This is a genomic window from Bacillus sp. CH_70 (genome assembly GCF_038007045.1).
Taxonomy (GTDB): Bacteria; Bacillota; Bacilli; order Bacillales; family Bacillaceae_G; genus Bacillus_A; species Bacillus_A cereus.
The window spans coordinates 302,501-533,186 of record NZ_JBBOWL010000001.1 but is presented as its reverse complement, the minus strand read 5'-3'; the positions used below and the strand labels follow the sequence as shown (position 1 = coordinate 533,186).

Genomic DNA, 230,686 nt, shown 5'->3' with positions numbered 1-230,686 from the left:
TAGCTCGTACCCTTCTTTATGAACATATTTCTTTGAAACAATTTGTTTTGCTTTTCCTTGCATCGATCCCTTAAATATAATTTGAAAATCTTTTTCATATTCTTTATTAATAAATTCAAAAATAAATTTATTATTTAATTCCTCATACCGGTATCCAAATATTTCATACGTTGCCGGATTTGCATATGTAACTCTCCCTATAGAATCTATAGATATAATTGAGTCATTATTATATTCCAGTAACGACTTAAATAACATTTGTTTTTCCTCTATCTCTGTCTTCTCCTCAATTTGAGCTGTAATATCTCTTGTAATACAAATAACAAATTGACATATTCCTTCTTCATCGCAGACAGGATTAAGTGAAGATTCATAATGTATCTCACCTTTTGGTAATTTGACTACATCACAAAAAGTGTGTGCTTTCGCTTCTCTCACTACTTTTTCATATTGCCTTTGCAATATCCCCGCTATATCTTTTGGTAATACTTCTGCAAAAGTTTTTCCATAGCACTCTTCGCTTAACCTAGCATAATCCATTCCTATTTTATTCACATACATATATTTAAACGTTTCATCATCAATAACTTTCAATATAAATACTAAATCTTGAATAGCATGTAATAACCCTTGTCTAATTAAATCCATATCTATCATACTTAAAAAGGTATTTTGATTACTATATTCTTCCTTCATATTTATCTCAACCCGTCTTATCTATTTTTAATCATATATCCCATTCTATATGATTATGTCCTCTCTTTTAAACGTATGATTACATATTATTTTTATTTTATAAAAAAAAGTCGCCATATGGCGACTTTTAATAAACGATTTCTAAATCTAATCCAGGGTAATTTTGTTGACGGAATGCTTCATAAATTAAAATTGCTGCTGTATTAGATAAATTTAATGAACGTACTTTATCTGTCATTGGAATACGTAAACAATGATCAAAGTTTTCTTCGATTACATTAGCTGGTAAGCCGTTTGTTTCTCTTCCAAATACAAAATAGTAATCCTTCTCGCGCTTGCTATAGTCAAACGCTGTATGAGCTTTCTCGCCATACTTCGTTAAATAGAAGAATTCACCATCTTTATTTTTTTCATAAAATTCTTCAATTGAATCATAATACGTAATTTTCACGTGCTGCCAATAATCTAATCCGGCACGCTTTAACATTTTATCATCCGTTGAAAATCCAAGCGGTCTAATCAAATGTAATTCTGTTCCAGTTGCTGCACAAGTACGAGCAATATTCCCTGTATTTGCTGGAATTTCTGGCTGATATAAAACAACATGTACTCCCACGCGATATTCACCTCTGTTTTTTGTCTACTACGTATTATACCACTTGAGCGAAAAATCTCTACCCATTAATAATATGAAAGAATTTATATTTCATTTGTGGTGTATATTTACTAGAGTCTTCATAGTTCCAATAACGTCGACGGCTATTCGCTGAATGTGCATTTACAAGCGGCATACCATCTGCATCTTTTGCTACTACAATCGTCGTATGATTCCATCTTCCGTCATCCTCGAAATCATAAGCAATAACATCTCCAAGAATAAGTTCTTCTGGCCTCTCTACCGCCTCTGCTCGAAGTCCTGTTGTAGCACCTGACAAATACCAATAAAAAGAATGTGCAACAGCCCAGCTCCAACTCCACTGATTCTCCCTTTGCCACCATCCTTTACGAATATTAGGATATCCGTTCATAGGTACTTCTCCAGTATGAAGACATTGAGAAATGAAATTCGTGCAATTATCAGGGAAATTACGATACATAGGATTTCGGTCATCCCACCAACGCTCTGCATATTTCACTGCCTCTAAACGATTATATTGATAAGAACCGTACTTCTCTTTCGTAATTTCCCTTTCTAATGTCTCAACCATTCTAATTTCTTCTGACACTTCAATATCATAATCGCCTATAATCCGACTATTATTTAAACAAACTCTTCGTTTTAATTGTTCCTCTTCAATATAAAATAATTCTTTATGCTTAATTAAATATTTAAAATGTATTTGATAATCAATTTCTTGATGGTCATTACTATTTAATTGCCTAATGAAAGAAACATCCGCAGTTGCTTTCACTATATGTGCACTACGCCTTTGAAACAATTGTTTCTTTCTCTGTGCCATTTGTAGTAAATCCTCAGCAATACCATCCACTTCTGTTCGTTTCTCTGTGATATATGCTAAAAACTGTTGTACTTGCTTTTCAATATTCATTTTTACAGCCATTTCGTTTCCCTCCCATATTACAATATGAAAAAGGGAAATATTATCTACTCTTTTTTCTGTGCTAACAATTCAAGCCCGCGCTTCATTTCATGAAGTACTTCTTCATCTTTCTCACGTTCCATCGCTTTCTCAATCGCTTCGCCTACTCCATCTCCCCCAATTTTCCCAAGTGCCCATGCTGCCGTTCCGCGCAATACCGGTCTTGGGTCATCTTTCATAACACCAATTAAATCAGGAATTGCCGATGCTTCTTTAAAATGTGCTAATGCTAAAATCGCATTTCTTTGCAGTGGCTTTTTCCCTCTCCATGACCCTGACATAATCCCATATTTCTCTTTAAAATCACGATTACTAATTGTTAAAAGTGGCGTTAATAATGGTTTAACTAGCTCAGGATTCGGCTCCATCTCAGGATGATTATGAAAATCCATTCCTTTATTTTTCGGGCAAACAGTCTGACACGTATCACATCCATATATACGATTTCCTATTTTATCGCGATATTCTTCAGGTAGGAATCCTTTCGTCTGTGTTAAAAACGCAATACACTTCTTCGAATCTAACTGTCCCCCCTGTATTAAAGCACCTGTAGGACAAATATCGATACATTTCGTACAGCCCCCGCATTGATCTTCTATCGGCTTATCTGGCGGGAATGGAACATTTGTAATCATTTCCCCTAAGTATACGTACGAACCGAATTCAGGTGTAATAATAGCACAGTTTTTCCCACTCCAGCCAATGCCTGCACGCTCTGATACAGCTCGATCACTTAATTCACCTGTATCAACCATGGACTTCACTTCTATATCTGGAAGTTTTTCAATTAAATATGCTTCTAATTTTTGCAAACGATCTCGTAAAACAAGATGATAATCTTGTCCCCAAGAAGCACGGCAAAAAATTCCACGGCGTTCTCCACGCTTACTTAATGGTGCATTTTTTAATTTTGAAGGATATGCTAAAGCAATCGCAATAATTGATTTAGCACCCGGTAATAAAAGTTGCGGATTCGTTCTCTTCTCTATATCAGGCTCTTCAAATCCAGATTGATAATTTAATTGTTGTTGCTGGATTAAGCGCTGCTTTAATTCCTCAAAAGGAGAAGCACTCGCAAAGCCTATTTTATCTATGCCAATTGTTTTACTATACGCAATTACATCTTGCTTTAATTTTTCAAAATCCACTCTTAATCGCCTCCTCAGATGAATCCATCATCCCTTATGTAACGACTTTATTGGTTAGTAATTCACTTTTGGAATACTATTATTTACTTCTATTTTCGCATGTAATTATATTTTTCAAACATTAAAAAACGCAATGCCTCGTTTATCTCGGAAACGAAACACTGCGTTGATCACAATTTATAGAAAAACATTTAATAAAATTTGGAGCGGGTGAAGAGAATCGAACTCTCGACCAGAGCTTGGAAGGCTCTTGTTTTACCACTAAACTACACCCGCAAATATGAATTACATATAAGATATTAGAATAACTTATGTAAAGTAGTATAGCATGTTAAAAAAATAGAGGCAAGAATTTTATCGAAAAAAGTCGAAAAAGTGATGAGAGACCTCATCACTTTTTCAATTCTTTATCAATGGCCTTCTTCATACTATCGAAATCAGGGTTTGCAAGATTTCCGTTTACATATACTGAAGGAGCACCTTGAACTTTTAATTTTTGAGCACGATCTGAATCTTTACGTACTTTTTCTGTAATTTCTTTACTGTGTAAATCTTTCTTAAATTGTTCTACATCAACTTTTGGAAGTTTCTCTTTCACAATGCTAAGAAGCAAATCTTCTGTAATCCATTCTTCCGTATCTTTCTTTTGATTTTGATAAATCTCATCATAGAAAATCCAGAATGAATCTTTATCTTGTTTATAAATTGCTTCACCAGCTGCTGCACCTAAATCCGAGTCTTTTCCGATAAATGGGAAGTTAATAAAATATAACTGCACTTTGCCTTTATCAATATACTCTTCTTTTAATCGAGGTAATACTGTTACATCCCAAGTACGACAAGCAGGACATTTAAAGTCTCCAAATTCAACTACCTTAACTGGAGCATCATCTTTCCCTAAAGATTGTTGCGTAGAATAAGCAAACATCTCATTCCCTTTATCTTTTTTGTCATTTATGATGCTATACGCAATTGTTCCAATTACAATCAATACTGCGATAGAAAAAACTATACCAAGAGCCATGAGTTTATTTGATTTCATATACATTCCTCTTTAATTTCATATTCTGTATACAGCATTGTACACAATACACATAATATCAACACTTATATACGTCACGCAATGAACACGCTCACATAAATTACAAAAACACAATAATTGTGACGATATTGTGTCACAATTTGTCACAATTTATTCAAAAAAAGAAGCTCCTCTTTAGGAACTTCTCTTAACTTACTGCTTTTTTACGCGCACTATTTAACATCGACTGCTCTATTTTTATATCATGACGAATTACTAATTTCTCACTAACTGCTTGAACATACTCATCATGGCTTATATAGCCTTCTTTCTCCATTAGTCTCAAAACGACATTTCGTCTCTCTACTGCTTTATCATAATTTTGGGCAGGTGAGTAATAAGCAGGTGCTTTTACTACAGCAGCCATCATTGCACTTTCAGCCAACGTTAATTGGTTCACCTTTTTACCGAAGTAAAGGTTTGCTGCTTTTTCAATTCCCCATGCTCCTTCACCATAATAAATGTTACTTACATATAATTTTAAAATTTCATCCTTCGTAAATGTGCGTTCAATTTTTTTCGTATAAAAAATCTCTTTCCACTTACGAGAAAATGTACGCTCATTCGTTAAAAAAGCATTTTTAGATAGCTGCTGTGTAATCGTGCTTCCTCCTTGCACGACACCACCAGCCTTTATATTCTCAACAGAGGCCCTAATAATTGCTATATAATCTAAACCGTTATGATGATAAAATCTTTTATCTTCTGTCGCAATAAATGCATGTGTTAATGATTCTGGCACCTCTAAATTAGCCGGTACATGTAATTTACTAATGTCACTTTTCTCAATCATTACATTTCCAATGAATAATAACGTACAACTTAACAATAATAATAATATAATGGCTTTATAAAAAAGTTTAGTCAGTGGATTTAATGCAACTTTTTGATGATAGTTCACCCTAGATAATACTCGTTCTTTCATCTTGAACACCTCTTTTCCACACAGCATATAACTCTTACTTTAAGAATACATTGTTGTAAAAAAATATCCCATCGATTTCTCTTACACGTACCTTACATCATTGTAAGGTATAAAGTGAAACTTTAATCAGCCCTCACCAATCACGTTCCCGGCAAATAGCGGGGTAAAAAAGTATTGTATCACAGACCTTTTTTATCTACTATTCATCTGAAATATTGAATATAGATTATGTTAATGCACGAATAACCAATCACAGAGTAAGCTTTAAGGCTATTATATTTTCACTTTACACTTTAATTATATCATCTACAAATATATGTACTTTTGAGTATCTAGTAATCTTAATGTATATAACATATACATTATACAGAACAAACGTTCTATAAATCAATACTAACACTATTATTATTTTGACCTTTTTCTTAAACAGTATACAAAAAAGAGTAGTGATTTGAATGTATCTCAAATCAGCTACTCTTTTCTTTACAATCTTCCTATTAAATTATATGGCTGTACTTCCCACGTTTCATACGGAATACAATGTGTTGCTCTCATTGCATCAAGCGTTCTGGATTTCATATGAGGACGAGTTATATACTCATCTATGTTCTCTTCATTTAAATCAACAAATTTAGCCTCTTGTATTTCTTCAGGTTGAATTTTTATTTCGCCACTCACATATGCTACTTTAAAAACAACAGCTAGAATGTGCATAGAGGCATTATAATAAACCCCGGTAATTCCGATAGGCTTCACCGTTAACCCTGTTTCCTCTTTTATTTCCCTACAGACAGCTTGATCGAGTGCTTCTCCTTCTTCTACCTGTCCTCCTGGCATTTCCCACGTATCAGCTCGCCAGTGTACCTTTGTTAATAACACTTCATTTTTCTCATTTGTTAAATAACCTGCTACGGCAACTATATGCTTTGGTGTCTTATGTTCCATACTAAGCCTCCTAGAAATAATGGTTATTTCATATATCCCTATAAGCATATTCCCTATCTACACCAAAATACCTTTAATAATTCATCACCTTAATTAACTTCATAAAAAAAGCCCCTATTCGTTAAACGAACAGGGGCTTTCATCGTATTACTCTCCTAAGTCTACGTTGTGGTAAACTTGTTGTACATCTTCTAAATCTTCTAATGCATCAACCATTTTCTCAAATTGTACTTGAGCATCTTCAGGAAGTGTAACATCACTTTGTGCAAGCATTGTTAATTCTGCAACTGTAAATTCTTCAACACCAGCACCTTTAAGTGCAGATTGTACTGAATGGAATTGATCTGGTTCAGCATACACGATAACAGCATCTTCTTCTTCTAGAATGTCACGTGCATCTACATCTGCTTCCATTAAAATTTCAAGAACTTCATCTGATGTTTTACCTTCAAGGCCGATAACAGCTGTCGCATCAAACATGTAAGCTACAGAACCGTTTACACCCATGTTACCACTGTTTTTGCTAAATGCAGCTCGTACATCTGCTGCAGTACGGTTTACGTTATTTGTAAGTGTATCTACAATAACCATAGCTCCATTTGGTCCAAATCCTTCATAACGAAGCTCGTCATAATTTTCCTCTGAACCGCCTTTTGCTTTTTCAACTGCACGATCAATAATTGTTCTTGGTACATTGTATGTTTTCGCACGTTCTAATACGACTCTAAGCGCTTGGTTTGATTCTGGATCTGGCTCGCCTTGTTTTGCCGCCACATAAATTTCACGTCCAAATTTCGCGTATATACGGCTTGTATTTGCATCTTTTGATGCTTTTTTGTCTTTAATATTGTTCCATTTACGGCCCATACTTTCCACTCTCTTTCTCGTTTTAAATCTACATAAAAATATTAATATGAAATATAATGTGTGTTCAACACATTTTTAAAAGAAATATAAAAAGTTCATTTTTGATTCATATTACAGACATAATATAAATCACTATCATTTTGTTCTTTCGACAAGTTATATTATACATGAATTCCTAAGTTTATTACGAATTTTAGCATCACATAATATAATTTAACAAAAAAGACTCTAAGATTTCTATTAGAGTCTTTTTATATTGCTGATACTGATTTCCATAATATCCCTATAATTACTTTCTGCTGTTGTATAATAAAAATAGGAAAAAATTTAAAGAAAAGATGAAGGGAGAATTATGACACATTCAAATGAAAAAAATCACATGCTTTTAAAGGAATAGGAGAAAAGTTAAACCCAACTATCTATCAAGTAAGATTCATGAAATTAGATGAACCAATCCAATTTGAGGCGTTTCCTGAATTGAAGGAATTAGGGGACTGGTTAAGTACTTCAACGCAAATGTGGGCGTGCCACTCAACAATGTATAAGTACAACAGAGAAGAGTTTAAAAAGAAGTTTTTAGAAATTACAAACTTAACCGTTGATAATGTACTAATATCTACTGGTGGTGTCGGATTTAACTTCATGTCACCGGGTGGAGAAATTCTCTCTAAATACCGCAATTAAAAGGATAAAATTGAATGTTTGTTTTTATCCTTTTAATGTTTCGCAGTTTACTCACCGTACACTTTTTGTGCTTATTTTGTCATGTAATGAAAAGAAAACAAAAAAACTCTATACTAATTGTATAGAGTTTTTTTACGACGTTCATGATACCGATGGTCGGGGTCGAACCGACACTCCCGAAGGAACACGATTTTGAGTCGTGCGCGTCTGCCAATTCCGCCACATCGGCACAAAAGAAAAGGCGGCAACCGGATTTGAACCGGTGATAAAGGTTTTGCAGACCTCTGCCTTACCACTTGGCTATGCCGCCATATTAAATTTTATTGGAGCGGAAGACGGGATTCGAACCCGCGACCCCAACCTTGGCAAGGTTGTATTCTACCACTGAACTACTTCCGCAAAAATGGCTGGGCTAGCTGGATTCGAACCAGCGCATGACGGAGTCAAAGTCCGTTGCCTTACCGCTTGGCTATAGCCCATCGAATTCTTACTTAATTATATGTAAGTATCAATTAAATTATTTGTAATTTTTAAAATAAAAATGGGGCGACTGATGGGAATCGAACCCACGAATGCCGGAGCCACAATCCGGTGCGTTAACCACTTCGCCACAACCGCCATGTTGTGTAAATATATTTGGCAGGGGCAGTAGGAATCGAACCCACACTGGAGGTTTTGGAGACCTCAGTTCTACCTTTAAACTATGCCCCTATGTAAATGGTGGAGGGGGGCAGATTCGAACTGCCGAACCCGAAGGAGCGGATTTACAGTCCGCCGCGTTTAGCCACTTCGCTACCCCTCCGAAACTTACATGGTGCCGGCTAGAGGACTTGAACCCCCAACCTACTGATTACAAGTCAGTTGCTCTACCAATTGAGCTAAGCCGGCGTATTTTATTGAAATAAATGGTGGCTCGGGACGGAATCGAACCGCCGACACGAGGATTTTCAGTCCTCTGCTCTACCGACTGAGCTACCGAGCCTTATTAAAATGGCGGCCCGACCGGGGTCGAACCGGCGATCTCCTGCGTGACAGGCAGGCATGTTAACCACTACACCACGGGACCATTTGGTTGCGGGGACAGGATTTGAACCTGCGACCTTCGGGTTATGAGCCCGACGAGCTACCGTGCTGCTCCACCCCGCGATAATACTATTCATATAAAATTTATATGGTGGAGGATGACGGGATCGAACCGCCGACCCCCTGCTTGTAAGGCAGGTGCTCTCCCAGCTGAGCTAATCCTCCAAAGTGGTGACCCGTACGGGATTCGAACCCGTGTTACCGCCGTGAAAGGGCGGTGTCTTAACCACTTGACCAACGGGCCAAATATTATAAATCCTATGGCGGAGAGCAAGGGATTCGAACCCTTGATACGCTTGTGACGTATACACGATTTCCAATCGTGCTCCTTCGGCCAACTCGGACAGCTCTCCAATGGCTCCGCAGGTAGGAATCGAACCTACGACCGATCGGTTAACAGCCGATAGCTCTACCGCTGAGCTACTGCGGAATAATATTGCCTGGCAACGTCCTACTCTCACAGGGACAAGGTCCCAACTACCATCGGCGCTAGAGAGCTTAACTTCCGTGTTCGGTATGGGAACGGGTGTGACCTCTCTGCCATCATTACCAGACATTATTCTTTTGAGACAATCATTATTATAACTTATTTACTTTAAAAGTCAACAAGTTTTTTATATTCTCTCAAAACTAGATAACATTTGCTACATATTATATGGTTAAGTCCTCGATCTATTAGTATTCGTCAGCTCCACATGTCACCATGCTTCCACCTCGAACCTATCAACCTGATCATCTTTCAGGGATCTTACTAGCTTACGCTATGGGAAATCTCATCTTGAGGGGGCTTCATGCTTAGATGCTTTCAGCACTTATCCCTTCCGCACATAGCTACCCAGCTATGCCCTTGGCAGAACAACTGGTACACCAGCGGTGCGTCCATCCCGGTCCTCTCGTACTAAGGACAGCTCCTCTCAAATTTCCTACGCCCACGACGGATAGGGACCGAACTGTCTCACGACGTTCTGAACCCAGCTCGCGTACCGCTTTAATGGGCGAACAGCCCAACCCTTGGACCGACTACAGCCCCAGGATGCGATGAGCCGACATCGAGGTGCCAAACCTCCCCGTCGATGTGGACTCTTGGGGGAGATAAGCCTGTTATCCCCGGGGTAGCTTTTATCCGTTGAGCGATGGCCCTTCCATGCGGAACCACCGGATCACTAAGCCCGACTTTCGTCCCTGCTCGACTTGTAGGTCTCGCAGTCAAGCTCCCTTATGCCTTTGCACTCTACGAATGATTTCCAACCATTCTGAGGGAACCTTTGGGCGCCTCCGTTACACTTTAGGAGGCGACCGCCCCAGTCAAACTGCCCACCTGACACTGTCTCCCGGGTCGATAAGACCCGTAGGTTAGAATTTCAATACAGTCAGGGCGGTATCCCACCAGCGCCTCCACCGAAGCTAGCGCTCCGGTTTCAATGGCTCCCGCCTATCCTGTACAAACTGTACCAAAATTCAATATCAGGCTACAGTAAAGCTCCACGGGGTCTTTCCGTCCTGTCGCGGGTAACCTGCATCTTCACAGGTACTATAATTTCACCGAGTCTCTGGTTGAGACAGTGCCCAAATCGTTACACCTTTCGTGCGGGTCGGAACTTACCCGACAAGGAATTTCGCTACCTTAGGACCGTTATAGTTACGGCCGCCGTTTACTGGGGCTTCAGTTCAGAGCTTCGCTTACGCTAACCCCTCTCCTTAACCTTCCAGCACCGGGCAGGTGTCACCCCCTATACTTCGCCTTACGGCTTCGCAGAGAGCTGTGTTTTTGCTAAACAGTCGCTTGGGCCTATTCACTGCGGCTTTCCGTTAAGAAAGCACCCCTTCTCCCGAAGTTACGGGGTCATTTTGCCGAGTTCCTTAACCAGAGTTCTCTCGCACACCTTAGGATTCTCTCCTCGCCTACCTGTGTCGGTTTGCGGTACAGGCACCTTTTATCTCGCTAGAAGCTTTTCTTGGCAGCGGGGAATCAAAGACTTCGCTCCATAAGGAGCTTCCCCATCACAGCTCAGCCTTCACGATAAGCGGATTTGCCTACTTATCAGCCTAACTGCTTGGACGTGCACAACCAATCGCACGCTTCTTCTATCCTTCTGCGTCCCTCCATTGCTCAAACGATAAAGAGGTGGTACAGGAATATCAACCTGTTGTCCATCGCCTACGCCTGTCGGCCTCGGCTTAGGCCCTGACTAACCCTGAGCGGACGAGCCTTCCTCAGGAAACCTTAGGCATTCGGTGGACGGGATTCTCACCCGTCTTTCGCTACTCATACCGGCATTCTCACTTCTAAGCGCTCCACCAGTCCTTCCGGTCTGACTTCACTGCACTTAGAACGCTCCCCTACCACTGATACCATTGGTATCAATTCGCAGCTTCGGTGGTGTATTTAGCCCCGGTACATTTTCGGCGCAGAGTCACTCGACTAGTGAGCTATTACGCACTCTTTAAATGGTGGCTGCTTCTAAGCCAACATCCTAGTTGTCTAAGCAACTCCACATCCTTTTCCACTTAATACACACTTTGGGGCCTTAGCTGGCGATCTGGGCTGTTTCCCTCTTGACTACGGATCTTATCACTCGCAGTCTGACTCCTAAGGATAAGTCATTGGCATTCGGAGTTTGACTGAATTCGGTAATCCGATGAGGGCCCCCTAGTTCAATCAGTGCTCTACCTCCAAGACTCTTACACTTAAGGCTAGCCCTAAAGCTATTTCGGGGAGAACCAGCTATCTCCAGGTTCGATTGGAATTTCTCCGCTACCCACACCTCATCCCCGCACTTTTCAACGTGCGTGGGTTCGGGCCTCCATTCAGTGTTACCTGAACTTCACCCTGGACATGGGTAGATCACCTGGTTTCGGGTCTACGACCACGTACTAAACGCCCTATTCAGACTCGCTTTCGCTGCGGCTCCGCCTCTTCAGCTTAACCTTGCACGGGATCGTAACTCGCCGGTTCATTCTACAAAAGGCACGCCATCACCCATTAACGGGCTCTGACTATTTGTAGGCACACGGTTTCAGGATCTCTTTCACTCCCCTTCCGGGGTGCTTTTCACCTTTCCCTCACGGTACTGGTTCACTATCGATCACTAGGGAGTATTTAGCCTTGGGAGATGGTGCTCCCAGATTCCGACGGAATTTCACGTGTTCCGCCGTACTCAGGATACATTCAAGAGAGAACGAAGTTTCGACTACGGGGTTGTTACCCTCTACGACGGACCTTTCCAGGTCGCTTCGTCTACCTCGTTCCTTTGTAACTCCGTATAGAATGTCCTACAACCCCAAGAGGCAAGCCTCTTGGTTTGGGCTATGTTCCGTTTCGCTCGCCGCTACTCAGGAAATCGCATTTGCTTTCTCTTCCTCCAGGTACTTAGATGTTTCAGTTCCCTGGGTCTGTCTTCCATACCCTATGTATTCAGGTAAGGATACCATACCATTACGTATAGTGGGTTTCCCCATTCGGAAATCTTCGGATCAAAGCTTACTTACAGCTCCCCGAAGCATATCGGCGTTAGTCCCGTCCTTCATCGACTCCTAGTGTCAAGGCATCCACCGTGCGCCCTTTCTAACTTAACCAAACTAAAAATTAAAAAATATGAGCTACACTGTTATCTAGTTTTCAAAGAACATACATTTATATATGAGAGATAGTTCTCTCAAAACTGAACAAAACGAAACACGGAAACTTATATTGATGAACAGCGTTCATCAATTCTCCATAGAAAGGAGGTGATCCAGCCGCACCTTCCGATACGGCTACCTTGTTACGACTTCACCCCAATCATCTGTCCCACCTTAGGCGGCTGGCTCCAAAAAGGTTACCCCACCGACTTCGGGTGTTACAAACTCTCGTGGTGTGACGGGCGGTGTGTACAAGGCCCGGGAACGTATTCACCGCGGCATGCTGATCCGCGATTACTAGCGATTCCAGCTTCATGTAGGCGAGTTGCAGCCTACAATCCGAACTGAGAACGGTTTTATGAGATTAGCTCCACCTCGCGGTCTTGCAGCTCTTTGTACCGTCCATTGTAGCACGTGTGTAGCCCAGGTCATAAGGGGCATGATGATTTGACGTCATCCCCACCTTCCTCCGGTTTGTCACCGGCAGTCACCTTAGAGTGCCCAACTTAATGATGGCAACTAAGATCAAGGGTTGCGCTCGTTGCGGGACTTAACCCAACATCTCACGACACGAGCTGACGACAACCATGCACCACCTGTCACTCTGCTCCCGAAGGAGAAGCCCTATCTCTAGGGTTTTCAGAGGATGTCAAGACCTGGTAAGGTTCTTCGCGTTGCTTCGAATTAAACCACATGCTCCACCGCTTGTGCGGGCCCCCGTCAATTCCTTTGAGTTTCAGCCTTGCGGCCGTACTCCCCAGGCGGAGTGCTTAATGCGTTAACTTCAGCACTAAAGGGCGGAAACCCTCTAACACTTAGCACTCATCGTTTACGGCGTGGACTACCAGGGTATCTAATCCTGTTTGCTCCCCACGCTTTCGCGCCTCAGTGTCAGTTACAGACCAGAAAGTCGCCTTCGCCACTGGTGTTCCTCCATATCTCTACGCATTTCACCGCTACACATGGAATTCCACTTTCCTCTTCTGCACTCAAGTCTCCCAGTTTCCAATGACCCTCCACGGTTGAGCCGTGGGCTTTCACATCAGACTTAAGAAACCACCTGCGCGCGCTTTACGCCCAATAATTCCGGATAACGCTTGCCACCTACGTATTACCGCGGCTGCTGGCACGTAGTTAGCCGTGGCTTTCTGGTTAGGTACCGTCAAGGTGCCAGCTTATTCAACTAGCACTTGTTCTTCCCTAACAACAGAGTTTTACGACCCGAAAGCCTTCATCACTCACGCGGCGTTGCTCCGTCAGACTTTCGTCCATTGCGGAAGATTCCCTACTGCTGCCTCCCGTAGGAGTCTGGGCCGTGTCTCAGTCCCAGTGTGGCCGATCACCCTCTCAGGTCGGCTACGCATCGTTGCCTTGGTGAGCCGTTACCTCACCAACTAGCTAATGCGACGCGGGTCCATCCATAAGTGACAGCCGAAGCCGCCTTTCAATTTCGAACCATGCGGTTCAAAATGTTATCCGGTATTAGCCCCGGTTTCCCGGAGTTATCCCAGTCTTATGGGCAGGTTACCCACGTGTTACTCACCCGTCCGCCGCTAACTTCTTGAGAGCAAGCTCTCAATCCATTCGCTCGACTTGCATGTATTAGGCACGCCGCCAGCGTTCATCCTGAGCCAGGATCAAACTCTCCAATAAAGTTAGTTTGTCTAGCATCTAAAAATAAAAATTGACGTTTCACGTTGTTTGTTTCGTTCAGTTTTCAAAGAACTACTTGGTCGCTCATTTGCGACTTCCTTATGTTAACATCTTCATTTTTCAATGTCAACTAAGTTTTTTAATTTCTTTTTTTGTCGTTTTCTGCGTTTCCGCATCAGCGACGGTTATTAATATATCATGCAGTATATACAGGGTCAATACTTTTTACAAAAAAATTTCACATCCCGTTAAAAACTTAAAAATCATTATAGCACCCATTCATTCTTCATGGCTCCTATCCATTTTATATCTTATCTCTTTATCAATTTACACGAGAGTGAAAATTCTAAATTTTATGTTATATTATTATTATAGGAGTGTGGTGAGAATGAGCATTAAGTATTCAAACAAAATCAATAAAATCCGGACCTTTGCATTAAGTTTAGTATTTATCGGCCTCTTCATTGCATACTTAGGTGTCTTTTTCCGCGAAAACATTATTGTTATGACAACGTTTATGATGGTTGGCTTTTTAGCTGTTATCGCTAGCACTGTCGTTTACTTTTGGATTGGTATGTTATCTACTAAGACTATCCAAATTATTTGTCCAAGCTGTGATAAGCCAACAAAAATGCTCGGCCGTGTCGATGCATGTATGCACTGCAATCAACCTTTAACACTAGATCGAGATCTAGAAGGAAAAGAATTTGATGAAAAGTATAATAAGAAGAGTTATAAATCATAAGTATCAAGGGAAATACGAGTTTGCAACACTACAAACGTTTCAACTCATTAAAAAGTTGATTTATTAAGAAATCAACTTTTTAATTGTTTTATTAAATTTATTACACCTATTTTTTCGAAATAACAGTAAACATCCCTGTCATGTTAGGCGAATAATCTTTAAAATCATATTTTTCGTAGAATGACGTTTTACCTTGCGACGCAAACAAACCAATGAATGCTTTATCTGGAGCATTCTGATTTAAGTATTCTACTAAAGTATTCATTATTTTCTTTCCAATACCATTCTTTTGATACTCTGGATGAACCACTATATCTTGAATATAGAAATAGATAGCCCCATCACCAACAATTCTGCCCATGCCGATAATTTGATTATTATCCTTGACTGTTATACAGTAAATCGAATTTTGAAGTGATATTTCCACCACCTCAAAGTTCATATAATTAGTCCATCCCACAGAATCACATAAATATTTATATTCTTCCAATGTTGGAATGTCACTTTTAATCTCATATTTCTTCAAAATGTCCCCTCCAAGAATTCATTTCCACCAATACAAAGTAAATTCGACAAACTTTTATCTAACCCTTCTTACTAACTTAGCACTGTAAATCCCGATTAACCTCACGCTAATCCTTATATAATAAAGAAAGAGGCTGACGTATAGCCGTCAGCCTCTTTCTTTATTATATATTACGCCTTATGACACTCTGGACAAACGCCATAAATTTCTAAGCGATGACTATTGATAACGAAGCCTGTCGTTTTCGCAGCTTCCTCTTCCAGCTTTTCCAAGCCTCCATAAGGAAAATCAACAATCTTACCACATTTTTCGCAAATCACATGATAATGTTGACTTGTAACATAATCAAATCTACTTGAAGCGTCTCCATAAGTTAATTCCTTTACAAGTCCAACCTCTTTAAACACACGTAAGTTATTATAGACAGTTGCAACACTCATATTTGGAAACTTACCTTCTAATGCTTTATAAATATCATCCGCTGTTGGGTGCGTCATTGATTCCACAAGGTACTCTAAAATAGCATGACGCTGTGGAGTAATGCGTACACCCGTATTTTTCAGCATTTCTAGCGCTTCTTTTAATTCTTCTTTGACCACCGTCATGCACCCCGATTCTATACGGATTATTATTTTATAATTCTTATAAAGAGTGTACTCCTTTTCTTATAAATCGTCAATATTTCTACTATAAGTATGTGGTTTATTTTTATATTCAGGACTTGTTTTTATGTATCTTTCCCTTTTTCTTCATATATTACATAGAAAAAAGTGCGACATAATCGCACTTGGAATACTATCATCTGAGGAGGTATGCCCTACACTTCCACTTTATGTAAGGCAGTAAAATATGTATAGACACTTGCCTTGTTTCTGCATATTTTATCTCCAACGTAGATTTATTTTATATAAGAAAGAACATCCTCAATATGTCCTTTCACTTTCACTTTACGCCACTCTTTTACAAGTTCACCGTCTTTATTAATAAGGAATGTAGAACGCTCGATTCCCATATACTCTTTCCCAAAGTTCTTTTTTAACTTCCAAACATCGTATAACTCTGCTACTTTATGATCTTCATCTACTAAAAGTGTAAATGGCAATTCATGTTTCTCAATGAATTTCAAATGTCTATTCGCTGAATCAGGACTTACTCCAAGAATAACCGTATCCTTCTCTTGAAATACTCCATACGCATCACGAAAATCACATGCTTCAGTTGTACATCCTGGCGTCATATCTTTCGGGTAAAAATAGAGAACTACATTTTTACCGCGAAAATCAGCTAGGCTAACTTCTTCTCGGTTACTTCCCTCTAATGTGAATTCTGGTGCCATTTCTCCTACTGTAATCATTGTTATCACTCCTACTCTTTTCCTTTACTATAACAAATGCTTCCTTATTTTTCATTGTCTATTACAGACCTCATCACAAAAGCAAAAGGGAGTGTATATCCAATTAGCGCTTCTGCAATTGCAATCCACCGCCCAATTCCAATCGGAGATATGTCACCATATCCAACAGACAATAAAGTAACTGCGCTAAAATATAAACAAACTTCAACGAGTTGAAAAGAATGAGCGTTCAAACTTTCTCCGTCCTCTTTCAAAACTGCGAAACCCATTTCCTCTAATACAACGTAACTTAATCCAAACGCGATCAGTACTGTTGTATAGATCAAAAATAATGTGGCCAAATTATACAGCGAAAAAAAACGCGTTGAATCTGAATAGGAACTCCATAATAATTGGACACTTTTCAAAATAGCAATTGCTGCAATTAATAGAATAAATCCCCATAACATGTCCTCCACCTCATTTTATATGTATGAGGTGGAGGACTGATTTATCCCTTAGAAACGAACAAGCTTCTATAATTAATTACCCGCGCCACGGTATCTTTTTACTCCTTGGTTCCAGAGGTTGATTGCAATTGTAAAACAGATAACACCAACAAGTGGCGTCGCGAATGCATAACTATTCCATTCTGTTTTTCTTAAAAAGTACGCTGCTGGATATACTCCAACAAACGCGAACGGTAAAACAAACGTTAAAATGAAACGAATTACACGATTATAAATATTAACAGGATAGCGCCCGTAATTACCTATGTTATACATAAGGGGCATAATTGAACTTTTCGCATCCGACCAAAAACCAAGGCTCGCAAGCGTAACAAATATCCCTCCATATACAAGTGCCCCTCCTCCTACCATCAATATAAATAAGAAGAAATCATACCAGTAAAAAGATAATTGTAACTCCACAGCTGCATATCCCATTACAACAATCCCTGTAATGGCTCCAATTAAAGATTCAAGTTCCATTCTTTCTAATATAATTTGAAATAGGCTATGGATCGGTCGCGTTAATACACGATCCATCTCCCCTTTAATAATGTATCGATCATTAAAATCCCATATATTAAAGAAAGCTGAAAAGATGGCAAATGGTACTAAAAAGAAACCATAAATAAAGATTACCTCTTCTCGACTCCATCCCTTCAATGCTTGTGTATGCCCAAATACAACGAGAATAAATATTAAATTAACTGCTTGAAGCGATAAATCAGAAAGTAAACCAACGATAAAATCGCCTCGATACTCCAATTTCGTTTTTATATATTGACTTGCATATTGTAAAAATAAGTTTATATATAGCATCTCATCATCCCCCTTGTACAATTAGACGTTTTCTCGCCGTTCTCCACATGAGTACAATTGGAATAATAAGTACAATTGCCCAAATCACTTGAAATACTAAAGCCTCATACAACTTACTCCCCTGTATACCTTCAGAAAAAATCATACTTGGAATATAACTAATAGCCTGAAACGGTAAAAACATCATTGCTTTTTGGGCCCATAACGGATAAAAACTAATTGGTAATAATAGACCTGAAAATAAATCAATAACAACGCGTTTTGCATACATAATTCCACTATTATTAAATAAGAAAAACGTAAGCATTCCCGTCATTAAATTAATTTGTGTATTAATAATAAAACTAAATATTAAGGATAAGAAGAAATATAACCAAGTTTGAAAATTCGTTGTAATTTGCAACGAAAATAATAACGTAACGATAACCATGCCTGGAATGGAAAAGAAGGCAAAACGGAATATCCCCTCGCCAAGACCTTGCATAACTTTCATTCCCAAATAGTTATACGGACGAATTAATTCTACAGCCACACGTCCTTCTTGAATCTCCATCGCAATTTCCCTATCTATATTATTAAAATAAAACGCACGTGCCATCCACGCGATTGCGATATACGTGGTCATTTGCGAAATAGATAAACTTTCAATATTCTCTTTTCCGCTATAAATTGCTTGCCATAAAAAATAGTAAGCACCGATATTAATCGTATAAATTAAAATCCCACTATAGTAATTTGTACGATACGCAAGCATCATTAAAAAGCGAATTCGAATCATTTCAATATACTTACCCATGCGTAATACCTTCTTCATAAATGTTACGAATAATTTCCTCTGTAGACACTTCGTTAATTTTTAAATCTTTAATTTGAAAGGCTTGTACTACTTTAGAAATAAGCATTGAAATAATAACTTCTTCATTCGGAATTTTTGCAACCCATGCATTTTCCTCTTTTGCTTTCGACCAAACGACATGATTATCTGGCATAACCATTGATAAAGCCTGATAGGAAACTGGTGCAACAAACTGAAAGTGTATTTCCTTCTCTGCTCCCCACTGCGTACGAAGATTATTTAAAGAACCGTCATACATAATATTTCCTTCATCCAGCATGATAACACGCTCACATAAAGCTTCAATATCCGTAATATCATGAGTAGTTAATAAAATTGTTGTTTTATAACGTTCATTCATTTCTTTTAAAAATTCACGTATTTTCAATTTCACAAGTACATCTAACCCAATTGTTGGCTCATCTAAAAATAATAACGGTGGATTATGAATTAAGGCTGCTGCTAATTCACAACGCATTCTTTGACCGAGAGATAATTTTCGAACTGGTTTATCTAATAAAGGCCCTATATCTAACGTTTCAATTACGTGCTCCATATGCTCCTTATACTGAGCGTCTGATACACCATACACTTTCTTTAATAAACGAAACGATTCTTGTACTGCAATATCCCACCAAAGTTGCGAACGCTGTCCAAAAACAACACCAATTGTTCTTACAAATTCTTCTCTTTGTTTATGTGGGTTCATTCCATTTACTGTGATTTGCCCTGATGTCGGAGTTAAAATCCCCGTAAGCATTTTAATTGTTGTTGATTTACCAGCACCGTTCTCACCGATATAACCAACCATTTCACCTTGCTTTACAGTAAAAGATACATCATTTACTGCTGGTACTATTTTATAATTACGATTTAATAAATCGCGAAATGCACCCTTTAAGCCCGGACGACTTGAATAGGCTGTAAACTCTTTACGTAACCCTTGTACCTCAATTACCGATTTCATAATCGGACCCCCCTCCTAAATGTCACAACGAATAGTTTACCCAACTGCCTTCGCTATCACAAACAATACGTCTTTTCAAAAAACATGTTAGAATAATACATAGATTTTTGTAAGGAGATGAATTGTAGTGAATTTCACAAAGTCAGAAGCATTACATAAAGAAGCTTTAGAGCATATCGTTGGCGGTGTTAACAGTCCTTCTCGTTCTTTTAAAGCAGTTGGCGGCGGCGCTCCTGTTGCTATGGAACGCGGGAAAGGCGCTTATTTCTGGGATGTAGACGGAAATAAATATATCGATTATTTAGCAGCATACGGTCCTATTATTACTGGACATGCTCATCCGCATATAACAAAAGCAATTACAACAGCTGCTGAAAATGGGGTACTTTACGGAACACCAACAGCGCTAGAGGTAAAATTCGCAAAAATGTTAAAAGAAGCAATGCCTGCATTAGATAAAGTCCGTTTTGTAAACTCTGGTACAGAAGCAGTGATGACAACGATTCGTGTTGCTCGTGCTTATACAGGTCGCACAAAAATCATGAAATTTGCTGGTTGTTACCACGGTCATTCTGATTTAGTACTTGTGGCAGCTGGATCTGGTCCTTCTACTTTAGGAACTCCTGACTCAGCTGGCGTACCACAAAGTATCGCACAAGAAGTTATTACCGTTCCATTTAATAATGTAGAAACTTTAAAAGAGGCGTTAGATAAATGGGGTCATGAAGTAGCAGCTATCCTTGTAGAACCGATTGTTGGAAACTTCGGTATTGTAGAGCCTAAACCAGGATTCCTTGAAAAAGTGAATGAACTTGTTCACGAAGCTGGCGCACTAGTAATTTACGATGAAGTTATTACTGCTTTCCGCTTTATGTACGGTGGTGCTCAAGACTTACTTCGTGTGACACCTGACTTAACAGCGCTTGGTAAAGTTATTGGCGGCGGTTTACCGATCGGTGCTTACGGTGGTAAGAAAGAAATTATGGAACAAGTTGCTCCGCTTGGACCTGCATACCAAGCTGGTACAATGGCAGGAAACCCTGCTTCTATGGCATCAGGTATCGCTTGTCTAGAAGTGCTTCAACAAGAAGGACTTTATGAGAAATTAGATGAACTTGGTGCAATGCTTGAAAAAGGAATTTTAGAGCAAGCAACGAAACATAATATCGACATTACATTAAACCGTCTAAAAGGAGCTTTAACTGTATACTTCACAACAAATACAATTGAAGATTACGATGCCGCACAAGATACAGACGGTGAAATGTTCGGTAAATTCTTCAAGCTTATGCTTCAAGAAGGAGTTAACTTAGCACCTTCTAAATACGAGGCATGGTTCTTAACGACAGAACATACAAAAGAAGATATTGAATATACAATCGAAGCTGTCGGCAGAGCATTTGCTGCCCTAGCAGACAATAAATAATCCCGTCATTAAAAGGAAAAAAGAAAGCTCACCTTTCTTTTTTCCTTTTTTCTATTTCATAAATCCCGTATTAATAGTATAATTATTCATAATTATCTGTTTTATATTCTTTTACAGCATTACTATCTCTGTGTACAAGGTGATTTGCGCCTTAAATAGTAAGATTATTCTAACTTTTACAAGAGGGGGGATTGACGGATGCTCAATACAAAAAATACATGGACACCGTCTTTATTTCGAGATTATAGAAATGCAGAACACGATGCGTGTGGAATCGTTTCCGTTATGGAGAAACGAAAAATTGCTACAAAAGAAAACATTGACCTTTGTATTCAATCACTCGTCAAAATGAATCATAGAGCTGGTTTCATTAATGGTGAGGGCGATGGCATCGGCATTCACATTGATGTACCAAAAGCGCTTTGGAATGAAAAACTAAAAAGTAGCGGATATAATCCAACGATTGTGGATCATCCCCACTTTATCGTTGGACATTTTTTTCTAAATAAAAAAGAAAACATTACTATCTTAAAAGATTATATTCGTACGCAATTAAACAACAAAAAATTTACAATCATTTTCGAAAGTGATGATGTAACAAACTCCGATGCACTCGGTCCACTTGGTAAACAAGAAGAACCTTTATTTTGGCAAGTTGCCCTTATCGCAGAAAACGAAATTACAAATATTGAGCAAACATTATTTTCTGTCACAATAAAAATAGAGGAAAACGAAGCAATTCATGTTGCTTCATTAAGTCGTGATCATGTTGTATATAAAGTTCTAGGTGCTGGTGATACACTTGTTGCCTACTATAATGATTTACAACATCCACTTATCGCTTCAACTATGACATTAGGACATAACCGCTACTCTACTAATACATTATCTAATTTTTTTCGTGTACAACCATTTAGCATTCTCGGACATAATGGTGAAATTAACACAATCGCAAAATTACGCGATCAAGCTGAAATGATTGATGTACCACTTACTGCTGGGGGCAGTGACTCTCAAGATTTAAACCGCACCTTAGAAACTCTACTTGTTCAATACGACTACAGTTTATTTGAAGCAATGGAAATATTGTTCCCTCCAATTATTAATGAAATTAAACTTTATGAAACACCTTTACAAGATTTATATACGTATATACGTGAAGCATGGGGACATTTTGCACAAGGACCAGCTGGCATCATTTCCCGTTTTAAAGATGAAGCTGTTTTCAGTGTTGATTCCCTTGGATTACGCCCAGTATGGAAAGTAGAGACAGAGAGCTCTTATATTTTCTCTTCTGAACCTGGAGTTGTATCACCAACTAAATATGTAGCAGAACCAAAACCACTCGCCCCTGGAGAAAAGGTTGGATTAAAATGGAATGAACAAGATGAACTTGTTCTTTATGAATATGACAAATATCAAATCCAAGTATATAACCGTTTTAAAAAGCGAATTGATACTACCAATTACCATTTAAATTTATCTATCCCTGAAACGAAAAAAATCCAAGGGCTATGTGATTCTGTTCAAGTTGAAACGAAACAATACGTCGCTTTCGGATGGGACCGAGAACATATTCAGCTCCTTGAACAGATGGCAACAAAAGGCGTTGAGCCAATACGCTCACTTGGGCATGACTCACCACTTGCCGCACTCGATACTGATAGACGAAATATCGCTGACTTTATTAAAGAAAGTGTAGCTGTTGTTACAAACCCTGCAATTGACCGTGACCGTGAAATTGAACACTTCTCTACACGTACTGTACTTGGAGAGCGTCCAAGTTTATTAAGCGGCGCAAAACGGCCATTTGTAGTTGAAATGCTTTCACCAATTATTTTAGAAGGCAGCGTGGCACAACCTATTGCAGAGGAATTACACACAATTACGTATGAACAACTCATAGAGCTATTTATGACTCATAACTCTATCGCCACAATCTCTGCTACATTCAGCTCGTCAGAAACTCTGCAATGTGCATTAAGCCGCATTAGTTCTGAAGCGATAGCTGCTGTTAACAATGGTGCTTCTCTACTAGTATTAGATGACGCAAAAGCTCATCTAAATGAACGCCTGTGGATTGATCCACATTTAGTTACCGCTAAAGTACATCAAGCATTAAGTGAAAATAAATTACGCCGCAATTGTTCTCTCGTTATACGTTCTGGTGCCCTTCGCTCCTTACATGACATTGTAACGCTATATGGATTAGGAGCAGATAGTATTAATCCATATTTATTATTCGCGACTGTAAATGATGGAACAAAAATACCAATTACGAATCTGTATAATGCGCTTAATAAAGGACTAGAAAAAGTCATTTCAACAATTGGAATTCATGAGTTACGTGGTTACGGACGTCTCTATTCATCTATTGGGTTACATGAGGAAATTGCAAATATATTACAAATTACAAATTTCTTCGGTTCAAATGATTTAGCTTTTTCACTTGAATCACTTACTGAAGATGCAAAAATACGAGCAGAGGATTATAACAATCCTAAAATTAGAATGCGAAAATCATTTCATATATTCCCGCGAATTTGGAAAGCAATTGGCGATGTTGCAAAAGGAAATTCTTATGATGATTACCGCGACAAGTTAAGTGAACTAGAAGAGAATAATCCAATCGCAATCAGACACCTTGTTCAAACGAAACAAACAAAACATGTCGTTCCAACTGAAGAAGTATCTATCGGCATTCAAAATCATAATTTACCATTTATTATTAGTTCTATGTCATTTGGTTCTCAAAACGAAATCGCCTTTCGCGCATATGCAGAAGCAGCCGATCAGCTAAATATGATTAGCTTGAACGGTGAAGGCGGCGAAATTAAAGATATGATTGGGAAATACCCACATACACGTGGACAACAAGTGGCATCTGGACGATTTGGAGTAAATGCCGAACTACTAAACTCATCAAACTTAATTGAAATCAAGATCGGTCAAGGCGCAAAGCCTGGGGAAGGTGGACATTTACCTGGTTCAAAAGTGACAGCCAAAATAGCTGAAGCACGTAATGCGACAATCGGCTCAGATTTAATTTCACCTTCTAATAACCATGATATTTATTCAATTGAAGATTTAGCTCAAATGATTACAGAAATTAAAACAGCTAATCAACTTGCCAAAGTAGCCGTGAAAGTCCCTGTCGTTCCTAATATCGGAACAATTGCTGTCGGTATCGCCAAAGCTGGCGCTGATTTTATTAACATTAGCGGATTCGATGGCGGAACAGGTGCTGCACGTATTCACGCATTGCAGCATGTAGGTCTCCCTGTAGAAATTGGTGTTAAAGCCGCTCACAACGCTTTATTAGAAGCAAGCATGAGACATAAAGTAGAGATTTGGGCAGATGGTGGTATTCGAAGTGTAAATGATGCCTTGAAAATCATGCTCCTCGGAGCAAATCGTATTGGATTTGGCACACTATCAATGATTGCAATCGGCTGTACTACTTGCCGTGGGTGTCATCTAGATACTTGCCATGTCGGAATTGCGACACAAATTGAGTCTGAAGCACAAGCAAAAGAACATGGGTTACGCCGCTTCGTTCCGCGCGAATTAGAAAGCGCAGTTGCTGGCCTGCTAAATTTATTCACCACTTTCGGTATAGAACTAAAACGATTAACAGGACAGCTTGGGTATACAAATTTACAAGCAATTGTTGGGCGTTCTGATTTATTAGAGCAAGTTCGAGGCGAAAATTTATTAAACTTACGTAATTTACTACAAATAATAGAACACCCATCTGTTACAACAACAGAAGGCGTACCGGAAAAACAATTTAAAACAGTTCATTCCGCTGACTCAAAAGAATTAGTAGGCGTTGGTGTAGAGCAACGCGTTATGGGTGGTCTAGAATCATGTTATCGCGTTCGCAGTAAACTATATGAAGCTACTCAACTTGAACCACTTACATTAAAGTATACGAATGGTTCTATTCCCGGAAATGGGTTAGGTGCTTACAATAGTGAAAATTTATTTATACACGTAAATGGCGGCGCACAAGATGGCATTGGTAAAACTTCCTTTGGTGGTGGGATTTATATAACGAAATCAAAAGGAAAAGACGGAGTATATTATAACGGTTCTGTCGGAAAAGGATTTGGATATGGCGCACAAAAAGGGGCACTATACGTACAAGGGAACGCTGATGCTCGCGCTGGCATTCGCCTTTCTGGGGCAGACATGATAATCGGAGGTAGAATAACAAAACCACTCCGTGAAAAAGAGCAAGGAAATATAGGTGCATACTCCAATATTAAAGGTTTTGCTTTTGAATATATGACAAATGGGCGAGCGCTTGTTTTAGGTGACCCTGGTCCATGGATTTGCGCTGGCATGACTGGCGGTGTTGTTTATTTGCGTCGTAATTCAAACTTAGGCTTAACAGAACAAGCCTTAAAAAGAAGAATCGCAAAAGGCGCAAATGTTACATTACAACCAATTAGTAAAAATGGTTTGAAAGATGTAACTGAATTATTGCTAGACTATATTCGTGTACTAAACGAGCACGAGCAATATGAGGAAGTTGCTTTGTTAACACCATTATTAGATGATATACAGAACCAGTTTTTTGAGATTATCCCGAAAAAAGAACAGGCAGATCCATCTATCTCAACAGAGTAACATGAGTAATTTTCATTATTAAGAAAAAATTGACGAAGTACACTTCTCATAGTAATCTATAGTAACAATTTGAGACCTGCTGAAATTCAGCAGGTCTTTTTACTAAAAACTGATGTTTAAAAGAAATTAGGAAAAATTATAAAGTGAAACTTTAATTAGCCTACAGCAATTGAGCGTTTACCGGCATCCAGCTACTGAATTTAGAGGCGGGAATCTTACTGTTCACAATTAGCGCGATAAAATGAATACTAATTTCTTTTAACGTCACTAAAATATCACTTGCTAACATATTGTAATGAATGTATAGTATCATGTTGTACATTCATTATGACAAGAGAAAGGATCTTATTAAGGGTATGAAACTTGGTGCTCGCATTTTAAAAACGGGTATTGCCATCACGTTAGCTTTATTTGCTTGTATTTTACTTCAATTACCGAGTCCGGTATTTGCGGGAATTTCAGCTATCTTTGCTGTTCAACCGTCTGTATACCGTTCTTATTTAACCGCACTTGAACAAATTCAAGCAAATGTAATCGGTGCGATATTTGCTATCGCATTTGCTACTGCTTTTGGACATAATCCTTTTATTATTGGATTAACATGTATATTAGTAATTGCTCTTACACTGCAATTACGATTAGAAAACACAATATCAATTGCTTTAGTAACAGTTATCGCCATTATGGAGTATCAAGGCGAAGATTTCTTTAGTTTTGCCTTACTTCGCTTTGCGACGATTATGATTGGTATTATTGCGGCTTCACTTGTAAATTTAGTATTTATGCCGCCGAAATATGAAACAAAACTTTATCATCGTATCGTTGATAATACAGAAGAAATTGTAAAATGGATTCGAATGAATAGCAGGCAAGCTTCTGATTTTACAACGCTAAAAACTGATATTGATCGTATGAAAGAAAAAATGATCAAATTAAACCATTACTATTTGCTGTATAAAGAAGAAAGAAGCTACACGAAAAAAGTAAAGTTCGCAAAAATTCGTAAGCTCGTTTTATTCAGACAAATGTTAGCGACAACAAGCCGTGCTTTAAGTACGTTAAAATCATTACACCGTACTGAAAACGAACTGCGTTACATGCCAGAAGAGTTTCAGGAATCTATCCAAAACGAACTTGACTCATTAACGCATTATCATGAACAAGTTTTATTAAAATTTATTGGTAAAGCAAAAAAACAACAATCAGTTGAAATGCTTGATGAAGTTGAAACGGGTAAACAAGAATTAATTGATATCTTTATGGAATATCAAAATAAGGACGATGAAGAAGCATATAAAACATGGCTACATCTCTTCCCTCTTATTTCTTCCATTATTAACTATAGTGAAGAAGTAGAGCATTTAGATTTACTTGTAGATAGCTTCTACACATACCATAAACCAGAAAAAGAACTCCAAATCGATGATAAAAAAGAAGACGAATAAAAAAACAGCTCCTTTTATGCTAAAGGAGCTGTTTCTGTTATATGTTGAAGTTGATATAAATTGTAATAAAATCCTCTTTTTCGCATTAACTCTTCATGAGAACCAGTCTCTTTAATCTCACCTTCTTCAATGTAAATAATCGTATCAACATGCGTAATCGTCGCTAATCGATGTGCGATTATAATCGTCGTCCTGTCAGCAGCTAACGTCTGAAGCGCCTCTTGAATATACCTTTCATTTTCTAAATCCAATGCCGAAGTTGCTTCATCCAATATAAGTACCGACGGATTCTTTAGAAACACTCGTGCAATTGCCACACGTTGTCTTTGCCCGCCCGATAGCTTTACACCACGTTCTCCAACGACAGTATTATAACCCTCTGGTAAGTCTATAATAAAATCATGAATTTGCGCAGCTTTGGCAGCTGCAATCACTTCTTGCTCTGTAGCTTTCGGATTTCCATATAATATATTTGCTCCAATTGTATCGCTAAACAATAAATTATCTTGCAGTACAATTCCAATATTACTACGTAAATTTCTCATATTATACTTTCTTACATCTATCCCATCTACATAAACTGCTCCCTCAGAAACATCATAGAAACGCGGGATCAAACTAGCAAGAGATGACTTTCCTCCCCCACTCGCTCCTACAAGCGCTACTTTCTCTCCAGGCTGCATAGTTAATGACAAGTTGTGTAATATCTCTTTTTCATCTGCATTATAACGAAAAGAAACATTATCAAATACAATTTCTCCATTTAATTTTTTCGTTTGTACCGCATTTGGCACATTAACAATATCGTATTTTTCATCTAACAGTTCAAACACACGGTCCATCGATGCAAAAGATTGTGTTAATGTTGTAGATGAATTAACAAGGCGGCGAAGCGGACTATATAAACTATCCATATATCCAACAAAAGCTACCATCGTCCCTAGCGTTAACTGCCCTTGAATTACTTCATATGCTGCAAAACCAATCACAAGTAATGGACCTAAATCTGTTAACGTATTTACTGCCGAGAATGTTCTCGCCGTCCAACTTGTATGGGTTAATGCTTTCGTTAAAAACTCATTATTTCTTTTTTCAAACTGCTTCCCCTCATACTCTTCTAACGCAAAGCTACGTGTCACTTGCATTCCTTGAATACGTTCATGCAAATACCCTTGCATCGTCGCTAACGCTTGTGAACGCTCTTTCGTCAATTTCCGAAGACGTCCGAAAAAATATTTCACTGCAATTACATAAATAGGTAAAATCAATAACGCAACAAATGTTAATTTTATATTCATAGAAAACATAACAATGATGGCAATAGCAATTGTTGCAGTATCTAACCAGACGTTCATCAAACCAGTAATTACAAAATCCTTCGTTTGTTCTACATCATGGATGACACGCGAAATAATCTCTCCTGTTTTTGTATTGGAGTAATAACGTAAACTTAATTTTTGTAAGTGACCAAAAATATACTTCCGCAAATCATACAGTATTGTATTTGCGATACGCTGCGCGAAATATTGACGATAATATTCAATCGGTGGTCTTAATACCGCAAAAATAAAAAAAGCAATTCCAATCGCTGTTATTAATTGAGATGTTTTATCTTGAAGTGAACCTCCGCCTTGAATTACATCATCGATAATATACTTTAATAACCACGGCATAATAAGTGGGATACCAAACTTAACTAGTCCAATAATAATTGTAATAGCGATAAGCCATCGATATGGTTTAACAAATTGTAAATATCTTTTTATGCCCTGCACATAATCCCCCCTCTAATAGGACAAACCTGCCGGGAAGCCCCCTGCAGGTTTGTTTTAATTTCTGTACATTAAATATCGTTCATACCACATATCTACGAAGTCTGGTGCGAACGGACCTTTTCTTTGATGAATCCACTGTGTTAAATGTGCTACATTTCGTTTTAAAATTGTATCGATAACAGGTGGATACTGCATAATTTGACTATGTTTTTCATACTCATCTTCATCTAGAAGCGTATATGTCATATCTGGATACACTTTAATATCTAAATCATAATCAATATACTTTAATGCTTCAGAATCATACGCAAAAGGGGAGCTTAAATTACAATAATAATATACGCCCTCTTCCCTAAGCATCCCAATCACATTAAACCAATAGTTGGCATGAAAATAACAAATTGCTGGTTCACGCGTAATCCATGTTCGGCCATCCGATTCTGTAACTACTGTACGATCATTCGCTCCGATCACAAGACTCTGTGTCCCTTTTAAAATTGTTGTTTCTTCCCACATTCTATGAATGGAGCCATTATGTTTATAACTATGTATTTGTACTTTTTCTCCTTCTTTGGGAAATCCCATATATGCTCCCTTCTTTCAACTGCAAATGCCCTTTGAACGGCATTCACTTTTCTTCTATTATAACTTTTTTGTCAAAATTTTAAAACTAAAGGGATAAGACTCTATTTTCCACACTGAATATGCAGGAGGTTTATCGTTAAATACAATAATACCCAATCTTCTCAGAACACAAGGATTGTACTGTATTATTTATAAACGAGGACATGTAATAGAAAAAGCCCCTCTCTATTTGAAGGACTTTTCACCTGAAGGCAATAATATATCTTATCCTAAATTTGAAATCATTTTTTCAGTTGTAAAAGATTGGATTACACTATTCGTTTGTTCTTCAAATTTCTCATGTAACATCTTCAACGCTACTTCTGTTCTATATATTTCCTGACGGATAAAATGCAGTTCTTTTTTATCGCACGTATCTTTTTCATTCATTTCAATTTGTTGATACTTCTCTAAGTGTGATTGCAATTTTAACAGCTCATCCATCGTTTCCAATTGTTCTCCCACCAACTTATCAAAATCGTTCATTACTTACCCCCTTTTGGATTTCTTCATCAGTTATTATTCCTAATTATATATTTCTAATCTTTAACTTCCTTCTCCTTTGACAACATTTGTTGACTTATTAGAAGTTATGTCGTTCACTTTCTTTTCATTACAATGACCCGCACACAAAGAAAACACTTCTCTCGAATTGGAGAAGTGTTTTTCTTTCATTACTCGTTTGAACTAGAAGATTGTGATTGTTTTGCAGCTGACTTAGCATTTTGTTTTTTCACAGCATGCACGTCTGTTTCAGTTGCAAATTCTGTACCATAACTAGCGTTTGCACTTTGTGCACCAGAAGCTTGTGCTTTCTTTGCTTCTGATTGTGCGTTTGCTTGTTTTACTGCTTGTACATTTGTTTCAGTTGCAAACTCTGTACCATAACTAGCATTTGTACTTTGAATGCTAGCACCAGAAGTTGCCTTGTTATAACCTTGTTGTTTTTTACTCATCTTTCTCACCTCCACAATCAATAATGTAACCAATTCAACTAGAAGCTATCCGTAATTTTCTTTTAAAAAAATTCCGCATATATCTCTTGTTACTCATTCAAACTATAGAAAATGGAGGTGGAAATATGTATATAGGACGCGATATGACTGAACTAACGATGCTTTCAAAAAACGAATGGAAAGAAGATGAATTAGCTTATTTTCATCATTCATTACAACAGATTTTGCCCTATTTAAATGCGGAAGGGCAAAGTATTTATAAAGAAATTGTAATAGAGATCGAATCAAGGGGCGGCTTACAAGAAGGTGATGCCAGTTGGACTCATGGGACAAAAATTTCTTACGATTAAAAAAGTGTTCCCAATTTAGGGAACACTTTTTTGTTTATTGCATTGTAATTTTCTCAACACAACTCTCATAAATCGTACGATGCGATTTAGAGAAAGGTAACTGCTCAAATGCTTCTTTCGATACAAGTTTCAATGTATCTGTTTCAACAATATCACCGGTTACTTTTCCGTAAAATACAAATATATCCCAAGTACGATGAGTAAATGTATGTTGTACATTCATTGCGTACTCATCAATAGAAATCGAAAGCTCAAACTTTTCTTTCATATAATCTATAAGCTGTTCTTTCTGACTTCGAATCCCTTCGCCAAGTTCAATATTCGGAAACTCCCACATATTAGCTAATAATCCGCTACTTGGACGTTTATTAATAACGTAACGACCATCTTCAGTTTGAAGTACTCCTGCAACAAGCGGTACCATTGTAGGAGCTTTCGCTTTACTTTTTACTGGTAGTTCTTTTTGAACACCTTCAGCATATCCTTTGCAATGCTCACGTACAGGACAAAGTAAGCAAGATGGATTTTTTGGAATGCAAATCAATGCACCTAACTCCATCAAACCTTGATTAAAATAAGATGGATTTTCTTTCGAAATAATTTCACGCACAATCTCTTCAAAAACTTTTCGAGTCTTTGGTTTTGCAATATCATCCCATACTGATAAAATGCGAGATAATACACGCATAACATTTCCATCAACTGCCGGCTCTGGTATACCATATGCGATACTTAAAATAGCGCCTTTTGTATATGGTCCCACACCTTTTAACTTTTCAATTTTCTTTACATCACTCGGTACAACCCCGCCGTATACTTCTTTTACCTCTTTTACTGCCGCATGTAAATTACGTGCTCTAGAATAATATCCTAAACCTTCCCATGCTTTTAATACTTCTTCATCATCTGCGTTCGCTAACGCTTCAAGTGTAGGAAACTTCCCCATAAAATTTGCGTAATATGGTTTTACAGCTTCTACTCTTGTTTGCTGTAACATAATTTCCGAAACCCAAACGCGGTATGGATCTTTATTTTTTCTCCATGGTAAGTCGCGCTGTTCTTCTTCAAACCAACCAATTAAATCATTTTGAAACTGCTCTATATTAAAATTTTTTAGTATTTCAAGTGTCAAACTTGATCCCCCTCATTTTTTTGCATATAAGTACTATTATAAAGATTTTAGGAAAAAATTTAAGTAAGATGACATAGGAAATTGAAGGCAAAGGACTTGAGGTATCGAATAAAAAGAGTTACATTAATAAAAAACGGAGGTGGATTTCTATGGACACAGCCACTCACCTTGTTATGGGTATCACTTTAGGTAGCTTAGCAACATTAGATCCAGCCATAGCACAAAGTGATATTGGCCCACAAGCTGTTATGCTTGCTACAATTGCTGGTTCCAACATTCCTGACATTGACACAGTTTTAAAATTGCGTAATAACGCTAAATATATAAGAAATCATCGCGGAGTTACTCATTCCATTCCCGCGGTAATTCTTTGGTCATTCCTTATAAGTGGCATCTCTTTCGCCTTCTTTTCAGACGCTCCATATCTTCATCTACTACTTTGGTCATTTATTGCAGTCTTCCTTCACGTCTTTGTAGATATTTTCAACGCCTATGGTACACAAGCATTACGGCCTTTCACAAAAAAATGGGTCGCACTCGGCGTGATTAATACATTCGATACCGTAATTTTCTTTATCCATATACTTGCAATTGCTTGCATGCTCGTCGGTTCTCATAAAGGATACACTGCCTTAGCAGCATATATATTAATGATTGTTTACTATATCGGACGAATTATGATGCACAGAAATATAAGAAGCGTTGTACACAAACGTTTCAAAAATGTCGAAAAGATTATCATTTCTCCTTCTTACCGATTTTATCATTATCATTTAGCAGTCGTTACAGCTGATTATTACTACGTTGCGAGATGGCACCGTGGTAACATCATGATATATGACAAGTTCGATCGGGTACCGTTCCCAGACAATGATATTATGCGAGCAGCTAAACAAGATGAAAACATCTCGGCCTTCCTATCTTTCTCTCCTGTATATCGCTGGGATATTTTTGATCATGATCATTATTACGAAGTACGATTCATTGATTTACGGTATCGAAGTAAAGATTATTATCCATTTGTCGCGATTGTTCAGCTCGACCATAATTTAAATATTATTAGTTCCTATACAGGATGGATTTTTAGTGAAGAAAAACTTCGAAAAAAACTGGAATTACTTCCACATTAAAAAAAGCGACTCAAGTCGCTTTTTTTAATGTTTCAAATGATCTTCTTGATTAATTAAATGACTATACTTCGGATTGTTTGTACGCATTTCATGAAGGCGTACACCATGATTATTAATCCATGATCGTACCACTTGCTCAGTCATTTCCTCACCTTGATAACGCCCTGATTTTGCATAAGTTGTTTGAAAATCTTCCCAAAGTAATTCAACCCATGCACGAGCTTGTCCGTAAGAAAGCTTGTCATTCTTGTCTAATAATTCTTTCGTTAATGCTTCATAAATATCATTCATGTTCTAATCTCCTTTTACCTATTTATCCCTTCATTTCTAAAGGATAGTTTCTTCTGTTTTGCACATTCTATAAGTGATACTTCTTAAAGAGGTATCAACTGATGAGGAGGAGGGCGTTCGCAATGGGTAAACAAGCCGAATTTTGGTCTGAGTCAAAAAACAACAGCAAAATCGACGGTCAGCCGAAAGCGAAATCACGCTTCGCTTCGAAGCGACCTAACGGCACAATTAACACGCACCCACAAGAACGTATGCGTGCTGCAAATCAGCAGGAAGAGTAGTACAAATTAAATTAACTTCCTACACGAGGTGATAAAGATGAGCTACCGTGATCGCTTAGATAGTCGTTCTGAATTATTTAACCATACGTGGACTCGTCCAAAACATGCGAAAGCGCAAGTTAACGGACAGACGCAACAAACCCAGTCTCTCATTATATTGGCAAATGAATGTAAAAAACGCCAATTTTAGAATCTCCTATCTCCTTTAACGCCTACCAAAGATGAAAACCAGAGAGATATGTGCTCTCTGGTTTTTATTTTTCTTGCAATAAGGAAATTGGTATGCCAATCTCTTCATTATCATTTTGCTTATATCCCCAAGCAAATACCCCATTGAAATACGTAATTTTAAATAATACACCAGGTTCTTCTACTAATTCATATATTTCACCAATACGGAACTTGTTTATATCCGTCATATAAGCACGAGCCATTGCCATTTTTCTCATTAATACATCAAATTCATTGACAATCCCAAGCTGCTCAGCTTTTACTGCTTGCTCCTTCAAAGCGCCAATTTCTTCCCTTAGCTCATGCGGTGTCATTTCACTGTAGCGTTTTGGCATATTCATCTTATTCTCCTCATTCCTCTTCGCGTTTCATTTGCAAAAATATCTCAATTTCATCAATCGAGAATCCTTTTCTATATAACGCTTGTTTCATCTTGTTTTCAAATGTCCATCCATCATACTTCTTATATTTCTCATAATATTTATTCCCATGATAGTGTAACGCTTCTTGTTGCTTTTCGTCATCTCTTTCGTCTTTCAATTCTTCCAAACAAATTTGAATTACTTCTCTAGAATATCCTTTTCGAACAAGCATCTCATCTAACTTTAGCTTCATTTGTAAAAAAGAATGCTTTTGATAAGATTTTTTCTTCTTTTCTATGAGAAACAAGGCATTCTCAATTTGCTTTTCCTTCGGATATTCTTGTAAACTGTGCATAATAAGTAAATCTTGAACACCTTTATTTAACAACTCTCTTTTAATAACAGTTGGACCTTTTCGATTCACATTACTTTGCGTTCGCGTATATAAAACAGCGTACTCTTTATCATTAATATATCGGTCATGTAATAATTTCGAAACGACTTCAGAGATGATGGCTTGTCCCACTTCTTTTTTTCGTAAAAAATCTTCTATTTCTTGTTTTGTTCTCATTTGATAGGATAAATAGGAGATTGCTTGTAAATATGCTTTTTGTACCTCTTCATTGTACAAAATATTTCCTAACTCTATTTCATCAATTTCTAAGCCTTTTTGTAATCCATGTTTCATTAAGATTACTTGATCCACACTAAACCCGTACTCTTCACCTTGGCCTTTATCAATATAAATATTAAATCGTTCTTTCGATCGTTTTTGTACTTCTATTTTTGTAATGACAGCCATACTCTCACCTCTCTATTATTTTAACATAGTCGAGGAACATTTTTTCTTTTCAAGAATATATATAATGAGGAGGAAATACTTGTGAAAATCGCAATTTCTGGTGGTACAGGCTTTATCGGTAAATATCTTTCTACTTTTTTTGTTCAAAAAGGATATACTGTTTACATCCTCACACGAAAAAAAACTACTGAAACTTACGACCCTAACCTTCAGTATGTTCAATGGACACCAGATTTACAAACCTTCCCCCTCTCTTCTATTGATGTAGTTATTAATCTAGCCGGAGAGTCTATTAATAGTAGATGGACAAAGAAACAAAAGAAAGTCATTTTAAACAGTAGAATTCAAACAACAAAAGGACTCATTAAACAATTGCAGGCACTCCATAAAAAACCACATACATTTATTAATGCAAGTGCTATTGGATACTACGGAACATCTGAAGTAGAGTCTTTTACTGAGCAACAAGAAACTCCCGGAAATGACTTTTTAGCAGAAACAGTATTTTTATGGGAACAAGAAGCAGCTAAAGCATGTTCTCTCGGAATAAGAACAATTTACACAAGATTTGGCGTTGTATTAGGTGCAGATGGCGGAGCCTTGCCAAAAATGTTACTTCCCTATCAATTCTATATCGGCGGCACCATTGGTTCTGGGAAACAATGGTTATCATGGATTCATATAGACGATGTCGTTCGTATGATGGATTTCATCATACACAAAAAAGAAATTGATGGTCCTCTTAATATGACAGCACCAACACCTATAAGAATGAAGGAATTTGGAAAGACCATCGCTGCGGCAACGAGAAAACCACATTGGCTGCCTGTCCCTTCATTTATGCTTCACGCCTTATTAGGTGAGATGAGCATACTTGTACTAGAAGGGCAACATGTATTACCTAGTAAAGCAATTAAACATGGATACCAATACACATTTCCGGCAATAGACCATGCATTACAAAATATACTTTCGCATACAATGTAGTACTTCTAAAACACAATTTTACATGGGCACTTTTAAAACTTTCATTTTCTAGGATCCGAAGCATTACCATACAAATAACCTTTCAGTTACTTTCCCTTAACTTCCATTAGCATTATAAAGTAACAGAAATGAGGTACCTATGAAAATATTGCTCAAACAAGCCATTGTATACCCTATTACATCTCCAAAGTTTCAAGGCGATGTACTCGTTACAGGAGAGCGAATTACCGAGGTCAAACCTTTTATTCAACCTACTCAAGATATGACCGTTATAGATGCACGAGCACTCCATCTCTTACCTGGCTTTATTGATGTCCATACTCACCTTGGTCTCTATGATGAAGGTACTGGTTGGGCTGGAAATGATGCCAATGAAACATCTGAAGTTTCAACACCACATATTCGTTCTTTAGATGGAATCCATCCTCTCGATATCGCCTTTCAAGACGCTGTACAAAATGGAATTACAACCGTTCACGTTATGCCTGGCAGTCAAAATATTATCGGGGGTACTACTTGTGTAATAAAAACAGCTGGAACTTGTATTGATCATATGATTATTCAAGAACCTGCTGGTTTAAAGATTGCCTTTGGAGAAAACCCTAAAAAAGTCCATAGTAATGGAACAAAAGAATCCATAACACGTATGGGGATTATGGGGTTACTTCGGGAATCATTCTATGAAGCACAACACTACGGGCACGAAGCTGATTTTCGAATGCTTCCTATTTTAAAAGCATTACGTCGTGAAATACCCGTACGTATCCACGCTCACAGAGCAGATGATATTAGTTCTGCGCTACGCTTTGCAACGGAATTCAACCTCGATCTACGTATTGAACATTGTACAGAAGGACACTTTCTTGTTGAAGAGCTTTCGAAACACAATTTGAAGGTTTCAGTTGGTCCCACTCTGACACGCCGTTCTAAAATCGAACTAAAAAACAAGACATGGGATACTTACCATATATTATCCAAAAATGGTGTGGAAGTTTCTATAACAACAGACCATCCTTATACACCCATTCAGTATTTAAATATTTGTGCTGCTGTCGCAGTAAGAGAAGGGTTAGATGAGAAAACAGCACTAGAAGGAATCACCATATTCCCAGCGCGAAATTTGCGTTTAGAGGATAGAATTGGAAGCATCGAGGTTGGAAAAGACGCCGATCTCGTGTTATGGACTCATCATCCTTTCCATTATTTAGCCAAGCCTGTACTAACTATGATTGATGGAAAAATAATTTACAAAAAAAATAAAAAAAACTAGTTTATTTTTTTGACTAGATAAAGTATTATACGATTATAAACTGAATGAAACCATAATCAATTTGTGTCGTGATTATCATTTTCAAATTGATGAATGGGGAAGGCAAATGGTGCGCCACCAGCGTTAGAAACTGGTTCTAGTGGGTTCGATTCCCACCCCGAAATTTTTTAAAGATTGATATAAAAATTTCGAGGGTGGGGTGTTTTTTCGTCATGCTACCCTCGTGTGAGGAGGAGTTAGTATGTTGAAAAAACGCGACTTACACGACAGCCACGTTCTATACGAGTTAATGGTGGATCCAGCTGTCTTCCCTTTTGTGCGTCAAAAGGCTTATTCTTATGAAGAATATTTATTCTTAACGAAACAAACGATTGAAGCTGAAGAGCGTGGTGAATTAATTTCACGCACAATTTTAGATGAATGGGGTAACCCTATCGGAACAATTACTTTATTTGATGTGCAAGAAAAAGCTGGATTTCTCGGGACATGGCTTGGCAAACCATATCATGGAAAAGGCTATAATAAATTGGCAAAAGATTCATTTTTTAGTGAACTTTTCTACGAATTAGATATTGAAACAATTTTCATGCGTATTCGTAAAATAAATATTCGTTCTATTAAAGCTGCAGAAAAACTGCAATATGTGAATCTAGCAAACGAAACAAGAAAAGCCGTATATGATGAAATTAACGCAAACGAAGAAGTATATAACTTATATGAAATTCCAAAAGATCAATACACACTTGCTACAATGCGAGATACAACCTTCCAAGATGCTCATCAATTAAAAGAAGCATAATCTAAATTTTCTGAAATGATAATCAATCATTAACATTTTCCATATGCGTATATCCCCTCATGTCTTTGGAAACGATAAATAGTAACTTTAAGACACGAGGTGATTTGTAATGGATAAAAAGAAACGTGATAAAGCAAAAAACACATTATCTAGTACACAAGAAGTTCTCTATCAACGCGAATTTCAAAAAGCAGATCGTGCAGCAGGATATCGCTCGAAAAGCATTTAAAGTGAAAATGAATAATTAGAAGTTTCCCCCCTAATTATTCATTTTCATTACATAATTTTCTCGACTGATAGAAGTAAGCAAAAAGCCCCTTATACATAAGGGGCTTTTTGCTGTGGACAACTTTATCCACAAAATCAATGGAATTGTTAGTAATTTTCAAAAACACTTAATATTTTTCTATATTCAAGCATATATCAGCTGTTTTAATTGTGGATATTTTTCTAAAAATTGTGGACAATGTGGATATAGTTGTTAATATTCCGACTTTACTGTTTAATGAAAGCGTAATTATTTTGTGGATAACTGGCTAAATTTTCTTTGAAAATAATAAAGAACCCTCTTTACATATACAAAGAGGGTTTCATATTAAGTAAAAGATTGTGCAAGAGCAGGTGATTTAATAGGTATATGACGCGGTTCTGCATGATTTTCTGCCAAAATTGCATCTACAATATGACCAGCTGGCTCTGGAAGATAGATGCTTTTCATTGCTTCTTTCATTTGAAGAAGCTTCACATCATCTTGTAATAATGCCTCTGTTTTTGCGAAAACCTCACTATCATCGCGAATGACAACTGCTGCTCCTTTTTTTTCAAAGTACATCGCATTTTCATTTTCTTGTCCTGGAACAGGCTTATATAAAATGACAGGTACTTGCAACGCTGCTGCTTCACTTAATGTTATTCCGCCTGGCTTCGTAATCATACAAGAAGTAACTCGGAATAATTCATCAATATTTTCAACATATCCAAACACTTTTAATGCATCGGAATTTTGCTTCTGTAAACTTAATAAATCATGTTTTAAAGCTTCATTTTTTCCACAAACGACAACTACTTGTAAATTAGGCACTGACATAAATGATTGGCATAGTTCTTTTACATTTCCTAATACCCCATGAGCACCTGCTACAATTAGTAAAATCTTTTTATTCTTACATAACTGATATTTATTATATATGATGTCTGAATTTACCTTTAACTCAAAACTACTCCGAATTGGAATTCCTGTTTCAACAATTTGTTCCGCAGGTACACCGATATCAACCATCAATTCTTTCACGTAATCCGTTGCAACAAAATAACGATCTACTTCTCGATGAATCCATATTTTGTGCACGCAAAAATCCGTTAATACGTTATAGACAGGAATTGAAATCCCCGTTTGTTTTTTCAATTCTGGTACAGCAATAATTGGAAATGTATTAATTACAATATCTGGTTTTTCCACCTGTAACAGTGTTTTCAAACGTTTTCTTCCAAAGTTCGCATACCAAGATGCTATTTTCTTATCATAAATTTTTTCTACCCCGTAATAAAACAAACGATATAATTCTTTTCCTATTGTATAACTTTTTAAATATAGATATTTTGTAATGTCAGTTATAAATGGATGTGATTCTCCAAACAAGTCGCATACAATAACATCTTCAATTCCTTTTTGGCGAAATGTTTGTTCTAATGTTTTTGCTACTTGCACATGACCATTACCGTAATGTGCAGTTAATATTAAAACCTTGGGGTTTTTTATCAAACAAATCCACTCCTAGCTTTTTGTTTCTCCATATTGCATATACGACAATAGGAAAAACATTTTCCTTAAAAATTACATAAACAGATTCTAATAATTCCCTTTTCAGCTATGTACCTGTCGTGGATATGCAAAGCATATAAGATTGACCCCTTAATCCTATCTGTGCTCATATCTTTACATTATACTTTCCTATAAGAGCTTTCGCAATAACTTACAAATCTTCTCTATTCCATGATACTCACTCTTTTACTTCTTAATTCTTTTTACTATTTTGATTTCCCTTTACAATTATGTAAATTTATCCACTTAGTCCGTACAAAATTATGGATATTCTACTTTCAGTATACTCTTTTATCAATATATACTCTAGATTTTATTGTAAAGAAAGCAAAAAGCCTAATCCAATATTTGGATTAGACCGCTTGTAAAATATGTTTAGCATGTTCTACATTTTTCTCAGTAGGTGGTTCTACATTTGCGAGTGGGTACTTGTGTCCAAGCGCCTCCCATTTATATACACCAAGCTTATGATATGGTAACACTTCAACTTTTTGAACATTAGACAGACTTTGAATAAAGCTAGATAGTTTTTGTAGATCCTCTTCATTATCCGTAACACCAGGAACTAATACGTGTCGTACCCAAATCGCTTTATTCTTATCCGATAAATAACGAGCAAATTGTAAAATATGTTCATTTGGTTTCCCTGTTAATTTACGATGCTTTTTGGAATCGATATGTTTCAAATCCAATAAAACTAAATCTGTATAATCCATTAAAATATCTAGCTTATTTTGGAATTCTGGTTCCTCAGAATAACACCCACCAGAAGAGTCGATTGTTGTATGGATACCAGCCTCTTTACACTTTTTAAACAACTCAATTAAAAAGTCTAGCTGTAATAATGGCTCTCCACCGCTCACTGTTATACCACCTCCGGAGGCTTCAATAAATGGAAGGTAACATGTCACATCCTGCATCACTTCTTCAACTGTTATTTCTTTACCTTTACCGATTTCCCACGTATCAGCATTATGACAATATTGACAACGTAATAAACACCCTTGTGTAAATATGACATAACGAATCCCTGGGCCATCAACAGTACCACAAGACTCTACAGAATGTATTCTTCCTTTTACCATGTTACTTCCTCCTTTATTGAAACAGCCTCCCTTCGCTATGTATTAAAAGCGAAGGGACACTTTTTTCATTTACATGCTTTCATGCATTGTACGGTTAATTACATCAATTTGTTGTTCACGAGTTAATTTAATAAAGTTTACAGCGTAACCAGATACGCGAATTGTTAATTGTGGATATTTCTCAGGATGTTCCATTGCATCCATTAATGTTTCACGATTAAATACGTTAATATTTAAGTGATGGCCTTCTTTTACTGCATAGCCATCAAGCATAGATACTAAGTTACGTACTTGTACATCATCTTCTTTACCAAGTGCTTTTGGAATAATAGAGAATGTATTAGAAATACCATCTTGTGCATCTTCATATGGTAATTTAGCTACAGATAATAATGAAGCTAATGCACCTTTTGTATCACGTCCATGCATTGGATTTGCACCTGGTGCAAATGGTTCTCCAGTACGGCGTCCATCTGGAGTGTTACCAGTTTTCTTACCGTATACAACGTTAGATGTAATAGTTAAAATTGACATTGTATGAACGGAATTACGATATGTTTTATGTTTACGCAGTTTATTCATAAATGTTTTCACGAGATTTACAGCGATCTCATCTACACGATCATCATTGTTACCGTATTTTGGAAAGTCTCCTTCAATCTCGAAGTCAACTGCAATACCATTTTCATCACGGATTGGTTTTACTTGTGCGTATTTAATTGCACTTAATGAGTCTGCTACTACAGATAGACCCGCGATACCTGTTGCCATTGTACGAAGAACATTTGTATCATGAAGTGCCATTTCAATACGTTCATAGCTATATTTATCATGCATGTAATGGATAACATTTAATGTGTTTAAATATAGACCCGCTAACCATTCCATTGTCATATCAAACTTATGCATAACTTCTTCGTAATTTAGTACTTCAGAAGTAATTGGTGCGTACTCAGGACCAACTTGTGCTTTTGATTTTTCATCTTTACCACCGTTAATCGCATATAATAATGCTTTCGCTAAGTTTGCACGAGCTCCGAAGAACTGCATTTGCTTACCGATTCTCATTGCAGATACACAACAAGCGATTCCGTAATCATCGCCGTAATCAGCACGCATAATGTCATCATTTTCATATTGAATTGCTGATGTTTTGATGGACATTTTCGCACAGTAGTTTTTAAAGTTCTCTGGTAATTGTTTAGACCAAAGAACTGTTAAATTCGGTTCTGGAGCTGGTCCTAAATTATCTAATGTATGCAAGAAACGGAATGAGTTCTTTGTTACTAATGGACGACCATCTAATGCCATACCACCGATAGATTCAGTTACCCAAGTTGGGTCACCAGAGAATAATTCATTATAATCAGGTGTTCTTGCGAATTTCACAAGACGTAATTTCATAATGAAGTGATCTACAATTTCTTGTACTTCTTCTTCTGTTAAAGTACCATTTGCTAAATCTCTTTCAATGTAAATATCTAAGAATGTAGAAGTACGTCCAAGACTCATTGCAGCTCCGTTTTGCTCTTTAATCGCTGCAAGATATGCGAAGTATAACCACTGGAATGCTTCTTGTGCATTTGTTGCTGGTTTAGAAATATCGAAACCATGAGAAGCAGCCATTTGTTTTAGTTCTTGAAGTGCACGCATTTGCTCAGATAACTCTTCGCGTAAACGCATTGTATCTTCGCTCATTACACCACCAGTTAAATTCAAATCAGCTTTTTTCGCTTCAATTAAATGATCAATACCATATAATGCTACGCGTCGATAGTCACCGATAATGCGTCCACGACCGTATGCATCTGGAAGACCAGTAATAACACCTGATTTACGTGCATTTCTCATTTCTGGTGTATAAGCATCAAATACACCTTGGTTATGAGTCTTTCTCCAATCTCTAAAAATACGACTAAGTTCTTTGTCCATTTCGTATCCATAAGATTCACAAGCTTGTTCTGCCATACGAATACCACCATATGGTTGTAAAGAACGTTTAAATGGTTTATCAGTTTGGAAACCGACTACTTTTTCAATATCTTTATTTAAGTATCCTGGGTCATGTGATGTAATAGAAGAAACAATTTTTGTATCCATATCAAGAACGCCACCGTTTTCACGTTCTTTTGTTGTTAAATCCATTACTTGATCCCAAAGTTGTTTCGTTGCTTCAGTTGCTTCTGCTAAGAAAGATTCGTCTCCTTCGAAAACGTTTACATTATTTAAAATGAAATCGCGAACATCAATCTCTGCTTTCCATTTTTCACCTTTAAAGTTTTCCCATGCGTTTTTAACATTTTCTAATACTTGAGTCATCCTAATCTCCTCCATTTTTGATTAGTACAGGACTAAGATTTTTTATATAACAGCTTACACACTTAGAATACTACTTTTTTACGAAAGTGAACGAAATAGTTGTGACATGTTTGTGAAATGTTGAGCAAACTACTATATATATAGTGTTAACTTCATTTAAAAGTCTTTAAAATTAACCCTTTCCTTAATTGTATTTTTTTGGTATCCTTATATACGAGTCCTATTTTGTAATATAAGAACAATACCCATTGTAGAGCTGTAATACTCTTATCTCCTAATCTGTTATAGTTTTTATAACAGAACAAAAAAGTGTACACATGTTGTACACTTTTTTGTTACTTCTATAAAACATCTCTTTTTCTATTGCCATCATAGAATCCGCCACGATTGTCTGTTGATGCAATTATTTGCTCTAGTCCTTCTATATGATCACCTATAATTCGAAGTACAGCTGGAGGATGACCTATTTTTGCAAAATGTTCACTGGGACGAATACGGTTCATCTTATCAACCTCAACACGACATACACATGCAATTTCAAATCCAGAAAGAAGAGCCTTCACCTGTGCTACACAAGGTGACAATAAAGATTTATATCCAATTGCTTTCAAACACTTGTGGCTAAATGCATTAGGTACCGCAATAAGTGAGCCTACTCCTAATTCCTTTCTATCACAAGCTAAATTTAGTGCATACTTAAATGCAGTTACAAGATGAAGTGGTACTCTTAAATCTAAATAATGATTTAAATCATTTAATGCGACGTCCTTTCCATCTGCAATAGCTTTTGCAAAAGGATATAGTTCACTAGCTGGAATAACAAAATCACCATCTATAAATAACACAATTTCTCCTTTTGCAAAATAAGTTCCAAGTGAACGCCCTACATCGTTTCCAAGGGCTTCTTTATATACAATGGTTGTTGCGCCTTTGTCTTTTGCAATCGTTGCTGTTTTATCTGACGAACCATTTACGACAACGATGATTTCAAAAGGTTCAATTTTACGAAGCTCTTCTATAACCTTTCCAATTGTTTTCTCTTCATTTTGTACAGGAATAACAACCGATAGTTGCTTTTCTCTATACAAATTGGATGTAACGCCCCATCCTTGATAAAAATCTTCGAAATTTAAAGTATGATAGACGCTATCCCTTTTCCTATTTCCATCATAATATCCCCCGCGTATATCACTGCTTACTATTCGTTCTGCAACTGCTTCTATATGATCACCTATCATTCGTCTTTCAGATTGAGAAAGGTTCGTGCCATATGCAGCATGTTCAATCGGTCGAAATTTATTCGGCGTAATAACATCAATAGCACAATGACGGTTAATTCTCCATTTACTTTGTGCTATACGTAAATGAGCTACAATAGGATTAACTAAACATTCATATCCAATACTTTGGACGACTTCTTTCGTCAACGCATGAGGTACAGATAATAAAGAATCTATCTTTAATTCTTCACGCTCTAACATTGCATTTAATATTTGACGCCACACTGTAACGGAATGGGGTTTTTGTTTCTTTAAAAACAATGCGTCCAAATTATTTAAAACGATGTCAGTCTGATCATGTAAAATTGGATTAAGAAACAATTGTAATTTGGAAGTTGGAATAGCAAAGTCCCCATCTATAAATAGTAATACATCACCTATCGCATGTTTTGCGCCAACTGCACGCCCAACATCGTTTCCTAATAGTTCTGTATACCTGATTACTTTACAACCTAGCTGATCAGCAACCTCTTCTGTACCATCATTACAACCATTTGCTATGACAATAATCTCTACTGGATTTAACGGTTTTACCGATTGAATAACGTCTGAAATCGTATCTACTTCATTACTTGCAGGAATAATAACTGATAGCGACTTAGCCATTGTTTTCTTCACGAAACCATTTAATAGTTTCTTTCAATCCTTGTTCCCACGTTACTGTCGCTTGAAATTGAACAAGTTCTCTTAACTTTGTTACGTTCGGCCTTCTATTCGGAATTTCTTCAAAGCCATGTGGATATACTTCCTCAAAAGGAACTTGTACAATTTTCGAAGAAGATTTCGTTAGTTTTTTTATTGTTTCTGCTACTTCTTTTATACTCTGTTCGTTCTCAGAACCTATATTAATAATCTCACTATTTACCTTCTCATCCATTGCCCGAATTGTTGCTTCTACCGCATCACTCACATACGTAAAGCAACGTGTCTGCTTTCCATCTCCATATACGAGAATGTCTTCTCCTTGCAAAGCTGCACGGATAAATCGCGGGATTACTCCTGCATATGGACCATCTTTCGCTCTTGGACCATAAATATTAAAATAACGAACAATCGTTACAGGTAAGCCTTCTAATGCGTATCCTAAACATAATGTTTCTTCTAACGTTTTACAAACTGCATAACTCCAACGAATTTTAGAAGTTGCCCCGTACAATCGATCTCCTTCTTCAGAGAAAGGCGGTTTGCCTTTACCATATACTTCTGAAGTAGATGCAAAAACTACTTTCTTCTTTCCTTTTAATGCTGCTTGTAAAATGTTTCTCGTTCCGTCAAAATTCGTTTCAATGAGCTCTATACTTTTTTCCATTGTCGTTTTAACACCTAAAATTGCTGCTAAATGAAACACTACATCATGTTGATTTACTAATTCATAAATAGAATTTTTATCTAAAACACTTATTGGAATAACCCGAATCTCTCTCATTAGCTCATTATGATACTTATTTTTCCCTTTATAGAAGTTATCCACAATCGTGACTTCATAACCCCTTCTCACCAACTCTTCAGCTAAATGAGATCCAATAAATCCGGCCCCACCTGTAATTAAACATTTCTTACTCATACACTCACCTTCTTTACGATTCCCCGTGTATCTATTACTCGGTTCATTCCTTTAAAAAGCTTCCAATCGATATTAGAGTGGTCAGTTAAAATTAAAATACAACCTGCCTCTTTAACTGTTTGTTCATCCAAAGCAACAGATTGATACACCTTATCTCCAATTTCCGCGGAAGAAATATATGAATCATGGTATTTTATCTCGTATCCTTCTTTTATTAGTAATTGAATAATTGGCAAAGCCGGTGATTCTCTCAAATCATTTACATCTTTCTTATATGCGATTCCTACAATTAAAACTAGTCCGGGTGATTGCACCATGCCCTTTACTTTCCGGACTATTTTCTCTGGCATTTCTTCATTAATTACATGTGCCGCCTCAATTAATTGACTAATTGCCCCATTCTTTTTTATTCTCCATTGAAAATATAAGGGGTCTACGGGAATACAGTGCCCGCCTATCCCTGGTCCTGGCCAATACGGAGTAAATCCAAAAGGTTTTGTAGATGCCGCTTCAATGGCCTCATAAAAATCAATCCCTAAACTTTCACATAATGTGTTTAACTCATTTACTAAAGAGATGTTAACTAAGCGCTGAATATTTTCAAATAACTTACACATCTCTGCTACTTTCGGCGAACTAACAGGTACAACTACGTCAAAAATGGTACTATATAAATCCTGTACTTTTTGTTTACACTTTTCTGTTTGTCCACTAATAACTTTTGGAATAGATTGAACTGAATATTGACTATTTGCTGGATCAATTCTCTCAGGGGAATATCCGATATAGAAATCTTCTCCTACCTTTTGGCCAGCTTGAGAAATAATAGGAATAATAACTTCCTCAAGTGTGCCTGGATATGTGGAACTTTCAAAAATGAAGGTTTGTCCTTTTTGGAGATTTTGTTGTATATAATGCGAAGCTGAAATGAGGGCACTTAAATCTGGTTCTCTTCGTTCATTAATTGGAGTTGGAACAGTAACAATAACATAATCACTATTTTGGAAATCAGTAATACCTTTATCTGGTGTATTTACTATTAATTTATTTTTAGTCAATAAACTTTGCAACACTTTAGAAGAAACATCTGGAATATAACTTTCTCCTTTTATAATCGATTCTATTTTTCTAGTATCTTTATCTAATCCAAGTACGGTATGTCCTCTTTCTGCAAAATGGACTGCTAAAGGAAGACCAACATACCCTAATCCAATAATAGCTACTTTACTACTAGCATTCATCTGTATTCTTTTCTTCCTTTCTCAATTGTTGAATAGTGTCTCTATCGCGATCTCCATCTGTAAAACTCCCACGTTCGTCTGTATATTGTAATAGATAAGCAATCGCCTCAAGTTGATCACCGAAAATACGGTCAAATGCCGGAATACGTCCATTTACAAATCCATGTTGCTCCGGGCGTACCCGATTGGTTTTTATAACATCTACAAATTCTACTGCTGTAATAGAAAAAACCTCCAAAATAGCTTTCATTTGAGCTAATGGCGGAATAACAAGCGAGTCATATCCTATTTTCTCTATTACCCTTTTATGCATAGCATGTGGTACTGCCGTTAATGAGTTATTCCATAAATCCGGTCTTTTCGCTACTAAATTCACAAAATATTTTCCCATACTAATTGGATCTGCAGGATGAAACATATCTAATAAGCATTGTAAATCATTTAAAACCACGTCACTTCCATCTTCAACAGCTTGCAAAAATGGAGTGAGTTTTTTTGCTGGAATAACAAAATCACCATCAACGAATAAACAAATATCTGCCGTAGCATGCATGGCACCTATCGCTCGTGCTACATTATGTCCAAGCGCCTCCCCGAATTCAACAACAATAACATTCTCTAGCTTTGCCTGTTTAACAGTCTCAAAATCTGCTCCATTCGCGACAACAATAATTTCATCTACCCCTGCTTTTTTCACTTCTTGTATAACAGATCTTATCGTCATTTTTTCTTCTGACACTGGTATAATCGCACTATATTTCGCTTTTTCCTTCTTTAATACAACTGGTTTATAGTTCCCTATAAACTCCCTATCCCTGTTTCCCTCCGAAAAACCGCCGCGTTTACCATATGTTTCGATTACATATTGCAAAGCACGTAAATGATCACCCATAATACGGCTAGTCGCTTTCGGATAAGGAGAACCAGGTGATGTTCCTGTATGCACAGGACGAACCTTATTTGTGTGAATTACATCGACCGAAGCCGTATCAACAATATCTACTCCTCTAGACATCGCTATCGCTTGAAATAGTGCTGGATCTGCTAAATTCCACCACCCAAGTTTCTCGATAACTTCCCTGCTCATCGCATGTGGAATTGCAATTAAAGATCCAACAACAAGCTCCTTTTTATTCAAATAACGATTCAACATGAACTTTCCAACTGTCGTATAATGTGGTCTCATCTTTAAATAAACCGACCATGTTAAATTATTCACAACAATTTGATGCCCTTGTCGAATTCCTTTCACGAAACGTTGTAACTCTTTACTATCAATAACAATATCACCATCTAAAAACAAAACAATTTCACCTTTTGCTTCTCTAGCTCCAATAGCCCGTCCAACATCATTGCCAAGAGAATGTTTATAATAAATCACGTGACAATGATGTTGTAACGCTATGTCTTTCGTTCCATCTGTCGAGCCATTATCTACTACAATAATTTCGTAAGGCTTGAGCTTCTCCACTTCTACTAAAACTTGTGATAAAGTACTCGCTTCATTGTGCGCTGGAATAACAACTGATACTCTCATACTTGTATCACGCTTACCCTTCCAAGCGAACATAAGCAATAATAGGAGTACGCACGATTACATCTTCCGGTGGTCCATAAGAAGGAGAAGTACGAACACTTACTGCCCCATCCGTCACAGATAACAGAATGCCTGCAACAATTTCTACAGCTGTAACAACTTGCACTAACTCACCAACATGGTTACGTAATTCATCAGTAAATAACATATATAGCTCTCCTTTCTTACACTTCTTTAATTGATATAATACTTGTAAATGGTAATAAAACTTCAGTTCCTATACCTTCTTGCAATGTTAAGAAATCATCACCGACTGCTACAATAACGCCTGTTAATTGTCCAACTGTCACCGTAATTTCAACGTTTTTACCTAAATACTGCTTTGCAATTTCTTTAAAAGGTGATGTATTGCATTCTTTTAAAATGTTACAAATAATAGATTGAAATTGGCTTGATTTTATAAATTCTTCCGTAGCTTGCTTAGAGTTTCTTTGAATAAACCTTGCAAAGTTTTGCGAAAATAAAAGTCGTTCCACAGCAGGCAATAATTTATCATCTAAAAAATAGCTTAATTGTCTATTAAACAATCTTGATAATTTATGCCAATATTTTCTGAACAGACACATACACTTCTCCTCCTATTATTTTTAGATTATAAAATTTTACATCCATACATCTTAATGTATACAAAATAGATATTTTTGTGATAGGTAAGGCATACATTTTCAAAAGAAATATTTGTTTCAGGGCAAAAAAAAACTATCCAAAAGGATAGTTTTTTACACTTCAATATTTCGCAACATCGTATAAATGTCATTATTCACTTTACCAAATGATTTAATGTTATTTTGAATGTTAGATAATAAAACAACATACACACTACCATTTTTACTAAATCCATTTAAACAATTCCAACCTGGCATTACACCGTGATTCGAATAGCTTCCTGGGTCTACGTACCAGCCAAATCCGTAATCCTTTTTCACGGCTGTAAACATTTGATCGTAACTCGCTTTTGAAATTAACTTTCCAGAGTATAACGCTTCGTTAAATAAATATAAATCATGTGCACTCGTATATATATCACCACAACCATATAGTTGTGACATGCTCGGAATATTAGGTGTTGTCATATTATTATTTACTATTTTATAACCCGTTGATGGGAATCTTGTTTGTTCTAACGCTGTGCCAAAACCAGAATGTTTCATACCAGCAGTAGCAAAAATATGTTGTTTAATATATTCTTCAAGCGACTGTCCACTTACCTTCTCGGCAATGTATGCAAGTATAGAGTAGTTCGAATCGGAATACTTCCACTTCTCTCCTGGACCACCAATACGCTTTTGATTTCCTATTCGCTTTATCAGTTCTTCATGAGAAATATCTTCTTTTCCTTGCTCATATTCTGGAATCCCTGATGTATGTGTTAATAGATGTTTTAGCTGAATACTATTACCTTGTGGAAAATCTGGAATATACTTCGCAACAGTATCTTCTACTTGTAATTTATTTTGATCTTTCAATTGCATAATAGCAGTTGCTACAAACGCCTTTGAAATAGAGCCAATATAAAAAGTCGTCTCTGAATTATTCGGTACTTGCTGCTCTTTATTTGCCATACCGTACCCTTTATTCAGAAGAACTTTTCCGTTCTTCACAATAACAGCTGTCCCGCTAAATCCTGCGTTTTGTAAATACTGGTCCAATTGAGCGTTTTCATTAATTTCTTGAGGTGGTCCTTCAGCAGGCTGTTCCGCAGCTTGCGCTTGTTTCACTTGTTCTTCCTGCTCTTTTTGTTTTTGCTTCTGTACGTCTTGTTTCTTTTTTTCTTCTTTCTTTTTTAGCTCTTCTTGTTTCTTCATTTCTGCTGCCGCTTTTAAAGTTTCTTCTTTCTTATTATGCGCAACAATTTTTGTATACATGAAATATACAAGTGATAATAGTAAGACGAGAATGATTGTCCTTTTTATGTATACAATCGGCCGATGTGCTTTCCCATTCGCATTATTTTGTTCCTGATCCATAATTGCTTTTTTCCCCTTACTCACCAATAATTTAATTCCTCTACTAAAGATTTATTTTAGTAGATTATGGATAATCCATTCTATATCATCCCTACTTTATCACGCACTGCACATATTACCAACCCATATGTACAAAAAAGAAAAAGAAAATTTACAAAAGTAAGATTCCCGTTAAATTGTTAACAAAAAAAGAGGATGTCCTCTAAAAAATTGATGTTATCAATCTTTTGGGACATCCTCTTATCTCATTATTTATACGTGTTTTTTCATATCATCGGCAACAGATTCAACATTTGTACCTACGATAACTTGTACACTTGTATTACTTAATTTCATAACACCTTTTGCACCAGCACGTTTTAATGCTGCTTCATTTACTTGACCAGCATCTTTTACTTGTAAGCGTAGACGTGTTGCACAGTTATCAATAACTGTTAAGTTTTCTTTTCCGCCTAAAGCTGCTACGTAAGTTTCACCAATTGAACCTGCAACTGGAGCTTCTTCACCTTCAGCTACCTCCTCTTCGTCTTCACGACCAGGAGTTTTTAAATCGAACTTCTTAATTAAGAAGTAGAATACAACGAAATAAATTACTGCGTAAATTAAGCCGACTCCCGCTAGTAATAATGGTTTTGTTGCAATACCGAAGTTTAAGAAATAATCGATTGCACCGGCACTAAATGTGAAACCATCGTGAATACCAAGAGTTGTTGTAATGAATAAAGAAAGACCTGTTAATACAGCATGAATACCATATAATACTGGTGATAAGAACATGAATGAGAATTCAATTGGTTCTGTAATACCAGTTAAGAATGAAGTTAATGCTAGACCACCTAACATACCTGTAACCATTTTACGTTTTTCTGGTTTAGCAGCCGCAATCATTGCGAAACATGCTGCTGGTAAACCGAACATCATAACTGGGAAGAAACCAGTCATAAACATACCCGCTGTTTTATCTCCGGCAAGGAAGCGAGCAATATCACCATTTACAACATTACCTGCTGCATTTGTAAAGTCACCAAGTACGAACCAGAAATATGTGTTCATTACATGATGTAAACCGATTGGAATTAATAGACGGTTTAATAAACCAAATAGACCTGAACCAACTGCCCCTAAATTAACAATTCCATGAGCTAATGCATCGATAGCATTTTGAATTGCTGGCCAAATTTGTGCGAATAGAATTCCTAATATTAACATCACAACCGATGTAACAATTGGGACGAAACGTTTTCCAGCAAAGAACCCTAACCATTCTGGAAGTTTAATCTTATGGAATTTATTATAAAGAAGTCCCGCTATAACACCAACAATAATACCACCTAAAACTTTCATATCCACTTTAGTCGATAATTCGGCTGCCTTAGATACTTGTGTCATTGTATCTGCAAGCTTAGATGGATCAACATTAGCGCTATTACCTATTAAATCTTGGACTTTGCCTAATTTATCTTGTAATTCTACAGTAGAATATCCCTTACTAAGTGCATCAATACTGTTTTTCATAACTAGATAACCAATTGCACCTGCAAGACCTGCTGCACCACTACCATCAACTGAAAGACCGATTGCAATACCAATTGCAAAAATGAGTGCTAAATTATCAAAAACTGCTGCACCGGCCTGTGCCATAACAGGAATATCAAAGACATCTGGTTGCCCTAAACGAAGCAATAATCCTGCTGCTGGTAGTACGGCGATTGGAAGCATTAACGCTTTACCAATACGTTGTAAAAACTGCAACATTTTAATTCCCCCTATCAAATTTATGAAATCGTTATCATTATAAGTACGCCTTAGAAAACGCTTTCTATTTACATAACCATAATAACATATAGTTGTATAGATGTGTAGTTTTTATTTTTGAATTTTTTATGGATAAATCTCCTATTTCCAAACTGTTATATAAAAGGGAAATTCTCCTTTTTTATAACATAGGACTTGAAACGAACGACCTACTATAGAACATGTAACTTTCGTTTTATCATTCCACTTTTTCATGTTATTATTTATTTCCGAGCATATCGGGAAAAGTAAACTTAGTTAATTCGAAATAGGAGCGTTGGTACTATGCAGTGCATTGAAACAAACAACTTACAACAGTTGTTAGAACAAGTAAAACCATATACGAAAAAAGGAAAACTTGCTACTTATATCCCCGAACTAGGAAATGCAAATCCAGACGATTTAGGGATTGCCATTTTCCATAAAGAAACAGAATATATCCATGCAGGCAACTCACAAACACTATTTACTCTTCAAAGTATTTCCAAAGTAATTACACTTGCCCTTGCCCTTTTAGACCGTGGCGAAGAATATGTATTTTCTAAAGTTGGAATGGAACCAACGGGTGACCCATTTAATTCTATTATTAAGTTAGAAACGACAAGTCCGTCCAAACCCCTTAATCCAATGATAAATGCAGGAGCATTAGCTATTACAAGCATGTTAGCAGGAAAAGATAACGAGGAAAAAATGGAACGTATTCTTCATTTTGTACGTGAAATAACAGATAATCCTACTATTAATTATTCCTCTAAAGTTGCCGATTCAGAATTAGAGACAGCTTATCTAAACCGTTCACTTTGTTATTATATGAAACAAAACGGAATTATCGATTGTGATATTGAAGAACTTATGGATTTATATACTCGTCAATGTGCAGTTGAAGTAAACTGCATCGATTTAGCACGTATCGGCTTAATTTTTGCAATGGATGGATATGATCCATATAAAAAGAAACAAATCATCCCTAAACATATTACAAAAATTTGCAAAACATTTATGGTCACATGTGGTATGTATAACGAATCTGGTGAATTTGCAATTCGTGTTGGTATCCCTGCAAAAAGTGGTGTAGCCGGTGGTATTTTCGGTTGCGTAAAAGGAGACATGGGAATCGGTATTTTCGGACCAGCTTTAGATGCAAACGGAAATAGCATTGCTGGTTTTAAAATCCTTGAACTTCTTTCTGCTCAAGAAGGCTGGAGTATTTTTTAATCGCGAGTTATCCTGCTATACTAGCAGGATTTTTTATTTCACCAAAACCTCACTTTTGTCAGTTATCAATCCTCTTACAAAAACAGTGCTGAAAGTTTCTCTATATCATGCATATTTGTTCCCCCCTCCTGAATAATATAGTACAACCTAGCGCTATATGTGGAGGTGTGAAAGATGAAACTAATATTTCAAATGGGAAAACAGCCTGTTCTTGAAAAAACAATTCTTCTTTTTATATTGAGTATTGTAGAAAGCTTAAAGCTAAAAGTTGTTTCACTCGATGAAGCTCACCGATACATATTCAATTTAGAAGTACTTGAACTATTAATGGACCGGAACATCGATGATCAAGTACTTGAACTTATTCATTTCGGAATGGGACTTGAAGACATTCACCATGTGCTTCCTGAAGAACTTGAGCATACGATCGAAGAATTAAAGTGGCTTTGCATTCAAGTATTAAGTGAGTACAGTATGCATGAAGAATCCGAACAATTAATTGAAGATATACGGTAAAAAAAGCACCTATGTAGGTGCTTTTAATGTTTTTTTAAACTATTTTTATACGCCTCAATATTTACTGGTAGCTCTTCCTCTTCCAAAGTATGTTCATTTACATCTTTATGAATGAACGCACCTTTAGGTGGTTGATGATCATGCCCTTTTTTCTTATGATCAAATGCTTTCCCGCGTCCCATACAAATCCCCCTTTCTTAAAAGAAATCCGTATTAGTATGGAGAAAAGTACGTCGATATATGCAATCCCTTGCTGTATTTCCAAGGAAATACTCGAACCTTGTTTTCTACTCTCCTTACAACAACTGATCGATCCCAATAAGAATTAATAACACTCCTGCAATAACCGTCGCCCATTTCCCTAAGTATTCTGCTAAATATCGTTTTCCTACATATGCAAAACCACTTATGCAAATAAAACTAAACACCCCAGAAATAGTCGCTGTAAGCCAAAGGTTTAAATTTGTTACTCCAGCATCGAACCCACCTGCGATATTATTAATAGACAATGCAACCCCTAAAACAAGTGCTTCAGAAAAACTAATTGTTTTAGATCCATCAAAATCTGCTTTTTCTGGATTACGTAAAATTCCCATAAGTACATTATCATCTTTAGAACCTGCTATATTTTTTTGACTCAAGAAAGGCTGGCATAAAATAAACACCCCGATTATCCCTAAAACGATTGCTCCAATCAAGTTTGCTGTAAACTCTGAAATAAATAACGCAATCCAGTTCCCAAAAAATCCAGCTAGTAAAGTAAATAAAAACCCGAAGAATGCGATGATAAAATTGTTAAACCACGAAATACGAATTTTACGAATGCCATACGCAATTCCAACACCTGCATTATCTAAATTAGAAGCGATCCCGATTAAAAAAATTGAAAATAAGCCTACCGTACTCATAAATAGTCACCCCTTTTTCTCACTTTTCAATGCATATTATGAAAATGTTGAGCAACTGTGCCTGTCTGTTTCATATACTTGTAATAAATGCTCAACATTTTTTCAACACTAAAAAAGGAGTGCCTACACTATGGCTAATGAAAACCCGAATGATCGGCTTGGTAAATTAATAAAAAAACTTTTAAAAGAACGCGCCCTATCTATGCGCCAACTAGGAATACTTACAAATATTGATCCTGCAACAGTCTCAAGAATTATTAATGGCAAACAACCGCCAAAACAAAAACATCTACAAAAATTTGCAGAATGTCTTCAAGTTCCACCCCAATTGTTATTTGATGAAATGTACCCTGATTCTCCTCACATAAATAAAGAAAAAACGGATATGTACACATCTCTTGATACCATTCAGCAAACTTTACAATCCTCTAACTTATTCGATTTCGATTACACTACAACTCGCGTAAAACAAGAACTCGAAAATTACGAACGCTATGCCCAGACAACAGAAGGCGAAAATCGTATTCGTGACAGTTTCGCAAGCAAATTAGAGCAAATTGATAGTGCTGGTCCTTTTATTGAACAATTAACAGATATGTATCAACAATTTTGCAATGAAACCATTTCAAAAGAAGAACGTGCAGTTCTTGGGAGCGCATTACTTTATTTCATTTTATCGACAGATATTATTCCCGACTATCTCTTTCCAATTGGCTATTTAGATGATGCGATTGCCGTTGAATTAGCAAAAGAGAAATTACTTGAAATGAAACGAAAGACATAGCAAAATAAAGAACTATTTCAGTTGTTTCTATTTAACTCTGAAATAGTTCACTAAAAAATCGTACAAGTATACATACCTGTACAATTTCAACATACTAATCTATTTTTTCATATGACACCATTCATATATAAATGCTGTTATCACTTTTGTAAATTCAATTAACTGTTCAATTTCAACTTTCTCATTTACAGAATGTGCTTCTTCTAATGTACCTGGTCCATATATAATCGCTGGAATGTGAAACTCACTAAACCAACCGCCATCAGTTACCGTTGCAGACATATCTAAAATTGCATTTTTTGATAGAATAGACTCGTGTACTGAGCTAAGTTTTTTTACAGCTGCATGTTCACTATCTACTTCTAAAGAAGGGAAAATTTCGCCACGATCTACAATCATTGATTCTCCGCCCCACTTAAATTGTGGCGGATTTTCACTTAACCATGGATCGGCAGCTGCCACCTTTCCAATATACTCTTCAATTTCGTTTATTATTTGTTCATGTGTTTCATTCGGATAGAAGTGCACTGTTATCCACAATCGGCACTCATCCGCAATAAACGCCGCATGCCTTCCTCCCTCAATAACAGCTGGATTAATTGTTGTTGTTCCAGATGGATAGCCTTCATATGTTTTCATGACTGCCCAGTGGTGCTCTAATTCTTGTAAGCTTTGCACAATTTTCATCATTTTTTCAATCGCACTCGCTCCAAATAAACGTCCTCCAGCATGGATCATTTGTCTACGCGTTGCATCATGAAACGTTTGCGGACTTTTCACTGTAATCCATCCAGTAATGACACCGCCTTGCCCTTGCATATGTAAATCGCTCGTATCCACTACTACTGCAAAATCAGCATCGTAACCCCTTTTGCAGCATTGAAGTGTACCTGCTTCTCCAACTTCTTCTCCAATTACCGATTGAAAAGTTAAATCTCCAGGTAATTCAATACCAGCTTCTTGTAAAAGTTGAATGGCAAATAGCGCTCCAGCCAGCCCACCTTTCATATCTGCTGCGCCACGTCCAACTAACCAGCCATCTTTTATAAATGGATCAAATGGATTTGTTTCCCACGCCTCATCTGCTGACACTTCGGCTACATCCATATGTCCATTAATAATAAGACTTTTATATGAGTCACTTTTTATCCCTTTTTTTACCCCAACAACATTCGGATCATTCGGATATACATCCCATTTATCAATACTAAAATTTCGTTTTCTTAAAAACTCTGCAACAAATTCTTGTGCTTCATTTGTATTTCTCGCTGGCGGTGCTGGTGTTTCAAAACGAATTAAAGTTTTTGTAAGTTCTAGTAATTCCTCTTTCCTTGAATCTATTTGTTTTAACAACTGCGAAACTTCTGGATTCATCGCTAATTCCCCTTTGCATACATAGTATGTTTCCAGCTTTATTTTCACAAAAAAAGAGACTGTTTACAATTTTACAGTCTCCTAATTAATCACTATTATAAACTCTCTACTTCCGTTGTATTTGTCTTTTCAATATGCTCTACATTACTTCCCTTATTTCTTGTAGCACGATAAAACAGTAAACAAACAATCATAAATGGAATACCACAATACAATGCCATTCTTTGTTCTGGAATAAAGGCCATGCCAACGATTACTGTTAAATTTAATACTAACGCAAGAAGTGGTACAAATGGATACAATGGTGTTTTAAATTTCAAGTCCTTAACATCCCCGCCCCGCTTCATGTATGACCTTCTAGCTAATAAATTTGATAAAGCAATAGATGCCCAAACTAGTATCGCTCCGAATCCAGCGATAGAAAGCAGCCATAAATAAACTGTATCTTCCGCATAAATACCTGATAGTAGTGAGAGACACCCTACAATTGTGCTTACGATTAATGCATAAATAGGAACACCGTTTTTAGATAACTTGCCAAAAATTGGACTAATCATTCCTTGATTAGACATAGACCATAGCATACGCGAAGTTGCATATAATCCTGAATTCGCAACGGATAGTACTGCTGTAATAATAACGAAATTTATAATATCTGCTGCATAAGGAATACCAATTTTATCAAATACAACTACGAATGGACTTTCTATTACTCCTGCTTGCTGCCAAGGGAATAGTCCAGCAAGAATAAAAATAGATAGTACAAAGAAAACAAGTATACGCCAAACTGTATTGTTAATTGCCTTCGGGATCGTTTTCTCTGGATTTTCACTCTCACCTGCTGCAATACCAACTAATTCTGTTCCTTGGAAAGAAAAATTAACTGCAATCATTGTAATTAAAATGGCTGATAATCCATTTGGAAACAATCCACCATAATCAGTAAAGCTAGAGAACATTGGCGCTGGTTCATTCCCTTTCATATCTAGAAACCCAAACATTGCTGCCCCGCCCAAAATAATAAATGCAATAATTGTAATTACTTTAATACTTGCAAACCAAAATTCCACTTCCGCAAAACTTCTTGAAGATAACGCATTAATAGCAAAGAGCAGTACCGCGAACACTACACACCAAATCCATGACGGTACATCAGGAAACCAACGTTTCATCAAAATACTAACTGCAATTAATTCAATACCTATCGTAGCAGACCAGTTTAACCACGACATCCATCCCACTACATAACCTGCTGCAGGAGAAATATGCTTTGTCGCATACGTTTGATAAGACCCTGCGTCAGGCATCGCAACCGCTAACTCTCCAAGACAGAGCATCGTTAAATACATTACAAATCCACCGACAAGATACGCTACAATTGCTCCTCCAGGTCCAGCTTCATGAATCGTATAACCTGATCCTAAAAAAAGTCCTGTACCAATAACTCCACCGAGTGCAATCATAAATATGTGCCTGCTTTTCAATTCTCTTTTTAATCCTTGGTTTTGATCCATCATATAAATCCCCCCTTTTCACTTTGCCAATCCATTTAATGTAAGCGTTTTTAAAATTTTTCACCGTAAAAATAATGATTTAAAAGAGCAAAAATACACATCACTTACATTAATCACTGCCTGTTACTAAAAGGTCATCCCTTACTGTTATTAATAACTTTTGATCAGCAATAGCTTGTCCTTCTACTACTTCTAATGATTCAATATAACCACTGATTCCTATCTTAATTTCTACTTTCTGTTTATCTATCGTTTCAATTAACGCTAATTTCTCCCACTCGTATACGTAAGAACTTTCCGTAACAAATAACTTCTCTACTTTTCCATAACAAGGACTATACACACCTTCTATAACTGTCTTCACTTTATAAATCCCTCCCTCTTATTAATTGACACCGAAACGTTGTATATCCTGTAAAAATTCATATTCTCCCCTCTAGAGATTTCAAATATTATTTATGCAAAATACGTACCAAGTCTCTAATTCATATATTAAATGAGAGTTTTACACAAAAAAGCATGCACAACCGCAAAATTTTTCTATCATTTGAAAAGTTTTAAAAGGAAAATAGCAAAAAAATTTTGCGGTTTTATAAGAATTTTAATAAAATTATAAAAAGTCAGTCTTCATAGGGTGAAATGAGGAGAAGATAATCTATGCGTACAGAAGACATTAATTTTAAACAGATCATTGAAATGAACATGCTATATGAAACTTTACTCAATGAACTCGATATCGGGATTCATATTATTAATGAGGAAAGTAAAACGATTATCTATAACCGCAAAATGATGGAAATTGAATCAATGGAACGCTCAGATGTATTATATAAAAGTCCTTTAGAAATATTTGCATTTGAAGAAAATAAAAATAGTACTCTTATAGAGGCATTAAAATTAGGAAAAACAAACAAAAATATAAAACAAACGTATTTTAACAATAAAGGACAAGAAATTACAACGATTAACGATACTTTCCCTATAATAGAAAATGGAAAAATTAAAGGCGCTATTGAAATATCAAAAGAAATTAGTAACTTAAAGCAAACAATAAGAATGGGCCCTTCTCGAAAACAAAGTACTAAATTTACCTTTGATCACATAATTGGTGATTCTGAAGCCATTCAATCAATCATTACAGAAGGAAAAAGAGTAATTCGTACATCTTCCTCCATACTTTTAGTAGGAGAAACTGGCACTGGGAAAGAACTATTTGCACAAAGCATCCATAATGAAAGTCAGCGTTCAACAAAACCCTTTATTTCACAGAACTGTGCCGCTATACCTGATACACTCATGGAAAGCTTATTATTCGGTACAAACCGAGGTGCATTTACAGGAGCTATCGATAAAGCTGGTTTATTTGAAGAAGCGAATGGAGGAACTTTGTTATTAGATGAAATCAACTCATTAAGTCCAGCACTTCAAGCGAAGTTACTACGAGCTATACAAGAAAAAACAATACGAAGAATCGGAGGCACACACGAAAAAGAAATTGATGTTCGTATTATAGCAACTATCAATGAAGATCCTTTCGAAGCCATCGCACATAATCGATTAAGAGAAGACTTATATTACCGATTAAGCGTCGTTACTTTATGTCTTCCGCCTTTACGTGAAAGAAAAGAAGATATTCTAGCTCTTGTTCAGCACTTTATTGAAAAATATAATACTCAATTCGGGCTAAACGTAACCGATGTAGATGTAAATGTAAGAGAATTTTTCTATGCATACGATTGGCCTGGGAACGTACGGGAGTTGGAACATATAATTGAAGGTTCCATGAACTTAATAGAAGATGAAACCATCATTACAGCGTTTCATATGCCTACTCGCTTCCGTGAACGAATAAAAACAGAATTCAATATGCAACATGCACTAACTAATCACAATACTGATGCACCAAAAACTTTAAAACACACAATAGAAAAAATGGAAAAGAACTATATTAACCAAATTCTTAAAGAGAATCATGGCAACATCTCACAAGCTGCAAAATTTTTAGGATTAAGTAGGCAAAACTTACAATATCGAATTAAAAAACTGCATTTACACATATGAAATGAACATGTCTCCAAGTGTAAAAACAACTTGGTAAAATATGTTACAATAAACATGTAACATGCTAGAAAGGGGCTATATATATGAGTAATGATAAAAAATTAAAGTTATTACAATACTTATACTTTTTCCCTGCCATGCTCTGTATGATGTTATTCATTAATGCCGATGTAAGCAGCTCTCCTTATGCAAAACTATTTGGAACAATTAGCGGCTCCTTTGCAGCTATTATGCTTGCTGCTTTTTGGAATTTGAAGATACGTATAAAAAAAGAGAAATCTTCGTAATACTAAAAAAATCGAGCTACTTAGCCCGATTTTTTTATTTGCCATTAAAACTCAACATTCTCCAAATACAAACCACTCGCCTCAGCAAGACAATTAATTTGATTACGTTGTTTCGCCTCTAGAATTTGTGGAATTGCTTCAGCATCTAATTGTCCTAATCCAACTTCAATTAATGCTCCAACAATTTTTCTTACCATGTTATGAAGGAAGCCGTTACCACTTACTCTAATTTGTACAAACCCTGCCTCTTCCATCACATCAAGTGTATATACTTCTCGAACCATAGATTTTTTCTTTGATTTCGCATTTGAAAAAGCAGTAAAATCATGTGAACCAACTAAATGTTTCGCAGCTGCTTTCATGCTTTCCACATTTAATTTTTTATTCACATGCATGCTGTATTTACGCATAAATGGATTTGTATGCTCTTCATTCCAAATTTTATACAGATATGTTTTTGCTTTAGAATTGTAACGAGCATGGAAACGATCATATACTTCTTCCACATTCGTAATGCTAATATCATTAGGTAAATATTGATTTAAATATTTTTTCACTTTATGTTCCACTAACTTCTCATCACTTTGAAAGTTAGCAACTTGATTCAAAGCATGTACACCAGCGTCTGTTCTACTACAACCGATAATTTCAATTTCTTTTCCGATCATTTCAGATATGACACTTTCGATTTTTCCTTGAATCGTATTATCGTTATTACCGAGACGTTGCCATCCTTTAAAACGTGCACCATCATACTGAATCGTTAATTTATAATTATGCATAATATTCTCCTTCATAGAAAATATTCCCTCATACCATGAGGGAATATTAATAAACTTTACTTTCTAACAAGCTTCACTACATTTTCTACGTGAGCTGTATGCGGGAACATATCAACTGGTTGCACATACTCCACTTCATAGCTCTTCATTAATGCTTGTACATCACGTGCTAATGAAGAAGGATTACAAGACACATACACAACTTGTTTCGGCTTCACTTTTAAAATTGTTTCCAGTAATTTATCATCGCAACCTGTACGTGGTGGATCGACAACAATTACATCTGGACGCCATCCTTCTTTTACCCATTTCGGTAACCATTGTTCAGCTTTACCTGCTTCATATTTCGTATTTGTAAATCCGTGGCGCTTCGCATTTTTTCTTGCATCTGCAATCGCTTCTGGAATTACATCCATACCACGTACTTCCGCTGCATCATTTGCAAGCCAAAGACCGATTGTACCAACACCACAGTAAGCATCCACAATCTTCTCGTTTCCTGTTAACGCAGCTGCTTTTTTCGCCTCATTATATAAAACAACTGTTTGTTCTGGATTCAACTGGAAGAATGCACGTGCTGATAATTCAAATGATAAATCACCAAGTGTTTCTTGAATTACTTCTTTTCCAGCTAATTTAAATGTTTTGTCTCCAAAAATAACAGATGTTTTACGCCAGTTTACATTTTGCATAATTGATTTAACCGCTGGCATCTGTTTTTGTACTTCTGCAACAAATTGTTCTTTATTTGGTAATTCTTCTTTCGTTGTAATAAGTGTAACTTGTACTTCCCCTGTTTGAACTGCAGTACGTGTTACAATTGTGCGTACTAAACCTTTTTGTTTTTTCTCATTGTAAATAGAAACATTTAATTTTTCTAAAATACGTCTTACAACTTTTGTCGCTTCATTCGTTGCTTTATGTTGAATCATACAGTGAGCAATATCAATTAACTGATGTGAGTTTTGTTTATATAGCCCTGTAATAACCTTTTCGTCTTTACGCCCCACTTGTAATTGACTCTTATTACGGTAATGCCATGGATTTTCCATGCCAAGCGTTGGACGAATTTTCTCTTCCATACTGTTTTTCATGTACTTCTCAAATGCTTGTACAACGATATCACGCTTTTGATTCAATTGTTCTTTATAATCTAAATGTTGCAGCTGACAACCGCCACACTCCTCATATACTGGACACGGTGCTTTCACACGATGCGGTGAAGCTTTACGAACTTTTTTCACTTTCGCTTCAGCGAAGCCACGCTGAATTTTCGTTGTTTCTGCAACAACTTCTTCTCCTGGTAATGCCCCTGGAATGAAAACAACTTGTCTCTTAAAATAACCAACGCCTTCTCCGTTAATCCCAAGACGTTTAATTGTCACAGGAAACGTTTGACCAACTTCCAACTTACTCTCATGTTGCTTTTGTATCATTATTACACCTCTACTCTATACTTTTCCATAAATATAACGCTGCATAACTGCAGTATGGTTCACACTCTTGTTTCACTTTTTCTAAAAATACATCATCAGGTTTATCATCTAATTGAAATATACCTTGCACTGCACGCTGAATCCCAATGTCCGCTTTCGGGAACATATTTTTCCGTCCAAGCCCAAACATTAAAAAGTTTTGCACTGTCCATGCACCAATTCCCCTAATTGGCAACAATTGTGCTGAAACTTCTTCTTCCGTCTCATTTTCTATACTCGCTAAATTTAATGTACCACTGACAATACTTCGACCTAATCCTACTATATATTCAGCCTTTCGCTGACTAAACTTCTGCTCTCTCAATTCTTCTATTGAAATATTTGCTACTATTTCCGGAGTGGGGAAAAAGAATACACCGTTCTTCTCTGTTCCATACCGTTTCACAAATTGTTCTGTTAACACAGTAGCAAATTTCAAATTTATTTGTTGGTGAATGATACAGCGAAGAAGACAAGCAAAATAATCAAATTCTAAAATAATTGGAGTATAAGCATATGTTTCAAATAGTGGACGTAATGATGTGTTTAAAAAATGATTTTGTATATCTTGAAACGGTTCATTCCAATGAAAAATGGCCCTCATTCGTTTCATGACTTTCTCCGGATTTCCTGTCTGACTAGAAATCCAAAACTGTGGATTTTGAACAGTACCAATCCCTTGTAAGCGAACAATAACCTGTTCCTCGTCTATACAAAGCGGGATATAAATGACTTTCTCATCTAATTGAATGACGTTAAGAGGATCAAAAGATAAACGTTTTAATACTTCTTCAAAATGATACGGATACTCTAACGTAACATGTTCGCTCCACATACGTTTCCCCATCCTTTTTACACATCATTATAGCATGAGAAAACCGTAAGCATACATGCTTACGGTTGATTGCTTTTTACTAAGTCATCTAGACTTTTAAAATGATACCCTTTCTCGCGCAAATCATCAATGATTTTTGCAAGTGCTTCTGCATTATCTTTTGATATTGCATGAAGTAATAAAATAGATCCTGGGTGAATCATCGTCATAACATTATTATGCGCATATTGCCATCCTCTTTGCTGATCCACTTTCCAATCCAAAAATGCAAGTGACCAAAATACATTATAGTAGCCCATTTCTTTCGTAAGAGCTAACGTTCTTTCACTAAATACGCCGCGCGGAGGACGTACATATTTCACTTCTTTTTGCCCAGTTACTTTTTTAATTTCTTCCGTTACACTCGTTAATTCTTCACGAAGCTTCTCATCATTTACCGCTGTAAAATCAGGATGACTCCAAGAATGATTTCCAATAATGTGTCCTTCATCCTTCATTCTTAACAATAAATCTTTTTGTGTTTTAATGTAATGCCCCGTTACAAAGAAAGTTGCTGGTACTTTTTTCTCTTTTAATACATCTAAGATTTTCCCTGTGTATCCATTCTCATACCCATTATCAAATGTTAAATAAATATCTTTTTTCTTCGTATCTCCTAAATAAAACCCGCCATTTTTTTGCAGTAAATCCGTATATAACTTTCCTGCATCTGGTACTGTTTCATTTTTAGGACGCGGGATTCCCCAGTTATGTGGAGTATTTGTATAAGCCAATGCCGAAACTGGAACAAGTGCCATCATAATTGAAAAAATGAGACCGATATATAACCATTTATATTTCATAAATAGTCTCCTTTCCATATATAATCGTACCTGTAGTTTCTGTTTACTTACTTACTTTCATGCTGTGCATGTTTTTCTATATATACCAAAAAATGCATCTCGAAAGATTCGAGATGCATTTTTGTTTATTTAAATACCGGCTCTTTAAAGCTCGCTAATTTTTCAAGTGATGTTTTATCAACATCTGCATGTAAACTATTACCATGAGAGTCCATCGTTACAACTGCTTTAAAACCTTCAATGCGTAAATGCCACATTGCTTCTGGAATACCAAATTGTAAGAAATCAACATCTTTCACTTCTTTAATACATTCAGCATAATATTGCGCCGCACCGCCAATTGCGTTTAAGTACACGCCGCCGTGTTCTTCTAAAGCCGCTAATGTTTTCGCACCCATACCGCCTTTTCCAATAACAGCGCGAATACCAAATTTCTTCATAATATCGCCTTGGTACGGTTCTTCACGAATACTTGTCGTTGGACCTGCCGCTTTAATTTGCCAATTGTCATTGTCATCTTTCACAACAACTGGACCACAGTGGTAAATAATTTGTCCATTTAAATCTACTGGACAATCATTATCCATTAAATGCTTATGGATTGCGTCACGACCTGTATACATCATGCCATTAATTGTTACAACATCACCAACGCGAAGTCCACGAATTTGCTCTTCTGTAATTGGTGCTTGTAATACAATCTCACGTTGCTCTGTTTTTTCTTGTGCTTCATGCTGAAGTGTATCTTCACCTTCTTGATATAACCAATCCATAATTTCACCTGTTTCAGGATGGATTGTTACACCTAGGCGGCGATATGCCCAGCAATTATACGCCACAGATACGTAGAAGCTAGCCGGCAGGCGGTTATACACGCCAATTTTACAGCCCAGTAAAGTTGTTTCTCCACCAAATCCCATTGTACCAATGCCAAGCTTATTCGCATTTTCTAATACGTACTCTTCAAGTTGTTGTAACTCTGGTACTGGATTGACATCATCTAATGTACGGAATAATTGATTTTTTGCTAATTCATAACCTGATGTGCGGTCTCCCCCGATACCAACACCAATTACACCAGCACTACATCCTTGACCTTGTGCTTGGTATACTGCATGAAGAAGGCATTTACGAATTCCTTCTAAATCACGGCCAGCTCGTCCAAGTCCTTCTAGTTCACACGGTAAGCTATATTGAATATTTTTATTCTCACAGCCACCACCTTTTAGGATTAAACGTGCATCAATATAATCTTTTTCCCATTGTTCAAACTTAATAACCGGTGTACCTGGTCCTAAATTATTTCCACTATTGTCTCCAAAAAGAGAGTCAACAGAATTTGGACGAAGTTTACCATCTTTTGTCGCCCGCTCAAGCGCATTATAGATAGCTTCCTTCAACTTTAATTGATTCACACCAACTGGTGTATAAATTTTAAACGTTGGCATCCCTGTATCTTGGCAAATCGGTGAGATGTTATCATCAGCCATTTTAATATTATTTGTAATTGTGCCAAGTGCCATCGCAGAACGAGTCCCTGCATTTTCTCGCTCTTTCGCTTGTTGAATCGCACGACGAACATCTTTCGGTAAGTTCGTTGACGTTTCAACAATTAGTTGATACATGCTTTCTTGAAGCTTTTCCATTGTTACTTCCCCCTCAATTGTGAACGCTACCAAAACGTTATGAGCTGAAAATTCCATTGTTATGCTCTTTAGCTTTTTATTTGTTTCACGCTATTAAAGCATAAATGAAATTTTTCACAACTTGATTATACCTCTTTTTCTATCGTCCTTCTATTATCCGCACAGAAAAAGGCTACCAAATTGGAATTGGCAGCCTTTTTAATATATTATTCGTCTTTTTTAAATTGCTCACATTTTAATTCTAATTCATCTAACATTGCAAGAAGACGATCTACATCTTCTAATTCTACTTCTTCAGGTTCAATTGTATCAATTACTTCAATGAACATATTTAAACGCTCTTTTAAATATACTAATTGTGTATCTTTATCTTGAATTGCTTTTCCCATGAAGGCACTCTCCTTTTAATTCGAGTTGCTTTTATTATACCGCAAAAATGATTGCTATGGGCATGAAATTTCATCAATTTTGTCACAGTCATCCACTATAATGTAAGCCCTCTCTCTTTTCACGCTAAAAAGTTTCACTTTATAAAAAGCACATATTCTTCTATTATAGAGAATGGACAAATTGTTATTTCAATAGTCAAAGGAGTATTTCATATGACGATATCACAAAAAATGAAGCCGATTACTCCTTCTTACGATCCATGGGAAGCGTATATGGACCTTGAAGAGTACGGCAAACTACTATTAACAAATGTTGAATTTACAACGACGACGTTATGCAATATGCGCTGTGAGCATTGCGCTGTTGGTTACACGTTACAGCCGAAAGACCCAAATCCGCTTCCGATGGATCTTTTATTAAAACGATTAGATGAGATTCCTCATTTACGTTCTTTAAGTATTACTGGCGGAGAACCTATGCTTTCAAAAAAATCCGTCGACAACTATGTAACACCACTCTTAAAATACGCCCATGAACGAGGCGTTCGCACTCAAATCAACTCTAACTTAACTATAGATTTAGCACGTTACGAACAAATTATTCCTTATTTAGACGTGTTGCATATCTCTCATAACTGGGGAACAATTGATGACTTCGTTGAAGGCGGATTTGCAATGATGGAGCGTAAACCTACTTACGAACAACGTGCAAAATTATTCGAAAGAATGATTACAAATAGTAAGGCTCTATCAGATGCAGGTGTACTTGTATCGGCCGAAACAATGTTAAACAAAAGAACTCTACCACATATTGAACATATTCACCGTCAAATCGTCGAAGAGATGGGCTGTAAACGTCATGAAGTTCACCCAATGTATCCAAGTGACTTCGCGAGTAATCTAGAGATTTTAACAAAAGCTGAAATTCGTAATGCAATTGAGCATTTACTAGAAATTCGCGATGAAAATGTATGGATGTTATTTGGAACGTTACCTTTCTATGCTTGTAGCGATGACGAGCGAGACATTGCCACATTTAAAAAATTACAAGAGAGCAAAAATGTCACTGTTCGTAATGATCCAGATGGCCGTTCTCGTTTAAATGTAAATATTTTCGATGGAAATATTATTGTGACGGACTTTGGTGATGTTCCACTTCTAGGAAACATACAAACAAACACATTACAAGAAGCATATGACAAATGGAGTGCTTCAAAAACAGCAAAATCATTAAGCTGTCACTGTCCTGCAGTAAAATGTCTTGGACCAAATGTTCTTGTAAAAAACAGCTACTATCCGACAGAAGATTTCTTATCAAAAACAGCAAACATTACATTATAAAAAAACGTCAGCTTATAAGCTGACGTTTTTTTATGTTATTGCGAGTGGGAAGAAGAAATGAATTTAAAAAATAAATGATCATGAATTGGAATCGCCGCTCCAATTCCTTGAGAAGTAATATTTTTCACAACAAGTCTTTTTTGATTTCCCTTTAATACAAGATACACTTCTCCAAATGTTACTTTTCCCTTTTCATTTACTGCTGGTGTATAAGCGTATAAATATCCGAGTTGACTCGGACTAATATTATACACACGCTCATGTCCAGTACCATAACCAATAGTTGTTTTAAACGAAAGGGGCAATTGTACTTTTTCAAGCGCTTTGAGAAGCATCATTTTTTTCACATCTGCAGCATCTTTCATATCTGCTGTTAAATCGCCTTCAACCGTCTTTTGTGTTTCTTGCTTATAGCGAAGTGGATATAAACGGTCTCCTCCGCGATTATCATACACATTTCGATTCACTTGTTTATATTCCCAATTAATCGATGTGTCTACTGATTCATAATGTAAAGCCCATTGACCTAAATAAATTTTTGCCCGGTACCCTACTGCAAGCGGCGCATTTGAAATTGTCGTTTCATTAAACATCCGAATTAAGTCTGGATTTTCAATTTTAATATTAGCTGTTTTCAATAGTTCTTGAGCAAACTTACTTGGCTGTAAACGTGGCAAATCTTGCGCATCATTTGGAAATGTATTGTCTTTTGAAATATTTAAAACAGATGAAGGCATTTTTGTTCCTACTGTTGTCTTTGCAAAACTCATGTTAGGAAATAATAAAATAAACGAGACCATAGTTGAAAGACATATGCTGTATACTCGTTTCACCTGTCTGGCTCCTTCCTATGTAAAGGTATATATACTACTTTGTTTATTGTTTTCTCTGAGCACAATTGTTATGCCTATTTTTCATAATAAATAAAAACCAATTCCCATAATGACATACGCCGCTAGTAAAGTGCCGCCTTCAAACCAGTTTGTATCTCCATCATTTGAAATCGCAATCGTTAAGAAAACAGCTGTAATCATAGATACAAGTTCTGGTATGGTAAATACTAAAGGCATCCTCTGCGCGAAGAACATAGATAGCAATACTAGTACAGGAGCAACAAACATGGCGATTTGTAATGTAGAACCTATTGCAATTTCGACTGCAATATTTACTTTATTTTTATAAGCCATAATAATTGCAGATGCATGTTCCGCTGCATTTCCAACAATTGCAACGATAATAACCCCTATAAATAATTCTGACCAACCAAATGATTTTGCAACAGTTTCAAAAGTATGCACGAGCGCCTCTGACACATAAGCTACTGCCAGTGTTGCTATCGCTAAAATAAGGAGTGCTTTCCCTTTCGACCACTCTGGCTCTTCTTCATGCGCTACTTCGTCACTTTTATGTTGATATACACCACGGTGCGTAACTAACTTAAATAGTAATGCAGCAAGGTACATGATAATCATAATAATAGAAACACCTATACTTAATTGATACGTCTTGCCAGCGTCCATCTTCATTGAAAAGATCTCTGGAATAACAAAGGCTACGACAACAGCAAATATTAATAAAGCTGAATTATGCCTTGCATCGTAAACGTTAAAGCTTTGCCTTTTATATTTAAGTCCACCTACAAAGAAGGATAATCCTCCTACTAATAATAAATTTCCAAGTACAGAACCCGTTAAAGAAGCTAACACCACTTCAATTAACCCTGCTTGAAGTGCAAAAATTGAAATGATAAGTTCAACTGCATTACCGAAAGTAGCATTTAATAATCCGCCTATTCTAGGACCAGATACAATTGCTAAACTCTCTGTTGCTCTCCCCATAAAACCAGCTAACGCGATAATCGTAATACAATACACAGCGAACATAATTGTTTCTGGCCAATGAAGTGTTTTTCCAAGTACAGATAGTGGTACACCTATAAGTGCTACTATAAGAAATATTTTATTAAACATGCTTTTCACCCTTCCATCGTATGTATTTCTCCTCAATATTATTATTATTCTTCTCCTAACTTGTCCGATTTCATCACAATTACGTTTAAAAAATCGGATTGAAGAAAACAGTATGAAAGATATTTAAATTATCTTGTTTAAACAGACAGAATTATAAATTGTGAAAAGGGGTTAAAATTATGCACTTAAAAGAAAAAATCGCAACTATTATTCAAGGTCAACGTACCGGTGTATTATCTACAGTACGAAATGAGAAACCTCATAGCGCCTTTATGATGTTTTTCCATGAAGATTTTGTACTGTACGTTGCAACAGATCGACAATCAAAAAAGATAACAGATATTGAAAACAATCCTAATGTCCATGTATTACTCGGACGAGAAGGAAAAAAATTAGATGAAGATTATATTGAAGTTGAAGGGTTAGCTTCAATCGAGGAAGACTCGACATTAAAAAACAAGTTTTGGAATAATAGCTTAAAACGTTGGTTACTCGGTCCTGAAGACCCTAATTACGTATTGATAAAAATCAATCCCGACACAATTTATTACATCGATGGTGCCGGTACGACGGAGCCTGAGTTTTTACGACTATAAAATAAAACAAGCCCCCCTTAGGTGGGCTTGTTTTGTCGAAAAGTTCTTTTGAAAAAAACAATAAAATAGGTGGAACTTTCTAAAGATTCTGTTATATAATAGCAGTAACTTAAATAAACTGTATTAAAACAGATTGAGAGGAGAAATAAAATTGATGAAGAGAGAAGAACGCAAAAACATGATTGAGTTTATTGAAAAGAAAAAAGGGATTGAGCGTGACGAATTACTGTTTATGACAGACGATGAAGTAGAACATATTTATAATGTAACGTACTTTTTATATGAGGAAATTGCAGAGTAGTATAATAATCCCCACCTTATTAAAAATATAAGGTGGGGATTATTTCGTTATTTAGCCCACTATTTGCGGGCAGTCAAACTCCCACCTTAAAATTCAGGTGGAACAAGAAGTTAAGTTGAAGTCGTGCTTCCTATAAACCTCAATTGCTTCAACTTTATACATGAGAATCATTTTCATGTATAATACTGTAAGATTGGAGGGGTTTTACTATGAGTTCGTGGCTCTTGTTTGCACTATTATCAGCAATTGCTGCTGCCCTTGTATCGATTTTTGGAAAGTTTGGTTTAGACGGAATCGATGCAAACGTTGCAACAACAATTCGATCTATTATTATGGCATTATTTATGATAGGCGTTATTATCATACAAGGTAAATTTCAAAATATCGGCGACGTACTGCTAAATAAAAAAGCACTGCTATTTATCACATTAAGTGGGATTGCAGGTGCTTCGTCATGGCTATTTTATTTTCTTGCCCTCAAAACAGGAAAGGTTTCACAAGTAGCTCCTGTCGATAAATTAAGCGTCGTATTTGCTATCATTCTCGCTATGATTATACTCGGTGAAAAGTTAAACTTTATGACCGGCGTTGGTGTAGTCTTTATTACAGCTGGTGTATTATTTATTGCTTTCAGCTAAAAAAACCGCTATTAGCGGTTTTTCTTTTTCTTTATATAAAACCATACAACACATGTAACAACTGCTGAAATTAATAAAATCCATATTCCATAATGATGTAAACTATACTCAACGAAGCGCCACTTCTCGCCTAACTTCCAGCCAAGCCCAATAAAAACACTTATCCAAATGAGCGCACCACCGTAAGCGTACAAACAAAAACGCCAAAGTGTCAAATTTGATACCCCAGCAAAATATGCTGTTAAATGACGTACTCCCGGTATAAAATAACCAATCATTAAAAGAAATGGCCCATATTTTTCAAATAAAATATGTGTTTTTTCAATGTGATGTTCTTTAATTCTAATTTTCGGCCCATATTTCTTTAAAACAGGGAGCCCAAGTTTTAAACCTAATATGTAGCTTAACGTAATCCCTAACATCGCACCAGCCATCCCACTTAAAAAAGCAGCGGTTCCTGACATAACTCCTTTTGAAACATTATAACCAACAAAGGTCAATAAAAACTCGTCTGGTATCGGTAATCCGACAATCCCACCAGCCAAGGCTATAACAATTCCAAAATAGCCATAATGCGCGATTAACTCGCCAATATGTTGTTCCATTCGGAAGACACATCCTATGCACGATCGTTATTCCACATTGTACCCGTTCTATCTTTAAGGCAAACATGGTATACATATTCACTATACATTGTTTTTATAATGAACTCTACTTCTATTCTTTCCTTTAACAGAGATAAAATTAAACTTCAATCCGCGTGGGTTTTCTTCATCCTCTACTGATTATTAGCCTACATCCATCAGGCTTCTACAGGTATCCCGCCTCCGACATAATTCACTTACATTCACTAATTTTGAGATTAGATTCTTACTGCCTGCAAATGTCCTGATAAAAAATAAAAATTCATATGCGTGTTTTTTTGTTACAATAAAGGAAAGTTACTTTTCGCAACGGTTTAACTCTCAAGAAAAATGATATATCTAGCAAAAACATAGTTTGGTCTATATAATCCAACTTCTACCTATTAAAAGAACATGAACCCTTTTACATACAACATCATTTTTCTAAATTATACAGGGGGGAACGAACATGACCATTGAAAATCAATTTATTCAAAAAGTTTACTATAAAACATTTTTAACAGAAGAAACTTCTACTCCTGCATCGGAAGTACTCGGTGAAGCATATATAAATGAATCTAAAAATGAATTCTCCAACATTTCTAATATTCGATTTGCTCAAGGTGAATTTTATTATCAAAATAAAGATTTTGAAGCAGCTATATTTAAATGGGAAAAAGTTAATAATACTCTTGCACTTTGGGCAACAAAAAATATTGCAGATGCTTATTTTGAACTAGGATTCCTACCAAAGGCAGAAGAAATTTATCAATCTATTCAAACAGAAGATACAACTCTTACGATGGAAGTTTCATTACAACTTCTTTCTCTTTATATCGAACAAGATCGTTTAGGACTTGCTTTTAAGACGATTAGTGAAGCTGTTGCATTCCAACCGGATTATCCAAACATTACTGCAATTGCACGTTCTTTCTATGAAAAACAAGAAGATTGGAACAACGCTATCGAACTAGCTGTTCAAGAAGGTATTCGAACACAATCTTTACACTGGTTTGATACATTAATAAATTACATAAACAAAGGATTTACTAAAAATATTAAGCCTGAATATTTCTATGAGTCTTTAAAAGCTCTATATGCTGTTGATCAAGCTCAATTTAAAGAACTTGTTATTGCTCTTTGGAATAGCTACCAACATGAATCCTTATACCTTCCTTGGATTCAAAGTATTAATCATTTATTCTTGCATATTGAAACAGACAATAATGACGATTGGAATGAAATTTCTACTCGCTATCAAGAAACATACTTTGCATTAATTACCGGAAATCATTTTATGCATGAATTAAACGGACTTGTACCAAATCTATTAACAAATTGGTTCAGTTTAACGAAAGCAAAAGATTCTCTAGTTGTCTCTGCAGCAGTATTAGCATGGAATGAAGTCTCACCTACAACCCTAGAATCATTACTCGTAAAAAGTGCTGGATCCTTACTTTCTAATACATCAGCTGAAGCAGATGTAAATATGGAAATAGTTTCTCATTTATTCGAAACAATCGCTGTATGGGCTGAGAAAAATGATGTAGATTTAAGTCATCAATTTACGCTACTCGTCCATGAACTATGTGATTTAAATGTCACACCACTACTAATAGCTGGAACTAGTGACCATGATAAAACATCATTTGTTAATTCAATATTAGGAGAGAACATCTTAACCGAAACTTTAACAACTCCTATTCTATTTAAAGACGCTAGTCAAACTGAAATAACAGAATTTACCGAGTTAGATATCAGAAATATCTCTAACCTTGATGAATTCCATCAAATAGCGGCTACATCTGCTCAGTCAGAACTTGAGAAAAAATGTATAGAAATTAAGCTACCAAGTAGATTTTTAAGAAAAAATAAGTTTACATTTCTTATTACACCATCCATTCAAGGACAATTGGATAAAAACAATGCATACTTTGAATACTTACAAGCAGCAGATAGCCTTGTTTACGTATTAAATTCTTCTTCACCATTGCATAGTGAAGAAATTGATACGTTAATTTATTTACGTGAACAAGTACCAAACTTACAAATTCACTTCGTATTACACACAAATAATACGACTACTAATGAAAAACTAATTAGTAAACTTAAAGTACATTTTCCAGATGCACAATTCTTCCCATACTCTCCTTCGCAAGAGAGTAGTCAGCAACTTGGAGATGTAACAGAATCTATTCTCTCTAATCTTGCAAAACGCAATATAGAAAAAGAACGTATAGAAAAGCTAATATGGTTTACGCAAAAGACAATTGCTTATCTCATAAATGAACGTGTGGAATTAGAAAATACATTAGTAAAATCCGTACGCTGGAATAAACACATCTCAGTGAAACTTACTGGATTTATTAATAACCTTACTGCTCTTGAAAAAGATAAAATTCGCTCTATTACCGAATCCTATCTTTTAACGAAAGAAGAAATTACACGAGATATACATTCTCAAATTCCTGAATTATTACAGAGCTGCTCTGATCTTGTTCAAGAAGATAGTGATTTCAAACTAGTTCATGAAGAATTAAATGCTGCAATGAATGAACGAGTTCAAAAGCATGTACAACAGGTACTTCTTCCTAAATTTACTGGGTCTATTCAAGAATGGATTGAAACAGCACATAATGAATTTATTCAAGCTCAAGCTTATTTAGATGAAATGAGTGAAACGTTTAATAAATTATATAAAGAAGAACGTATGAAACTTCCTTGCGATTTCAAATTATTAGATGATTGGAATCGAGATGTTGTACGAATGACAAATCGAATTACAGTAACGAACATCAATATTTTATTACGCTTTACACCAACACAGTTTTTCTTAAAAAGTGCCGGAAAATTATTTGGTAATATGCAAAAAAACCAATCTATGCTCGCCAACAAATATAAACAATATATTGAAACAGAAGACTATACAGAAATTGCTCACACAATTTCAAAACAATTCTTCCTACAATTTGAAGTATTTGAAGGTGCATTAGAACGTGATATCATGATGTTCTTTAAAGATCCACTTAGCATATTGAAACAAAATGTGGATGCAGCTCAACTTGAGATAAAGGAAGACGAGCAAACATTAGCAACGCTAAGAAGCAATCCAGAAACATATCATGATCCTTTGGCGTTATTTAAACTACAATTGCTACAACATAAATTCGTTTTAAGTACTACAAAGAAACATGAAGATATGTTTGTATCTAACGAATCTCCTACTGTTTAACAAAAAAACCAAGCAAACTAAAATTTGCTTGGTTTTTTACTTTATTATTTTCATATGTTCAAACGGATAATAAATGCCTGCTAACTTTCCTAACACATCTTCTCTATCAATAAAACCTAAACCATTTCTACTATCTTTACTTATTAAGCGATTATCTCCCATAACAAAAATCTTATTTTTAGGAACTGTAATCGGTCCAAAGTCCTCTGTTAAATTCATAAGTTTTTTTTCTGCTTGTTTTTTATTACTATCCAAATACTCTTCATCTTTCACTTCAGAATTTACATATAATTGATCATTTCTCATCTCAATTATATCTCCAGATAATCCAATCACTCTTTTGACATAAAAATTATCTGTTTTCACAACAATAATATCTTCTCTCCCATAGCTTTCAAATTGTTTTGCTAACTTATTAACAATTACCTTATCTCCATCTTGCAACGTTGGCCTCATAGATGCTCCTTTTACAGTCGTAGGGAAAAACACAAAAATTTTCGCCAAAAACACCAATAAACATGCAATTGCAATAGTTCCAAAGAATTCACGCCAACGTTTTTTCTTTTGCATCATTTCACCATCTCATCATCTTTTTACTTTTATTATAAATAATACAACTGATATTTTTCTACAAAATTCTGAATTATAAAATTATAATATTAGAAATTTCAAAATGGTAATACTGATCAAATTAAACAAGCAAAAAAGATACTCTCAAAATAGTCTATTCACTATTTTGAGAGTATCTTTTTATAATCCCACATATACAATACACATTTGAGCAGCTACATATGTAAACCAAATCCAAAGTGGCTCATACTTCAATTTACGCCCTCCGATATCTGTCACGCCAATAATAAAATCAGAAATCACAAACAGTAAACCACCAAACGCTGGTATCCACCATATTCCTGTATTTTCATAATATAAGGCGAATGCAAAGCAAGCCATTCCTCCAACCCACAATCCGTAAATTAGAGCTCCTATCGTAAACAATTTATCCTGTTTATCATTTCGGATAAAGAAGAACCATCCTACAATTAGAAAGAGCCCATATACGAGTAAGCCAATCCAAAAACCATTCCACGAAATTCCTGTTTGCAAAAATGCTTTTACATAAAAACAATGAGCAAGAGCGAAAGTAACCATCCCACCAATTAACCTGTGACCAATTGGAATCAGCCCAGCCATAAACAAATCTCCCACAGTCGATAAAGTCATACCAAGTGCAACCCACGTACTATACTCTACAGATGGATCTTGTAACCATATCCAAATTGCACTACCTGTTAAAGAAAAACTAAGAATAAGACGGATTGCTAAAGGTAACGGCATATTATCTTGTGTTCTTTTTGTCTGCCGCATTGCATAAATTGCACCAATTAAAAAAAGAAGTATTTGCCCAATTAACACCACGTAAAGTAGATTCATAATATGTTCTCCTCAATAAATGCTTTTTGTATCTTTTTTCGTTACACTTAGTCTATTATCCTTTTTCTATAAAAAAAGAAGAACAGTACTGTTCTTCCATTGTAATCGCTTTTCTGCTTTCTATGCTACTTGTTTTTCTTTCTCTATTTTTTGCTTAGCTGGCGTCCGATTTACCACAATAATTCCCGCGGCTACACATGCTAAACCGAGTAACACAAATGAATGAATTGCTTCACCTAAAATCATGCTCGATAATAACACACCAAATACGGGTATAAAGAACATATACATAGATACTTTTCCAACCTTATTGTACTTCATAATTGTATTCCAAATGCAAAAACCAGCTGCAGATAAGAAAGATAAATAAATCAGCATAAGTAGTGCATGTAGACTAAATGTAAATGGCATTACTCCAACTTGTAAAGCCCCTATACATAATAATCCTATAGAACCAAACATCATTTGGTATGCTGTCATATAGCCAACATCTAACGTTTTACTACCTTCTTTCGCTAATATGTTTCCATATGAATACAGCATTGCTGCACTAAGAAGTAATAAGCTTCCGATTCCAAAATGAAATGATAAGCTACCATCACTCGGCATATTTACTAAAACGACGCCACAAAAGCCAATCGATACGCCAATTATTTTTCTCATATTGAGGGCATCATCTTTATATAAAAAATGGGCGAGTAAAATTTGAAAGAATGATGATGTCCCTGAAATGATAGCTCCTTCAATTCCCGAACTATAACTCATTCCAATATAAAAACAGATATATTGAAGAAACGTTTGGAATAAACCAATTTGTATTAACTGTTTCCCCGTTCCTTTTTTGAAGCTCATATCTTTTCCTAACACTTTAAAGAATAATAAGAGCATGAATCCAGATAAAAAGAAACGATAACCGGCAAATAATATTTGCTCTCCAACTTCTTGTGGTTGAATTCCAAGTTCAACATAACTTAATTTAATAAAAGGAAATGCGCTTCCCCATAAAAAAGTTGCTACTATTGCAGCAATAAATACGCCAATCGGATGGGTAAAAAATTTCTCTGTCTTCACTTGTTGTCTTCCTTTCCGACCTTTTTATGAACAATATTCATATATACCAAAGGAATTGCGAAAACACAAGTTTTCCGTTTATACTTGAAACAAAACCGTACCATCTCATAAAAACATATGATATACTATAGAATAATTACAACATAAGAACGATTAAAAACAGATTCAACAGAAATGCTGCTATCCATTATGGATGGCAGCTTTCGTCGTTTTATAGGGGTTTCGATTTTGATTATTTTTCTCAATAAGAATTCGGAAGGAGCGAGTAGTAATGAACTCAGAAGTAAAAACGTTACACGCAAAAGAAACAATTTCTCATCCCTCTTTATGGGACACATTAAAAAAACATTATGAACTTGTATTTGCAGTAGCATCTGGTATTTTTATTTTAGTTGGTTGGTTATTTACAAAGAACGATGCAATGAATGTAGGTATTACTTGCTATATCCTTGCTTATATAGTTGGTGGATATGCAAAAGCAAAAGAAGGAATTGAAGATACGATTGAAGAAAAAGAGCTAAATGTTGAAATGCTAATGCTCTTTGCAGCTATTGGTGCTGCAATTATTGGCTACTGGGCAGAAGGGGCTATTTTAATCTTCATCTTTGCACTCAGCGGTGCTATGGAATCTTATACGTTAAGTAAGAGCCAAAAAGAAATTTCCGCTCTTCTTGACTTACAGCCTGAAGAAGCATTACGTATTTCCACCGGAACTGAGGAACGTGTTCCTGTTGGAGAGTTACAAATTAACGACATTATTTTAATTAAACCCGGTGAACGTGTTCCTGCTGACGGTACGATTCATAACGGTGAAACAAATATCGATGAGGCAGCAATCACAGGAGAACCTATTCCAAATGAGAAAAGACATGGCGATGAAGTATTTGCCGGTACTGTAAATTTACGTGGTGCTATCGAAGTTAAAATTACGAAGCCGAGCGATCAAACATTATTCCAAAAGATTATCCGTCTCGTCCAAAGTGCACAAAGTGAAAAATCACCATCACAACTATTCATTGAAAAGTTTGAAGGAACATACGTAAAAGGTGTACTACTCGTTGTTGCGCTTATGATGTTCGTTCCTCATTTCTTACTTGACTGGAGCTGGAATGAAACGTTTTATCGCGCTATGATCTTACTTGTAGTCGCATCTCCTTGTGCGCTCGTAGCTGCCATTACACCAGCTACGTTATCAGCCATTTCTAACGGAGCGAGAAACGGTATTCTCTTTAAAGGCGGTATACATTTAGAACGCCTTGCTTCTGTGAAAGCAATCGCGTTTGATAAAACAGGAACATTAACAGAAGGTAAACCTACCGTAACAGATGTATATGTTCGAGAAAATATAACAGAAAAAGAAGTACTTTATATTACAGCATCAATTGAAAGTCACTCTACACATCCTTTAGCTGAATCCATTGTTAAATATGCACAACATGCGTACGACATTACTTTAAAAAAACCAGAAAAGGTTGAAGATGTAACTGGTTTTGGTCTAAAAGGAATATTGGAAAACAACGCTTATAAAATAGGTAAAGCTGATTTTATCGGTGAAGAAACAAAGACATTTCATAATGGTATTTCTGCCTCACTTGAAAAAGAAGGTAAAACTGTCGTTTATATTAGTGATGAGGGAGGCATTCTTGGACTTATCGCTTTAAAAGATACGCTTCGCCAAGAAACAATAGCTGCTATTCGTGATTTACAAAGCATTGGTGTCGAAGCAATTATGATTACTGGAGATAATGAAGAAACGGCAAAAGCAATTGCCTCTGAAAGTAATATAAAGGAATATTACGCATCATGCTTACCAGAAACAAAAGTTGAAACGATTAAAAAGTTAAAAGAAAAATACGGTACAGTAGCAATGGTTGGAGACGGTATAAATGATGCACCTGCCCTAGCTACTGCTAGCATTGGTGTCGCAATGGGAGAAGGAACAGATGTAGCTTTAGAAACTGCAGATGTTGTACTGATGAAGAACGAACTATCTCGCCTTTCCCAAGCAATTCGTTTATCAAAACGAATGAACCGTATTGTGAAGCAAAACGTAATCTTTTCGCTAGTCGTTATTGCCATGCTAATTTGTTCAAACTTCTTGCAATTTTTAGCTCTTCCATTCGGTGTTATTGGCCATGAAGGAAGTACGATTCTTGTCATTTTGAATGGCTTACGATTACTAAAAGGAAGCAAATAAAACGGGTCCCTCATAGAGGACCCGTTTTTTTTAGTGATAGCTATTATGACCGTTCGCACTGCTACTCGTTTTATGCTTTGGATGCGAACTGCTCTTTTGTTTATTATTACTTTTATTATTATGGTTCTTTTTATTATTACTCATGAAATATCCCCCCTGTTCCTTTTTATTATGGAACAAGAACTCATTATTCATTACGGGAATTATTGTCACCGGTTCTATAATGGTGGAGTAAACCATTAATTTCACCGCCAAGTAAAATTACCCATCCAGTTAAATAAAACCATAACATTAAAATAATGATACCACCGAGACCACCATATGTATTGGCGTAATTCGCAAACTTATCTACATAATAAGCAAATGAGTAAGACACCACAATCCATCCTACAGTAGCAAATAACGCCCCTGAAATAACTTCTCTTCTTTTTAACTTTCGATCTGGTGCAAATGTATATAAGAAACTAAACAAAGCAAATAGTACGAAGAAACTCGCTACTAATCGTGTAATGCTCCATACGAAAGAAAAACTATCTGATAAACCGAGTGCTTTAAACACTGCTGCTCCAATAACTTGTCCGAATACCGGAACAATTAACGCAAAGACAATCATAAAAATAATAGCTAATGTAAACACAATTGATAACGCTCTTGTTGTAATAAAAGAACGTGTTTCCTTTACGTCATAAGCGCGGTTAAAAGCATTCATAACCGCATTAACACCATTTGAGGCAAACCATAACATGGATAATAAACCAAATGATAATAAACCACCATTTTGCTGGTTTACAACTTTATCTACATTTACCTCAATTAAGTTCATTGCATCATCTGGTACATAAACCTCTAATAAACTAAGCACATCCTCTGTTTGAATGGGAATAAATCCAAGAAGCGTAATTAAGAAAACGAGCCCAGGAAAAATTGCAAGCAAGAAGAAATAAGCGAGCTGTGCTGCCAAGCCCGCTACATCATCGCGCATCGTCCGGTCATATAAATCTTTACCAAACGAATAAGTACGATTTCTTCTCACCTTTTCTAAAATTTTTCTCATATATGTTTAAACGCTTTTCTTCTCTTCTTTATCTTGCTTTAACTCAATGTACGCTTCAGTTTTTTTTTCCACTGCATTTGAGTCTTTTATAAATAATTCACGCGCTTCTTTCATACCACCATCTTCAGCAACTACTGGCTCTTCTTCTGCTTTCAGCTCATCTACCTTTGGAGATACAGCTTGAATTTCAATCGTTTCTGGCTTTTCTTCTGGCTCAACTTTTTTCTTACTAAAAATTTCTTTCGTTTCTTTTAACGTCTCTACAACAGATGGCGTTAATTTTTTAATTTCTGCTACTTTCGCTTTTACCACATTGAAATCAGCAAGTTCGCGTCCTTTATCTGTAACAGTTTGCACTTTTTCTTTGATCTTTGCATTTTCACCAATTTCAATCATCTTTGTTTTTGCTTTTTCTGCTGTATTTTTTACTTTTTCACGGTTTTCTTTCTTTAACATGGATACAGCTACACCTGCCGCTACACCAATCGCAATGTTTCGAGCAATATTATTTTTCTTTGCCATATTCCTTCACCCTTTCATTTCTTATGTTAGAAAGTATTTCTTTCTAAGCTTCCTCATATTCCTTGTTCATTTCGTATGAAAGCTAATAGCTTTGCACACCCTTCTGTTACAAGGTCATATACTTCTTGGAAATTCCCTGTATAGTAAGGGTCAGGAACGTCTGTCCAGCCACCGTCTGGAACAAAGTCGGACAGCCTACCAATATAGCCTCCAGTTTTACCTAAACTTTTTAAATCTGCTATATTCTTGTTGTCCATGGCAATAATATAATCAAACTTTGTTAAGTCTTCTTTTTCTACTTGCCTTGCTTTAATTCCTTCAAAAGTGACTGCATTTTCTTTTAAAATTTTTTGTGTTCCTTTATGTGGCGGATGGCCAACATGCCAATCTCCAGTTCCTGCAGAATCAATGACAATTTTCTCTTCAAGTCCCTCTTTTACGACAAGATTTCGAAAAATCGCTTCTGCCATCGGAGAACGGCAAATGTTCCCAAGACAAACAAACAATACTTGAACCATGTTTTTGTTTCTTCCCTTCTTGGTGCATTTCTTCATATATACTTATAGTATAAACAACCAATTATGAAATATAAAGGAAATCCCTACTAATTTAATAGGATTGAAAAGATCCATTAACGAAAATGATAAAAAATGTTAAGATAGCCTTATGTTATTTTAAAGGGGGACACTTCGGTGGATTTATCCGTAAAGTCAGAAGAAAACGTTGAATACATGGTCGAAGCTATTAAAGAAAAATTACGTATGGTTAATGCTGGAGCGATGAGAGCTGCTAGTTTTAACGAAGAAATGTACGAAGATTTACGTGACATTTATGATCATGTTATGAAACGTGAAACATTCAGCATTAGTGAAATGCAAGCTATTACAGAAGAATTAGGTACATTAATTAAAAAGTAAAAAAGCCTCTCTTATTATGAGGCTCTTTTTTATTTCCAACAAATTCATGACAACTCTTCTCTTTCCCTCAACCAACTGTAAAATATTGTACAATAGAAGTAGAACCTCACCTTAGATTTTTTCTCCATACATACTACTCACAAATAATAGCAACACTACCATTGCTAACTGTTTTTACTGGAGGTGCTTACTTATGAGCAATTGGTACAGTAAGACGAAAGATCAAACATTGATTGACCTAGAAACAAACGAACAAAACGGTTTAACAGATGAGATTGTAAGTGAACGTTTAAAGCAATACGGTTCTAATGAATTAGCTACAAAACAAAAACGCACTTTATGGCAGCGTATTTTCGCCCAAATTAATGACGTCCTCGTATATGTCCTTATTATTGCTGCCCTTATTTCTGCCTTTGTAGGTGAATGGGCGGATGCCAGTATTATCGCGCTTGTTGTAGTTTTAAATGCTGTTATCGGTGTTGTCCAAGAATCGAAAGCAGAACAAGCTTTAGAGGCATTGAAAAAGATGGCAACACCTAAAGCTATCGTCAAGAGAAATGGTGAACTAAAAGAAATTCCATCTGAGCACGTCGTTCCAGGGGATATCGTTATGCTCGACGCCGGACGATATATCCCATGCGATTTACGCCTTATTGAAACCGCAAATTTAAAAGTTGAAGAATCTGCTCTAACTGGCGAATCTGTCCCTGTTGATAAAGATGCAATCTACCACCCTTCCATGCAAAGTGATGAGCAAGTACCACTCGGCGATCAAAAAAACATGGCATTTATGTCCACTCTTGTAACATACGGAAGAGGCGTCGGTGTTGCTGTTGAAACTGGAATGAACTCACAAATTGGTAAGATTGCTACCCTTTTACATGAAGCAGACGATGATATGACACCACTTCAAAAAAGCTTAGCACAAGTCGGAAAATATTTAGGCTTTGTCGCTGTAGCTATTTGTATCGTTATGTTCCTCATCGTTTTTTTACAAGGCCGGGATACGTTAGAAATGTTTATGACTGCTATTAGTTTAGCCGTTGCAGCTATTCCAGAAGGCTTGCCAGCTATCGTTTCCATCGTTCTTGCAATTGGTGTGCAACGTATGATTAAACAAAACGTTATCATTCGGAAACTACCAGCTGTTGAAGCCCTCGGTTCTGTCACAATTATTTGTTCAGATAAAACAGGTACGTTAACGCAAAATAAAATGACCGTTACTCACTTTTATAGTGATAACACATACGATCGCTTAGAAAGTTTAAATGTAAATAATGATGCGCAACGTCTATTGTTAGAAAATATGGTGCTATGTAATGATGCTTCTTACACTAACGAATCACAAACGGGAGACCCGACTGAAATTGCACTTCTCGTTGCTGGAACCACTTTTAACATGCAAAAAGATCATTTAGAAAAAATACATGAACGTGTTAACGAAGTACCTTTCGATTCAGATCGTAAAATGATGTCAACCGTACATACATACGATGAAGGCTACTATAGCATGACGAAAGGCGCTATTGATAAGCTCTTACCTCGATGTACCCATATTTTTAAAAACGGCAAAATCGAGATTTTAACTGATTCTGATAAAAATCAAATATTAGAAGCTGCCGGAGCAATGTCTCAAGAAGCTTTAAGAGTACTTTCATTCGCATTTAAACAATACAATTCAAACAATGTGGATATAAACCATCTTGAAGAAAATCTTATCTTTATTGGTCTTGTCGGTATGATTGATCCACCACGAACTGAAGTGAAAGATTCAATTACAGAATGTAAAAAAGCCGGTATTCGCACAGTTATGATTACTGGTGACCATAAAGATACCGCCTTTGCAATTGCCAAAGAACTTGGCATTGCTGAAGAAATATCGGAAATTATGATTGGAACTGAATTAGATAACATTTCTGATACAGAACTAGCTAGCAAAATTAATCATTTAAATGTATTCGCTAGAGTCTCTCCAGAGCATAAAGTGAAAATTGTAAAGGCATTACGCGCGAAAGGAAATATCGTTTCTATGACTGGTGATGGCGTCAATGATGCACCATCTTTAAAGCAAGCCGATGTCGGCGTAGCGATGGGCATTACAGGAACAGACGTTGCAAAAGGGGCAGCGGATGTTGTGTTAACAGATGATAATTTTTCATCTATCGTGAAAGCTGTTGAAGAAGGTAGAAATATTTATCGCAACATAAAAAAATCAATTCTCTTCCTACTCTCTTGTAACTTCGGAGAAATTATCGCTTTATTTTTAGCAATTTTACTCGGCTGGGCAACACCACTACGACCTATTCATATTTTATGGGTGAATTTAATTACAGATACACTGCCTGCATTATCACTTGGGGTTGATCCTGAAGATCCAGATGTGATGAAGGAAAAACCACGACATGCAAAAGAAAGCTTATTTAGTGGCAGCGTTCCTTTCCTAATTTTCAATGGAGTTATCATTGGACTTTTAACGCTAATAGCTTTTATCGCCGGAGCAAAATTCTATACTGGAGATACAAATTTATTCCCTCTTTTCCCAGAGCGAATTGATGACGATGCTCTATTACACGCTCAAACGATGGCATTTGTCGTTCTTAGTTTTTCTCAGCTCGTTCATTCATTTAACTTGCGTTCAAGAACGAAATCAATTTTTTCAATTGGGATCCTTACAAATAAATATTTAGTTTTCTCCCTTCTTATCGGTGTTCTTATGCAAGTTTGTATCATCTCCATCCCGCCCCTTGCAAATATATTCGGTGTACATGCATTAACGATGCGAGATTGGGGATTTGTTCTCTTATTGAGTATCATTCCACTTATTGTGAATGAGATTATTAAATTAGTGAAGAGAAACTAAAAGGCAATGAGGAATATTCCTCATTGCCTTTTCATTTATCCTTGTAATTCTTTTTTGATATTCTCCGTTAATGTAGCCATACGCTTGCGGCTTTCTTCACGCTCACGTTTATTTTGTTCTTCAATTTGTTGTGTTTCTTGCATACCTTTTGAAATAATGTTCCAAGTTTCCTCAAGCGTTTCCATCTTAATACTAGAAGAACCTGATAATCTCGCTACTTCTACACTTTGCGTTGCGATATTTTGTGCATTTTTCTTAAGTAATTCATTTGTACGGCGATCAAGTTCAGCCATAGAATCTGCAACAAGCTTTTGACGTTTCGCATTTACTGCTTGAATGATACCATTTTTAAAGATAGGAATCGTTGTAATAAATGCTGTATTGATTTTACCAATTAATTTATTATTACCACGTTGAATCATGCGAATTTGCGGCGCTGTAAGTAGCGCAACCATACGCGCTTTTTCTAAATCATCAATACGTTGCTCTAAAATTTCAACCGAGTTTTTAAGAGACTCTAATTCAATACCTGCTAATTGATCATTATTACGCACGCGCTCTTCATACATCGGAACTAATTCTGTATTTAAACGCTCTAATAACATTTCTCCTGCTACTACGTACTTCTCTAAGTCTAAATAATATTTTAAGTTTTGCTCATACAAGCCATCTAACGTTCCAATTGATTTTTTCATCTCATCTTGGTACTTCGTAATTTCCACATAAACCTTATCAATTTCGCGGCCCATCGTTTGATATTTACTAAAGATTTGTTCTATCATTTTATCCGCTTTTTTGAACATGCGCGAGAAGAAACCACTTTTTTCTTCTGCAAAGTCTTTACTATCAAATCTGTCCATAATTTTACCAAGTTGCTTTAACAATTCACCAGAATCTTCTATCTTTGATAATGACATTGTATGTAAAATTTGATCAGCAAAACGTGAAATTTCCATAGAAGGTTCTTTTCCAAGTTCAATTAATTCCAATTGATCTTTAATATCTACTGCGTTATAAATACGTTGCACATCTGCATCTTGTCTAAGTTGCAAGCGAACATCTTGTGCGGTTTGCTCATTCAATTCAGTTTTCGAATCTAGTACGACTGGGTTATTCATATGGTATTCTCCCTTTCCTTATAAAAATGGACGAAATAGTCCTTTTATTGTTTGTGATAAATTTTTATAGGCTGATGAACCATGAAACTCAAGATCGAAATTAACTTCTTCAAGCCAATGGGAATCAAATGCTCCCGCTTCAACATATGGTTCAATATCGTTTCTGCCCGTGGGATTGAAATGGAATACATCTACTCCAATTTGATTTAAAAATAGTAATAAAACAGCGTCAGAACGAGTTAATTCTCCGCTCTTCTCATTATTAAATATAACAATTTTCGGTACATCTTGTGAATAATCAAATTTCTCAAGCTGTTCTAAAATATTGGGTGGTATTTGAGAAAGTTGTGCGAAAACATATAGCGCTACATCTTGTTTCGTCTCTTTCGCAATTGGTTTGCACATTTCACTTTCGCACGTATGGATAATCGCCTCTGCAATCCCATGTTGTAAACCTTCCGGTAAACGCTTATGCGGCCACCAATGGCTATTCATAATTAGATCAGGATGTAATTTTCCAGCTCGGTCCAATGCATCTCGATAATGATATTGGAAGTTTGCTTTTTGCTCTTTCGTAAACGGGAATGTATTAATTAATAAACTGTTATCAAATGATGTAACAGCCTTTAATCGTTGAAAATATTCTTTATCATTCTTTGAAACGCCTGATATTTTCGCAAATAAAGAAGGAATATAAATATGTTTATTTTCAACAAAGAATGTTGGACGTACAAATGCCTTTTCTTTCGTAATTAAAAAGAGTTCATCATATGTCGTTTTTAACGTACGTGCTACAGGTGTATACGAACGGAATTGCCACGGTTTATATAATAGTGAATTATCGTGGTGAAGTACTTGTTCAATTTCTTTCGAAGCTTGATACGCTACTGTTGCAACACGCTCGCGGCGGCGATCAGGGAATGGTTCAAGAGAAATGCGACCCGGATGGGACACAATAAAAGTTCTTCCCTCTTCATCAATATTTTCAAATCCATCTTTTCCTTCGGGGTGATAATAAAGCACATCACAACCGAGCATAATAAGAAAATATAAGAAATATATACGGCTTTCCTGTGCATCACCATACCAAACGATACGTGGCATCTGTTTCTTATAATTAATCGTAGAGAACCACTTCGCTACGTAATTTTCGCTTAGTTTAATTATGTCGATTAAGAAACGACGGAAGCCTTCTGTCTTTAACGACTGATTATGTTGTTTCTCATATAATTTCAATACTGCAATAAACGTCGTATGTATGTAATGCTGTAAATCAGGGTTGTCTACTTTCGGTAAAAGTTGTTTCCCAGATAAGTGTGCAACTAACCTATTTACTGTCAGACCATTTGGTGCTTCTTGATGTAATCCGAACACTTCTTGAATATGACGAAGCTTTTCTGAATCAATCACTTTGTTTAAATTTTGTTCGTGTAAAACTTCGATTCCTTTCGCTTCACTATAATCAAACAGTTCATTAAAATATTCATCTACATCATTAGGAACGCCTAGGATTCGACATGCTATATAACTAAATTTCATCTCATTCTCTGTCAGCTCATATTGTGGGCGTTTTTCTAAAAGCGCTTCAAATTGCTTTAAATCTGATTCATCTTTTAATGCATATGGTTGAAGTGTAAAACGTGAAAACACAACAGTTCACCTCCAAAAACATTTACGTTTTTTCTAAGTCCTTCTTCTATTATAAACTATTTTTGGTTATAAAAAATGGGCGCTCGCAAAACGAGCAAACCCATTTCAATTATTTATTGTCTTCTTTAGTAGCTGCTACTTCTTCTTTAGCTTGTCCAGAATTCTTCATGTAGTGAAGTATAAATGTTGCTCCAAATGCTACAACTAAAATAATGAAGAACACTGTATGGCTTATTTCAATATGAATAACAGACAATAACATTTTTGCTGCAATAATTAAAATTAAAATATATGCTGTCGTTTCAAGTTCTGGAATACGCTCTAACAATTTTAAGAATACACCAGCGATACCACGCATCATTAAAATACCTAGCATTCCGCCTAATAGTAAAATCCAAACTTCATTAGATACACCAAATGCAGCAAGTACGCTATCTACAGAGAATGCGATATCCATTAATTCAACCATCGCAACTGTTCCCCAGAAGACACCGAACATTCTGAAGAGAATACTATTTTGGTTCATACCATGAGATTCCTCTTCTTCTGCATTACCTTTTCTTTTATCAATGAAGTATTTAACTGAAAGCCACGCTAAGTAAAGTGCACCTAACACTTTTACCCATGCTAATTTAATTAAGAACATCCCGATTCCAATCGCAATAAAGCGGAACACATAAGCTCCAATAAGTCCATAGAATAATGCTTTTTTACGTTTTTCTTCCGGAAGGTGTTTTACCATTACCGCTAACACAAGTGCGTTATCAGCAGATAACAACCCTTCAAGTACAACAAGTGTACCTATTAATCCCCAAGATACTGGATCTTGCAACACTTTAATCCACATGTCCAAGTCGAAAAACTGAGCATACGTATCAAGGATTCCTTGCAAAATACTCATCTTACCTTTATCCCCTATTCTTTGCTAGATTTATAGAAAGGTCAAAAAAAGGAAACGAATATCGTTTCCTTTCTATGCATCCAAGCCATACGCTCTTACAAGCGCACCTAAACCACCTTGGAATCCACTTCCTACTGCATTAAACTTCCACTGTCCATTATGACGGTATAATTCACAAAAGACAACTGCTGTTTCGATGGAGAAATCTTCCCCTAAATCAAAACGAAGAACTTCTTCATTCGTCTCTTCATTCGCTAAACGAACAAACGCATTTCCAACTTGCCCAAAGTTTTGACTACGGCCTTCTGCATCATAAATCGTAACTGTAATAGCAATTTTATGAACATCTGCTGGAACCTTCTTCAAATCTACAACAAGTTGCTCATCGTCGCCTTCGCCTTCGCCTGTACGGTTATCTCCTGTATGTAAAACAGATCCACAAGGAGACTGTAAATTATTATAGAAAATAAAATCAGTTTCCTTCGTACATTTTCCGTTTGCATCTAATAAAAAGGCAGATGCATCTAAATCGAAATCTGATCCACCGTCATAAGATTTAATATCCCATCCAAGACCAATTACTGCTTTTGTTAAACCAGGGCTTGTCTTACCTAAATCGATTTTCTGTCCTTTTTGTAATTGAATAACCATCTATATTCACCTCTATATTTTTATCTTTAAAAATATATCCATCGGTATACACGCATTTCACCGATGGATATATAAATCAAATCTATTACTCTACATCTAAACCAAAATTATTACATAGAGACGCTAATCCACCTTGGAATCCACTTCCGATTGCATTGAATTTCCAGTCACCTGCATGACGATATAATTCACCTACTACTACGGCTGTTTCAATAGAGAAATCTTCTCCTAAATCGTAACGAATTAATTCTGCATTCTTTTCTTCATCTAAAATACGTACGAAAGAGTTAGAAACTTGTCCAAAGTTTTGGCTGCGTCCTTCTCCATCGTAAATCGTGATTGTGAAGCAAATACGTTCGATATGTGCAGGTACATTTTTCAAATCTACTTTAATCGATTCATCATCGCCTTCACCTTCGCCAGTTCGGTTATCTCCTAAATGCTCTACAGCACCATTCGCACCTTTTGGGTTATTATAGAAGACGAAATCCTCTGCACCTGAAACTTTACCGTTAGCACCTACTAAGAAAATACTAACATCTAAATCGAAATCGTTTTGTCCATCATAACGATTCGTATCCCAACCAAGTCCTACAAGAACTTTTGAAAGACCTGGATTAGTTTTTGTTAAGTCTACCTTTTGTCCTTTTTTCAATGAAATTGATGCCATATACAATTCCTCCTCGGTTATTTTATTGATAACGTGATACAATCTCACTTAAGTTTTTATCTTGTGTTCCTTCTCCAACTGCTGAAAACTTCCATTCACTTCCGTGACGATACATTTCACCTGCAATTAGAGTCGTTTTGCCAGCATAATTATCCGATAAATTATAGCGTGCTAATTCTTCACCAGTTTGCGGGTTTTGAATACGAATATATGCATTACGAATCATCCCGAAATCTTGACGACGATTTACACAGTCATAAATATTTACAACGAATACTAAACGATTAATACGGCTCGGAACTTTATGTAATTCTACGAAAATTGTTTCGTCATCACCAGCGCCTTCGCCTGTTAAATTATCTCCTGAATGAATAATACTACCACAAGTAGAAAGTTTATTTCCGAAGTAAACTAAATCATTTTTGTTTAAAAAACGATCTCCTTCTAACATAACAACAGATGCATCACAATCTACATTTGGTTTACTTCCAAATAATGAAGACAGAAATCCACCTGATTGCCCAATTGGATCCCAGCCTAAGCCAACCTGTAGTTTTGCTACTTTTGGTTGTCCTTTCGTTAAATCGATCTTTTGACCTTTTTCTAAAATAATAGGCATGAAGTTTCTCCCTTTCTACAAAGCATTTTCCAAATCGGAAAATATTGTATTCTTCTCTTATATTGTAGCATTATTTACCTAGCGATAAAAAGGATAAATTCTCAGTTATATGAAAACATTCATATAATTTACTTATGATGATGTAAGAAGTGGTAAATAGCACCAATCATTCCTGCACAATTACCGTTTTGTGCAAGTTCAATCTCACAATTATTATAAATCTCTTGATTTAAGTATTTACTGACCTCCTCTTTTACTTCTTTTAAAAACTCATTTCCTCTATCGGTAATTCCTCCACCAATAATAATCGTTTCTGGATTAAAAATATAAGCAAGATTACTAATTCCAATCGCCAAATGTTTAAAGAAGATCCCAACTGCTTGAGCAACTTCCCGATCTCCTTTATCATACAACTCGAAAATTCTTTTCCCATTCCACTCGCCTTTGCCTTTATATTTTCTTACAAGCCGAATTAATCCTGAAATCGAAGCAACCTCTTCAAACGTTTTTCCTTCTATTAACATATTCCCCCATTCACCAGCACTAAATGAATGTCCTCGGTACAATTCTCCATCTATAAAAATTGCTCCCCCAATTCCTGTTCCAAGGGTGAGCATAATAAAGTTCTCTTTCTCTCTTCCACTACCATTCCACTTTTCTCCAAACGCTGCACAATTCACATCATTGTCAATCGATACTGGAACTTTTAATATCTCTTGCAATCTATCAATAATAGGAATAGTACTATATCCCGGAATATGATCCGCACCTCCCGTCACAATTCCTTTATTAATATCAACAATTCCCGTAGTGCTAATACCAATTCCTGCAATAGTATGTTCATTCATTATTTTTTTGGATACATATATAAGTTTTTGAATAATTTGTTCTCCGCCTAAATGAATTTCTGTTGCAACTGTTTTACGCTTTAATACTCTCCCTATTTCTGAAACAATGCCATACTTAATTTGCGTACCGCCAATATCAAACGCTATGTACTCTTTCATCTACTGCCACTTCCTCTACCGTTATGAATGTAAATTCTCCGCCTCTACTATTTGTAGGAAATCTACATTAACTCTTTTCTGCTTTGACAAATACACCACCTTTTTCTATATATAGTTTTTTTTGCATAAAACTCTTTTTCCTAAGAAATATTACAAAGGGATGTATTTTAGATGGAATATTAATTTCTTAGGAGGAAAACCATGACGAAAATCTTCATTTTAGCATCAACACTCTCTTTATCTTTTTTTAGCGGTTTAAATATCGGTAATGCTGCAACTGAAAACTTCCAACCATTAACAAACGCTATTGTACAAAATAGCGATCATTTTGCCGAAGGAAATTTAAAGGATAATAATAAACCTCCAGGAAATAACGGTTCTCAGGACGATAGTGGTTCTGGCAGCAATGGTTCCGGCGGTAACGGTTCTGGTGGCAGTGGCTCTGACGGCAGTGGTTCCGGTGGCAATGGTTCTGGCGGTAACGGTTCTGGTGGTAACGGTTCTGGTGGTAGCGGCTCTGACGGCAGTGGTTCCGGTGGCAACGGTTCTGGTGGTAACGGTTCTGGTGGTAACGGTTCTGGTGGCAGTGGTTCCGGTGGCAATGGTTCTGGCGGTAACGGTTCTGGTGGTAACGGTTCTGGTGGCAGTGGCTCTCAAGGCAATGGTTCTGGTGGTAACGGTTCTGGTGGTAGTGGCTCTGGTGACAATGGTTCCGGTGGTAACGGTTCTGGTGGCAATGGCTCTGGCGGCAATGGTTCCGGCGGTAACGGTTCTGGTGGCAGTGGCTCTGGTGACAACGGTTCTGGTGGCAATGGTTCCGGCGGTAACGGTTCTGGTGGCAGTGGCTCTGGCGGCAATGGTTCTGGCGGTAACGGTTCTGGTGGCAGTGGCTCTCAAGGCGGTAATGGCTCTCAAGGTGGCAATCGTGTTAAAGGTGATAGCAGTTCTCAAGGCGGTAATGGCTCTCACGGCGGCAATCGTGTTAAAGGCGATAGCAATTCTCAAGGCGATAATGGCTCTCACGGCGGCAATCGTGTTAAAGGCGATAGCAATTCTCAGAAGGGCAACGGTTCTCAAGGTGGTAATGTAAAAGATAATACAAAAAAACAAGGTGATAAATTACCTAATACTGCAACGCATTACCCTATATCTATTTTAATGGGTCTTTCAACATTCCTAATTGGTATGTTACTGTTTATTCGTCGTAAAAACGTAAAATAAGAACAACATCCTTCCATCTAAAGAATACATGAAATACTGTATAAAACCCAAAAGGGCTTTGGATTGCATTTTATTATGCAGCCCAAAGTCCTTTTTATCCCCTATCAAAAGAGTATTAATATGCTTTTCCCCAATACACCATTTGTTTAGCTTCTTTACCACAACAAATACATTCTTCAGCTAAATGCTCTTGCTCAAAAGGCATACAACGTGAAGATACTCCCACCTCTTCTTTTAGTTTCTCTTCACAAGCCAATTCCCCGCACCACATCGCTTTAATAAAGCCTTGCTTTTCGTCAGCTACTTTTTTCATCTCTTCGAAATTTGTCACAGCATACGTATTCTCATCGCGAAATGCTTTTGCTTTATTAAATAAAGCAATATGAATTTCTTCAAGTAATGCTGGAATACGTTCTTCTAATTGATCCATTGGTACAAACTCTTTTTCCTTCGTATCTCTTCTTACAAGTACAACTTGATTCTTTTCAATATCTTTAGGGCCAACTTCTAATCGAATTGGAATACCCTTCATTTCATACTCATTAAATTTCCAACCAGGCGTTTTATTACTAGCATCTATTTTTACTCGTGCAACCTTTTGAATATGTCCTTGTAACTCTGTTGCTTTTGCTAAAACTCCTTCTTTATGCTGAGCAATTGGTACAATAACAACTTGCACTGGAGCGACTTTTGGTGGCATTACAAGTCCATTATTATCGCTATGAACCATTATTAGCCCACCTATCATTCTTGTTGATACACCCCAAGATGTTTGGTGCACATATTGCCACTTACCGTTACGATCTAAAAACTTAATATCAAATGCTTCTGAGAAATTCGTCCCAAAGTTATGAGAGGTTCCCGTTTGAAGCGCTTTTCCATCATGCATTAAACTTTCAATTGTATAAGTTGCCTTTGCTCCAGCAAACTTCTCTTTTTCTGTTTTTTGTCCTTTAATAACTGGTATCGCTAAATAATCCTCACAGAAAGAAGCATATAAGTTTAAAATATTTAATGTTTCAGCCTGCGATTCTTCTGCCGTTTCATGGATTGTATGACCCTCTTGCCATAAAAATTCAGTCGTACGAAGGAATGGTCTAGTTGTCTTCTCCCAACGAACTACTGAACACCACTGATTATATAACTTTGGCAAATCATTATAGGATTGCACAATTTTTGAAAAGTGCTCACAGAATAAAGTTTCAGATGTAGGACGTACACAAAGTCTTTCCGCTAACTTTTCATCCCCGCCATGCGTAACCCATGCTACTTCAGGAGCAAATCCTTCAACGTGATCCTTCTCTTTTTGCAATAAACTCTCTGGGATAAACATTGGCATATATACATTTTCATGGCCAGTTTCTTTTAACTTCTCATCCATCACCTTCTGCATATTCTCCCATAAGGCATAACCATACGGACGTAAAATCATGCACCCTTTTACACTTGAATAATCAACAAGTTCGGCTTTTTTTACAATATCGGTATACCACTGCGCAAAGTCCTCTTCCATCTTCGTAATGGCTTGCACTTGTTCTTTTGCCATAGTCAGTCTTCCTCCTTCTAGAAAATACAAAAAAGCCCGCGTCCCTAAATAGGGACCGAGCTTTGCCGGCGTTACCACCCTGATTCATGCACAAAAATTGCGCATGCTCTCTTTTTGATAACGGGAAATTCCCGCTGCATATGCAGAACTCAAAGGCAGGTTCCATATTGCCTTTTTAAGAATCTTTCAGCCTGGCGGATTCTCTCTCTGCTAAAAAGGTTGAATATGTACTAGTCCTTTTTCATCGTTATAACGAAATAAATTTGTTGATTATCATAATACAAATTCTTTTTTAAAACAATAGCTAATTTTCTTATTATTATATATTCTTTTCATTTTTTACAGTTTTATACGTAGCTTTTTCGAGAGATTTTTACAAGTTGATGTGCAATCATACCAATAAGTGTACCTAGTAGAACGAAGAAACCAATAAATCCATATCCCATTCCTTCCCACCCACCAATAACCATCATGGTAACAGGAAATGATGCTAAGCAAAGAAGTATTACAATCAGTGCAAATATAATATCAAACTGTTTGTCTGGAAAACGTTTCTTTAGTAAATATGAAATAGCAAATACAAGGAGAATTGTGATGCCACCAATGATGTAAAATATACCGAATCCATCTAACCAGTCCATACTATTCCCTCCGTCCATAGATTCCCTTATACTTATTATATGTTTAATTTTTCTGAAAATAAACAATAAATTTTATTCAGAAACATATTTTTATTACTAGGTATTAATAGTAATATATAAGAATAGGTTTTATATAATTAGGAGGATTACTTTATGGATAAAGCATTAACGAATCGTGTCATTATTTTATCATTCGACTGTTTATCAGCTTTAGATTTTCCTATACTACAAAAACTACCTCATTTCCAATCTCTAATAAAAAAGGGCACGGTTGTCGAAAAAGTAGAACCAATTTATCCTTCTGTAACATATCCAAGCCACTCAACAATCGTAACCGGTAATTACCCTAACAAGCACGGTGTTGTTAGTAATACGTTACTTCAACCAGGACGTGAATCACCTGATTGGCATTGGTACCGAAAATCGATAAAAGGAACAACATTGTATGATGAAGCGCGTAAAGCAAATTTAACGACAGCTGCCCTTCTATGGCCTGTTACTGGGAGAGCAAACATTGATTACAATTTACCAGAAATTTTCCCCAATAGACCGTGGCAAAATCAAGTGTTAGTTTCCTTATTTAGCGGTAGCCCACTATACCAATTAGATTTAAATCGTCGTTTCGGCCATATAAGAAATGGTTTATCACAACCAGAGCTGGATGATTTCGTCCTCGCCTCTGCTGTACACACCATTCAGACGAAAAAGCCTAATGTTATGTTCGTACATTTCACTGATTTAGACACGCAAAGACATTATCATGGCTTTGAATCTAACGAAACAATAGCTGCAATTCATAGACATGATGAGCGGCTCGGGAAAATTATTCAAACTTTAAAAGACAGTGACCTATACGAAGAGAGTACAATTATCGCTCTTGGTGACCATAGCGCTTTAAGTGAAAACAAAGCAATTCAATTAAATGTGCTATTCCAACAAAAAGGCCTCGTATCTATAAATAAAAAAGGGCTATTAGTAGATTGGAAGGCCTATTGTCAAAGTTGCGACGGGTCTGCCTATGTATATGTGAAAGACAAAAATGATACGGATACAATTCGAGAAGTACAACTACTCCTTGAAGAACTGCTGCAAAATAAACAGAATGGAATTGAATTTATACTTCATGATGAAGCTGCGAAAGACTGCGGTGCAGATGGTAATTGTTTATTTATGTTAGAAGCGCAAGAGGGGTATTATTTCACTGAAAACTATACAGGAGATTTTATAAAAGAAATTACTGAAAAAGATGTTACGCCTAGTAAAAAATATACATTTGGTACGCATGGATACTCTCCAACAAAACCTAACTATGAAACAATTTTTATCGCTGCTGGAAAAGGAATAAAAACCGGCGTTACCGTCCCGTATATGAGACTTATTGATGAAGGTCCAACTATCGCTAGACTACTCGGTTTACACTTAGGCGAAACAGACGGATCAATTGTAGAGGATTTACTCCAATTGTAAAGAACTGTGTATATATGTAAAAGTTATGTAAAAATCATCACTGTTTCTCTTTTTATAATTTTTATTTTTGTACACTGTTAGTAGAACAAATTTAAGGGGGAACACTATATGAAAAAAATGTCCAGACAAGAAAAAAGCTGGATATTATACGATTGGGCGAACTCGGTATATTCGCTCGTCATTACAACTGCACTATTTCCAATTTACTTTAAAGCAGCTGCAAAAGAAGCCGGGCTATCTGGTGCAACTTCAACAGCATATTGGGGATATGCAAACTCGTTCGCTACACTTTTAATTTCTATACTTGCTCCTATTCTCGGCACAGTTGCTGATTATAAAGGATTTAAAAAACGATTTTTCACATTCTTCTTTGGACTTGGTATCGTATTTACAAGTATGTTAGCAGTCGTTCCAACATCTCAGTGGTACTTATTATTAGGATGCTATATGCTCGCCTTAGTTGGTTTTGCTGGAGCCAACATTTTCTATGATGCATTTTTAGTAGATGTCACTTCTGAAGATAGAATGGATCGAATTTCTACAAGAGGTTTCGCTTTAGGCTATATTGGGAGTACTATTCCTTTTATCGGTTGTATCGCTCTTATTATTCTTGCTCAAAAAGGAACTATCCCTTTATCAGTTGGCATTGCTAGTCAAATTTCATTCGCGATAACTGCTCTTTGGTGGGGGTTATTTACAATTCCAATGCTTAAAAACGTAGAGCAAACACACTATATTGAGCGTCATCCAAGACCTATTAAAATGAGCTTCAAACGTCTTACTGATACTTTTAAAAATATTAAAGAATATAAAACTGTATTTATGTTTCTAATTGCTTACTTTTTCTATATTGACGGAGTCGATACAATTATTACTATGTCTACAGCTTACGGGACCGACCTCGGTATCAGTGCAACGAATCTATTAATCATATTATTTGTAACACAAATTGTCGCTTGTCCATTTGCGTTACTATACGGAAAACTATCTGAAACATTTACTGGTAAAAAAATGTTATATGTCGGTATCATTATTTATATCATTATTTGCACATATGCTTATTTCTTAAAAACGACACTTGATTTTTGGATTTTAGCAATGTTAGTTGCTACATCTCAAGGTGGTATTCAAGCACTAAGTCGTTCATACTTTGCAAAACTAGTACCAAAAGAATCTGCTAATGAATTCTTCGGATTTTATAATATCTTTGGTAAGTTCGCCGCAATTATGGGCCCGGTATTAGTCGGTGTTACAACGCAATTAACAGGAAAAACAAACGCTGGTGTTCTTAGTATTATTGTATTGTTTATTATCGGTGGATTCTTACTCACTAGAGTTCCAGAAAATAATACATCCGTTACACCACCTAGTCCAAAGACTAAAACGCTATAAGAAAAGATCCTCTTCTCATAAGAAGAGGATCTTTTTTATTTTTAACGGTGCGCCTTATAATGAACGACTCTACTGCTTGTACAAAAATAATTTATCAACAGTTGTTCCTAATACTTCAGCTAAACGGAATGCTAACGCTAAGCTTGGATCATATTTATTATTCTCAATTGCATTTATCGTTTGTCTAGAAACCTTGCATTTATCAGCTAATGCGCCTTGTGAAATATTATTTTCAGTGCGTAATTCATAGATTTGATTTTTCACACCATTGCTCCTAACCTGTAAAATTGTTTTTACAACATCAGTATATAATTGGCTCATATAGTTGTCAAAAGTTCCTCAAAGAAAAAGGGAGCAATTTTGCTCCCTTACAATAGTTATTTCGAAGCTAACGAATTTGTTAGTTCCTCTTTATTAGCGACAGCTTCTTTCTTTATTTGCATACGTAGAACTGGCCCTATCGCTAATAAAATAAGTGCCATCGCTATACAAAATACAGTAACTAGTGAAGTTAGTTCCTTTAATCCTCCAGCTAGTGAAGTTCCAATTAGCATTGCCCCCATAAACAGTGGTAAAATCGTCCCATTTACTCTTCCAACCATATTTTCTGGTACAAGTTGAATCATAAGCGTACCGACAACAATATTAACACAAGCTAAACAAATACCTGTTCCAAATCTCATGAAACTAGTAATCCAAAATGATGTAGATAGCCCTTCTACTAAAAATGATATCGCTAATATGCCCATACCGAATATAAACATCTTTTTCGGATTCACTTTTGAAGCGAAAATTGCAGCAACAATACCACCGATTAACATACCTATTCCATCAGCTGCTGCTAAATATTGAACAGCTTCTTTTTCCATGCCTAAACGTTCAATTACAAGAAACACCTCTAATGGAGTTGTTAATCCAACAGCTAAACCCATAATTGTAAAAGTGATCGTAATCATACGTAAATTTTTCGTGTGAAGAACGTATTTCCATCCTTCTTTTATATCATTTTTTAATGAATCTCTTGCCACTTGCTCTTTTTCAACCCATTTTGGTAAAAATGAAAGGGCGATAGCCGATAACAAAAATAGAATGATTAAACTATATAGTGATGTAAATAAGCCAAGTTGTGTATACACAATTGATCCTACAACTGGTCCAAAAATCATAAATAATGACTGTAATGTTTGGTTAAATGCAATCGCATTTGCTACCTGTTCTTCTTTTACATAGCGCTTAAATATACGCGAAGATGAGGGCTGAGAAAACTGACCTACAATCGCGGAAATGAGTGTTGCAAAAAATATAGCCTGCCAATAATCCAGCTTTAACAACAGGACAATTCCTATAATAGACAGTACACTCAACACATCTCCAGCGACCATTGTTCTTTTCGGATTCCAGCGATCTGCTAATGCACCACCAATGAACGAGAAAATAAAGATAGGTGCATACTCCATGACAGATAATAGAGACACTGAAACTGGATCATTATTTGTCCGCTCCATTATGAAATATAAAAGAGCCATATTTCTGATCCAAATTGCAAATTGTTGTAAAATATCAGATGCCATAACGAGCATAAATGCTCGGTTTTTAAATAAAGCGTTCACTTTCATTCCCCTTTCATAAACCGACCGTTCGGTCTAATTTGTTTTGTAAGAAAAGCAACTGACTTATTATTCAGCTGCCATTCCTTTTAACAATACATCTATTGCCTTTTTATAAATACGCTTCAACTCTTTATAATCTAACTCATAGTAAAGTACTCCAAGCCCTGATAATAATCCGTTCACAATATACATAAGATCACGAGCATTATCTTCACGGAACTCTCCAGACTGTATACCTGCTTCAATTAATTTCTCAAACATAACATATGATTCTCTAGTTAAAGCTAACAATTCATCCAGAATCTCTTTACTTACAACTTGGCTCATAGAGAATTCCTCTATTGCATTTGAAATTGGTTGCTGTATGTCCTCTACATGATATTCCGCGAGACCATATAGTTTTTCAGTACTAGTACTATACAACTTCTCTTTTTCATTCCATTTTTCAACCCAATCATACGTATGCTGTTTCACTACAAATAAAAATAATTCTTCTTTACTTTTAAAGTGATAATAAATGCTTCCTTTACTTCGCTCTGTAATTTCACAAATCTCTTCCATAGATGTAGCTGCATAGCCCTTCTGTGAAAATAGACTTTCTGCTTTATATGCAATTTCTTTCTTTATCTCTTCTGCGCTTCTTCTCATATTCACACCTCTTTAAACCGACCGTTCAGTCTAATGATAACAAATCAAAAACCTCTATCGCAAGAGGATATATTCCTTATTTAAGAAAACGTACTTTCAAACCAAGTTCGAATCATATGTATCGTTCCAAATTTAAATGCTAATTTAACAAGAAATACGCCTCCCGCAGCTAATAAAAATAACACTACTTTCTCCTTATTTTTCACTTTCGGTTCCCTTTTCATTTCCATTCCCCTTAGTATATTAAAAATATTAATCAAACGTTTGTTTAACTGTGTTTATGCAATATGTAAGCCAACTAATCAAACGTTTGTTTAAAAAGAAATACGCCTATATAAGGCGCATTTTCATCAATCACCGCCACCACCGCAGCTTCCACCGCTATCTCCCCCAAAAGACCCTCCACAATCATGTGAGCCGCCATCATGCGAGCTATCATTATCAGATCCAGCAAAGAAAAATAATGGTGATGAGCTGTTAGATGAATTATGAATGTTATTTTGTTTTGTAAGATTTACCTTCTTTTTGTTCGATCGAACTGCTGTTACGATTATTCCAACTACAACAAATAATAGTATGACAATAATAAATTCCATATAAAAGCCTCCCTTATTCCTCGAATAATTGAATGGTTCTCTCTAGATTTTCAAGTGAAATGAAGCGCGATTCTCGAAGGATCTCTTTTCCATTATAAAATAATAAAATTGTCGGTCCTGTAAATACGGCATATCGCCCCGCAATCTCTTGCATGTCTTGTAGTAATATCTCTATTTTCTCTACGTAATCATAATTCTCTAATACGCAATTTACTTTTCTTAGCATAACATCACAAACACCACAATTTTCCGTTTTAATAAACAGAAGTACCAATTGTTGTTCTTCGATATAGGTCGCTAATTCTTCTATCGTTTTAAATGTAGTCATCTTATCCCTCTTAGCGTAATTTACGAAATACTTTTTCTTGATACATACGAAAAGCTGAACTATCTTTAATCTTTCTCTTTTCCATTACCTGCTGAAAACGAAGCGTTTTTACTGTTAACTCTTCTCTTAATTTCTTTCTCTCTTCTTCATCATAACAGCAAGCAATTAGATCCTCTATTTTTAATATATCTTTTTGTAGTTCCATTTCTGGTGGAATCATTCCCGCATTTTTTAAAATTTTATAACTCATTCTAAGTTCTGGAGGTACCATTGAAAAATCTTCTAATTGTAGTGGTTTTCCTTTTCCCGGAAGATAATCAAGATCACCGTTCCGTATTGCTTTTCGAATTTTTTCTTCAGCAATGTTCAAAAACACATCCACACTATTCCCTCCTTTACATATTTTTACTATTATTTTACATGATATTTCCTTATCTTTCTACGTCTTTAATAATTGGCTCCATACAATTTTTTCTCAAATTTATTTATAATGAGCTATTTCCTCCCATACTGATCTTTCGTTTTCATATATAGTTTGTATTCAAGCCTTTTTGTATTGAGAAAGTCTTTTACAACTGAATAAAGCGTTTACACTAAATCTTACATTTGTTACGATTTAATCACCCCCAGCTCCCTTGTATAGACTTCGTGATGTCTGATCATTTTATCTAGACGTTTCATACGTCTAGATTCATTTTGATTTATTGGCGTATGCCTTTAAATATATCTTTTATTTTGAAAGGAGAAATGGCTATGAGGTCTCAAAAATTCACACTGCTATTACTATCTCTACTACTTTTCTTACCTCTTTTTCTCACAAATTTTATTACTCCAAATCTCGCATTAGCAGATTCACCAAAGCAAAATCAAAAAATTGTTGGGTACTTTCCTTCGTGGGGCGTTTACGGACGTAATTATCAAGTTGCTGACATTGATGCATCAAAACTTACTCACCTTAACTATGCTTTCGCGGATATTTGTTGGAATGGAAAACATGGAAACCCTTCTACTCATCCTGATAATCCAAATAAACAAACGTGGAACTGTAAAGAATCTGGTGTACCATTGCAAAATAAAGAGGTTCCTAATGGTACTCTCGTACTCGGGGAACCATGGGCTGATGTTACCAAATCGTATCCTGGCTCAGGTACAACTTGGGAAGATTGCGATAAATATGCCCGTTGCGGAAATTTCGGAGAACTAAAACGATTAAAAGCTAAATATCCTCACTTAAAAACAATTATTTCCGTTGGTGGCTGGACTTGGTCTAACCGCTTTTCTGATATGGCCGCTGATGAAAAAACAAGAAAAGTATTTGCTGAATCTACAGTAGCTTTTCTTCGCGCATATGGGTTTGATGGCGTAGATTTAGACTGGGAATATCCGGGCGTTGAAACGATTCCTGGTGGTAGTTATCGTCCTGAAGATAAACAAAATTTCACTCTCCTTCTTCAAGACGTCCGAAATGCTTTGAATAAAGCAGGTACTGAAGATGGCAAACAATATTTACTAACAATCGCTTCAGGTGCAAGCCAACGCTACGCTGATCATACAGAGCTAAAGAAAATTTCTCAAATACTCGATTGGATTAATATTATGACATATGATTTCCACGGCGGATGGGAAGCTACTTCTAATCATAATGCAGCTCTATATAAGGATCCAAATGACCCAGCAGCAAATACGAATTTTTACGTAGATGGTGCTATAAATGTTTATACAAATGAAGGTGTTCCAGTCGATAAACTAGTATTAGGCGTACCCTTTTACGGACGTGGCTGGAAAAGTTGTGGCAAAGAAAATAACGGACAATATCAACCTTGCAAACCAGGTAGCGATGGGAAACTTGCTTCTAAAGGTACTTGGGATGATTATTCTACCGGTGACACAGGTGTGTATGATTACGGTGATTTAGCAGCCAATTACGTTAATAAAAATGGTTTTGTACGCTACTGGAATGACACAGCTAAAGTACCTTACTTATATAATGCGACTACAGGCACATTTATTAGCTACGATGACAATGAATCTATGAAATATAAAACAGACTATATAAAGACGAAGGGTTTAAGTGGAGCAATGTTTTGGGAACTAAGCGGGGATTGCCGTACAAGTCCAAAATATAGTTGTAGTGGTCCAAAATTACTTGATACGCTAGTAAAAGAATTACTTGGTGGACCTATTAGTCAAAAAGATACTGAGCCACCAACGAATGTTAAAAATATTGTAGTTACGAATAAAAATTCAAACTCAGTTCAATTAAACTGGACTGCATCTACTGATAACGTAGGAGTTACGGAATATGAAATTACTGCTGGAGAAGAGAAATGGAGTACAACAACAAATAGCATTACAATTAAAAACTTAAAACCTAATACAGAATACACATTTTCAGTAATTGCCAAAGATGCTGCTGGAAATAAATCACAACCTACCGCTCTTACTGTCAAAACGGATGAAACTAATACGACACCTCCTGATGGAAATGGCACTGCTACATTTTCAGTCACTTCGAATTGGGGCAGCGGTTATAACTTCTCGATTATAATCAAAAATAATGGAACGACTCCTATTAAAAATTGGAAATTAGAATTTGATTATAGCGGCAATTTAACACAAGTTTGGGATTCTAAAATTAGTAGTAAAACAAATAATCATTATGTAATTACAAACGCAGGATGGAATGGCGAAATTCCTCCTGGTGGATCTATTACAATTGGTGGTGCAGGAACAGGTAATCCTGCCGAAATTTTAAATGCCGTCATTAGCGAAAACTAGACGTAATATCCATTAATTATTTCACTAAAGTTTGAATTTAGGTTCGAGCAAGACTTCCTAAATTCAAACTTTTAATTTTATGAAAAATCAAAAATATCACAATAACCTATTATAATTATATTTAGTTTCTAATATGAAGTTTATATGAAGTTCATTTGAATTTTACATGAATTTCCTTTAATTTCTATTGTCTTCCTATAATATCCACATTATCCTTTACATATAGGAATTATTTTCATTCCGTTTTGAACTATCTATATATATAAAGAAAGATAGTCACCTGTTAGGGAAAGGCTTTCGTATTATTATAAATATAACAAAAGAAAAAGCACGCTTATAAGCGCACCATAAGAGTGCTTCTTCATACAATTCTCATGTAAGAGTTCTCGAAAATCATGTTAATCACAAAGAAAAGGCATTAGCTCATAAAAGCTAATGCCTTTTCTTTATTCATATTGTTCAGCATTCCAATCCTCTATATTCCATACTTTTGTTATCCACGATTCATAGAAAGAAGGTTCATGTGAGACAATTAAAATCGTTCCTTTGTATTGTTGTAACGCTTCCTGTAAAGCCATCTTAGTTTCTACATCCAAATGATTAGTCGGTTCGTCTAAAATTAAAACATTGCTTTTCGTTACGATAAGTTCACATAAACGCACTTTCGTTTGCTCTCCACCGCTTAATAAACGAATAGGTTTTAATACGTGTTCTTCTTTCAATCCACACTTCGCTAATGCTTGGCGTGCTTCTTTCTTTGTCATATCTGGTCGTTGTGCCCAAACTTTCTCTAATGGTGTTATTTCTGAAGCAAACTCTTCCTGTGCAAAATAAGCAGGATTTACTCGGTCCCCAACAAAAATCGAACCGCTTAGCGGCTTTATTTGACCTAATAACGTTTTTAATATTGTCGTTTTTCCAATACCATTCTGACCAACAATAGCTATCTTTTCTCCTTTTTTCACTTGTAAATTCAAGTCTGGAAATAACGGCTCACTATAACCGACTCTTAGTTTCTCAGCCTGTAATATACGACTTACTGGTTCATTATAAACAGTAAAAGCAAAACAGGACTGAGGTACATTATTTACCTTTTCAACCCTTCGCATTTTCTCCAATACTTTCTCTCGACTTTTTGCCTGTTTTGCTTTTCGAATTTTATTTTTTTGAATAAATGTTTCTAACTGAGCAATTTCTTTTTGTTGTTTCACATACGCCGATTGTAATTGTTTCCTTTGCACTTGATAACTTTGTAAAAACTTTTCATAATCCCCTACATATCGCTTAACTTTTCGTTCTTCTAGATGGTAAATGACATTCGTAATATTGTTCAAAAACACTTCGTCATGCGAAATGATAATATAAGCTTTTTCATACAACTTCAAGTACGATTGCAACCATTCTATATGCGCTGTATCTAAATAGTTCGTTGGTTCATCTAGCAATAAAACATCAGCTTTTTCTAGAAGAAGCTTTCCTAGTAATAACTTTGTCCGCTGTCCTCCACTTAACTTTGAAACATCCTTTTCCAATCCTATTTCAAACAGCCCTAAACCAATTGCTACTTCTTCAATTTCTGTATGAATTTGATAGAAATTAGAGTTTTCCAATATAGTTTGTAACTCTCCATACCTTACTAACAATTTTTCTACTTCTACTGCCTCAGTCATCTCTTTTGCAATTTTTAACATTTCGTATTCAATTGCATACAAGTTAGAAAATGCACTTTGCAAGTATCCTTCAATTGTTATCCCTTCTTGTAAATCTATATGCTGCTGCAAAAATCCAACCTTCACATGTGGAAACCATTCAATGTTCCCATCATCATGTATAAGTTCTCCTGTTAAAATTCTTAGCAGTGTTGATTTTCCAATCCCATTTTTCCCTACTAACCCAACATGCTCCCCCTTTAATAATCGAAAGCACGCATTATATAAGATGGTTTTCTCACCATACGAATGACTTAAATTTTCTACTGTTAATATACTCATTTTTTTCTCTCCTTTACTTATCGTCCATAAGCTAAATAGAGAGACCAACAGTATGAAGCCTTATTTAATTATGCATATAAAAATGGGTAAGGTGAATACACCTTACCCATTACATATTATCGTAAAAAAGGATTAAGGTTCTTTACCTGCTGTCTTCAATTTAGCTTAATCTTAAAAAATGGGCAGACTTCTCCCATATCAAGCTAAAACCATTTGAAGAACAGTTGATAAAGTCATTTTATCCTTTCACTCCTTTAACATTTGTTATATTAAGAGTATAAACTACTCTGTTATATTCTATTCTCTATTTTCCCTTTTGTTCCTTCTCCATCTTTTCATATTCTAAAAAAAGCCTCTTAACAGTAATTATACTAAAAACTGTTAAAAGACTTTTTCTATTTTTTCATATAAGGAGCTAACACACTTAAAATCTCTTCTTTATCCTTTTTTAATTCGAGTGATGTTAACATATCCATCGTTCTCGGTCTAGGTAATTTCACTTGTACCTCGCCAACAATTGACGCTGGTCTTTGAGATAAAATAAATACGCGATCTGAAAGCAAGATTGCCTCATCTAAGTCATGTGTCACCATAACGATTGTTTGCTTCTCTTGATGCCAAGAGTTTAAAAGCCAGCTATGTACTTCCATTTTTGTAAATGCATCTAACTTTCCAAAAGGCTCATCAAGCAGCATAATTGGCTTTTCACATAAATATGTGCGCAGAAAACTAATTCTTTGACGCATACCACCAGACAATTCATCTGGATAATGGTCTGCATATTCATCTAGTTCGAACTGCTTTAATGCTTCCATTCCTTCTGTCAGCCTTTGTTTTTTCGGCTTTCCTTCAATTTCTAACGGAAGAACGATATTTTGCAAAGCTGATCGCCACGGTAGTAATAAATCTTGTTGTGGCATATAACTAACAACATCTTGCTCTTGTACTTGCTTATCTTTATACATTACGTTCCCGCTTGTTGGTTTTTCAACATTTGCAATCATGTTTAATAATGTGCTTTTCCCGCAACCACTCGGTCCTACAAAAGAAACAAACTCTCCCTCTTGTATAGAGGCACTAATATTCTCTAATACATTCTTTCCGTCGAAAGATTTCACTATATTTTTTATTTGTAATCCGCTCATTTTTCACTTGGAAGGAATTCATTTGTAAAAGCATCTTTTACATCGATTTTCTTTTTAATAACTTTGTTGTCATATAAGAAATTCATGTAATTCGTCCAAATTTCTTCCTTCTGTACTCCCCATGCTTTCGCATCATCTTGATACTTCGTACTTAACCATTTCTGGCTTTCTTGAACTAAATCTTTATTTACATCTGGAACAGCTTTAATTAGAATATCAGCAGCTTCTTTCGGTTCCTTAATTGCAAAATTATAACCTTCTGTTGTTGCACTCATAAACTTTTTCACAAAGTCTTTATCTTGCTTCGTATGTTTTTCACTCGTAATAATAACAGGACTATAGAAATCAAGCGCTGGATCTAAGTCTTTCACCATAATCGTATTTAACTCTTTTCCTTGGCGCTTCGCTTCAATACCATCCCAACCGTAATAAATCCATTCGAAATCTGCATCACGGCCGATTGATTTAAAGAAATCTGTTTGTCCTAAGATGATTTTTTCAACTTTATTAAAATCAGCTTGATGCTTATCCATAATCGTCTTTAATGTCGCTTCTTCCGCTGGTCCTCCCCAGCCGCCATAACGTTTACCTTCAAAATCTTTCGGTGACGTCATATTATCTTTCTTAAGCGATGCAAACGCTGAAGTGTTGTGCTGAATAATCGCTCCTACAGATACAACAGGAATTCCTTCCACACGAGCTAATGTTACATTTTCTTGTGCGCTTATTGCGAAGTCTGCTTTTCCTGATGCTATCATTTGCTCTGCTGTTACATTGTCACCTGGTTGAATAATTTCTACATCTAATCCTTGCTTTTTGTAATAATCTTTCGTTTTCGCTACATACAAGCCAGTATGATTCGTATTTGGAAACCAATCTAATACTACTTTTACTTTTTGATCTTTACTTGCACTTTCTTCTTTCTTCGCCGGATTACATCCAGCCACACCTACCGCTACTAAGGCAGCTAACATAACTTTCAAACCTTTTTTCATTTTCTGCCGTCCTTTCTATATATCCATGGTGCTGTTATTCTTGCCATAAACTCTACGATAAAATACAGGCATAATGTCACTATGACGATGATTGCTGCAACACCAAATACTCGGGCAGTCAAAAAGGATTTTGTAGCCCTCGTAAGCATAACGCCTAATCCTTCACTTGCACCGAGCCATTCTCCGATAATTGCCCCCATTACGCTATATGTAACTGCAATTTTTAAACCGGAGAAAAAGTATGGAAGCACTGCTGGAAATTTTACTTTCTGGTAAACTTGCCATTTTGTCGCCTTCATTGTTTGTAACAGCTTCAACATGTTTTTATCTACTGTTTGAAAACCTTCTAAAATACTAAGCGCAATTGGGAAGAAACAAACGAGTATTACGACCATTACTTTCGGCAACATCCCATATCCAAACCAAATAATAAATAGCGGTGCAAGTACAACAATTGGAATTGTTTGCGAAATAACGAGCAATGGATTTATTAAAATACGAAATAAAGGTATAACGTCCATAATAATTGCGATGCTCGTCCCCAATAAAATTGCAAAGAATAGTCCAATTATAACTTCCTGCAGTGTTTGCATCGTATTTGGTAATAGTAAATCTTTCATCCCAATTAATTCTTGAACAATGGCAGAAGGCTTTGGTAAAATCCACGGTTCGATTTTAAATAATGAAACAGATCCTTCCCATATCGCAATGAGAAGGATAAGCCAAATAGTTGTAATAAGTTTAGATTGCTTCTGGTTTTGCATATTCATCACGGTACTTCCAAACCTTTTCATCTATCGTTACACCAGTGCTTGGACGATAATGGATTTTAATAGAAGTAATCACTTCTTCTGCTCCAGCATCGACGCAAGCTTGTTGCGCACGTTTAACGACATCAAGAAGTACATCTAATTCTCCTTCCAAAGTTGTTTCCATTGCCCCTACTTCATAACGAACTCCCGATTGTTGCACAACTTCAATTGCTTTATCGACAACAGAATATACATCTTTCGTTTTCGCTTGTGGTACTACTGAAAATGACATTGTAACTTGTTGTGACATAATAAAATCCCCCTTATAAAATTAGATTTCAAAAATAAGAAAAGGCTTTCCTACTGCGTAGGAAAGCCTTGTATGCAAGTTATTATAGAATAACATATGCTACATCACTTTAAGTAACTCCCTACGCTGGCATTATCCAGATCAGGTTGAGGGTCGATGTTTACTTACATCCTCTCAGCCAATTGGCTCCCCGGTCCTTAATTCGTTTTCATTGTAGCATGATTTATTTTATTGAACAAACAAAAGCATGCATAATCATTTCATTATTTTTGGAAAATATCCAACTTTTTCACCATGAGCTAATAACTGCTGTATAAATTCTTTATTGATTGCTGGTACTATCAATTCTTTTTTCTTAATCCATTCATTCGTTCTACGCGTACCCATTACAATTTCAGATTGCTGCGCTCCATCTCCTGCAACTTGAGAAGCAATTAACTCTGCTATTACTTCATTTTCCTTCGCTAATTCAAGTCCGGTATTTACATATTCTGAAAGTGGAACCATTTCAAGATTGTATCCACACTCTCCAATTAACTGTATAAATTGTTCAAACTCAATTTGATGTGGATGACAAATATGTAACGTCTCTCCTACAATTTGCGAATCTTTTAAATACAATACAATTGATTTACTAGCAAAATCAATTGGTGTGAAATCAACTTTCCACTTCACATTTGGTGCTTTCCCAATTAATAGCATTGTTTTAATAAGACGATAAAATGCGTTTCCTTCAATATTTTGTTGGAACGAACCTGTTTCTGAATGACATGCTAAATTACCTGCACGATAAATATTTCCGCGCAAACCATTTTTCATTGCTTCACGAACAATGTTTTCCGCTTGTAGTTTACTATTTGAATATACATTCTCTAAGTCTACACTGTAATTAAAATCACCAGTTTTCATGTATGTATCCCATTGATCTACCGCTAATTCTAACGGGATACCAATTGTAGAAATAAAATGGAATGTAGCACCTTTCTCCGCTAATGCTAGCATACGGCTAGTTCCTTGGACATTTATATTTTCAAATTGTTTTACATCTCCAAAATGTCTTACATCTGCACCGCAATGAATTATCGTATCCATCTTAGAACTGATGAACATAAATTCTTCTTCGCTCATCCCAAGATACTCTTCCCCCAGATCACCAGCTACGGCCTGTATACGCTGTAACCATTCTTCACATATATCACTAAAGTAGCCTGTTAATGTATCTATAATTCTTTGTTGCACATCTTTGGTTGGTCTTACTAAACAATAAATAGTAGCAGATGTATCTCTCAACAATTCATATAATATGTGTGATCCTAAATAACCAGTAGCTCCTGTTAAAAAGACATTTGAAATCTGGGTTTCTTCCAAAACGTTTGCATACGTAATAGTATCTGGTTCGTGAATCACTTTATATTCACGAAATACTCCTTCTTTCTCTACTTTTACTTCTCGCTCAATTCGAGCTAATCCATATATCGTTCTTTCTTTAAAGAAATCTTGAATTGTTAAATGTGAAAAATCTTCTTTTAACAATGTTAAGACTCGTAATACTTTTAATGAATGTCCACCAATTGTAAAGAAATCATCATGCACTCCAACTTTTGAAATTCCTAATACTTCCGCCCAAGCGCGCTCTATTTGTTTCTCTGCTTTATTAGAAGGTGCAACATATTCTTGTAGACGAACCGGTTCATACTTTTCTTCTAACTGAGCTAACTTCTTAACATCAATCTTTTTATTAGGTGTAAGTGGTAATTCATTAATATAAATTAGTTTAGATGGCACCATATAATCTGGTAATTGCTCTTGTAACTGATAAACTAATTCTGGTATTTCTTTTTTATTTAAAGTTGTATAGAACGCGATTAAATATTGGCTACCTTCCTTACTCTTCTTAGCAAAAACAGCATTTTCTTTTATATTATGATTTTGAGAAATTTTACTTTGGATTTCTCCTAGTTCAATACGATGTCCTCTAATCTTTACTTGATCATCTTTCCGATGTAAAAATTCTATATTTCCATCCTCTAACAACTTAACAATATCACCTGTTTTATATATATTAACTATAGGATTAAAAGGGTTCTGAATAAAAGCTTCAATTGTTTTATTAGGCTTATTAAAATACCCTTTTGCTAATCCTACTGAATCTATATATAATTCACCAGGTACACCAATTGGACAAAGATTCATATTCTCATCCAAAATCATAACTTGATAATTAGCACATGGTTTACCAATGGGAATACTCGCAACATCCTCATTTAACTGACTAGGTATTTTATAGGTTGTCGTCACTACAGTACATTCTGTCGGTCCGTATACATTATGAATTTCAACATTTGTACCTATTCTTTCTCTCCACAATTTAATAACCTCTACAGGCAACATTTCACCGCCAATCGCAATTCTTTTTAGGGAAGCTAGCTTATATATATCTTCTTCTGCTAAATAAGTTGCTACTTGTCGAACAAAAATTGTTGCTAATGCCAAGATCGAAGTTGCTTTCACTTTATAGATTGCATTTGCAAATGCTTCTACAGACAATCGCTCTTCCTCTAATAATACATACAAGTTTCCTCCGCAGAATAAAGAAGCAAATGACTCCCATACAGAAGCATCGAAACTAAAAGAAGGAAATTGGGCAAATACATCCTCTTCTGTCAATTCATATTGCTTTTGCATCCAAGTGTACAGATTAACAACCCCTCTATGTGCTAACATCGTTCCCTTTGGATTCCCTGTTGAACCAGACGTATAAATCATATAAGCTACATCATCACAATGAATAGACAACTTTACATCTATATCTTCACAAGTTTCACTATCATACATTGAAACTGTTTGAACTCCATCACATGTTATAGGCGTCTCTTTCATCAATATAACTTTCGCTTGGCTATCTTGAATAATGTACTGTATTCTACTTTCCGGATAATCTGGATCAATCGGAACATACGCTGCACCAGCTTTTAATATAGCTACCATACTTACTACTGTGTCTATGCTACGTTTCATAAATATTCCAACATAGTCTCCTAATTGGACGCCGTTTTTAATTAACATATGAGCTATTTGATTACTTTTTTTATTTAGCTCCTCATAAGTTAAAGTACCTTCCCTTGAAGATAAAGCTATACGATTTGGAAATTGAGTAACAGTATTATAGAACATATCGACGATACTTTTCTCAGGATATACTGCTGTCGTATCATTCACTTGACTATAAAGTGCCATCTCGGCCTCTGTAATAATATTAAAATTCTTTATATAATTATTCTTATTTTGTGATGTACCAATTAAAACACCTTGTATTTGTTGTGCATAACGAGTAATCGTTGTTTCCTTCCAATTAACACTATTAAATATTATTTCTACACTTTGCATATTTTTACTAAATACAAATTGTAATGTATTCGTGTCTTGTAGCTCATAATATGTTTCACCAATAATAATAGGTGACATTTCATATAATGTATTACCGTTTTGAAACTCTTCTATTTCTTCCTCATTCATTTCTTTAATTTGTTCCAGTTGCTCTTCAATCTGTAAATTCAAACTTTCATAGGAGAGAAAATTAGAAACTTCAATAGTAATTGGAAATAAACTTCCTCTTACATGATAAAGCACGACAATATGTTTTTCTTTAGAAATATGATATAACCACGTTGCAGTCGCTCCTATTAAATCTACAATATGAGTCAAATTTAGAAATAATTCAGTTTTCCTTTTTATCCTAAGTTCCGTTCCTTGCACATCTTTAGGTATTTTAATACTTCCTTCTACTTTCCCTAAAAATTCTTTTACCATCTCATTATAAGAAATTGCTAATTTCATATTTATGTAAATTCCTCTCTTAAATATAATAAAGGTGTGAAAATTCACACCTTTTTCATCCCTTATTAACAGGCAGATTCGTTCAATTCATAATCAGTAGCGGAGATATCCCCTTTGATTAGAATTGAACTTTCTCCTTATTCGCTTTTAAACTCACCAATAAGCTCTTGTAATTCCTGAGAAAGCCAACTTAAAGAAGTCGCTAATTCTGCAATATCTTGTACTGATATTTCTTGCTCTTTCATGCTTTCTTCAACATTACTACTGCTGTTGGCATAAGTGTTTGCAATATGTGATAATTCATTTACGACTTGAACGATATTCTGGCTATTTTGTAAAATGTCACTCGAATTACCCGAAACAGCTTTTACTTGATCTGTAACAGATTGCGCTGATTTGGAGATTTTTTCAAAGAAATTCCCACTACTTTGAACAAGTGAAATTCCAGTTTCTACTTCTTTTGAACCTTTTTGCATTGAAACTACAGCATCTTCTGTCTCAGCTTGTGTTTCACCAATTAATTTCGCTATATCTTTAGCAGACGCTTCCGTTTGTTCTGCTAATTTTCGTACTTCATCAGCAACAACTGCAAATCCTCTCCCCGCTGCTCCAGCACGTGAAGCCTCAATAGAAGCATTTAAAGCTAATAAATTTGTTTGATTTGAAATACCTGTAATTACAGTTACGATATCACTAATTTCTTTTGACCTTGTTTCTAACGAATAAATGATGGAAGATAAATCTTGTACTGCATTTTGAATTAAACTCATTTGATTAATAATTTGTCCAATCACTTCATTACCTTCAATTGAATGTTGCTCCATACCTTCAGAAGCAACCGCAACTTGTTTCGCAGCCCCAGTTATCTCTTCTACCTTATCTTCCATTCCATGTACAATCCCTAAACATTGTTGTACTGAAGTTTTTTGAGACTGTGCCCCTACTCTTAAACCTTCAATAGAACTTGCAATCTCTTGAACTGCCATGCTGTTTTCCTCTGTACTCGCCGACAATTCTTGTGAAGAAGAAGAAACTTGCTCAGCAGTTTGCCTTACTTTATCTATAATCCCTTTAAACTTTTCAATCGTGTTATTGAAATAAACATTAATAATTCCAATATCATCTGGTCTTTCTTTTAATTTAATACTCAAGTCACCTTCACCAATTTTACGTAACCCTTCTCGTAAATCTTTTAATGGCGCTAATGAGTGACGCACGATAAAGAATTGAGTAATAGTCGCAATCGCTAATGAAATAATGATAAAGAGTAAGCCCTGTATCATAAACTTCTCTTTTGTAATAGGAACAATGGAAGCATCTAAGTCAGCCGCAATAATTGCAACAATATTGTTTTCTCCATCTGTAATTGGTTCTAATATTGTCACCCACGAACCTATTTCATCTTCATATACTTCTGTCATTTGGGCCTTTTTCGTATCAATGACTTTATCGTATGCCTTCATCCAATGAGCGGGTTGTTCATAATAATCTCCCGGCTTTATAGGGAACGCTTTTGTTAACTCTGTAGTCAAACCAACGAGTTGTAATTCTCGCTTTTCATTCGGCTTTGCTCCTGTAACATATGTTTGTCCAACACTTTTCAATTCTTTTGACACTTCATCTAATTTCTCTGTTAACTTTTCTTTTTTCACTTTTTCGGCTGTAGGATCTTTCGCCATGTCTCTAACTAATTCTACATCCAATTTTTTCAATACTATTTCTCCTGTTTCAATAGACTGCCTTTCAAATAAAGACATCATACTATTTTGAAACATGTTGAAACTTAGTGCACCCATACTTCCAACAAGTGTCAAAATAACTAATACGGTTAATAAGACGTTCTTTTGAAGGAACGATAACTTATGCCAATATTTTTTCATTAATATCCACCTTCCTTAATTAACATAAACAAAAAAACAAAATATATGAATATTTTGTTTGAAAATGTTTCTCAATATGTTCGAGAATAAAAAAAAGCCAATGTAAAAGCATTGGCCAAGACCAACCCTATCCGTCCGGTAACTGGCTAGCGTAGCCTTTCGACCTTAGCTCCTGTAGTTTTGCGTCCTCATGTTTCCATCAGTTTGCCTTTCTCGCTGAACGAGTTGAACGATATGGGAGTTCTATGAGAATTAATTTATTCTCTTTCAAAGATTACAACATATAAATCAAAATGTCTACTTATTTAGAGATATAAATACAAATTTTTAACGCATTGCTTTTTCAAAATAATTTCAAAAAGTACGTGAATGTTACTTTTTTTGTGTTATATAATAAAAAATGTATAAACAACAAGGATTTCTTCGGGTATTTATTTAATTTTCATTCAAATTAAACTATTCGAATATATCTTAACTAATGAATTTCGGAGGTAGTTTATCATGTTTTGGCTACAATTTCTTACCTTGTTACTCTGTATTTTTATTGGTGCACGCCTAGGCGGAGTTGGTTTAGGAGTAATGGGTGGAGTTGGTATGGCAATACTCGTTTTTGTCTTCCACTTACAACCAACCGCGCCTCCTATCGATGTAATGCTTATGATTTTGGCAGTAATTACAGCCGCTGGTGCTTTGCAAGCTGCTGGAGGAATGGACTATCTTGTTCATCTAGCTGAAAAGGCATTACGAAAAAATCCAAAGCGTATTACTTTTTTTGCTCCAATTGTTACTTATTTATTCACACTATGTGCAGGCACTGGTCACGTTGCCTATTCTGTACTTCCTGTTATTGCAGAAGTCTCTCGTGAATCAGGGATTAGACCGGAACGCCCAATGTCGATTGCCGTAATCGCTTCTCAACAAGCAATTACAGCTAGTCCAATTTCAGCTGCCACAGTTGCTCTTTTAGCAATGTTAGCTGACTATAAAATCACTTTATTAGATATTTTAAAAGTGAGTATTCCCTCCACTTTCATTGCTTGTATGTTAGCAGCATTCGTTGCTAGTAAGATGGGAAAAGAATTAAGTGAGGACCCTGAATACTTAAAACGATTAAAAGAAGGAATGATTCCTAAGCTTGAAGAGAAAAAAGAATTTGTAGGTGTAAAGGGCGCAAAATTATCAGTTATCCTTTTCCTTGTAGGAACCTTCCTTGTTGTACTTCTTGGTTCATTTGAAGCACTTCGTCCAGGATGGATAGTTGATGGGAAGTTAGCTCGCCTTTCCATGCCGAACACAATTGAGATGGTCATGTTAACTATCGCGGCTCTTATTATTATTTTCTGTAAACCAAATGTAGAAAGCATTGTGTCTGGTAACGTCTTTAAAGCAGGGGCAACAGCAGTTGTTGCTATTTTCGGTATCGCTTGGATGGGAGATACTTTCTTTAATGGAAACTTAAATATGATTCAAGGATCTATTCAGCATTTAGTAACAAGTGCGCCTTGGCTATTTGCCATCGCACTATTCATTCTATCTATTTTACTGTACAGCCAAGCAGCAACAGTACGTGCCTTAATGCCACTTGGACTATCCCTTGGTATTCCACCAGCGCTACTGATTGCGATGTTCCCTGCAGTAAATGGATATTTCTTCATTCCGAACTATGGAACAATCGTTGCTGCCATTAACTTTGACCGTACCGGTACAACAGGTATTGGTAAATACGTATTAAATCATAGCTTTATGATTCCAGGCTTAATTGCAACATTTACTTCTATCGGAATTGGAATGCTCTTAATTTCAATTATGTTTTAAAGAAAAAGCACAAACCTTTATTTAAAAAGGTTTGTGCTTTTTTAATCAAACGTTTGTTTAATTTTTTGGGCAGTCTACTTCTCGATGTAGCACTTAAAATACTACATGTCCTTTTCTACAAACTTCTCTTTACTTCTTCAGCTAATTTTCTCGTACTTTCATACGCAGATTCAGCTAAACTAATTGCTGAAATAACTGAAACACCGTCCGCACCCGCTTCTATAACTGCCGCTGTATTTTCAATTGTAATCCCACCAATACCAACGATTGGCACTGTAATTCCTTGTTCTCTAAAATAAGCTAATCCTTTCGTTCCTTGAACCGCTTTCGTATCTTTTTTCGTACTCGTTGGGAAAATAGGTCCAACGCCTAAATAATCTGCTCCATTTTCGATTGCAAAGCGTGCTTCTTCAATTGTATGAGCAGATACGCCGATAATTTTATCTCCCATTTTTTCACGAACAGATGTAATTCCTTCATCATCTTGTCCTACATGAACACCATCTGCATCTAATTCAATGGCTAATTCTACATCATCATTTACAATGAAAGGAACACTATATTCCTTACAAAGCGTCTGCAATTCTTTTGCAAAGCGCACTCTATCTTCTCCGATTAAAGAACCTTCCCCCTTCTCGCGAAACTGAAAAAGTGTCACTCCACCATCTAACGCTTCTTTCAATACAGCTAAAGGATCCTTCGTGCAGTTATTGCTTCCCATAATAAAATACACTTGTAATAACTTAGACATTTTCTTTGTTTCAATGCGCATCGTATGTTTCATCCCCCTTACTCTAACTCCTCAATCTTTCCATACTTCTCAATATCACCAGCAGTAGTATTCGCTAACTGATTTAAAAATTCAATTTGGAAACTACCAGGTCCCTTTTCCACGGTCTTAGCAGCTGCCAGTTCCGAAGCTACACCATAAAACGTTAATGCTGCTACTGCTGCTTTTACATAATCTTTTTCCACTGCTACAAATGCTCCTATTACAGACGTTAATAAACAACCTGTTCCCGTAACTTTCGTTAAAATAGGGTGACCGTTTCGAATAACAATAGTTCTCTCTCCATCTGTAACAACATCTTCTTTTCCAGTAATGACCGCAACTGTATTTAGTTCGTCTGCTGCCTGCCTTGCAATACTTACAACATTTCCATTTCCAGTACCAGCGTCTACCCCTTTAATTTCCCATTTCTCATTAATAACATTTGCTATTTCAGCTGCATTTCCGCGGATAATTGCTAAATCGATTTCAGCCGGAATATGTCTCGCAACTTCTGTTCGATACGAAGTTGCTCCTGCACCAACTGGATCAAATAGTACTGGCACATTGTTCGTATTTGCTGATTTACCCGCGAGTAGCATCGCTTCTACTTCTTCAGGACGAAGTGTCCCCATATTTAATACTAACGCTCCAGCAATGCTAGCCATTTCTGCTACTTCTTCTTTTGCATACGCCATTACAGGCGATGCCCCAAGTGCCAACAAACCGTTAGCAGTAAAATTTGTTACAACAACATTTGTAATATTATGAACGAGCGGATTAGATTCTCTCACCAAATCCACTACTTTACTAATTTCTTTCATATTCATCCTTTTCATCTCCTAACTATAATGATGGGAGATACACAAAAAGACACTTTGCGCGTACGCAAAGTGCCTGAATATGTGCTTTTACACTCTCCCTACGCTGGCATTATCCAACAGGTTCAAATGGTCAATGACGGACTAGTAGCCATACTCTCAGTTTGTATCCACAAACTCCCATGTGTTTCTTATTCATCTACTTCAAAGTCTACTCTTATTCTAGTAAAATAACAAGTTCTTTACTTTTTCTATTTAATATAGGAGCAACTGATAAAGTGAAACTTTAATTAGTTGGGATTTTGTTCATTCCATTAAAAACAGCTCAAATATGGAGCGAAACTGAATCTCAAGAAGATGTATGCTATAGTTAACGTATGGAAATTTGAAAGGATGTTTTTAATATGTCAAAAAGCGTTGTAATCGCTGAAAAACCTTCCGTTGCACGAGATATTGCTCGTGTACTGAAGTGTGATAAAAAAGGAAACGGCTATCTTGAGGGTAGTAAATATATTGTAACTTGGGCTTTAGGTCATCTCGTTACATTAGCAGATCCAGAAAGTTATGATGTGAAATATAAAAAGTGGAATTTAGAAGATTTACCGATGCTACCTGAGCGTTTAAAATTAACGGTTATTAAACAAACTGGTAAACAATTTAATGCTGTAAAAAGTCAGCTACTTAGAAAAGATGTAAATGAAATTATTGTAGCAACAGACGCTGGACGTGAAGGGGAATTAGTCGCACGCTGGATTATCGATAAAGTTAAGCTAAATAAACCAATCAAACGTTTATGGATTTCTTCTGTAACCGATAAAGCAATTAAAGATGGTTTTGCAAATTTAAAACCAGGTAAAGCCTATGACAATTTATACGCTTCAGCAGTTGCACGTTCAGAAGCTGACTGGTATATCGGTCTTAATGCAACTCGCGCTTTAACAACTCGCTTTAATGCCCAGTTAAATTGCGGCCGTGTACAAACCCCTACTGTTGCAATGATCGCTAGTCGTGAGGATGAAATAAAGAACTTCAAAGCACAAACTTACTACGGCATCGAAGCTCAAACAATGGAGAAACTCAAACTTACTTGGCAAGATACAAATGGCAATAGCCGTAGTTTTAATAAAGAAAAAATTGATGGTATTGTAAAAAGTTTAGATAAACAAAATGCTACCGTTGTGGAAATTGATAAGAAACAGAAGAAGTCATTCTCTCCTGGTCTTTATGATTTAACTGAATTGCAACGTGATGCAAATAAAAAGTTCGGTTACTCTGCTAAAGAAACATTAAATATTATGCAGAAATTGTATGAACAGCATAAAGTGCTAACGTACCCTCGTACAGATTCACGCTACATTTCATCTGATATCGTTGGAACACTTCCAGAACGTCTAAAAGCATGTGGTGTTGGAGAATACCGTCCCTTCGCACATAAAGTATTACAAAATCCTATCAAACCTAACAAATCATTTGTTGATGATAGTAAAGTAAGCGATCATCATGCGATTATTCCAACAGAAGGATACGTTAACTTCTCAGCATTCACAGATAAAGAACGCAAAATTTATGATTTAGTTGTAAAACGTTTCTTAGCTGTTTTATTCCCAGCATTCGAATACGAGCAACTAACATTACGTACTAAAGTTGGTAGTGAAACGTTCATTGCACGTGGAAAAACGATTTTACATGCTGGTTGGAAGGAAGTATACGAAAATCGATTTGAAGACGATGATGTAACTGATGACGTAAAAGAGCAGCTTCTGCCTCACATTGAAAAGGGCGATACATTAACTGTAAAGTTACTTATGCAAACATCAGGCCAAACGAAAGCACCTGCACGCTTTAATGAAGCAACTTTACTTTCAGCAATGGAGAATCCTACAAAATATATGGATACGCAAAATAAACAACTTGCTGATACGTTAAAATCGACTGGTGGATTAGGTACTGTAGCGACACGTGCTGATATTATCGACAAGCTATTCAATTCGTTCTTAATTGAAAAACGTGGCAAAGATATTCATATTACTTCAAAAGGCCGTCAGTTACTTGATTTAGTACCAGAAGAGTTAAAATCCCCTACACTAACTGGTGAATGGGAACAAAAACTTGAGGCTATCGCAAAAGGTAAGCTGAAAAAAGAAGTATTCATTTCTGAAATGAAGAACTATACGAAAGAAATTGTTTCTGAAATTAAATCGAGTGATAAAAAATATAAACATGACAACATTTCAACGAAGTCTTGTCCAGATTGCGGTAAACCAATGCTAGAAGTAAACGGCAAAAAGGGAAAAATGCTCGTATGCCAAGATCGTGAATGTGGTCATCGTAAAAATGTATCTCGTACAACAAACGCTCGCTGTCCACAATGTAAGAAGAAACTAGAATTACGTGGTGAAGGTGCAGGCCAAATTTTCGCATGTAAATGTGGCTATCGTGAGAAATTATCAACATTCCAAGAGCGACGTAAAAAAGAATCTGGAAACAAAGCCGATAAACGCGACGTTCAAAAATATATGAAACAACAGAAAAAAGAAGAAGAACCATTAAATAACCCGTTCGCAGACGCATTAAAAAAATTAAAATTTGATTAAACAAAAAGGTTCCTACCTCTATCGGTAGGAACCTTTTATTTTAGTGAATAATTTTACTTCCTTTTGCATTCTCAACAAATTTTTCACTTGATTTGTTAATTGGTGTTTTCAGTAATAACGCAGCAACAATCATAACTACTACGAAAGCACTTAACACAAGTAAATCTCGCGTTACGATATCCCATAGCATTCCGCCTACTGTTTCACGAATTGCACTAATTGCATATGTGAACGGTAAGAACGGATAAATTGCTTGGAAGAACGCTGGTGTCATTTGGATTGGGAATGTTCCGCCCGATCCTGCTACTTGTAGTACAAGTAAAATGATCGCCATCGATTTCCCAACGTTTCCGAAAATAGAAACGAGTGAGTATACGATACAAACGAAGACTCCACCAATAAATAAACTAAATAACACAAACCAGAACTTATCGACTACGTACGTACCGAGTAAGAATATATCTCCCATCGATACGATAAACGCTTGTGAAAGACCTATCGTTAAGAACGTTAATAAACGTCCGAAGTAAATTTCATGGCTCTTATAATTCGCGCCCTCTTCGTGTACTTCTACTGTTAATAATGAAACCATTAATAATGCGCCTACCCATAATGCAAGCACTGTATAGAATGGTGACATTGCTGAACCGTAGTTCGGCATCGCAAATAATTTATTCTCTTTTAAATTTACTGGATTCGCAAAGTAATCACTTTGCTTCTCAACATCGTTTTTCAATAAGCGTATAATGTCTTTTAAATCCTCTTCAGATTCAAAATCACGAATTTTATCTGCTAATTCTTTAATCTTTTTCTCAGTAGCTGGCATTTCAGCTTTAATATCTGCTAATTTCTTTTTCCCGTCTACTAAGCCTTTTGATGAATCTTCTAGTAATTTTTTAACATCTGGAAGCTTTTTGTCTGCTTCTTTTAAAATTTGAGATGTGTTTTTAGACATCTCTTTTGTGCGAGCAATTGCTGCATTGAAATTTGGAGTGATTTCTGAGTCATATTTAGCTAAAATGTCACCAATTTGGCCCGAAACACTTTTAGACACTTGATTAATACTTTCAATAACATCTGCTGCTGGTTTTTGACCTTTATTAATAGCGTCAATTCCTTTATCAGTTAAATCCATTCCTTTTTGCAAACCATCTTTTGCTTTATTTAACTTAGAAATTGTACCATTAAGGTTTTTATCACTATTCACATCAGCTAACACTTTATTTGTACTTTCCAGAACTGGAATCATGTCATTAACTAAATTCCAACTTGCTTTGAACTGCCCATTCAAATCATTTAAGGCTACTTTTGTAGAATCTAATCCATTAACACCTTTGTTACTTAAGTCTTCTCTGGCTTTTTCAAGCTCTGTTTTTAATCTGCTGTAATCATTTACAGCCTTATCATATTTTTCTCTACCATTGTCTAACGCTTCATTTGTTTGATTTACTAACTCATTTGCTTTTTTTATATCTTGATTTAAATTACCTCTTAGTTGCTGAGCATCTTCTTTTACATTCTCAGCTTTGTTTTTCAATTGTTCAGCTGTGCTTACTGCTTTTTCGAAATCTGCTACAAAATTTGTATTATAATCTTTTTCTGCTTGATTTACTAAATTATTTACTGCATCTAACTTTTGATTTACAGCATCTCGCACATCTTGTTTAACTTCTTGGCCAGAACTAATTAAATCTCCTACATGCTTAACTCTATTGTTAGCATCCACCATAGAATTTTTAAGCACTGTTAAACTTTCCACTCTGTTTCCAAAGAACTGTTTACCGAAGTCCGTTGAAGCTGCTTCCTTAAACGTTGTAAAGAAATCAATCAAATATGAAACGCTATCGATACGCTCTTGGAGCAATTTCGAAGCATCTTGCACATTTTTCTGTGCTACAGCTGGATCCACACCTTTATTTTGAAGACCATCCATAACACTTTTTACATATGCGGTTCCAACACGAGTAGAATTGAAAACATTATTTACAGTTTGATCAATATTTTTAGCAACATTTTTATACCCCTCACCATTCACCTGCGGTAACGCTGGAATCTCTGGTATTTGCGGTATTTGTGGAAGAGTTATATTAGGTAACACTGGGAATTTAGCCGGATCTGGAAGTGCCAGATTGAAATCCAATGATGGATTCTTTAAGAAATCCGTAATTGCCGCGGCACCATCTAAACCTTTTTGCATTACCATTAAATTATTCTTAATAGTTCCCGGAGCGCGATTCAATGTTTCATCATTTCTCGCAAAGAATTTATCTAAATTCCCTAACGCTTCTTGCCCATCATTCATAACACTCTCTACAACTGGCAACTCTTTTTGCGCCACTTTCACAACATCTTCTGCTCGAGTTGCATCATCTAACGCCTTATCCATAAGTGTATTCATTTCTGGGAACTGCGCTTCTAACTTAAATACAAGATCTTTTACTTTTTCGATACTTGGTAAGTTTGTTTCTAAATCGATTCCAAGGTCATTGAAAATTTTAAAAATCTCACCGTTTGCTGTTTTAACAAAGTTTTTACTAATTTCTTCTGTAATACCTGATGCACCTTTTGCTGTAATCTTCGGTGCAATCGCGTTTACTTTTTCATTCACATAGTAATCCAGTTCTGGTTTTTTAGGATTTTCATCCAGAACAGTTGCAATTTTTTCAGAGAAGTCTTTTGGAATCGTAATACTTGCATAATAATCCCCACGCTCAACTCCGTAAATTGCTTGTTTTTCATCTACAAATTTCCAGCCAAGATTTTTGTTTTTCTTAAGGGAGTCTACAATCTCTTTCCCGATATTAATATCTTTCCCTCTTAAATTAGAACCTGCATCTTGGTTAGAAACTGCAATGGGAACCTCTTTTGTATTTCCATACGGATCCCAAGAAGCTTTAATGTTAAACCATGCATATAACGATGGTAAAATCATTAATCCTAAAACAATAACAATTGCAGCCCAATGTTTGGCTACATTCCGTAAATCTGTCTTATAAATACGCCAAATCTGTTTCATAGAAGTTATCACCTAATTATATATTTTTCCTTCTTTAGAAAATGATACATGCATTTTGCAATTATATCACTTTCTACATCGTGTATTAACCAAAAACGTACTATTTTTTCCCATTAACTTTCACTTACTTTATTATATAACGAAGTGAGTCAAAGTATGAATACAAAATGACCAAATCGGTTTTACATTCAATAATAACAAATATATATGAAATGTCATAAAAAATACAAGTATTTTCTCTTGGAAATACTTGTATTCCTAAAAAAAATCCTCACAGCTTTTATTCTCTGTGAGGATTTCTTCTATTATATATCCAATTGAACCTCTACACCGAAATGATCTGAAATTACATTTCTGTTTGTACCATTAAAAATAACTTTTGAAGAATGAACTTTTTTACTTTGGTTACACAATATTAGATCGATTCGCAAATTATGTTTATTTTCATCCCAACCAGCAATCTCGCCTTGGACAGTCGTTCCTTCATCATTCTCTATTGCTAATTCATATGTGTCATACAACCCTTTTTGCATCATATACTCATAACCTTCGCCTTCCAAGCGAGCATTGTTATTAAAATCCCCCATTAAGAAGGCGAGCTTATTACTATCTACACGCTCCATCAAACGATCAACTTGCCCTTTGAATGACTCTTCTTCATCATTCCACCAACCGAGATGGCAAGAGTAGAACGTTATATCTTTACCATTATAAGCAATTGTTGTACTTACAATTTTACGTGTTTTCCAATACGTTGTATCCTCGTTTTCTGAAATGAAGAACGTATCTTCTTTTATAATATTATGCTTCGTTATAATCGCTAATCCTTCTTCATACACGTCATAACCAATATGAGAGAAATCCCAAGTAATATTGTAATCTTTTACATGTAGTGCTTTTAACTCTTCTAATAGTAAAAGTCCAAAATTATCTTCTTTCTTGTTACCGCATACATTTTCAGCTTGTATGGACTGACTTACTTCTTGCAATGCGATGACATCGTACTCTTCTTCTTGAATTACTTTAGCAAGGTATTTTATCTTTTCTATTTGATTCTCTTCTTGCCAAGAATGACAGTTTAAAGTTAGCAATTTCATATTATTACGCACCTAACATATCTTGAATGTCTGACTTTAATACGTCAGCTTTCGGACCATATACCGCTTGTACACCTTTATCTTTTACAATAAGCCCTAAAGCACCATTTTGTTTCCACTGTGCTTCTGGTGCAACAACATCTAAGTCTTTTACTGTTACACGTAAGCGTGTCATACAAGCATCTACGTCAGCAATATTTTCTTTTCCACCTAATAAATCGATAACTTTTGTTGCTAATGAACCATCTTGTACATTTCCTGTTCCTTCTGATGCCTCATCTTCATTATCTATATAGTTACCTGCACGCCCTGGTGTTGGTAAATTGAATTTTTTAATTAAGAAATTAAATAGTGTAAAGTTAAGACCGAAGAACACTAATGAAACAATAACAAAGTTGATTAAGTCTCTTGTTAAACCTGCGTTAACCATCATTGGTGTACGAGTAATTAACTCAATAAATCCAAATGCATGAACACGTAAGTTAATTAAATCAGCTAACGCGAATGCAAGTCCTGTTGTAATAGCATATACAACATATAATACTGGAGCAATAAACATGAACATGAATTCAATTGGTTCTGTTACACCTGTTAAGAATACTGCTAATGCTGCTGATAAAAACATTGGTTTATATTTTGCACGCTTTTCTTTATCAACGTTACGGAACATCGCAAATGCAATCCCCATTAACGCTGCTGTTGAGCCGATAACTTGTCCAGCTTTGAAACGAGCTGGTACAACGTTATTTAATAAATCGTTATATGCCTTCGTATCTCCATTTGCCAATAAATTATTTAAATCTGTAATCCATGCAAGCCATAATGGATCTTGTCCTGCTACAACTTGTCCAACTTTTGAACCAGTTAGCATCGTATATGTTCCGCCTAGCTCTGTATAGTTCATCGGAATCGTTAACATATGGTGTAAACCAAATGGTAATAATAAACGCTCTAACGTTCCATATACAAACGGTGCAACAACTGGTGCACTATCTTTTGAAGCTGCAATCCAGCGACCAAATTCATTTAACCCACTTTGGATGAATGGCCATAGAAGTGATAATACAATCGCAGTAACTGTAGACCAAAGAATTACAACGAATGGTACAAATCGTTTTCCATTAAAGAATGCTAATGCCTGTGGCAGTTTATTATAGTTATAATATTTGTTATATAGATTAGCTCCTAAGAAACCTGTAATAATCCCCACGAAAACTCCCATGTTTAATGCTGGTGCACCAAGTACAGAAGTAAAGTAATCTTTTACAAGTAAATCTCCTGCTATTACTGAAGAAACTGTCGCTTTTGAATCCGCTAACATTTGAGCGTTTACGCCAAATATAGCTCCTGTAATTCGGTTTGTTAAGACGAATGCTAATAGCGCTGCAAATGCACCACCTGCACGATCCTTCGCCCAAGATCCCCCAATTGCTACTGCGAATAAGATGTGTAGATTTGTAATGATTGCCCAACCGATGTCTTCCATTACGCGAGCAATTGTATGAACTGCGTTAACATCCCCAGCAGACATACCAATTAACTTACCGATGGAAATCATTAAACCAGCTGCTGGCATTACGGCTACAACAACTAATAACGCTTTCCCGAACTTTTGCCAAAAATCAAAAGACGTAATTTTCATCTGTTCTTCCTCCCCTTTATTTATAACAACATAATGATTTAAATTATAATTTCTGTTCCCTTTATGAAAACGATTCCTTATGTTACTTTATTTTTATCTTTACGCAACCGTTTTCATAAATCTATTTTAATAAAAGCGTTTTCACTTTGCAATAGAAATTTATTTTTTTTCATAAAAAAAGATGCTCAAAGAGCATCCTTTTTTATTATGAAATGCGATAAACCCTTGTTTCATAAGGTTTTAAAGCAATTGTTGTTACTTCTTCATGTTCCGCAACTTCATAGTTATTTAAAAGCAAACGTTTGCGTTCTAGTGCAAATAAATCCTCATTATACACTGCTTCCTCTTTTGAGATATTACTAATTACAATGACTTTTTCATCCTGTAACGTACGTGTATATGCATAAATTTGTGGATCGTCTTCTAAAAGTAAATCGTACGTACCATAGTTCAGTACATCGTGCTCTTTTTTCAGGGCAATCATTTTCTTATAGAAATTGAAAATAGACTTTTCTTCATTTTTTTGCTTTTCAACATTAATTTCTTTGTAATTTGGATTCATGCTAAACCAAGGTGTACTTGTTGTGAAACCAGCATTCATCTCATCATTCCACTGCATAGGTGTACGTGAATTATCGCGGCAAGAAGCCCATATAATCTCCATCATATCTTGATGTGGTACGCCCTCTGCAATTTTCTCGCGATATAAGTTTTTAATTGCTACATCATCGTAATCTTCAATATTTGGTAACTGAACATTTGTCATACCAATTTCTTGTCCTTGATAAATAAACGGTGTACCGTGCATAAAGAAATACATCGCTCCTAGAGCTGTTGCACTTTCACGCCAATATTGTTTATCATCTCCCCATGTTGAAACGATACGTGGTTTATCGTGATTTTCAATATATAAAGCGTTCCATCCTTTATTCTCTAATCCTTTTTGCCATTTCGTTAATACTTTTTTCAATCCTACAACATCAAGGTCTTTCTTCTTCTCTGCATCCCATAAACTTAAATGTTCAAACTGGAATACCATATTGAACTTACCTTGCTCTTCTCCAACCCAAAGCTCAGCATCTTCAATCTTAACGCCATTTGCTTCACCAACAGTCATAATATCGTACTTAGAGAATGTATTTTCTTTTAGCTCTTCTAATAAAGGTTGAATACCTTTCACATTCATATGTTTATCAAAAGATGGCACATATTTTAACTCTTTTGGATTTGGCATATCCTTAAGGCCTTCTTCTTTTTTAATATGACTGATCGCATCAACGCGGAAACCATCAATACCTTTATCAAGCCACCAATTAACCGTATCATATAGTACTTCGCGAACTTCTTTATTCTCCCAGTTCAAATCTGGTTGTTTACGTGAGAATAGATGTAAATAATATTGTTCTGTTTCTTCATCATATTCCCATGCCGAACCATTAAAAATACTTTCCCAGTTGTTTGGCTCCGCACCATCTTTACCATCATGCCAAATATACCAATCACGCTTCGGATTATCTTTAGATGAACGTGATTCAATAAACCATGGATGTTCATCACTCGTATGATTAATAACTAAATCAATAATAAGCTTCATATCACGCTTATGAACTTCATCTAGTAAAGCATCAAAGTCTGCCATTGTACCAAACTCATCCATAATATCTTGATAATCACTAATATCATAACCATTATCATCATTAGGTGACTTATACATTGGACAAATCCAAATTACATCTATACCTAAATCTTTTAAATAATCCAGTTTTGCAATAATACCTTGTAAATCTCCAATACCATCACCATTTGAATCCATAAAGCTTCGTGGATAAATTTGATAAGCAACTGCTTCTTTCCACCATGTCTTATTCATAGTCCTTCTCTCCTTTTGCATCCCATCAGAATTTTATGCAAACGTTTTCGTAACACTATCATAACAAAATATGAACAGTTTGCAACTGTTTTCATTGAACTCTATGTAGATTCTTTATTCTTATGCTTTATTTATTTCTCACAAAGGTAAATCTCATTCTCCACCTCTCCTTGTCCACGCGTATTACAGACATTTTTCATATATTAATAAAAAGCTCTGATTATTTTGGAAAGGAGTAAGAAATTGAAGCAAACAAAATTAACAGGTCGTATCGTTGTTCCCACAGATCCTGACTACAATGTAGCCCGAATGAATTTAAATTTAAGTATTCCAAAACTCCCTTGTATTATTGTTTTTTGTCAAAATAACAAGGATATCTGTAACGCCTTAAAATGGGCACGTGAACGTCATATACCATTTCGGTTAAGAAGTGGACGTCATAGCTATGAAAATTTTTCTCTTTTAAATAGAGGACTTATTATTGATGTGAGTGAAATGCATCGCATTACTGTTAATACAAAGAAATTAACAGCAACAATTGAGGCTGGTGCAAATCTTGGCACTGTTTATAAAGAACTTTGGAATTACGGTGTTACAATTCCTGCTGGTACAAGTGCAAGCGTTGGAGTTGTTGGATTAGCACTTGGCGGTGGTATTGGTATGCTTTCGCGCTTATTTGGATTAACATGTGATCAATTAATGGAAGTGGAAATGGTACAAGCTTGTGGAAAATTTGGTGCAAAACTCATTCGTGCAAATGAACAAGAAAACTCTAACCTTTTTTGGGCATGCCGTGGTGGCGGTGGTGGAAACTTCGGAATTGTCACTTCCTTAACTTTTCGAGTCCACCCGATAAAAAATGTATCAATTTTCTCAATTACATGGGAATGGGAAGACTTTATTGCTGCATTTCAAGCGTGGCAAAACTGGGCACCTTATATAGATGAACGTCTCACTTCATCGATCGAATTATTCGCCAAGCAACGAAATAAAATTGAAGCACAAGGCGAGTTTGTCGGTTCTCCCTCTGAACTCCATTCCCTATTATCCCCTCTTCTTGAAACTGGTAGCCCCTCTCTCTTTATAGAAGAAGTTCCTTATATAAAGGCTGTCGAATTTTTTAATGGCGGTAACATCCCTGAAAATTTCAAGCGCTCTGGTTCCTATGTCTATAAACCTATTCCCCTTAAAGGCATTCAAATCATGCAATACTTTCTTTCTCATGCACCAAATAAAGATGCTAGTATTTGGCATCAATCGCTCATAGGTGCTGTTGAAAATATTTCGCCGAATGAAACGGCTTATTTTCATCGTAAAGCAATTATTGCTCAAGAATACATTACCTCTTGGAAATGCGATGATGAAGAAAATCAAAATATACGCTGGGTTAAAGATTTACGAGAAAGCTTAGATCCTTATACACTAGGTGACTATGTGAACTGGCCCGATATCGACATTAAAAATTGGCAAACTAGTTATTATGGCTCTAACTTTCACAGATTGCGTAAAGTAAAAACCATGTATGATCCTTGTGATGTTTTTCATTTCCAACAAAGTATTCCTCCTTTTCATACGTGAAACAAGGGGATAACATAAAAAATCATCCAATATACCGTTACCTTGCAGTATGTTGGATGATTCAAGTTGATTTTCTATATCGTTTCAAATTATTGCTCCTACTCATAAACTTTTACTTACAGATTAATTGTACTTCGTATCATTTTCATGCAATAAATGTAATTTAATATCTGGTACTTTATCTTTTTCAATACCATTATTATAAGAAACAGGAACTTGAAATTCGAATTGTTTTGTCTCGTGTTTTTGTAAATAGACTGGTTTCGGTACTGAATAACTTTTTGAATTCTCGTTTGCATTATCATATAAAACAACTTTTAATGCTTGTGAATGATTACGATAATTTTTTAAAGTAACAATGCACTTCGGTTCGATATTATCTTCATTTTTCTCCATTCTACACTGGCTATCTTCTTTTTTATATTCTATTGCTTCTACCCCTGTTTTTCCTGCGTAGTACCATGTTTTATTTAATGTCTGGATGATGTTATTTAAAATAAACGGCATCATTAAAATCAAAATACTAATGCCTACTACTTTTATCTTATTCATTTTTCTAAATGTACTAGACTCCTTTTTTCCTAGCCATTTTAAAAATAATATAAATGCAATTACATGTAGTATGAAAGAAACAATCAATATATTTGAGACTTTATAATCCATATAAACATACGTATGTATTGGAACCTTATAGACATTGAATAGTTTTTCCCCAATTAATTCATTATCATTTGGAATTTTTAATAATAACAAAACCCCTATACTGTAAAAAATAGCTACTAATCGATCATACTCAATACGAATCATTCTTTCTCCCCTTCACTTTGTTTTTTATTATCGATTTTAGCTATTATTACCATACTATACAATCTTTTTATAGAGGATAACGTAAAAAAGTTCCTTATAAATATATAAAGAACCTTATTAATATACATTATGAATTAAAAAATCAATATACAATTTTCACATTGAGATTTCTTCAAAATATGTTGGATTGTGTATTGTAATTTTTTTATCTAAAATTGTAACAATGCTATCATTTTTTAATTGTTTTAATACGCTGCTAACTGTCTCTCGAGATGTTCCAGATATTTTGGATATTTCAATTGTTGTAAGTGGACATGAAATTACAATCTTTTCCCCACTCTGTTCTCCTAAATCCTGCATTAAATAATTTAACGTTTGGATAACACGATCTTGTGCATTAGGAATTGTAATATTTTGCACTCGATTTTCATTCAATTTTAATATAGATGATAATTGCTGAACAACGTACATCAATTGCGTTCTGCTGGATTTTACCATATCTTCAAAGATTACCGTTGGAATATAATATACCTCCACATCCGTCATTGCTTCTGCTGTATAGTTATATCCTCTGTCTGTAAACATACCACCATAAGGAAAAATAGAATACCGCTTTACATAGTCATCGTATAATAAGTTCCCATTTTGATTAACCCGCTCTAACTTTACAAAACCATCTAACATGAAGTAAATTCTTTCCCTTGAATCCCCTTCTAAAAATAAAAATTGACCTTTTTTATAAGTTCGCCAATAAACAAACTCTGTTAAGCCTTTCAATTTTTTTTCTGTTAAATGAGCAAATAATTCGAACTGCTTTAAGTCTTTCACTACGTTCCGTCTATTCATAAAATTCCCTCTCTCTTGCTGTATGTTGGAGCGAAAAATCAAGAAAGCGTATTCAATTTGAATTTTATCATAATTAACTTATATATTCAGATTTCATCATGAAAACTTTATGAACAATGAGTACAAAAAATATTAATAAATAAAAAGAATGAAGTTATTAACTCCATTCTTTTTTTACTACTAAGTAGCGTACATAATAATTTAAACATACATGCATACATTCTGTTTTGAAATAATAGTACCGGCTTTTTCTTCTAGTGCTTCATATACTTTTTCTAAAGACGTAATAATTGTTTTTCTTTTTGGATTTGTATTAACAAAATTAATAGCAGCTTCAATTTTTGGAAGCATGCTTCCCGCAGCAAATTGTTGTTCTTCAATATATTCTTCTAATTGATTCACTGTGACATGCTCTAATTTTTTTTGATTCGGTTGATTATAATTTACATACACATGATCAACTGCAGTTAAAATAACGAGCGTATCGGCATCTACTAATTCTGCTAATTTCTGCGCAGCGAAATCTTTATCGATAACCGCTTCAGTTCCTTTTAACCCTTCTTCAGAATCAATTACTGGAATTCCACCTCCGCCAACAGCTATCACTATGTTTCCATCTTCGACCAAAGAATTAATCACTTTATGTTCATGAATACTTACAGGCTTCGGTGATGGAACAACACGTCTCCATCCTCTACCAGCATCTTCTTTAAACACTGCTTTCGTTTCATCCATTAATCTTCTGGCCTCTTCTTCTGTATAAAAAGGACCAATTGGTTTAGTTGGATTTTTAAATGCCTCATCTTTTTTATCCACAACAACGCGTGTTATAACCGTTGCTACATCTTTGTTTATATTACGCTTTTTCAATGCCTTTTCGATTGCATTTTCCATCCAATATCCAATCATCCCTTGGCTCATTGCCCCACAAGTATCTAATGGCATTGCAGGTGTCTTTTCCGTTTCTGCAGCTTTTTGCTGTAATAAAATATTCCCCACTTGTGGGCCATTTCCATGCGCAATTACTATATCCACATCATTTTCCATTATTTTCACAAGTTGTTCCGCTGTTTTTTCCAACGCTTCTTGCTGCGCTCCCGCAGTAGCTTCTCCAGACTGTATCGCATTTCCCCCTAGTGCAACTACAATTTTTCTTCGTGCCATATTTCAGCCCTCCAGTTCATTTCGCTTTCACAGCGCTTTATAAAGTAATACTGCCTGTAATTAATCCATAAATCGCAAAGAATGCTAAAGCACCAATTGCTACGGATGATGCTAATTCCACTCGAGTAAATATTTGCTTCGAACTCTTTTGCTTTTGAACATTGTAAAAAATAAAAATACCTGGCGCATATAAAGTCATTGTTAATAATAAATACTCTAAACCGGCTGCATAAACTAACCACACGCCATAAATACTTGCGATCAAGCCAATTATTATATTTTTATTTCGATCTGCTTCTTCAGACTTTAAGCTATGCTTCAGTTGATAAAATGCTGAAAAAGCATATGGGATTAAAATGGCTGAAGATGCTAAAGAGAATGCAAAGTTATACGCCTGATCAGAAACGACGAATGTTAACAAGAATATTTGAATTAAACCATTTGTTATCCATAATGAATTTACTGGAGCCTTATTTTTATTTTCTTTTGCGAACCATTTTGGAAATACTCCATCTTTAGCGGCTAAATATGGAATTTCAGAAGCGAGCAAAGTCCACCCTAACCAAGCACCTAACACAGAGATGACTAAACCTAAATTAATAAAAATAGCACCCCATTTTCCAACAACACTTTCAAATAAATAAGCCATAGCCGGATTTTTCAAACCAGCAATATCTGCTTGTTGCATAAGTCCAAGAGACAATAATGTGATTAAAATGTAAATGATGAGTGTACCAATTAAACCAATAACCGTTGCTTTCCCTACATCACTTCTATTTTTTGCTCGACTGGATAAAACAACAGCCCCTTCTACCCCAATAAATACCCATAGAGTTACAAGCATTGTACTTTTAACTTGGCTGCCAACTGCTCCCCATGAAAAAGAACCAGTTTGCCCCCAAAATCCATCTAAGAATGTATCAATATGAAACGCGAAGATTCCTATGACAATAAATACAAATACAGGTACTAATTTTGCGATTGTAGTTACTAAATTCACAAGTGCTGCTGATTGAACTCCACGTAAAATTAACATGTGAACACACCACAATAATACGCTTGCACCAATAATGGATTCTACATTTTGACCGCCTTCAAAGATCGGGAAGAAATATCCTAATGAAGAAAATAATAATGTACCGTAAGCTACATTCCCAAGCCAAGCAGATAGCCAGTATCCCCACGCACTATTAAACCCCATAAAATTACCAAATCCTGCTTTTGCATAGCTAAAAATACCACCATCTAAATCTGGCCGTTTTACAGTTAGATTTTGAAAAGATAATCCAAGTGCAATCATCCCAATTCCTGTTATAACCCAGCCAATAATAATGGCTCCAGCACCAGCACCTTTTGCCATATCACTCGCTAAATTAAAGGCTCCACCGCCAATCATAGACCCAACTACAAGAGCCGTTAGTGTAAACAACCCTAATTTCTTATCTTCACCCATTCCACTCACCTCTCTTTAATTGCAATAACAATACAAAAGCAATAGTGAATGATAGTGTCTAAAGGAGGAGAAAGAAGAAAGGAAGACTCCCTTTCTTCTTTACTCCATGTTTCCTAAAGTAGCTGCCATAACCGCTTTAATTGTATGCATTCTATTTTCAGCTTGATCAAATACTTTTGAATGTTTACTGCGGAATACTTCGTCAGTTACCTCCATTTCTTTCAACCCATATTTCTCGTAAACTTCTTCGCCATACATCGTTTCAACATCATGAAATGCAGGTAAACAATGTAAGAAAATCACGTTTTCATTCCCTGTTTCTTTAATCATTTTCATATTTACTTGATAAGGTCTCAATAACTCGACACGTTCAGCAAATTTTTCTTCTTCCCCCATAGACACCCATACATCTGTATAAATTACATCTGCATTCGCAACAGCTTCTTCCACATTACTTGTTATCATTACCTGTTCATTATATTTTTTTGCTAAATCAATTACTTCTTGTGCAGGCCATAAAGATTCTGGTGTGCAAATACGTACATCCATTCCAACGATTGCTCCACCAACTAGTAAGCTATTAGCAACATTATTTCGTCCATCTCCAACGTAAACGAGCTTCACATTTTTCAACTTCCCTACATGTTCTCTAATTGTTAATAAATCTGCTAGTGTTTGTGTTGGATGCCACATGTCTGTTAATCCATTCCAAACTGGCACACCAGAATTTTGTGCTAAAGATTCTACAGTCTCATGATTAAATCCACGAAACTCAATTCCGTCAAACATACGCCCTAACACTTTTGCTGTATCCTCTACGGATTCTTTTTTCCCAAGCTGAATATCACCTTTCCCTAAATATTCAGGATTCGCCCCTAAATCTGTACATGCTACCGTAAATGCACAGCGCGTACGAGTGGAGGTTTTTTCAAATAAGAGCGCTACATTCTTATCTTCTAAATAATGATGCGGGATACCATTTTTCTTTTTCTCTTTTAATTCTGCTGCCAAATCTAGAAAATATAACAATTCTTCTTGTGTAAAATCTTTTTCTGCTAGAAAGCTTCTTCCTTTTAAATTTGGTCTAGTCATTAACATACTTCATCCCTACTTTCTCCGTTATTTATACTAAATATCTTTACGAACAATTGGCATACTCATGCAACGTGGACCCCCACGACCACGAGATAATTCCGAACTTAGCACTTCAATTACTTCTATACCGTGCTCCCGTAATAACGTATTGGATACATAGTTGCGATCATATGTAACAACTACACCTGGTGCGATTGCTAATGTGTTCGAGCCATCATTCCATTGTTCACGAGCAGAAGCAATTACATCTCCTCCTCCACATGGAATAAGAACTAATTCACTTAAGCCTAATACCTCTTTTAATGCTTCCATTAAAGAAGTACGATGTGTAATTTTAAGAGTTTCCTCATCTGATCCTTTTTCTAAAATATAAATATTCATATTCCCTTTTGGCCCTTGAATGGCTGGATGAATTGTAAACTTGTCATAATCAACCATTGTAAATACTGTATCTAAATGCATAAATGCTCGGCATTTTGGAATTTCTATCGCTAACACTTTCTTAATTTTATTTTGTCGGCTAAAGAGATTTTTAGCTAAACGTTCAATTGCTTTAGCTGAAGTACGAGCAGACACTCCAATCGCAATTGTTTCTTCATTTAAAATTAGCTCGTCGCCACCTTCAATTGGAAATTTATAATCACGATCTAACCAGATTGGTACATTATGTTTTGCAAATCTTGGGTGATATTTAATGATGTACTCCATGAATAATGATTCACGTCTACGCGCTGGTTCTCTCATCTTATTTATCGTTAAGCCATCGCCCACGCTAGCTGCTGGATCACGAGTAAAATATAAATTAGGCATTGGATCTAAGTAAAACGGATAATGATCTTCCATTAATTCATATAAATGTGTCTTCTTACTTGTTTCAATTTCGCTTTTCCGTACACCGCCCATAATTTTTTGAATTAATTCTTCATTTGAAAAGGAAAGTAAATATTCTTTTAAAGTTTGATGTGCAACATTTACGTCGGCCTGTCCTTCTTTTAAAATACGATCAACAAATTCTTCTCGAAGTTTTTTATCTACTAACGCCTCAGCGGCTAGTTTTTCTAAATAAAGAACTTCAACACCCCGATTGCGTAACGTTTGTGCAAAATAATCATGCTCTTTTTGAATAATTGGTAAGTATGGAATATCGTCAAATAATAATTGCTGCAAATAATCTGGCGTCAAGTTTTCCACTTCTTTACCCGGTCGTTTTAATAAAACCGTTTGTAATTCCCCAATTTCTGAAGTAACATGTATCGGATGTTTCATTTGTTGTACCTCCTTTTAAATATGTTTGATGTCTTACAAGTACATAATAAATGCTCTGCACTTTCATCTTTGTGAAAGCATCCACATTATCATTGTGAAATATTAAACAAGTTATTTTTTTAAAATCATACGAATTTGTATTTTTATAACAAACTTTCTCGCTTTTTCAATAAAAAACACATATATTACGCATATATGTTGAATATTTAACTTCCGTATTTAAACAAAAATCCTGTTTTTAATTTTATTAAAAACAGGATTTTTGCATCTAAATAATTAAATTTAATCTTTCTTCTATAATCTCCCTATCTGATTTCGACTGTGAAATTATAAGGCATGTATCATTTCCACATATACATCCTATTTTTTCTTTCCAATCTAACTCATCAAATAAAACACCAATAACATGTGCATTACCAGGTAATGTTTTAATAACCATTAATTGATCTACACAATCAATTTTCACAACAACTTCTCGTAATTTTTTCTTTAACTTTATATCAGTTTGTAAATGCTCTTCTGAGAAAACTTTATATATCATTAATCCTTCTTGAGAAGGTACCTTCGTTAAGTTTAACTCACGAATATCGCGAGAAACCGTAGCTTGTGTTACTAATACATCTTTTTTTGCTAACAATTCTACTAATCTTTCTTGCTTATCTATTTCATACTCCTTTACAAATTGTTTAATTAACCGTTGTCTTTTTTCTTTTTTCATAAAAGACACCCCTTTTAATATTATAGCTCGCTATAATTTTCATTCGAAAGGGAGAGAAAAGAATGTTGCGGAAACGTTCATAGTTTAACTGTAAATATTAAATCAAACTAAATAAAAAAGAGAAGAACAGCATTCTGTTCTTCCTTTTACATTGAAAATCGTTCAATTGTTTGTTTCAAATCAGTTGCTTGCTTCTCTAAATCCTTTAATAATTGATCGATTACTATCATATTTTTAGACTGTTGTAGCGTCACACGCGCCACTTCTTGCGAACCAGCTGACGTTTCTTCAGCAATTGCTGCTACAGCTTTTGTTTGTGCTCCTGTTTGATGAATATGGCTCACTTGTTCATTCATATAACTACTAATTTGCTGAGTTGCATCGGCTACTTCCATAACACTTGATGACATTTCTTTTAAAATTAATTCCGTAGCTTCCCCACGTTTCGCCTCTTCTTTAGCTATTTTCACTTGTTCTGTCATTTTCATTGCAACTTGTTGTACTTCATCTTGCATATTCCGTAATAACTGAGATATGTTTCTTGCAGAATGATCACTTTCATCAGCAAGTTTACGTACTTCTTCCGCAACAACCGCAAAACCTCTTCCATGCTCTCCTGCGCGAGCTGCTTCAATAGAAGCATTTAGTGCTAATAAATTCGTTTGGCTAGCAATCGCACTCACAACAGACACAATATGTTCTACTTGTTTCATTCGTTCTTCTAACTTCTGTACATTTTGCATGGAATCTTCATTTTCTTTTGCCAATGTTTGAATACCTTGAATTAAAGACGTAAAGACACGAGTACTATGCCCTAAAGCTTGAACCATTTCTGAAGACAACGTATCAGACTGCTTCGCTTTTTCTTCTACTTCACTTGCAATAGACGTCGTTGTATCAACAGCAGAAACAATTGCTTGAATTGATGCTGCTGATTGCTCAGCGCCTGAAGAAATCTCTGCAAGAGTCTCAGATACACCTTGCGCTTGTCTCGTTGCTTCGCCTGTTTGTTTTCTAATCTGCTGTACTTGATTGTTTGTATAAGAAAATGTTGTATCAATATTTTTTACCATGCCCCTTAAGTTTCCTAACATCATATTAAATGCAACACTTAAAGATTTAATTTCATCATCTGTCTTCGGTAATGGAACATCTTCACGAATATCACCCTCAGCTGCTTTTCTTGCCGCCTCCTCTAACTTTCGAAGCGGTTTAATTAAAAATACGGCTGCTCCATATGCTAAAATTCCAGACCATACTACCCCTAATAACATAACGATAATATTATATACAGTTTGACTTACATAACTTTGAAAATAATCGTATATCACATAAATAAAAAATATACTTGTTGAATATGTAATGAAAGCTAAAACTGTAGTGAATAGCATAAGTTGTGTACGTAATCCAAAAGAAAATGTTTTCCTTTCTTTTTCCATCTTCCCTTTCCCCCTTTTTATAAGCAATATAAATACTACCTATATATTATTATCCATATTTTCATTATAGAAGGATATAGGGATTTTAAAAATTATTATTTCTTTGAATATCAAATTGCACGAAAAAAATAAAGGATTCTGACAATTTATGACTAATAACAGAAATAAGGGGCAACATTTGTAAAATATATTTTTAACTGGGGGTTTTGTATGATTCAAGTTCGAAATCTAGTAAAATCATTCGGTTCACTTGATGTGTTAAAAGGAATTGATTTAGAAGTAAAAGAAAAAGAAGTTGTTGTTTTAATTGGTGCCAGTGGTTCTGGTAAAAGTACATTACTTCGCTGTCTTAACTTTTTAGAAATGTACGATGAAGGCGAAATTCACTTACAAGGTGAGCGAATTGATCCAAAGCATTCAAATTTAAATAAAGTCCGTGAAAATGTCGGTATGGTTTTTCAGCACTTTAACCTCTTTCCTCATATGACCTCACTAGAAAACATCATAGAAGCACCTATTCACGTAAAAAAATTAGAGAAAGCAAATGCAAAGGATATTGGAAATCAACTTCTCCAAAAAGTCGGCCTTCAAGATAAAGCGGATGTAACTCCTCATCTTCTTTCAGGTGGTCAAAAACAGCGCATTGCCATTGCACGAGCTCTTGCAATGAGCCCTAAGATTATGCTATTTGATGAACCTACCTCAGCTTTAGACCCTGAACTTGTTGGAGAAGTATTGCAAGTTATGAAAGAACTTGCTGAAGAAGGGATGACAATGGTTATTGTTACTCATGAAATGAATTTCGCAAGAGACGTAGCTGATCGCGTCATCTTTATGGATGATGGAAAGATTGTAGAAGATGCTACGCCAGCACAATTCTTTTCAGCTCCATCACATGAACGAGCAAAACAATTTTTACGCAACGTTTTATAATGTAACTTCTGTTTCAAACGAAAAGGAATACATTCATACGGTGCACAACTAATCATCCAAATAAAATATTTCAATAACATACTAAAAAACCATCCGTATGATCAATATATAGGAGGGGTTTTATGAAAAGAAAACTATTAACCATTGTTGCGAGCATTACACTATGTACATCCTTCATACTAGGAGCTTGTAGCAAAGAAAGCTCTACTACTTCATCAAATAGTGAAAAAGAATTTCGCTATGCGATGAGTGGATTATACAAACCTTTTAACTATAAAGAAAATGACGGCAAACTTGTCGGCTTTGATGTAGAAATCGGTGAAGCTCTTGCTAAAAAGATGAACATGAAGGCTACGCCCGTTACAAACCCATGGGAAACGCTAATTCAAGGTCTTCAAGCGAAGAAATATGATGTAATACTGGGTAGTATGGCAATTACAGAGGAGCGCTTAAAAGCTGTTAGTTTCTCAAATCCGTACTATCGCTCTGGCGCCCAAATTTTTGTGGCTAAAAAGAATACCGCTATCTCTTCTCCAGAAGATTTAAAAGGTAAGAAAATTGGTGTTGTAAAAGCTAGTACCTTTAAAAATCTTGTTGCAAAATATACAGATCAAATCACAGAATATGACAGCGATATTACTGCTCTTATGGACTTAGAGCCTGGGCGTGTCGACGCAGTAATTACGGATCAAATGGTTGGTCTACGTATGATAAAAGAAGGAAAATCAAATATAAAAGAAGCCGGAAAACCATTAAATCTTGATGAAATGGGAATTGCTATTCGCAAAGATGATAAAGAAATGGTTGAGAAAGTAAATAAAGCGTTAGATGAAATCATTAAAGATGGTACTTATGAAAAAATCAGTAAAAAATGGTTCGGGCGTAATATTCTTGGTGAAGAGGAAAAAACGAAGTAAGTAAGTTAGCCATTCAAAAGATTCATAAACAGTGCCCCACTGATTAAGTATTCATTTTATGTGGGGCATTTCATTCTCTACTAAAATCTATACAATATGAGGTGAAACGCATGTTTGAAATTTTTATCTCTTCCTATCCCACACTCTTAAAAGCTACTATTGTCACATTACAATTAACATTAACTTCCCTAGTACTCGGTTCATTAATTGGATTATTATTCGCTTTCTTTCGAATCTCTAACAATAAAGTTTTAAATAGTATCGCTCATGTCTACATTGCTATTATTCGTGGTACACCTTTAATTGTTCAAATTGCCATTCTCTATTTTGGAATTACATCCGTTGTTGTTTTCACCCCTTTTTGGGCAGGTGCAATCGCTTTAGCAATTCATAACGGAGCATATATTACGGAAATTTTCCGTGGATCTATTCAATCCGTTGACCGGGGACAATTAGAAGCAGCTCGCTCTTTAGGCATGCCTTACCCTTTAGCTATGCGACGAATTATATTACCACAAGCATTTCGTCTGTCTCTTCCTCCTCTAGGAAACCAATTTATTATCGGATTAAAAGATTCTTCACTTGTTGCTTATGTAGGAATGTCCGAATTATGGGGTTCAGGTTTATCAATTGCAGCAGGTAACTTCCAACAATTAGATACTTACATAATCGTTGGTGCATACTATCTCGTACTTGTTCTTCTATTTACTTATTTCGTTAATCTTTTAGAAAAACGACTACAACGAAAAGAAACTAACTCCGTCCAATTCCATAAAAAGAACAAAAAGGAAGTTTCTTTATAAGAAAAAGCAAGCCTGAGATGGCTTGCTTTTTCACTGCAAAAATATATTAATTTTACTGATTTACTTTTTTAATACTCTCGTCTTCCTCTATATGTTCCTCACGATATGAAATATTATGAGGATCTAGTCCATTTCCTAAAGAACCATAGAAATGCTCTCTATGCGGATCCACTAATTCACTTCCGTGATAATACACACGTGGTGTATTCCATAGGGCTGCTAATGCTTTTGTCATCGGCATTTCGTGATAACGTTCCGGCCACATTTCTTTAATCTTCTCTTTTACTAACGGATAGTATTTAGAGCTCATAGCAGGAAACAAATGGTGTTCTGTATGATATGAGAAATTGAAATGTAAAACGTCTACCCAGCGCGGCACTGTTACTGATAAACAGTTTGCTAACGGATCATTTACTGGAACAATTGGATTTAAGCGGTGATTTGTTGCGATATATGCCATTACAATAAAGTTAGCAATTAACAACGGAATGACATATGCAAATAACCATTTTCCAGGTCCCATAATAAACAATAAACTAATCCAAACTGTCCAAGGCAAAAGAAGTTGAAGCCATACAGATTTTTGATTGGATGACTTGAACTCTTTTATAAAATGAAAGAACATTCGAGTCGAATGCAATGTAAATTGAATTGTTAGTGACAGAAAACTAAAGAATGAACGTACATGTAGAGGCATACGATATACCCAACTCAAAAACTTACTCTTCTTAAGTTTCTCAAGTGTCGGCCATGCATCCGGATCATTCTCTTCATGCTGTGTATGAACATGATGCGTTGCATTATGCCACTTTCTCCAAAGCTTTGGCCCTGTTGATAATGGCATAAATGCAATCGCGCCTAAGAAGTCACGAAGCCATGCCTTTCTTACAACAGTTCCATGTAAAATTTCATGCCCTAAAAATCCTAGTGAAGCAAAACATAATCCAAGAACAATCGCAATTCCTAGATTCGCCCACACATTCAATTCAAATACACCAATCGATATTAATCCCGCCAATGCCACAAGCAAATAAGCCAGTCCACCAAATAAACGAGTAGGCACTGGTTTAAATGCTTTTTTCGGCAAATGTGGTGATACACGTGCTGCATACCACCCAAACGTATGAAGCTCCTTCATCCTTTTGCCCCTTTCTTATGCCGCGCCTTGCGCAACTTACATATATCAATTCTTGCTTCCAGATTGATTTTACTAGATGATCCCAAAAGCATCTATTATAAGGAAAATATACTCACTCTATCGTCACTTATTTTTCGCTTTTATTATCAATGAAAAACATTTCTCTTTTTACCCTCTATCAACCTTTCCACATGATGAATCATAACAATAGAATTTCTATATTGTCAACAACTTTTATGACCTAGTAATAAAAGTTGGTTATATTTTTATAATCATACTTTATTTCACTAAAGAAAATGTATAGATTTCATAAGGATTTACCCACTATATATAGACATTTTCTTAAACGGCATAGACTCTATCTCATTCAATAACTCTCTATGTAATCAACAAACAGAATCATTTGAATTTAGTTTTATATAAATCCTACTTCTTCATAATGCCCCACCTAATTAATTATATTAAAATAATTTATACCCTCTTTTAATAAAAATAGACTTCCTCTAAAACAACACACATGAATTTCATATAATATGGAAATATTAAAAGGAAAATTGTTCTAAAATCAGGAGGTTTCCACAATGACAGGTGATACATTCCCACAACTGCCGCTATCTTATTGGATTGAATCTACTCAATTTCCTACTTTCCCTCGTTTATCCGAAAATATAAAGACGAAAGTTGCTATTATCGGTGCTGGTATTACAGGTATTACTACTGCCTATTTACTTGCAAAAGAAGGCATCGATGTTGTTTTAATTGATTCCGGTCGTATTTTAAACGGAACGACTGGGCATACAACAGCGAAAGTAACAGCACAACATGATCTTATTTATGATGAATTAATAAATCATTTCGGTGTAGAAAAGGCCCGGCTTTACTATGAATCAAATAATAAGGCTCTACAATTCATAAATAAAACTGTTCAAACATATAAAATCGACTGTAATTTCTCAAATGAAGATTCATATTTATATACAACTACTGATAACGGATTAAGAAATTTATCGAAAGAATATGAAGCTTATCAAAAATTAAATATACCTTGTGACTATGTTCAATCTCTATCGATTCCTATTCCAGTACAATCTGCGCTTGTAATGAAAAATCAAGCACAATTTCATCCCCTTCTTTATTTAAAAACACTTTTAGAAAAGTTTGTGGAGATGGGCGGAAAGGTCTACGAACAAACAACAGCCATGGATGTGGAAAAGGGCGATTATCCACAAATAATTACAAAAGAGGGCCATCATATCACTTGTGAATATGTCGTCTCTTGTTCACATTTTCCTTTTTATGATGCGAATAGCTTTTTCTTTACGCGAATGTACGCAGAACGCTCCTACGCTCTTGCAATAAAAGCAAAAACGGAGTATCCAGGTGGCATGTATTTAAGTATTGATGATCCAAAGCGCTCCTTACGCTATATAACAAACAATGGAGAAAAATTAATTTTGATTGGCGGAGAGAGTCATAAAACAGGTCAGGGAATAAATACGATGCTTCATTATGAAGCACTCTATTCTTTTGCTGAAGCCACTTTTGGAATAGATGAAGTTCCTTATAGATGGTCAGCACAAGATTTAATTACTCTAGATAAGCTTCCTTATATCGGACATATTAACGAAAGAAATCCAAATATATTTGTTGCAACTGGATATCGCAAATGGGGAATGACAACTGGAACTGCTGCCGCTCACCTACTGAAGGACTCCATCCTAAAAGTTCACAGTCCCTATAAAGAACTGTATGCACCATCACGCTTCCATGCAAATCCAGATATAAAAACGTTCCTCTCCCAAAACATTGATGTTGCGAAACATTTAATTGCAGGAAAGATTGAAACCGCATTACGTAAGCCAGAAGATCTCGAAGTTGGTGAAGGATCTGTCGTACATGTTAACGGTAAACGAGCAGGTGCTTATAAGGACAAAGAAGGAAAATTACATATCGTCGATACAACTTGTACACATCTCGGCTGTGAAGTTGAATGGAATAATGGTGATTGTACTTGGGATTGCCCTTGCCATGGTTCTCGTTTTTCAATTGAGGGAGACGTTCTTGAAGGCCCAGCAGATCAACCGTTAAAACGAGTTGATAATGAGTAAACAAATAAAGAAGTTCAACAAAATTACTGTTGAACTTCTTTGTTTGTTATAAACCCTTTTCAGATAAAATTCGACACAAGGAGGAAAATATTAACATTAAATAAAATAATATATTCATCTACAAATTAAAAGGGGTGAATATTATGCAACCTTCAGCTCCACCTCATCTAGAATCTACAGAAACTATCTTTCCAAGCTCTATTACAAAACTTGTTGTTTTTATTTGTTGGCTAGCCATTTTAGCTGATGGATATGATTTAGGTATTTACGGTGCCGTTCTACCAAAGCTCCTAGAAGACAAAAGCTGGGCGCTATCACCAGCGCATGCTGGTACAATTGCAAGCTATGCTTTATTTGGGATGTTTATTGGGGCTATTCTAGTTGGAACGATTACAGATCTAATTGGGCGTAAATGGACGCTTATATGCTGTTTAGCACTTTTTTCTATCACAATGGGTTTAGCGGCTATCGCTCCTTCTCCTGAGTTATTTGGATTATCTCGATTTATAGGAGGAATCGGATTAGGCGGTGTTATCCCAACAGCTTCAGCACTTACTGTTGAATATTCACCAAAAAAAGGGCAATCTTTTATTTATGCTCTTATGTTTACTGGCTATCCTTTAGGTATCGTGTTAGGTGCTATTTTGTCCATGCTTATGTTAGAAGATTTCGGATGGAGAATTATGTTTGGTATCGGAATGATTCCACTACTCCTCATTCCTTTCATTATTCGCTATTTACCCGAGTCCATTCAATTTTTATTATCACGTAATCGTCAAGAAGAAGTGAACCAAATTCTTAATCGTTTTCAAATTGAATTTCATGTAAAAGATAAAACTCATCCAGACCCATCTACTATACGAAAGAAAAATGGATTTTTTACTTTATTCTCAAAAGAATACATAAAAGCAACGCTACTTTTTTGGATCACTTATATAATGGGAATGTTTTTAATATATGGTTTAAACACTTGGTTACCACAGATGATGCGCCAGGCAGGATATCCTCTTGGGTCTAGTCTGTCATTTCTACTTATGCTAAATATTACCGCAGCTATCGGCGCATTATTCGCTGGAGCAATTGCTGATCGTATAGGAGCAAAAATTGTTATTAGCATCTCTTATCTTATGGCAGCCATATGTATCGGACTATTAACAATCAAACCATCTGTTACAATCATTTATCTTTTAATTGGCCTTGCTGGTATTGGATCAGTCGGTATTACTCAAATATTAAATGCATATGTAACACAATACTTCCCATCACATATCCGAGCTACCTCCTTAGGCTGGGGACTGGGGCTTGGCCGAGTTGGTGCAATTGCTGGCCCAATTCTCGTCGGTATTATTATGACAATGCAATATGACTTAGCATGGAATTTTTACTTATTCTCCTTTGCAGGTCTTATCGCAGCTATATCTGTTTTCTTCATTCCTACAAAATAAAAAGGGCACAAACTTACTTGTGCTCTTTTTCATATGCTTCAAACAACATATCTCGAAACAATGTATTTAAACTCTCAATATCGATTCCTGATCCCTTTTCAATTCCTTTTACATATTGCTGATAGTAATGAATTTGTTCTTCTAAAAATTGATTTAGCACCTTAATTTTCAATCCAACATCTAATTCAGTACCTGCTTTTTTCTTTATTAACAACTTTTCAATTTCATCTAATACGCTACGTTCTAATGACAATTCTTTAATCAATCGGTCAAATTCTACAGGAGGTAAGGTCGTTTTCTCTTCTAGCCACTTACAAGCTAAAATGGGACGTAATACATAAAAGTACTTTTTCAGCTTTACATTCTCACCTTGCAAAAATTCACGATAATTTTTCGACGCCATATGTAAATAATGATATATCGTTGCTTTTGGATCAAAATTCTTCTCACTCATCTTTTGAAGTAGTTCTGGAAAATTAGAGTTTTTCGAATAAAAAATTGGTGATCGAATCCACTCAAGTAAAGCAGGATTCGACTTCGCGAATAGTTGCAAAGACTTTTTAATATCCCAACCACTTATATCTAAATCATCACTAATTGGATATTCAATTACATCTCGTTTGTCATGGATTGATAAATACCATTCTACCGGATGTATATAAACAAACCTAACATCATAATCGCTATCTTTCGATGGAAAACCCCAAGCACGGCTTCCTGATTCTACCGCAAATAAAATTTTCACATCATTCTCTTTTTCAATTCTTTCTAACTCCGACTCGATTTTCTCTCTCATTTCATAACACCTCCATTTTTTGATTATTTCCTTGGAAATTCGACAAATACAATACTAATTTTACTACATACCAAAAAAACTGTCAGAAATTACTGACAGCCTAATGAAACGTCTATTGTTGCTTTTCGATTACAGTAGTAGCAATTCGTTCAAACTCTTTTTGAATCTCCTCTTTATATGCATCTACTATTGAAAAATCCATAGCAGCAATATAAATTCGTTCTAATTTATCACGAACCGATTTTGCTTTCGCTAAGAAAGACATCGCCTCATTCATTTTTGCTTTATATTGAATGGAAACATCACGAATTTCCTTCGCATATTTCTCATCCGTCCCTGGCGTAACAATAAGGGCATACATATCAATAATTTCATCACCCTCGCGACTTGGAAAATATTCATGTGGTGCGGTGCTATCAAAAATTGCAAAGCCTAATTCTCTTACGATAACCATATCAAGACTATGCGGGTCAAATCCGCAATGATATACTTCAACTTCAAATCCTTTTTCTTCAGCTGCCTTAGCTAACTTTTTGAGCATCGTTGATTTTCCAGAGCCTGGGCGCCCTTTTATAAAATAACGATGTGGTAACCCTTCTGTTAAATTAGGAACAAAATCAACTGCTCCTTTCGGTGTAGCAGCTCCTAAAAAACGATGTTTTACAAGCGATTGTCTCCCGTTTTTATCTGCAAATAATTTCTGGATTAGCTGATTGGTTAGTTCATTTGCTTTATTAAAATCTATATTATCAATATATATCTTCTCCCACTCATCATGTATAACCAATGCCTCTTTAAAACGTGCGTAAGCAGACTGAAAAGCTTTGCTTGCTTCTGAAACAAATCTTTCAATTTCTAACTTCTGCTTTCTTAGTTTATCTGAGTCCCAAGCAATTCCTAAATTTATATACTCTTCAACAACTCCTGGCATTTTTGGCTCAATAACATGCGGCGATGTCCCATCAACAATTCCTGCTTTTAATTTTGGGATAATTACACCATCAACCGATTTATTATCAGAAGAACAATGCAAAAATTCAATATCATATCCTTTTTCAATCCATTCACGACCTATTGCCTTTATTAAAGAAGATTTTCCCGTTCCTGGGCCACCCTTTAAGATAAATAATCTGTCTAATCCTTTTAAATTCTCTTCGTATAAATTGTGAAATCCCCTAGCTGTATTACCACCAGCATAATAATTTAATATATTTCCTGTCACTGCACTCACTCCTTCGCAGCATTCTATTTACATAAGCTACAATATGCGAGCAGCTTTATTTGGGTGAATACCTATTTTGTATTGCACGAAAAAAGGAAATGAATTACAATTTAACTATCGGAAAATTCCGATTTTAAAAACTGAATACTTCTTTATCAAGAGAGGCAGAGGGACCGGCCCTTTGAAGCCCAGCAACCTCAGTTTATACAAACTGAATAGGTGCTAATTCCTGCAAAATGCATTGCATTTTGGAAGATAAAACTCAACTAGCATGTAAAGCTCATCTTTCTTGATACTGAAGGATGAGCTTTTTATTATTTGAAAAACATATATTGGAGGTATGTAAAATGAAAGTAATTGATCTATCGCAAACATTTGAAAATAATATGTCTCAATTTCCTGGAACACCTAAAATACAACTAGAAGCTGTTACAAGTGTTGAAGAATCAGGCTATCAAGTTACAGATTTTCATTCTGTCGTTCATGTTGGCACGCATTGTGATGCCCCTGCGCATTTTATTTCAGGCGCAACGACCATCGATCGATTACCGCTGGATCAATTTGTAGGCGAAGCTGTTCTTATAGATGTAACACATATTCAAGAACGAAAATTACCTAAGGCAGTATTGCATAATGCTGATATAAAAGAAGGTGATATTGTTATTTTTCATTCTAATCTATCCACCAAATGGAATACAGAAGCTTATGAGAAAGAAGCATTTTATCTTTCTGAAGAATTAGCTAAAGAACTAGTGCGATTAAAAGTAAAATCTATCGGTTTAGATTTCATTTCTCCTGATGAAGTCACAACAGAAACATCACCGATTCATCACATATTACTAGGGAATAATATTTACTTAATTGAAAACTTAACAAATCTAGATGCTATCGAAACAAAACGTTTCTTTTTCTCAGCAGCACCTTTAAAAATTAAAAATAGTGACGGTGCTTTCGCAAGAGCATTTGCTGTTATTTTTTAAACACAGCCTATAAAAAAAGCAAAGGCCACTATTGGTCTTTGCTTCTATATTTTCTATTTAAATTAAGAAAGAATTGTTCCACACGGGGACGCACCCAAGCTAAACAATCTATCTCTTTCTTCTTTGTGCAAGCTATCTCTTCTCCATCTACCATTTCAACAAGTTCTAGTTCTAACAGTTGCCTCGTGAATGCTAACATATTCACTTCTTCGGATGGATACTCTTCTTTTAATTTCTCCTCAATTTCCCCCAATAAAAAACCGTCACGCATCATTGCCAATGCATCAATCCAAAGTGGCGGCATTTCATATTTTTCTCCTGTAATTGTATCTTTTACAATATAATTCTTTTGCTCTTTTCGAAATTGAATCGTGTGTAAACATACAGTCGAATTTAATGTTAATTCCATCATACCACCTCTTTCATAATATCTGCATAGAAAAAAGGATGCGTGTGCACCCCTTCTTATCTTTTCATAACACCACTGAACCGCTACATGAGCAATCAATCTCATGTCGATATTTTCCTCCATTATAAACGAAGTATTTTATAAAAAAAACCCTTCTTGAAACATTTTATAAAATGTTTATATTTACACAACAAGAACACTTTTCTGAAAAATCTTTTCTCCCAATACATTAAACGGTCGGCAGAAAAATTTCTACTTTCGTTCCTACTCCTAGACTACTTTGGATCGTGATACTCCCTTGATGTTCCTTAATAATTTTATATGTAATCATTAACCCAAGTCCTGTACCAGTCTCCTTTGTTGTGTAAAACGCCTTACCGATTTTTTCTAACTTCTCATTCTCTATACCAAATCCTTGGTCTTCAACAGAAATACACAAATGTCCTTGCGTTTTTTGATATGCACGAATATGAATTTCTCCACCCTCTGGCATTGATTCTATTCCATTTTTAATGATATTTAATAACACTTGTTTTAATTGCTTGTCATCACCGTTTATAGCCGGTAAATTCCCATCTACTTGTAAATGACATTTAACTCTATATTGCGTTGCATAACTTTCCATTAGATGCACAACATATAGAAGGATGTCTCGTATATTACACCTTTCATAATTTGTTGGCTTTGGTTTTCCTAACAACATCAATTCACTAACAAATCCATTAACCCTTTCAATTTCTTGTAGCATAATGTCGTAGCTCATCGTATCAGTTGGATTTCTTTCTTTTTGCATTTGCGTAAACCCTTTTAACGCTGTTAGCGGATTTCGAATTTCATGGGCAATTGTTGTAGACATAGTCCCAATCACAGCTAAATTTTCCGTCTCTTTCATATTGTTCATCATTTCAACCACTGTTCTTACATAAGATTGAAATCGTTTTAATAAAGAATGTGAAATAATGAAATAGAATATACATAAAACAAGTGGAATTACCACTTTTAAATCTTGTAATAGCAATGTGAAAAATACGTACTTTCCAATTACACTAAAGGACACTAAATAAAAGTATTTTCTATTCACGAAAACTGGGGCAAATAAAATTAATAACATTTCTACCATACTACCATGTTCAAAAGGTCTATCCGTTCGCAAATAAATCATTAAATTATTCACAAGATTGATAAACATGTACCCAAATAAAAATAAATATTTTACAGAATATACATACCCTCTTTTTTGAAGATATATAGAAATAGGAAATAATGCTATTACAAATATAGGCACACCTATCCCAAGACTACCTTCTGGCCAACCTACCGCTGTTCCACTAATATTCATAGCAGGATATACAAAATAATATATAGCGTCATATAAAAAGAATATAATATAAAATAATAATATAAATACCTTTAAGGCTCTTCTTTCTTCATAAATCAAGCTCTTGTATTTATTCATATAAAAACTCCCCTTGATCGATACAAAAAACTTTCATTGTTATCTCCTTAAAGTATAAGTATGAAATTGCTTTCAGGGCAATATTTAACCTTATAATAATGAAAGGAAGGAGATCTCTCCTTCCTTTTGGTAACAACTTACATCCATCTTACCCTGTCATGTAACAATCCATCCGTAAAATTATTATGCCCTATTACAAAATCCTTCATATATAAATTTAAATACTCACCGTACTTACTTTCTGTATTTAATAACAACTCCTCAACGTAATAAGCACCTTGTTCAAATTGATCTAAAAGTAAACTGGACAAGCCCGCATAAATCCCGCACCCTACTTGAAAATACGTTGCATTCGTTTTATATTTACGAAAAACTTGGCTACTATTCATCACATTATACATATATGTCTCACTATTTTCATAAACGAGTAACACACCGACCAAGTCCTCTCCAGCAACCTCTTCTTCCGCTGGATTAAACACTTTACGATTCCAGTTCCATAAATCTTCTACTTGATCTAAGTTCTGTCTAATTATATTTGTTGTATACTCATTAATTCGGTAAAGAAAACCAACTTCCATATTAAAGTTTTTCCCTAAAATTAATACTTCCTCATGTGGCATTAAACAACCATAGAATTCTTTTTCTCCTAACTTCACTTTATACTCTGAAGCATATACATCTTCATAAAAGTAAAGAGGACGATGATGACTCATATACATCGGATAACTCCAGATTGCTTCATCTAAAAATCGCTCTACTGCCCATGAAGCATAAAGTGTATGTGGCTTTATAAGTGCTGTATCATTCAAAAACGATGTGTCATGTTCTACAATATAACATGCTCTTGGCCTTTCATTTGGTCGTTCCTTCATAAGCTCAACAACCATCCATTGAACAACACCTGGATTCATACCTGAACCTATAATCGCTTTTGTATTTGTAAATTTCTCTTTCTCCTTCTCAAACCTTGTATATCTTTCCGTAAGCTGAAAGCCAATTAAGCTATCGTCCTGATCTACTGCCTCATTTTCCAAGGCTGAGTTAATATAACAAATTCCTAGTTCATTACAGCAGCTTAATACTCTAATTGTATCTGCCCCTGAAACATCAATCACAACACTCGTTCTTTTTTCTTTTAAATGTTGTTTAAATTCCACTACATTTTGAAGGTTTATTTCATATAAATATAATTGACTTTTCAAATTCGAAAACAACTCATCATAATAAGTCCTATCTTTTTGTTTTATATCCACCAAATGAAATTTGGCATTCTTTAGTACTTCATAAATTGGATCTTTTTCATTTGCTATCGCTTGATTTAAAATTGCTAAAACTGCTTTTGCTGCTCCACCAGCACTACCAAGCAATGTAATTGATAACGAATTCGGAAACTGCTCCACAAACAAAACCCCTTTAATAAATTAGTTGAGCAGCTCCTCCTCAAAAAATAAATTGAATACATAAAAAGATAGCTCGTACACATTTCTTTATAAATTAGTACAAATTCTTCAAAACAAGATTCCACTATAATATATTTATATTCAATTCATTTTTCCCCTCATATCCAAATTAAACTAAATAAATAGGCTCGACCTTTTCTTCTGCATATAAAAGAAAAAGCCAGCCCTTCCAACTAATCTACGGACAATGGACGGATTTTACATGTTGAATATTCACATACATTTTTGCATCACGTGCTTTTGATATTTCAATATGACCTTCATCAATTTTCGCCATTTTTCCAATTTTATTGGACTCCTCACCTAAATCGAACACCATAATTTTCCCTGTCATTTTAATAAGCTGTTCTTCAAACGTTCTAGCTAACGTAATATTTAACGGATTTACGGGGAGTTCATTTTTATTGAGGGCATACGGTACTTGGTTTTCTTTATACGGAATTAACCATTTTAAATGCTTTAAAGATATATATACCGTTTTATAAACCGGACTATAAAAAACAATATAATCGTTCATCACACTTGTAACATAACCATGTATTGGAGCATTTCCTGCTACATAAACTTCTGTAAAAATCCCTTTAGAAGTACTTAATACTTTTCTCAAAGAAATTGAAGGGGATTCCCTCTTAATTACAGAATCAACATCTGGTTTTAATATTTCTTCGTCATATGGTCTTAAAAATTTATAGTATTGTACATGATATAAAGATATATATACGTAATCTTGTCCATTGTAAAGAACAACGATATCATTTCCTACATCAATTAATACACCTTTAAATCTTTTTTCACCGATTAATTTAACATATATATTTTCTCCAATACTTTTGTTTAACTCATTCATCTATATCCTCCTTCCTATGAATTTCTTCTTACCTGTCTTCCATTTCTAAAAAAATAATCAGGGCAAAGTTCTGTTTTAATAGTAAGTAATTCCTTTTCATACTATCGAAATAAGAAATTGTTCTTCTCTTTCCCTCATAATGCCCCTCTTATTTATTAAACATTATTCATCTTCATTCTTTTTACATTTAACTACTTGACTCACACTCTTAATATGAGACTTAATTACATAAATAACTTCATCGCCGTTTACTAGTGTAATACAGCCATGGTGTACCTCACTTAATAAACCTTCCACACACTCTGGACCGCCACGATTAATTTTTATCCACTTATACTTCAAGTCTTTTAATATATCTAAAAAAGTATCCTCATCAGAGCAGAAACATGAACTATAGCCATCGCCACATTTACTTTCTTTCACTTTCTTCACTAGACTCTTCACATGTTTCAACTGATAATATACTAATTCACCATGAGGTAGTTGTAATGTAAGATAGTCTTTTCCTAACGATACCAGTGTCCCTACTCGACTTTCTGGTCCGCGAAGATTTACTTTTACATTCTCACCAACTAAACATTTAATTTGGTCACAGCATAATACGTTCTCCAATTTTGTATCCCCCTTTCTTATTATCTTCCTCTACTTGATTGTCTTTGTGCGCGAGCGCGACCTGAATTATCGCTACTTTCCTTACTATCGTCGCTCTCATCGCTCTCTCCGCATGCTAATGCATTATAGTTAACACTTTTAATATGCTTTATTGCAATTAATATAACTTCTTCTTTTACAATTAATGTAACGAAGTCACAAGAAACATCTTGTAAAATTCCTTCCACTTTCTCTGGACCACCGCGATTAATTTTCACCCAGCAATATTTGAAGCTTAGAAGTAGTGCTTCAAAGTCGTCTGCACATTCGCAATCTTCCCAATCGCAATCACTTGATCCACAGTCTTTTGCATTTTTCGTAATACTTTTCAGATGGCTAAGTTGATAGTAATAAAGCTCACCTTTTTCATTCTTCAATACGAAGTAGTCCGGACATACTGATATTATTGTCCCTTTTTGAGATTCTGGACCACCCCTGTTTACTCTCACAAAAGATCCAATTAAGTCTTTCAGAAAATCACAATGAAATAAACTCACGAGAAAACCCCTTCCATTAATTTATAAGCTTTTGCACTGATAGTATATGTATCTGTACAGGTTACGTTCTCTATGTTTGTCCTAGCTAGAAAAAAATATGCTTTTAACATGGTAGACTACTACCTATCAAAATTTGAGGAAAGGCTAAGAACTCCTTATGTTTTTGATATCTTCAAACAAAAAATCCCTTATGAATATACATTTCTGCATATCTTCATAAGGGATTTTCCATAGTTTAATCTTCGTCTTTAACATCCATATCTTCTGGAATTGGTTCGTTCAATATTTCTTCCACTAATTGCTTATATTTCTCCATTTGTTCTAAATGTGTATTAAATTGTTCTTTATTTACTAAATATTGCTCTCCATCGAATAGCGCACGAATTTTCTTTTGCTGAATTAACTCTTCAATATACGATTTTGGTAAATTCAAATACTCCGCAGTCTCTTCTACTGTTATATACAATGCGTTCATTCCTTTATTATTTTTTCATCTATACTGTATCTTACTTTACTTTATTTTTGTAAACAAATAAAAAAGATTTTGTAAATGCAGTTCAAAAAGCAGGTAGATGCATTCCATATATTGTATAGTATTATATAGTAAGAATTTTTTAAATATAGAATGGTATTACCCATTTACACAAAGGAGAGTTAACATATGGCTACTCGTCACATCATTACAATGTTAGAAAAAACACTACAAGTTGAAACAGAAAACACAATTTCTCATTTGAATGTATCTTTATCTGATCGTTTTCTTTCTCAAAGCACAGCAATACATGAAAACAATTGTTATCATACAATTGGTGAATGGTACAAAAATCATTTCTTATTCCAACAAGATGATTTCCTTTGGGCTAAATATGCTTTCTATGACGCATATTGTGAAGCCATCAAAAAACAAGGCCATCTTACAAAACGCGTCCGTCAAATATTAGAATCATTGGCTCGAAAACATGGAAAACAATATATTGCTTCTATACTAAATATGCCATTTCCTAATGAACGCGCTAAAGGGACAGCGTAATTTAGCCATGTTCTGCGTAAGCAAAACATAGCTAAATTGTTTTCTAAGATGCTTTACCAATAAAAATGTTCATATCATATGAACTGATGAAACCGGTGTCATTATAATGATTGAAAATATAGTAAACAGGAAAACCCCCACGTACATCTCTCATCCATTTGAATAGAGAAGTATGTGGGGGTATACTTGTTCCTTATTATTTTATCATCTGCTTAATCAGTTCGCGATTTCTCTTCTTAAATACTTCATTATGAGAAGAAACCATTCCGTACTCACTTGCATCTGGTTGGATAAATTGCTTTGCTTTATTCACAGCATTTCCAGCATCTTGGAATGCACCTGCAATTAAGTGTAGTTTCCCTTCATGCTTTAAAATATCTCCAGCAGCATATAATCCATCTACTGAAGACTCACTATTTGCATTACCTGCAATATAATAATTATCTATAATTGCAACGTCTAACTCACTATTTTCTAATAATGTAATGTCGCGTTCATATCCATGATTAATAATAACTTCATCAATAGGTAAGTGAGAAACCTCACCTGTTTCATGATTTGTTAATTCTACATATTCGATCGCTTCATGATTATCACCAGCAATTAATTTTGTAATCGATGTATTAAAGAAACACTCCGCTGAGCTGTTCATAAGTTGTTTTACTTGTGCTTCATGACCAGATAATTCTTCTTTTCTATAGGTTACATACACTTTTTTCGCAATTGGTTCCAATTCATTTGCCCAATCAACAGCAGAATTGCCTCCACCGGAAATAATAACTGTTTTACCTTTGAAACGCTTTAAAGATTTAACTGTATAATTTAAATTCGATACTTCAAATCGCTCAGCACCTTCAATAGATAACTTTTGCGGTTTCAATATACCACTTCCTGTTGCGACGATAACTGTTTTTGAAAAGTGTTCTTCGCCAGTACTTGTTTTTAATGTAAAAGTACCATCTTGATTACGAATAATCGATTCTACTTTTGTATCTAATACAACTTCCGGCTTAAATGTTAACCCTTGCTGTACAAGTTGTTCAATTAACTTATCACCTGTAACTGGCAATAGTCCTCCTACATCCCAAATCATTTTTTCCGGATACACATGTATTTTTCCACCTAAATGTGGTTGAAATTCTATTATTTTTGTTTTCATTTCTCTGAGTCCACTATAAAAAGCTGAATAAAGCCCTGCAGGTCCTCCGCCTATCACGGTTATATCAAACAATTCTTCTCGATTCATTCGTGCTCACTCCTCAGCTATTAATCATTGATTATCATTCTCAATAAAATATAACCTGTTTCCGCAAAATTTACAATCAAAATTACTATTGACAATACACCTATATAAAATTATATTATTTAAAGAATCAATAGTGATAATCATTATCATTTTGTTAATAATTAGCAAATTTGAGATTACATCTTCTTTCATTAATATGGTTAATACTATATTATAAAATCTCATATTCAAGATTTTTAATAAATCATTTTGCTTTACCACTACTCTTTCAAAAAGATTACAGTTAAACAAATTATTGTATACACATATCATCTATGTTAAAGGAGAAAGACGATGAAAAAGTTATTTATTTCACTAACAGTTCTTTTCGTTCTTGTTATGAGTGCTTGTAGCAATGGCTCTACAGACAAAAAGAACGATGCAAAAGGTAATAAATCAGAAACAATTACATACCAATCTGAAAATGGTAAAGTAGAAGTTCCTGCAAATCCAAAACGCGTTGTTGTACTATCATCATTCGCTGGTAACGTAATGTCATTAGGTGTAAATCTTGTTGGGGTAGATTCATGGTCTAAACAAAACCCACGTTTTGATAGTAAACTTAAAGATGTTGCTGAAGTATCAGATGAAAATGTTGAAAAAATCGCTGAACTAAATCCAGATTTAATCATTGGTTTATCAAATGTTAAAAATGTCGATAAGTTAAAGAAAATTGCTCCTACTGTAACATACACTTACGGAAAAGTTGATTACTTAACACAGCATTTAGAAATTGGTAAGTTATTAAACAAAGAAAAAGAAGCAAAAACTTGGGTTGATGACTTCAAGAAACGTGCACAAGAAGCTGGTAAAGAAATTAAAGCAAAAATCGGTGAAGATGCAACAGTTTCTGTTGTAGAAAACTTCAACAAACAGCTTTATGTATACGGCGAAAACTGGGGCCGCGGAACAGAAATTCTGTACCAAGAAATGAAATTAAAAATGCCTGAAAAAGTAAAAGAAAAAGCATTAAAAGAAGGTTACTACGCATTATCTACTGAGGTATTACCTGAATTTGCTGGTGATTACTTAATCGTAAGTAAAAATAAAGATACTGATAACTCATTCCAAGAGACAGAATCATATAAAAACATCCCAGCAGTAAAAAATAATCGCGTATATGAAGCAAACATGATGGAATTCTATTTCAATGATCCACTTACATTAGATTTCCAACTAGACTTCTTCAAGAAGAACTTTCTTGGTAAATAATACAAACATGAGGAATTCTTAATTTAAGAATTCCTCTTCCTTTATTCTATGAACAGAAAAGATGTGAACCGAATGACAAAAGATCATGATAATCCACGTTCTATAGCTTTTACATACAAACTAATTTTAAGCTTAATTGCATTCTTTCTTATTTTTATGGTTGCAATGGTATTAGGTGCTGCAGATACTTCGATAAAAGATGTATGGTTAGCACTCACTTCCTCCGCTAAAGGAGACAAAATATCTATTATTCGAGAAATACGTTTACCACGTGAAGTTGCTGCTATTTTTGTAGGAGCTGGATTAGCCGTTTCTGGAGCAATTATGCAAGGATTAACACGAAATCCACTTGCGGACCCTGGATTATTAGGGCTATCTGGTGGAGCAAATGCTGCGCTTGCACTAACACTTGCTTTCAATCCTTCCATTAGCTATCTTTACTTAACGTTAGCTTGCTTTATCGGTGCTGCAATTGGCGCAATTATGGTATTTGGAATTGGTATAGTGAAAAAAGGCGGTCTTTCTCCTCTTCGAATTGTATTAGCGGGCGCTGCAGTTTCAGCATTTCTACTCGCAATTTCAGAAGGAATTGGCATTTACTTTAAAATTTCACAAGATGTATCACTTTGGACTGCTGGGGGCGTAATTGGAACAACTTGGAGCCAATTAAAAATTATTATTCCAGTCATTTCAATTAGTATCTTTATCGCTATCTTACTAGCAAAAAAATTGACAGTTCTTAGTTTCAGTGAGGAAGTGGCTATTGGACTAGGTCAAAAAATTATTGTTATTAAAACTATTTTATTTATCATTATTATCTTACTTGCAGGTGCATCTGTAGCGCTTGTTGGAAATATGGCATTTATCGGTTTAATGGTACCTCACATGGTACGCCCAATTGTCGGTCCAGATTACCGATTTGTTATACCGATGTCAGCAATTGCTGGAGCTTCCTTTATGCTACTTGCAGATACAATCGGACGTACTATTAACGCTCCGTACGAAACACCAGTTGCGGCAATTGTCGCGATTGTAGGATTACCATTCTTCCTATTCATTGTACGTAAAGGAGGAAAAACATTCTCATGATGCAATCTATTTTAAGAAAACAGCGTCTCATTATACTCGCTTTACTTATAGTAATCATCACAACCATTGTAATTGGAATGGGACTTGGTTCAGCATCTTTATCTTATGATCGACTACTCCCAACATTAATGGGGCAAGGGACTTTTAAAGAGGAGTTCGTTTTATACTCTTTAAGACTACCTAGAATTGTCATTACATTATTAGCTGGTATGGCTCTCGCTTTATCAGGGGCTATTCTGCAAGGAATTACCCGAAATGATTTAGCTGAACCTGGTATTCTTGGTATTAACTCTGGGGCTGGTGTTGCTGTTGCTATTTTCTTTTTATACTTTCCAATAGACGTAGGTTCATTTCTTTACTTACTACCTGTCGTTGGATTTATTGGGGCATTTCTGACAGCTGTTCTAATTTACGTATTTTCATATAGTAAATCAACTGGACTTCAGCCGGTGCGATTAACATTAACTGGTATCGGTTTTGCATTTGCACTATCTGGAACGATGATTGTCCTTATTTCATCCGCTGATCGTATGAAAGTGGACTTTATCTCAAAATGGATTGCCGGAAACATTTGGGGAGATGATTGGACATTTGTTTTAGCAATGCTTCCATGGCTAATTATATTAATTCCATTTGTCTTCTATAAAGCAAATCGATTAAACATTCTAGCATTAAACGAACCGGTCGCAATCGGTGTTGGAATTGAAATTGAAAAAGAACGAAGATACTTATTAATCGCAGCCGTTGCACTTGCTGCCGCTGCTGTTTCCGTAACAGGAGGAATTAGCTTTATTGGACTAATGGCTCCTCACATCGCAAAATCTTTAGTAGGTCCAAGGCATCAAATATTCATGCCTATCGCCGTTTTAATTGGCGGATGGTTATTACTACTAGCAGACACAATCGGGCGAAATATCGTTGATCCTAATGGCATTCCAGCAGGTATTGTCGTTGCTTTAATTGGGGCTCCTTACTTTATGTATTTGTTGCTTAAGAAAGCGTAAAAACATCCTCAATTTTGAGGATGTTTTTTCCTTTCGTTTCCTTCTCCTAACCCTTTATTCACCATTCATATTTCCTACCTCAATACAATTCCTGAACAAAATATTTTTGATTATAAACTCTATTAATGTTATATTATCACATATAACTTTTACGTTTTAAGGAGTATCGTATAATGAAAGCTATTTCTATTATTCTTATCTTAATTGGAATTTTTGGTATCTTAATGGGCGGAATGATGTTCGGAGATATCGGTATTGCTGCAATTATTGGTTCATTAGCAGCACTATTCTCAGGAATCGGTTTTTGGAAATTAGATTCGCAACTCAAAAATATATCTAAATAATTAAAATCCTAAAATGGCCATGGAAGAATATATATTCTTTCACGGCCATTTTAATACACATTGAATAACATTTCCGTTAGATTTCTACTGTTGCCCATACCCTTCAAACTTCTTCGCCAAATTCTCCATCTCGTCTTCTGGCAGTAACTTCGGTTCTCCGACGCTTTTTGTTTGATAATAAATTTGAGCACAAAACTCAATCTCTTCTGCAATAGTAAACGCCATTTTTATATTATTTGCACCAGCAATTAAACCGTGATTTGCAAGTAAAACAGCACGGCGATCAATCATGCCTTCAAAAGCAGCCTCCGCTAATTGCTTCGTACCAAATGTTTCATACGGTGCACAGCGCACATTCGGTCCTGCGAAAGCAATTAAATACGATACAGCAGGAAGCTCCCATCCTAATGATGCAATCGTCTTCGCGTAAGGAGAGTGTGTATGCACAAGCGCATTTATATCTTCACGCTTCCTATAGTAAATAAGGTGCATATCTAATTCACTTGATGGTTTTCTCTCTCCTTCTACTACTTCACCATCTAGGTTTAATATAACTACATCTTCAGGCTTTGTTTCATAATACTCTAAACCACTTGGGCTAATCGCAACAAGACCTTGTTCACGATTAAAGATACTAATATTACCGCCCGTCCCCTTTGTTAAACCACTAGAAATCATTTTCTTTCCATACGCTACAATTTCTTCTCTTTCTTTTTGTAATAACATATACATCCCCCTAAGTATGAAGCTTATGATGACTGACTTTTATATTTATCTACTTATTGAAATAGCTTTTTTAAATTCTCCGTAAACGGTGCCTTTACAATCCCTTTTTCTGTAATAATCGCTGTTACATTTTCATGTGGAGTAACATCAAATGCTGGATTATATACTTTACTTTCTTTCGGAGCTGAATATTGTCCAAAGCGATTAATCACTTCAGAAGTATCTCTTTCTTCAATCGGAATTTCTTTTCCTGTCGATGTCTTTAAATCAATTGTAGGTGTTGGCGCTGCTACATAAAACGGAATGTTGTAGTACTTAGCTAAAATAGATACGCCTAATGTGCCAATTTTATTTGCTACATCACCATTTGCTGCCACACGGTCGCATCCAACGATTACTGCATCAATCTTCCCTTGTGACATGACCATAGCTGCCATATTATCCGTAATAACAGTAACGTCAATACCCGCTCGCTGCAGTTCTAATGCTGTTAACGTTGAACCTTGTAATCTAGGACGCGTTTCATCCGAATAAATTTTTAAATTCCATCCTTTTTCTTTCGCTAAATACATTGGAGCCGTCGCAGTACCATACTTAGTCGTCGCTAAAGCACCTGCATTACAATGCGTTAATACTCCCATTTCATCATGGAATAATGTTAATGCATGCTCTCCAATTTGACGGTTAATTTCTTCATCTTCTCTATGAATTTCTTTTGCCTCTTCTAGTAATCTATTTTTCAGCTGTGAGATTGATAAGTGAGCATTATCTGTCGCTACACTTTCCATTCTTTCAAGCGCCCAAAATAAATTTACTGCAGTCGGTCTTGATGTCGCCAAGTATGTACATACCTTTCTTACTTCATCCATAAATCCTTCTTCCGTACTTTCAGCAAATTCCTTTATCCCTAAATACACTCCATAAGCAGCTGAAACACCAATCGCGGGTGCACCTCGCACTTTCATTACTTGTATTGCATCCCACACACTTTCAGCTGTTTTAAAAGATTCATAGACAATTTCATTTGGTAATAACGTTTGATCTAACAAAACTAAAGCATCATCTTTCCACTGAATTGGTATTAATTGCTCTTCCATCATATTCTCCCCTTACTTCGCGTAGTGCATTGACTGTTCTTTTAACGTTTCTACAAAACTTGTGCCCGTTCTATATTGATTCGCTCGTAAAATAAAACTCTTCGCTACTTGAAGACAAATTCGCTCCGCTCTAGCACGTGCTTCCTCATTCCCAATACAAGTAATATCTTTTACTTTCGCTAATCCAACAATACGGCGAATTAATTCCAGACCTGTCACTGCAGCTGTATCCTCTAATACAGATTGCAAATAGACTTCGCTAAAGCCTTCTTCCTTCGCCATAATCTCGGTCACATGAATATCCCAAGCACCTAAAAACTTCTGCTTAAATAAATCAATTACCTCTACCATCGTAGTTTGTAACCAATCCATATACGTATCTTTCTCAGCTCCAGGTGACATCGTTGCATCTGCATTCACCCAAGCAAACATTAAATTCGCCATTACATTCCCAACGTCATATCCCATAGGTCCATAAAAAGCAAACTCAGGATCAATAACCTTTGTAGAATCATCTCTTACAAAAACAGAACCAGTATGTAAATCACCATGAAGTAATGCCTGTGCATTCGTCATAAAAGAAAATTTACGTTTCGCTACTTCCATACGAAGCTCTTTATCACTATAAATATGTTCCCTAATCCATCCCTCATTTAACGGAAATAACTCATTACGCTTATTATGATTGGTAAATGGTTCTGAATATACGAGGTCCTCTGTAATCTCACATAATTCAGGATTTATATAATTCTTCACAAATTCCTTCTTCTCTTTATGATTCATTACAACATCCGATGTTAACAAAAGTGTATTTACCATAAAAGTAGTTAAATCATCCGCAAGCCTCGGAAATATTTGATGATTTATAAGTGCTGTACGTAATATTGTGTGATTCGATAAATCTTCCATTACGCAACAATTCATCACACTATCAAATAAATACACCTTAGGAACAAGTCCAGGTGCTAACTCATCCTCTAACTGCAAAAGATCTGATTCTATACGAATACGATTCGTCGACAACTTAAACTCATCTGAAATGCGAGCTGTATCCCCAGCTTGCTTTACGATGACAGACATGTTCTCTTTTTCATCCCAAACGCGGAACACATAATTTAAATTGCCATCACCTATTTCTTTACACTGTAACCCCTTTGCATTTTCAAACTTAGATAATTTCTCTTTCACATATGCAATCACATCTTTAGCTTCCATTAAAAAATACTTCGTGAACTTAGACATGGTTTCCCCTCCATACTAATTGTAAGCGTTTTCTAAAAGCTATAAAAAATAATAGGTTGAATTTTTTCATCCTATAAATATATATTCTTCTTTTTGAAAGGTATATCTAGGTTTTATTATATCTTGTTAGCACTTTGAGTCAATGTTTCTAACTATCATCGTAATATACTTCCTAATTATATATTTGGGATGACAAAAATTGTTCAAAAATTTTCCGATTCATTTTATTTTATTTATCACAAAATTCTTTGTAAAATAGAAGTAAGCAGTTCCTTTTCAAAACTACAACTTCTAAGAAATATTTCCTTCCCAAGAAATTAAACTTACACACTATCTCTAACATACACACTAAACTTTCAACTACTCATCTAAAATTTATAGACTTAAAATTACCTTTCCATTCCCTGTTAGTCTTAATTGAGAATAAATATTAATTAAATTGGTATAAAGTTGGTTTATTCTCTTGACAAAATAACCACTTCTATATGATAATTAATATCGAATTAGAATTATTATAGTTAATTAAAAAATATATTTTATGAGCACACTATTTTTTGATGCTCAAAACCAACATTTAGGAGGAATTTTAACATGTTATTAATCGGCACAGAAGTAAAACCGTTTAAAGCTAATGCTTACCATAATGGAGAATTTATCCAAGTTACTGACGAAAGTTTAAAAGGAAAATGGAGTGTAGTTTGTTTCTACCCAGCTGACTTCACATTCGTTTGCCCAACTGAACTTGAAGACTTACAAAACCAATACGCAACTCTAAAAGACTTAGGCGTTGAAGTATACTCTGTATCTACAGACACTCACTTCACTCACAAAGCATGGCATGATAGCTCAGAAACTATCGGCAAAATCGAGTACATCATGATTGGTGACCCAACTCGCACAATCACTACAAACTTCAACGTTTTAATGGAAGAAGAAGGTCTTGCTGCTCGTGGTACATTCATCATCGATCCAGACGGCGTTATCCAATCTATGGAAATCAATGCTGACGGTATCGGCCGTGACGCAAGCATTCTTGTTAACAAAATTAAAGCTGCTCAATACGTACGTAACAACCCAGGTGAAGTTTGCCCAGCTAAATGGCAAGAGGGTTCTGCAACACTTAAACCAAGCCTTGACCTTGTAGGCAAAATCTAAGGAGTTCGATCAAAATGATACTAGATGCAGATATAAAAACACAACTATCCCAATACCTTCAGTTAATGGAGAACGATATTTTACTTAAAGTAAGCGCAGGAGACGATAACGTATCTAAAGATATGTTAGCTCTAGTAGACGAATTAGCTACTATGTCATCTAAGATTACAGTAGAAAAAGTTGAATTAGAGAGAACACCAAGCTTTAGCGTAAACCGCCCTGGTGAAGACACTGGTGTCGTATTCGCTGGTATTCCATTAGGACACGAATTTACATCATTAGTGCTAGCTTTACTACAAGTAAGTGGACGCGCTCCAAAAATTGAACAAAAATTAATCGATCAAATTAAAAACATTCAAGGCGAATATCATTTTGAATCTTATATCAGCCTAAGTTGTCATAACTGTCCTGATGTTGTACAAGCTCTTAACGTAATGAGCGTTCTTAACTCTAGTATTACACATACTATGATTGATGGCGCTGCATTCAAAGAGGAAGTAGAAAGCAAAGATATCATGGCAGTACCAACTGTTTACCTAAACGGCGAATCTTTCGGAAGCGGTCGTATGACACTTGAAGAAATTTTAGCTAAAATGGGTAACGGTCCAGATGCATCAGAGCTTTCTGATAAAGATCCATACGATGTTCTTGTTGTTGGTGGCGGCCCTGCTGGTGCAAGTGCAGCAATTTACGCAGCACGTAAAGGCATCCGCACTGGTATCGTTGCTGAGCGCTTCGGTGGTCAAGTAATGGATACTATGGGCATTGAGAACTTCATCAGCGTAAAACGCACTGAAGGTCCTAAGCTAGTAGCAAGCCTTGAAGAGCACGTAAAAGAATACGACATCGATGTAATGAATCTACAACGTGCGAAACGTTTAGAGAAAAAAGAACTTATTGAAGTGGAACTTGAAAACGGCGCTATTCTGAAAAGTAAGAGCGTAATCGTTTCTACAGGTGCTCGCTGGCGTAATGTTGGCGTACCAGGTGAAGCTGAGTTCAAAAATAAAGGTGTAGCATACTGCCCACACTGTGATGGTCCATTATTCACTGGAAAAGACGTAGCAGTTATCGGCGGAGGTAACTCTGGTATTGAAGCGGCTATCGACTTAGCAGGTATCGTTAAGCACGTAACTGTTCTTGAATTCATGCCAGAATTAAAAGCTGATGCTGTATTACAAGAGCGTCTTAACAGCTTACCAAACGTAACTGTTCTGAAAAACGTTCAAACGAAAGAAATCACTGGTACTGATAAAGTAAACGGTATTTCTTACATCGATCGTGAAACTGAAGAAGTTCATCACGTTGAATTACAAGGTGTATTCGTACAAATCGGTCTTGTGCCAAACACAGACTGGTTAGGCGAAACAGTTGAACGCGCTCGCGGTGAAATCGTAACAGACAAGCACGGCGCTACAAACGTACCAGGAGTGTTTGCTGCAGGTGACTGTACAAATAATCCGTACAAACAAATCATCATCTCTATGGGTTCAGGTGCAAACGCAGCTTTAGGTGCATTTGATTACTTAATCCGTAACTAATAAAAAAAACAGGTGCCTTGGCACCTGTTTTTTTTATTACCCTAATGTATAAACTAAAAACCTCTCATTCCCATTCTTCTCATAAGCACCTGACAATCTAACTTCTTTCTTCAGCTCAAACGCAGTCTGATTTTCTAAGAAAAAAATATAGTCCTCAGAAGGATAATATAAAATAATATCCACTTCTCTCCCCGTTTCTTCTACCGAAAGTAAAATGTTATTTACTACATTCATAAACACTTGTACAGAAAACGGATTAAAGAAATAAAATCTATTATCATGTGGATCAATCTCATATTCCTGCGCTAAACAACATTGGAATTGAATTTTCCCCTTACTGTTTCGTGCCTTTCGTGCATAACGATCTCGATTATCCATCGCTTCTTTATAAAACTCTTCATTCATTTCAATTCCAACTGCTGAAGCACCACATTTATGATGCATATAAAAGTTTAATCGCCCTTTTCCGCACCCAAAGTCTACAATTCGGTCGCTACTTCGTATTTCATATTGATTCAATAACTCATCTAACCCGCTATACGGTGTCGGTTCATAGCGATGATAATGCATAGACTTGTTAAACCCTTTTTGCTCACCGACTGTTTTTATATGTAAAACTGCATCGTAATATTGTTCGTTCATTCGTTTTCTCCTATTAAAAAATGGTACTTATTATTATACACCATGTACTGGAGAGTCATTTTTTATCAAATTAACAGGTACGTGAAATTATATTAACGATTTTCTTAATATATCTATCGTTACTTCAAATATATCAACGATTTTTCAAATATATCGATTTACCGACAATTCACGACAAAAAAACAGGAGCTCTCTAGCCCCTGTCTTCTAACACTTTCAATACAGTTTGTTTCAATATTTCTACCCCATCCATAATACAACTATGATCAAACCTCATATACGGATGGTGTAATCCAGGTTGTAGGTCTGCTCCTAGTCCAAGCATGACAGCTTTTAAATGTGGTCTCTTCACTGTATAGTAATGGAAATCATCGCTTCCCGTCGTATAGAGAGGTCCTGTGCATCTCTCTTCCCCATACACTTCGAGAATACCTTTACGCATAAAGCGCTCTGCTTCTTCGGAAACCTCCGCTCCTGGTGCAAGATCCATCCATTCGTATGAAGTTTTCGACCCCATCGATGCAGCTGATTCTATTACATGCTCAATCTTTTTCTTTAATTCTTCTAATAGTATATTACTCTCTGCTCTTACATCTAAACTGAAATGACCATTTCCCGGAATGATATTTAAATTATCGCCACCAGCTTGGCATCTCGTCATTTTTACTGAATAAGAACTTTGCGGTGGCAGCCAAATATTTTTCAAACCGATATTAATCATGGAAATGACATCAATTGCATTCACACCTTGGTGTGGTCTTGCCCCGTGTGCATCCTCCCCATGAACCATACCCTCTAAAAATCCTGCTGCTCCATGGCGAATAGATGAGGCTGCTTGTTTCAAAGATAGTTCTTCAATCGGTCTTAGATGGACACCAAATAAGAAATCAGCATCATCTACAGCACCTTTCTCCACCATCTTCAAAGCACCATTACCCTTCTCTTCTGCCGGCTGAAAAATAAATCTAACCGTACCATTTTTCCATCTCATATTTTTCAATTGTAAAATAAGTCCCATTACAATAGTCATATGAGCATCATGACCACATGAATGGTTCGCTTTAAATTCTCCATCTACTTCTTGCCAAAGTGCATCCATATCAGCACGAATCGCAATAACTGGATTCCCGCCTCCAATCTCAGCAATTACACCTGGACAATCATCAAATGTTCTATATGAAATTCCTTCTTCTTTTAAAAAGTCAGTAATATACGCTGTCGTTTCATATTCTTTCCAACTTACTTCAGGGTTTTCGTGTAAATGCTGAAAAATCTCCGTTAAGCGCTCTTGTAGTTCTAATGTTTTCAACGTTCCAGTCTCCTTCCCACATTACAAACGATTCGGGTTAATTATACTTATGAAAAACAGATGTTTTTATGAACATATTGAATTTTAAGAAAAAAGTCAATTATTTATTTTTAAATACTTAAAAACCTTACTCTGCACTTATATTACAAACTAAACAAACAACTAGAACATTCCTTATTTTCTGTTTTTTATGTTGACGCTTACATAAACTTTTAGTTATCATAACCTAATAAACGTCTATTTTACGACAATTCTAAAAATAAAAACAAACAAACATACGTACAAGGAGGAACTTTATGAAAAAAGAAATACCTTTTGGAATAGCGATTATCCCTATTATCATTACCGTTGCAGTTATGATGGTTACAATTGTTGTATTAAAACAAAGCCCTCACGTTCCACTTATTATCGGTACAACCGTTGCTTCTATTGTCGCTTGGCGTTATGGTTACAAATGGAATGATCTTGAAGAAGCAATGTATAAAGGGATTCGTCTTGCATTACCTGCTATCGTTATTATTATTCTTGTCGGCTTAACAATTGGTGCTTGGATTGGCGGTGGAATCGTCGCAACGATGATTTATTACGGTTTAAAACTTTTAACTCCATCACTATTTTTAGTTTCCATTACCGTCATTTGTTCTATCGTTGCATTAGCAATTGGTAGCTCTTGGTCCACAATGGGAACAATTGGTGTTGCTGGAATGGGAATTGGCCTAAGTATGGGAATCCCAGCTCCAATGGTTGCTGGTGCCATTATTTCAGGCTCTTATTTTGGCGATAAAATGTCACCGCTTTCAGATACAACTAACTTAGCCGCAGGATTAACAAATACAGATTTATTCGCACACATTCGTCATATGTTATTTACTACAGTTCCAGGTTTAATTATTACTCTTATCGTCTACGCTCTCTTAGGAAGAAGCTTCGGCGCTAACAATATTGATGCGAAGAGCATCGATCAAACGTTACAAGTATTGCAACAAAACTTTGTTATCTCGCCTTTCCTACTCATTATACCCGTAGTCGTTATGGTATTGGTCGCTAAAAAAGTCCCTGCTATACCAGCGATTCTCGTCGGTATTATTTTAGGATTCTTATCACAAGTCTTTATTCAAGGTGGTTCTGTCTCAGCATCTGTCGGTGCACTCCAAGCTGGATTTGTTATAGAAACTGGAAACAAGCTAGTAGACGAACTATTTAACCGCGGTGGCTTAGACTCGATGATGAATACAGTCTCTATGACAATTGTCGCTATGACTTTTGGAGGAGTATTAGAACATACAGGTATTCTTCGCTCAATTGTAAATCAAATTTTAAAGTTAGCGACATCAGCAAAAGGGCTTATCGCTTCTACTATCGCATCTTGTTTTGCAACAAACCTTACTTGCTCTGAACAATATATTTCAATTGTTGTCCCTTCAAGAATGTACGCAAATGCCTACACGGAAAAAGGACTACATTCAAAAAACTTATCCAGAGCATTAGAAGATGGCGGAACATTAACTTCTGTCTTCGTTCCTTGGAATACGTGCGGTGTATTTATTCTCGCTACACTTGGTGTAGGTGCATTTGAATATGCCCCTTATGCTATTTTGAATTTCATCGTACCTATTATCTCAATCATTTATGGTATAACAGGTTTCACAATTGTAAAACTATCAGACATTGAAAAAGCAGAACTGCTAAAGAAACAAAAAGCTCAACTAGAAGCTTAAAAATAGCGGTAAATTCAGTTCATATAGTGCGCGAGGTCGCCCTTGTTGATAGGGCATTTCCTCGCCGCAAATATGAGCATACCCGTAATCAACTAATTTCTTTAACAACCTTTCTGTCGATCTTCGGGTCACTTGTAAGTACTCAGAAAGATCAGCTGCTGTAAACTTCAATGACGGATGCGATTGACTAAATTGAATGATTTTTGACAAGTTGGCCGGACTAAGCTTCGTTTCCTTCGCTATTTTCATTAGTTCCGGATTATCATTTTTCAAACTTTGTACTCTCTGTTCTTTCGGGAACGGACCAAACAAATCTTTATCACTTGTTAGTATATAAAAACAACGATCTATTGGATTATTCTTTGCAAAACTTTGAGCAATTTTTGCATTTTGCTCCGCTTCTTTCACGGTTTTCCCATAACCAAATCCAATAGCTATCGTTCCTTCTACGCTCGCAAACAAGTTATCTATCGCATTTGTTTTAATAATTGATTCGATATCACCACGAGTTGTATACAAAATGCATGTCATTTCATCCACTTGTTTAAATGAACCACGTAGTTCTTTTGAAATGACATCTAGTTTTTCAAGCAAACTCGTTCTTAATTCTAAAGAAGAAATAATACAAGCACCAACAGTAGCTGAATAGCTTTTTGCTAACTCAGCTTTTATTTTCGCATCTTTTAGCCCATGTATAATGGACTGTGTTGGATCAATCATACGCTCTGAAGGAACACCTATTTTTTGAAGCTCATCGTAAACAGCGTGAATACTAGTTAAAGCTAAATGAGCCTCTCCAGATTGATATTTAGCTACATGAAAAGCAATAACTCTATTTATCTCATCTTTACTCCACAGCATATTTTCATAATCCAACACTTGCGGACTTTCTTTTATACCGATATCATGGAACACATTTGTAATAAACGAGCGGTCTACTAAATCGATGGAAATGTTATGTGGTTGAATACTTTGATGATACATGATAGAAAGAATTGAAGATGCGACAGTTGTCTCGTCTTGCTGTAAGTATGTACTTGGAATTCGTAATTGTTCTCTTATTTCTTTTGCCATATAATAAGGTAAAGCACCTGAGAAAAAGATGACATCACAAGGCTTTAGACACTTTAATAGTTCAGAAGATTCCGCCGGATGAAGGTAAATATATGGATCAATTTCTATTCCCTCTAATTTTTGAGCAATAGGAAAAAGGTTCTCCATAAACTCCTTTGAACCGACAACTGCAATTTTTATCATCATTTTCTCTAACTCCTTATCATTAATTAACGACTATTTAACGTCAACTATATCAAATGTACAAAACTATTGTAAACAGGAAGGGGTTTCTATTCAATGAAAATTAAAGCTATTCATCTTTACGCAATTCGTTTACCGCTTCGCAATCCGTTTGTTATTAGTTATGGCTCTTATTCTGATATGCCCTCTATTATCGTCAAAATGGAAACAGATGAAGGTATTATCGGTTACGGTGAAGGCGTTGCTGATGATCACGTCACAGGTGAATCATGGGAAAGTACTTTCCATACTTTAAAACATACGCTAACTCCTGCTCTAATCGGGCAAAATCCAATGAATATCGAAAAAATACACGACATGATGGACAATACAATTTACGGTGTTCCAACAGCGAAAGCCGCAATTGATATTGCTTGTTTTGATATAATGGGCAAAAAACTAAATCAACCTGTATATCAATTAATTGGCGGGCGCTACCATGAAGAATTCCCTGTCACTCACGTTTTAAGTATTGCCGATCCAGAAAACATGGCTGAAGAAGCTGCTTCTATGATTCAAAAAGGTTACCAATCTTTCAAAATGAAAGTTGGTACAAATGTAAAAGAAGATGTAAAACGTATTGAAGCTGTACGAGAACGTGTAGGAAATGATATCGCCATTCGCGTTGATGTAAACCAAGGCTGGAAAAATAGCGCAAACACATTAACTGCACTTCGTTCATTAGGACATTTAAACATCGATTGGATTGAACAACCTGTTATCGCGGACGATATTGATGCCATGGCTCATATTCGTTCTAAAACAGACCTCCCGCTTATGATTGATGAAGGATTAAAAAGTTCTCGTGAAATGCGCCAAATTATTAAATTAGAAGCTGCTGATAAAGTGAATATAAAATTAATGAAATGCGGCGGCATATATCCAGCTGTAAAGCTCGCTCATCAAGCTGAAATGGCAGGCATTGAATGCCAAGTGGGATCAATGGTCGAATCATCTGTTGCCTCTTCCGCAGGATTCCATGTCGCTTTCTCAAAAAAAATCATTACGAGCGTAGAGCTAACAGGACCATTAAAATTCACGAAAGACATTGGAAACTTACATTACGATGTACCATTCATTCGCTTAAACGAAAAGCCAGGACTCGGCATTGAAATAAACGAAGATACACTACAAGAACTAACCGTCTTTCAAGACGTTGTACGCTAAAGGAGGACTATCATATGACGGCTCTATACGAAGGAACATTAAAACAAAATAACGAATCATTTCACGTTACATTACTATCACTAGAGCACATCGAACAAATTTTATCACTACAAAACATTGTAGTTGAAGCACTAGAAGATAAAAGTCGTTTACAACCACTCTCACAAGAAGAATTTCAATACATTCTAGAAGGAAACGGCATGATGATCGGTGCTTTTATTGAAAAGAAACTCATCGCATTTCGCGCTCTACTCGTCCCGCCTATCGATGATGAACATTTAGGGCTTGATATTGGTTTGCCAGAAAGTGAACTACACCGCGTCATCTATCAAGAAATCTCAAACGTTCATCCGAACTGCCGAGGAAATGGTATGCAAAAAATATTAGCAAACGTCATCATGGACGAATTGCAAAAAGAAGATAGCAAATATGATTATGTATGCTGCACCGTTGCTCCTTTTAACATCCCGAGTTTGAAGGATAAATTTGCGCAAGGGATGGAGATTGCTGCGCTGAAAGAGAAGTATGGTGGTAGTCTGCGGTATGTTCTTGTGAAGAAATTGCGCGGAGATAAAGAAAGAGATTGGACGAATGTTCAAATTATTCTAATGAATGATGCTAATGGACAGCAGGCTTTGCTTTCGGAGGGGTATCGTGGGTATGAGATGGAGAAAGTGGATGGAGATTTTGTTGTGAAGTTTGGACGATAATCTATATACTCGAAAAAAGGAGATGTCCCTTGTGACATCTCCTCTTTTCGATTTGTTGAACAATCCTGTAGTAAATGAAATTATATCAACGATTTTTCGAATATATCTATCATAACTTACAATATATCAACGATTTTTAAAATATATCTATCAAAACTCACAATATATCAACGATTCGACAAGAAATATCGATTTACAGACAAAAATCGATATCCCTTCCTAAACCGTCATCTTCCAACTAGATAAAGCTAACCAGTTCTCCATTTCTTTATAATCAGGCATTATCTTCCCGACAAGACGCCAAAAAGAGCGATCATGATTTAAATGAACCATATGACACATTTCATGAACGACTACATAGTCAATTACTCGCTGTGGTGCCATTGCTAGCTTCCAATTGAATGTTAGTTGTAAATTCGAATCGCAAGTACCCCAAGTACGACTACTATCTGTAATACGAATAGAACGTGGTTTTGTCTTAAAGTTACTTTGATGCACTTTAATGCTCTTCTCTACTAAAGTTTTACACTGCTTATAATAAAATCGTTTTAAAGCTTGTTGTATTTTCTCATCCTTAAGCTCTTTCACATAAATATGTAACTTATCCCCTTCAAAAATCGCATTGTCTTGCTCAATGCTTACATCTTGGGAAATCTGTATCGGATACGTACTCCCTAAATACAAAAAGCCTTCTCCTTGATCGTAATCCTTTTCCTGTGGTCCACGCGCTCGCTCAGCCATCTCCTTACGGGTTGTCTGAATCCAATCCCACTTTTCCTCTAGCAACTGGACTAAGTATTCAACAGGTGTCCCTTTCGGAGCCTGCACTTCCACATTTCCATACGAATCCACAAAAAGACGCACGGACTTTTTCTTCTTATAAGTTATATGAAAATTAATTGTCTCGCCTAAATATGTATGTACCATTTCATCACCTAGCATAGTATTTTTACAAATAAAAAAGAGTAGGATACGAACGTCCTACTCTACCTATTATATCATTTACTGCTTTAACGAACTCATTATCCTCTATACTTTACACCTAATCCCTTAATGAAATTCCTTGCGTATCTATCGCCGCACTCTTTGTAATTTTTATGACCTTTTTTTCTTAATAGAGCGCCTAACTCTCCTTTTGTTACCGTAACGCCCACGCTATCTAATATATCAAGTACGTCCTCACTCGTTAAAGATAGTGCGATTTTCATTTTCTTTAGAAGAAGGTTATTGGCACTCTCCTTGCTCTGTACAGGTGCAGGCTGCCCTGGTTTCGGATCTTGCTTTCCTCTTTTTAAAGTAATAAATCCATTTAAAAATGCCTCTAACATCATCATATCGCATGTTTTTACGTACTCATCTTCAGCTACCTCATCATTTTCAGCTTCATGCTGAGGAGCCCTCTTTATTTTTGTAAGCATATCAACTACGTCTTCTTTCGTTACTTCCATCCCGCCAAGTTTAAAGATTTCCACCATATCTATATCTCTTATGTCTAAAGCGTATCGTACTCTTTTTAATATATCGTTGTTGCTCATTGCCATTGTTTTGCCTCCTGAAATGTTGATTATTTATTCAGCAGTTAAAGTTTATCCTATAACGTGCTTTAAATTATCATGTTTAATCTAACCTTTTAGTTATTATCCGCTAAATTAATACTTTAACATTTTAAAGATATGTTTTATAGTCTTACCCGAATTTTTCTCTATCATTGTATCTACAGAGCTCTTACGTGTTTTTTATATGCCTTTAAAAAGATTTCTCTCTTAACATTAACTAAAAGAAAAGAACAGTGCTTTGATTTCTCAAATACACTGTTCTTTTCCAGCTCTACGCTTATTTTCAACTCACTCATGTCATACACTACATATGAAATGATTTAACTGCTTAAAAGTTAAACCGTCTCACTATCCTGAGCCACACCAACACTATCCTCAAACTTATCCAACAAAGCACGCACCTCATCCGTTGACTTCGTGCTCATCAATTGATTTCTCAATTCAGCAGCTCCAGGGAAGCCTTTTACATAAATTTTGAAGAAGCGGTGAAGCCCTGTGATTGAGCGTGGCAGTACTTCTGCATATTGATCTTGTAAATCCAGCTGTAGTCTTAAAAGATCTAGATGTTCTTTACTGCTATGCTCTCTTGGCTCTTTTTCAAAAGCAAATGGATTTTTGAAGATGCCTCGTCCGATCATTACGCCATCAATGCCGTATTTTTCAGCAAGTTCCAGCCCCATTTTACGATCAAGGATGTCTCCATTGATTGTTATTAACGTATTTGGCGCAATACGGTCACGTAATTTTTTTATTTCCGGAATTAGTTCCCAGTGCGCATCTACTTGGCTCATTTCCTCTCTTGTACGTAAGTGAATAGAAAGGTTCGCAATATCTTGTTTGAAAATGTGCGTTAACCAATCTTCCCACTCGCTTAACTCTTTAAAGCCAAGTCTTGTTTTTACGCTGACAGGTAGTCCACCCGCTTTTGCTGCTTGGATAAGTTCTGCTGCAACGTCTGGACGTAGAATAAGGCCACTACCTTTTCCTCTTGATGCAACGTTCGGAACTGGGCAACCCATGTTAATATCGATACCTTTAAATCCTAGCTCTGCCATACCGATACTCATTTGACGGAAGTATTCAGGATTATCTCCCCAAATATGTGCTACCATCGGTTGTTCGTCTTCTGTAAAAATTAAACGGCCACGTACACTTTTCATACCTTCTGGATGACAATAGCTATCCGAGTTTGTAAACTCTGTGAAGAATACGTCCGGACGACCTGCTTCACTTACTACGTGACGGAAAACAACGTCTGTCACATCTTCCATTGGTGCAAGTACGAAAAATGGTCGTGGTAATTCACGCCAAAAATTATCTATCATTTCAAATTCAAATCCTCTCACTATGAATACAATTTCAAAATCTCAATTTATAATTTGTGAAAATCAGCAATATTTATTTTAACTAAAATCGCTTATGAATGGTATTTTTGTAAACCAAAAAGCAGGTGGTATAGATTTTTCCTATATCAACTGCTTTCCTATTATACTAACTTAAGCCAAGCCACACACTCCACATGAGTCGTATGCGGGAACATATCAACAGGTTGTACTTCCTGTGTTTTATATCCGCCTTCTTCTAGTACTTTTAAATCACGTGCTAATGTTGCTGGGTTACACGATACGTATACGACGCGGTTTGGCTTCATGTCGATGATTGTGTTTAGTAATGCTTCGTCACAGCCTTTACGCGGTGGGTCTACGACCATTGTGTCGGCGATTACGCCTTCTTTGTACCATTTTGGAATGACTACTTCTGCTTCTCCTACGCCAAATTCAGCGTTTGTCATGTTGTTTAGTGCTGCGTTTCGGTTTGCGTCTTCGATTGCTTCTGGGACGATTTCAACGCCGTACACTTTTTTCGCTTTTTGCGCTAGGAATAACGAGATTGATCCGATTCCGCAATAGGCATCGATTACTGTTTCGTTACCATTTAATTTTGCGTATTCTAACGTTTTATCGTATAGCACTTTCGTTTGTTCTGGGTTTACTTGATAGAATGAACGTGCTGAAATCGCAAATTTAATGTCACCGATAAAGTCATAAATATATTCTGATCCGTACAGTACTGTCGTTTTGTCTCCGAAAATTACATTCGTACGCTTCGTATTTACGTTTTGAACAATTGATTTTACTTCTGGGAATTTCGCTGCAATTTCTTCAATGATTGCTTTTTTGTTCGGCAATTCTGCTGTACGTGTAATGAAGACAAGCATAATTTCCCCTGTTACTTGTCCGTAACGAGCCATTACGTGACGAAGTGTTCCTTTGTTACGCTCTTCGTTGTACGCAGTGATACCGTGCTTTTCACAAATACGTTTTACTTCTTGGATTAATGTATCGTTTTCTTCTGCCTGAATTAAGCATGATTCCATATTAATGATGTCATGCGTTCCTTGGCGATAGAAACCAGCTACAAGCCCACCTTCACGTTCTCCGATTGGTACTTGTGCTTTATTGCGGTATACCCACGGGTTCTTCATGCCAAGTACAGGATGAACAGGAACATCACCTAGTCCTCCAATACGTTGCATAACGTCACGTACTTGTTTTTCTTTCGCTTGTAATTGTCCTTCATAAGTTAAGTGCTGAAGCTGACAACCGCCGCACTGATTATATACTGGACATTCAGCATCTTTACGATATGGACTTTCTGTATGAAGCTTCATTAAACGACCAAATGCAAAGTTTTTCTTCACTTTAATAATTTTAATTTGCGCTTCTTCACCTGGTAATCCGTTTTTAACGAAAATAGGATAGCCCTTTACTTTCGCAACACCGGCACCATCATGTGTTAAATCTTCAAATACTACATCTATAAACTCGTTTTTCTCAACTGGTGGCGTCATTTTAGTACTCATTTTCCGACCTCTCTTTTTCATAACACTGCGTTACATTTTATCATACTTATATGGTCTTTTTCTATTGGAAGAAAAAAAGCTATTGACGATACTTCTCTGTTAATGTTACGCTACTACTAATTTAATACGGACGATGTTACCTCATATATACTTGATAATATGGATCGAGAGTTTCTACCCGGCAACCTTAAATTGCTGGACTATGGGGAAAACTAATGAATATTAGCCTATGCGCAAAAAAGGACTCATATTGATTAGCTTTCTCTCATAGATGAAAGTGAATCCATATGGGTCTTTTTTTATTTTTATTTTTCTAAAAGGTCAGACATCTTACGTATGACATAAAACCTCGTTCTTTTATTTTTAGTAATATAACGAGCGTTTTATGTACAAACTTTATACGAACTTCTGAAAGGGGCAACTACATGCAATATGTAATGAGCATTATCGGTATTCTTGCCGTGTTAGGTTTATGTTTTGCTTTGTCAAACAACAAAAGTAAAATCAACTTCCGTGCAATTGCAATTATGATTGGTTTCCAAATTTTAATCGGTTGGTTTATGTTTGCTACAAAGGTTGGTCAACAAATCATTATTTTCATTAGTAAAGTTTTCAACAAACTAATTAAACTTGGTACGACAGGTGTCGATTTTCTCTTTAATGGAATTCACAGAGATTTTGTCTTTTTCTTAAACGTATTATTAATTATCGTATTTTTCTCAGCACTACTTTCAATCTTTAGTTATTTAGGTGTTTTACCATTCATCGTTCGCGTTGTCGGCGGTGCTATTTCAAAAATTACTGGTTTACCACGCGTTGAATCATTCCACGCAGTAAACTCTGTATTCTTCGGTTCAAGTGAAGCGTTAATCGTTATTAAAAACGATTTACAGCATTTCAATAAGAATCGTATGTTTATCATTTGTTGTTCTGCGATGAGCTCCGTTTCTGCTTCTGTTACAGCATCATACGTAATGATGTTAGATGCAAAATACGTACTAGCAGCTCTTCCGCTAAACTTATTCTCAAGCTTAATCGTTTGTTCGTTATTAACACCAGTTGATACGAAAAAAGAAGATGAAGTGATTCAAAAATTTGATAGAACTCTATTCGGAGACAGCTTTATCGGCGCAATGATTAACGGTGCGCTTGATGGTTTAAAAGTAGCTGGTATCGTTGCCGCATTAATGATCGCCTTTATCGGTGTAATGGAAGTTGTAAACTACGTAATTAGTGCAGCTTCAGGCGCAATGGGACATGCTGTTACTTTACAACAAATCTTCGGTTATATACTTTCTCCATTCGCATTCTTAATGGGTATTCCAACTCAAGATATTATCCCAGCCGGTGGTATTATGGGTACAAAGATTGTTTTAAATGAGTTTGTAGCAATCCTTGATTTAAAAGACACAGCTACAACATTAGCTCCACGTACAGTTGGAATCGTTACAGTATTCTTAATTAGCTTCGCAAGTATTAGCCAAATTGGTGCAATCGTTGGTACAATCCGTGCCCTTTCTGAAAAACAAGGAAGCGTTGTTTCTAAATTTGGTTGGAAAATGCTATTTGCATCAACACTTGCTTCTATTTTATCTGCGACAATCGCTGGATTGTTTATTTAATAAAAAATCACTTTACTTTAACGAGTAAGGTGATTTTTTTGATTCTTTATGAAATCGAACGGAATTCGACTACTTCCTCGTTACTAATAAGTTTTCCTTCGTGTATGCCTTTTACTGAAATAACCATAACAGATTTATCTTCTCCTTCAAGCTTTCCTAAAGAGAATAAATAGATTAAATTTTCCTTTTGTAACATCCATTGTTTGCCATTTACTCGACCTAATATTCTTTTTTCTGAAGATGGCTTTATTTCTCCAACATACTGACATTCTCCAAAAGAAGTTTTTATTATATTCTTCTCTGTATCAATTACCAGATGCTGGAATAGTTCTAGATTTCTACTTGAAACAATTTCAATTTCATGGTTACTTTTTTGCTTAAATTGAAGTTTTCCATCACTTGTATTAGATAAACTACTATTCTCAACGGCGTTTCTAAAAAAGTTATATTCTTCTTCTGTAATACCAAAGTTAGGATGATACGGCTTCACCTGTTTATCTATATGCCCTGATATATAGTTTACGTACCACTCTTTATCATTCTTTACATGATCACTCATCTTTTTAGTAATAACCTCTACTTTTTTACGTGTATCACGATCCATCTCTAGTGTCATAATATCCGCCGTCACTTCCGCATTCATAAGATGCGATGGAATATACTCTTCCACACTATTCGCTTTACTCACTTCACTTTGGCAACCAACTATAAATAGTGATATGAAAAAGATATATATTATTTTTTTATATTTCATTTCTATTCTCCACTCCATACATTATTCTTACTTAGTTTTATAGCGGTTTTTATTATAGTATAAAATCTTTATATTTTAATAAAATCCATATCTGTATGCAAAATTGCATATTAATAAGTCTTCTTCTTACTTTAAAATTAGCTTAAATCATTTTCCAAATTATACAAATAACAAGTTTGAAATGTTATAATTTTCGAAAAACATTGGAGGATATTATGAAAGCCCACGCAATTTTCGATTTCTTACATTTACTAGTCTTAACGCTGAAAAGCTATTATGTATGGGGAATGCCTATCTATGTCTTCGTTATTCCTCTTATCTTTGTAGTCGGTTATATTATTATTAATTCTAATAAGAAACAAAAAAATACATCTATTCAAAGTCACTAATCTATTACCTTAATAGCCTCCTAAAAATCATATTCCCCTCATTTTCTTCAAATGATATGATGAACAAGGGTATATCCCCACCACTCTTATAGCGGTGGGGATTTTAATGTCAATATGCAACATACTACACAATAGAAGGTGATTTTCATGAGAAAATACGCAGCAATTGCTTTATGTACGTCTGCCATTCTAGCAGGCTGCAATACTAGCAATGTAAGCCAAGAACCTAAAAAAGAGAAAAAGGTTCAAGAAGTAGCTATACAAAAAGAGACTCTACAAGAACAAGGTAAAATTTCTTATACTCCCATCACACACGAATCTACAAACACAAGTATTCATATTACAGACTTAAAAGATTCTTTAAATGAAGTACAATATAAAATTTGGCGCACAGCTGATGGAAAGGAACGTGCTAAATCTTTTTCTTCTAAAGAAAAGGAGAAACAATTTACAATTCCTTTTGACATAAAAGAATTTGAAGGAAAACGCGGTGAGTTCCAAATTGAAGCAACAGGAATGAAAGAAGATGGGAAAACAATCCCGCTTACGAAATCTACTATTACTTTCGAACAAAAGGTTCCTGTTCTTATGTATCACGCAATCGATGATTATCATGGTCAAGGTATTAAAGACTTATTCGTATCACCAGCTAACTTTGAAGCACAAATGAGACATTTAAAAGACAATGGTTATACGCTTTTAACATTTGAACGCTGGGGCGATATAAATAAAGTAAATAAGCCGATTTTCGTTACATTTGATGACGGTATGAAAAATAATATGAATGCATTTCGCGTTTTACAAAAGCTAAAAGATGATACTTTTAAACCGGCAGCAACAGAATATATGATTGTTGATAACGTTGATGTAGAAGGAGCATTGTCTACTTCTGAAATAAAAGAAATGGTTGATTCCGGCATTTTCTCGGTGCAATCTCATACTGCAACACATGCAGACTTACCGAAAATTACAAACTATGAGGAAGAGTTAAAAGGTTCAAAAGAAAAACTAGAAAAAATAACAGGTAAGCCTGTTATCGCGATTGCTTATCCATTCGGTCATGTAGATGATAAGGTTGTTACAGAAACGAAGAAGTATTATCAATTTGCGACGACGACAAAGCCTGGGCAATTCATTACGAAGGGTGAACCTGATGAATTGTTAAAGATGAAGCGCGTTCGTATACACCATACAACGACTGTAGAGCAGTTTGCTTCTTCAATTAAGTAAATATAAGGGCTCAATACATTTTGAGCTCTCTTTTTACTTTATATTTATATATATTTTTAGAATTTTCTTGTATTATATATAGTAAGAAATCTTTCAAATTAAAGGAGATTATACATATGTCATTTGAACAAACGTTAGAGAAATATGCTGCTCTTGCAGTTAATGTTGGTGTTAATATTCAACCTGGACAAACTTTATCAATTAGTGCACCTCTTGAAGCTGTACAATTTGTACGCCTCGTTACAGAGAAAGCATATAAATCTGGTGCAAAACACGTATATGTGGATTGGAATGATGAGACGTTAACACGCTTAAAGTTCGATCTAGCTCCTGAAGAAGCTTTCTCTGAATTCCCTTCTTGGAAAGCACATGCTCGTGAAGAATTAGCAAAAGAAGGCGCTGCATTTATGTCTATCTATGCAGAAAACCCTGATTTATTAAAAGGTGTAGAAGCAACACGTATCGCGACAGCTCATAAAGTAGCTGGAGAAGCGATGAAAGTATACCGTGATTACGTACAAGCCGATAAAGTAAGCTGGTGTGTAATTTCTGTTCCTACGAAAGAATGGGCTGCAAAAGTATTCCCTGACGTAGCGCCAGAAGAACAAGAAGCAAAGTTATGGGATGCTATTTTCAAAGCTACTCGTGCTGATTTAGAAAATCCTGTAGAAGCATGGAAAGAACATGATGAAACATTACATACAAAAGTGGATTACTTAAACGAAAAGCATTATAAAGCTCTTCACTATACAGGTCCTGGAACAGATTTAACAATCGAACTTCCAGAAAAACATGTATGGGCTGGTGCTGGTAGCTTAAATGAAAAGAACGTACCATTTATGGCTAATATTCCAACTGAAGAAGTATTTACAATGCCACTTAAAACAGGTGTAAACGGCCAAGTTTCTAGTACAAAACCGTTAGTATTTGCAGGTAATATTATCGATAATTTCACGTTAACATTTGAAAACGGGCGTATCGTAGACTATAAAGCTGAAGCTGGTGAAGAAGCTTTAAAACATTTAGTAGAAACAGATGAAGGTTCTCACTTCTTAGGAGAAGTAGCTTTAGTACCTCATGACTCACCAATTTCAAACACAAATGTTTTATTCTACAATACACTATTTGACGAAAATGCATCTTGCCACCTTGCAATCGGAAATGCTTATGCATTTAACTTAGTTGGCGGAAAAACAATGTCTAAAGAAGAACTTGCTGAAAACGGCGCAAACGCTAGTATCACACACAACGACTTCATGATTGGATCAGCTGAGCTTGATATTGACGGTATTACTGCTGATGGCAGACATGAGCCTATCTTCCGTAAAGGTAACTGGGCGTTTTAAATTTATTACCATAAAGAAACACATTGGATAATCCAATGTGTTTCTTTATTTATTTGGTTTCAATTCAAATTTTATCGTTCTATTTTCATGCGTAAACTCCGGTCTATACGTAGCGATATACGTATTTTCTTCCGCTACGTCAAATAGCATGATATCTTGAATTTTTTCATCTGGTGCTAACTTTTTACTAATAAAGCTATCAGGGTTATTATATTCTTTAAATCTTGTACCTTTCTTATCGGTAATCTCAAATTCATAAAATGCAAAAGGTATTTCCTTTTTACTATTATTTTCTACTTTGAAAATAATCCCCAAAATCTCCTCTTTCTTTTTATTCTCATCATAATCCGGATATCCTAATTTAACTGAATCGATAGTTACTTGCAAACCATCTACGTCTACTGTCTCCCCTATTTTATACACTTTATCTTGAACATCTTCTTGTTTACTTTCATTACTATCTTTAGTCTCAGTGCAAGCACTTAAACTAAAAGCTATGCCAAAAATTAAAACAATTTGACTTACCTTTTTTAACATACTCTTTCCTCCACATAAGACAATATTTCATATGTATCATAACAAAACGCTTTACTCTTTCTTGTCATATTTTGTCGTATTAATTGCTAACTGCACAAATAGAAAAAAGCTATCTTCTACAAAAGATAGCTTTCATGATGCCGATGAAACCTTAAGCCCAATGACACCCAAAACAATAAAGAGAATACAAAATGCTTGGAATAAGCTAATATGCTCTTTAAAAAAGTACACACTAATGATTGTAATAAGTAACGTTCCAACGCCAGACCAAATGGCATAAGCAATACTTAAATGAATCTTTTTAACGACGATAGCAAACACGCTGAAACAAATTCCATAAAATACGAAAATAAGTACACTTGGAACGAGCTTTGTTAAACCATTTGATAGTTTCATTGCGATTGTTCCAGCTACTTCAAAAATAATTGTAACAAGTAATAATAGCCAATATACCATACTAGAATCTCCTTCTCTGTTACCTTTTAGAGATTCTAGTATACTACTTATAGTCCTAATGAAATATATTTAATTTCTAAATATTCCTCGATACCGAAATGGCCTCCCTCACGGCCGATACCACTTTCTTTAAATCCACCGAATGGTGCTTGTGCAACTGATGGAAGACCATCGTTTAGACCAATAATACCGTACTCTAGCGCTTCACTAATTTGGAATGCTTGGCTAATGTCTTTCGTGAAAATATACGCAGCTAAACCGTATGGTGTATTATTTGCACGTTCAATTACTTCATCAACTGTTTTAAATTTCGCAACTGGTGCCACTGGCCCAAATGTTTCTTCATTCATACAAAGCATCGTATCATTTGCCAACCCAATTACAGTCGGTTGAATGAAATGTCCCTCTAACTCTGCGACCTTTTGACCACCATATAAAACTGTTCCACCTTTTTGAATAGCATCTTCAATATGTTCTTGTACTTTTGAAACTGCATTCTCATCAATAAGTGGCCCGACAGTCGTTCCGTCACCGAAACCGTCTCCTACTTTCAACTGCCCTACTGCCTTTTGGAACTTCTCTACAAATACTTCGTATACTTCTTCTTGAACGAATACTCGGTTTGTACATATACACGTTTGTCCTGCATTACGGAATTTCGAACCAATCACCGCTTCTACTGCTTTATCTAAATCTGCATCATTCATTACGATAAACGGAGCGTGTCCCCCTAACTCAAGCGAAACTTTTTTCATCGTTTGCGCCGCACTAGCCATTAACTCTTTCCCGATTTCCGTTGACCCTGTAAAGGACACTTTTCGAACGCGACCATCTTCCATCCATGTATCAGCAATTGCTTTTGCACTACCTGTTACGATATTGATTACGCCCTTTGGAATATCTGCTTCATGGGCTAATTCAGCTAATTTCAATGCAGTTAATGGCGTTTGACTTGCTGGTTTCACAACGGCTGTACAGCCTGCTGCAAGCGCTGGGGCTACCTTTCTCGTAATCATAGCAGCTGGGAAGTTCCAAGGTGTAATAGCTGCCATAACGCCAACTGGTTGCTTCATAACTAAAATGCGCTTATTCGGATGAGAAGCAGGAATCATTTCACCGTATACGCGTTTCCCCTCTTCTGCATACCATTCAACAAAACTGTTTGCATAATTTACTTCACCAAGCGCTTCTGCAAACGGCTTTCCTTGTTCCTTCGTCATAATCGCTGCGATCTCTTCTTTATTTTCATCAATAAGCGTAAACCACTTTTTTAACTTCGTGGCACGATCTGCTGCCGTTAACTTAGACCACGTTTTAAAAGCTTCATGCGCAGCATCAACAGCTTGCTTTGCCTCTGTTACTCCGCCTTTTGGTACAGTTGCAAATATTTCCTTCGTCGCAGGATTATTTACTTCAATTTGTTCTTGTAGTGTAATCCACTCACCATTTATATACATCGCCTTTTTATCTATACTTACGAAAGTCGCCTTTTTATCCAATGTTTTCTTCCTCCTCTATGAACTTCTTAATTTTCCTAGTAGCAGCAGATTGACTAATTTGCAAAAACTCAGCCACTTTATAACTTGATCCATACGTTTTATACGCTTTAAGAATAATATTTCTCTCTACCTCTTCCAGCATTTTATAAAGGCTTTGCCCCGATTGTTCAACTGCAGCCTCTTGCATAGAGAGTGGCAAATCCTCTACCGTTACAACATCATCGACAGTAATAACAATTCTCTCAATTACATTCTCTATCTCTCTATTATTTCCTTCCCACGGATATCCGACAAACATTTGTAATGTACCCGGTGCTAGTTTCACATCACGTCCGTACTTTTTATTAAAGTGCTGCAAGTAATGATAAATAAGCGGTAAAATATCTTCTGTTCTTTCCCTAAGCGGGGGAATTGCAATTGGAATGACATTCAGACGATAGTATAAATCTTTTCGAAATGTTCCTTGTTTCACCATCTCGCTTAAATCTCTATTTGTTGCCGCCACAATTCGAACATCTACTTTTTTTAATTCTCTTCCGCCTATAGGACGAAATGTTTTTTCTTGCAATACTTGCAAAAGCTTCGCTTGAATTTCAATCGGCATTTCACCGATTTCATCTAAAAAAAGAGTTCCTTTATGCGCGGATTCTAATAGTCCCTTTTTCCCTTCACGATTCGCACCTGTAAAAGATCCACCTGAATATCCAAAGAGCTCCGATTCAATTAAATTAGTTGGCAATGCCGCACAATTAATTTCATAGAAACTTTCATTCTTACGGTGACTCACTTCATGTAAATGGCGTACTAATCGGCTTTTTCCTACTCCAGTCTCGCCTAAAACGAGAACAGTACTATCCACTACAGATACTTTTTTGATTGTATCGACTATTTTTTGCATAGCTAGACTTTTAAAAATAAGTCCTTCATGCTCATATGTTTCTCTTAATTCTTTTTTATATGTTTTTAGCTGATTATCCATTTCCTCTACCTTTTGACGTAATTGATAGAGTTCAGTAAGGTCGCGAGAATAACTAATCACTCTTCTTAAATTTCCCTCATCATCAAAAACAGGCCTTGTACGAACGTGTAAATACTCTCCTGATTTTGTAGTTTGAACGAGTTCAATTGGCCTTTTTTTTTCAATCACTTCTAATGTCGCTGATGGATAAAAGATTCCATCCTTTTGTAGTTCTTTTACATGCTTACCAACTAACTCTTCTGCAGCTAGTTGGTAGTGCCTTTCACATGTACTATTTACACGCACAACGATCCCTTGCTCATCTGTAACAAAAATTTCGTCAAACGCATATTCAAATACATCTTTTAAATCCATTAACACTCGTTCCTTTTCTGCAACCATCCTAGCCACCCCTAACTTCAAATCCATCGATCCACTTCACTACCTTTATTATAAAGTGAATTTTCTGCATTTAATATAGAGTCAGCTAGAATGTTTGCTATTTATACTTCAGTTTTTAAACGCGAGCGATGTTCGTTTGCTCATAACAAGCTTGCAATGATTCTTCAATTATTGTTAAACCTTCTTCAAGTTGCTCATCTGTAATAACTAAAGGCATTAACACACGGATAACATTTCCATACGTTCCTGCTGATAATAAAAGTAACCCACGCTTATTTGCTTCTGCACATAGATTAGCCGTTAACGTTTTGTCAGGTGCTTTCGTCTTACGATCTTGAACGACCTCAAATGCACACATTGCTCCTAACCCACGCACATCACCGATGCAATGATATTTATTTTTCATCTCTTCGAATCGGTTCATTACGACTTTTCCTAATTCTATTGCTCTATCATTTAATTTCTCATTTTCTATTACATCGAGAACAGCTAATGCAGCTGCACATCCTAATGGACTTCCTGCATACGTTCCACCAAGTTCACCTGGTGCAGATTCATTCATAATTTCTTTACGTCCAATGACACCACTTATCGGTACACCAGCCCCTAATGATTTAGACACTGTAATTAAATCTGGAACGACATCATAGTGATCAATTGCAAAATATTTTCCTGTACGACTAAAGCCTGTTTGTATTTCATCCGCTACAAATAAGATGCCGTTCTCTGAACAAATGCGGCGTACTTCTTGAACAAATTTCTTACTTGGGACGATAAATCCACCTTCCCCTTGAACAGGTTCCATTACAACAGCTGCAATTGTTTCTGGTGCTACTTCCGATATGAAGAAGTTCTTAAACTCTTCAATAATAAAATCATCATACTGCTCTTCCGTTAATCCCTCTGGGCGACGGTATTCGTATGGAAATGGCGCTTTATATACTTCTGGAGCAAAGGGACCAAACCCAAATTTATATGGCTTCACTTTACTTGTCATCGTCATTGTCATTAATGTACGACCGTGGAAACCTTTAGAAAATGCGATAATACCAGGTCTCTTCGTATATTTACGAGCGATTTTCACCGCGTTCTCAACTGCTTCTGCACCACTATTTAAAAATAGGACTTGCTTATCGAAACTTCCTGGTGCCAATGCCGCAAGCTTTTCTGCTAATTCAATATATGGCTCATACATCATGACATTAAATCCAGTATGAATGTATTGATCAACTTGTTTATGGAGCGCTTCTTTAACCGTTGGATGACAATGCCCTACGTTAATTGTCCCGATTGCTCCTGCAAAATCAATGTACTGATTGCCATCAACATCTGTTACAAGAGCACCATTTGCAGATTGTACAAACGTTGGGATGCCGTTACTTACTCCTTTTGGTACTATATTTTGACGGCGTTCTAATAAAGATGCCGCTTTCGGTCCTGGAATTTGTTCATTTACTTTAGCAAATTTTTTTGTGTTCATTGCGTACCCCATCCTTTTCTTTACATTGTTTTCTCTTCTTATTGCAAAATATATGCCAACTTTCTTTTCTAGCATTTATCCTATATTCTTTGTATCCAGGCATAAAAAATAAGTCTATAAAGACTCATTAAGAGTCTTTATAGACTTATTTTCCTTACACATTAGACTTTTCTTTCTCCCAGAAAAACTCACCCGATTGAGAAATAAACTCTCCAACAGAATCTAACACTAAATCAGCAAGTGGTTCTAATGTTGGACGGTCTCCCGTACCAGATAGCACCCCAATTGCATAGCAATCGCCATTTTTAGCTAAATGTAAATCAGTTGGCGTATCTCCAACAACCGCAACCTCACATGATTCTAAATTAAATTTCTCACAAAACACTTCTATAATCTTTTTATCTGGTTTTTGCGCAAGGAATGTATCCGAGGCTATAATATAATCAAAAAAGTTCTCCAACTTATATTGTTTTAAAAATAATTCTGTTGGTGCGAAATCATCCGCCGTGACAACCCCTAATATAAATCCTTTATCTTTTAATGCCTGTAACACTTTCGGTAAATCCGCTGTCATTTTCATATGCGAACGATGCTCATACATAAGGGAAAATAACTTCTCACTTACCCACTGATGCATCTCTTCTTCTCTAGCAGACTCAATATAATTACAAAGCCCCTTCGCTACATCAAGGCTTGTTCCAGCAGCTATTGCACTCCTCGGATTAACAAATGCTCCCTCTACACCAATCTCTTCTAATAAGGTCTGCCCTATTGTACTTGGTAAATGATATAAACTTATACATTCAGCTACAAGTTCTTCAGCTACTTTTATCCAAATTGAATGAAAATCCATTAATGTCCCATCTTTATCAAATAGTATTGCTTTTACCTTCTCCATAGCATCCTACCTCTCGTTTCTTATCTCCTCCAGTGTATCAATAAAATATGGATGTAAAATAAAAGAATTGTAAAAATACCATAAAAATCAAACTAACTCCCAATTTACAATTCATTTTAACAAAGTAAAAGAGGATGCCTTTACAGGGCATCCTCTTGATGTTCAGGAACAAATAGTTCTAAACAATGATATATATTTTCGAATTCCATCGGTGCATCTCCACCGTACTCACCATCTAAATTAATCATTAGTTTATCTGGTGAATGTACTTTAATTCGGTTCGCTTGTGTGTATAACACCTTTGGATTGTTAATATGTTCACCACGTTGTGCTTGTGTTGCTGCTTTAATCAAATCAGCGATAGAACCTTTTTTCAGTACTAATAGATCAAATAACCCATCGTTAATAGATGCATACGGTGCTACCTTTTCAAATCCACCTACTGAACGAGTATTCGTAATTAAAAACATTGTAATTTCTTCTTGTAGTAATTTTCCATCATACTCAATTTCAACATATGTTGGATGTAATGATGGTAACATCTCGATACCTTTTAGGTAATAAGCAAGTTGTCCTAATACTGTCTTTAACTTACTCGGTACCTCGTATGTTAATTCTGTAATACGACCGCCACCAGCGATGTTAATAAAATATGTATCGTTCGCTCTACCAAGGTCTAATGGCACTGTTTTTCCTTCGCAAATAATATCTGCTGCCTCTTCAATAGAACGAGGTACACCAATCGCACGTGCAAAGTCATTTGTCGTTCCAACTGGAATAATTCCAAATTTCGGATGGAATTCATGCCCAACTAAACCGTTTACTACTTCATTTAACGTACCGTCGCCACCAGCCGCAATAACAACATCAAACTTACGATCCGCAGCTTGCCTCGCCGCCACAGTAGCGTCTCCAGGACCCGTTGTCGCATGACAAGATGTCTCATAGCCAGCTTGTTCTAATTTTTGTAATACTTCTGGTAAGCTCTTCTTAAATAGCTCACGCCCAGAAGTAGGATTATAAATAATTCTTGCTCGCTTCATCATTTATTAGCACAGGAAATTTCTTTATGTATCGAAAAAGAACATACTGAACTTCTATTCAGTATTCCCATGCCTACCTCCTCTCATCTTGCTATCCTTCTTTTATCCCGCTCAAACAGGCAGTAAGAACCCGATTCGTGTAGTCCATCAAAAGTAAATATTCATTTCAATGGTTTTTTTATTTGACCCAAAAATTTATCCCGCTATTTGCGGGCAGTAAATGCCCGATTGGTGAGGGCTAATAATCAGTGTTAGATGAACCTCCTACTGATTAAAGTTTCACTTTATTTCTATCCATTCTTCCATAAAAATTTACATATAACGAATAATAACTATCTATTATTTCATGAGATGAAAAAAACCTCTATGTTTAGATTTATCATTATTCCCACCTTTTTGCAACTATCATACCATAGTTGCTATACAAACATTTTTCCACTTTTGACAGTTAATCAAACGTTTGTTTAAACGATTTTGTCTCATTTAAACAAACGTTTGATTAACCTAGAAAAACACCCATGTACGGGTGTTTTTCTGCTTAATCTTTAAAAGTCACTACTATTATCGCTTATTAATCTCTTCAAGTAAGATTTTGTTAACAAGCGGTGGATTTGCTTGTCCTTTTGTAGCTTTCATAATTTGACCAACTAAGAAGCCAATTGCACGGTCTTTACCGTTTTTAAAGTCTTCGATAGATTGCTCATTATTATCAAGAATTTCTGTTACAACTTTACGAAGTGTACCCTCGTCAGAAATTTGAACAAGACCTTTCGCTTTAACGATTTCTTCTGGGTCTCCACCTTTTTCAATTAATTCATTAAATACTTTCTTCGCGATTTTAGAAGAAATTGTACCCTTTTCAATTAATTGAACCATTTTAGATAAACCAGCAGGCGTTAATGCAACGTCTTTTAATTCTTTTTGTTGTTTGTTTAAGTATGCAAGTACTTCACCCATTAACCAGTTCGATGTTAATTTCGCATCAGCACCGTCTGCAACAGTTGCTTCAAAGAAATCAGACATCTCTTTCGTTAATGTTAACACGTGTGCATCATAAGCTGGCAAGCCTAGTTCTGCAACGTAGCGAGCTTTACGTGCATCTGGAAGTTCTGGAATAGAAGCTCGAACTGCTTCTTTCCACTCATCATCGATGTAAAGTTCAACTAAGTCTGGCTCCGGGAAGTAACGGTAATCGTCAGATCCTTCTTTCACACGCATTAAGATTGTTTTCTTCGTTGCTTCATCATAACGACGTGTTTCTTGTTGGATGATGCCACCAGATAACAATTCTTTTTCTTGGCGCACTTGCTCATGCTCAAGACCTTTTTGTACGTAAGTGAATGAGTTTAAGTTTTTCAGTTCCGCTTTTGTACCGAACTTTTCTTGTCCAACTGGACGAAGAGAAATGTTCGCATCACAACGCAAGGAACCTTCTTCCATCTTACAATCAGATACACCAGTGTATTGAATGATTGATTTTAACTTCTCTAAGTATGCATATGCTTCTTCTGGCGTACGCATATCTGGCTCAGATACGATCTCGATTAAAGGCATACCTTGACGGTTGTAGTCTACTAATGAACCATCAGCTGTATGCGTTGATTTACCAGCATCTTCTTCTAAATGAAGACGTGTAATACCGATACGTTTCTTTTTACCGTCTACTTCGATTTCAATCCAACCATTTTCACCAATTGGCTTATCAAATTGAGAGATTTGGTAAGCTTTCGGGTTATCTGGATAGAAATAGTTTTTACGGTCAAACTTCGTTTCCGTTGCGATTTCACAGTTTAATGCCATTGCAGCTTTCATTGCAAAGTTAACTGCTTCTTTATTTAAAGTAGGAAGTACCCCTGGGTATCCTAAGTCAATTACACTTGTTTGTGTATTTGGCTCCGCTCCGAATTCTGTTGGACTCGCAGAGAAAATTTTCGAATTTGTTTTTAACTCAACGTGAACCTCTAAACCAATAATTGTTTCTAAATTCATCTATGCTCGCCTCCTTACAGACTTGCTTTTTTTGTATGATAGTCTGTTGCTTGCTCAAACGCATGTGCAACGCGGTAAATTGTCGCTTCATCGAAGTGTTTACCAATAATTTGTAGACCAAGTGGCATGTTGTTAGCACCGAATCCACATGGAACTGAAATCGCTGGAACACCCGCTAAGTTTACTGGGATTGTTAAAATGTCATTTGCATACATTGTCATTGGATCGTCAACTTTTTCTCCCACTTTAAATGCCGGAGTTGGTGTTGTTGGTCCAATAATAACATCATAGTTAGCAAATACATTTTCAAAGTCGTTCTTAATTAATGTACGTACTTGTTGTGCTTTTTTGTAATATGCATCATAGTAACCAGAGCTAAGAGCAAATGTACCAAGCATAATACGACGTTTAACTTCATCACCGAAACCTTCACTACGTGTGTTTTTGTAAAGGTCTAATAAGTTATTTACATTATCAGAACGAACACCGTAACGCACGCCATCAAAGCGTGAAAGGTTAGCAGATGCTTCAGAAGAAGATAGTAAGTAATACGTTGCTAGAGCGTATTTAGAGTGTGGAAGAGATACTTCCTCCCAAGTTGCGCCCATACCTTCTAATACTTTTAAAGCAGCTAGTACTGACTCACGAGCTTCTTCGCCAACACCTTCGCCTAAGTATTCTTTCGGTACAGCAATGCGTAAACCTTTAACATCGCCTGTTAAACCAGCTAAATAGTTTCCAACTTCAACGTTTGCAGAAGTTGCATCCATGCGGTCAATACCTGAAATAGCTTGTAATAAGTATGCATTGTCTTCTACTGTACGTGTAATCGGTCCGATTTGGTCTAGTGAAGATGCGAATGCTACTAATCCGTAACGAGATACGCGTCCGTAAGTTGGTTTTAAACCTACAACACCGCAATATGCAGCTGGCTGACGGATAGAACCACCCGTATCAGAACCTAGAGAGAATAGTACTTCTCCTGCTGCTACAGCTGCTGCAGAACCACCACTAGATCCGCCTGGAACGTAATCTAAGTTCCATGGGTTTTTCGTAGCGTAGAATCCTGAGTTTTCATTTGAAGAACCCATTGCGAACTCGTCCATGTTTAATTTACCGATTGTAATTGTGTCAGCAGCTTTTAGCTTTTGCACAACTGTCGCATCATAAATTGGATCGAAGTTTGCTAACATTTTGCTCGCACAAGTTGTACGAAGACCGTTAGTTACAATGTTATCTTTTACACCAATTGGCATACCGAATAATAAACCATTATCTTCAGCGCCGATTTTTGCATCTAATTCTTTCGCTTTTGCGCGTGCATTTTCTTCATCTAATGTAAGAAAAGCTTTTACGTTATCTTCAACATCCGCAATACGTTTGTAAGATTCTTCTACTAAATCCGTAACGGAAATTTCTTTGTTGTTTAACTTCTTATGTAACTCTGATACTGAATGATCAAATAATGACATCGAAATTCCCCTCCTCTATTCTAATACTGCTGGAACACGGATTTGATTATCTTTGTGATCCGGTGCATTTTTTAATACTTCTTCGACTGGTAAACCTTTTTCTGGTACATCTTCACGCATAACATTTTTCATAGTTAATACATGAGTTGTTGGTTTTACATCTGTTGTATCTAATTCATTTAACTGTTCTGCAAATGTAACAATTGCATCTAGTTGTTTTTGAAATTTTTCTGCTTCTTGATCAGTAATTGCAAGACGTGCTAAATGTGCTACGTGCTTTACATTCTCAACGGAAATTCTTGACACGGCTAGGCCACCTCCATAATATATCGTTCAATCTACAATACTATTGATGATACCAAATTTTCAGTACTTCAAGCAAGTCAACACAGAGTACTTACGCCATTTTTACATAAAAAAAGAAAGGCAAATGCCTTTCTTTACAATTTACTCTTTATCTAACGGTTTATTTTTCGGAAATCTCTCGTTATCTTCTTCATTATCACGAATTGTTTTTTGTAATACAAAACAAGACATCGTTAAAAATAATGTTCCAATTAAATAGTATCCTTTTACACTAAGCGTTTCATCTAACGTATAAATCCCAATTAGCATACCTGAAAGCGCACAAACAAATGAAGTCCATGCTAAAAACGTGAACGCTTGCGTATTACGTCTTCTCATCGTTCTCCCCCTCGTTAGCTGTATACCCATTATAGATAAGTATATTTACCATGATGGATTTTTATGTAAATTCTAGTTTTATATTTATAAATCTATCATAAAAGAATACTATTTTAAAGAAAGTTTTCTGCCTAATCTGAAAAAACAATCTAAACAATTGGTTTTTCAGATTACCTTACTGTTCGCTAGCTACTTTCATTCATAAAAAAAGACCAGGAAAACTCCTGGTCCATTACTCTACTTAACAAACATTGGATTCTACGTTATACAAAATTGGAAGGTACAGAATTAGGGTTCGTTTGTTAAGTTTATATGTTGAACGAACTAACAGCGGAGGGGTTCCTTCTGTTAGTCCATTAAACTCAATCATTATTTTACGATTTTTTCAAGCTCCTCAAGTGAAAGATCAACTGAAATTGAACCATCATTTGTTTCTTTCTTAATTGCATCTGTTACTTCTTTTGAATGGTATAGTTCAATTACTTTTTTCAGTGTTGGATCATCTTTATCTTTCGTACGAGCTGCGAAAATATTAATATAAGGCTTCGCATTTTCATTCTTTGGATCTTCTAAGAAAATAGGATCCTTCGCTGGATCTAATCCAGCTTGACCAGCAACACCGTTATTAATAACTGATGCCGCTACATCTTTTAACACACGAGGTGTTTGCTGTGCGATAACCGGCGTGATTTTTAACTTCTTCGGATTTTCAGCAATGCCGCTTGGATCTCCAAATAAGCCAAAATCTTTTTTAAGCTTTAATACTCCAGCTGCATCAAGAAGTTTTAATGCACGTGCTTGGTTCGTTGGATCGTTTGGAATTGCAATTTCTGAACCATCTGGAATTTCATTTGCCTTCTTATATTTTTCAGAGTATAAACCCATTGGCGCAATTTGTGTTGTACCAACAGCTGTAATATCTAACTTATGCTCTTTTTTAAATTGCTCTAAGAAAGCAATATGCTGAAATGAGTTTAATTCAATATCTCCATCAGCTAAAGCTTTATTTGGAGTTGTATAATCAGAGAACTCCACCAGTTTAATCTTAATCCCTTCTTTTTCAGCTTTTTTCTTCAAAATTTCCCAAGCGTCTCCATCCGTTCCAGTTACACCGACGCGAACTACTTTTTCTTTCGCTCCTGCACCCGTGTCTCCACTTGAGCAGCCACTTAATGCTGAGACTCCTACAATCGCTGATAATGCAAATGCTAAAATTTTCTTCATTTTCTTTTCCTCTCTTCCTTTTTATGATCTACGTAACAAGACTTTCGCAAAGTAGTTTCCTAAATTTTGAGCTATCTGTACGAGAATAATAAGTAAAACAACCGTTACAAACATAACTGATGTATCAAAACGTTGATAACCATATGTCATTGCCAAGTCACCAAGACCGCCACCACCGACAAGCCCAGCAACTGCAGAAAATTCAATTAAACCAACTGTCATAAATGTGACACCTAAGATTAATGGTGCTAACGCTTCTGGTACAAGGATTTCAAAAACAATTCTAATTGGCGAGGCGCCCATTGCTTGCGCTGCTTCAATTACTCCTTTCGGAACGGAAACAAGATTTGTTTCAACCATTCTAGCAATACCAATTGATGCGACTAACGTCATCGGGAAAATTGCTGCTGCTGTTCCAATCGTCGTTCCAATAACGCTTCTCGTTAGTGGACTTAAAGCTACTAAAAAGATAATGAATGGTACCGGACGAATTGTATTAATTATGATGTTAAGAATAGAAAAGACCCATTTATTTTCTAAAAAGTTTCCTTTTCTCGTTACATATAAAAGTAAACCTAGAGGTATACCAAGAATTGTAGCGAATATAAGGGTTACAATTACCATTAAGAGGGTATCCCCCGTCGCATCTAGTATGCGCGGCCAAAATATACTCCAATCAACTCGCATGAGCTTCTACCTCCTTCAGCTGCACTTGCAGTCTTAGATGTTGTAATGCTTTTTGAATTTCCCTCTGCTCACCTTGCAATTCTACAAGCAGATTTCCAAATAGCACATTTTGAAGTTCAATAATATTTCCGTACAGTACATTTACATCGACGTTATAGTTTTTTGCGATATATGATAGTACCGGCTGTCCTGTCTCCTCACCAGTAAATGTTAGACGATAAATTTGACCACCATTTTGAATTTTCGCTAGAACACTTTCTGGTAAATGATCATTAATAACAGAACGTACAAAGTTTTGAGTCGTCTTTGTTTTTGGTTGCGTGAAAACATCGAACAGTTTTCCTTCTTCAATAACTTTTCCCTTCTCCATTACAGCTACACGGTGACAAATTTCTTTCACAACATGCATTTCATGTGTAATAAGAAGGATTGTTAAATTGTATTCTCGATTTACTTTCTTTAATAAGTTTAGAATTTCTGTCGTCGTTTCTGGATCTAAGGCTGATGTTGCCTCATCACATATAAGAATATCTGGCGATGTCGCAAGTGCTCTAGCAATACCAACACGTTGTTTTTGTCCCCCTGATAGCTGTTCTGGATAATAGTTTGCTTTATCTTCTAACCCTACAAACTTCAGCAGTTCATTCACTCGTTCCTTTATCTCGTTCTTTGGCAATTTCGCTAACTTTAATGGATAAGCAATATTCCCAAACACTGTTCTTGAATTAAATAAATTAAAGCTTTGAAAAATCATTCCGATTCTTTGTCTTAGTTTGCGCAATTCTTTCGTCGATAATGATGTAATATCTTTATCATCTATTGCAATCGTTCCTGACGTTGGTCTCTCTAACATATTTACTAAGCGTAATAATGTACTCTTTCCAGCGCCACTAAAACCGATAATGCCAAAAATTTCGCCTTTCTCAACTGATAATGTTACATCCTCCACCGCATGAACAGATCGCCCAGCTGATTCATACACTTTACTTACATTGTTAAAAGAAATCATTTTTTCCCCTCCTATATGCTGTAAAAACTTGAAGTAGAGCTTTCGAGGTAAAATAAAAAGTGCTCTCCTTCTTATCAACCATAAAGATAAGAAGGAGAGCACTTATATGTACTCGTTCACATCTTCTCATCTTCCAAGCCTTTATATGGCTTGCTGGAGTTAGCACGGTATTAAAAAACCCGTTGCTGAGGTATCGTAGGGCCAGTCCCTCCACCTCTCTGGATAAGAATGTATCGATTTAATTGTCATTTAATTAATTCTCATTATAGAACTCAGAATAATAAGAGTCAATACATTTTTTAGAAAAATATTAATTATTCCTTTATTAAAATTTTCAGATGAAAATTCATGAGAAAATAGTAACTTTCAAGGTTATTTAAAATTCTTCTTCCTCATATTTTTAAACAGGAGAATCCTCTCTACGAATTGAATAAATTTATTTGAATATGAAACTCGGAGGCAGATAAATATATGAAAACAGCTCTTTTACTCGTCGATATTCAAAACGATTATTTTCCAAATGGAAAGATGGAATTGCGTAATCCAGTAGAAGCAAGCGAATATGCTAATCAGTTATTACAACACTTTAGAACAAACAGCGAACCTATTTTTCATATCCAACACGTAGCTATAAAAGATGACGCTACTTTTTTCCTACCTAATACAGAAGGTGTACATATTCACGAAAGCGTACGTCCACTTAGAGAAGAAACAGTTATAGTCAAACATTATCCAAATAGCTTCCGAGAAACTAATCTTCTAGAGCAATTACAGCGTTTAGACATTGAACATGTCGTCGTATGCGGGATGATGACTCATATGTGTATTGATGCTACAGTAAGGGCTGCATTCGATTTTGGATTTCAATGTACCGTTATACATGATGCTTGTGCTACAAAAGACCTTTCTTTTAAGAATGCTACTATACCAGCTGTTTATATTCATAATACAATTTTAGCAAGTTTGAATAATATATATGCGGAAATACTTAGCACAAAAGAGTTTGTCCAACGAAAAAAATCCTTTTGAAAATTCAAAAGGATTTTTTTCGACTATATTATATTTACCATCTATTCATGCCCTATTTTGAGGAATTCATATCATACTTATAAAAATCTCACTAATTATTTACATTGATACATTATCATTTTTAATATCTTTTGATTGAGTCCAATTTCCCCATAAAAATTGAATATTACATGTACGAGAAGCTTCCTTAAAACTCATTCCTGTTAATGGATAACATGTGATTTTTATACTTGCAAAAATTATAATTGCTATCATTGTTATAACTGTAATTATTATGAAAGCAACTAATAACATCCAAATTGATTGTGCTGGCCAAATATTCAATCTATTCCCAATATATACAACTACTAAATTATGCATTAAATACACACCAAATGAAAAAGCAGATAAAATTTGTATCCACTTAAACATAAACGGATTCATTGAGTAATTTCTAAAATACTCTTTTACTAATAAGAAGATTGAACCTGAAAGCATTACTTCGAATACTCTAACGTATGCCTTAAAATCCTCAGAGTATTCCCCTATTTTAACCGTTGCATACCAAGTACCCAATATAATTAAAAGTGTATCTATAACGATTATGGATAGTAACAACCTTTTGGATACCTTCTTCTCATATGTCATTAAATAATAACCTATGAGGAAATACCCTATATATCCGCCTAAAAAGTTCATATCAAAATTAGGATACAACGTAAATATTGGTTTTAATTCATTTGGAACTAGTACTGCAATTGTTGGCAATAGCGAACTTACTATAAACCAAAGAATTAACATGTACTTTATAAGCTCTTTACTTAAAGCATCTACCATTTTCTTCAAAAGAGGAGAAAGAATATACAAAGGAATAATGGCATACATAAACCAAAGATGTACTGTCGCTGCTTGATTCGGTATGTATAAAATACTCTTAATAACATTTGTTATTTGTATCGGCCTTGGCGTAAAGTATAACACAGCAATAGTTGACCATATAATAAATGGCACAATTAATTTTGGCAAACGTTCTGTATAAGTTATTTTAAGTGATTCCGTTTTACTACTCCTCATTAACATCGCACCAGAAATCATAAAGAAGATAGGTACACTTGTACTAAATACAGTTGTCAGTGCATTCGTTATATGCCAAGTACCCGAACCGATATTCCCCCGTAAACTTCCTGCAGCAGTATGAAGAAACACTACCGCAAACATCGAAAATACACGTAGTACGTCAACATATTCAACATAATTCTTTTTATTCATCTAACAATCATCCCTTCCCACATAACATTTCCCCTCACCATTTTTGTCTTTTCCAAAAGTACAAATCTATTATGCCAGAATATAATCAATATTAAAATAATAACTGAAACTTAAAATCTCGATATTCGATTATAAAACCACTTAGTATACTATACAAAATCCTAAAAATAAATTCAATTTTTTTCTTATATATTTAATATTTTCCAAATCAACTACTTAAATAGAGAGTTTTTCTTCTATCTAATTATTGAACATTCCGAAATCAAAACTCTTAATCTATGTCAATAAAAAAACACTCCTTTCAGTGAGCAAAACCGAAAGGAGTGTTCCTTGTCGAACCATAGATTTTCTTTCAAATTGTATTATACAGGAAATTCTCAAAATGAATACTAAAAAATATGACTAATACGTCAACTTTTCTCATTATTTTATTTCTGTTTACATGTTTATCCCGCTATTAATAGGTTTTAGCTCATTCTCTTCGAACGACGGTAATATATGGGGTTTCAATTTTAAAAGGAGCTCTTCACACTTTGTGAAGAGCTCCTCTACTATTTCTTATAAAGTTTCAGAAGTAGTTTTTGCTTGCATGTGAAGTGCTAAGTAATCAGGTCCACCAGCTTTAGAGTCTGTACCAGACATGTTAAAGCCACCGAATGGTTGGTAACCTACGATTGCACCAGTACATCCACGGTTGAAGTATAAGTTACCAACGTGGAAGTCTTCACGTGCTTTTTCAATATGGTCACGGTTGTTAGTAATAACAGCACCTGTTAAACCGTATTCCGTATTGTTTGCAATTGCAAGTGCATGATCGAAGTCTTTTGCTTTACAGAATGCTACTACTGGTCCGAAGATTTCTTCTTTCATTAAGCGAGCATCTTCTGCAACATCAGCAACGATTGTTGGCTGGATGAACCAGCCTTTAGAATCGTCTCCTTCTCCACCTGCTAAGATTCTACCTTCTTCTTTACCAATTGCAACATAGCTCATTACTTTATCGAATGCAGCTTGGTCATTAACAGGACCCATGTTTGTACCTAATACTGCTGGGTTAGCAACTGTTAATTCTTTTGTTAATTCAACAGCACGATTTAATACGTGATCGTATACATCTTCGTGGATTACTGCACGAGAACATGCAGAACATTTTTGTCCTGAGAATCCGAATGCTGATGCAACGATAGACTTAGCTGCTAATTCAAGATCTGCTTCTTTATCAACAACGATTGTATCTTTACCGCCCATTTCAGCGATAACGCGTTTTAACCAAATTTGGCCTGGGTTTACTTTCGCTGCACGCTCATAGATACGGATACCTACATCACGAGATCCCGTGAAGCTTACGAAACGTGTACGAGGATGATCTACTAAGTAGTCACCAACTTCAGAACCATTACCTGGAACGAAGTTTACTACGCCAGCTGGTAAGCCAGCTTCTTCTAATACTTCCATAAATTTCGCTGCTACTACAGGAGTTGTACTAGCTGGTTTTAGTAATACTGTGTTACCAGAAACTAAAGCAGCTGTTGTCATACCTGCCATAATTGCGAATGGGAAGTTCCAAGGAGAAATGATAACACCTACTCCTAATGGAATGTAAGAGAAACGATTATATTCAATTGGACGGCTTTCTACTGGAATACCGTCTTTTAATTTTAACATTTGACGACCATAATATTCCATAAAGTCGATTGCTTCTGCTGTATCAGCATCTGCCTCATTCCATGGCTTACCTGCTTCTTTTACAAGAATAGCAGAGAATTCATGTTTTCTGCGACGAACGATTGCTGCAGCACGGAATAAAATGTCTGCACGCATTTCTGGCTTTGATTTTCTCCAAGTTTGGAATGTTTCATCCGCTACTTGCATTGCTTTTTCAGCTAACTCACGGCTTGCTTTTGAAACACGACCAACAAGTTCCTCTTTATTTGCAGGGTTTACAGAAACAATTTTGTCTTCTGTAGTAATTTTTTCTCCCCCAATAATTAATGGATAGTCTTGTCCAAGATAAGATTCTACTTTCTTTAAACCTTCTTCAAACGCTAATTTGTTAGCCTCCACTGAAAAATCTGTAAATGGCTCATGTTTGTATGCTACTACCATTTTTTTTAGCCTCCCCTTAGAAAAACGTTTACATTTTACAACATTATTCTACACGATAATTTAGATTTATTCAAATATTCCTAGACTTATATTTTAAAAATTAATAAATTTTTAAAATATAATAAAAAAAAGAGATTCATACATGCGTATGAATCTACAAAATATGAGTATATTCCAAAACATTTTTCCCGATCAATAATATAGTAACTAATAAAAATAAAGTCCTTACATATCCAACGCCTTTTTGAACCGCAAACTTCGATCCCAAATAAGCACCTAAGATCATTGATAATCCCATGATAATACCGTATTCAAAATGAATTATATCTAAAAATAAAAAAGTAATTAAAGATACAATATTACTAACAAAGTTCAAAAGTTTTCCAGATGCTGCCGCTTGAATAAAATCCAAACCAATTAATAAAAATGCAAAAATTAAAAATGACCCTGTCCCTGGTCCAAAAAATCCATCATAAAATCCTATCATTAAAATAACAAAGAAAAATATTAATGTTTTTCTTTGCGTCATCTTCTTATAGGTAGACACACTTCCCCAATTCTTTTTTGCAATAATATAAATAGCAATAAATACCAACATTACAAGTACTAATGGGCGTAAAATATCCGATGGAATAAATTTTACTACTAAAGCACCCGCAACAGCTCCAACAATAGTTAACGGGATTAACTTTCCTACAATTTTAAAATCAACTTTTCCTGATCGAATGAAATACATCGCACTCGTAAACGTCCCCATTGTTGCTGCTAATTTATTCGTTGCAATTGCCGAAGCTGGCGATAAGCCAACAAACATAAGCGCAGGAAGCGAAATTAACCCTCCTCCTCCAACAACGGAATCAATAAAAGCTGCTAAAAAACCGAATGCAATTAATAAAATAATGACTTGAAAACTTAATTCTCCCATGAACTTTACCCCTTACCCCTATTATTTACAACATTTTAAATTATAACAAAATTACATAAGAAAAAAAGCTGTTCCATAGAGGAACAGCCTTCATATTTAATCTAAAATTTTCACAAGTGGTTCATCTTGTTTTGCTTCACGTATAATAATAGCTTCTGGGCGTTCTACAGATTTAATCGTTACTTGTACTTTCATATAATTCGGGAAGTATTCCATAACAAGCCCTGCCACATATTGTGTAAAACCAATTATTTCAGCTTTTCCATTAAACTGGACAGGAATATCAAGCTTCATTTCTCTTAATTCATCATCTCTATACATACCAGTACCAATAACAGCTGTATAGTCGCCTTGGAAATAATCGCTTAGTTTTGCCTTAAAGTTGGATACTCTTGCAAGATCTTCACGTTTATTATCTGTTTTCGCTTGCTCTGATGGGAACAAATAGTATTTCTCATTAATTTGTTTCCAATCTTCAACCGTTTCACTACCTTTTTCTACATTTGCATAAGAAACAAAGTTACCTGGTACGAGCGAAGACTTTGGAGATTGGCGATAAATCGCAAATGTTATCGGAATATTTTTTGTATCAGGTTGTTTTTGATGTATAACTTTCAAAATTTCTTGCGCCATTTTTTTCCCTTCAGCTAACATCTTTTCATCCGGGATTGCAGCTTCACGTGGATAACCATGCTCTTCGTTAAAATATTGAACAGAATTCATTGCTAATCCAACTACCATACCAACACGTTCCTCGCTGTTATCGCCTTTTTTCACATAATAATCATGCTCTAAAATATTTGAAATATATATTGGATTTTTTTTATTTTTCACTTCTAGTGATTCGGATCCCGTTCCTAACGCAGGGTTTAATCCTATATTAGGAAATTTAACTGCATCTTTTTTTAATTTGTCCTCTAGTTCCTTTTGTTCAGCATCTGTACGTTTTCTTTTAACAAGCATCTGTATCACTTGAGTATCTAGAGCACTTCCGCCTTTTAAAAAATTATCTTTCGTATTAAATGATTCTTTTGCAATTCGCATTAATCCTGTTTCAAATTCATCTATATCAAGACGACTATTTAGCCCTTGCACCACTAAACCACGTGCATTTCCACCATCAAATGGAATAGTCGTCTTATAATATTCATCCGAAATAGCGTATTTTGGAACAACTGATTGTTCTTTTGCTTTCCCCGATTTCTCAGCCACTTTTTCATCTTTGTCGGCACCTGCACTACACCCACTTACAATTAGGCCCAGGCTTAATATCGCTAATGCTATTTTTTTCATGGTAAGTTTGCACCTCTTACTTATTTAGCTCTTGTAAGAACCTCTCTTCATTCCAAACCTCAACATTATGTTTCTCCGCTTGTGCTAATTTCGAACCAGCTGCTTCACCTGCAACAACCAAATCCGTACTCTTACTAACACTTCCTGTTACTTTTCCACCTAATGCCTCAATCTTCTTCTTCGCTTCACTTCGTCCCATAACTTCTAGCTTACCTGTTAAAACAACCGTTTTTCCTGCGAAGTAAGATTCAACATTTTGTAAATCTGCAATTTTTATACCTTTGTATGTCATATTCACGCCATACTCTTTAAACTGCTGTAATAATTCTAATACATCTTCATTATCAAAATATGTCACAACAGATTGAGCCATTTTTTCGCCAATTTCATTAATTGCTTTTAGTTCTTCTTCTGTTGCTTTTACAAGCTCATCCATCGTTTCAAAGTGCTCTGCAAATGTACGTGCTGCTTTCGCTCCAACGTGGCGAATTCCAAGACCAAATAATAATCGCTCTAACGAGTTTTCTTTAGAATTTTCAATTGCTTGTATTAAGTTTGTTGCTGATTTTTCACCAAAACGTTCTAACTGTAATAATTGCTCTTTCGTCAATGCATATAAATCAGCAAATGTACGAATATAATCTGCATCAAAGAGTTGTGTAATGACACGTTCTCCAAGTCCATCAATATTCATCGCATTTCTTGAAACGAAATGGATTAATCCCTCTCGAATTTGAGCTGGACAAGTCGGATTTATACATCGAAGTGCTACTTCTTCTTCTAAACGAACAAGTTCACTCTCACATGCTGGACAATGCGTTGGCATACGGTATTCTTCTTCTTCACCAGTACGCTTATCAAAAATAACGTTCACAACTTCAGGAATAATATCTCCAGCCTTCTTCACAACAACGTAGTCACCAATTCGAATGTCTTTTTCACGAATCAAATCTTCGTTATGTAAAGAAGCACGGCGAACAATCGTACCAGCAACTCTCACTGGCTCTAGCTCTGCAGTCGGCGTTACAACCCCTGTTCGGCCAACACTTAATTCAATGCCTGTTAGTCTCGTTACAACTTCTTCAGCTGGGAATTTATAAGCAATCGCCCATCGTGGACTCTTCGCTGTAGTTCCTAGACTTTCTTGAAGAGCAACATCATCTACTTTTATAACGATTCCATCAATCTCATAATCAAGATGCGGACGTTTTTCTTGCCATTCTTCTACATAAGCTATAACCTCTTCGATTGTTTCACATGTACGGCGATTTGGATTTGTCTTAAATCCGAGTTCACCTAAGAAATCAAGCGATTCACTGTGCGATGGAATTGTTTTTTCTTCTACATTCGCAAGACCGTACACAAACATAGATAAGTTACGCTTCGCTGCAATTTTCGGATCAAGTTGACGTATTGAACCTGCTGCTGCATTACGCGGATTCGCAAATACATCTTCTCCATTTTGCTCTTTTTCTTCATTTAGTTTAACGAATGAACGCTTCGGCATATAAGCTTCGCCTCGTGCTTCTAACGTTACTTCTTCATTTAAACGAAGTGGGATAGCTTTAATCGTTTTTAAATTTTGAGTAATATCTTCACCCGTTACACCATCACCACGTGTCGCCCCTTGAATAAAGCGTCCTTTTTCATAATGAAGCGAAACGGCAAGCCCGTCAATTTTTAATTCACATATATATCTTACATTCGCACCATCAATTCCTTGACATACTCTTCTGTCGAAATCACGCAAATCCCCTTCGTTAAATGCATTCCCTAAACTTAACATTGGTGACTTATGTGTTACTTTTTCAAATATATCAAGAATAGTTCCCCCAACGCGAACGGAGGGAGAATCTTCACTCATAAACTCTGGGTTCTCTGCTTCTAATTTTATAAGCTCCTGCATATCACGGTCATATTCCGCATCAGAAACAGAAGGATTGTCTAATACGTGATATTGATAATTAAATGTATTTAACAAATCACGCAGTTCTTCTATACGTTTTTTTGCTATCTCTTTTGACATATCCTCATTCCTTTCTATTGTTTCGTCACAGGTGCAAATTTTGCTAACAAACGTTTAACACCAATCGGGCTTGGGAACGCAATATCTAATTCTTTTGCATCACCTTCACCTTTTACACTTACAACTGTACCGATTCCCCATTTTTGGTGGGAAGCTTTATCGCCTACTGCCCAGCCAATTTGCTCACCGCCTGTCGTCTTAGCTGCTGGACGCGCGAAAGCTGAACGAGAGCGTGTTGTGGTTGTCGTTGTCATTTTACTGCTACTTGCTGTTCTGCCTTTTGCACCAAACGAATTTTCACGCTTCGGCGCTGTTTCATTTAATGATTCCACTAGTTCTGCCGGGATTTCTGTAATGAAGCGAGACGCAGCATTCATACTTGTTCTACCAAATAAAGTACGCATTTGCGCATTAGATAAATATAACTCTTCTTCTGCACGAGTAATACCTACATAAGCAAGACGACGTTCTTCTTGCATTTCATCCTCTTCCATAAGAGAACGAGTATGAGGGAATATCCCTTCCTCTAAACCAACAATAAAGACAACCGGGAACTCTAATCCTTTTGCTGAGTGCATCGTCATTAAAATAACTTCTTCACCAGCAGTTGGGTCTTCATCTACACGATCAATATCAGCAACAAGTGCTAAATCTGTTAAGAATGCAACAAGGCTCTTATCTTCACTTTGAGATTCAAATGTTTGCGTAACAGATAAGAATTCGTCTAAGTTTTCTAAACGACCTTCCGCTTCTAAAGAACGCTCATTTTTCAACATATCGCGATAGCCTGTTTTTTCAATAACTTCTTCTACTAATTCTGTAACAGATAAATACTCTTGCATATTTACCCAGTTGTGTAATAAACTTGCGAATTCTTTTACTGCCTTTGTAATTTTTGCACTTACTCCAACATGCTCAATCTCATCAAATACAGCAGTTAATGAAATTCCGTTTTGCACACCATAATTAATAATTTTATCGATAGAAGTCGCACCAATACCACGCTTTGGCATGTTAATAATACGTGCAAAACTAATTTCATCATCTGGATTACCGATTAAACGTAAGTACGCCAAAATATCTTTAATCTCTTTACGGTCGTAGAACTTAGTTCCCCCGACAATTTTGTAAGGAATGTTAGATTTAAGGAAAATCTCCTCGACCATACGAGACTGAGCATTTGTACGATATAGCACTGCAAAATCAGTGTATTTTCGTTTCCCCATTTGAAGATCGTCACGAATTTTTTTCGCAACAAAATATGCTTCGTCCTTTTCAGTTGCGGCACGATAATACGAGATTTTACTTCCAACTTGATTGTCTGTCCATAATTTCTTCGGTTTACGATTCGTATTTTTTTCAATAACAGCATTCGCTGCATTTAAAATATTTTGTGACGAACGATAGTTTTGTTCTAACAAAATTACCTGTGCATTCTCATAGTCTTTTTCAAATGACAAAATGTTAGAAATATCTGCACCACGCCAGCGATAAATAGACTGGTCAGAGTCACCTACAACGCAAAGATTTTTAAAACGTGCTGCCAAATGTTTAACAAGAAGATATTGCGCTTTGTTCGTATCTTGATACTCATCAACATGAATATATTGGAACTTACGCTGATAAAACTCTAATACTTCTGGAACACGTTCAAATAGCTGAATCGTCGTCATAATTAAATCATCAAAGTCTAATGAATTATTTTTCAAAAGACGTTTTTGATACTCTGTGTATACATCGCTCGTTAATTTTTCATATGGATCAGCCATTGTAATTTTTTTTGCATATTTATCCGCAGATAACAGTTCATTTTTTGCATTACTAATACCCGCTAAAATAGAGCGCGGCTCAAATTTCTTCGGATCAATATTGCGCTCTTTCATAATTTTTTTGACTACAGTTAGCTGATCACCTGAATCTAAGATTGTAAAGTTACGATTAATACCAATACGATCGATATCGCGTCGTAAAATACGTACACACATAGAGTGGAACGTCGAAATCCAAATATCTTCTGCTTCTGGTCCCACAAGTTTATCAATACGCTCGCGCATTTCACGAGCTGCTTTATTTGTGAAGGTAATAGCTAGTACATTCCATGGTGCTACACCTTTTTCACCAAGCAAATACGCAATACGGTGTGTTAACACGCGTGTCTTACCACTACCTGCACCTGCCATTAGTAGAAGTGGTCCATTCGTTGTTTGTACTGCTTTTTGTTGCTGTGGATTTAAACCGTTTAATAACTTATCTGTCATACTCATATACGCCTGCACCTACTCTCCTTTTACTGCTTTAACTGTTTTTAACGCCGATTTTATATCATCATAAATAATATTTCCAACAACTACTGTATCAGCATATTGCGCCATTTCTTTCGCCTGTTCTGCATTAGAAATACCACCGCCATAATATAACTTGGCTTGTTTCAATTCTGCTTTTACATTTTTAACAAGTTCAACATCTCCATACGTACCGCTATATTCTAAATAAAATATCGGTAAATGTAATAACTTGTCTGCTAAACGCGCATATGCAATAACGTCATCTTCTGTTAAATCACATTTCGCATCTGTAAGCTGGGCTACTTTCGCTTCGGGATTTAAAACACAATACCCTTCCATAAAAATTTCGTCCCAGTCCATAATATCCCCAAATTCTTTCAATGCCTCATGATGAACACCTGTTACCCATTCTACTTTTCGGCTATTTAAAACACTTGGGATGTAATAAAAATCAAATCCTGGTGTAATTGCTTCTACATCAGAAACCTCTAATACACAAGGAACTGCATATCTACGAATGCTAACTAGCATGTGTAATACGTTATCAATTGTAACTCCATCACTTCCGCCTACAATAACAGCATCCGTTCCAGACTCACAAATCATTTCTAAATATTCATCGCTTAACTCCTTATTTGGATCAAGCTTAAATACATGTTTCCATCCGGAAATATCGTACATGAAAACACCCTTCCTTTTCTCTAGTTATATCTATAGTTCTGTTTAAAATAACAGTTAGTTTTTATCTTGATTTTTTAAAATAGCTATTAAATATTTTTCAAAAAGAAGGATTTAATTTCACCTTCTTTTTATGCATTCTTTCATTATAACAAAAAAAGCTACTGACACACACGCCGAATCCAACATCTTTTTCAACGTCAAATGTTGGATTACATATCCCAAAAATCACACGGGATACTAATAAGAGAAGTAGTATTTACTATTTCAATTTTCATAAAAAGGAGTGTTTTTCTAATGAAGCAAAACATCGGGACAATAAACGCTCTAATTCGAATTACACTTGGGCTTGTCCTCTTCGGATGTAGTGCAACTAAACTTGTACGCAAGCCGTGGTGCACTTGGTCTAACATTTTTCTATGGATTGGTGCAATGAAAGTTGCAGAGGGAATTGTTCGCTTCTGCCCTATTGTTGAAGCGTGGAAATTTGGAAAATACATGAATATGGGCGCATTTAAAATGCCTGGCATGAATTTTACTGAAAAAGGACATGCTAAAGAAGAAGTGAATCAAACTTCCGCTCATGACAAGCCAAAGTCAAAGGGAAGTTATGACGCTTCTGACAAAGAGATTGAGTCAGCGATTGAAGAAATAATCCTGGCAAAACCGCTTTGAATCATTTGTCACGATGCAAGATGCTCTCAAAGGGACTTAGCTGCTGCAGTGGGCGGTTAAGTCTTCTTTATTTTACCATAAAACAGAACGTATATTCTTATTTCTAACTTTAAAATGTACATAAAAGATATCAATCAATAAATTTCAGAAAATTAGGTGCATACCCCTTGCTTAAAATGATATAAAAGTGATATCATTTTTATATCAGGAGGCGATCATATGAAAGAAAAACAAGTATTTTATGTAAATGGTTTTCTCGGTATTATTGGAATTTTGATTTTAGCTGCTATCGGTATATTTTTCCTTGCACAAGAAATTTTCGTAGGAGCAGCACTAACTATTATATTAGCCGCGATTCTCGCTACAGGTATCGGTATTGTTCAACCGAATCAAGCGAAAGTTATTACGTTCTTTGGTAATTATTTAGGAACAATTCGTCAAAATGGTTTATTTTTAACAATTCCATTCGCATTCCGTCAAACTGTCTCATTACGTGTTGAAAACTTTAATAGTAAGAAATTAAAAGTAAACGATGTTGAGGGAAATCCGATTGAAATTGCAGCTGTTATTGTATATAAAGTAGTTGATTCTGCAAAAGCAATGTTCGGTGTTGAACATTACGATCGATTTGTAGAAATTCAAAGTGAAACAGCAATCCGCCACGTCGCAACAAAATATCCTTATGACAATTTCCAAGATGAAACTTGCATTACGTTACGCGGGAATACTGAAGAAATCTCTGAAGAATTAAAGCGTGAGTTAGAAGCGCGCCTTGAAATCGCAGGCGTAGAAGTATTAGAAACTCGTTTAACACATTTAGCTTATGCAACAGAAATTGCCCATGCGATGCTACAACGTCAACAAGCAAAAGCGGTATTAGCTGCTAGAAAAGAGATTGTTGAAGGTGCTGTGAAGATGGCGAAGGATTCAATCCATATGTTAGATGAGGAAGGCGTACTTGAATTAGATGACGAGCGTAAAGCGAATATGGTAAACAACCTATTAGTTGCCATCGTTTCAGATAAAGGTGCGCAACCAGTTATTAATACAGGAAGCCTATACTAAGGGCTATAAGTAATTATGGCTAAAAAGAAAAGCTTTCCATTACGTATTGATCCTGAATTACACGCAGTCATCGAAAAATGGGCAAATGATGAGTTTCGTAGCGTCAATGCACACATCGAGTATTTACTTCGAGAAATGGCAAAGCAAAAAGGAAAATTGAAGAAAGATAAAGATGCATGAACAAACAGCCCACTGAATTTTCAGCGGGCTGTTTTTATACAAAGCAAGTCATCAATAAACTTGCTTAACGCTGCTGTTCTCACACTATCTTTCCGATAAATAAAATAAGTCGGAATAAACCTGTTTTCATGTACTAACGGTGTATGAATAAGTTCTTTATGGCTATCAAATTGCTCTGCTACTTCACGTGGTAACATAGACACCCCAAGTCCAGCTTTTACGCATCCAATAATACCGTCTAAAGAATTTAATTCCATTATTTTTTTTGGAACAATCCCTTCAGATAGTAACCATTCTTCTAAAACTTTTCTATAAAAACAACCTGATTGAAAAACGATAAAAGACTGCGATTCCGAATATCCGTTATCCCACAAAACATTCCGCTTTGAAAGTAACATCATTTCCTCTTGGAATACTTCTATCTTTTCTAAAGCTGGATCAGCTATACAATCAGCTACAAATGCCCCCTCTATTTCATATAAGAGTACCTTCTTCGTTAATTCTTCCGTATTGTGCGTTTGCAACATAATTTCCACTTCTGGATAGCGCATATGATAATTAGCTAAAATCGTGGGCAATCTAACAGCTGCTGCTGTTTCCATCGCTCCAATTTTCAATACTCCTCCAGGCTCCGCTGTATGTTTTACTTGCCTTTTTGATTCATTTAATAATTGAATCATTTTTTCAGCGTATGTTAACAACTTTTCTCCGGCTGGTGTTAATGTAACTCCATCTCGATGCCTATAAAATAATTGTGTTTCATATTCAGCTTCTAGCCGTTTTATTTTTGCTGTTATGTTTGATTGAACAAAATTCAACCGAATAGCTGCTCTTGAAATACTTTTCTCCTGCGCGACCATATAAAAAGCTACAAAATCTTGTAAGTTCATTCGTTCATATCCCTTCGTTCATATCATTAATTTTGATATTACATATAAAAAATCAGTATTTTACGCCCCATATATATTCCTCTATCATATATATTAGAAGATATTTCAAGAAGGGAGATTATATGAAAGAAACAAAAACATGGAAAATGATTATAGCTGGGATATGTTCTTTAATAGCTGTCATGGGTATTAGTCGGTTCGCCTACACACCGATTATTTCTTTTATGGAAAAGCAAGCCCATATAGAAGATGACCTCGCTGGATATTTAGCGTCCAGTAATTATCTTGGTTATTTACTTGGGGCATTCTTTATTGGATTCATTACGATAAAAAATCGTGAAAAAATATTACACCACTGTTTATTCTTCAATGTTCTTTCAACTCTTTGTATGGGCTTAACCTCTTATATCTTTTTATGGTTTCCCCTTCGCTTTATCGGTGGTTTCACAAGTGCAATTGTATTTGTTCTTGCCTCTAGTATTGTTTTAGATTATTTATTTCAAAGTAATAAAGTCATGCTAGGTGGCATGATTTATAGCGGTGTTGGAATTGGCATTATTTTCTCTGGAAGTTTCGCACCTTTATTCAACTCAATTTGGAATTGGCAAGGTGCATGGATTGGGTTAGGAATTATTAGTTTTAGTTTAGCTATCCTTGTATGGAAATGGTTAAGAGAGGACAGTAGACATACTATACAGCAACCAAAAAGTACTATACAAGCTACATCTCATAGAAAAAACTATTTATTTTGGCTTATTTTAGCTTACGGATTCGAAGGGTTTGGCTATATCATTACAGGGACCTTCCTTGTCACCATTGTAGAAAGAATTACACTATCACCCTTCTATGCATCTTGTAGCTGGATTATTGTCGGTATTGCTGTCATCCCATCTAGTTACATTTGGTCCACTGTTGCTCGGAAGTACGGACCAACACGAGCTCTTACATCCGCCTATATGTTACAAATTATAAGTTTACTTTCTCTACTCCTTATTCCAAACCTTTTTGGGGCATTTCTAAGTGCATTCCTTCTAGGTGCTACATTCGTCGGAATTACAATTTTAACAACTACAGAAGCAAAACGAATAAGACCGAATGAAAGTAATAAAATCATTGGTTATACGACAGGTGTTTATGGGATTGGCCAAATTATCGGTCCAATCTTTACAGGTATTATTGCAGAGCAAATGCAAAGTTTTTCCCTCCCACTCCTTGTCGCTGCTCTTACGTTAATCATCTCAATACTGCTATTATTAATTGGAGAAATAAGATGTAAGCAGGTAGAGAAAAAGTGTATATAGATACAAATAGTTTAAAATCTCTTGAAAAGATTCAACGTACTATACTCTATTTCCTATAAAAAAAGAAGCTAACATATGTTAGCTTCGCGTAATCTCATGCCCAATCGCACGATATCCTATATCACTACGATAAAATAAGCCATCGCTTTCAATCTTTGCGATTTCTTTATACACTCTATCTTTCGCTTCTTGTAAGTCTTTCGCTTTATAAGCAATAAATAGTACACGGCCACCATTTGTTACAAAATCCCCATGTTTCATCGCTGTACCTGAATGAAAGACAATAGCATCTTCTAAACGATCTAACCCTGTAATAATTTCACCTTTTTTATACGCTTCTGGATATCCTTTTGAAGCAAGTACAACACCAATTACTGCTTCCTCTGACCACTCTAACACTAACTCACTTTCATCTAATACAGCGTTACATACATCAACTAAATCATTTTCTAAGCGAGGTAATACAACTTCTGTTTCAGGATCACCAAAGCGTGCATTAAATTCAATTACCTTTGGACCATCATTTGTCAAAATAAGCCCTGCATATAAAATCCCTGTAAACGATCGATTTTCTTGGAGCATCGCTTGAGCAGTTGGATGTAATACGGTTTGAATCGCTTCTTGGACTGCTGATTCTGGAATTTGTGGTACTGGAGAATATGCACCCATTCCGCCTGTATTTGGGCCTTTATCAGCATCAAAAGCTCGTTTATGGTCCTGAGCGATTACCATCGGATGTACAGTTGTTCCATTTACAAATGCCATTAATGAAAATTCTTGTCCATCTAAAAACTCTTCAATAACAACCTTCTTACTTGCCGCGCCGAACTTTACATCTTGTAGCATTTCTTTCGCAGCTTGTAGTGCCTCTTCAAGTGTCATTGCTACTGTTACACCTTTACCAGCAGCTAGGCCATCAGCTTTAATAACGATTGGCGCACCAACTTTTTGAATGTATTGTACTGCTTCTTCATAATCTGTAAAAGTTTCATATGCCGCCGTTGGAATATCATACTTTTTCATCAATTCTTTCGTAAAAGCCTTACTACCTTCAATAACAGCAGCCGCCTTATTTGGACCAAATACACGAAGTCCCTCTTCTTTAAAACGATCAACAATTCCATTCATAAGCGGAATTTCTGGTCCAACGAAAGTTAATTCAACCTTATTCTCTTTAACAAATAAAACTAATGCATCAAAATCATTTTCATCAATATCAACTGGTGTTGCAACATCTCGCATACCTTCATTACCCGGTGCTACATACACCTTTTCCACCTTTTCAGATTGCGCAAACTTCCAAGCTAAAGCATGCTCACGCCCACCGCGGCCGATTACTAAAACATTCATATTTCATCCCCCGATACTTAAATAAGTACAAACTAGAAGCTATGCTGCTCCTAGTTTGTTTTTTCCACAATTGCTCTATTAATGTTTAAAATGACGTACGCCAGTGAACACCATAGCAATCCCATACGTATCTGCCACTTTAATAGAATCTTCATCACGGATCGATCCGCCTGGTTGAATGATTGCTGTAATTCCCGCTTTTGCTGCTTCTTCTAATGTATCTGGCATTGGGAAGAAAGCATCAGATGCAAGCGCGCTACCTTGTGCTTTTTCACCAGCTTGTGTAATCGCGATTTTTGCAGAACCTACACGGTTCATCTGTCCCGCACCGACACCAATTGTCATGTCATCTTTCGCTAAAACAATTGCATTTGATTTCACATGTTTTACAACTTTCCAAGCTAGTTTTAAATCTTTCCATTCTTGCTCTGAAGGTTCACGTTTCGTTGGAATTGAAATTGTACTTTCATCTAATGATAACGTATCTTCCTCTTGAACGAGAAGTCCACCTTGTACAGAAGTTAGTTTTTTGCTTGCACTTGTCGCTTTTTCAATATTTATAGTTAATAAACGTAAGTTCTTCTTACTTTGCAACACTTCTAAAGCTTCTTGCGAGAACGAAGGTGCGATAACAATTTCTAAGAAAATTTCATGTAACTTTTCTGCTGTAGCTTTATCAATTTCACGATTTGCTGCAATAATACCGCCGAAGATTGATACTGGATCTGCTTCATAAGCACGAGTATATGCTTCGTGAATATTAGTTCCTACTCCAACACCACATGGATTCATATGTTTTACTGCTACTACTGCTGGTTCTGTAAATTCTTTTACGATGCTAAGCGCTGCGTCTGCATCATTAATATTGTTATACGATAATTCTTTACCGTGTAATTGTTCTGCGTATGCAACAGAAGAAGTTGCTGCGAATGGCGCTTTATAGAAAGTTGCTTTTTGATGTGGGTTCTCGCCATAACGTAAGTCTTGCTTTTTCTCAAATGTCACAGTTAATGTTTCTGGACTTTCTTCACCCATTTGCTCTGTTAAGTAGTTAGAAATTAACGCATCATATGCTGCTGTATGACGGAATACTTTCGCTGCTAGTTTACGTTTCGTTTCCTCTGCTACTTCACCGTTCTCTTTCAGTTCTGCTAACACAATATCATAATCTACTGGATCTACAATTACAGATACGAATTTATGATTTTTCGCAGCAGAGCGAATCATTGTCGGGCCACCGATATCAATATTTTCAATTGCATCAGCAAATGTTACATCAGGCTTAGCGATTGTTTCTTTAAATGGGTATAAGTTAACAACAACAAAATCAATTGCTTGAATACCTAATTCATTCATTTGCGCTACATGTGTTTCATTATCACGAACTGCTAATAGACCACCATGAATATTTGGATGTAAAGTTTTCACACGACCATCCATAATTTCAGGGAAACCAGTTACTTCAGAAATACCAATTACTTGTAAGCCGTTTTCTTCTAGTAATTTTTTCGTACCACCTGTTGAAATAACTTCAATCCCTTGCTCTAGTAACCCTTTAACAAATTCTACTACTCCTGTTTTATCTGAAACACTTACTAATGCACGCTTTTTCATTTATCCTTCACCCCTGGTTGTATGTTAGTTAACAGTTGTTTCTTTCACAGACTGAACAATTTGATTCACTGTATTTACGTATAATTTATGTTCAACTTGCTGAATTTTCTTTTGTAAGCTTTCTCTCGTATCCCCTTCAGAAACAACCACTGCTTCTTGCGCAATAATTGGCCCTGTATCCATACCTGCATCTACATAATGAATTGTTACTCCAGTTACTTTCACACCTGCTTCTAACGCTTGACCGACAGCATCTTTACCTGGAAAGCTCGGTAGTAATGATGGATGAATATTAATAATCTTTCCGCCGTATGCTTCTAGTAACGTCGGCCCGATTAAACGCATATATCCAGCTAAAATAATATAATCAATTTCATATTCTTCTAGCTTCTTTAATATCTCTTTTTCAAACGCTTCTTTGGACTCATATGCTTTCGCTGAAAAAGCGAAACACGGAATATGATGATAATGCGCTCGCCCAACAGCACGTGCTTCTGGTTTATCACATACTAATAAACTAATTTCTGCATCCAATCTTTTTTCTTCTACCGCATTAACGAGAGATTGAAAGTTAGATCCACTTCCAGAAGCAAAAACTGCTAATCTACTCATAGTGCTTTGCCCCCATTAAAAGTAACGCCAGCTCCTTGTACAGTACGTCCAATAATACGAGCCGTTTCTCCTTGCTCTTCAAGAAGACGAACAACATCTTTTGCATCTTCTTCCTTCACTGCTACTACCATACCAATACCCATGTTAAAAATATTGAACATTTCTTTCTCTTCCAGTTTCCCAACTTCTTGAAGTAAATGGAAGATCGGCTGAATTTTCCAAGATCCTAGTTCAATCTCAGCACCAATTCCTTCTGGCAACATACGTGGGATATTTTCAATAAATCCGCCCCCTGTAATATGCGCCATACCGTATACTTCATGCTTCTTCAATAGTTCTAAAATAGGTTTGACATAAATTTTCGTTGGTTTTAATAATTCTTCACCAAGAGGTAGTTCTAAGCGTCCATAAATACGCTCTAAAGTTAGTTCTCCATCTTCTAGTAACACTTTTCGTACTAAAGAGTAACCATTGCTATGAATACCGCTAGATGCTAAGCCAATTAGCACGTGACCAGCTTCAATCTTTTCACCTGTTACAATTTTCTTTTTATCAACAATCCCAACTGTAAAACCAGCTAAATCATATTCTTCCGTAGAATACATTCCTGGCATTTCAGCTGTTTCTCCACCGATTAATGCACAACCAGCTTGGCGACAGCCCTCTGATATACCTTTGACGATGTTTTCAATTTTACTAGGTTCAGCTTTACCACAAGCAATATAATCAAGGAAGAAAAGCGGCTCTGCTCCTTGGACAACAATATCATTTACACACATTGCTACTGCATCAATACCAATTGTGTCATGTTTATCTGCCATAAAAGCGAGCATCAATTTTGTTCCCACGCCATCTGTTCCAGATACTAATACAGGTTCTTCTAATGCAAATTTTGATAGATCAAACATACCTCCAAAACCGCCTAAACCGCCTAGTACTTCTTTTCTCATAGTTGTTTGTACGTGTTTTTTCATGCGAGATACCGCTTCATATCCAGCTTCAATATCTACTCCTGCTTGCTTATATGCATTCGCCATCGTTATTTACACCTCGTCTTTTAATTTCTCCCCATCCAGGGCCGGCCGTTTTAAGAAAAAAGCTAGCTTCTACAGCAAAAGAAGTAGAAGCTTTTTTCACTTTTCTTATTTCATACTTTCTAAAAGCTCTTGCTCATAATCATAAAGAGCTGTTGGATAGTCCCCATTAAAGTAAGCCATGCATAGGCCGCCATATTTCCCTTCATATGGACGTCCAATTGCATCTACTAATCCATCTTCGCTTAAAAATGTTAAAGAATCTGCTCCGATCATTTCGCGGATTTCTTCTACTGTATTATTTGCTGCAATTAATTCTTTTCTCGTTTGAATATCAATGCCATAGAAACATGGATATTTCAGAGGTGGTGAAGCAATTCTTACATGAACTTCTGTCGCTCCAGCCTCACGAAGCATACGAACAATTCGTTTACTTGTCGTTCCTCTTACGATAGAGTCATCAATCATAACAACTCGTTTCCCCTCAACCACACCTCTTACTGCGGAAAGCTTCATCTTAACCCCTTGCTCACGCAGTTCTTGAGAAGGCTGGATAAAAGTACGTCCAACGTAACGATTTTTAATTAATCCTAATTCATACGGAATGCCTGTTGCCTCCGCATAGCCAATCGCAGCTGAAATACTAGAGTCTGGTACACCAGTAACAACATCCGCTTCAATAGGAGCTTCCGCTGCTAAACGTTTTCCCATATTTTTACGCGCTGCATGAACGTTAACACCAGCAATATTAGAATCTGGTCGTGCAAAGTAAATATATTCCATACTACAAATCGCATGTTCTACATCGTTTGTGAAACGATCTACGTGAATTCCTTCATCATTAATGATAAGTAATTCACCAGGTTCTACATCGCGAATGTATGTTGCACCTACTACATCAAAAGCACATGTTTCAGATGCTACAACGTAAGCATCCCCCATCTTTCCAATTGAAAGCGGACGGAATCCATTTGGATCTAACGCAACGATCATTTCATTTCCAGTTAGTAAAAGATACGCAAACGCACCTTTCACTTTATTCAGAGCCTCTTTTACACTTTCAATTAAAGAGTCTTTCGTACTACGTTTAATAAGATGTAAAAGTACTTCTGTATCTGAACTAGTTTGAAAAATACTTCCCTCTGCTTCTAATTCACGACGAAGCATTTTTGCGTTAATTAAATTTCCGTTATGAGCTAACGCCATACTATGATCAGAAAAACGGAACAACAATGGTTGAACGTTAGCAACTTCACTTCCACCAGCTGTTGCATATCGTACATGTCCGATTGCTGATTTTCCATTTAATCCTTCTAACTCACCTCTTGAAAACACTTCTGATATTAAACCTAACCCCTTGTGACCGACGATTTTTTCCCCATTATTTACGACAATACCTGCGCCTTCTTGCCCACGGTGCTGTAAACTGTGCAATCCGTAGTATGAAACTTGTGCTGCATTTTCATGCCCCCAAATTCCGAAAACGCCACATTCTTCGTTTAACCCCTTTATTTCAGCAAGCATGGGATTGCCCCTTTCCAAGCCTTTCTCATTTCATCTACATTTGCTGTAAGTAATACTTCATTTTCTTCATTATGAATTGTTACTTCATTTGTACTTGTTACTTCTCCAACTTGGATTGCTTCTACCGCTTTCTCAAACGCCTCTTTATTTTCACGTTTTACAGTTATCACGAAGCGAGACTGTGATTCAGCGAATAATGCTGCTGTTGCTTCTCCATCTAATTTCACAGTAGCACCTAAGCCGTTAGCACCAATTGCACTTTCTGAAATTGCAACTGCTAAACCACCCTCAGCAACATCATGTGCAGATTGAACAAGACCAGCTTGAATTGCTTCTAATACTTGTTTTTGGCGTTTTAATTCTACATCTAGATCGATACTTGGTGATTGACCGAAAATTTTTCCGTGAATCATTTTCTGTAATTCACTTCCGCCAAACTCAGCTTTCGTCTCACCGATTATATAAACTAAATCACCAGCTTGCTTAAACTCTTGTGTTGTTACATGTTTTAAGTCATGTACAAGTCCGACCATCCCAACAGTTGGTGTTGGATATACAGCTTCGCCACTACGTTCGTTATACATCGATACGTTTCCGCCGATAACTGGTGTTTGTAATGTGCGACAAGCTTCACTCATACCGTCTACTGATTTCTCAATTTGCCAGAAGATTTCTGGTTTTTCTGGGTTACCGAAGTTTAAGCAATCTGTAATTGCAAGTGGCTCACCGCCAGAGCATACGATATTACGCGCTGCCTCTGCTACTGCAATTTTACCGCCCATTTCTGGATCTAGATAAATGTAGCGAGAATTACAATCTGTCGTCATTGCTAATCCTTTTTCTGTACCGCGTACACGTACAACTGCTGCATCTGAACCTGGTGTAACCACTGTGCTTGTACGAACTTGGTAATCGTATTGATCGTATACCCACTCTTTACTTGCAATTGTTGGTTGCTGTAATAGAGCGAATAACGCTTCTTTATAATTTTCTACTTTTGGCGTTTCCATTTTCATTGCTTGGAATTCAGCAAAGTATGCTGCTTCTTTTGATGGTTTATGATAAATTGGTGCTTCTTCTGCTAAAGCATCTGCTGGAACTTCAGCTACCTTTTCACCTTTATGGAATAAACGAAGCATTTTATCTTCCGTTACTTTCCCCATCGTAACCGCTGCGAGACCATACTTCTCAAATAAATCTACTATTTCTTGTTCTCTACCTTTTTTCACAACAATTAACATACGCTCTTGTGATTCAGACAGCATCATTTCATATGGTGTCATTCCTGTTTCACGCTGTGGTACATCATCTAAGTACATTTCAATACCCATTCCTGCTTTACTTGCCATTTCTGCAGATGATGATGTTAAACCAGCCGCACCCATATCTTGAATTCCAACAAGTGCATCAGATTGAATTAATTCTAAACACGCTTCAATAAGAAGTTTTTCCATAAATGGATCCCCTACTTGAACCGCTGGACGTTTCGCTTCTGAGCTTTCAGATAGTTCTTCCGACGCGAATGTTGCACCGTGAATACCGTCACGACCAGTTGATGCTCCTACGTACATTACTGTGTTACCAGCACCGTGCGCTTGCCCTTTTTTAATGTCTTCGTGGTTAATCAAACCTACGCACATTGCATTTACAAGTGGATTTCCTTCGTAACATGGATCAAATTGTACTTCGCCGCCAACAGTCGGAATACCGATGCAGTTACCGTATCCTGCAATTCCTGCTACTACTTCTTCGAATAAATATTTCACACGTGGTGACTGTAATTCACCGAAACGAAGTGAGTTTAATAGAGCTACCGGACGTGCTCCCATAGAGAATACGTCACGAATAATACCACCAACACCTGTTGCTGCTCCTTGATATGGTTCAATAGCTGAAGGATGGTTATGACTTTCCATTTTAAATACAACTGCTTGATTATCACCGATATCTACAATTCCAGCGCCTTCTCCAGGTCCTTGCAGAACGCGCTCACCTGTCGTTGGAAACTTACGAAGAACTGGTTTTGAATTTTTATAACTACAATGTTCAGACCACATTACAGAGAACAATCCTGTTTCTGTATAATTTGGCAGACGACCTAAAATCTTTTCAACCATGGCAAACTCTTCGTCTGTTAGCCCCATTTCCGCATATATACGCTCTTCTTTAATTTGTGTTGGATTTGGTTCAAGCATTAACGACATATGTTTCCCTCCACTGTTTTAAGATAGATTGAAAGACTTTTAACCCTTCAGCACCGCCAAGTAATTCATCTACAGCACGCTCTGGATGTGGCATCATACCAAGTACATTTCCTTTTTCGTTTACAATACCAGCAATATCTGAAACGCTACCGTTAGGATTTTCTACGTAACGGAATGCGATTTGATTATTCTCTTCTAATTGTTTAAGAGTCTCTTCGTCACAATAGTAATTCCCCTCACCATGAGCGATTGGAATATTGATTACTTCATTTTTTTCATATTGTGATGTAAACATCGTTTCATTATTTTCAACACGCAACTGAACAGTACGACACATAAATTTTAAGTTTTCGTTTCTCATTAATGCTCCTGGTAGTAATCCTGATTCAACAAGAATCTGGAATCCATTACATACACCTAAAATCGGCTTTCCTTGCTCAGCAGCTTTTTGTACTGCTTTCATTGCATTAGCAAAGCGAGAAATAGCACCGCAGCGTAAGTAGTCACCGTAAGAGAATCCACCTGGTAGTAAAATTGCATCATATTCATCTAAATTCTCTGTATCGTGCCAAACGTAATCTACTTCTTCGCCAAGCTCATCTTTAATTGCATGGAACATATCGACATCACAGTTCGAACCTGGAAATACTATTACGGCAAATTTCACTGTGCGACAACCTCCTCAACTTCATAACGGAAGTCTTCCATTACAACGTTCGCTAATAGTTTTTCACACATTTCTTTTACCTTGCTATCTAAGTCAAATACAGATTTATCAATTGTTAGTTCCATGTACTTTCCGATTCGAACGTCTTGTACTTCTGTGAATGAAAGACTATGAAGAGCTCCTTTTACCGCTGTTCCTTGTGGATCTAATACGCTTTCTCTTAATGTTACATATACCTTAACTTTATACATGTGAAATTCCCCCTAAACGTTTTAAAATCTCTTCATAAGCATCTGTTAAATTTCCAAGATCGCGACGGAATACGTCTTTATCAAACTTCTCATTGCTCGTTTCATCCCATAAACGGCAAGTATCTGGTGAAATTTCATCCGCTAATATGATTTCTCCCTCTTCCGTTACACCAAACTCTAATTTGAAATCTACTAATCTTACACGACAGCTTGCGAAATGATCAATCAACACTTGATTGATTTGTAGAGCCATATCTCGTAATACGCTTACTTGCTCTGGCGATGCAACGTTTAATACACGAATATGATCTTCCGTTACAAGCGGATCTCCTAAATTATCATCTTTGAAGTAAAATTCTACGATTGGTTCTGCAAGTACAGTTCCCTCTTCCATTCCTAATCGTTTTGAAAGACTTCCTGCAATTACATTTCTTGTGACAACTTCTAAAGGAATAATACTCACTTTTTTAACAAGTTGTTCTGTTTCAGATAACTTCTCAACAAAATGTGTTTTAATTCCTACTTCTTGTAACTTTCTGAACAATAAAGTTGTAATCTCATTGTTCAAACGACCTTTTCCTGTAATCGTCTCTTTTTTCTCCCCATTGAAAGCAGTCGCACTATCTTTGTACTCTACCCAAACCATATCTGCTGATTCTGTACGATAAATTCTTTTTGCCTTACCTTCATACAGCAATTCTAGCTTTTGCATTTCGCAAGCCCCCTGTAGTTTGAAAAATGTGAATAATGTTTTTATAAAGAATGGCACAGAATGACTCTATTCTGTGCCATATGAAATTTTACGCTTCGTTTAATCCAAGGCGTTCAAAGATTGTATCAACGTGTTGCATATGATGCTCATAGTTGAAGCATTCATTAATTTCTTCTTGTGTTAACTTACTTGTAATACGCTCATCAGCTTCTACAAGCTCTTTAAATTGTACTTGTGTTTCCCAAGCTTCCATCGCTTTAGGCTGTACGATATCATAAGCTTCTTCACGTACCATACCTTTGTCGATTAGTGTAAGCATTACGCGCTGAGAATAAATTAAGCCGTATGTTCTTGTCATATTGCGTTTCATATTCTCTGGGTATACAGTTAAGTTTTTAACGATATTACCAAAGCGATTTAACATGTAATTTAATGCGATTGTAGCATCTGGTAAAATTACGCGTTCTGCTGAAGAGTGAGAAATGTCACGCTCATGCCACAATGGAACATTCTCATAAGCTGTCATCATATAACCGCGGATAACACGAGCTAAACCAGTCATATTTTCAGATCCAATTGGATTACGCTTATGTGGCATTGCAGAAGAACCTTTTTGGCCTTTTGCGAAAGCTTCTTCAACTTCACGTGTTTCACTCTTTTGTAAGCCACGAATCTCAACTGCCATCTTTTCGATAGATGTTGCGATTAATGCAAGTGTTGACATGTAGTGTGCGTGACGATCACGTTGCAATGTTTGTGTTGAAATTGGTGCTGCTTCTAATCCTAGATTTTCACAAACATATTTTTCTACGAATGGATCGATATTTGCATATGTACCAACCGCACCAGATAGTTTACCAACACGAACTGTATCAGCAGCTTGTTTGAAACGCTCTACGTTACGTTTCATCTCTTCATACCAAAGACCAAGTTTTAAACCGAATGTTGTTGGTTCTGCATGAACACCGTGTGTTCTTCCCATCATGATTGTGTATTTATGCTCTTTCGCTTTGTTAGCTAAAATGCTTACAAAGTTCTCTAAGTCTTTTAATATAATTTCATTCGCTTGTTTTAAGATGTAAGATAATGCTGTATCTACTACATCTGTAGATGTTAAACCGTAATGAACCCATTTACGTTCTTCGCCTAGTGCTGGCGTTTCTGATACAGCACGAGTGAATGCAACTACGTCATGACGTGTTTCTTTTTCAATTTCATAAATACGATCAATATCAAATGATGCATGTTCACGAATTTTTTTAACATCTTCTTTTGGAATATCGCCAAGCTCAGCCCATGCTTCACAAGCTAAAATCTCAACTTCTAACCACGCTTTAAATTTGTTCTCTTCCGTCCAAATCGCACCCATTTCAGGGCGTGTATAACGACTAATCATCTTTTTCCCTCCAACAGTTGTTCTTGATGGTCCCAAATATGCAAACTCTTCGCTTTTTCTAGAGCGACTTCAATATTATCATTTAAAATATTAACATGCCCCATTTTTCGCTGTGCTTTTGCTTCTTCTTTTCCATACAAGTGTAAATAGCACCCGGTTAATCTATTCACTTGTCTTAGGACCCCTTCTATATGTTCGCCTAAAATGTTTACCATGACAACTGGTTTTAACAAATTTGTTTCTCCTAGAGGTAAATTACAGATTGCTCGAATATGTTGACCAAATTGGCTCGTTTCACATGCATCCTGTGTATAGTGTCCTGAATTGTGAGGTCTTGGTGCTAATTCATTAATGTAAATCTCACCATTAGCTGTAGCAAACATCTCTACAGCTAGTGTTCCCACAAGTTTTAATTCATCCGCAAGTACCTTTGCATAAGCAATTGCTTTGTGAGAAAGCTCTTCTGTAATACGAGCTGGAACGATAGATTCATGCAAAATGTTATTTACATGAATATTTTCCGCTACCGGAAATACTTTCGTTTCACCACTTACACTACGAATCACAATAACGGATACTTCTTTTTCAAAAGGCACCCATTTCTCTAAAATACACTCTGCTTTATCCACAAGATCTCTTGCTGTCTCAACATCAGCCTCACTTCTTAAAACAACTTGCCCTTTCCCATCATATCCACCTGTCGTCGTTTTTAAGACGGAAGGGAATGATAACTCAGCAATTGCTTCTGTAAGCTGATCTTGATTTTGAACTAATCTATACGTTGCTACTGGTAACCCAGCCTTCTCAATTGCATTCTTTTCTGTAAAACGATTTTGCGTTTTATTTAACAACTGACTACCTTGTGGCAAGTAAGCATGTTTTTCAAGCCATTGTAAACATCTATAATCAATATTCTCAAATTCATATGTCACAACATCACTTATCTCTGCTAAATGCTGAATTGCCTTTAAATCGTCATACGGTGCAACAATTTCAATATCAGCAACTTGTGCACATGGTGAATGCTTTGTAGGATCTAAAACAGCAATTTTATATCCCATCTCCTTGGCTGCCAATGCCATCATTCTTCCTAGCTGGCCGCCTCCAATAATGCCGATTGTTTTTCCAGGTAAAATGATTCTCGTCATACTAGCTCACTACCTTCACGCACATCTTTTTCAATCGCTTCTCGTCTCAATTCTAATGCATCATGTACATCATCATGGAATGATCCAAGTATTTGTGCAGCAAGTAATCCAGCATTCGTTGAACCGGCTTTACCAATTGCAACAGTTGCAACTGGAACACCTCCTGGCATTTGGACGATGGATAATAATGAATCTAAGCCGTTTAATGCTTTTGATTGAACTGGAACTCCAATTACAGGAAGATTTGTCTTCGCTGCAACCATTCCTGGTAAATGTGCTGCTCCACCAGCTCCAGCAATAATAACTTTCAATCCACGTTCACGAGCCGTCTCTGCATATTCAAACATATAATCCGGAGTCCGATGAGCGGATACAACTTTTTTCTCATACGGTATATTTAATTCATCTAAAATGTCACAAGCATATTTCATTGTTTCCCAGTCTGATGTACTTCCCATTATGACTCCAACTAGTGATTTCATATTAGAATCCCCCCGATTCAAATAAAAAAAGCCTGAAATAGAACAGTTTCTCTTTTACTATGAGAGAAAGCGCTCTACTCAGGCATACGTATCCCTTGTGAATAGAAAAATACCGAGTGACTTTCCCTCATAGTCTAACGAATAACGGTCGTTAGGTAGAGACTTGCAGGCCATATCCCCGCGATTATATGAGGTCTTATATTATTGTTTCTATGGCTATATTAACAATATTTCATAAACGATGTCAATAAATAATCGAATGTTTTTTTATTAGTAGTCAATAACGTTCGTGTTTTAGTTATATTCAAAAGAAGAATTGCAACTATATGCAAGAAGAAAAGGGAATTAGAATATATATTTCTAGAGATCTATTTACTTATAATCGTTTATATAGTACTTCAGTATGTTTTAAATCACAATATGTACACTCTTGTATTCTACACATCAATAGAACTTTTATTATAACGATTTAATTTCTAAGGAGGATAAACGTGAAAGAAAGAACTACGCTATTATCCTATTTATTTTTTCTATCGCAGTAATTGTTGTAATTATTGAATACTTATTTATAGCATCTCATTATTTAAAATATATACTTATGATAGAAATAATGTGTCCTATTTTAAGTATTACTTTAGCGACATTAGGAAAATCAGGAACACAAAAAATCATTACTATTATTTTAAAGAGTCTCTACTTCATTCTTTTTTCGTCTGTAGCTTTATTAAATTTACGGATTATAGCATTCGGTAAATAAAAATAAACACAAAAAAACCTAAGTCGAAACGACTTAGGTTTTTGCTTGGCGACGTCCTACTCTCACAGGGACAAGGTCCCAACTACCATCGGCGCTAGAGAGCTTAACTTCCGTGTTCGGTATGGGAACGGGTGTGACCTCTCTGCCATCATCACCAAACTATGAAGGCATATTCCTTCAAAACTAGATAACATTGCTACATATTATATGGTTAAGTCCTCGATCTATTAGTATTCGTCAGCTCCACATGTCACCATGCTTCCACCTCGAACCTATCAACCTGATCATCTTTCAGGGATCTTACTAGCTTACGCTATGGGAAATCTCATCTTGAGGGGGGCTTCATGCTTAGATGCTTTCAGCACTTATCCCTTCCGCACATAGCTACCCAGCTATGCCCTTGGCAGAACAACTGGTACACCAGCGGTGCGTCCATCCCGGTCCTCTCGTACTAAGGACAGCTCCTCTCAAATTTCCTACGCCCACGACGGATAGGGACCGAACTGTCTCACGACGTTCTGAACCCAGCTCGCGTACCGCTTTAATGGGCGAACAGCCCAACCCTTGGGACCGACTACAGCCCCAGGATGCGATGAGCCGACATCGAGGTGCCAAACCTCCCCGTCGATGTGGACTCTTGGGGGAGATAAGCCTGTTATCCCCGGGGTAGCTTTTATCCGTTGAGCGATGGCCCTTCCATGCGGAACCACCGGATCACTAAGCCCGACTTTCGTCCCTGCTCGACTTGTAGGTCTCGCAGTCAAGCTCCCTTATGCCTTTGCACTCTACGAATGATTTCCAACCATTCTGAGGGAACCTTTGGGCGCCTCCGTTACACTTTAGGAGGCGACCGCCCCAGTCAAACTGCCCACCTGACACTGTCTCCCGGGTCGATAAGACCCGTAGGTTAGAATTTCAATACAGTCAGGGCGGTATCCCACCAGCGCCTCCACCGAAGCTAGCGCTCCGGTTTCAATGGCTCCCGCCTATCCTGTACAAACTGTACCAAAATTCAATATCAGGCTACAGTAAAGCTCCACGGGGTCTTTCCGTCCTGTCGCGGGTAACCTGCATCTTCACAGGTACTATAATTTCACCGAGTCTCTGGTTGAGACAGTGCCCAAATCGTTACACCTTTCGTGCGGGTCGGAACTTACCCGACAAGGAATTTCGCTACCTTAGGACCGTTATAGTTACGGCCGCCGTTTACTGGGGCTTCAGTTCAGAGCTTCGCTTACGCTAACCCCTCTCCTTAACCTTCCAGCACCGGGCAGGTGTCACCCCCTATACTTCGCCTTACGGCTTCGCAGAGAGCTGTGTTTTTGCTAAACAGTCGCTTGGGCCTATTCACTGCGGCTTTCCGTTAAGAAAGCACCCCTTCTCCCGAAGTTACGGGGTCATTTTGCCGAGTTCCTTAACCAGAGTTCTCTCGCACACCTTAGGATTCTCTCCTCGCCTACCTGTGTCGGTTTGCGGTACAGGCACCTTTTATCTCGCTAGAAGCTTTTCTTGGCAGCGGGGAATCAAAGACTTCGCTCCATAAGGAGCTTCCCCATCACAGCTCAGCCTTCACGATAAGCGGATTTGCCTACTTATCAGCCTAACTGCTTGGACGTGCACAACCAATCGCACGCTTCTTCTATCCTTCTGCGTCCCTCCATTGCTCAAACGATAAAGAGGTGGTACAGGAATATCAACCTGTTGTCCATCGCCTACGCCTGTCGGCCTCGGCTTAGGTCCTGACTAACCCTGAGCGGACGAGCCTTCCTCAGGAAACCTTAGGCATTCGGTGGACGGGATTCTCACCCGTCTTTCGCTACTCATACCGGCATTCTCACTTCTAAGCGCTCCACCAGTCCTTCCGGTCTGACTTCACTGCACTTAGAACGCTCCCCTACCACTGATACCATTGGTATCAATTCGCAGCTTCGGTGGTGTATTTAGCCCCGGTACATTTTCGGCGCAGAGTCACTCGACTAGTGAGCTATTACGCACTCTTTAAATGGTGGCTGCTTCTAAGCCAACATCCTAGTTGTCTAAGCAACTCCACATCCTTTTCCACTTAATACACACTTTGGGACCTTAGCTGGCGATCTGGGCTGTTTCCCTCTTGACTACGGATCTTATCACTCGCAGTCTGACTCCTAAGGATAAGTCATTGGCATTCGGAGTTTGACTGAATTCGGTAATCCGATGAGGACCCCTAGTTCAATCAGTGCTCTACCTCCAAGACTCTTACACTTAAGGCTAGCCCTAAAGCTATTTCGGGGAGAACCAGCTATCTCCAGGTTCGATTGGAATTTCTCCGCTACCCACACCTCATCCCCGCACTTTTCAACGTGCGTGGGTTCGGGCCTCCATTCAGTGTTACCTGAACTTCACCCTGGACATGGGTAGATCACCTGGTTTCGGGTCTACGACCACGTACTAAACGCCCTATTCAGACTCGCTTTCGCTGCGGCTCCGCCTCTTCAGCTTAACCTTGCACGGGATCGTAACTCGCCGGTTCATTCTACAAAAGGCACGCCATCACCCATTAACGGGCTCTGACTATTTGTAGGCACACGGTTTCAGGAT

The 230,686-nt window shown here is 36.1% G+C and carries 204 protein-coding genes, 16 tRNA genes, 5 rRNA genes, 5 pseudogenes, 7 riboswitches and 1 other annotated feature (2 of these 238 cut by a window edge); of the genes and pseudogenes, 59 read left to right on the top strand and 171 right to left on the bottom strand.

Going from position 1 to position 230,686, the window contains the following annotated elements:
- The 9 genes from N2V79_RS02775 to N2V79_RS02735 all read right to left on the bottom strand — a co-directional run.
- Positions 1 to 696, bottom strand: partial view of a sensor domain-containing protein gene (locus tag N2V79_RS02775; RefSeq protein ID WP_016513613.1) — the beginning only. The gene continues 1,374 nt to the left of window position 1, outside the view; 696 of the gene's 2,070 nt are visible here — the first part of the coding sequence; its start codon is at positions 694 to 696; its stop codon lies off the left edge, out of view.
- A gap of 127 nt (positions 697 to 823) precedes the next feature.
- Positions 824 to 1,312: a tRNA (uridine(34)/cytosine(34)/5-carboxymethylaminomethyluridine(34)-2'-O)-methyltransferase TrmL gene (trmL, locus tag N2V79_RS02770; RefSeq protein WP_000538147.1), complete on the bottom strand. Its 489-nt coding sequence runs from the start codon at positions 1,310 to 1,312 to the stop codon at positions 824 to 826.
- 58 nt (positions 1,313 to 1,370) lie between these two features.
- The gene (locus tag N2V79_RS02765) at positions 1,371 to 2,258 is read right to left on the bottom strand and encodes an amidase domain-containing protein (RefSeq protein WP_088024624.1); all 888 of its coding nucleotides are present in this window, start codon (positions 2,256 to 2,258) and stop codon (positions 1,371 to 1,373) included.
- A gap of 44 nt (positions 2,259 to 2,302) precedes the next feature.
- The gene (queG, locus tag N2V79_RS02760; protein ID WP_340719548.1) at positions 2,303 to 3,445 is read right to left on the bottom strand and encodes a tRNA epoxyqueuosine(34) reductase QueG; all 1,143 of its coding nucleotides are present in this window, start codon (positions 3,443 to 3,445) and stop codon (positions 2,303 to 2,305) included.
- A 202-nt stretch (positions 3,446 to 3,647) separates the two neighbouring features.
- Positions 3,648 to 3,721, bottom strand: a tRNA-Gly gene (locus N2V79_RS02755).
- A gap of 115 nt (positions 3,722 to 3,836) precedes the next feature.
- On the bottom strand, positions 3,837 to 4,487 hold the full coding sequence (locus N2V79_RS02750; protein WP_000841308.1) for a DsbA family protein: 651 nt from the start codon (positions 4,485 to 4,487) through the stop codon (positions 3,837 to 3,839).
- A 187-nt stretch (positions 4,488 to 4,674) separates the two neighbouring features.
- Complete coding sequence (locus N2V79_RS02745) at positions 4,675 to 5,451, bottom strand: transglycosylase domain-containing protein (RefSeq protein WP_197241409.1); 777 nt, start codon at positions 5,449 to 5,451, stop codon at positions 4,675 to 4,677.
- A 483-nt stretch (positions 5,452 to 5,934) separates the two neighbouring features.
- On the bottom strand, positions 5,935 to 6,396 hold the full coding sequence (locus N2V79_RS02740; RefSeq protein ID WP_000400463.1) for an NUDIX hydrolase: 462 nt from the start codon (positions 6,394 to 6,396) through the stop codon (positions 5,935 to 5,937).
- A gap of 147 nt (positions 6,397 to 6,543) precedes the next feature.
- Positions 6,544 to 7,263, bottom strand: a complete 720-nt coding sequence (locus N2V79_RS02735) for a YebC/PmpR family DNA-binding transcriptional regulator (RefSeq protein WP_000532949.1) — start codon at positions 7,261 to 7,263, stop codon at positions 6,544 to 6,546.
- A 352-nt stretch (positions 7,264 to 7,615) separates the two neighbouring features.
- Here N2V79_RS02735 and N2V79_RS02730 point away from each other — a divergent pair.
- Positions 7,616 to 7,934: pseudogene (locus tag N2V79_RS02730) on the top strand (DUF3884 family protein).
- Positions 7,935 to 8,094: 160 nt separating this feature from the next.
- Here the strand turns inward: N2V79_RS02730 and N2V79_RS02725 are convergent.
- The 18 genes from N2V79_RS02725 to N2V79_RS02640 form a co-directional block, all read right to left on the bottom strand.
- A tRNA-Leu gene (locus N2V79_RS02725) sits at positions 8,095 to 8,176 on the bottom strand.
- 10 nt (positions 8,177 to 8,186) lie between these two features.
- A tRNA-Cys gene (locus tag N2V79_RS02720) sits at positions 8,187 to 8,257 on the bottom strand.
- Between the two features lie 14 nt (positions 8,258 to 8,271).
- Positions 8,272 to 8,346: transfer RNA gene (locus tag N2V79_RS02715), tRNA-Gly, on the bottom strand.
- 5 nt (positions 8,347 to 8,351) lie between these two features.
- Positions 8,352 to 8,426: transfer RNA gene (locus N2V79_RS02710), tRNA-Gln, on the bottom strand.
- A gap of 63 nt (positions 8,427 to 8,489) precedes the next feature.
- Positions 8,490 to 8,565, bottom strand: a tRNA-His gene (locus N2V79_RS02705).
- Between the two features lie 19 nt (positions 8,566 to 8,584).
- A tRNA-Trp gene (locus tag N2V79_RS02700) sits at positions 8,585 to 8,658 on the bottom strand.
- A 7-nt stretch (positions 8,659 to 8,665) separates the two neighbouring features.
- A tRNA-Tyr gene (locus tag N2V79_RS02695) sits at positions 8,666 to 8,749 on the bottom strand.
- A gap of 10 nt (positions 8,750 to 8,759) precedes the next feature.
- A tRNA-Thr gene (locus N2V79_RS02690) sits at positions 8,760 to 8,835 on the bottom strand.
- A gap of 18 nt (positions 8,836 to 8,853) precedes the next feature.
- A tRNA-Phe gene (locus N2V79_RS02685) sits at positions 8,854 to 8,929 on the bottom strand.
- Positions 8,930 to 8,938: 9 nt separating this feature from the next.
- A tRNA-Asp gene (locus tag N2V79_RS02680) sits at positions 8,939 to 9,013 on the bottom strand.
- A gap of 3 nt (positions 9,014 to 9,016) precedes the next feature.
- Positions 9,017 to 9,093 (bottom strand) — tRNA-Met (locus N2V79_RS02675).
- 26 nt (positions 9,094 to 9,119) lie between these two features.
- Positions 9,120 to 9,195: transfer RNA gene (locus N2V79_RS02670), tRNA-Val, on the bottom strand.
- A gap of 4 nt (positions 9,196 to 9,199) precedes the next feature.
- Positions 9,200 to 9,274 (bottom strand) — tRNA-Glu (locus N2V79_RS02665).
- A 17-nt stretch (positions 9,275 to 9,291) separates the two neighbouring features.
- Positions 9,292 to 9,383 (bottom strand) — tRNA-Ser (locus tag N2V79_RS02660).
- Between the two features lie 2 nt (positions 9,384 to 9,385).
- Positions 9,386 to 9,460, bottom strand: a tRNA-Asn gene (locus tag N2V79_RS02655).
- Positions 9,461 to 9,468: 8 nt separating this feature from the next.
- Positions 9,469 to 9,584 (bottom strand): 5S ribosomal RNA (gene rrf, locus N2V79_RS02650).
- Between the two features lie 101 nt (positions 9,585 to 9,685).
- Positions 9,686 to 12,606 (bottom strand): 23S ribosomal RNA (locus tag N2V79_RS02645).
- A gap of 146 nt (positions 12,607 to 12,752) precedes the next feature.
- Positions 12,753 to 14,304: ribosomal RNA gene (locus N2V79_RS02640) — 16S ribosomal RNA — on the bottom strand.
- Together the 16S, 23S and 5S rRNA genes with 15 tRNA genes alongside form the textbook arrangement of a ribosomal RNA operon.
- Before the next feature lie 388 nt (positions 14,305 to 14,692).
- Here N2V79_RS02640 and N2V79_RS02635 point away from each other — a divergent pair.
- On the top strand, positions 14,693 to 15,049 hold the full coding sequence (locus N2V79_RS02635; protein ID WP_000025067.1) for a YgzB family protein: 357 nt from the start codon (positions 14,693 to 14,695) through the stop codon (positions 15,047 to 15,049).
- Positions 15,050 to 15,155: 106 nt separating this feature from the next.
- Here the strand turns inward: N2V79_RS02635 and N2V79_RS02630 are convergent, their stop codons facing one another.
- The 7 genes from N2V79_RS02630 to N2V79_RS02600 form a co-directional block, all read right to left on the bottom strand.
- Positions 15,156 to 15,575 carry a GNAT family N-acetyltransferase gene (locus tag N2V79_RS02630; RefSeq protein ID WP_000759744.1) on the bottom strand — a complete coding sequence of 140 codons (420 nt, stop codon included), beginning with the start codon at positions 15,573 to 15,575 and terminating at the stop codon, positions 15,156 to 15,158.
- 170 nt (positions 15,576 to 15,745) lie between these two features.
- Positions 15,746 to 16,174 (bottom strand): peroxide-responsive transcriptional repressor PerR, encoded by a 429-nt coding sequence (gene perR / locus N2V79_RS02625; RefSeq protein ID WP_000237829.1) that lies wholly within the window; start codon positions 16,172 to 16,174, stop codon positions 15,746 to 15,748.
- A 299-nt stretch (positions 16,175 to 16,473) separates the two neighbouring features.
- Complete coding sequence (bcp, locus tag N2V79_RS02620; RefSeq protein ID WP_340719547.1) at positions 16,474 to 16,929, bottom strand: thioredoxin-dependent thiol peroxidase; 456 nt, start codon at positions 16,927 to 16,929, stop codon at positions 16,474 to 16,476.
- 44 nt (positions 16,930 to 16,973) lie between these two features.
- Positions 16,974 to 17,378 carry a potassium channel family protein gene (locus N2V79_RS02615; protein WP_000964343.1) on the bottom strand — a complete coding sequence of 135 codons (405 nt, stop codon included), beginning with the start codon at positions 17,376 to 17,378 and terminating at the stop codon, positions 16,974 to 16,976.
- Positions 17,379 to 17,450: 72 nt separating this feature from the next.
- Positions 17,451 to 18,236, bottom strand: coding sequence for an ABC transporter permease (locus N2V79_RS02610; protein WP_000965774.1), 786 nt, complete (start codon positions 18,234 to 18,236; stop codon positions 17,451 to 17,453).
- Positions 18,237 to 18,240: 4 nt separating this feature from the next.
- Positions 18,241 to 19,032: an ABC transporter permease gene (locus N2V79_RS02605; protein ID WP_000521519.1), complete on the bottom strand. Its 792-nt coding sequence runs from the start codon at positions 19,030 to 19,032 to the stop codon at positions 18,241 to 18,243.
- Positions 19,025 to 20,038 carry an ABC transporter ATP-binding protein gene (locus N2V79_RS02600; RefSeq protein ID WP_000843655.1) on the bottom strand — a complete coding sequence of 338 codons (1,014 nt, stop codon included), beginning with the start codon at positions 20,036 to 20,038 and terminating at the stop codon, positions 19,025 to 19,027. The genes N2V79_RS02605 and N2V79_RS02600 overlap by 8 nt, the downstream gene beginning before the upstream one ends.
- A gap of 127 nt (positions 20,039 to 20,165) precedes the next feature.
- On the opposite strand from N2V79_RS02600, the gene hemL reads away from it, so the two are divergent.
- The 3 genes from hemL to N2V79_RS02585 all read left to right on the top strand — a co-directional run bounded on the left by hemL (position 20,166) and on the right by N2V79_RS02585 (position 27,544).
- Positions 20,166 to 21,464, top strand: coding sequence for a glutamate-1-semialdehyde-2,1-aminomutase (hemL, locus tag N2V79_RS02595; protein WP_142238934.1), 1,299 nt, complete (start codon positions 20,166 to 20,168; stop codon positions 21,462 to 21,464).
- Between the two features lie 198 nt (positions 21,465 to 21,662).
- The gene (locus N2V79_RS02590; RefSeq protein ID WP_075718495.1) at positions 21,663 to 26,099 is read left to right on the top strand and encodes a glutamate synthase-related protein; all 4,437 of its coding nucleotides are present in this window, start codon (positions 21,663 to 21,665) and stop codon (positions 26,097 to 26,099) included.
- 356 nt (positions 26,100 to 26,455) lie between these two features.
- Complete coding sequence (locus N2V79_RS02585; protein ID WP_000765787.1) at positions 26,456 to 27,544, top strand: aromatic acid exporter family protein; 1,089 nt, start codon at positions 26,456 to 26,458, stop codon at positions 27,542 to 27,544.
- 14 nt (positions 27,545 to 27,558) lie between these two features.
- Here N2V79_RS02585 and N2V79_RS02580 read toward each other — a convergent pair whose 3' ends face one another.
- From N2V79_RS02580 to N2V79_RS02565, 4 genes are all read right to left on the bottom strand, one after another.
- Positions 27,559 to 29,319, bottom strand: coding sequence for an ABC transporter ATP-binding protein (locus tag N2V79_RS02580; protein WP_071730636.1), 1,761 nt, complete (start codon positions 29,317 to 29,319; stop codon positions 27,559 to 27,561).
- Between the two features lie 54 nt (positions 29,320 to 29,373).
- Positions 29,374 to 29,904: a nucleoside tri-diphosphate phosphatase gene (gene ntdP, locus N2V79_RS02575; protein ID WP_000506627.1), complete on the bottom strand. Its 531-nt coding sequence runs from the start codon at positions 29,902 to 29,904 to the stop codon at positions 29,374 to 29,376.
- A 264-nt stretch (positions 29,905 to 30,168) separates the two neighbouring features.
- Positions 30,169 to 30,429 carry a YgaB family protein gene (locus tag N2V79_RS02570; RefSeq protein ID WP_000997586.1) on the bottom strand — a complete coding sequence of 87 codons (261 nt, stop codon included), beginning with the start codon at positions 30,427 to 30,429 and terminating at the stop codon, positions 30,169 to 30,171.
- 188 nt (positions 30,430 to 30,617) lie between these two features.
- On the bottom strand, positions 30,618 to 30,899 hold the full coding sequence (locus tag N2V79_RS02565; protein ID WP_000039034.1) for a gamma-type small acid-soluble spore protein: 282 nt from the start codon (positions 30,897 to 30,899) through the stop codon (positions 30,618 to 30,620).
- A gap of 125 nt (positions 30,900 to 31,024) precedes the next feature.
- Here N2V79_RS02565 and N2V79_RS02560 point away from each other — a divergent pair, with 125 nt between their 5' ends.
- The gene (locus tag N2V79_RS02560; protein ID WP_000275439.1) at positions 31,025 to 31,249 is read left to right on the top strand and encodes a hypothetical protein; all 225 of its coding nucleotides are present in this window, start codon (positions 31,025 to 31,027) and stop codon (positions 31,247 to 31,249) included.
- A 34-nt stretch (positions 31,250 to 31,283) separates the two neighbouring features.
- On the opposite strand, the gene mutY is transcribed toward N2V79_RS02560, so the two are convergent.
- The gene (gene mutY / locus N2V79_RS02555) at positions 31,284 to 32,381 is read right to left on the bottom strand and encodes an A/G-specific adenine glycosylase (RefSeq protein WP_069354921.1); all 1,098 of its coding nucleotides are present in this window, start codon (positions 32,379 to 32,381) and stop codon (positions 31,284 to 31,286) included.
- A gap of 149 nt (positions 32,382 to 32,530) precedes the next feature.
- On the opposite strand from mutY, the gene N2V79_RS02550 reads away from it, so the two are divergent.
- Positions 32,531 to 33,511, top strand: coding sequence for a metal-dependent hydrolase (locus N2V79_RS02550; protein WP_000379115.1), 981 nt, complete (start codon positions 32,531 to 32,533; stop codon positions 33,509 to 33,511).
- 24 nt (positions 33,512 to 33,535) lie between these two features.
- Here N2V79_RS02550 and N2V79_RS02545 read toward each other — a convergent pair whose 3' ends face one another.
- Positions 33,536 to 33,802 (bottom strand): YfhJ family protein, encoded by a 267-nt coding sequence (locus tag N2V79_RS02545; RefSeq protein ID WP_000998159.1) that lies wholly within the window; start codon positions 33,800 to 33,802, stop codon positions 33,536 to 33,538.
- A 122-nt stretch (positions 33,803 to 33,924) separates the two neighbouring features.
- Between N2V79_RS02545 and N2V79_RS02540 the strand changes: the two genes are divergently transcribed.
- A complete protein-coding gene (locus N2V79_RS02540; RefSeq protein WP_000517891.1) occupies positions 33,925 to 34,083 on the top strand; it encodes a small, acid-soluble spore protein K in 159 nt (52 codons plus the stop codon).
- A gap of 37 nt (positions 34,084 to 34,120) precedes the next feature.
- Positions 34,121 to 34,273 (top strand): YpzG family protein, encoded by a 153-nt coding sequence (locus N2V79_RS02535; protein ID WP_000122093.1) that lies wholly within the window; start codon positions 34,121 to 34,123, stop codon positions 34,271 to 34,273.
- A 64-nt stretch (positions 34,274 to 34,337) separates the two neighbouring features.
- Here the strand turns inward: N2V79_RS02535 and N2V79_RS02530 are convergent, their stop codons facing one another.
- A complete protein-coding gene (locus tag N2V79_RS02530; protein WP_001057023.1) occupies positions 34,338 to 34,655 on the bottom strand; it encodes a YfhH family protein in 318 nt (105 codons plus the stop codon).
- Positions 34,656 to 34,665: 10 nt separating this feature from the next.
- A complete protein-coding gene (gene recX, locus N2V79_RS02525; protein ID WP_053565320.1) occupies positions 34,666 to 35,478 on the bottom strand; it encodes a recombination regulator RecX in 813 nt (270 codons plus the stop codon).
- 81 nt (positions 35,479 to 35,559) lie between these two features.
- Between recX and N2V79_RS02520 the strand changes: the two genes are divergently transcribed.
- From N2V79_RS02520 to N2V79_RS02505, 4 genes are all read left to right on the top strand, one after another.
- Entirely contained in the window at positions 35,560 to 36,465 is a 906-nt protein-coding gene (locus N2V79_RS02520) for a TIGR01777 family oxidoreductase (RefSeq protein ID WP_069354920.1), read from the top strand.
- 139 nt (positions 36,466 to 36,604) lie between these two features.
- Entirely contained in the window at positions 36,605 to 37,735 is a 1,131-nt protein-coding gene (locus N2V79_RS02515; protein WP_000698297.1) for an amidohydrolase, read from the top strand.
- Positions 37,736 to 37,976: 241 nt separating this feature from the next.
- A complete protein-coding gene (locus tag N2V79_RS02510; protein WP_000914737.1) occupies positions 37,977 to 38,534 on the top strand; it encodes a GNAT family N-acetyltransferase in 558 nt (185 codons plus the stop codon).
- Positions 38,535 to 38,643: 109 nt separating this feature from the next.
- Entirely contained in the window at positions 38,644 to 38,763 is a 120-nt protein-coding gene (locus N2V79_RS02505; protein WP_000358482.1) for a YfhE family protein, read from the top strand.
- 366 nt (positions 38,764 to 39,129) lie between these two features.
- Here N2V79_RS02505 and N2V79_RS02500 read toward each other — a convergent pair whose 3' ends face one another.
- The 13 genes and pseudogenes from N2V79_RS02500 to N2V79_RS02440 form a co-directional block, all read right to left on the bottom strand.
- Entirely contained in the window at positions 39,130 to 40,296 is a 1,167-nt protein-coding gene (locus tag N2V79_RS02500; RefSeq protein WP_053565322.1) for a diglucosyl diacylglycerol synthase, read from the bottom strand.
- Between the two features lie 413 nt (positions 40,297 to 40,709).
- Positions 40,710 to 41,441, bottom strand: a complete 732-nt coding sequence (pflA, locus tag N2V79_RS02495; RefSeq protein ID WP_000238463.1) for a pyruvate formate-lyase-activating protein — start codon at positions 41,439 to 41,441, stop codon at positions 40,710 to 40,712.
- 69 nt (positions 41,442 to 41,510) lie between these two features.
- Complete coding sequence (pflB, locus tag N2V79_RS02490) at positions 41,511 to 43,760, bottom strand: formate C-acetyltransferase (protein ID WP_000195468.1); 2,250 nt, start codon at positions 43,758 to 43,760, stop codon at positions 41,511 to 41,513.
- Between the two features lie 152 nt (positions 43,761 to 43,912).
- Positions 43,913 to 44,133: pseudogene (locus tag N2V79_RS02485) on the bottom strand (hypothetical protein).
- Entirely contained in the window at positions 44,102 to 45,646 is a 1,545-nt protein-coding gene (locus N2V79_RS02480; RefSeq protein WP_069354917.1) for a glycosyltransferase family 2 protein, read from the bottom strand. Before N2V79_RS02480 ends, N2V79_RS02485 begins: the two are co-directional and overlap by 32 nt.
- The gene (locus N2V79_RS02475; protein WP_069354916.1) at positions 45,639 to 46,604 is read right to left on the bottom strand and encodes an NAD-dependent epimerase/dehydratase family protein; all 966 of its coding nucleotides are present in this window, start codon (positions 46,602 to 46,604) and stop codon (positions 45,639 to 45,641) included. The genes N2V79_RS02480 and N2V79_RS02475 overlap by 8 nt, the downstream gene beginning before the upstream one ends.
- On the bottom strand, positions 46,601 to 47,845 hold the full coding sequence (locus tag N2V79_RS02470) for a nucleotide sugar dehydrogenase (protein WP_064532187.1): 1,245 nt from the start codon (positions 47,843 to 47,845) through the stop codon (positions 46,601 to 46,603). The genes N2V79_RS02475 and N2V79_RS02470 overlap by 4 nt, the downstream gene beginning before the upstream one ends.
- Complete coding sequence (locus N2V79_RS02465; RefSeq protein WP_069356604.1) at positions 47,835 to 49,382, bottom strand: glycosyltransferase family 2 protein; 1,548 nt, start codon at positions 49,380 to 49,382, stop codon at positions 47,835 to 47,837. Before N2V79_RS02465 ends, N2V79_RS02470 begins: the two co-directional genes overlap by 11 nt.
- 13 nt (positions 49,383 to 49,395) lie before the next feature.
- Positions 49,396 to 49,590 carry a hypothetical protein gene (locus tag N2V79_RS02460; RefSeq protein ID WP_000899471.1) on the bottom strand — a complete coding sequence of 65 codons (195 nt, stop codon included), beginning with the start codon at positions 49,588 to 49,590 and terminating at the stop codon, positions 49,396 to 49,398.
- 16 nt (positions 49,591 to 49,606) lie between these two features.
- Positions 49,607 to 50,008, bottom strand: a complete 402-nt coding sequence (locus tag N2V79_RS02455) for a hypothetical protein (RefSeq protein WP_000335542.1) — start codon at positions 50,006 to 50,008, stop codon at positions 49,607 to 49,609.
- A 153-nt stretch (positions 50,009 to 50,161) separates the two neighbouring features.
- Positions 50,162 to 51,409, bottom strand: coding sequence for a serine hydrolase domain-containing protein (locus tag N2V79_RS02450; RefSeq protein WP_000371895.1), 1,248 nt, complete (start codon positions 51,407 to 51,409; stop codon positions 50,162 to 50,164).
- Positions 51,410 to 51,661: 252 nt separating this feature from the next.
- Positions 51,662 to 53,164: an N-acetylglucosamine-specific PTS transporter subunit IIBC gene (nagE, locus tag N2V79_RS02445; protein WP_000938907.1), complete on the bottom strand. Its 1,503-nt coding sequence runs from the start codon at positions 53,162 to 53,164 to the stop codon at positions 51,662 to 51,664.
- 141 nt (positions 53,165 to 53,305) lie between these two features.
- Positions 53,306 to 53,419, bottom strand: coding sequence for a transcriptional regulator (locus N2V79_RS02440; protein WP_075719953.1), 114 nt, complete (start codon positions 53,417 to 53,419; stop codon positions 53,306 to 53,308).
- A gap of 69 nt (positions 53,420 to 53,488) precedes the next feature.
- On the opposite strand from N2V79_RS02440, the gene glsA reads away from it, so the two are divergent.
- Positions 53,489 to 54,418, top strand: a complete 930-nt coding sequence (gene glsA / locus N2V79_RS02435; protein ID WP_001149850.1) for a glutaminase A — start codon at positions 53,489 to 53,491, stop codon at positions 54,416 to 54,418.
- A gap of 174 nt (positions 54,419 to 54,592) precedes the next feature.
- A complete protein-coding gene (locus N2V79_RS02430) occupies positions 54,593 to 54,934 on the top strand; it encodes a DUF3969 family protein (protein WP_000766603.1) in 342 nt (113 codons plus the stop codon).
- Between the two features lie 23 nt (positions 54,935 to 54,957).
- On the opposite strand, the gene N2V79_RS02425 is transcribed toward N2V79_RS02430, so the two are convergent.
- Together N2V79_RS02425 and ytaF are read right to left on the bottom strand one after the other, a co-directional pair.
- On the bottom strand, positions 54,958 to 55,116 hold the full coding sequence (locus tag N2V79_RS02425; RefSeq protein WP_000532409.1) for a hypothetical protein: 159 nt from the start codon (positions 55,114 to 55,116) through the stop codon (positions 54,958 to 54,960).
- 114 nt (positions 55,117 to 55,230) lie between these two features.
- Positions 55,231 to 55,842, bottom strand: coding sequence for a sporulation membrane protein YtaF (gene ytaF / locus N2V79_RS02420; protein ID WP_340719545.1), 612 nt, complete (start codon positions 55,840 to 55,842; stop codon positions 55,231 to 55,233).
- A 130-nt stretch (positions 55,843 to 55,972) separates the two neighbouring features.
- On the opposite strand from ytaF, the gene N2V79_RS02415 reads away from it, so the two are divergent.
- The gene (locus N2V79_RS02415) at positions 55,973 to 56,626 is read left to right on the top strand and encodes a DUF1232 domain-containing protein (protein WP_001262777.1); all 654 of its coding nucleotides are present in this window, start codon (positions 55,973 to 55,975) and stop codon (positions 56,624 to 56,626) included.
- A 99-nt stretch (positions 56,627 to 56,725) separates the two neighbouring features.
- Here N2V79_RS02415 and N2V79_RS02410 read toward each other — a convergent pair whose 3' ends face one another.
- The 3 genes from N2V79_RS02410 to N2V79_RS02400 form a co-directional block, all read right to left on the bottom strand.
- Positions 56,726 to 58,000, bottom strand: coding sequence for an acetylornithine deacetylase (locus tag N2V79_RS02410; protein WP_064532180.1), 1,275 nt, complete (start codon positions 57,998 to 58,000; stop codon positions 56,726 to 56,728).
- Positions 58,001 to 58,095: 95 nt separating this feature from the next.
- Complete coding sequence (locus tag N2V79_RS02405) at positions 58,096 to 59,517, bottom strand: amino acid permease (protein WP_000969253.1); 1,422 nt, start codon at positions 59,515 to 59,517, stop codon at positions 58,096 to 58,098.
- 106 nt (positions 59,518 to 59,623) lie between these two features.
- Complete coding sequence (locus N2V79_RS02400; protein WP_000859489.1) at positions 59,624 to 59,878, bottom strand: biotin/lipoyl-containing protein; 255 nt, start codon at positions 59,876 to 59,878, stop codon at positions 59,624 to 59,626.
- A 293-nt stretch (positions 59,879 to 60,171) separates the two neighbouring features.
- Between N2V79_RS02400 and N2V79_RS02395 the strand changes: the two genes are divergently transcribed.
- Together N2V79_RS02395 and N2V79_RS02390 are read left to right on the top strand one after the other, a co-directional pair.
- Entirely contained in the window at positions 60,172 to 61,575 is a 1,404-nt protein-coding gene (locus N2V79_RS02395; protein ID WP_001258420.1) for a sigma-54 interaction domain-containing protein, read from the top strand.
- 83 nt (positions 61,576 to 61,658) lie between these two features.
- A complete protein-coding gene (locus N2V79_RS02390; protein WP_000063858.1) occupies positions 61,659 to 61,862 on the top strand; it encodes a hypothetical protein in 204 nt (67 codons plus the stop codon).
- Between the two features lie 44 nt (positions 61,863 to 61,906).
- On the opposite strand, the gene truA is transcribed toward N2V79_RS02390, so the two are convergent.
- From truA to N2V79_RS02360, 6 genes are all read right to left on the bottom strand, one after another.
- Positions 61,907 to 62,644: a tRNA pseudouridine(38-40) synthase TruA gene (gene truA, locus N2V79_RS02385; RefSeq protein ID WP_048538466.1), complete on the bottom strand. Its 738-nt coding sequence runs from the start codon at positions 62,642 to 62,644 to the stop codon at positions 61,907 to 61,909.
- A 56-nt stretch (positions 62,645 to 62,700) separates the two neighbouring features.
- Positions 62,701 to 64,080, bottom strand: a complete 1,380-nt coding sequence (rlmD, locus tag N2V79_RS02380; protein WP_017657168.1) for a 23S rRNA (uracil(1939)-C(5))-methyltransferase RlmD — start codon at positions 64,078 to 64,080, stop codon at positions 62,701 to 62,703.
- A gap of 10 nt (positions 64,081 to 64,090) precedes the next feature.
- Complete coding sequence (locus N2V79_RS02375; RefSeq protein ID WP_000269416.1) at positions 64,091 to 64,954, bottom strand: DNA-3-methyladenine glycosylase family protein; 864 nt, start codon at positions 64,952 to 64,954, stop codon at positions 64,091 to 64,093.
- A gap of 59 nt (positions 64,955 to 65,013) precedes the next feature.
- Positions 65,014 to 65,796, bottom strand: coding sequence for a delta-lactam-biosynthetic de-N-acetylase (gene pdaA, locus N2V79_RS02370; protein ID WP_000875957.1), 783 nt, complete (start codon positions 65,794 to 65,796; stop codon positions 65,014 to 65,016).
- 125 nt (positions 65,797 to 65,921) lie between these two features.
- A complete protein-coding gene (gene fumA, locus N2V79_RS02365; RefSeq protein WP_000413530.1) occupies positions 65,922 to 67,442 on the bottom strand; it encodes a class I fumarate hydratase in 1,521 nt (506 codons plus the stop codon).
- Between the two features lie 206 nt (positions 67,443 to 67,648).
- Positions 67,649 to 67,831, bottom strand: coding sequence for an SE1561 family protein (locus N2V79_RS02360; RefSeq protein WP_000513558.1), 183 nt, complete (start codon positions 67,829 to 67,831; stop codon positions 67,649 to 67,651).
- Positions 67,832 to 68,044: 213 nt separating this feature from the next.
- Between N2V79_RS02360 and yfkAB the strand changes: the two genes are divergently transcribed.
- Complete coding sequence (yfkAB, locus tag N2V79_RS02355; protein ID WP_000156025.1) at positions 68,045 to 69,172, top strand: radical SAM/CxCxxxxC motif protein YfkAB; 1,128 nt, start codon at positions 68,045 to 68,047, stop codon at positions 69,170 to 69,172.
- A gap of 35 nt (positions 69,173 to 69,207) precedes the next feature.
- On the opposite strand, the gene N2V79_RS02350 is transcribed toward yfkAB, so the two are convergent.
- A complete protein-coding gene (locus N2V79_RS02350) occupies positions 69,208 to 70,005 on the bottom strand; it encodes a YfkD famly protein (protein ID WP_002083605.1) in 798 nt (265 codons plus the stop codon).
- A gap of 81 nt (positions 70,006 to 70,086) precedes the next feature.
- Entirely contained in the window at positions 70,087 to 71,142 is a 1,056-nt protein-coding gene (cax, locus tag N2V79_RS02345) for a calcium/proton exchanger (protein ID WP_000482133.1), read from the bottom strand.
- A 179-nt stretch (positions 71,143 to 71,321) separates the two neighbouring features.
- Here cax and N2V79_RS02340 point away from each other — a divergent pair, with 179 nt between their 5' ends.
- The 3 genes from N2V79_RS02340 (at position 71,322) to N2V79_RS02330 (ending at position 72,677) form a co-directional block, all read left to right on the top strand.
- Complete coding sequence (locus tag N2V79_RS02340) at positions 71,322 to 71,738, top strand: pyridoxamine 5'-phosphate oxidase family protein (RefSeq protein ID WP_000550219.1); 417 nt, start codon at positions 71,322 to 71,324, stop codon at positions 71,736 to 71,738.
- A 154-nt stretch (positions 71,739 to 71,892) separates the two neighbouring features.
- Entirely contained in the window at positions 71,893 to 72,039 is a 147-nt protein-coding gene (locus N2V79_RS02335) for a BH0509 family protein (RefSeq protein ID WP_000817786.1), read from the top strand.
- 209 nt (positions 72,040 to 72,248) lie between these two features.
- Positions 72,249 to 72,677, top strand: a complete 429-nt coding sequence (locus N2V79_RS02330) for an EamA family transporter (RefSeq protein WP_088024138.1) — start codon at positions 72,249 to 72,251, stop codon at positions 72,675 to 72,677.
- Between the two features lie 11 nt (positions 72,678 to 72,688).
- Here the strand turns inward: N2V79_RS02330 and N2V79_RS02325 are convergent, their stop codons facing one another.
- Positions 72,689 to 73,282, bottom strand: a complete 594-nt coding sequence (locus N2V79_RS02325; RefSeq protein WP_000434876.1) for a DedA family protein — start codon at positions 73,280 to 73,282, stop codon at positions 72,689 to 72,691.
- Between the two features lie 487 nt (positions 73,283 to 73,769).
- Here N2V79_RS02325 and N2V79_RS02320 point away from each other — a divergent pair, with 487 nt between their 5' ends.
- Positions 73,770 to 76,532 (top strand): tetratricopeptide repeat protein, encoded by a 2,763-nt coding sequence (locus tag N2V79_RS02320; protein ID WP_069354911.1) that lies wholly within the window; start codon positions 73,770 to 73,772, stop codon positions 76,530 to 76,532.
- A 36-nt stretch (positions 76,533 to 76,568) separates the two neighbouring features.
- Here N2V79_RS02320 and lepB read toward each other — a convergent pair whose 3' ends face one another.
- From lepB to N2V79_RS02305, 3 genes are all read right to left on the bottom strand, one after another.
- Entirely contained in the window at positions 76,569 to 77,105 is a 537-nt protein-coding gene (gene lepB / locus N2V79_RS02315) for a signal peptidase I (protein ID WP_000983310.1), read from the bottom strand.
- Positions 77,106 to 77,282: 177 nt separating this feature from the next.
- Entirely contained in the window at positions 77,283 to 77,963 is a 681-nt protein-coding gene (locus N2V79_RS02310) for a lysoplasmalogenase (RefSeq protein ID WP_340719544.1), read from the bottom strand.
- A 120-nt stretch (positions 77,964 to 78,083) separates the two neighbouring features.
- On the bottom strand, positions 78,084 to 79,034 hold the full coding sequence (locus N2V79_RS02305) for a DMT family transporter (protein ID WP_000845702.1): 951 nt from the start codon (positions 79,032 to 79,034) through the stop codon (positions 78,084 to 78,086).
- Between the two features lie 271 nt (positions 79,035 to 79,305).
- Here N2V79_RS02305 and N2V79_RS02300 point away from each other — a divergent pair, with 271 nt between their 5' ends.
- Positions 79,306 to 81,231 (top strand): heavy metal translocating P-type ATPase, encoded by a 1,926-nt coding sequence (locus N2V79_RS02300; protein WP_163061477.1) that lies wholly within the window; start codon positions 79,306 to 79,308, stop codon positions 81,229 to 81,231.
- Between the two features lie 187 nt (positions 81,232 to 81,418).
- Here N2V79_RS02300 and N2V79_RS02295 read toward each other — a convergent pair whose 3' ends face one another.
- Genes N2V79_RS02295 through N2V79_RS02285 form a run of 3 tightly spaced genes read right to left on the bottom strand, consistent with a single transcriptional unit; the run spans position 81,419 to position 83,325 of the window.
- Complete coding sequence (locus N2V79_RS02295; RefSeq protein WP_001226536.1) at positions 81,419 to 82,285, bottom strand: YihY/virulence factor BrkB family protein; 867 nt, start codon at positions 82,283 to 82,285, stop codon at positions 81,419 to 81,421.
- A gap of 6 nt (positions 82,286 to 82,291) precedes the next feature.
- Complete coding sequence (locus tag N2V79_RS02290) at positions 82,292 to 82,807, bottom strand: DUF4075 domain-containing protein (protein WP_001085387.1); 516 nt, start codon at positions 82,805 to 82,807, stop codon at positions 82,292 to 82,294.
- Between the two features lie 53 nt (positions 82,808 to 82,860).
- Entirely contained in the window at positions 82,861 to 83,325 is a 465-nt protein-coding gene (locus N2V79_RS02285) for a low molecular weight protein-tyrosine-phosphatase (protein WP_000250916.1), read from the bottom strand.
- 174 nt (positions 83,326 to 83,499) lie between these two features.
- Here N2V79_RS02285 and N2V79_RS02280 point away from each other — a divergent pair, with 174 nt between their 5' ends.
- Both N2V79_RS02280 and N2V79_RS02275 read left to right on the top strand, forming a co-directional pair.
- Positions 83,500 to 83,724 carry a DUF1128 domain-containing protein gene (locus tag N2V79_RS02280; protein WP_000366196.1) on the top strand — a complete coding sequence of 75 codons (225 nt, stop codon included), beginning with the start codon at positions 83,500 to 83,502 and terminating at the stop codon, positions 83,722 to 83,724.
- A 193-nt stretch (positions 83,725 to 83,917) separates the two neighbouring features.
- Positions 83,918 to 86,584 carry a cation-translocating P-type ATPase gene (locus N2V79_RS02275; RefSeq protein ID WP_340719543.1) on the top strand — a complete coding sequence of 889 codons (2,667 nt, stop codon included), beginning with the start codon at positions 83,918 to 83,920 and terminating at the stop codon, positions 86,582 to 86,584.
- 35 nt (positions 86,585 to 86,619) lie between these two features.
- On the opposite strand, the gene N2V79_RS02270 is transcribed toward N2V79_RS02275, so the two are convergent.
- The 7 genes from N2V79_RS02270 to N2V79_RS02240 form a co-directional block, all read right to left on the bottom strand.
- Positions 86,620 to 87,702 carry a toxic anion resistance protein gene (locus N2V79_RS02270; RefSeq protein WP_340719542.1) on the bottom strand — a complete coding sequence of 361 codons (1,083 nt, stop codon included), beginning with the start codon at positions 87,700 to 87,702 and terminating at the stop codon, positions 86,620 to 86,622.
- An 18-nt stretch (positions 87,703 to 87,720) separates the two neighbouring features.
- Complete coding sequence (locus N2V79_RS02265; protein ID WP_000492846.1) at positions 87,721 to 89,352, bottom strand: YceG family protein; 1,632 nt, start codon at positions 89,350 to 89,352, stop codon at positions 87,721 to 87,723.
- A 109-nt stretch (positions 89,353 to 89,461) separates the two neighbouring features.
- Positions 89,462 to 90,253, bottom strand: a complete 792-nt coding sequence (locus tag N2V79_RS02260; protein ID WP_023520991.1) for a TerC family protein — start codon at positions 90,251 to 90,253, stop codon at positions 89,462 to 89,464.
- A gap of 72 nt (positions 90,254 to 90,325) precedes the next feature.
- Complete coding sequence (locus tag N2V79_RS02255) at positions 90,326 to 90,904, bottom strand: TerD family protein (protein WP_000236649.1); 579 nt, start codon at positions 90,902 to 90,904, stop codon at positions 90,326 to 90,328.
- 85 nt (positions 90,905 to 90,989) lie between these two features.
- The gene (locus N2V79_RS02250; RefSeq protein ID WP_000146729.1) at positions 90,990 to 91,574 is read right to left on the bottom strand and encodes a TerD family protein; all 585 of its coding nucleotides are present in this window, start codon (positions 91,572 to 91,574) and stop codon (positions 90,990 to 90,992) included.
- A gap of 22 nt (positions 91,575 to 91,596) precedes the next feature.
- The gene (locus N2V79_RS02245) at positions 91,597 to 92,193 is read right to left on the bottom strand and encodes a TerD family protein (protein ID WP_001121586.1); all 597 of its coding nucleotides are present in this window, start codon (positions 92,191 to 92,193) and stop codon (positions 91,597 to 91,599) included.
- Between the two features lie 128 nt (positions 92,194 to 92,321).
- Complete coding sequence (locus N2V79_RS02240) at positions 92,322 to 93,200, bottom strand: ROK family protein (protein WP_340719541.1); 879 nt, start codon at positions 93,198 to 93,200, stop codon at positions 92,322 to 92,324.
- A gap of 201 nt (positions 93,201 to 93,401) precedes the next feature.
- Here N2V79_RS02240 and N2V79_RS02235 point away from each other — a divergent pair, with 201 nt between their 5' ends.
- Complete coding sequence (locus tag N2V79_RS02235) at positions 93,402 to 94,421, top strand: LPXTG cell wall anchor domain-containing protein (protein ID WP_340719540.1); 1,020 nt, start codon at positions 93,402 to 93,404, stop codon at positions 94,419 to 94,421.
- A gap of 115 nt (positions 94,422 to 94,536) precedes the next feature.
- Here the strand turns inward: N2V79_RS02235 and proS are convergent, their stop codons facing one another.
- Together proS and N2V79_RS02225 are read right to left on the bottom strand one after the other, a co-directional pair.
- The gene (gene proS / locus N2V79_RS02230; protein ID WP_090978240.1) at positions 94,537 to 95,967 is read right to left on the bottom strand and encodes a proline--tRNA ligase; all 1,431 of its coding nucleotides are present in this window, start codon (positions 95,965 to 95,967) and stop codon (positions 94,537 to 94,539) included.
- Positions 95,968 to 96,014: 47 nt separating this feature from the next.
- Positions 96,015 to 96,221: a binding site (T-box leader), on the bottom strand.
- A 93-nt stretch (positions 96,222 to 96,314) separates the two neighbouring features.
- A complete protein-coding gene (locus N2V79_RS02225; RefSeq protein WP_000383860.1) occupies positions 96,315 to 96,608 on the bottom strand; it encodes a YesK-like family protein in 294 nt (97 codons plus the stop codon).
- Positions 96,609 to 96,761: 153 nt separating this feature from the next.
- Here N2V79_RS02225 and N2V79_RS02220 point away from each other — a divergent pair, with 153 nt between their 5' ends.
- Both N2V79_RS02220 and N2V79_RS02215 read left to right on the top strand, forming a co-directional pair.
- The gene (locus N2V79_RS02220) at positions 96,762 to 98,075 is read left to right on the top strand and encodes an alkaline phosphatase family protein (RefSeq protein WP_000356442.1); all 1,314 of its coding nucleotides are present in this window, start codon (positions 96,762 to 96,764) and stop codon (positions 98,073 to 98,075) included.
- A gap of 108 nt (positions 98,076 to 98,183) precedes the next feature.
- Positions 98,184 to 99,467, top strand: coding sequence for an MFS transporter (locus tag N2V79_RS02215; protein ID WP_000738821.1), 1,284 nt, complete (start codon positions 98,184 to 98,186; stop codon positions 99,465 to 99,467).
- A 69-nt stretch (positions 99,468 to 99,536) separates the two neighbouring features.
- Here the strand turns inward: N2V79_RS02215 and N2V79_RS02210 are convergent, their stop codons facing one another.
- From N2V79_RS02210 to N2V79_RS02180, 7 genes are all read right to left on the bottom strand, one after another.
- Positions 99,537 to 99,788 carry a helix-turn-helix transcriptional regulator gene (locus N2V79_RS02210; RefSeq protein WP_002023181.1) on the bottom strand — a complete coding sequence of 84 codons (252 nt, stop codon included), beginning with the start codon at positions 99,786 to 99,788 and terminating at the stop codon, positions 99,537 to 99,539.
- Between the two features lie 56 nt (positions 99,789 to 99,844).
- Positions 99,845 to 101,077, bottom strand: a complete 1,233-nt coding sequence (locus N2V79_RS02205) for an MFS transporter (protein ID WP_340719539.1) — start codon at positions 101,075 to 101,077, stop codon at positions 99,845 to 99,847.
- Between the two features lie 66 nt (positions 101,078 to 101,143).
- On the bottom strand, positions 101,144 to 101,725 hold the full coding sequence (locus tag N2V79_RS02200) for a TetR/AcrR family transcriptional regulator (RefSeq protein WP_001254447.1): 582 nt from the start codon (positions 101,723 to 101,725) through the stop codon (positions 101,144 to 101,146).
- A gap of 80 nt (positions 101,726 to 101,805) precedes the next feature.
- Entirely contained in the window at positions 101,806 to 101,949 is a 144-nt protein-coding gene (locus tag N2V79_RS02195; protein ID WP_069354903.1) for a histidine kinase, read from the bottom strand.
- Positions 101,950 to 102,075: 126 nt separating this feature from the next.
- Complete coding sequence (locus N2V79_RS02190) at positions 102,076 to 102,321, bottom strand: hypothetical protein (RefSeq protein ID WP_000394364.1); 246 nt, start codon at positions 102,319 to 102,321, stop codon at positions 102,076 to 102,078.
- 13 nt (positions 102,322 to 102,334) lie between these two features.
- The gene (locus N2V79_RS02185; protein ID WP_064532164.1) at positions 102,335 to 102,649 is read right to left on the bottom strand and encodes a thioredoxin family protein; all 315 of its coding nucleotides are present in this window, start codon (positions 102,647 to 102,649) and stop codon (positions 102,335 to 102,337) included.
- A gap of 10 nt (positions 102,650 to 102,659) precedes the next feature.
- Positions 102,660 to 103,031: a DnaJ family domain-containing protein gene (locus N2V79_RS02180; RefSeq protein WP_017657409.1), complete on the bottom strand. Its 372-nt coding sequence runs from the start codon at positions 103,029 to 103,031 to the stop codon at positions 102,660 to 102,662.
- A 371-nt stretch (positions 103,032 to 103,402) separates the two neighbouring features.
- Here N2V79_RS02180 and N2V79_RS02175 point away from each other — a divergent pair, with 371 nt between their 5' ends.
- Complete coding sequence (locus N2V79_RS02175) at positions 103,403 to 105,427, top strand: glycosyl hydrolase family 18 protein (protein ID WP_064532162.1); 2,025 nt, start codon at positions 103,403 to 103,405, stop codon at positions 105,425 to 105,427.
- A 446-nt stretch (positions 105,428 to 105,873) separates the two neighbouring features.
- Here N2V79_RS02175 and N2V79_RS02170 read toward each other — a convergent pair whose 3' ends face one another.
- The 7 genes from N2V79_RS02170 to N2V79_RS02140 all read right to left on the bottom strand — a co-directional run bounded on the left by N2V79_RS02170 (position 105,874) and on the right by N2V79_RS02140 (position 116,337).
- Complete coding sequence (locus N2V79_RS02170; RefSeq protein WP_064532160.1) at positions 105,874 to 107,418, bottom strand: ABC-F family ATP-binding cassette domain-containing protein; 1,545 nt, start codon at positions 107,416 to 107,418, stop codon at positions 105,874 to 105,876.
- A 395-nt stretch (positions 107,419 to 107,813) separates the two neighbouring features.
- Positions 107,814 to 108,563 (bottom strand): ABC transporter ATP-binding protein, encoded by a 750-nt coding sequence (locus tag N2V79_RS02165; RefSeq protein ID WP_000016079.1) that lies wholly within the window; start codon positions 108,561 to 108,563, stop codon positions 107,814 to 107,816.
- Positions 108,560 to 109,558 carry an ABC transporter substrate-binding protein gene (locus N2V79_RS02160; RefSeq protein WP_000715568.1) on the bottom strand — a complete coding sequence of 333 codons (999 nt, stop codon included), beginning with the start codon at positions 109,556 to 109,558 and terminating at the stop codon, positions 108,560 to 108,562. Before N2V79_RS02160 ends, N2V79_RS02165 begins: the two co-directional genes overlap by 4 nt.
- Positions 109,555 to 110,328 (bottom strand): ABC transporter permease, encoded by a 774-nt coding sequence (locus tag N2V79_RS02155; protein ID WP_001057164.1) that lies wholly within the window; start codon positions 110,326 to 110,328, stop codon positions 109,555 to 109,557. Before N2V79_RS02155 ends, N2V79_RS02160 begins: the two co-directional genes overlap by 4 nt.
- Positions 110,300 to 110,620: an MTH1187 family thiamine-binding protein gene (locus N2V79_RS02150; protein ID WP_000082906.1), complete on the bottom strand. Its 321-nt coding sequence runs from the start codon at positions 110,618 to 110,620 to the stop codon at positions 110,300 to 110,302. Before N2V79_RS02150 ends, N2V79_RS02155 begins: the two co-directional genes overlap by 29 nt.
- A 101-nt stretch (positions 110,621 to 110,721) precedes the next feature.
- A riboswitch (TPP riboswitch) is annotated at positions 110,722 to 110,823 on the bottom strand.
- Positions 110,824 to 110,875: 52 nt separating this feature from the next.
- Positions 110,876 to 114,457 (bottom strand): non-ribosomal peptide synthetase family protein, encoded by a 3,582-nt coding sequence (locus tag N2V79_RS02145; RefSeq protein ID WP_340719538.1) that lies wholly within the window; start codon positions 114,455 to 114,457, stop codon positions 110,876 to 110,878.
- A 137-nt stretch (positions 114,458 to 114,594) separates the two neighbouring features.
- Positions 114,595 to 116,337: a methyl-accepting chemotaxis protein gene (locus tag N2V79_RS02140; RefSeq protein WP_000761077.1), complete on the bottom strand. Its 1,743-nt coding sequence runs from the start codon at positions 116,335 to 116,337 to the stop codon at positions 114,595 to 114,597.
- Positions 116,338 to 116,471: 134 nt separating this feature from the next.
- Positions 116,472 to 116,556, bottom strand: a riboswitch (cyclic di-GMP riboswitch).
- Positions 116,557 to 116,838: 282 nt separating this feature from the next.
- Between N2V79_RS02140 and N2V79_RS02135 the strand changes: the two genes are divergently transcribed.
- Positions 116,839 to 118,152, top strand: coding sequence for an anaerobic C4-dicarboxylate transporter family protein (locus N2V79_RS02135; protein WP_064532153.1), 1,314 nt, complete (start codon positions 116,839 to 116,841; stop codon positions 118,150 to 118,152).
- Between the two features lie 115 nt (positions 118,153 to 118,267).
- Here N2V79_RS02135 and thiE read toward each other — a convergent pair whose 3' ends face one another.
- Together thiE and thiM are read right to left on the bottom strand one after the other, a co-directional pair.
- Complete coding sequence (gene thiE / locus N2V79_RS02130; protein ID WP_069354898.1) at positions 118,268 to 118,936, bottom strand: thiamine phosphate synthase; 669 nt, start codon at positions 118,934 to 118,936, stop codon at positions 118,268 to 118,270.
- Positions 118,937 to 118,941: 5 nt separating this feature from the next.
- Positions 118,942 to 119,751 carry a hydroxyethylthiazole kinase gene (gene thiM / locus N2V79_RS02125; protein ID WP_089170342.1) on the bottom strand — a complete coding sequence of 270 codons (810 nt, stop codon included), beginning with the start codon at positions 119,749 to 119,751 and terminating at the stop codon, positions 118,942 to 118,944.
- Positions 119,752 to 119,823: 72 nt separating this feature from the next.
- A riboswitch (TPP riboswitch) is annotated at positions 119,824 to 119,936 on the bottom strand.
- A gap of 210 nt (positions 119,937 to 120,146) precedes the next feature.
- Between thiM and topB the strand changes: the two genes are divergently transcribed.
- On the top strand, positions 120,147 to 122,336 hold the full coding sequence (gene topB, locus N2V79_RS02120) for a DNA topoisomerase III (RefSeq protein WP_053565353.1): 2,190 nt from the start codon (positions 120,147 to 120,149) through the stop codon (positions 122,334 to 122,336).
- Positions 122,337 to 122,376: 40 nt separating this feature from the next.
- Here topB and N2V79_RS02115 read toward each other — a convergent pair whose 3' ends face one another.
- The 4 genes from N2V79_RS02115 to N2V79_RS02100 all read right to left on the bottom strand — a co-directional run bounded on the left by N2V79_RS02115 (position 122,377) and on the right by N2V79_RS02100 (position 129,961).
- Complete coding sequence (locus N2V79_RS02115) at positions 122,377 to 125,352, bottom strand: YhgE/Pip domain-containing protein (RefSeq protein ID WP_053565354.1); 2,976 nt, start codon at positions 125,350 to 125,352, stop codon at positions 122,377 to 122,379.
- A gap of 305 nt (positions 125,353 to 125,657) precedes the next feature.
- Positions 125,658 to 126,449 carry an endonuclease/exonuclease/phosphatase family protein gene (locus N2V79_RS02110; protein WP_053565355.1) on the bottom strand — a complete coding sequence of 264 codons (792 nt, stop codon included), beginning with the start codon at positions 126,447 to 126,449 and terminating at the stop codon, positions 125,658 to 125,660.
- Positions 126,450 to 126,453: 4 nt separating this feature from the next.
- The gene (locus N2V79_RS02105; RefSeq protein WP_000705569.1) at positions 126,454 to 128,091 is read right to left on the bottom strand and encodes a PTS transporter subunit IIBC; all 1,638 of its coding nucleotides are present in this window, start codon (positions 128,089 to 128,091) and stop codon (positions 126,454 to 126,456) included.
- 205 nt (positions 128,092 to 128,296) lie between these two features.
- The gene (locus N2V79_RS02100; protein WP_001044701.1) at positions 128,297 to 129,961 is read right to left on the bottom strand and encodes a glycoside hydrolase family 13 protein; all 1,665 of its coding nucleotides are present in this window, start codon (positions 129,959 to 129,961) and stop codon (positions 128,297 to 128,299) included.
- Between the two features lie 243 nt (positions 129,962 to 130,204).
- Between N2V79_RS02100 and N2V79_RS02095 the strand changes: the two genes are divergently transcribed.
- On the top strand, positions 130,205 to 131,539 hold the full coding sequence (locus N2V79_RS02095) for an FAD-dependent oxidoreductase (RefSeq protein WP_064532151.1): 1,335 nt from the start codon (positions 130,205 to 130,207) through the stop codon (positions 131,537 to 131,539).
- Between the two features lie 123 nt (positions 131,540 to 131,662).
- Here the strand turns inward: N2V79_RS02095 and N2V79_RS02090 are convergent, their stop codons facing one another.
- The 9 genes and pseudogenes from N2V79_RS02090 to N2V79_RS29165 all read right to left on the bottom strand — a co-directional run.
- A complete protein-coding gene (locus N2V79_RS02090) occupies positions 131,663 to 132,346 on the bottom strand; it encodes a hypothetical protein (RefSeq protein WP_053565357.1) in 684 nt (227 codons plus the stop codon).
- Positions 132,347 to 132,502: 156 nt separating this feature from the next.
- Entirely contained in the window at positions 132,503 to 133,192 is a 690-nt protein-coding gene (locus N2V79_RS02085) for a Crp/Fnr family transcriptional regulator (RefSeq protein WP_001081906.1), read from the bottom strand.
- 201 nt (positions 133,193 to 133,393) lie between these two features.
- Positions 133,394 to 134,356, bottom strand: coding sequence for a carbamate kinase (gene arcC / locus N2V79_RS02080; RefSeq protein ID WP_340719537.1), 963 nt, complete (start codon positions 134,354 to 134,356; stop codon positions 133,394 to 133,396).
- Positions 134,357 to 134,393: 37 nt separating this feature from the next.
- Entirely contained in the window at positions 134,394 to 135,809 is a 1,416-nt protein-coding gene (gene arcD, locus N2V79_RS02075) for an arginine-ornithine antiporter (RefSeq protein WP_000503412.1), read from the bottom strand.
- Between the two features lie 99 nt (positions 135,810 to 135,908).
- A complete protein-coding gene (argF, locus tag N2V79_RS02070; protein WP_000930283.1) occupies positions 135,909 to 136,907 on the bottom strand; it encodes an ornithine carbamoyltransferase in 999 nt (332 codons plus the stop codon).
- 30 nt (positions 136,908 to 136,937) lie between these two features.
- A complete protein-coding gene (gene arcA, locus N2V79_RS02065) occupies positions 136,938 to 138,170 on the bottom strand; it encodes an arginine deiminase (protein WP_000682344.1) in 1,233 nt (410 codons plus the stop codon).
- A 268-nt stretch (positions 138,171 to 138,438) separates the two neighbouring features.
- A complete protein-coding gene (gene argR / locus N2V79_RS02060; RefSeq protein ID WP_000711826.1) occupies positions 138,439 to 138,888 on the bottom strand; it encodes an arginine repressor in 450 nt (149 codons plus the stop codon).
- A gap of 146 nt (positions 138,889 to 139,034) precedes the next feature.
- A pseudogene (locus tag N2V79_RS29170) lies at positions 139,035 to 139,607 on the bottom strand (methyl-accepting chemotaxis protein); the annotation flags it as partial.
- A gap of 369 nt (positions 139,608 to 139,976) precedes the next feature.
- Positions 139,977 to 140,162: pseudogene (locus N2V79_RS29165) on the bottom strand (HAMP domain-containing protein); the annotation flags it as partial.
- A gap of 375 nt (positions 140,163 to 140,537) precedes the next feature.
- On the opposite strand from N2V79_RS29165, the gene N2V79_RS02050 reads away from it, so the two are divergent.
- From N2V79_RS02050 to N2V79_RS02040, 3 genes are all read left to right on the top strand, one after another.
- The gene (locus N2V79_RS02050; protein WP_053565361.1) at positions 140,538 to 141,260 is read left to right on the top strand and encodes an amino acid ABC transporter ATP-binding protein; all 723 of its coding nucleotides are present in this window, start codon (positions 140,538 to 140,540) and stop codon (positions 141,258 to 141,260) included.
- Positions 141,261 to 141,382: 122 nt separating this feature from the next.
- Positions 141,383 to 142,177: an ABC transporter substrate-binding protein gene (locus N2V79_RS02045; RefSeq protein WP_000823766.1), complete on the top strand. Its 795-nt coding sequence runs from the start codon at positions 141,383 to 141,385 to the stop codon at positions 142,175 to 142,177.
- Between the two features lie 110 nt (positions 142,178 to 142,287).
- Positions 142,288 to 142,980, top strand: coding sequence for an amino acid ABC transporter permease (locus N2V79_RS02040; protein ID WP_053565362.1), 693 nt, complete (start codon positions 142,288 to 142,290; stop codon positions 142,978 to 142,980).
- Positions 142,981 to 143,032: 52 nt separating this feature from the next.
- Here N2V79_RS02040 and N2V79_RS02035 read toward each other — a convergent pair whose 3' ends face one another.
- On the bottom strand, positions 143,033 to 144,118 hold the full coding sequence (locus N2V79_RS02035; RefSeq protein ID WP_000661219.1) for a fatty acid desaturase family protein: 1,086 nt from the start codon (positions 144,116 to 144,118) through the stop codon (positions 143,033 to 143,035).
- 581 nt (positions 144,119 to 144,699) lie between these two features.
- Here N2V79_RS02035 and N2V79_RS02030 point away from each other — a divergent pair.
- Both N2V79_RS02030 and N2V79_RS02025 read left to right on the top strand, forming a co-directional pair.
- Positions 144,700 to 146,226: an FAD-dependent oxidoreductase gene (locus N2V79_RS02030; protein ID WP_053565363.1), complete on the top strand. Its 1,527-nt coding sequence runs from the start codon at positions 144,700 to 144,702 to the stop codon at positions 146,224 to 146,226.
- A 143-nt stretch (positions 146,227 to 146,369) separates the two neighbouring features.
- On the top strand, positions 146,370 to 147,671 hold the full coding sequence (locus N2V79_RS02025; RefSeq protein ID WP_064532147.1) for an MFS transporter: 1,302 nt from the start codon (positions 146,370 to 146,372) through the stop codon (positions 147,669 to 147,671).
- A 13-nt stretch (positions 147,672 to 147,684) separates the two neighbouring features.
- Here the strand turns inward: N2V79_RS02025 and N2V79_RS02020 are convergent, their stop codons facing one another.
- Together N2V79_RS02020 and N2V79_RS02015 are read right to left on the bottom strand one after the other, a co-directional pair.
- Complete coding sequence (locus tag N2V79_RS02020; protein WP_053565365.1) at positions 147,685 to 148,467, bottom strand: nucleotidyltransferase domain-containing protein; 783 nt, start codon at positions 148,465 to 148,467, stop codon at positions 147,685 to 147,687.
- Positions 148,468 to 148,579: 112 nt separating this feature from the next.
- Positions 148,580 to 149,689: a PRK06851 family protein gene (locus N2V79_RS02015; protein WP_053565366.1), complete on the bottom strand. Its 1,110-nt coding sequence runs from the start codon at positions 149,687 to 149,689 to the stop codon at positions 148,580 to 148,582.
- Between the two features lie 149 nt (positions 149,690 to 149,838).
- Positions 149,839 to 149,951, top strand: a riboswitch (SAM riboswitch).
- An 85-nt stretch (positions 149,952 to 150,036) separates the two neighbouring features.
- Between N2V79_RS02015 and N2V79_RS02010 the strand changes: the two genes are divergently transcribed.
- Complete coding sequence (locus N2V79_RS02010; RefSeq protein WP_053565367.1) at positions 150,037 to 150,669, top strand: cyclase family protein; 633 nt, start codon at positions 150,037 to 150,039, stop codon at positions 150,667 to 150,669.
- A gap of 28 nt (positions 150,670 to 150,697) precedes the next feature.
- Here the strand turns inward: N2V79_RS02010 and N2V79_RS02005 are convergent, their stop codons facing one another.
- From N2V79_RS02005 to N2V79_RS01975, 7 genes are all read right to left on the bottom strand, one after another.
- Complete coding sequence (locus N2V79_RS02005; RefSeq protein WP_000424116.1) at positions 150,698 to 151,078, bottom strand: hypothetical protein; 381 nt, start codon at positions 151,076 to 151,078, stop codon at positions 150,698 to 150,700.
- A 229-nt stretch (positions 151,079 to 151,307) separates the two neighbouring features.
- Positions 151,308 to 152,534: an ATP-binding protein gene (locus tag N2V79_RS02000; RefSeq protein ID WP_001046109.1), complete on the bottom strand. Its 1,227-nt coding sequence runs from the start codon at positions 152,532 to 152,534 to the stop codon at positions 151,308 to 151,310.
- A 137-nt stretch (positions 152,535 to 152,671) separates the two neighbouring features.
- A complete protein-coding gene (locus N2V79_RS01995; protein ID WP_000434728.1) occupies positions 152,672 to 153,937 on the bottom strand; it encodes a hypothetical protein in 1,266 nt (421 codons plus the stop codon).
- 238 nt (positions 153,938 to 154,175) lie between these two features.
- Entirely contained in the window at positions 154,176 to 154,844 is a 669-nt protein-coding gene (locus tag N2V79_RS01990; protein WP_053565369.1) for a hypothetical protein, read from the bottom strand.
- Between the two features lie 162 nt (positions 154,845 to 155,006).
- Complete coding sequence (locus N2V79_RS01985) at positions 155,007 to 155,456, bottom strand: spore coat protein (RefSeq protein ID WP_053565370.1); 450 nt, start codon at positions 155,454 to 155,456, stop codon at positions 155,007 to 155,009.
- 20 nt (positions 155,457 to 155,476) lie between these two features.
- On the bottom strand, positions 155,477 to 155,992 hold the full coding sequence (locus tag N2V79_RS01980; protein ID WP_053565371.1) for a hypothetical protein: 516 nt from the start codon (positions 155,990 to 155,992) through the stop codon (positions 155,477 to 155,479).
- A gap of 235 nt (positions 155,993 to 156,227) precedes the next feature.
- Positions 156,228 to 156,467, bottom strand: a complete 240-nt coding sequence (locus N2V79_RS01975) for a helix-turn-helix domain-containing protein (RefSeq protein WP_001998970.1) — start codon at positions 156,465 to 156,467, stop codon at positions 156,228 to 156,230.
- Positions 156,468 to 156,653: 186 nt separating this feature from the next.
- Here N2V79_RS01975 and N2V79_RS01970 point away from each other — a divergent pair, with 186 nt between their 5' ends.
- The gene (locus tag N2V79_RS01970; protein WP_000235474.1) at positions 156,654 to 157,022 is read left to right on the top strand and encodes a hypothetical protein; all 369 of its coding nucleotides are present in this window, start codon (positions 156,654 to 156,656) and stop codon (positions 157,020 to 157,022) included.
- Positions 157,023 to 157,218: 196 nt separating this feature from the next.
- Here N2V79_RS01970 and N2V79_RS01965 read toward each other — a convergent pair whose 3' ends face one another.
- A complete protein-coding gene (locus N2V79_RS01965; protein WP_064532145.1) occupies positions 157,219 to 158,268 on the bottom strand; it encodes an NAD(P)/FAD-dependent oxidoreductase in 1,050 nt (349 codons plus the stop codon).
- Between the two features lie 333 nt (positions 158,269 to 158,601).
- Between N2V79_RS01965 and N2V79_RS01960 the strand changes: the two genes are divergently transcribed.
- The 4 genes from N2V79_RS01960 (at position 158,602) to N2V79_RS01945 (ending at position 161,956) form a co-directional block, all read left to right on the top strand.
- Positions 158,602 to 159,519, top strand: a complete 918-nt coding sequence (locus tag N2V79_RS01960) for an iron-hydroxamate ABC transporter substrate-binding protein (RefSeq protein WP_053565373.1) — start codon at positions 158,602 to 158,604, stop codon at positions 159,517 to 159,519.
- Between the two features lie 48 nt (positions 159,520 to 159,567).
- Positions 159,568 to 160,608: a FecCD family ABC transporter permease gene (locus tag N2V79_RS01955; RefSeq protein ID WP_053565374.1), complete on the top strand. Its 1,041-nt coding sequence runs from the start codon at positions 159,568 to 159,570 to the stop codon at positions 160,606 to 160,608.
- Positions 160,605 to 161,612: a FecCD family ABC transporter permease gene (locus N2V79_RS01950; protein ID WP_053565375.1), complete on the top strand. Its 1,008-nt coding sequence runs from the start codon at positions 160,605 to 160,607 to the stop codon at positions 161,610 to 161,612. Before N2V79_RS01955 ends, N2V79_RS01950 begins: the two co-directional genes overlap by 4 nt.
- Positions 161,613 to 161,785: 173 nt before the next feature.
- Entirely contained in the window at positions 161,786 to 161,956 is a 171-nt protein-coding gene (locus N2V79_RS01945; protein ID WP_000644466.1) for a hypothetical protein, read from the top strand.
- 84 nt (positions 161,957 to 162,040) lie between these two features.
- On the opposite strand, the gene N2V79_RS01940 is transcribed toward N2V79_RS01945, so the two are convergent.
- The 3 genes from N2V79_RS01940 to mtnK are packed head-to-tail and all read right to left on the bottom strand — an operon-like array spanning position 162,041 to position 165,021.
- Positions 162,041 to 162,682: an L-fuculose-phosphate aldolase gene (locus N2V79_RS01940; RefSeq protein WP_053565376.1), complete on the bottom strand. Its 642-nt coding sequence runs from the start codon at positions 162,680 to 162,682 to the stop codon at positions 162,041 to 162,043.
- Between the two features lie 53 nt (positions 162,683 to 162,735).
- Positions 162,736 to 163,782, bottom strand: a complete 1,047-nt coding sequence (gene mtnA / locus N2V79_RS01935) for an S-methyl-5-thioribose-1-phosphate isomerase (RefSeq protein ID WP_064532143.1) — start codon at positions 163,780 to 163,782, stop codon at positions 162,736 to 162,738.
- A 9-nt stretch (positions 163,783 to 163,791) separates the two neighbouring features.
- A complete protein-coding gene (gene mtnK, locus N2V79_RS01930; protein WP_053565378.1) occupies positions 163,792 to 165,021 on the bottom strand; it encodes an S-methyl-5-thioribose kinase in 1,230 nt (409 codons plus the stop codon).
- Between the two features lie 591 nt (positions 165,022 to 165,612).
- Here mtnK and ahpC point away from each other — a divergent pair.
- Both ahpC and ahpF read left to right on the top strand, forming a co-directional pair.
- Positions 165,613 to 166,176 (top strand): alkyl hydroperoxide reductase subunit C, encoded by a 564-nt coding sequence (gene ahpC / locus N2V79_RS01925; protein ID WP_000924420.1) that lies wholly within the window; start codon positions 165,613 to 165,615, stop codon positions 166,174 to 166,176.
- 14 nt (positions 166,177 to 166,190) lie between these two features.
- Complete coding sequence (ahpF, locus tag N2V79_RS01920) at positions 166,191 to 167,717, top strand: alkyl hydroperoxide reductase subunit F (protein ID WP_053565379.1); 1,527 nt, start codon at positions 166,191 to 166,193, stop codon at positions 167,715 to 167,717.
- A gap of 36 nt (positions 167,718 to 167,753) precedes the next feature.
- Here ahpF and N2V79_RS01915 read toward each other — a convergent pair whose 3' ends face one another.
- Together N2V79_RS01915 and N2V79_RS01910 are read right to left on the bottom strand one after the other, a co-directional pair.
- Entirely contained in the window at positions 167,754 to 168,359 is a 606-nt protein-coding gene (locus N2V79_RS01915; protein WP_001005627.1) for an SAM-dependent methyltransferase, read from the bottom strand.
- A 193-nt stretch (positions 168,360 to 168,552) separates the two neighbouring features.
- On the bottom strand, positions 168,553 to 169,668 hold the full coding sequence (locus N2V79_RS01910) for a M20 peptidase aminoacylase family protein (RefSeq protein ID WP_064532139.1): 1,116 nt from the start codon (positions 169,666 to 169,668) through the stop codon (positions 168,553 to 168,555).
- 296 nt (positions 169,669 to 169,964) lie between these two features.
- Between N2V79_RS01910 and nhaC the strand changes: the two genes are divergently transcribed.
- Complete coding sequence (nhaC, locus tag N2V79_RS01905; RefSeq protein WP_064532137.1) at positions 169,965 to 171,386, top strand: Na+/H+ antiporter NhaC; 1,422 nt, start codon at positions 169,965 to 169,967, stop codon at positions 171,384 to 171,386.
- Here the strand turns inward: nhaC and N2V79_RS01900 are convergent.
- Positions 171,375 to 172,646 (bottom strand): hypothetical protein, encoded by a 1,272-nt coding sequence (locus N2V79_RS01900; protein ID WP_064532135.1) that lies wholly within the window; start codon positions 172,644 to 172,646, stop codon positions 171,375 to 171,377. The genes nhaC and N2V79_RS01900 overlap by 12 nt on opposite strands.
- A 93-nt stretch (positions 172,647 to 172,739) precedes the next feature.
- Here N2V79_RS01900 and N2V79_RS01895 point away from each other — a divergent pair, with 93 nt between their 5' ends.
- Both N2V79_RS01895 and N2V79_RS01890 read left to right on the top strand, forming a co-directional pair.
- Positions 172,740 to 173,849 carry a mandelate racemase/muconate lactonizing enzyme family protein gene (locus N2V79_RS01895; protein WP_064532133.1) on the top strand — a complete coding sequence of 370 codons (1,110 nt, stop codon included), beginning with the start codon at positions 172,740 to 172,742 and terminating at the stop codon, positions 173,847 to 173,849.
- A 14-nt stretch (positions 173,850 to 173,863) separates the two neighbouring features.
- On the top strand, positions 173,864 to 174,559 hold the full coding sequence (locus tag N2V79_RS01890) for a GNAT family N-acetyltransferase (protein WP_340719536.1): 696 nt from the start codon (positions 173,864 to 173,866) through the stop codon (positions 174,557 to 174,559).
- A gap of 219 nt (positions 174,560 to 174,778) precedes the next feature.
- Here N2V79_RS01890 and N2V79_RS01885 read toward each other — a convergent pair whose 3' ends face one another.
- The 4 genes from N2V79_RS01885 to rlmD (N2V79_RS01870) all read right to left on the bottom strand — a co-directional run bounded on the left by N2V79_RS01885 (position 174,779) and on the right by rlmD (N2V79_RS01870) (position 178,978).
- On the bottom strand, positions 174,779 to 175,486 hold the full coding sequence (locus N2V79_RS01885; RefSeq protein WP_053565384.1) for a M48 family metallopeptidase: 708 nt from the start codon (positions 175,484 to 175,486) through the stop codon (positions 174,779 to 174,781).
- Between the two features lie 95 nt (positions 175,487 to 175,581).
- Positions 175,582 to 176,100: a YehS family protein gene (locus tag N2V79_RS01880; protein WP_053565385.1), complete on the bottom strand. Its 519-nt coding sequence runs from the start codon at positions 176,098 to 176,100 to the stop codon at positions 175,582 to 175,584.
- Between the two features lie 350 nt (positions 176,101 to 176,450).
- Entirely contained in the window at positions 176,451 to 177,440 is a 990-nt protein-coding gene (locus tag N2V79_RS01875) for a tRNA dihydrouridine synthase (protein ID WP_000566708.1), read from the bottom strand.
- Positions 177,441 to 177,601: 161 nt separating this feature from the next.
- Positions 177,602 to 178,978 carry a 23S rRNA (uracil(1939)-C(5))-methyltransferase RlmD gene (gene rlmD / locus N2V79_RS01870; protein ID WP_000105032.1) on the bottom strand — a complete coding sequence of 459 codons (1,377 nt, stop codon included), beginning with the start codon at positions 178,976 to 178,978 and terminating at the stop codon, positions 177,602 to 177,604.
- A 121-nt stretch (positions 178,979 to 179,099) separates the two neighbouring features.
- A riboswitch (purine riboswitch) is annotated at positions 179,100 to 179,201 on the top strand.
- Positions 179,202 to 179,403: 202 nt separating this feature from the next.
- Between rlmD (N2V79_RS01870) and N2V79_RS01865 the strand changes: the two genes are divergently transcribed.
- Positions 179,404 to 180,600, top strand: coding sequence for a NupC/NupG family nucleoside CNT transporter (locus N2V79_RS01865; protein ID WP_016083714.1), 1,197 nt, complete (start codon positions 179,404 to 179,406; stop codon positions 180,598 to 180,600).
- A 46-nt stretch (positions 180,601 to 180,646) separates the two neighbouring features.
- Here the strand turns inward: N2V79_RS01865 and N2V79_RS01860 are convergent, their stop codons facing one another.
- Complete coding sequence (locus N2V79_RS01860) at positions 180,647 to 181,354, bottom strand: hypothetical protein (protein WP_000875605.1); 708 nt, start codon at positions 181,352 to 181,354, stop codon at positions 180,647 to 180,649.
- Between the two features lie 215 nt (positions 181,355 to 181,569).
- On the opposite strand from N2V79_RS01860, the gene N2V79_RS01855 reads away from it, so the two are divergent.
- From N2V79_RS01855 to N2V79_RS01845, 3 genes are all read left to right on the top strand, one after another.
- Entirely contained in the window at positions 181,570 to 181,743 is a 174-nt protein-coding gene (locus N2V79_RS01855; protein ID WP_000643594.1) for a hypothetical protein, read from the top strand.
- Positions 181,744 to 181,890: 147 nt separating this feature from the next.
- Complete coding sequence (locus tag N2V79_RS01850; RefSeq protein ID WP_064532121.1) at positions 181,891 to 182,973, top strand: polysaccharide deacetylase family protein; 1,083 nt, start codon at positions 181,891 to 181,893, stop codon at positions 182,971 to 182,973.
- A 116-nt stretch (positions 182,974 to 183,089) separates the two neighbouring features.
- Complete coding sequence (locus N2V79_RS01845; RefSeq protein WP_000007372.1) at positions 183,090 to 184,319, top strand: aminopeptidase; 1,230 nt, start codon at positions 183,090 to 183,092, stop codon at positions 184,317 to 184,319.
- Positions 184,320 to 184,364: 45 nt separating this feature from the next.
- Here N2V79_RS01845 and N2V79_RS01840 read toward each other — a convergent pair whose 3' ends face one another.
- From N2V79_RS01840 to N2V79_RS01775, 14 genes are all read right to left on the bottom strand, one after another.
- Positions 184,365 to 184,856, bottom strand: a complete 492-nt coding sequence (locus tag N2V79_RS01840) for a DUF4352 domain-containing protein (RefSeq protein ID WP_064532119.1) — start codon at positions 184,854 to 184,856, stop codon at positions 184,365 to 184,367.
- 132 nt (positions 184,857 to 184,988) lie between these two features.
- Positions 184,989 to 185,312, bottom strand: a complete 324-nt coding sequence (locus N2V79_RS01835) for a DMT family transporter (RefSeq protein WP_000263262.1) — start codon at positions 185,310 to 185,312, stop codon at positions 184,989 to 184,991.
- A 47-nt stretch (positions 185,313 to 185,359) separates the two neighbouring features.
- Positions 185,360 to 186,811: an NADP-dependent succinate-semialdehyde dehydrogenase gene (gene gabD / locus N2V79_RS01830; protein WP_000358137.1), complete on the bottom strand. Its 1,452-nt coding sequence runs from the start codon at positions 186,809 to 186,811 to the stop codon at positions 185,360 to 185,362.
- Entirely contained in the window at positions 186,804 to 188,171 is a 1,368-nt protein-coding gene (locus N2V79_RS01825; RefSeq protein ID WP_053565389.1) for a sigma-54 interaction domain-containing protein, read from the bottom strand. The genes gabD and N2V79_RS01825 overlap by 8 nt, the downstream gene beginning before the upstream one ends.
- Before the next feature lie 115 nt (positions 188,172 to 188,286).
- Positions 188,287 to 189,651, bottom strand: a complete 1,365-nt coding sequence (gene gabT, locus N2V79_RS01820) for a 4-aminobutyrate--2-oxoglutarate transaminase (protein WP_001093019.1) — start codon at positions 189,649 to 189,651, stop codon at positions 188,287 to 188,289.
- Positions 189,652 to 189,805: 154 nt separating this feature from the next.
- Positions 189,806 to 190,549, bottom strand: coding sequence for an HAD family hydrolase (locus tag N2V79_RS01815; RefSeq protein WP_047792104.1), 744 nt, complete (start codon positions 190,547 to 190,549; stop codon positions 189,806 to 189,808).
- 140 nt (positions 190,550 to 190,689) lie between these two features.
- Entirely contained in the window at positions 190,690 to 191,595 is a 906-nt protein-coding gene (locus tag N2V79_RS01810) for a diacylglycerol kinase (RefSeq protein ID WP_016078570.1), read from the bottom strand.
- Positions 191,596 to 192,153: 558 nt separating this feature from the next.
- The gene (gene gatB, locus N2V79_RS01805) at positions 192,154 to 193,581 is read right to left on the bottom strand and encodes an Asp-tRNA(Asn)/Glu-tRNA(Gln) amidotransferase subunit GatB (RefSeq protein ID WP_001047685.1); all 1,428 of its coding nucleotides are present in this window, start codon (positions 193,579 to 193,581) and stop codon (positions 192,154 to 192,156) included.
- Positions 193,582 to 193,595: 14 nt separating this feature from the next.
- The gene (gene gatA, locus N2V79_RS01800; protein WP_000051441.1) at positions 193,596 to 195,053 is read right to left on the bottom strand and encodes an Asp-tRNA(Asn)/Glu-tRNA(Gln) amidotransferase subunit GatA; all 1,458 of its coding nucleotides are present in this window, start codon (positions 195,051 to 195,053) and stop codon (positions 193,596 to 193,598) included.
- A 15-nt stretch (positions 195,054 to 195,068) separates the two neighbouring features.
- Entirely contained in the window at positions 195,069 to 195,359 is a 291-nt protein-coding gene (gatC, locus tag N2V79_RS01795) for an Asp-tRNA(Asn)/Glu-tRNA(Gln) amidotransferase subunit GatC (RefSeq protein ID WP_000086999.1), read from the bottom strand.
- Between the two features lie 141 nt (positions 195,360 to 195,500).
- A complete protein-coding gene (locus N2V79_RS01790; RefSeq protein ID WP_001254393.1) occupies positions 195,501 to 195,737 on the bottom strand; it encodes a YiaA/YiaB family inner membrane protein in 237 nt (78 codons plus the stop codon).
- Positions 195,738 to 196,106: 369 nt separating this feature from the next.
- Entirely contained in the window at positions 196,107 to 196,961 is an 855-nt protein-coding gene (locus N2V79_RS01785) for a MetQ/NlpA family ABC transporter substrate-binding protein (RefSeq protein ID WP_016083725.1), read from the bottom strand.
- Positions 196,962 to 196,982: 21 nt separating this feature from the next.
- Entirely contained in the window at positions 196,983 to 197,648 is a 666-nt protein-coding gene (locus N2V79_RS01780; protein WP_001261865.1) for a methionine ABC transporter permease, read from the bottom strand.
- A complete protein-coding gene (locus tag N2V79_RS01775) occupies positions 197,638 to 198,657 on the bottom strand; it encodes a methionine ABC transporter ATP-binding protein (protein ID WP_053565390.1) in 1,020 nt (339 codons plus the stop codon). The genes N2V79_RS01780 and N2V79_RS01775 overlap by 11 nt, the downstream gene beginning before the upstream one ends.
- Positions 198,658 to 198,780: 123 nt before the next feature.
- Positions 198,781 to 198,886, bottom strand: a riboswitch (SAM riboswitch).
- 242 nt (positions 198,887 to 199,128) lie between these two features.
- Between N2V79_RS01775 and N2V79_RS01770 the strand changes: the two genes are divergently transcribed.
- Positions 199,129 to 199,686: a cysteine hydrolase family protein gene (locus N2V79_RS01770; RefSeq protein ID WP_053565391.1), complete on the top strand. Its 558-nt coding sequence runs from the start codon at positions 199,129 to 199,131 to the stop codon at positions 199,684 to 199,686.
- 99 nt (positions 199,687 to 199,785) lie between these two features.
- On the opposite strand, the gene N2V79_RS01765 is transcribed toward N2V79_RS01770, so the two are convergent.
- The 7 genes from N2V79_RS01765 to N2V79_RS01735 all read right to left on the bottom strand — a co-directional run bounded on the left by N2V79_RS01765 (position 199,786) and on the right by N2V79_RS01735 (position 210,250).
- Positions 199,786 to 200,934: an acyltransferase gene (locus tag N2V79_RS01765; protein ID WP_053565392.1), complete on the bottom strand. Its 1,149-nt coding sequence runs from the start codon at positions 200,932 to 200,934 to the stop codon at positions 199,786 to 199,788.
- Between the two features lie 558 nt (positions 200,935 to 201,492).
- Positions 201,493 to 203,040 carry an L-glutamate gamma-semialdehyde dehydrogenase gene (pruA, locus tag N2V79_RS01760; RefSeq protein ID WP_000259555.1) on the bottom strand — a complete coding sequence of 516 codons (1,548 nt, stop codon included), beginning with the start codon at positions 203,038 to 203,040 and terminating at the stop codon, positions 201,493 to 201,495.
- 154 nt (positions 203,041 to 203,194) lie between these two features.
- Positions 203,195 to 203,965: a TSUP family transporter gene (locus N2V79_RS01755; RefSeq protein WP_340719535.1), complete on the bottom strand. Its 771-nt coding sequence runs from the start codon at positions 203,963 to 203,965 to the stop codon at positions 203,195 to 203,197.
- A 96-nt stretch (positions 203,966 to 204,061) separates the two neighbouring features.
- On the bottom strand, positions 204,062 to 205,258 hold the full coding sequence (locus N2V79_RS01750; protein WP_053565394.1) for a CamS family sex pheromone protein: 1,197 nt from the start codon (positions 205,256 to 205,258) through the stop codon (positions 204,062 to 204,064).
- 16 nt (positions 205,259 to 205,274) lie between these two features.
- Positions 205,275 to 207,284, bottom strand: coding sequence for an NAD-dependent DNA ligase LigA (gene ligA / locus N2V79_RS01745; protein WP_023520911.1), 2,010 nt, complete (start codon positions 207,282 to 207,284; stop codon positions 205,275 to 205,277).
- A gap of 14 nt (positions 207,285 to 207,298) precedes the next feature.
- The gene (gene pcrA, locus N2V79_RS01740; protein WP_002094226.1) at positions 207,299 to 209,548 is read right to left on the bottom strand and encodes a DNA helicase PcrA; all 2,250 of its coding nucleotides are present in this window, start codon (positions 209,546 to 209,548) and stop codon (positions 207,299 to 207,301) included.
- Between the two features lie 12 nt (positions 209,549 to 209,560).
- The gene (locus N2V79_RS01735; protein ID WP_000272109.1) at positions 209,561 to 210,250 is read right to left on the bottom strand and encodes a heptaprenylglyceryl phosphate synthase; all 690 of its coding nucleotides are present in this window, start codon (positions 210,248 to 210,250) and stop codon (positions 209,561 to 209,563) included.
- Positions 210,251 to 210,544: 294 nt separating this feature from the next.
- On the opposite strand from N2V79_RS01735, the gene N2V79_RS01730 reads away from it, so the two are divergent.
- The 3 genes from N2V79_RS01730 (at position 210,545) to N2V79_RS01720 (ending at position 212,167) form a co-directional block, all read left to right on the top strand.
- Positions 210,545 to 210,922 carry a YgaP family membrane protein gene (locus N2V79_RS01730; RefSeq protein ID WP_000812341.1) on the top strand — a complete coding sequence of 126 codons (378 nt, stop codon included), beginning with the start codon at positions 210,545 to 210,547 and terminating at the stop codon, positions 210,920 to 210,922.
- A 219-nt stretch (positions 210,923 to 211,141) separates the two neighbouring features.
- Entirely contained in the window at positions 211,142 to 211,987 is an 846-nt protein-coding gene (locus N2V79_RS01725; protein WP_053565395.1) for an SPFH domain-containing protein, read from the top strand.
- A 15-nt stretch (positions 211,988 to 212,002) separates the two neighbouring features.
- Positions 212,003 to 212,167 carry a toxin-antitoxin system HicB family antitoxin gene (locus tag N2V79_RS01720; protein WP_001085171.1) on the top strand — a complete coding sequence of 55 codons (165 nt, stop codon included), beginning with the start codon at positions 212,003 to 212,005 and terminating at the stop codon, positions 212,165 to 212,167.
- A 20-nt stretch (positions 212,168 to 212,187) separates the two neighbouring features.
- On the opposite strand, the gene N2V79_RS01715 is transcribed toward N2V79_RS01720, so the two are convergent.
- On the bottom strand, positions 212,188 to 213,057 hold the full coding sequence (locus N2V79_RS01715; RefSeq protein ID WP_053565396.1) for a LysR family transcriptional regulator: 870 nt from the start codon (positions 213,055 to 213,057) through the stop codon (positions 212,188 to 212,190).
- Positions 213,058 to 213,179: 122 nt separating this feature from the next.
- On the opposite strand from N2V79_RS01715, the gene N2V79_RS01710 reads away from it, so the two are divergent.
- On the top strand, positions 213,180 to 214,358 hold the full coding sequence (locus tag N2V79_RS01710) for a YbfB/YjiJ family MFS transporter (RefSeq protein ID WP_053565397.1): 1,179 nt from the start codon (positions 213,180 to 213,182) through the stop codon (positions 214,356 to 214,358).
- 78 nt (positions 214,359 to 214,436) lie between these two features.
- Here the strand turns inward: N2V79_RS01710 and purD are convergent, their stop codons facing one another.
- The 12 genes from purD to purE all read right to left on the bottom strand — a co-directional run bounded on the left by purD (position 214,437) and on the right by purE (position 227,352).
- Positions 214,437 to 215,708 (bottom strand): phosphoribosylamine--glycine ligase, encoded by a 1,272-nt coding sequence (gene purD, locus N2V79_RS01705; protein ID WP_340719534.1) that lies wholly within the window; start codon positions 215,706 to 215,708, stop codon positions 214,437 to 214,439.
- A 78-nt stretch (positions 215,709 to 215,786) separates the two neighbouring features.
- On the bottom strand, positions 215,787 to 217,322 hold the full coding sequence (purH, locus tag N2V79_RS01700; RefSeq protein WP_000745406.1) for a bifunctional phosphoribosylaminoimidazolecarboxamide formyltransferase/IMP cyclohydrolase: 1,536 nt from the start codon (positions 217,320 to 217,322) through the stop codon (positions 215,787 to 215,789).
- 24 nt (positions 217,323 to 217,346) lie between these two features.
- Positions 217,347 to 217,934 (bottom strand): phosphoribosylglycinamide formyltransferase, encoded by a 588-nt coding sequence (gene purN / locus N2V79_RS01695; protein WP_053565400.1) that lies wholly within the window; start codon positions 217,932 to 217,934, stop codon positions 217,347 to 217,349.
- Positions 217,931 to 218,971 (bottom strand): phosphoribosylformylglycinamidine cyclo-ligase, encoded by a 1,041-nt coding sequence (purM, locus tag N2V79_RS01690; RefSeq protein ID WP_053565401.1) that lies wholly within the window; start codon positions 218,969 to 218,971, stop codon positions 217,931 to 217,933. The genes purN and purM overlap by 4 nt, the downstream gene beginning before the upstream one ends.
- A 105-nt stretch (positions 218,972 to 219,076) precedes the next feature.
- The gene (gene purF / locus N2V79_RS01685; RefSeq protein ID WP_000879026.1) at positions 219,077 to 220,492 is read right to left on the bottom strand and encodes an amidophosphoribosyltransferase; all 1,416 of its coding nucleotides are present in this window, start codon (positions 220,490 to 220,492) and stop codon (positions 219,077 to 219,079) included.
- Positions 220,477 to 222,696: a phosphoribosylformylglycinamidine synthase II gene (gene purL, locus N2V79_RS01680; RefSeq protein WP_000055560.1), complete on the bottom strand. Its 2,220-nt coding sequence runs from the start codon at positions 222,694 to 222,696 to the stop codon at positions 220,477 to 220,479. The genes purF and purL overlap by 16 nt, the downstream gene beginning before the upstream one ends.
- Positions 222,680 to 223,363 carry a phosphoribosylformylglycinamidine synthase subunit PurQ gene (gene purQ / locus N2V79_RS01675; protein WP_000666784.1) on the bottom strand — a complete coding sequence of 228 codons (684 nt, stop codon included), beginning with the start codon at positions 223,361 to 223,363 and terminating at the stop codon, positions 222,680 to 222,682. The genes purL and purQ overlap by 17 nt, the downstream gene beginning before the upstream one ends.
- A complete protein-coding gene (gene purS, locus N2V79_RS01670; protein ID WP_340719533.1) occupies positions 223,360 to 223,614 on the bottom strand; it encodes a phosphoribosylformylglycinamidine synthase subunit PurS in 255 nt (84 codons plus the stop codon). Before purS ends, purQ begins: the two co-directional genes overlap by 4 nt.
- Positions 223,607 to 224,326: a phosphoribosylaminoimidazolesuccinocarboxamide synthase gene (gene purC, locus N2V79_RS01665; RefSeq protein ID WP_001170549.1), complete on the bottom strand. Its 720-nt coding sequence runs from the start codon at positions 224,324 to 224,326 to the stop codon at positions 223,607 to 223,609. The genes purS and purC overlap by 8 nt, the downstream gene beginning before the upstream one ends.
- 88 nt (positions 224,327 to 224,414) lie before the next feature.
- On the bottom strand, positions 224,415 to 225,722 hold the full coding sequence (purB, locus tag N2V79_RS01660; protein WP_000625682.1) for an adenylosuccinate lyase: 1,308 nt from the start codon (positions 225,720 to 225,722) through the stop codon (positions 224,415 to 224,417).
- Positions 225,719 to 226,870 (bottom strand): 5-(carboxyamino)imidazole ribonucleotide synthase, encoded by a 1,152-nt coding sequence (gene purK / locus N2V79_RS01655; RefSeq protein WP_053565402.1) that lies wholly within the window; start codon positions 226,868 to 226,870, stop codon positions 225,719 to 225,721. Before purK ends, purB begins: the two co-directional genes overlap by 4 nt.
- Entirely contained in the window at positions 226,867 to 227,352 is a 486-nt protein-coding gene (purE, locus tag N2V79_RS01650) for a 5-(carboxyamino)imidazole ribonucleotide mutase (protein WP_053565403.1), read from the bottom strand. Before purE ends, purK begins: the two co-directional genes overlap by 4 nt.
- Before the next feature lie 110 nt (positions 227,353 to 227,462).
- A riboswitch (purine riboswitch) is annotated at positions 227,463 to 227,564 on the bottom strand.
- 279 nt (positions 227,565 to 227,843) lie between these two features.
- Here purE and N2V79_RS01645 point away from each other — a divergent pair.
- Positions 227,844 to 228,109 (top strand): annotated as a pseudogene (locus N2V79_RS01645) (hypothetical protein).
- A gap of 43 nt (positions 228,110 to 228,152) precedes the next feature.
- Here N2V79_RS01645 and rrf (N2V79_RS01640) read toward each other — a convergent pair.
- A 5S ribosomal RNA gene (gene rrf / locus N2V79_RS01640) occupies positions 228,153 to 228,268 on the bottom strand.
- A 48-nt stretch (positions 228,269 to 228,316) separates the two neighbouring features.
- Positions 228,317 to 230,686, bottom strand: a 23S ribosomal RNA gene (locus tag N2V79_RS01635) (it continues 552 nt past the right edge of the window).

What these genes read in the sequence shown, in the direction of transcription:
- N2V79_RS02600 (WP_000843655.1), bottom strand. Translation starts at nt 20,038, where the DNA reads ATGAAATCGGTAATTGAGGTACAAGGGTTACGTAAAGAGTTTACAGCC.
- N2V79_RS02535 (WP_000122093.1), top strand. Translation starts at nt 34,121, where the DNA reads ATGAGCTACCGTGATCGCTTAGATAGTCGTTCTGAATTATTTAACCAT.
- N2V79_RS01915 (WP_001005627.1), bottom strand. Translation starts at nt 168,359, where the DNA reads ATGAACGAACAATATTACGATGCAGTTTTACATATAAAAACAGTCGGT.
- N2V79_RS01790 (WP_001254393.1), bottom strand. Translation starts at nt 195,737, where the DNA reads ATGAGAAGACGTAATACGCAAGCGTTCACGTTTTTAGCATGGACTTCA.
- N2V79_RS02115 (WP_053565354.1), bottom strand. Translation starts at nt 125,352, where the DNA reads ATGAAACAGATTTGGCGTATTTATAAGACAGATTTACGGAATGTAGCC.
- N2V79_RS02215 (WP_000738821.1), top strand. Translation starts at nt 98,184, where the DNA reads ATGAAAAAAATGTCCAGACAAGAAAAAAGCTGGATATTATACGATTGG.
- purF (WP_000879026.1), bottom strand. Translation starts at nt 220,492, where the DNA reads ATGCTTGCTGAAATAAAGGGGTTAAACGAAGAATGTGGCGTTTTCGGA.
- topB (WP_053565353.1), top strand. Translation starts at nt 120,147, where the DNA reads ATGTCAAAAAGCGTTGTAATCGCTGAAAAACCTTCCGTTGCACGAGAT.
- N2V79_RS02165 (WP_000016079.1), bottom strand. Translation starts at nt 108,563, where the DNA reads ATGAGCGGATTACAAATAAAAAATATAGTGAAATCTTTCGACGGAAAG.
- N2V79_RS02615 (WP_000964343.1), bottom strand. Translation starts at nt 17,378, where the DNA reads ATGTTATGGGGATTTATTCTATTAATTGCAGCAATTGCTATTTTGAAA.
- N2V79_RS01960 (WP_053565373.1), top strand. Translation starts at nt 158,602, where the DNA reads ATGAAAAAGTTATTTATTTCACTAACAGTTCTTTTCGTTCTTGTTATG.
- N2V79_RS02175 (WP_064532162.1), top strand. Translation starts at nt 103,403, where the DNA reads ATGAGGTCTCAAAAATTCACACTGCTATTACTATCTCTACTACTTTTC.
- N2V79_RS02325 (WP_000434876.1), bottom strand. Translation starts at nt 73,282, where the DNA reads ATGGAACAACATATTGGCGAGTTAATCGCGCATTATGGCTATTTTGGA.
- N2V79_RS01815 (WP_047792104.1), bottom strand. Translation starts at nt 190,549, where the DNA reads ATGGAGAAGGTAAAAGCAATACTATTTGATAAAGATGGGACATTAATG.
- mtnK (WP_053565378.1), bottom strand. Translation starts at nt 165,021, where the DNA reads ATGTCTAAGTTCACGAAGTATTTTTTAATGGAAGCTAAAGATGTGATT.
- lepB (WP_000983310.1), bottom strand. Translation starts at nt 77,105, where the DNA reads ATGATGCAAAAGAAAAAACGTTGGCGTGAATTCTTTGGAACTATTGCA.
- pflA (WP_000238463.1), bottom strand. Translation starts at nt 41,441, where the DNA reads ATGGTAAAAGGAAGAATACATTCTGTAGAGTCTTGTGGTACTGTTGAT.
- N2V79_RS02000 (WP_001046109.1), bottom strand. Translation starts at nt 152,534, where the DNA reads ATGAATAAATACAAGAGCTTGATTTATGAAGAAAGAAGAGCCTTAAAG.
- N2V79_RS02190 (WP_000394364.1), bottom strand. Translation starts at nt 102,321, where the DNA reads ATGGAATTTATTATTGTCATACTATTATTTGTTGTAGTTGGAATAATC.
- purK (WP_053565402.1), bottom strand. Translation starts at nt 226,870, where the DNA reads ATGACGAGAATCATTTTACCTGGAAAAACAATCGGCATTATTGGAGGC.
- N2V79_RS01890 (WP_340719536.1), top strand. Translation starts at nt 173,864, where the DNA reads ATGACGGCTCTATACGAAGGAACATTAAAACAAAATAACGAATCATTT.
- N2V79_RS02310 (WP_340719544.1), bottom strand. Translation starts at nt 77,963, where the DNA reads ATGAATCTACTTTACGTGGTGTTAATTGGGCAAATACTTCTTTTTTTA.
- N2V79_RS02515 (WP_000698297.1), top strand. Translation starts at nt 36,605, where the DNA reads ATGAAAATATTGCTCAAACAAGCCATTGTATACCCTATTACATCTCCA.
- N2V79_RS02160 (WP_000715568.1), bottom strand. Translation starts at nt 109,558, where the DNA reads ATGAAAAAAGGTTTGAAAGTTATGTTAGCTGCCTTAGTAGCGGTAGGT.
- N2V79_RS02140 (WP_000761077.1), bottom strand. Translation starts at nt 116,337, where the DNA reads ATGAAAAAATATTGGCATAAGTTATCGTTCCTTCAAAAGAACGTCTTA.
- ahpC (WP_000924420.1), top strand. Translation starts at nt 165,613, where the DNA reads ATGTTATTAATCGGCACAGAAGTAAAACCGTTTAAAGCTAATGCTTAC.
- N2V79_RS01810 (WP_016078570.1), bottom strand. Translation starts at nt 191,595, where the DNA reads ATGATGAAGCGAGCAAGAATTATTTATAATCCTACTTCTGGGCGTGAG.
- N2V79_RS02020 (WP_053565365.1), bottom strand. Translation starts at nt 148,467, where the DNA reads ATGAGAGAGAAAATCGAGTCGGAGTTAGAAAGAATTGAAAAAGAGAAT.
- N2V79_RS01725 (WP_053565395.1), top strand. Translation starts at nt 211,142, where the DNA reads ATGAAAGAAAAACAAGTATTTTATGTAAATGGTTTTCTCGGTATTATT.
- ahpF (WP_053565379.1), top strand. Translation starts at nt 166,191, where the DNA reads ATGATACTAGATGCAGATATAAAAACACAACTATCCCAATACCTTCAG.
- N2V79_RS02750 (WP_000841308.1), bottom strand. Translation starts at nt 4,487, where the DNA reads ATGAAATCAAATAAACTCATGGCTCTTGGTATAGTTTTTTCTATCGCA.
- N2V79_RS02035 (WP_000661219.1), bottom strand. Translation starts at nt 144,118, where the DNA reads ATGAAGGAGCTTCATACGTTTGGGTGGTATGCAGCACGTGTATCACCA.
- N2V79_RS01780 (WP_001261865.1), bottom strand. Translation starts at nt 197,648, where the DNA reads ATGCGAGTTGATTGGAGTATATTTTGGCCGCGCATACTAGATGCGACG.
- N2V79_RS02185 (WP_064532164.1), bottom strand. Translation starts at nt 102,649, where the DNA reads ATGACTACATTTAAAACGATAGAAGAATTAGCGACCTATATCGAAGAA.
- N2V79_RS01895 (WP_064532133.1), top strand. Translation starts at nt 172,740, where the DNA reads ATGAAAATTAAAGCTATTCATCTTTACGCAATTCGTTTACCGCTTCGC.
- purS (WP_340719533.1), bottom strand. Translation starts at nt 223,614, where the DNA reads ATGTATAAAGTTAAGGTATATGTAACATTAAGAGAAAGCGTATTAGAT.
- N2V79_RS02220 (WP_000356442.1), top strand. Translation starts at nt 96,762, where the DNA reads ATGGATAAAGCATTAACGAATCGTGTCATTATTTTATCATTCGACTGT.
- N2V79_RS02590 (WP_075718495.1), top strand. Translation starts at nt 21,663, where the DNA reads ATGCTCAATACAAAAAATACATGGACACCGTCTTTATTTCGAGATTAT.
- N2V79_RS01735 (WP_000272109.1), bottom strand. Translation starts at nt 210,250, where the DNA reads ATGTACGATATTTCCGGATGGAAACATGTATTTAAGCTTGATCCAAAT.
- N2V79_RS02110 (WP_053565355.1), bottom strand. Translation starts at nt 126,449, where the DNA reads ATGAAATTGCTAACTTTAAACTGTCATTCTTGGCAAGAAGAGAATCAA.
- purN (WP_053565400.1), bottom strand. Translation starts at nt 217,934, where the DNA reads ATGAGTAGATTAGCAGTTTTTGCTTCTGGAAGTGGATCTAACTTTCAA.
- N2V79_RS01885 (WP_053565384.1), bottom strand. Translation starts at nt 175,486, where the DNA reads ATGGTACATACATATTTAGGCGAGACAATTAATTTTCATATAACTTAT.
- N2V79_RS02245 (WP_001121586.1), bottom strand. Translation starts at nt 92,193, where the DNA reads ATGCCTATTATTTTAGAAAAAGGTCAAAAGATCGATTTAACGAAAGGA.
- N2V79_RS02090 (WP_053565357.1), bottom strand. Translation starts at nt 132,346, where the DNA reads ATGATTCGTATTGAGTATGATCGATTAGTAGCTATTTTTTACAGTATA.
- N2V79_RS02285 (WP_000250916.1), bottom strand. Translation starts at nt 83,325, where the DNA reads ATGGTTCAAGTATTGTTTGTTTGTCTTGGGAACATTTGCCGTTCTCCG.
- thiE (WP_069354898.1), bottom strand. Translation starts at nt 118,936, where the DNA reads ATGAAACATACGATGCGCATTGAAACAAAGAAAATGTCTAAGTTATTA.
- N2V79_RS01880 (WP_053565385.1), bottom strand. Translation starts at nt 176,100, where the DNA reads ATGGCAATGAGCAACAACGATATATTAAAAAGAGTACGATACGCTTTA.
- purL (WP_000055560.1), bottom strand. Translation starts at nt 222,696, where the DNA reads ATGTCGTTAATGCTTGAACCAAATCCAACACAAATTAAAGAAGAGCGT.
- N2V79_RS02240 (WP_340719541.1), bottom strand. Translation starts at nt 93,200, where the DNA reads ATGAAAGAGTACATAGCGTTTGATATTGGCGGTACGCAAATTAAGTAT.
- N2V79_RS01840 (WP_064532119.1), bottom strand. Translation starts at nt 184,856, where the DNA reads ATGTTAAAAAAGGTAAGTCAAATTGTTTTAATTTTTGGCATAGCTTTT.
- purD (WP_340719534.1), bottom strand. Translation starts at nt 215,708, where the DNA reads ATGAATGTTTTAGTAATCGGCCGCGGTGGGCGTGAGCATGCTTTAGCT.
- N2V79_RS02340 (WP_000550219.1), top strand. Translation starts at nt 71,322, where the DNA reads ATGCACTTAAAAGAAAAAATCGCAACTATTATTCAAGGTCAACGTACC.
- N2V79_RS02270 (WP_340719542.1), bottom strand. Translation starts at nt 87,702, where the DNA reads ATGAATAACCCAGTCGTACTAGATTCGAAAACTGAATTGAATGAGCAA.
- N2V79_RS01950 (WP_053565375.1), top strand. Translation starts at nt 160,605, where the DNA reads ATGATGCAATCTATTTTAAGAAAACAGCGTCTCATTATACTCGCTTTA.
- N2V79_RS02475 (WP_069354916.1), bottom strand. Translation starts at nt 46,604, where the DNA reads ATGAGTAAGAAATGTTTAATTACAGGTGGGGCCGGATTTATTGGATCT.
- purH (WP_000745406.1), bottom strand. Translation starts at nt 217,322, where the DNA reads ATGAAAAAGCGTGCATTAGTAAGTGTTTCAGATAAAACAGGAGTAGTA.
- N2V79_RS02085 (WP_001081906.1), bottom strand. Translation starts at nt 133,192, where the DNA reads ATGAATAGACGGAACGTAGTGAAAGACTTAAAGCAGTTCGAATTATTT.
- pruA (WP_000259555.1), bottom strand. Translation starts at nt 203,040, where the DNA reads ATGGTAGTAGCATACAAACATGAGCCATTTACAGATTTTTCAGTGGAG.
- argR (WP_000711826.1), bottom strand. Translation starts at nt 138,888, where the DNA reads ATGAAAAAAGAAAAAAGACAACGGTTAATTAAACAATTTGTAAAGGAG.
- N2V79_RS02005 (WP_000424116.1), bottom strand. Translation starts at nt 151,078, where the DNA reads ATGGAATTAACATTAAATTCGACTGTATGTTTACACACGATTCAATTT.
- N2V79_RS02560 (WP_000275439.1), top strand. Translation starts at nt 31,025, where the DNA reads ATGTATATAGGACGCGATATGACTGAACTAACGATGCTTTCAAAAAAC.
- N2V79_RS02585 (WP_000765787.1), top strand. Translation starts at nt 26,456, where the DNA reads ATGAAACTTGGTGCTCGCATTTTAAAAACGGGTATTGCCATCACGTTA.
- N2V79_RS01775 (WP_053565390.1), bottom strand. Translation starts at nt 198,657, where the DNA reads ATGATTTCTTTTAACAATGTAAGTAAAGTGTATGAATCAGCTGGGCGA.
- arcD (WP_000503412.1), bottom strand. Translation starts at nt 135,809, where the DNA reads ATGGGTGAAGATAAGAAATTAGGGTTGTTTACACTAACGGCTCTTGTA.
- N2V79_RS02135 (WP_064532153.1), top strand. Translation starts at nt 116,839, where the DNA reads ATGTTTTGGCTACAATTTCTTACCTTGTTACTCTGTATTTTTATTGGT.
- N2V79_RS02505 (WP_000358482.1), top strand. Translation starts at nt 38,644, where the DNA reads ATGGATAAAAAGAAACGTGATAAAGCAAAAAACACATTATCTAGTACA.
- yfkAB (WP_000156025.1), top strand. Translation starts at nt 68,045, where the DNA reads ATGACGATATCACAAAAAATGAAGCCGATTACTCCTTCTTACGATCCA.
- N2V79_RS02045 (WP_000823766.1), top strand. Translation starts at nt 141,383, where the DNA reads ATGAAAAGAAAACTATTAACCATTGTTGCGAGCATTACACTATGTACA.
- N2V79_RS02170 (WP_064532160.1), bottom strand. Translation starts at nt 107,418, where the DNA reads ATGAGTATATTAACAGTAGAAAATTTAAGTCATTCGTATGGTGAGAAA.
- N2V79_RS02430 (WP_000766603.1), top strand. Translation starts at nt 54,593, where the DNA reads ATGAAACTAATATTTCAAATGGGAAAACAGCCTGTTCTTGAAAAAACA.
- N2V79_RS02745 (WP_197241409.1), bottom strand. Translation starts at nt 5,451, where the DNA reads ATGAAAGAACGAGTATTATCTAGGGTGAACTATCATCAAAAAGTTGCA.
- N2V79_RS02410 (WP_064532180.1), bottom strand. Translation starts at nt 58,000, where the DNA reads ATGAATCCAGAAGTTTCGCAGTTGTTAAAACAAATAGATTCAAGGAAA.
- purM (WP_053565401.1), bottom strand. Translation starts at nt 218,971, where the DNA reads ATGGCGAATGCATATAAGCAAGCAGGAGTAGATATTGAAGCTGGATAT.
- N2V79_RS02545 (WP_000998159.1), bottom strand. Translation starts at nt 33,802, where the DNA reads ATGAATGATATTTATGAAGCATTAACGAAAGAATTATTAGACAAGAAT.
- N2V79_RS02375 (WP_000269416.1), bottom strand. Translation starts at nt 64,954, where the DNA reads ATGTGGAGCGAACATGTTACGTTAGAGTATCCGTATCATTTTGAAGAA.
- N2V79_RS02565 (WP_000039034.1), bottom strand. Translation starts at nt 30,899, where the DNA reads ATGAGTAAAAAACAACAAGGTTATAACAAGGCAACTTCTGGTGCTAGC.
- N2V79_RS01860 (WP_000875605.1), bottom strand. Translation starts at nt 181,354, where the DNA reads ATGAAATATAAAAAAATAATATATATCTTTTTCATATCACTATTTATA.
- N2V79_RS01750 (WP_053565394.1), bottom strand. Translation starts at nt 205,258, where the DNA reads ATGAAAAAAATAGCATTAGCGATATTAAGCCTGGGCCTAATTGTAAGT.
- N2V79_RS01845 (WP_000007372.1), top strand. Translation starts at nt 183,090, where the DNA reads ATGTCATTTGAACAAACGTTAGAGAAATATGCTGCTCTTGCAGTTAAT.
- ligA (WP_023520911.1), bottom strand. Translation starts at nt 207,284, where the DNA reads ATGTCAAAAGAGATAGCAAAAAAACGTATAGAAGAACTGCGTGATTTG.
- nagE (WP_000938907.1), bottom strand. Translation starts at nt 53,164, where the DNA reads ATGTTGCAGTTTTTACAACGTATTGGTAAAGCGTTAATGCTTCCAATC.
- N2V79_RS02255 (WP_000236649.1), bottom strand. Translation starts at nt 90,904, where the DNA reads ATGGTTATTCAATTACAAAAAGGACAGAAAATCGATTTAGGTAAGACA.
- argF (WP_000930283.1), bottom strand. Translation starts at nt 136,907, where the DNA reads ATGTTAATGACTAGACCAAATTTAAAAGGAAGAAGCTTTCTAGCAGAA.
- gatB (WP_001047685.1), bottom strand. Translation starts at nt 193,581, where the DNA reads ATGAATTTAGAAACAATTATTGGTTTAGAGGTTCACGTTGAGTTAAAA.
- N2V79_RS02390 (WP_000063858.1), top strand. Translation starts at nt 61,659, where the DNA reads ATGAGTAATGATAAAAAATTAAAGTTATTACAATACTTATACTTTTTC.
- N2V79_RS02735 (WP_000532949.1), bottom strand. Translation starts at nt 7,263, where the DNA reads ATGGGCCGTAAATGGAACAATATTAAAGACAAAAAAGCATCAAAAGAT.
- N2V79_RS02450 (WP_000371895.1), bottom strand. Translation starts at nt 51,409, where the DNA reads ATGGATCAGGAACAAAATAATGCGAATGGGAAAGCACATCGGCCGATT.
- N2V79_RS02100 (WP_001044701.1), bottom strand. Translation starts at nt 129,961, where the DNA reads ATGAATAAGACATGGTGGAAAGAAGCAGTTGCTTATCAAATTTATCCA.
- purC (WP_001170549.1), bottom strand. Translation starts at nt 224,326, where the DNA reads ATGCAAAAGCTAGAATTGCTGTATGAAGGTAAGGCAAAAAGAATTTAT.
- N2V79_RS02460 (WP_000899471.1), bottom strand. Translation starts at nt 49,590, where the DNA reads ATGTTATTTACTGATGAATTACGTAACCATGTTGGTGAGTTAGTGCAA.
- N2V79_RS01955 (WP_053565374.1), top strand. Translation starts at nt 159,568, where the DNA reads ATGAACAGAAAAGATGTGAACCGAATGACAAAAGATCATGATAATCCA.
- N2V79_RS01710 (WP_053565397.1), top strand. Translation starts at nt 213,180, where the DNA reads ATGAAAGAAACAAAAACATGGAAAATGATTATAGCTGGGATATGTTCT.
- N2V79_RS02225 (WP_000383860.1), bottom strand. Translation starts at nt 96,608, where the DNA reads ATGGACTGGTTAGATGGATTCGGTATATTTTACATCATTGGTGGCATC.
- pflB (WP_000195468.1), bottom strand. Translation starts at nt 43,760, where the DNA reads ATGACTCAAGTATTAGAAAATGTTAAAAACGCATGGGAAAACTTTAAA.
- N2V79_RS02295 (WP_001226536.1), bottom strand. Translation starts at nt 82,285, where the DNA reads ATGAGAAAAATTTTAGAAAAGGTGAGAAGAAATCGTACTTATTCGTTT.
- N2V79_RS02025 (WP_064532147.1), top strand. Translation starts at nt 146,370, where the DNA reads ATGCAACCTTCAGCTCCACCTCATCTAGAATCTACAGAAACTATCTTT.
- N2V79_RS02030 (WP_053565363.1), top strand. Translation starts at nt 144,700, where the DNA reads ATGACAGGTGATACATTCCCACAACTGCCGCTATCTTATTGGATTGAA.
- N2V79_RS01835 (WP_000263262.1), bottom strand. Translation starts at nt 185,312, where the DNA reads ATGGTATATTGGCTATTATTACTTGTTACAATTATTTTTGAAGTAGCT.
- N2V79_RS02605 (WP_000521519.1), bottom strand. Translation starts at nt 19,032, where the DNA reads ATGGGTAAGTATATTGAAATGATTCGAATTCGCTTTTTAATGATGCTT.
- N2V79_RS01825 (WP_053565389.1), bottom strand. Translation starts at nt 188,171, where the DNA reads ATGGTTGCAGAAAAGGAACGAGTGTTAATGGATTTAAAAGATGTATTT.
- N2V79_RS02330 (WP_088024138.1), top strand. Translation starts at nt 72,249, where the DNA reads ATGAGTTCGTGGCTCTTGTTTGCACTATTATCAGCAATTGCTGCTGCC.
- N2V79_RS01720 (WP_001085171.1), top strand. Translation starts at nt 212,003, where the DNA reads ATGGCTAAAAAGAAAAGCTTTCCATTACGTATTGATCCTGAATTACAC.
- N2V79_RS01990 (WP_053565369.1), bottom strand. Translation starts at nt 154,844, where the DNA reads ATGAATGAGTTAAACAAAAGTATTGGAGAAAATATATATGTTAAATTA.
- N2V79_RS02360 (WP_000513558.1), bottom strand. Translation starts at nt 67,831, where the DNA reads ATGGGAAAAGCAATTCAAGATAAAGATACACAATTAGTATATTTAAAA.
- N2V79_RS02040 (WP_053565362.1), top strand. Translation starts at nt 142,288, where the DNA reads ATGTTTGAAATTTTTATCTCTTCCTATCCCACACTCTTAAAAGCTACT.
- proS (WP_090978240.1), bottom strand. Translation starts at nt 95,967, where the DNA reads ATGGCAAAAGAACAAGTGCAAGCCATTACGAAGATGGAAGAGGACTTT.
- arcA (WP_000682344.1), bottom strand. Translation starts at nt 138,170, where the DNA reads ATGAAACATCCGATACATGTTACTTCAGAAATTGGGGAATTACAAACG.
- N2V79_RS01855 (WP_000643594.1), top strand. Translation starts at nt 181,570, where the DNA reads ATGAAAGCCCACGCAATTTTCGATTTCTTACATTTACTAGTCTTAACG.
- N2V79_RS01765 (WP_053565392.1), bottom strand. Translation starts at nt 200,934, where the DNA reads ATGAATAAAAAGAATTATGTTGAATATGTTGACGTACTACGTGTATTT.
- N2V79_RS02300 (WP_163061477.1), top strand. Translation starts at nt 79,306, where the DNA reads ATGAACTCAGAAGTAAAAACGTTACACGCAAAAGAAACAATTTCTCAT.
- N2V79_RS02105 (WP_000705569.1), bottom strand. Translation starts at nt 128,091, where the DNA reads ATGAAAATTACGTCTTTTGATTTTTGGCAAAAGTTCGGGAAAGCGTTA.
- pdaA (WP_000875957.1), bottom strand. Translation starts at nt 65,796, where the DNA reads ATGAAATATAAATGGTTATATATCGGTCTCATTTTTTCAATTATGATG.
- thiM (WP_089170342.1), bottom strand. Translation starts at nt 119,751, where the DNA reads ATGAATATGAAAGAAATTAGTAAAGTAGTGGATTTGGTGAGAGAATCT.
- N2V79_RS02470 (WP_064532187.1), bottom strand. Translation starts at nt 47,845, where the DNA reads ATGAATGCTAGTAGTAAAGTAGCTATTATTGGATTAGGGTATGTTGGT.
- N2V79_RS02425 (WP_000532409.1), bottom strand. Translation starts at nt 55,116, where the DNA reads ATGGGACGCGGGAAAGCATTTGATCATAAGAAAAAAGGGCATGATCAT.
- N2V79_RS02440 (WP_075719953.1), bottom strand. Translation starts at nt 53,419, where the DNA reads ATGAAAAAGTGGAATGATAAAACGAAAGTTACATGTTCTATAGTAGGT.
- arcC (WP_340719537.1), bottom strand. Translation starts at nt 134,356, where the DNA reads ATGGCACGAAGAAAAATTGTAGTTGCACTAGGGGGAAATGCGATACAG.
- N2V79_RS02195 (WP_069354903.1), bottom strand. Translation starts at nt 101,949, where the DNA reads ATGAAAAGGGAACCGAAAGTGAAAAATAAGGAGAAAGTAGTGTTATTT.
- rlmD (WP_017657168.1), bottom strand. Translation starts at nt 64,080, where the DNA reads ATGATACAAAAGCAACATGAGAGTAAGTTGGAAGTTGGTCAAACGTTT.
- N2V79_RS02540 (WP_000517891.1), top strand. Translation starts at nt 33,925, where the DNA reads ATGGGTAAACAAGCCGAATTTTGGTCTGAGTCAAAAAACAACAGCAAA.
- N2V79_RS01900 (WP_064532135.1), bottom strand. Translation starts at nt 172,646, where the DNA reads ATGATGATAAAAATTGCAGTTGTCGGTTCAAAGGAGTTTATGGAGAAC.
- N2V79_RS01875 (WP_000566708.1), bottom strand. Translation starts at nt 177,440, where the DNA reads ATGATAGATAATTTTTGGCGTGAATTACCACGACCATTTTTCGTACTT.
- purE (WP_053565403.1), bottom strand. Translation starts at nt 227,352, where the DNA reads ATGAAATCACTAGTTGGAGTCATAATGGGAAGTACATCAGACTGGGAA.
- N2V79_RS01945 (WP_000644466.1), top strand. Translation starts at nt 161,786, where the DNA reads ATGAAAGCTATTTCTATTATTCTTATCTTAATTGGAATTTTTGGTATC.
- rlmD (WP_000105032.1), bottom strand. Translation starts at nt 178,978, where the DNA reads ATGAGTACTAAAATGACGCCACCAGTTGAGAAAAACGAGTTTATAGAT.
- N2V79_RS02150 (WP_000082906.1), bottom strand. Translation starts at nt 110,620, where the DNA reads ATGTCACAACAAGTTACAATGTCATTTTCAGTAGTACCACAAGCGAAA.
- N2V79_RS02610 (WP_000965774.1), bottom strand. Translation starts at nt 18,236, where the DNA reads ATGCTATATATAAACTTATTTTTACAATATGCAAGTCAATATATAAAA.
- N2V79_RS01965 (WP_064532145.1), bottom strand. Translation starts at nt 158,268, where the DNA reads ATGAATCGAGAAGAATTGTTTGATATAACCGTGATAGGCGGAGGACCT.
- N2V79_RS02145 (WP_340719538.1), bottom strand. Translation starts at nt 114,457, where the DNA reads ATGAAATTAGCAATTTCTTATAATGAGATGGTAAAAGAATTTTTAGGG.
- N2V79_RS02335 (WP_000817786.1), top strand. Translation starts at nt 71,893, where the DNA reads ATGAAGAGAGAAGAACGCAAAAACATGATTGAGTTTATTGAAAAGAAA.
- gabT (WP_001093019.1), bottom strand. Translation starts at nt 189,651, where the DNA reads ATGAACACAAAAAAATTTGCTAAAGTAAATGAACAAATTCCAGGACCG.
- pcrA (WP_002094226.1), bottom strand. Translation starts at nt 209,548, where the DNA reads ATGAGTATGACAGATAAGTTATTAAACGGTTTAAATCCACAGCAACAA.
- N2V79_RS01975 (WP_001998970.1), bottom strand. Translation starts at nt 156,467, where the DNA reads ATGAACGCATTGTATATAACAGTAGAAGAGACTGCGGAGTATTTGAAT.
- N2V79_RS02290 (WP_001085387.1), bottom strand. Translation starts at nt 82,807, where the DNA reads ATGGCAAAGAAAAATAATATTGCTCGAAACATTGCGATTGGTGTAGCG.
- mtnA (WP_064532143.1), bottom strand. Translation starts at nt 163,782, where the DNA reads ATGATGGAAGAGCAATTAATACCAATTCAGTGGAAAGATGATGCTTTA.
- N2V79_RS02235 (WP_340719540.1), top strand. Translation starts at nt 93,402, where the DNA reads ATGACGAAAATCTTCATTTTAGCATCAACACTCTCTTTATCTTTTTTT.
- purB (WP_000625682.1), bottom strand. Translation starts at nt 225,722, where the DNA reads ATGATTAGTCGTTATACACGCCCTGAAATGGGTGCGATTTGGACGGAA.
- N2V79_RS01755 (WP_340719535.1), bottom strand. Translation starts at nt 203,965, where the DNA reads ATGGGAGAATTAAGTTTTCAAGTCATTATTTTATTAATTGCATTCGGT.
- gatA (WP_000051441.1), bottom strand. Translation starts at nt 195,053, where the DNA reads ATGTCATTATTTGATCATTCAGTATCAGAGTTACATAAGAAGTTAAAC.
- fumA (WP_000413530.1), bottom strand. Translation starts at nt 67,442, where the DNA reads ATGGAAAAGCTTCAAGAAAGCATGTATCAACTAATTGTTGAAACGTCA.
- N2V79_RS01715 (WP_053565396.1), bottom strand. Translation starts at nt 213,057, where the DNA reads ATGAACTTACAAGATTTTGTAGCTTTTTATATGGTCGCGCAGGAGAAA.
- N2V79_RS02200 (WP_001254447.1), bottom strand. Translation starts at nt 101,725, where the DNA reads ATGAGAAGAAGCGCAGAAGAGATAAAGAAAGAAATTGCATATAAAGCA.
- ntdP (WP_000506627.1), bottom strand. Translation starts at nt 29,904, where the DNA reads ATGGGATTTCCCAAAGAAGGAGAAAAAGTACAAATACATAGTTATAAA.
- N2V79_RS02455 (WP_000335542.1), bottom strand. Translation starts at nt 50,008, where the DNA reads ATGTGTCTGTTCAGAAAATATTGGCATAAATTATCAAGATTGTTTAAT.
- N2V79_RS02250 (WP_000146729.1), bottom strand. Translation starts at nt 91,574, where the DNA reads ATGGCATCAATTTCATTGAAAAAAGGACAAAAGGTAGACTTAACAAAA.
- N2V79_RS02480 (WP_069354917.1), bottom strand. Translation starts at nt 45,646, where the DNA reads ATGGCTAAGTCGCTATCAGTTATTATTCCTGCAAGTAATGAAGTAGAT.
- N2V79_RS02050 (WP_053565361.1), top strand. Translation starts at nt 140,538, where the DNA reads ATGATTCAAGTTCGAAATCTAGTAAAATCATTCGGTTCACTTGATGTG.
- N2V79_RS02275 (WP_340719543.1), top strand. Translation starts at nt 83,918, where the DNA reads ATGAGCAATTGGTACAGTAAGACGAAAGATCAAACATTGATTGACCTA.
- N2V79_RS02765 (WP_088024624.1), bottom strand. Translation starts at nt 2,258, where the DNA reads ATGGCTGTAAAAATGAATATTGAAAAGCAAGTACAACAGTTTTTAGCA.
- N2V79_RS02465 (WP_069356604.1), bottom strand. Translation starts at nt 49,382, where the DNA reads ATGAGAGTATCAGTTGTTATTCCAGCGCACAATGAAGCGAGTACTTTA.
- cax (WP_000482133.1), bottom strand. Translation starts at nt 71,142, where the DNA reads ATGTTTAATAAAATATTTCTTATAGTAGCACTTATAGGTGTACCACTA.
- N2V79_RS02010 (WP_053565367.1), top strand. Translation starts at nt 150,037, where the DNA reads ATGAAAGTAATTGATCTATCGCAAACATTTGAAAATAATATGTCTCAA.
- N2V79_RS01730 (WP_000812341.1), top strand. Translation starts at nt 210,545, where the DNA reads ATGAAGCAAAACATCGGGACAATAAACGCTCTAATTCGAATTACACTT.
- N2V79_RS01850 (WP_064532121.1), top strand. Translation starts at nt 181,891, where the DNA reads ATGAGAAAATACGCAGCAATTGCTTTATGTACGTCTGCCATTCTAGCA.
- ytaF (WP_340719545.1), bottom strand. Translation starts at nt 55,842, where the DNA reads ATGAGTACGGTAGGCTTATTTTCAATTTTTTTAATCGGGATCGCTTCT.
- bcp (WP_340719547.1), bottom strand. Translation starts at nt 16,929, where the DNA reads ATGATTACAGTAGGAGAAATGGCACCAGAATTCACATTAGAGGGAAGT.
- N2V79_RS02740 (WP_000400463.1), bottom strand. Translation starts at nt 6,396, where the DNA reads ATGGAACATAAGACACCAAAGCATATAGTTGCCGTAGCAGGTTATTTA.
- N2V79_RS01770 (WP_053565391.1), top strand. Translation starts at nt 199,129, where the DNA reads ATGAAAACAGCTCTTTTACTCGTCGATATTCAAAACGATTATTTTCCA.
- nhaC (WP_064532137.1), top strand. Translation starts at nt 169,965, where the DNA reads ATGAAAAAAGAAATACCTTTTGGAATAGCGATTATCCCTATTATCATT.
- N2V79_RS02395 (WP_001258420.1), top strand. Translation starts at nt 60,172, where the DNA reads ATGCGTACAGAAGACATTAATTTTAAACAGATCATTGAAATGAACATG.
- N2V79_RS02570 (WP_000997586.1), bottom strand. Translation starts at nt 30,429, where the DNA reads ATGAACGATTTTGATAAGTTGGTGGGAGAACAATTGGAAACGATGGAT.
- N2V79_RS02260 (WP_023520991.1), bottom strand. Translation starts at nt 90,253, where the DNA reads ATGAGTATTTTGCAAGGAATCCTTGATACGTATGCTCAGTTTTTCGAC.
- N2V79_RS01970 (WP_000235474.1), top strand. Translation starts at nt 156,654, where the DNA reads ATGGCTACTCGTCACATCATTACAATGTTAGAAAAAACACTACAAGTT.
- N2V79_RS02155 (WP_001057164.1), bottom strand. Translation starts at nt 110,328, where the DNA reads ATGAATATGCAAAACCAGAAGCAATCTAAACTTATTACAACTATTTGG.
- N2V79_RS02320 (WP_069354911.1), top strand. Translation starts at nt 73,770, where the DNA reads ATGACCATTGAAAATCAATTTATTCAAAAAGTTTACTATAAAACATTT.
- N2V79_RS02510 (WP_000914737.1), top strand. Translation starts at nt 37,977, where the DNA reads ATGTTGAAAAAACGCGACTTACACGACAGCCACGTTCTATACGAGTTA.
- recX (WP_053565320.1), bottom strand. Translation starts at nt 35,478, where the DNA reads ATGGCTGTCATTACAAAAATAGAAGTACAAAAACGATCGAAAGAACGA.
- N2V79_RS02415 (WP_001262777.1), top strand. Translation starts at nt 55,973, where the DNA reads ATGGCTAATGAAAACCCGAATGATCGGCTTGGTAAATTAATAAAAAAA.
- N2V79_RS02530 (WP_001057023.1), bottom strand. Translation starts at nt 34,655, where the DNA reads ATGAATATGCCAAAACGCTACAGTGAAATGACACCGCATGAGCTAAGG.
- N2V79_RS01785 (WP_016083725.1), bottom strand. Translation starts at nt 196,961, where the DNA reads ATGAAGAAAATTTTAGCATTTGCATTATCAGCGATTGTAGGAGTCTCA.
- N2V79_RS01940 (WP_053565376.1), bottom strand. Translation starts at nt 162,682, where the DNA reads ATGTTATTACAAAAAGAAAGAGAAGAAATTGTAGCGTATGGAAAGAAA.
- N2V79_RS02550 (WP_000379115.1), top strand. Translation starts at nt 32,531, where the DNA reads ATGGACACAGCCACTCACCTTGTTATGGGTATCACTTTAGGTAGCTTA.
- glsA (WP_001149850.1), top strand. Translation starts at nt 53,489, where the DNA reads ATGCAGTGCATTGAAACAAACAACTTACAACAGTTGTTAGAACAAGTA.
- N2V79_RS02635 (WP_000025067.1), top strand. Translation starts at nt 14,693, where the DNA reads ATGAGCATTAAGTATTCAAACAAAATCAATAAAATCCGGACCTTTGCA.
- N2V79_RS01865 (WP_016083714.1), top strand. Translation starts at nt 179,404, where the DNA reads ATGCAATATGTAATGAGCATTATCGGTATTCTTGCCGTGTTAGGTTTA.
- truA (WP_048538466.1), bottom strand. Translation starts at nt 62,644, where the DNA reads ATGCATAATTATAAATTAACGATTCAGTATGATGGTGCACGTTTTAAA.
- N2V79_RS02405 (WP_000969253.1), bottom strand. Translation starts at nt 59,517, where the DNA reads ATGATGGATCAAAACCAAGGATTAAAAAGAGAATTGAAAAGCAGGCAC.
- N2V79_RS02210 (WP_002023181.1), bottom strand. Translation starts at nt 99,788, where the DNA reads ATGAGCCAATTATATACTGATGTTGTAAAAACAATTTTACAGGTTAGG.